This is a genomic window from Variovorax sp. 01N425, assembly GCF_056399465.1.
Window position 1 is genome coordinate 111,490 of the sequence record NZ_JBFTRJ010000004.1, and the last position, 221,436, is coordinate 332,925.

Annotated in this window: 216 protein-coding genes, 1 tRNA gene and 1 riboswitch (2 of these 218 cut by a window edge); of the genes, 95 read left to right on the plus strand and 122 right to left on the minus strand. The window is 68.2% G+C overall.

The genetic code is table 11. The features are described from left to right. From def to smc, 5 genes are all read right to left on the minus strand, one after another. A protein-coding gene (gene def / locus AC1DSC_RS08325) for a peptide deformylase (protein ID WP_307592705.1) crosses the window boundary here: on the minus strand, positions 1-123 show its 5' portion. It extends 417 nt beyond the left edge of the window; 123 of the gene's 540 nt are visible here — the first part of the coding sequence; its start codon is at positions 121-123; its stop codon lies beyond the left edge, outside the window. Between the two features lie 34 nt (positions 124-157). Beyond that, positions 158-598: a hypothetical protein gene (locus AC1DSC_RS08330; RefSeq protein WP_012748051.1), complete on the minus strand. Its 441-nt coding sequence runs from the start codon at positions 596-598 to the stop codon at positions 158-160. A gap of 107 nt (positions 599-705) precedes the next feature. Next, a complete protein-coding gene (gene ligA, locus AC1DSC_RS08335; protein WP_012748052.1) occupies positions 706-2,790 on the minus strand; it encodes an NAD-dependent DNA ligase LigA in 2,085 nt (694 codons plus the stop codon). 22 nt (positions 2,791-2,812) lie between these two features. Continuing rightward, positions 2,813-3,916 carry a cell division protein ZipA C-terminal FtsZ-binding domain-containing protein gene (locus AC1DSC_RS08340; RefSeq protein ID WP_418145369.1) on the minus strand — a complete coding sequence of 368 codons (1,104 nt, stop codon included), beginning with the start codon at positions 3,914-3,916 and terminating at the stop codon, positions 2,813-2,815. Positions 3,917-3,928: 12 nt separating this feature from the next. Continuing rightward, a complete protein-coding gene (gene smc / locus AC1DSC_RS08345) occupies positions 3,929-7,444 on the minus strand; it encodes a chromosome segregation protein SMC (RefSeq protein WP_436287750.1) in 3,516 nt (1,171 codons plus the stop codon). Positions 7,445-7,557: 113 nt separating this feature from the next. On the opposite strand from smc, the gene AC1DSC_RS08350 reads away from it, so the two are divergent. The 4 genes from AC1DSC_RS08350 to AC1DSC_RS08365 all read left to right on the plus strand — a co-directional run bounded on the left by AC1DSC_RS08350 (position 7,558) and on the right by AC1DSC_RS08365 (position 10,762). Further along, a complete protein-coding gene (locus AC1DSC_RS08350) occupies positions 7,558-8,319 on the plus strand; it encodes a hypothetical protein (RefSeq protein ID WP_436287751.1) in 762 nt (253 codons plus the stop codon). Positions 8,320-8,379: 60 nt separating this feature from the next. Further along, entirely contained in the window at positions 8,380-8,709 is a 330-nt protein-coding gene (locus AC1DSC_RS08355; RefSeq protein ID WP_478131800.1) for a helix-turn-helix domain-containing protein, read from the plus strand. Beyond that, the gene (locus tag AC1DSC_RS08360; protein ID WP_436287752.1) at positions 8,706-10,004 is read left to right on the plus strand and encodes a type II toxin-antitoxin system HipA family toxin; all 1,299 of its coding nucleotides are present in this window, start codon (positions 8,706-8,708) and stop codon (positions 10,002-10,004) included. Before AC1DSC_RS08355 ends, AC1DSC_RS08360 begins: the two co-directional genes overlap by 4 nt. A gap of 65 nt (positions 10,005-10,069) precedes the next feature. Then, positions 10,070-10,762 carry a P-loop NTPase family protein gene (locus tag AC1DSC_RS08365; RefSeq protein WP_012748058.1) on the plus strand — a complete coding sequence of 231 codons (693 nt, stop codon included), beginning with the start codon at positions 10,070-10,072 and terminating at the stop codon, positions 10,760-10,762. Here the strand turns inward: AC1DSC_RS08365 and AC1DSC_RS08370 are convergent, their stop codons facing one another. From AC1DSC_RS08370 to AC1DSC_RS08405, 8 genes are all read right to left on the minus strand, one after another. Next, on the minus strand, positions 10,763-11,266 hold the full coding sequence (locus AC1DSC_RS08370; protein ID WP_041945520.1) for a disulfide bond formation protein B: 504 nt from the start codon (positions 11,264-11,266) through the stop codon (positions 10,763-10,765). Continuing rightward, a complete protein-coding gene (locus AC1DSC_RS08375) occupies positions 11,263-12,360 on the minus strand; it encodes a sulfate/molybdate ABC transporter ATP-binding protein (protein WP_012748060.1) in 1,098 nt (365 codons plus the stop codon). Before AC1DSC_RS08375 ends, AC1DSC_RS08370 begins: the two co-directional genes overlap by 4 nt. A gap of 90 nt (positions 12,361-12,450) precedes the next feature. Further along, entirely contained in the window at positions 12,451-13,344 is an 894-nt protein-coding gene (cysW, locus tag AC1DSC_RS08380) for a sulfate ABC transporter permease subunit CysW (RefSeq protein WP_018904514.1), read from the minus strand. A gap of 1 nt (position 13,345) precedes the next feature. Continuing rightward, a complete protein-coding gene (gene cysT, locus AC1DSC_RS08385) occupies positions 13,346-14,233 on the minus strand; it encodes a sulfate ABC transporter permease subunit CysT (protein WP_278876238.1) in 888 nt (295 codons plus the stop codon). After that, entirely contained in the window at positions 14,234-15,250 is a 1,017-nt protein-coding gene (locus AC1DSC_RS08390; RefSeq protein WP_412511041.1) for a sulfate ABC transporter substrate-binding protein, read from the minus strand. Then, positions 15,247-15,822, minus strand: coding sequence for an RBBP9/YdeN family alpha/beta hydrolase (locus AC1DSC_RS08395; RefSeq protein WP_012748064.1), 576 nt, complete (start codon positions 15,820-15,822; stop codon positions 15,247-15,249). The genes AC1DSC_RS08390 and AC1DSC_RS08395 overlap by 4 nt, the downstream gene beginning before the upstream one ends. A 20-nt stretch (positions 15,823-15,842) precedes the next feature. Continuing rightward, positions 15,843-16,484, minus strand: a complete 642-nt coding sequence (locus tag AC1DSC_RS08400) for a peroxiredoxin (protein ID WP_018904516.1) — start codon at positions 16,482-16,484, stop codon at positions 15,843-15,845. A gap of 112 nt (positions 16,485-16,596) precedes the next feature. After that, complete coding sequence (locus AC1DSC_RS08405; protein WP_018904517.1) at positions 16,597-17,511, minus strand: LysR family transcriptional regulator; 915 nt, start codon at positions 17,509-17,511, stop codon at positions 16,597-16,599. 130 nt (positions 17,512-17,641) lie between these two features. Between AC1DSC_RS08405 and AC1DSC_RS08410 the strand changes: the two genes are divergently transcribed. Further along, positions 17,642-18,289: an FMN-dependent NADH-azoreductase gene (locus AC1DSC_RS08410; protein ID WP_436287753.1), complete on the plus strand. Its 648-nt coding sequence runs from the start codon at positions 17,642-17,644 to the stop codon at positions 18,287-18,289. A gap of 76 nt (positions 18,290-18,365) precedes the next feature. Here the strand turns inward: AC1DSC_RS08410 and AC1DSC_RS08415 are convergent, their stop codons facing one another. Beyond that, entirely contained in the window at positions 18,366-18,923 is a 558-nt protein-coding gene (locus AC1DSC_RS08415) for an NADPH-dependent FMN reductase (RefSeq protein ID WP_012748068.1), read from the minus strand. Between the two features lie 173 nt (positions 18,924-19,096). Between AC1DSC_RS08415 and panE the strand changes: the two genes are divergently transcribed. Continuing rightward, positions 19,097-20,032: a 2-dehydropantoate 2-reductase gene (panE, locus tag AC1DSC_RS08420; protein ID WP_436044105.1), complete on the plus strand. Its 936-nt coding sequence runs from the start codon at positions 19,097-19,099 to the stop codon at positions 20,030-20,032. A gap of 16 nt (positions 20,033-20,048) precedes the next feature. Continuing rightward, positions 20,049-20,726, plus strand: coding sequence for an Asp/Glu/hydantoin racemase (locus AC1DSC_RS08425; RefSeq protein ID WP_278876248.1), 678 nt, complete (start codon positions 20,049-20,051; stop codon positions 20,724-20,726). Positions 20,727-20,738: 12 nt separating this feature from the next. On the opposite strand, the gene AC1DSC_RS08430 is transcribed toward AC1DSC_RS08425, so the two are convergent. The 13 genes from AC1DSC_RS08430 to AC1DSC_RS08490 form a co-directional block, all read right to left on the minus strand. Then, positions 20,739-22,106 (minus strand): NAD(P)/FAD-dependent oxidoreductase, encoded by a 1,368-nt coding sequence (locus AC1DSC_RS08430; RefSeq protein WP_278876249.1) that lies wholly within the window; start codon positions 22,104-22,106, stop codon positions 20,739-20,741. Between the two features lie 73 nt (positions 22,107-22,179). Next, positions 22,180-23,094, minus strand: a complete 915-nt coding sequence (gene epsC, locus AC1DSC_RS08435; protein ID WP_436287754.1) for a serine O-acetyltransferase EpsC — start codon at positions 23,092-23,094, stop codon at positions 22,180-22,182. 139 nt (positions 23,095-23,233) lie between these two features. Continuing rightward, positions 23,234-23,449 (minus strand): TOBE domain-containing protein, encoded by a 216-nt coding sequence (locus AC1DSC_RS08440; RefSeq protein ID WP_007829250.1) that lies wholly within the window; start codon positions 23,447-23,449, stop codon positions 23,234-23,236. A gap of 62 nt (positions 23,450-23,511) precedes the next feature. Beyond that, positions 23,512-24,801 carry an O-acetylhomoserine aminocarboxypropyltransferase/cysteine synthase family protein gene (locus AC1DSC_RS08445; protein ID WP_436287755.1) on the minus strand — a complete coding sequence of 430 codons (1,290 nt, stop codon included), beginning with the start codon at positions 24,799-24,801 and terminating at the stop codon, positions 23,512-23,514. Positions 24,802-24,837: 36 nt separating this feature from the next. Further along, on the minus strand, positions 24,838-25,668 hold the full coding sequence (locus AC1DSC_RS08450) for an ATP-binding cassette domain-containing protein (protein WP_012748074.1): 831 nt from the start codon (positions 25,666-25,668) through the stop codon (positions 24,838-24,840). Next, the gene (locus tag AC1DSC_RS08455; RefSeq protein ID WP_436287757.1) at positions 25,665-26,639 is read right to left on the minus strand and encodes an aliphatic sulfonate ABC transporter substrate-binding protein; all 975 of its coding nucleotides are present in this window, start codon (positions 26,637-26,639) and stop codon (positions 25,665-25,667) included. The genes AC1DSC_RS08450 and AC1DSC_RS08455 overlap by 4 nt, the downstream gene beginning before the upstream one ends. A gap of 11 nt (positions 26,640-26,650) precedes the next feature. Next, complete coding sequence (gene ssuC, locus AC1DSC_RS08460) at positions 26,651-27,505, minus strand: aliphatic sulfonate ABC transporter permease SsuC (RefSeq protein ID WP_012748076.1); 855 nt, start codon at positions 27,503-27,505, stop codon at positions 26,651-26,653. 12 nt (positions 27,506-27,517) lie between these two features. Further along, positions 27,518-28,687 carry an FMNH2-dependent alkanesulfonate monooxygenase gene (ssuD, locus tag AC1DSC_RS08465; RefSeq protein ID WP_018904527.1) on the minus strand — a complete coding sequence of 390 codons (1,170 nt, stop codon included), beginning with the start codon at positions 28,685-28,687 and terminating at the stop codon, positions 27,518-27,520. A gap of 24 nt (positions 28,688-28,711) precedes the next feature. Then, positions 28,712-28,861, minus strand: a complete 150-nt coding sequence (locus tag AC1DSC_RS08470) for a hypothetical protein (RefSeq protein ID WP_307592676.1) — start codon at positions 28,859-28,861, stop codon at positions 28,712-28,714. Then, on the minus strand, positions 28,861-29,820 hold the full coding sequence (locus tag AC1DSC_RS08475; protein WP_012748079.1) for a sulfonate ABC transporter substrate-binding protein: 960 nt from the start codon (positions 29,818-29,820) through the stop codon (positions 28,861-28,863). Before AC1DSC_RS08475 ends, AC1DSC_RS08470 begins: the two co-directional genes overlap by 1 nt. A 41-nt stretch (positions 29,821-29,861) precedes the next feature. After that, entirely contained in the window at positions 29,862-29,996 is a 135-nt protein-coding gene (locus tag AC1DSC_RS08480) for a hypothetical protein (RefSeq protein WP_012748080.1), read from the minus strand. Positions 29,997-30,114: 118 nt separating this feature from the next. Continuing rightward, on the minus strand, positions 30,115-30,699 hold the full coding sequence (gene ssuE / locus AC1DSC_RS08485; protein WP_027730598.1) for an NADPH-dependent FMN reductase: 585 nt from the start codon (positions 30,697-30,699) through the stop codon (positions 30,115-30,117). A gap of 50 nt (positions 30,700-30,749) precedes the next feature. After that, positions 30,750-31,787 carry a sulfate ABC transporter substrate-binding protein gene (locus AC1DSC_RS08490; protein WP_436287758.1) on the minus strand — a complete coding sequence of 346 codons (1,038 nt, stop codon included), beginning with the start codon at positions 31,785-31,787 and terminating at the stop codon, positions 30,750-30,752. Positions 31,788-31,924: 137 nt separating this feature from the next. On the opposite strand from AC1DSC_RS08490, the gene AC1DSC_RS08495 reads away from it, so the two are divergent. The 5 genes from AC1DSC_RS08495 (at position 31,925) to AC1DSC_RS08515 (ending at position 37,271) form a co-directional block, all read left to right on the plus strand. Next, entirely contained in the window at positions 31,925-32,197 is a 273-nt protein-coding gene (locus AC1DSC_RS08495; protein ID WP_012748083.1) for an oxidative damage protection protein, read from the plus strand. A gap of 7 nt (positions 32,198-32,204) precedes the next feature. After that, a complete protein-coding gene (mnmC, locus tag AC1DSC_RS08500) occupies positions 32,205-34,067 on the plus strand; it encodes a bifunctional tRNA (5-methylaminomethyl-2-thiouridine)(34)-methyltransferase MnmC2/FAD-dependent 5-carboxymethylaminomethyl-2-thiouridine(34) oxidoreductase MnmC1 (RefSeq protein ID WP_436287759.1) in 1,863 nt (620 codons plus the stop codon). Positions 34,068-34,100: 33 nt separating this feature from the next. Next, entirely contained in the window at positions 34,101-35,000 is a 900-nt protein-coding gene (locus AC1DSC_RS08505; protein ID WP_230537788.1) for a transglutaminase family protein, read from the plus strand. A 184-nt stretch (positions 35,001-35,184) separates the two neighbouring features. Further along, positions 35,185-36,693, plus strand: a complete 1,509-nt coding sequence (locus AC1DSC_RS08510) for an alpha/beta hydrolase family protein (RefSeq protein WP_436287760.1) — start codon at positions 35,185-35,187, stop codon at positions 36,691-36,693. A gap of 89 nt (positions 36,694-36,782) precedes the next feature. Further along, positions 36,783-37,271 (plus strand): YcxB family protein, encoded by a 489-nt coding sequence (locus AC1DSC_RS08515; RefSeq protein WP_436287761.1) that lies wholly within the window; start codon positions 36,783-36,785, stop codon positions 37,269-37,271. A 6-nt stretch (positions 37,272-37,277) separates the two neighbouring features. Here AC1DSC_RS08515 and AC1DSC_RS08520 read toward each other — a convergent pair whose 3' ends face one another. Together AC1DSC_RS08520 and AC1DSC_RS08525 are read right to left on the minus strand one after the other, a co-directional pair. Continuing rightward, entirely contained in the window at positions 37,278-38,774 is a 1,497-nt protein-coding gene (locus tag AC1DSC_RS08520; RefSeq protein WP_018904533.1) for a sensor histidine kinase, read from the minus strand. Continuing rightward, entirely contained in the window at positions 38,774-39,502 is a 729-nt protein-coding gene (locus AC1DSC_RS08525; RefSeq protein WP_018904534.1) for a response regulator transcription factor, read from the minus strand. The genes AC1DSC_RS08520 and AC1DSC_RS08525 overlap by 1 nt, the downstream gene beginning before the upstream one ends. A 97-nt stretch (positions 39,503-39,599) precedes the next feature. On the opposite strand from AC1DSC_RS08525, the gene AC1DSC_RS08530 reads away from it, so the two are divergent. From AC1DSC_RS08530 to msrA, 4 genes are all read left to right on the plus strand, one after another. Then, the gene (locus tag AC1DSC_RS08530; protein WP_018904535.1) at positions 39,600-40,232 is read left to right on the plus strand and encodes a cytochrome b/b6 domain-containing protein; all 633 of its coding nucleotides are present in this window, start codon (positions 39,600-39,602) and stop codon (positions 40,230-40,232) included. Between the two features lies 1 nt (position 40,233). Then, positions 40,234-41,025, plus strand: a complete 792-nt coding sequence (locus tag AC1DSC_RS08535) for a molybdopterin-binding protein (protein WP_436287762.1) — start codon at positions 40,234-40,236, stop codon at positions 41,023-41,025. 102 nt (positions 41,026-41,127) lie between these two features. Next, entirely contained in the window at positions 41,128-41,379 is a 252-nt protein-coding gene (locus AC1DSC_RS08540) for a pentapeptide MXKDX repeat protein (protein WP_012748092.1), read from the plus strand. A gap of 92 nt (positions 41,380-41,471) precedes the next feature. Beyond that, the gene (msrA, locus tag AC1DSC_RS08545) at positions 41,472-42,173 is read left to right on the plus strand and encodes a peptide-methionine (S)-S-oxide reductase MsrA (protein ID WP_436287763.1); all 702 of its coding nucleotides are present in this window, start codon (positions 41,472-41,474) and stop codon (positions 42,171-42,173) included. A 6-nt stretch (positions 42,174-42,179) separates the two neighbouring features. On the opposite strand, the gene AC1DSC_RS08550 is transcribed toward msrA, so the two are convergent. After that, positions 42,180-43,211 (minus strand): class I fructose-bisphosphate aldolase, encoded by a 1,032-nt coding sequence (locus AC1DSC_RS08550; protein WP_436287764.1) that lies wholly within the window; start codon positions 43,209-43,211, stop codon positions 42,180-42,182. Between the two features lie 55 nt (positions 43,212-43,266). Beyond that, positions 43,267-44,439 (minus strand): NAD(P)/FAD-dependent oxidoreductase, encoded by a 1,173-nt coding sequence (locus tag AC1DSC_RS08555; protein WP_012748095.1) that lies wholly within the window; start codon positions 44,437-44,439, stop codon positions 43,267-43,269. An 89-nt stretch (positions 44,440-44,528) separates the two neighbouring features. On the opposite strand from AC1DSC_RS08555, the gene AC1DSC_RS08560 reads away from it, so the two are divergent. The 4 genes from AC1DSC_RS08560 (at position 44,529) to AC1DSC_RS08575 (ending at position 47,432) form a co-directional block, all read left to right on the plus strand. Beyond that, a complete protein-coding gene (locus AC1DSC_RS08560; protein WP_012748096.1) occupies positions 44,529-45,422 on the plus strand; it encodes a LysR substrate-binding domain-containing protein in 894 nt (297 codons plus the stop codon). Positions 45,423-45,642: 220 nt separating this feature from the next. After that, positions 45,643-46,314: a peptidoglycan recognition protein family protein gene (locus tag AC1DSC_RS08565; RefSeq protein ID WP_436287765.1), complete on the plus strand. Its 672-nt coding sequence runs from the start codon at positions 45,643-45,645 to the stop codon at positions 46,312-46,314. Continuing rightward, positions 46,311-46,874, plus strand: coding sequence for a hypothetical protein (locus AC1DSC_RS08570; RefSeq protein WP_436287766.1), 564 nt, complete (start codon positions 46,311-46,313; stop codon positions 46,872-46,874). Before AC1DSC_RS08565 ends, AC1DSC_RS08570 begins: the two co-directional genes overlap by 4 nt. A gap of 99 nt (positions 46,875-46,973) precedes the next feature. Further along, complete coding sequence (locus AC1DSC_RS08575) at positions 46,974-47,432, plus strand: GNAT family N-acetyltransferase (protein ID WP_012748099.1); 459 nt, start codon at positions 46,974-46,976, stop codon at positions 47,430-47,432. 22 nt (positions 47,433-47,454) lie between these two features. Here the strand turns inward: AC1DSC_RS08575 and AC1DSC_RS08580 are convergent, their stop codons facing one another. Then, entirely contained in the window at positions 47,455-47,907 is a 453-nt protein-coding gene (locus tag AC1DSC_RS08580; RefSeq protein WP_436287767.1) for a MerR family DNA-binding protein, read from the minus strand. 245 nt (positions 47,908-48,152) lie between these two features. On the opposite strand from AC1DSC_RS08580, the gene AC1DSC_RS08585 reads away from it, so the two are divergent. The 8 genes from AC1DSC_RS08585 to AC1DSC_RS08620 all read left to right on the plus strand — a co-directional run bounded on the left by AC1DSC_RS08585 (position 48,153) and on the right by AC1DSC_RS08620 (position 57,443). Next, positions 48,153-49,118, plus strand: a complete 966-nt coding sequence (locus AC1DSC_RS08585; protein ID WP_436287768.1) for a MurR/RpiR family transcriptional regulator — start codon at positions 48,153-48,155, stop codon at positions 49,116-49,118. Further along, complete coding sequence (locus tag AC1DSC_RS08590) at positions 49,115-50,077, plus strand: isoaspartyl peptidase/L-asparaginase family protein (RefSeq protein ID WP_436287769.1); 963 nt, start codon at positions 49,115-49,117, stop codon at positions 50,075-50,077. Before AC1DSC_RS08585 ends, AC1DSC_RS08590 begins: the two co-directional genes overlap by 4 nt. A 25-nt stretch (positions 50,078-50,102) precedes the next feature. Continuing rightward, complete coding sequence (locus AC1DSC_RS08595) at positions 50,103-51,980, plus strand: dipeptide ABC transporter ATP-binding protein (RefSeq protein WP_436287770.1); 1,878 nt, start codon at positions 50,103-50,105, stop codon at positions 51,978-51,980. Between the two features lie 71 nt (positions 51,981-52,051). Next, positions 52,052-53,605 carry a glutathione ABC transporter substrate-binding protein GsiB gene (gsiB, locus tag AC1DSC_RS08600; RefSeq protein WP_436287771.1) on the plus strand — a complete coding sequence of 518 codons (1,554 nt, stop codon included), beginning with the start codon at positions 52,052-52,054 and terminating at the stop codon, positions 53,603-53,605. An 80-nt stretch (positions 53,606-53,685) separates the two neighbouring features. Next, on the plus strand, positions 53,686-54,606 hold the full coding sequence (gsiC, locus tag AC1DSC_RS08605) for a glutathione ABC transporter permease GsiC (RefSeq protein WP_278876341.1): 921 nt from the start codon (positions 53,686-53,688) through the stop codon (positions 54,604-54,606). Between the two features lie 10 nt (positions 54,607-54,616). Next, the gene (gsiD, locus tag AC1DSC_RS08610; protein ID WP_436287772.1) at positions 54,617-55,537 is read left to right on the plus strand and encodes a glutathione ABC transporter permease GsiD; all 921 of its coding nucleotides are present in this window, start codon (positions 54,617-54,619) and stop codon (positions 55,535-55,537) included. Positions 55,538-55,549: 12 nt separating this feature from the next. After that, positions 55,550-56,602, plus strand: coding sequence for a P1 family peptidase (locus AC1DSC_RS08615; RefSeq protein ID WP_436287773.1), 1,053 nt, complete (start codon positions 55,550-55,552; stop codon positions 56,600-56,602). Positions 56,603-56,621: 19 nt separating this feature from the next. Beyond that, on the plus strand, positions 56,622-57,443 hold the full coding sequence (locus AC1DSC_RS08620; protein ID WP_436287774.1) for a M55 family metallopeptidase: 822 nt from the start codon (positions 56,622-56,624) through the stop codon (positions 57,441-57,443). Between the two features lie 598 nt (positions 57,444-58,041). Here the strand turns inward: AC1DSC_RS08620 and AC1DSC_RS08625 are convergent. The 3 genes from AC1DSC_RS08625 to AC1DSC_RS08635 all read right to left on the minus strand — a co-directional run bounded on the left by AC1DSC_RS08625 (position 58,042) and on the right by AC1DSC_RS08635 (position 61,233). Beyond that, complete coding sequence (locus tag AC1DSC_RS08625; protein ID WP_012748109.1) at positions 58,042-59,556, minus strand: tripartite tricarboxylate transporter permease; 1,515 nt, start codon at positions 59,554-59,556, stop codon at positions 58,042-58,044. Position 59,557: 1 nt separating this feature from the next. After that, positions 59,558-60,094 carry a tripartite tricarboxylate transporter TctB family protein gene (locus tag AC1DSC_RS08630; protein WP_012748110.1) on the minus strand — a complete coding sequence of 179 codons (537 nt, stop codon included), beginning with the start codon at positions 60,092-60,094 and terminating at the stop codon, positions 59,558-59,560. Positions 60,095-60,273: 179 nt separating this feature from the next. After that, positions 60,274-61,233: a Bug family tripartite tricarboxylate transporter substrate binding protein gene (locus AC1DSC_RS08635; RefSeq protein ID WP_012748111.1), complete on the minus strand. Its 960-nt coding sequence runs from the start codon at positions 61,231-61,233 to the stop codon at positions 60,274-60,276. Positions 61,234-61,360: 127 nt separating this feature from the next. Between AC1DSC_RS08635 and AC1DSC_RS08640 the strand changes: the two genes are divergently transcribed. The 4 genes from AC1DSC_RS08640 to AC1DSC_RS08655 are packed head-to-tail and all read left to right on the plus strand — an operon-like array spanning position 61,361 to position 64,754. Continuing rightward, a complete protein-coding gene (locus AC1DSC_RS08640) occupies positions 61,361-62,041 on the plus strand; it encodes a response regulator transcription factor (RefSeq protein WP_012748112.1) in 681 nt (226 codons plus the stop codon). Next, on the plus strand, positions 62,038-63,459 hold the full coding sequence (locus AC1DSC_RS08645; protein ID WP_436287775.1) for a sensor histidine kinase: 1,422 nt from the start codon (positions 62,038-62,040) through the stop codon (positions 63,457-63,459). Before AC1DSC_RS08640 ends, AC1DSC_RS08645 begins: the two co-directional genes overlap by 4 nt. Positions 63,460-63,463: 4 nt before the next feature. Continuing rightward, on the plus strand, positions 63,464-63,898 hold the full coding sequence (locus AC1DSC_RS08650) for an RNA-binding S4 domain-containing protein (protein ID WP_278876355.1): 435 nt from the start codon (positions 63,464-63,466) through the stop codon (positions 63,896-63,898). 49 nt (positions 63,899-63,947) lie between these two features. Further along, positions 63,948-64,754 (plus strand): PPK2 family polyphosphate kinase, encoded by an 807-nt coding sequence (locus tag AC1DSC_RS08655; RefSeq protein ID WP_012748114.1) that lies wholly within the window; start codon positions 63,948-63,950, stop codon positions 64,752-64,754. Between the two features lie 18 nt (positions 64,755-64,772). Here AC1DSC_RS08655 and AC1DSC_RS08660 read toward each other — a convergent pair whose 3' ends face one another. After that, the gene (locus AC1DSC_RS08660; protein ID WP_018904551.1) at positions 64,773-65,444 is read right to left on the minus strand and encodes a hypothetical protein; all 672 of its coding nucleotides are present in this window, start codon (positions 65,442-65,444) and stop codon (positions 64,773-64,775) included. A gap of 139 nt (positions 65,445-65,583) precedes the next feature. After that, positions 65,584-66,696, minus strand: coding sequence for a substrate-binding domain-containing protein (locus AC1DSC_RS08665; protein ID WP_436287776.1), 1,113 nt, complete (start codon positions 66,694-66,696; stop codon positions 65,584-65,586). Positions 66,697-66,819: 123 nt separating this feature from the next. Here AC1DSC_RS08665 and AC1DSC_RS08670 point away from each other — a divergent pair, with 123 nt between their 5' ends. Genes AC1DSC_RS08670 through AC1DSC_RS08690 form a run of 5 tightly spaced genes read left to right on the plus strand, consistent with a single transcriptional unit; the run spans position 66,820 to position 72,810 of the window. Next, positions 66,820-67,284, plus strand: coding sequence for a formate dehydrogenase subunit gamma (locus AC1DSC_RS08670; protein WP_307592631.1), 465 nt, complete (start codon positions 66,820-66,822; stop codon positions 67,282-67,284). Then, positions 67,281-68,840, plus strand: a complete 1,560-nt coding sequence (locus AC1DSC_RS08675) for a formate dehydrogenase beta subunit (protein WP_436287777.1) — start codon at positions 67,281-67,283, stop codon at positions 68,838-68,840. Before AC1DSC_RS08670 ends, AC1DSC_RS08675 begins: the two co-directional genes overlap by 4 nt. Before the next feature lie 27 nt (positions 68,841-68,867). Next, complete coding sequence (fdhF, locus tag AC1DSC_RS08680; protein WP_436287778.1) at positions 68,868-71,741, plus strand: formate dehydrogenase subunit alpha; 2,874 nt, start codon at positions 68,868-68,870, stop codon at positions 71,739-71,741. Further along, the gene (gene fdhD / locus AC1DSC_RS08685) at positions 71,738-72,574 is read left to right on the plus strand and encodes a formate dehydrogenase accessory sulfurtransferase FdhD (protein ID WP_436287779.1); all 837 of its coding nucleotides are present in this window, start codon (positions 71,738-71,740) and stop codon (positions 72,572-72,574) included. Before fdhF ends, fdhD begins: the two co-directional genes overlap by 4 nt. Positions 72,575-72,585: 11 nt before the next feature. Continuing rightward, the gene (locus tag AC1DSC_RS08690; protein ID WP_012748121.1) at positions 72,586-72,810 is read left to right on the plus strand and encodes a formate dehydrogenase subunit delta; all 225 of its coding nucleotides are present in this window, start codon (positions 72,586-72,588) and stop codon (positions 72,808-72,810) included. Positions 72,811-72,826: 16 nt separating this feature from the next. Here AC1DSC_RS08690 and fba read toward each other — a convergent pair whose 3' ends face one another. Genes fba through AC1DSC_RS08745 form a run of 11 tightly spaced genes read right to left on the minus strand, consistent with a single transcriptional unit; the run spans position 72,827 to position 84,296 of the window. Then, positions 72,827-73,843 (minus strand): class II fructose-bisphosphate aldolase, encoded by a 1,017-nt coding sequence (gene fba, locus AC1DSC_RS08695; protein ID WP_018904556.1) that lies wholly within the window; start codon positions 73,841-73,843, stop codon positions 72,827-72,829. 39 nt (positions 73,844-73,882) lie between these two features. Beyond that, the gene (locus AC1DSC_RS08700; protein ID WP_436287780.1) at positions 73,883-75,064 is read right to left on the minus strand and encodes a phosphoglycerate kinase; all 1,182 of its coding nucleotides are present in this window, start codon (positions 75,062-75,064) and stop codon (positions 73,883-73,885) included. After that, positions 75,061-77,100, minus strand: coding sequence for a transketolase (gene tkt / locus AC1DSC_RS08705; RefSeq protein ID WP_436287781.1), 2,040 nt, complete (start codon positions 77,098-77,100; stop codon positions 75,061-75,063). The genes AC1DSC_RS08700 and tkt overlap by 4 nt, the downstream gene beginning before the upstream one ends. A 59-nt stretch (positions 77,101-77,159) precedes the next feature. Then, complete coding sequence (locus AC1DSC_RS08710; RefSeq protein WP_436287782.1) at positions 77,160-78,038, minus strand: phosphoribulokinase; 879 nt, start codon at positions 78,036-78,038, stop codon at positions 77,160-77,162. Positions 78,039-78,088: 50 nt separating this feature from the next. Then, positions 78,089-79,165 (minus strand): class 1 fructose-bisphosphatase, encoded by a 1,077-nt coding sequence (locus tag AC1DSC_RS08715; protein ID WP_047782866.1) that lies wholly within the window; start codon positions 79,163-79,165, stop codon positions 78,089-78,091. A gap of 18 nt (positions 79,166-79,183) precedes the next feature. Continuing rightward, on the minus strand, positions 79,184-79,915 hold the full coding sequence (locus AC1DSC_RS08720; protein WP_436044164.1) for an HAD-IA family hydrolase: 732 nt from the start codon (positions 79,913-79,915) through the stop codon (positions 79,184-79,186). Then, positions 79,912-80,616: a ribulose-phosphate 3-epimerase gene (rpe, locus tag AC1DSC_RS08725; RefSeq protein WP_436287783.1), complete on the minus strand. Its 705-nt coding sequence runs from the start codon at positions 80,614-80,616 to the stop codon at positions 79,912-79,914. The genes AC1DSC_RS08720 and rpe overlap by 4 nt, the downstream gene beginning before the upstream one ends. After that, the gene (locus AC1DSC_RS08730; RefSeq protein ID WP_436287784.1) at positions 80,617-81,420 is read right to left on the minus strand and encodes an HAD-IA family hydrolase; all 804 of its coding nucleotides are present in this window, start codon (positions 81,418-81,420) and stop codon (positions 80,617-80,619) included. Beyond that, entirely contained in the window at positions 81,417-82,349 is a 933-nt protein-coding gene (gene cbbX, locus AC1DSC_RS08735; RefSeq protein ID WP_018904562.1) for a CbbX protein, read from the minus strand. The genes AC1DSC_RS08730 and cbbX overlap by 4 nt, the downstream gene beginning before the upstream one ends. Before the next feature lie 36 nt (positions 82,350-82,385). Then, positions 82,386-82,805 (minus strand): ribulose bisphosphate carboxylase small subunit, encoded by a 420-nt coding sequence (locus AC1DSC_RS08740; protein WP_012748131.1) that lies wholly within the window; start codon positions 82,803-82,805, stop codon positions 82,386-82,388. A 33-nt stretch (positions 82,806-82,838) separates the two neighbouring features. Beyond that, positions 82,839-84,296, minus strand: coding sequence for a form I ribulose bisphosphate carboxylase large subunit (locus AC1DSC_RS08745; protein WP_310649298.1), 1,458 nt, complete (start codon positions 84,294-84,296; stop codon positions 82,839-82,841). A gap of 132 nt (positions 84,297-84,428) precedes the next feature. Here AC1DSC_RS08745 and AC1DSC_RS08750 point away from each other — a divergent pair, with 132 nt between their 5' ends. Continuing rightward, positions 84,429-85,406 carry a LysR family transcriptional regulator gene (locus AC1DSC_RS08750; RefSeq protein WP_012748133.1) on the plus strand — a complete coding sequence of 326 codons (978 nt, stop codon included), beginning with the start codon at positions 84,429-84,431 and terminating at the stop codon, positions 85,404-85,406. An 18-nt stretch (positions 85,407-85,424) separates the two neighbouring features. Here the strand turns inward: AC1DSC_RS08750 and AC1DSC_RS08755 are convergent, their stop codons facing one another. From AC1DSC_RS08755 to AC1DSC_RS08780, 6 genes are read right to left on the minus strand one after another with little or no spacing between them, the layout of a single operon-like run. Beyond that, positions 85,425-87,722 carry a TonB-dependent receptor gene (locus tag AC1DSC_RS08755; RefSeq protein ID WP_436287785.1) on the minus strand — a complete coding sequence of 766 codons (2,298 nt, stop codon included), beginning with the start codon at positions 87,720-87,722 and terminating at the stop codon, positions 85,425-85,427. A 13-nt stretch (positions 87,723-87,735) separates the two neighbouring features. Beyond that, positions 87,736-88,752, minus strand: coding sequence for a tripartite tricarboxylate transporter substrate binding protein (locus AC1DSC_RS08760; protein WP_436287786.1), 1,017 nt, complete (start codon positions 88,750-88,752; stop codon positions 87,736-87,738). Beyond that, the gene (locus AC1DSC_RS08765) at positions 88,749-89,636 is read right to left on the minus strand and encodes an ABC transporter permease (RefSeq protein WP_018904567.1); all 888 of its coding nucleotides are present in this window, start codon (positions 89,634-89,636) and stop codon (positions 88,749-88,751) included. The genes AC1DSC_RS08760 and AC1DSC_RS08765 overlap by 4 nt, the downstream gene beginning before the upstream one ends. Next, complete coding sequence (locus AC1DSC_RS08770; RefSeq protein WP_436287787.1) at positions 89,618-90,799, minus strand: type 1 periplasmic-binding domain-containing protein; 1,182 nt, start codon at positions 90,797-90,799, stop codon at positions 89,618-89,620. Before AC1DSC_RS08770 ends, AC1DSC_RS08765 begins: the two co-directional genes overlap by 19 nt. After that, positions 90,796-91,794 carry a PQQ-dependent catabolism-associated beta-propeller protein gene (locus AC1DSC_RS08775; protein ID WP_412511069.1) on the minus strand — a complete coding sequence of 333 codons (999 nt, stop codon included), beginning with the start codon at positions 91,792-91,794 and terminating at the stop codon, positions 90,796-90,798. Before AC1DSC_RS08775 ends, AC1DSC_RS08770 begins: the two co-directional genes overlap by 4 nt. Before the next feature lie 39 nt (positions 91,795-91,833). Then, a complete protein-coding gene (locus AC1DSC_RS08780) occupies positions 91,834-92,547 on the minus strand; it encodes an ABC transporter ATP-binding protein (RefSeq protein ID WP_012748139.1) in 714 nt (237 codons plus the stop codon). Positions 92,548-93,125: 578 nt separating this feature from the next. Between AC1DSC_RS08780 and AC1DSC_RS08785 the strand changes: the two genes are divergently transcribed. From AC1DSC_RS08785 to AC1DSC_RS08845, 13 genes are all read left to right on the plus strand, one after another. Then, the gene (locus AC1DSC_RS08785; protein ID WP_370880671.1) at positions 93,126-94,898 is read left to right on the plus strand and encodes a methanol/ethanol family PQQ-dependent dehydrogenase; all 1,773 of its coding nucleotides are present in this window, start codon (positions 93,126-93,128) and stop codon (positions 94,896-94,898) included. Between the two features lie 114 nt (positions 94,899-95,012). Continuing rightward, on the plus strand, positions 95,013-95,417 hold the full coding sequence (locus tag AC1DSC_RS08790; protein ID WP_012748141.1) for a c-type cytochrome: 405 nt from the start codon (positions 95,013-95,015) through the stop codon (positions 95,415-95,417). Then, complete coding sequence (locus AC1DSC_RS08795; protein WP_018904570.1) at positions 95,414-96,304, plus strand: quinoprotein dehydrogenase-associated putative ABC transporter substrate-binding protein; 891 nt, start codon at positions 95,414-95,416, stop codon at positions 96,302-96,304. The genes AC1DSC_RS08790 and AC1DSC_RS08795 overlap by 4 nt, the downstream gene beginning before the upstream one ends. Before the next feature lie 26 nt (positions 96,305-96,330). Then, a complete protein-coding gene (locus tag AC1DSC_RS08800) occupies positions 96,331-97,014 on the plus strand; it encodes a hypothetical protein (RefSeq protein ID WP_436287789.1) in 684 nt (227 codons plus the stop codon). A gap of 38 nt (positions 97,015-97,052) precedes the next feature. Continuing rightward, on the plus strand, positions 97,053-97,424 hold the full coding sequence (locus tag AC1DSC_RS08805) for a hypothetical protein (RefSeq protein WP_038107147.1): 372 nt from the start codon (positions 97,053-97,055) through the stop codon (positions 97,422-97,424). Between the two features lie 22 nt (positions 97,425-97,446). Then, positions 97,447-98,430, plus strand: coding sequence for a YVTN family beta-propeller repeat protein (locus AC1DSC_RS08810; RefSeq protein ID WP_436287790.1), 984 nt, complete (start codon positions 97,447-97,449; stop codon positions 98,428-98,430). 53 nt (positions 98,431-98,483) lie between these two features. Beyond that, positions 98,484-99,029 (plus strand): SRPBCC family protein, encoded by a 546-nt coding sequence (locus AC1DSC_RS08815; RefSeq protein ID WP_436287791.1) that lies wholly within the window; start codon positions 98,484-98,486, stop codon positions 99,027-99,029. A 21-nt stretch (positions 99,030-99,050) separates the two neighbouring features. Then, the gene (locus AC1DSC_RS08820; protein ID WP_436287792.1) at positions 99,051-100,070 is read left to right on the plus strand and encodes an AAA family ATPase; all 1,020 of its coding nucleotides are present in this window, start codon (positions 99,051-99,053) and stop codon (positions 100,068-100,070) included. Positions 100,071-100,074: 4 nt separating this feature from the next. Further along, entirely contained in the window at positions 100,075-100,950 is an 876-nt protein-coding gene (locus AC1DSC_RS08825) for a DUF58 domain-containing protein (RefSeq protein WP_436287793.1), read from the plus strand. Then, a complete protein-coding gene (locus AC1DSC_RS08830) occupies positions 100,947-101,864 on the plus strand; it encodes a calcium incorporation protein MxaA (RefSeq protein WP_436287794.1) in 918 nt (305 codons plus the stop codon). The genes AC1DSC_RS08825 and AC1DSC_RS08830 overlap by 4 nt, the downstream gene beginning before the upstream one ends. Positions 101,865-101,879: 15 nt before the next feature. Further along, positions 101,880-102,884 (plus strand): vWA domain-containing protein, encoded by a 1,005-nt coding sequence (locus AC1DSC_RS08835; RefSeq protein ID WP_436287795.1) that lies wholly within the window; start codon positions 101,880-101,882, stop codon positions 102,882-102,884. Continuing rightward, positions 102,881-103,432 carry an MxaK-like protein gene (locus AC1DSC_RS08840; RefSeq protein ID WP_012748151.1) on the plus strand — a complete coding sequence of 184 codons (552 nt, stop codon included), beginning with the start codon at positions 102,881-102,883 and terminating at the stop codon, positions 103,430-103,432. The genes AC1DSC_RS08835 and AC1DSC_RS08840 overlap by 4 nt, the downstream gene beginning before the upstream one ends. Further along, positions 103,429-104,427: a vWA domain-containing protein gene (locus AC1DSC_RS08845; RefSeq protein WP_436287796.1), complete on the plus strand. Its 999-nt coding sequence runs from the start codon at positions 103,429-103,431 to the stop codon at positions 104,425-104,427. The genes AC1DSC_RS08840 and AC1DSC_RS08845 overlap by 4 nt, the downstream gene beginning before the upstream one ends. Here AC1DSC_RS08845 and pqqE read toward each other — a convergent pair. From pqqE to pqqA, 5 genes are all read right to left on the minus strand, one after another. Continuing rightward, complete coding sequence (gene pqqE, locus AC1DSC_RS08850; RefSeq protein ID WP_436287797.1) at positions 104,411-105,565, minus strand: pyrroloquinoline quinone biosynthesis protein PqqE; 1,155 nt, start codon at positions 105,563-105,565, stop codon at positions 104,411-104,413. The two genes, AC1DSC_RS08845 and pqqE, sit on opposite strands and share 17 nt — an antisense overlap. Beyond that, entirely contained in the window at positions 105,562-105,855 is a 294-nt protein-coding gene (gene pqqD, locus AC1DSC_RS08855) for a pyrroloquinoline quinone biosynthesis peptide chaperone PqqD (RefSeq protein WP_436287798.1), read from the minus strand. The genes pqqE and pqqD overlap by 4 nt, the downstream gene beginning before the upstream one ends. Further along, a complete protein-coding gene (gene pqqC / locus AC1DSC_RS08860; protein ID WP_436287799.1) occupies positions 105,852-106,616 on the minus strand; it encodes a pyrroloquinoline-quinone synthase PqqC in 765 nt (254 codons plus the stop codon). The genes pqqD and pqqC overlap by 4 nt, the downstream gene beginning before the upstream one ends. 19 nt (positions 106,617-106,635) lie before the next feature. Continuing rightward, positions 106,636-107,559: a pyrroloquinoline quinone biosynthesis protein PqqB gene (gene pqqB, locus AC1DSC_RS08865; RefSeq protein ID WP_012748156.1), complete on the minus strand. Its 924-nt coding sequence runs from the start codon at positions 107,557-107,559 to the stop codon at positions 106,636-106,638. A gap of 84 nt (positions 107,560-107,643) precedes the next feature. Then, positions 107,644-107,718 (minus strand): pyrroloquinoline quinone precursor peptide PqqA, encoded by a 75-nt coding sequence (gene pqqA, locus AC1DSC_RS08870; RefSeq protein WP_010100094.1) that lies wholly within the window; start codon positions 107,716-107,718, stop codon positions 107,644-107,646. Positions 107,719-107,889: 171 nt separating this feature from the next. Between pqqA and AC1DSC_RS08875 the strand changes: the two genes are divergently transcribed. Genes AC1DSC_RS08875 through AC1DSC_RS08885 form a run of 3 tightly spaced genes read left to right on the plus strand, consistent with a single transcriptional unit; the run spans position 107,890 to position 110,905 of the window. Further along, positions 107,890-108,885, plus strand: a complete 996-nt coding sequence (locus AC1DSC_RS08875) for an alpha/beta fold hydrolase (protein WP_436287800.1) — start codon at positions 107,890-107,892, stop codon at positions 108,883-108,885. Then, positions 108,882-110,261 carry a histidine kinase gene (locus AC1DSC_RS08880; RefSeq protein ID WP_278880672.1) on the plus strand — a complete coding sequence of 460 codons (1,380 nt, stop codon included), beginning with the start codon at positions 108,882-108,884 and terminating at the stop codon, positions 110,259-110,261. The genes AC1DSC_RS08875 and AC1DSC_RS08880 overlap by 4 nt, the downstream gene beginning before the upstream one ends. Beyond that, positions 110,258-110,905 (plus strand): response regulator, encoded by a 648-nt coding sequence (locus tag AC1DSC_RS08885; protein ID WP_021007691.1) that lies wholly within the window; start codon positions 110,258-110,260, stop codon positions 110,903-110,905. Before AC1DSC_RS08880 ends, AC1DSC_RS08885 begins: the two co-directional genes overlap by 4 nt. Here the strand turns inward: AC1DSC_RS08885 and AC1DSC_RS08890 are convergent. From AC1DSC_RS08890 to AC1DSC_RS08925, 8 genes are all read right to left on the minus strand, one after another. Further along, positions 110,902-111,567: an HAD family hydrolase gene (locus AC1DSC_RS08890; RefSeq protein WP_436288297.1), complete on the minus strand. Its 666-nt coding sequence runs from the start codon at positions 111,565-111,567 to the stop codon at positions 110,902-110,904. The two genes, AC1DSC_RS08885 and AC1DSC_RS08890, sit on opposite strands and share 4 nt — an antisense overlap. Before the next feature lie 37 nt (positions 111,568-111,604). Continuing rightward, entirely contained in the window at positions 111,605-113,497 is a 1,893-nt protein-coding gene (locus AC1DSC_RS08895) for a chorismate-binding protein (RefSeq protein WP_436287801.1), read from the minus strand. A 2-nt stretch (positions 113,498-113,499) separates the two neighbouring features. After that, positions 113,500-114,033, minus strand: a complete 534-nt coding sequence (gene fae, locus AC1DSC_RS08900; protein WP_319438318.1) for a formaldehyde-activating enzyme — start codon at positions 114,031-114,033, stop codon at positions 113,500-113,502. A 44-nt stretch (positions 114,034-114,077) separates the two neighbouring features. Then, positions 114,078-114,908, minus strand: a complete 831-nt coding sequence (locus tag AC1DSC_RS08905) for a formylmethanofuran dehydrogenase subunit C (RefSeq protein ID WP_436287802.1) — start codon at positions 114,906-114,908, stop codon at positions 114,078-114,080. Further along, complete coding sequence (fhcD, locus tag AC1DSC_RS08910; RefSeq protein WP_436287803.1) at positions 114,905-115,858, minus strand: formylmethanofuran--tetrahydromethanopterin N-formyltransferase; 954 nt, start codon at positions 115,856-115,858, stop codon at positions 114,905-114,907. The genes AC1DSC_RS08905 and fhcD overlap by 4 nt, the downstream gene beginning before the upstream one ends. Continuing rightward, the gene (locus AC1DSC_RS08915) at positions 115,855-117,540 is read right to left on the minus strand and encodes a formylmethanofuran dehydrogenase subunit A (RefSeq protein ID WP_436287804.1); all 1,686 of its coding nucleotides are present in this window, start codon (positions 117,538-117,540) and stop codon (positions 115,855-115,857) included. Before AC1DSC_RS08915 ends, fhcD begins: the two co-directional genes overlap by 4 nt. Beyond that, on the minus strand, positions 117,537-118,760 hold the full coding sequence (locus AC1DSC_RS08920; protein WP_436287805.1) for a molybdopterin-binding domain-containing protein: 1,224 nt from the start codon (positions 118,758-118,760) through the stop codon (positions 117,537-117,539). The genes AC1DSC_RS08915 and AC1DSC_RS08920 overlap by 4 nt, the downstream gene beginning before the upstream one ends. 232 nt (positions 118,761-118,992) lie before the next feature. Next, entirely contained in the window at positions 118,993-119,727 is a 735-nt protein-coding gene (locus AC1DSC_RS08925; RefSeq protein WP_018904590.1) for a HisA/HisF-related TIM barrel protein, read from the minus strand. A gap of 38 nt (positions 119,728-119,765) precedes the next feature. Between AC1DSC_RS08925 and AC1DSC_RS08930 the strand changes: the two genes are divergently transcribed. The 3 genes from AC1DSC_RS08930 to AC1DSC_RS08940 are packed head-to-tail and all read left to right on the plus strand — an operon-like array spanning position 119,766 to position 122,444. After that, positions 119,766-120,758, plus strand: coding sequence for an ATP-grasp domain-containing protein (locus AC1DSC_RS08930; RefSeq protein WP_436287806.1), 993 nt, complete (start codon positions 119,766-119,768; stop codon positions 120,756-120,758). Continuing rightward, positions 120,745-121,845, plus strand: a complete 1,101-nt coding sequence (locus AC1DSC_RS08935; RefSeq protein ID WP_436287807.1) for a hydantoinase/oxoprolinase family protein — start codon at positions 120,745-120,747, stop codon at positions 121,843-121,845. Before AC1DSC_RS08930 ends, AC1DSC_RS08935 begins: the two co-directional genes overlap by 14 nt. After that, positions 121,845-122,444, plus strand: a complete 600-nt coding sequence (locus AC1DSC_RS08940; RefSeq protein ID WP_124958051.1) for an amino acid kinase family protein — start codon at positions 121,845-121,847, stop codon at positions 122,442-122,444. Before AC1DSC_RS08935 ends, AC1DSC_RS08940 begins: the two co-directional genes overlap by 1 nt. Positions 122,445-122,474: 30 nt before the next feature. On the opposite strand, the gene AC1DSC_RS08945 is transcribed toward AC1DSC_RS08940, so the two are convergent. The 5 genes from AC1DSC_RS08945 to AC1DSC_RS08965 are packed head-to-tail and all read right to left on the minus strand — an operon-like array spanning position 122,475 to position 127,928. Beyond that, positions 122,475-123,179, minus strand: coding sequence for a (5-formylfuran-3-yl)methyl phosphate synthase (locus AC1DSC_RS08945; RefSeq protein WP_436287808.1), 705 nt, complete (start codon positions 123,177-123,179; stop codon positions 122,475-122,477). Then, a complete protein-coding gene (locus AC1DSC_RS08950; RefSeq protein ID WP_436287809.1) occupies positions 123,176-123,757 on the minus strand; it encodes a DUF447 domain-containing protein in 582 nt (193 codons plus the stop codon). Before AC1DSC_RS08950 ends, AC1DSC_RS08945 begins: the two co-directional genes overlap by 4 nt. After that, on the minus strand, positions 123,754-125,229 hold the full coding sequence (locus AC1DSC_RS08955; protein ID WP_436287810.1) for a DUF6513 domain-containing protein: 1,476 nt from the start codon (positions 125,227-125,229) through the stop codon (positions 123,754-123,756). The genes AC1DSC_RS08950 and AC1DSC_RS08955 overlap by 4 nt, the downstream gene beginning before the upstream one ends. Next, positions 125,208-125,861, minus strand: coding sequence for a flavoprotein (locus tag AC1DSC_RS08960; protein ID WP_412511092.1), 654 nt, complete (start codon positions 125,859-125,861; stop codon positions 125,208-125,210). The genes AC1DSC_RS08955 and AC1DSC_RS08960 overlap by 22 nt, the downstream gene beginning before the upstream one ends. Positions 125,862-125,879: 18 nt before the next feature. Continuing rightward, a complete protein-coding gene (locus AC1DSC_RS08965; RefSeq protein WP_436287811.1) occupies positions 125,880-127,928 on the minus strand; it encodes a sigma-54-dependent Fis family transcriptional regulator in 2,049 nt (682 codons plus the stop codon). A 309-nt stretch (positions 127,929-128,237) separates the two neighbouring features. Here AC1DSC_RS08965 and AC1DSC_RS08970 point away from each other — a divergent pair, with 309 nt between their 5' ends. Beyond that, positions 128,238-128,669 carry a dihydroneopterin aldolase gene (locus AC1DSC_RS08970; RefSeq protein WP_145745224.1) on the plus strand — a complete coding sequence of 144 codons (432 nt, stop codon included), beginning with the start codon at positions 128,238-128,240 and terminating at the stop codon, positions 128,667-128,669. A gap of 64 nt (positions 128,670-128,733) precedes the next feature. Here the strand turns inward: AC1DSC_RS08970 and fae (AC1DSC_RS08975) are convergent, their stop codons facing one another. From fae (AC1DSC_RS08975) to cysS, 13 genes are all read right to left on the minus strand, one after another. Next, the gene (gene fae / locus AC1DSC_RS08975; RefSeq protein ID WP_012748178.1) at positions 128,734-129,246 is read right to left on the minus strand and encodes a formaldehyde-activating enzyme; all 513 of its coding nucleotides are present in this window, start codon (positions 129,244-129,246) and stop codon (positions 128,734-128,736) included. An 83-nt stretch (positions 129,247-129,329) separates the two neighbouring features. Next, on the minus strand, positions 129,330-130,277 hold the full coding sequence (locus AC1DSC_RS08980; RefSeq protein ID WP_418145451.1) for a triphosphoribosyl-dephospho-CoA synthase: 948 nt from the start codon (positions 130,275-130,277) through the stop codon (positions 129,330-129,332). Further along, entirely contained in the window at positions 130,277-131,230 is a 954-nt protein-coding gene (locus AC1DSC_RS08985) for an ATP-grasp domain-containing protein (protein WP_436287812.1), read from the minus strand. Before AC1DSC_RS08985 ends, AC1DSC_RS08980 begins: the two co-directional genes overlap by 1 nt. 2 nt (positions 131,231-131,232) lie before the next feature. Then, positions 131,233-132,240 carry a methenyltetrahydromethanopterin cyclohydrolase gene (gene mch / locus AC1DSC_RS08990; RefSeq protein WP_278881505.1) on the minus strand — a complete coding sequence of 336 codons (1,008 nt, stop codon included), beginning with the start codon at positions 132,238-132,240 and terminating at the stop codon, positions 131,233-131,235. After that, positions 132,237-133,379: an ATP-grasp domain-containing protein gene (locus tag AC1DSC_RS08995; protein ID WP_478131801.1), complete on the minus strand. Its 1,143-nt coding sequence runs from the start codon at positions 133,377-133,379 to the stop codon at positions 132,237-132,239. Before AC1DSC_RS08995 ends, mch begins: the two co-directional genes overlap by 4 nt. A gap of 14 nt (positions 133,380-133,393) precedes the next feature. Beyond that, positions 133,394-134,311, minus strand: a complete 918-nt coding sequence (locus AC1DSC_RS09000; protein ID WP_026284001.1) for an NAD(P)-dependent methylenetetrahydromethanopterin dehydrogenase — start codon at positions 134,309-134,311, stop codon at positions 133,394-133,396. A gap of 59 nt (positions 134,312-134,370) precedes the next feature. Beyond that, a complete protein-coding gene (locus AC1DSC_RS09005) occupies positions 134,371-135,417 on the minus strand; it encodes a beta-ribofuranosylaminobenzene 5'-phosphate synthase family protein (RefSeq protein WP_436287814.1) in 1,047 nt (348 codons plus the stop codon). Between the two features lie 230 nt (positions 135,418-135,647). Next, positions 135,648-135,740, minus strand: a tRNA-Ser gene (locus AC1DSC_RS09010). A gap of 26 nt (positions 135,741-135,766) precedes the next feature. Further along, positions 135,767-137,035: an aspartate kinase gene (locus tag AC1DSC_RS09015; RefSeq protein WP_012748185.1), complete on the minus strand. Its 1,269-nt coding sequence runs from the start codon at positions 137,033-137,035 to the stop codon at positions 135,767-135,769. 70 nt (positions 137,036-137,105) lie between these two features. Further along, positions 137,106-138,083 (minus strand): tRNA lysidine(34) synthetase TilS, encoded by a 978-nt coding sequence (gene tilS / locus AC1DSC_RS09020; RefSeq protein ID WP_436287815.1) that lies wholly within the window; start codon positions 138,081-138,083, stop codon positions 137,106-137,108. A gap of 24 nt (positions 138,084-138,107) precedes the next feature. Further along, complete coding sequence (locus AC1DSC_RS09025; protein ID WP_012748187.1) at positions 138,108-139,088, minus strand: acetyl-CoA carboxylase carboxyltransferase subunit alpha; 981 nt, start codon at positions 139,086-139,088, stop codon at positions 138,108-138,110. A 16-nt stretch (positions 139,089-139,104) separates the two neighbouring features. Beyond that, complete coding sequence (locus tag AC1DSC_RS09030; protein ID WP_012748188.1) at positions 139,105-139,758, minus strand: DNA-3-methyladenine glycosylase family protein; 654 nt, start codon at positions 139,756-139,758, stop codon at positions 139,105-139,107. Between the two features lie 17 nt (positions 139,759-139,775). Then, positions 139,776-141,155 (minus strand): cysteine--tRNA ligase, encoded by a 1,380-nt coding sequence (cysS, locus tag AC1DSC_RS09035; protein WP_412511099.1) that lies wholly within the window; start codon positions 141,153-141,155, stop codon positions 139,776-139,778. 192 nt (positions 141,156-141,347) lie between these two features. Between cysS and AC1DSC_RS09040 the strand changes: the two genes are divergently transcribed. The 5 genes from AC1DSC_RS09040 (at position 141,348) to AC1DSC_RS09060 (ending at position 144,772) form a co-directional block, all read left to right on the plus strand. Continuing rightward, positions 141,348-141,938, plus strand: coding sequence for a tetratricopeptide repeat protein (locus AC1DSC_RS09040; RefSeq protein ID WP_418145486.1), 591 nt, complete (start codon positions 141,348-141,350; stop codon positions 141,936-141,938). Positions 141,939-142,022: 84 nt separating this feature from the next. Continuing rightward, on the plus strand, positions 142,023-142,622 hold the full coding sequence (locus tag AC1DSC_RS09045; protein WP_436287816.1) for a peptidylprolyl isomerase: 600 nt from the start codon (positions 142,023-142,025) through the stop codon (positions 142,620-142,622). Positions 142,623-142,652: 30 nt separating this feature from the next. Then, complete coding sequence (locus AC1DSC_RS09050; protein WP_012748192.1) at positions 142,653-143,165, plus strand: peptidylprolyl isomerase; 513 nt, start codon at positions 142,653-142,655, stop codon at positions 143,163-143,165. 37 nt (positions 143,166-143,202) lie between these two features. Beyond that, positions 143,203-143,973 (plus strand): UDP-2,3-diacylglucosamine diphosphatase, encoded by a 771-nt coding sequence (locus AC1DSC_RS09055; RefSeq protein WP_278877138.1) that lies wholly within the window; start codon positions 143,203-143,205, stop codon positions 143,971-143,973. A 7-nt stretch (positions 143,974-143,980) separates the two neighbouring features. After that, on the plus strand, positions 143,981-144,772 hold the full coding sequence (locus AC1DSC_RS09060; protein WP_278877136.1) for a M90 family metallopeptidase: 792 nt from the start codon (positions 143,981-143,983) through the stop codon (positions 144,770-144,772). Positions 144,773-144,844: 72 nt separating this feature from the next. Here the strand turns inward: AC1DSC_RS09060 and AC1DSC_RS09065 are convergent, their stop codons facing one another. After that, complete coding sequence (locus AC1DSC_RS09065; RefSeq protein ID WP_412512150.1) at positions 144,845-147,775, minus strand: DUF349 domain-containing protein; 2,931 nt, start codon at positions 147,773-147,775, stop codon at positions 144,845-144,847. Between the two features lie 129 nt (positions 147,776-147,904). Next, positions 147,905-151,732, minus strand: a complete 3,828-nt coding sequence (locus AC1DSC_RS09070) for a DUF748 domain-containing protein (RefSeq protein ID WP_436287817.1) — start codon at positions 151,730-151,732, stop codon at positions 147,905-147,907. 578 nt (positions 151,733-152,310) lie between these two features. Here AC1DSC_RS09070 and AC1DSC_RS09075 point away from each other — a divergent pair. From AC1DSC_RS09075 to nrdR, 3 genes are all read left to right on the plus strand, one after another. Continuing rightward, positions 152,311-153,174 (plus strand): lytic transglycosylase domain-containing protein, encoded by an 864-nt coding sequence (locus AC1DSC_RS09075; RefSeq protein WP_018904614.1) that lies wholly within the window; start codon positions 152,311-152,313, stop codon positions 153,172-153,174. A gap of 17 nt (positions 153,175-153,191) precedes the next feature. Then, positions 153,192-153,318, plus strand: a riboswitch (ZMP/ZTP riboswitch). 41 nt (positions 153,319-153,359) lie between these two features. Beyond that, entirely contained in the window at positions 153,360-154,604 is a 1,245-nt protein-coding gene (gene glyA, locus AC1DSC_RS09080) for a serine hydroxymethyltransferase (protein WP_012748199.1), read from the plus strand. Between the two features lie 19 nt (positions 154,605-154,623). Then, complete coding sequence (gene nrdR / locus AC1DSC_RS09085; protein WP_012748200.1) at positions 154,624-155,067, plus strand: transcriptional regulator NrdR; 444 nt, start codon at positions 154,624-154,626, stop codon at positions 155,065-155,067. Between the two features lie 15 nt (positions 155,068-155,082). On the opposite strand, the gene AC1DSC_RS09090 is transcribed toward nrdR, so the two are convergent. The 6 genes from AC1DSC_RS09090 to AC1DSC_RS09115 are packed head-to-tail and all read right to left on the minus strand — an operon-like array spanning position 155,083 to position 161,501. After that, positions 155,083-155,529 (minus strand): type IV pilin protein, encoded by a 447-nt coding sequence (locus AC1DSC_RS09090; protein WP_028254348.1) that lies wholly within the window; start codon positions 155,527-155,529, stop codon positions 155,083-155,085. 24 nt (positions 155,530-155,553) lie between these two features. Beyond that, positions 155,554-158,901 (minus strand): pilus assembly protein, encoded by a 3,348-nt coding sequence (locus AC1DSC_RS09095; protein ID WP_436287818.1) that lies wholly within the window; start codon positions 158,899-158,901, stop codon positions 155,554-155,556. Between the two features lie 50 nt (positions 158,902-158,951). Next, positions 158,952-159,638 carry a pilus assembly PilX family protein gene (locus AC1DSC_RS09100; RefSeq protein WP_436287819.1) on the minus strand — a complete coding sequence of 229 codons (687 nt, stop codon included), beginning with the start codon at positions 159,636-159,638 and terminating at the stop codon, positions 158,952-158,954. Next, a complete protein-coding gene (locus tag AC1DSC_RS09105) occupies positions 159,635-160,444 on the minus strand; it encodes a PilW family protein (RefSeq protein ID WP_436287820.1) in 810 nt (269 codons plus the stop codon). The genes AC1DSC_RS09100 and AC1DSC_RS09105 overlap by 4 nt, the downstream gene beginning before the upstream one ends. Continuing rightward, positions 160,441-160,980 carry a type IV pilus modification protein PilV gene (gene pilV, locus AC1DSC_RS09110; RefSeq protein ID WP_436287821.1) on the minus strand — a complete coding sequence of 180 codons (540 nt, stop codon included), beginning with the start codon at positions 160,978-160,980 and terminating at the stop codon, positions 160,441-160,443. The genes AC1DSC_RS09105 and pilV overlap by 4 nt, the downstream gene beginning before the upstream one ends. Before the next feature lie 11 nt (positions 160,981-160,991). Continuing rightward, the gene (locus AC1DSC_RS09115; protein WP_436287822.1) at positions 160,992-161,501 is read right to left on the minus strand and encodes a GspH/FimT family pseudopilin; all 510 of its coding nucleotides are present in this window, start codon (positions 161,499-161,501) and stop codon (positions 160,992-160,994) included. 196 nt (positions 161,502-161,697) lie between these two features. On the opposite strand from AC1DSC_RS09115, the gene ribD reads away from it, so the two are divergent. The 10 genes from ribD to tolA are packed head-to-tail and all read left to right on the plus strand — an operon-like array spanning position 161,698 to position 169,465. After that, positions 161,698-162,825 carry a bifunctional diaminohydroxyphosphoribosylaminopyrimidine deaminase/5-amino-6-(5-phosphoribosylamino)uracil reductase RibD gene (gene ribD, locus AC1DSC_RS09120; protein ID WP_436287823.1) on the plus strand — a complete coding sequence of 376 codons (1,128 nt, stop codon included), beginning with the start codon at positions 161,698-161,700 and terminating at the stop codon, positions 162,823-162,825. A gap of 55 nt (positions 162,826-162,880) precedes the next feature. Then, positions 162,881-163,546 (plus strand): riboflavin synthase, encoded by a 666-nt coding sequence (locus tag AC1DSC_RS09125; RefSeq protein ID WP_436287824.1) that lies wholly within the window; start codon positions 162,881-162,883, stop codon positions 163,544-163,546. Then, the gene (gene ribBA / locus AC1DSC_RS09130) at positions 163,543-164,697 is read left to right on the plus strand and encodes a bifunctional 3,4-dihydroxy-2-butanone-4-phosphate synthase/GTP cyclohydrolase II (RefSeq protein WP_028254110.1); all 1,155 of its coding nucleotides are present in this window, start codon (positions 163,543-163,545) and stop codon (positions 164,695-164,697) included. The genes AC1DSC_RS09125 and ribBA overlap by 4 nt, the downstream gene beginning before the upstream one ends. Positions 164,698-164,702: 5 nt before the next feature. Then, on the plus strand, positions 164,703-165,173 hold the full coding sequence (ribH, locus tag AC1DSC_RS09135; protein WP_028254111.1) for a 6,7-dimethyl-8-ribityllumazine synthase: 471 nt from the start codon (positions 164,703-164,705) through the stop codon (positions 165,171-165,173). Further along, positions 165,170-165,715, plus strand: a complete 546-nt coding sequence (nusB, locus tag AC1DSC_RS09140) for a transcription antitermination factor NusB (RefSeq protein ID WP_012748211.1) — start codon at positions 165,170-165,172, stop codon at positions 165,713-165,715. Before ribH ends, nusB begins: the two co-directional genes overlap by 4 nt. Beyond that, the gene (locus AC1DSC_RS09145) at positions 165,712-166,908 is read left to right on the plus strand and encodes a pyridoxal phosphate-dependent aminotransferase (protein WP_018904625.1); all 1,197 of its coding nucleotides are present in this window, start codon (positions 165,712-165,714) and stop codon (positions 166,906-166,908) included. The genes nusB and AC1DSC_RS09145 overlap by 4 nt, the downstream gene beginning before the upstream one ends. Further along, positions 166,905-167,363, plus strand: coding sequence for a YbgC/FadM family acyl-CoA thioesterase (locus AC1DSC_RS09150; protein WP_018904626.1), 459 nt, complete (start codon positions 166,905-166,907; stop codon positions 167,361-167,363). The genes AC1DSC_RS09145 and AC1DSC_RS09150 overlap by 4 nt, the downstream gene beginning before the upstream one ends. Continuing rightward, the gene (tolQ, locus tag AC1DSC_RS09155) at positions 167,360-168,082 is read left to right on the plus strand and encodes a protein TolQ (protein WP_012748214.1); all 723 of its coding nucleotides are present in this window, start codon (positions 167,360-167,362) and stop codon (positions 168,080-168,082) included. Before AC1DSC_RS09150 ends, tolQ begins: the two co-directional genes overlap by 4 nt. Positions 168,083-168,097: 15 nt before the next feature. Further along, positions 168,098-168,535 carry an ExbD/TolR family protein gene (locus AC1DSC_RS09160; RefSeq protein ID WP_012748215.1) on the plus strand — a complete coding sequence of 146 codons (438 nt, stop codon included), beginning with the start codon at positions 168,098-168,100 and terminating at the stop codon, positions 168,533-168,535. Positions 168,536-168,538: 3 nt separating this feature from the next. Beyond that, on the plus strand, positions 168,539-169,465 hold the full coding sequence (gene tolA, locus AC1DSC_RS09165; RefSeq protein WP_436287825.1) for a cell envelope integrity protein TolA: 927 nt from the start codon (positions 168,539-168,541) through the stop codon (positions 169,463-169,465). A gap of 45 nt (positions 169,466-169,510) precedes the next feature. Here tolA and dnaE read toward each other — a convergent pair whose 3' ends face one another. Continuing rightward, a complete protein-coding gene (gene dnaE, locus AC1DSC_RS09170) occupies positions 169,511-173,029 on the minus strand; it encodes a DNA polymerase III subunit alpha (protein WP_278878626.1) in 3,519 nt (1,172 codons plus the stop codon). A 61-nt stretch (positions 173,030-173,090) separates the two neighbouring features. Between dnaE and AC1DSC_RS09175 the strand changes: the two genes are divergently transcribed. Continuing rightward, complete coding sequence (locus tag AC1DSC_RS09175) at positions 173,091-173,882, plus strand: sulfurtransferase (RefSeq protein WP_436287826.1); 792 nt, start codon at positions 173,091-173,093, stop codon at positions 173,880-173,882. 31 nt (positions 173,883-173,913) lie between these two features. On the opposite strand, the gene AC1DSC_RS09180 is transcribed toward AC1DSC_RS09175, so the two are convergent. The 4 genes from AC1DSC_RS09180 to AC1DSC_RS09195 are packed head-to-tail and all read right to left on the minus strand — an operon-like array spanning position 173,914 to position 176,642. After that, positions 173,914-174,837, minus strand: coding sequence for a pirin family protein (locus tag AC1DSC_RS09180; protein ID WP_436287827.1), 924 nt, complete (start codon positions 174,835-174,837; stop codon positions 173,914-173,916). 25 nt (positions 174,838-174,862) lie between these two features. Then, positions 174,863-175,414, minus strand: coding sequence for a flavodoxin family protein (locus AC1DSC_RS09185; RefSeq protein WP_412511112.1), 552 nt, complete (start codon positions 175,412-175,414; stop codon positions 174,863-174,865). Between the two features lie 31 nt (positions 175,415-175,445). Then, the gene (locus AC1DSC_RS09190) at positions 175,446-175,925 is read right to left on the minus strand and encodes a DoxX family protein (RefSeq protein ID WP_436287828.1); all 480 of its coding nucleotides are present in this window, start codon (positions 175,923-175,925) and stop codon (positions 175,446-175,448) included. Between the two features lie 15 nt (positions 175,926-175,940). Further along, entirely contained in the window at positions 175,941-176,642 is a 702-nt protein-coding gene (locus AC1DSC_RS09195; RefSeq protein WP_412511114.1) for a pirin family protein, read from the minus strand. A gap of 176 nt (positions 176,643-176,818) precedes the next feature. Between AC1DSC_RS09195 and AC1DSC_RS09200 the strand changes: the two genes are divergently transcribed. From AC1DSC_RS09200 to AC1DSC_RS09220, 5 genes are all read left to right on the plus strand, one after another. Continuing rightward, entirely contained in the window at positions 176,819-177,772 is a 954-nt protein-coding gene (locus AC1DSC_RS09200) for a LysR family transcriptional regulator (RefSeq protein WP_012748223.1), read from the plus strand. A gap of 142 nt (positions 177,773-177,914) precedes the next feature. Then, entirely contained in the window at positions 177,915-178,997 is a 1,083-nt protein-coding gene (locus AC1DSC_RS09205; RefSeq protein ID WP_436287829.1) for an NAD(P)/FAD-dependent oxidoreductase, read from the plus strand. Between the two features lie 7 nt (positions 178,998-179,004). Next, positions 179,005-179,928 (plus strand): tRNA glutamyl-Q(34) synthetase GluQRS, encoded by a 924-nt coding sequence (gene gluQRS / locus AC1DSC_RS09210; RefSeq protein WP_436287830.1) that lies wholly within the window; start codon positions 179,005-179,007, stop codon positions 179,926-179,928. Further along, positions 179,928-180,686, plus strand: a complete 759-nt coding sequence (gene trmB / locus AC1DSC_RS09215) for a tRNA (guanosine(46)-N7)-methyltransferase TrmB (RefSeq protein WP_307592460.1) — start codon at positions 179,928-179,930, stop codon at positions 180,684-180,686. Before gluQRS ends, trmB begins: the two co-directional genes overlap by 1 nt. A gap of 107 nt (positions 180,687-180,793) precedes the next feature. Beyond that, a complete protein-coding gene (locus tag AC1DSC_RS09220; RefSeq protein ID WP_436287831.1) occupies positions 180,794-181,957 on the plus strand; it encodes an ABC transporter substrate-binding protein in 1,164 nt (387 codons plus the stop codon). Positions 181,958-181,961: 4 nt separating this feature from the next. Here AC1DSC_RS09220 and AC1DSC_RS09225 read toward each other — a convergent pair whose 3' ends face one another. Continuing rightward, entirely contained in the window at positions 181,962-182,681 is a 720-nt protein-coding gene (locus AC1DSC_RS09225; RefSeq protein ID WP_436287832.1) for a Crp/Fnr family transcriptional regulator, read from the minus strand. Between the two features lie 102 nt (positions 182,682-182,783). Between AC1DSC_RS09225 and AC1DSC_RS09230 the strand changes: the two genes are divergently transcribed. The 8 genes from AC1DSC_RS09230 to AC1DSC_RS09265 all read left to right on the plus strand — a co-directional run bounded on the left by AC1DSC_RS09230 (position 182,784) and on the right by AC1DSC_RS09265 (position 191,596). Beyond that, positions 182,784-183,374 (plus strand): HD domain-containing protein, encoded by a 591-nt coding sequence (locus AC1DSC_RS09230; RefSeq protein ID WP_436287833.1) that lies wholly within the window; start codon positions 182,784-182,786, stop codon positions 183,372-183,374. A 24-nt stretch (positions 183,375-183,398) separates the two neighbouring features. After that, on the plus strand, positions 183,399-184,166 hold the full coding sequence (locus AC1DSC_RS09235) for a class II aldolase/adducin family protein (RefSeq protein ID WP_436287834.1): 768 nt from the start codon (positions 183,399-183,401) through the stop codon (positions 184,164-184,166). Between the two features lie 90 nt (positions 184,167-184,256). Further along, entirely contained in the window at positions 184,257-185,183 is a 927-nt protein-coding gene (locus AC1DSC_RS09240) for a LysR family transcriptional regulator (RefSeq protein ID WP_436287835.1), read from the plus strand. A 76-nt stretch (positions 185,184-185,259) separates the two neighbouring features. After that, entirely contained in the window at positions 185,260-186,690 is a 1,431-nt protein-coding gene (gene tcuA / locus AC1DSC_RS09245) for an FAD-dependent tricarballylate dehydrogenase TcuA (RefSeq protein WP_436287836.1), read from the plus strand. Next, positions 186,674-187,900, plus strand: a complete 1,227-nt coding sequence (gene tcuB / locus AC1DSC_RS09250; RefSeq protein WP_436287837.1) for a tricarballylate utilization 4Fe-4S protein TcuB — start codon at positions 186,674-186,676, stop codon at positions 187,898-187,900. The genes tcuA and tcuB overlap by 17 nt, the downstream gene beginning before the upstream one ends. 63 nt (positions 187,901-187,963) lie before the next feature. Next, positions 187,964-188,944, plus strand: coding sequence for a tripartite tricarboxylate transporter substrate binding protein (locus tag AC1DSC_RS09255; protein ID WP_278875624.1), 981 nt, complete (start codon positions 187,964-187,966; stop codon positions 188,942-188,944). A gap of 69 nt (positions 188,945-189,013) precedes the next feature. Next, positions 189,014-191,293, plus strand: a complete 2,280-nt coding sequence (locus tag AC1DSC_RS09260; protein WP_436287838.1) for a glycoside hydrolase family 3 N-terminal domain-containing protein — start codon at positions 189,014-189,016, stop codon at positions 191,291-191,293. 21 nt (positions 191,294-191,314) lie between these two features. After that, positions 191,315-191,596 (plus strand): hypothetical protein, encoded by a 282-nt coding sequence (locus tag AC1DSC_RS09265; protein WP_412511124.1) that lies wholly within the window; start codon positions 191,315-191,317, stop codon positions 191,594-191,596. Between the two features lie 81 nt (positions 191,597-191,677). Here AC1DSC_RS09265 and AC1DSC_RS09270 read toward each other — a convergent pair whose 3' ends face one another. The 8 genes from AC1DSC_RS09270 to urtA all read right to left on the minus strand — a co-directional run bounded on the left by AC1DSC_RS09270 (position 191,678) and on the right by urtA (position 199,132). After that, positions 191,678-192,028, minus strand: a complete 351-nt coding sequence (locus tag AC1DSC_RS09270; protein WP_012748237.1) for a hypothetical protein — start codon at positions 192,026-192,028, stop codon at positions 191,678-191,680. Between the two features lie 148 nt (positions 192,029-192,176). Further along, positions 192,177-192,524, minus strand: a complete 348-nt coding sequence (locus AC1DSC_RS09275) for an FmdB family zinc ribbon protein (RefSeq protein WP_436287839.1) — start codon at positions 192,522-192,524, stop codon at positions 192,177-192,179. An 11-nt stretch (positions 192,525-192,535) separates the two neighbouring features. Continuing rightward, complete coding sequence (gene fmdA / locus AC1DSC_RS09280; protein WP_436287840.1) at positions 192,536-193,768, minus strand: formamidase; 1,233 nt, start codon at positions 193,766-193,768, stop codon at positions 192,536-192,538. Positions 193,769-193,795: 27 nt separating this feature from the next. Further along, positions 193,796-194,485 (minus strand): urea ABC transporter ATP-binding subunit UrtE, encoded by a 690-nt coding sequence (gene urtE / locus AC1DSC_RS09285; RefSeq protein WP_436287841.1) that lies wholly within the window; start codon positions 194,483-194,485, stop codon positions 193,796-193,798. 323 nt (positions 194,486-194,808) lie between these two features. Further along, entirely contained in the window at positions 194,809-195,552 is a 744-nt protein-coding gene (gene urtD, locus AC1DSC_RS09290) for an urea ABC transporter ATP-binding protein UrtD (RefSeq protein WP_124958114.1), read from the minus strand. Between the two features lie 22 nt (positions 195,553-195,574). Next, the gene (gene urtC, locus AC1DSC_RS09295) at positions 195,575-196,774 is read right to left on the minus strand and encodes an urea ABC transporter permease subunit UrtC (protein WP_436288298.1); all 1,200 of its coding nucleotides are present in this window, start codon (positions 196,772-196,774) and stop codon (positions 195,575-195,577) included. A 34-nt stretch (positions 196,775-196,808) separates the two neighbouring features. Further along, positions 196,809-197,723, minus strand: a complete 915-nt coding sequence (urtB, locus tag AC1DSC_RS09300; RefSeq protein WP_012748243.1) for an urea ABC transporter permease subunit UrtB — start codon at positions 197,721-197,723, stop codon at positions 196,809-196,811. A 140-nt stretch (positions 197,724-197,863) separates the two neighbouring features. After that, complete coding sequence (gene urtA, locus AC1DSC_RS09305; RefSeq protein WP_028254250.1) at positions 197,864-199,132, minus strand: urea ABC transporter substrate-binding protein; 1,269 nt, start codon at positions 199,130-199,132, stop codon at positions 197,864-197,866. Positions 199,133-199,386: 254 nt separating this feature from the next. On the opposite strand from urtA, the gene AC1DSC_RS09310 reads away from it, so the two are divergent. Together AC1DSC_RS09310 and AC1DSC_RS09315 are read left to right on the plus strand one after the other, a co-directional pair. After that, positions 199,387-202,773, plus strand: coding sequence for a hybrid sensor histidine kinase/response regulator (locus AC1DSC_RS09310; protein ID WP_436287842.1), 3,387 nt, complete (start codon positions 199,387-199,389; stop codon positions 202,771-202,773). Beyond that, positions 202,751-203,659, plus strand: a complete 909-nt coding sequence (locus tag AC1DSC_RS09315) for a response regulator transcription factor (RefSeq protein ID WP_012748246.1) — start codon at positions 202,751-202,753, stop codon at positions 203,657-203,659. Before AC1DSC_RS09310 ends, AC1DSC_RS09315 begins: the two co-directional genes overlap by 23 nt. A 38-nt stretch (positions 203,660-203,697) precedes the next feature. Here AC1DSC_RS09315 and AC1DSC_RS09320 read toward each other — a convergent pair whose 3' ends face one another. Then, positions 203,698-204,162 carry a hypothetical protein gene (locus AC1DSC_RS09320; RefSeq protein WP_412511127.1) on the minus strand — a complete coding sequence of 155 codons (465 nt, stop codon included), beginning with the start codon at positions 204,160-204,162 and terminating at the stop codon, positions 203,698-203,700. 137 nt (positions 204,163-204,299) lie between these two features. Continuing rightward, positions 204,300-205,451, minus strand: coding sequence for an ATP-binding protein (locus tag AC1DSC_RS09325; protein WP_436287843.1), 1,152 nt, complete (start codon positions 205,449-205,451; stop codon positions 204,300-204,302). A gap of 128 nt (positions 205,452-205,579) precedes the next feature. Between AC1DSC_RS09325 and AC1DSC_RS09330 the strand changes: the two genes are divergently transcribed. Continuing rightward, the gene (locus AC1DSC_RS09330; RefSeq protein ID WP_012748248.1) at positions 205,580-205,864 is read left to right on the plus strand and encodes a DUF1488 family protein; all 285 of its coding nucleotides are present in this window, start codon (positions 205,580-205,582) and stop codon (positions 205,862-205,864) included. On the opposite strand, the gene AC1DSC_RS09335 is transcribed toward AC1DSC_RS09330, so the two are convergent. Continuing rightward, a complete protein-coding gene (locus AC1DSC_RS09335) occupies positions 205,850-206,761 on the minus strand; it encodes a DMT family transporter (protein WP_436287844.1) in 912 nt (303 codons plus the stop codon). The two genes, AC1DSC_RS09330 and AC1DSC_RS09335, sit on opposite strands and share 15 nt — an antisense overlap. A gap of 38 nt (positions 206,762-206,799) precedes the next feature. Next, positions 206,800-207,573, minus strand: coding sequence for a helix-turn-helix transcriptional regulator (locus AC1DSC_RS09340; protein WP_436287845.1), 774 nt, complete (start codon positions 207,571-207,573; stop codon positions 206,800-206,802). Positions 207,574-207,709: 136 nt separating this feature from the next. On the opposite strand from AC1DSC_RS09340, the gene AC1DSC_RS09345 reads away from it, so the two are divergent. Both AC1DSC_RS09345 and AC1DSC_RS09350 read left to right on the plus strand, forming a co-directional pair. Further along, positions 207,710-208,531, plus strand: coding sequence for a substrate-binding domain-containing protein (locus tag AC1DSC_RS09345; RefSeq protein WP_436287846.1), 822 nt, complete (start codon positions 207,710-207,712; stop codon positions 208,529-208,531). 57 nt (positions 208,532-208,588) lie between these two features. Further along, positions 208,589-209,338 (plus strand): transporter substrate-binding domain-containing protein, encoded by a 750-nt coding sequence (locus AC1DSC_RS09350; protein ID WP_436287847.1) that lies wholly within the window; start codon positions 208,589-208,591, stop codon positions 209,336-209,338. A gap of 201 nt (positions 209,339-209,539) precedes the next feature. On the opposite strand, the gene AC1DSC_RS09355 is transcribed toward AC1DSC_RS09350, so the two are convergent. From AC1DSC_RS09355 to AC1DSC_RS09405, 11 genes are all read right to left on the minus strand, one after another. Then, a complete protein-coding gene (locus AC1DSC_RS09355; RefSeq protein WP_436287848.1) occupies positions 209,540-209,950 on the minus strand; it encodes a hypothetical protein in 411 nt (136 codons plus the stop codon). 17 nt (positions 209,951-209,967) lie between these two features. Continuing rightward, positions 209,968-212,193, minus strand: a complete 2,226-nt coding sequence (locus AC1DSC_RS09360) for a M1 family metallopeptidase (RefSeq protein WP_436287849.1) — start codon at positions 212,191-212,193, stop codon at positions 209,968-209,970. 646 nt (positions 212,194-212,839) lie between these two features. Beyond that, on the minus strand, positions 212,840-214,153 hold the full coding sequence (locus AC1DSC_RS09365; RefSeq protein ID WP_436287850.1) for an MFS transporter: 1,314 nt from the start codon (positions 214,151-214,153) through the stop codon (positions 212,840-212,842). A 43-nt stretch (positions 214,154-214,196) separates the two neighbouring features. Then, positions 214,197-215,303: a porin gene (locus tag AC1DSC_RS09370; protein ID WP_436287851.1), complete on the minus strand. Its 1,107-nt coding sequence runs from the start codon at positions 215,301-215,303 to the stop codon at positions 214,197-214,199. A gap of 36 nt (positions 215,304-215,339) precedes the next feature. Beyond that, positions 215,340-216,308, minus strand: coding sequence for a PDR/VanB family oxidoreductase (locus AC1DSC_RS09375; RefSeq protein ID WP_012748257.1), 969 nt, complete (start codon positions 216,306-216,308; stop codon positions 215,340-215,342). Positions 216,309-216,326: 18 nt separating this feature from the next. Continuing rightward, positions 216,327-217,370, minus strand: a complete 1,044-nt coding sequence (locus AC1DSC_RS09380; RefSeq protein WP_436287852.1) for a Rieske 2Fe-2S domain-containing protein — start codon at positions 217,368-217,370, stop codon at positions 216,327-216,329. 13 nt (positions 217,371-217,383) lie between these two features. Continuing rightward, positions 217,384-217,605 carry a recombinase-like helix-turn-helix domain-containing protein gene (locus AC1DSC_RS09385; protein WP_012748259.1) on the minus strand — a complete coding sequence of 74 codons (222 nt, stop codon included), beginning with the start codon at positions 217,603-217,605 and terminating at the stop codon, positions 217,384-217,386. A gap of 31 nt (positions 217,606-217,636) precedes the next feature. After that, entirely contained in the window at positions 217,637-218,800 is a 1,164-nt protein-coding gene (locus AC1DSC_RS09390; RefSeq protein ID WP_436287853.1) for an FAD-dependent monooxygenase, read from the minus strand. A gap of 29 nt (positions 218,801-218,829) precedes the next feature. Next, positions 218,830-219,828 (minus strand): Bug family tripartite tricarboxylate transporter substrate binding protein, encoded by a 999-nt coding sequence (locus AC1DSC_RS09395; RefSeq protein WP_436287854.1) that lies wholly within the window; start codon positions 219,826-219,828, stop codon positions 218,830-218,832. 17 nt (positions 219,829-219,845) lie between these two features. Continuing rightward, positions 219,846-220,817, minus strand: coding sequence for a VOC family protein (locus AC1DSC_RS09400; protein WP_012748262.1), 972 nt, complete (start codon positions 220,815-220,817; stop codon positions 219,846-219,848). Beyond that, positions 220,814-221,436: the 3' end of an aldehyde dehydrogenase gene (locus tag AC1DSC_RS09405; protein WP_012748263.1), read on the minus strand. 856 nt of this gene lie beyond the right edge of the window; the window shows 623 of its 1,479 coding nt (coding positions 857-1,479); its start codon lies off the right edge, out of view; its stop codon occupies positions 220,814-220,816. Before AC1DSC_RS09405 ends, AC1DSC_RS09400 begins: the two co-directional genes overlap by 4 nt.

A 221,436-nucleotide genomic window follows, 5' to 3' on the forward strand; every position in this document is an offset into this window, starting at 1 on the left:
CAGCATGGTCTCGAACATGTCGCGCACCAGCAGGTGCAGTTCGTCGGTGTCGAAGGCGGCCACCGGCTGCGCAACGCGCAGCAGCCGGGGGTCGCCCATCTTGAGGATTTCGCGGATGGCCATGGCGGGAATTATCGCGAGCGGCCCCGCCGCGGCGTCATGGAGGGGTTTGTCCCTTGGAGTCGGGCGACGACCACAGCCGCGATGCGCCGCGCGGCGGATCCGGCCGGTATTGCGGCAGCGGCGACACGCCGGCAGCCGGCGGCCGTGCGCCACCGCCGCCGCCCCAGCCCGGGCGAGAAGGCACGGGCACGGGAACCGGTACTGGCACCGGACGCGCCACCGGGTAGCCCGGCCGCCCGTAATAGGGCCTGCCGCCGTAGTAAGGCCGGTCGTGGTCGTAATAGCGGCGCCCGCCTTCGTAGTAGCCGCCGCCCTGGATATAGACCGGCGCCGGATTCACCACCACCGGATCCGAGTAGTACGGCTGCGAATAGCCCCCGCTGTAGTAGGGGTCGCCAGGAACAGCCACGCAGCCGCCAAGCAGCGCGAAGCCGCCGATGGCGACACTGATACCGAGAACACGAATTTTCTGCATGAGGGACTCCTTGTCAGCCTTCAGTTTTCAACGCCAGCTTGTAGGCCCTGTTGACTGCGGTGGTGTGAAGTCGCGTAACTGCCGGTAAGAACCGCGCTTCACCCCCTTCAACCCGGCGCACCGCCGGCGAGCAGCTCCAGCATACGCGCCTCGTCGATCACCTCCACGCCGATCTCGCGCGCCTTGTCCAGCTTGCTGCCGGCTTCCTCGCCGGCCACCAGGTAGCTGGTCTTCTTGCTGACGGAACCCGCCACCTTGGCGCCGGCTGCTTCCAGTTTGTCCTTGGCTTCGTCGCGGCTCAGCGTAGGAAGGGTGCCGGTAATCACGAAGGTCAGCCCCGCCAGCGGCTTGGGCGCCCGGGCTGCGGGTTCGCCCTCCTCCCAGGTCAGCCCGCAGGCGCGCAGCTGCTCGACCACCTCGCGGTTGTGCGGCTGGTCGAAGAAGGTGCGCAGGCTTTGCGCGACGACCGGGCCCACGTCGTTGACTTCCAGCAACTGCTCCTCGCTCGCATCCATGATCGCGTCGAGCTTGCCGAAATGCTTGGACAGGTCCTTGGCCGTGCTCTCGCCCACGTGCCGTATGCCCAGGCCGAACAGGAAGCGCGGCAGCGTGGTCTTCTTCGACGCCTCGAGCGCATCGACGAGGTTCTTGGCCGACTTGTCGGCCATGCGGTCCAGCCCCGCCAGCGTGGCGAATCCGAGCTTGTAGAGGTCGGGCAAGGTGCGGATCAGGTTGGCATCGACCAACTGCTCGACCAGCTTGTCGCCGAGCCCGTCGATGTCGACCGCGCGGCGCGCCGCAAAGTGCAGGATGGCTTCCTTGCGCTGGGCCGCGCAGAACAGGCCGCCGGTGCAGCGGTAGTCGACCTCGCCCTCTTCGCGCAGCGCTTCCGATCCGCACACCGGGCACTGGTGCGGCATGGTGAAGAGCAGGCCTCGCTCGCCCTCGGGCCTGGCGAGGCTTTCGGGCACCACGCCGACCACTTCGGGGATCACGTCGCCGGCCCGCCGCACGATCACCTTGTCGCCCACGCGCACGTCCTTGCGGCGCGCCTCGTCCTCGTTGTGCAGCGTGGCGTTGGTGACGGTCACGCCGCCCACGAAGACCGGCGCGAGCTTGGCCACCGGCGTGAGCTTGCCGGTACGCCCGACCTGCACCTCGATGCCCAGCACCTCGGTGATCTGCTCCTGCGCCGGGTACTTGTGTGCCACGGCCCAGCGCGGTTCGCGCGAGACGAAGCCCAGCCGCCGCTGCAGCTCGATGCTGTCGACCTTGTAGACCACGCCGTCGATGTCGTAGGGCAAGGCATCGCGCTGGCGCCCGATGTTCTCGTGGAAGGCGATCAGTTCGATGGCGCCGGTCGCGCGTGCGGTCTGCGTGGCCACCGGAAAGCCCCAGGCGTGGAACTGCTGCAGCCAGTCGAACTGGGTCGGAAATTCCGGCCCGCCTTCGCTGGCCGGCGTGACCTCGCCGAGGCCGTAGGCAAAAAAGCTCAGCGGCCGCGCCGCCGCAATGGCCGGATCGAGCTGGCGCACCGCGCCGGCCGCGGCATTGCGCGGATTGACGAAGACCTTCTCGTTCTTCTGCCCGGCCGCGATCTTCTCGCGCTGGCGCTCGTTGAGCGCCTCGAAGTCGGCGCGCTTCATGTAGATCTCGCCGCGCACCTCGACCACGGGCGGCGCCTTGCCATTGAGCCGCAGCGGAATCTCGCGCACCGTGCGGATGTTCTGCGTGACCTCCTCGCCGACCTCGCCGTCGCCGCGCGTCGCGGCCTGCACCAGCACGCCGTTCTCGTAGCGCAGGTTCATGGCCAAACCATCGAACTTGAGTTCGCAGACGTACTCGACCTGCGGCCCGTCCTCGGCCAGGCCCAGTTCCTTGCGCACGCGGGCATCGAAGGCGCTGGCGCCGCCCGGCGAGATGTCGGTCTCGGTGCGGATCGACAGCATCGGCACCTTGTGGCGCACCTTCACGAAGCCTTCGAGCACCTTGCCGCCGACGCGCTGCGTGGGCGAATCGGGCGTGCGCAGTTCGGGGTATTCGGCTTCCAGCGCCTGCAGCCGCTGGAACAGCCGGTCGTACTCGGCGTCGGGCAGCTCGGGCGCATCGAGCACGTAGTAGAGATGGGCGTGCTTGTGGAGCTGTTCGCTCAGTGCGGCGGCTTCGCGTGCCGCTTCGTCGCGCGTGGTCATGGGTGTCTCCCGAACGATCGGATCAGCTGAAAAGGCGGCGCGCCAGGGGCGAGCCGGCGGCCAGGTCGCGCGACTCGAGCGTGTCGTAGAGCTGCTCGAGGTCGGCGCCGATCGCATCCATGGTTTCCTCGCGCAGCAGCTGGCCGTCGCTGTCGGTGACCACGCCGTCCATCTCGCGCGCCAGCGTGGCGGCGGCTTCGCGCATGCGGCGGAACGGCTGCTCGGCGCGGTCGACCTGCGGCACGTCCAGGCTCAGGCTGAGTTCGCGGATGGCCGACTGCGCCGGATCGTCGGCCAGCGCGGCCTGCGTGTCGAACGAGAGCCCGAGGATCGGTGGCAGCCCGGCCTCGCTGGTCGGCAGCACCATGCGCCCCGGGATGATGCCGGCCACAAAGCCCAGCCGCGCTGCGTTCTGCTGCACGTAGCCGGGACTCCAGGCGGCATGCAGCGCGCGCAGCACGAAGCCCAGTTGCGCATCGTGCGCGCTGGCGAACTGGTCGAGCTCGCGGGCGCGCGCCACCTCGTCGAGCATTTCAGGGAATTCGAGCGCGCCGTTGACCGCATCGGCAAAGGCCTGCGCCTTGACGACGAATTCGGAATACTCGATCTCGTTGAGCGCGCCGGTGCGGTTGGCCAGCTGCACACCCACCTGGAAGGCGCTGTAGCGCTGGCCCGGCACGGGCGGCTCCCACTGGCCGGTGTGTTCGTTCAAGCCCTCGATGGCCACGGGCTTGCTGCCCGCGCGGCGCGTGGGCGGCATGGCGGCGATGGCCGCGTCGCCCGATGCGAGCCCGTCCAGCGACACCGGCGCGATCACGTCGATCAGCGGATCGAGCCCGCCGCGCCGCTCGGCCGCGGGCACCGGGCTCGCGCTGGGCGCGGGCAGGTCGGGGTCGAACAGCGGTTCGTGGCGTTCATGGCCCGGCGTCGGGTGCGGATCGATGTGCAGCATCGGCTCCACGCCGTCGGACGAGGACGATGGCCGATGGTCCGCCTCGGACAGGTCGCGGTCAGCGGCGTCGGGCTGGCGCGGCGCATTGCGGCGCGAGGTCAGGGTGTTGTAGGCAACGACGGCCGCGAGGACGAGGCCGCCGAGGATGGCCAGGGCGAGAGTGAGATTGCTCATGGGCTGCCCGGATCAAGCAGCCTCGACCATGGAGGCGGCCGCTTCCATGTCGACCGCGACGATGCGCGAGACGCCCTGCTCCTGCATGGTGACGCCGATCAGCTGCTCGGCCATTTCCATGGCGATCTTGTTGTGGCTGATGAAGAGGAACTGGGTTTCGCGGCTCATGGCGGTCACGAGTTTGGCATAGCGTTCGGTGTTGGCATCGTCCAGCGGCGCGTCCACTTCGTCGAGCAGGCAGAAAGGCGCCGGGTTGAGCTGGAAGATCGCGAACACCAGCGCAATGGCCGTGAGCGCCTTCTCGCCGCCCGAGAGCAGGTGGATGGTCTGGTTCTTCTTGCCGGGCGGCTGCGCCAGCACCTGCACGCCGGCGTCGAGGATCTCGTCGCCGGTCATCACGAGCCGTGCATTGCCGCCGCCGAACAGCTCGGGGAACATGCGGCTGAAGTGCTCGTTGACGATCTTGAAGGTGCCGCCCAGCAGGTCGCGCGTCTCGGCGTCGATCTTGCGGATGGCGTCTTCGAGCGTGCCGATGGCCTCGTTCAGGTCGGCGGACTGCGCATCGAGGAAGGTCTTGCGCTCGCTGGCCACGGCAAGCTCGTCGAGCGCCGCCAGGTTGACCGCGCCCAGCGCGACCACTTCGCGGTTCAGGCGGTCGATCTCGCCTTGGAGGCCGGTGAGCCGGACCTTGTCGGCTTCGATCGACTGGGCAACGGCCTCGAGGTCGGCGCCGGCGTCGTCCAGCAGCTGCTGGTATTGCTCGACCCCCAGGCGCGCGGCCTGTTCCTTGAGCTGGAATTCGGTGATGCGCTGGCGCAGCGGATCGAGTTCGCGCTCCAGCTGCAGCCGGCGTTCGTCGCTGGCGCGCAGCTTCAGCGTGAGGTCGTCGTACTGGCTGCGCGCCGCACCCAGCGCGGCCTCGCGCTCGAGCTTGAGCGCCAGCGCGTCCTGCAGGCCGGCCTGGGCCGCCGCATCGGACAGGCGGCCGAGTTCGGCGCGGGCGCGCTCGTCTTCGTCGGTGAGCGACAGCACCTGCTGCGATGCGGTTTCAATGGCGCGGTTCAGCTCGCCGCGGCGGGCTTCGAGCGTGCGCTGCGAGAAGGTGGCCTCCTGCGCCTGCCGCTCGAGGCTGCGGTGCTGCTCGCGGCTCGCGGCCAGCGCGCGGCCGGCCTCGATCACGCGTTCGTCGAGCTGCGCGTGGCGCTCCTGGCTGTCGGCCAGCTGCATGTCGAGCTCTTCGAAGCGGCCCTCGGCGGCCATGCGCTTTTCCTGCAGTTCTTCCAGCTGCGCGTCGACCTCGGCCAGGTCGGCAGCCAGCTGCTCGCTGCGCGCGCGGGTCTGCTCGGCGAGCTGCGTCATGCGCAGCGTCTCGACCTGCAGTTCATGCGCACGCGATTGCGTTTCGGCCGCTTCGCGGCGCGCCGTGACGAGGCGCTGCGCCGCATCGGCGTAGGCGGCTTCGGCGCGGACCAGCGCGGTGCGCGCCTCTTCGCTGATGAGGGCCTGGGCGCGCAATTGGCGCTCGAGGTTTTCCATTTCCTGCTGGCGCGCCAGCAGGCCGGCCTGCTCGGAATCGGGGGCGTAGAAATTGACGCTGTGCGAGAACACGGCGTGGCCGCTCTGCACATAGATGACTTCGCCCGGCTGCAGTGTGGCGCGCTGCGCGAGCGCTTCTTCGAAACTCTGCGCGGTGTAGCAGCCGTGCAGCCAGTCGGTCAGCAAGGCCTGCAGGCCGGCATCGTTCAGGCGCAGCAGGCTCGACAGGCGCGGCAGCGCGGCTGTGCCCTGCGGCACGCCGGCCGCGGGCGGGCTGTAGAACGCGAGCTTGGCGGGCGGCGCATCGTTGCCGAAAGCGCGCACCATGTCGAGCCGGCTGACCTCGAGCGCGCCCAGGCGTTCGCGCAGCGCCGCTTCGAGCGCGTTTTCCCAGCCCTGCTCGATGTGGATGCGGCTCCACAGCCCCTGCATGCCTTCGAGCCCGTGCTTGGCGAGCCAGGGCGCCAGCTTGCCATCGGTCTTGACCTTTTCCTGCAGCGCACGCAGCGCCTCGAGCCGCGCCGAGAGCTCGGCATGGCGCGCGCCTTCGGTGTTGACGGCCTGCTGCTTGGCGCGGCGGTCGTCGTCGAGCTGCGGCACCGATTCCTGCAGCTCGTGCAGGCGCGCATCGGCCTCGCTCGCGGTTTCCTGCGCGGCCGCATGCTCTTCCTGCAGGGCTTGCAGGCGCGCCTCGTCGGGCGCGGCCAGGGCGTTCTGGTCGGCGCGCAGGCGTTCGCTGCGCTGCGTGAGCTGCCGGCTCTGCTCTTCGATGTTGCGCTGGTCGGCGGCCAGCACCTGGATCTGCTGCTGCACCTGCGAGACGGTGCTGCGCTGGGCGTTGGCCTCGTCCTGGGCGCGCTGCACGGCTTCCTCGAGCTCGGGCATGCGCGCGTCGTGTTCCTCGAGCTGCGCGGCCAGCAGCACGGCCTGCTCTTCCGCGTCGACGCCCTGGCCGGCCAGGGTTTCGATCTCCGCCTCGGCCTCTTCGCGGCGGCGGCCCCATTGGCCCATCTGCTCGCGCAGCTGGACCAGCCGCTGCTCCACGCGCTGGCGGCCTTCGACCACGAAACGGATCTCGCCTTCGAGGCGGCCCACTTCGGCGCTGGCTTCGTAGAGCTTGCCCTGGGCCTGGTTGACCTGGTCGCCGGCCGCGTAGTGGGCCTGGCGCACGGTTTCGAGTTCGGATTCGATGCGGCGCAGGTCGGCGGTGCGCGACTCCAGGTCGTTGATCGCCTTTTCCGAGTCGGCCTTGATCTTGGCCTGGTCGGCATCGCTTTCGCTGCGCTTGAGGAACCACAGCTGGTGCTGCTTCTTGGTGGCTTCGCCCTGCAGCGCGTTGTAGCGCGCAGCCACCTCGGCCTGCTTCTCGAGCTTTTCGAGGTTGGCGTTGAGTTCGCGCAGGATGTCTTCCACGCGCGTGAGGTTCTCGCGCGTGTCGCCCAGGCGGTTCTCGGTTTCGCGCCGGCGCTCCTTGTACTTGGAGACGCCCGCCGCCTCTTCGAGGAACAGGCGCAGCTCCTCGGGCTTGGACTCGATGATCCGGCTGATCGTGCCCTGGCCGATGATGGCGTAGGCGCGCGGTCCGAGGCCGGTGCCCAGGAACACGTCCTGCACGTCGCGGCGGCGCACCGGCTGGTTATTGATGTAGTAGCTGCTGGTGCCGTCGCGCGTGAGCACGCGCCGCACGGCAATTTCGCCGAACTGGTTCCACTGGCCGCCCGCGCGATGGTCGGCGTTGTCGAACACCAGTTCCACGCTCGAACGGCTGGCCTGCTTGCGCGTGGTCGTGCCGTTGAAGATCACGTCCTGCATCGACTCGCCGCGCAGCTCCGACGCGCGCGACTCGCCCAGCACCCAGCGCACCGCATCCATGATGTTCGACTTGCCGCAACCGTTGGGCCCGACGACGCCGACCAGTTGGCCCGGCAGCAGGAAGTTGGTGGGTTCGGCGAACGACTTGAAGCCCGAAAGCTTGATGGAATTGAGACGCACGACTTGTCGGCCTGCCTTGGCATGACGCCAAGGTATTGATTTGTAAGGAAAATTGCACGGACCTGCCGTTCGAGACAGGCCGCCGCCCCAGCCGTGGATGATAACGTCAGGGCATGAGCGATTCCCTGGTTTCATCACCTCTTGCCGTGCGCCGCGGCTGCCTGCTGGCCGGTGCGGCCGCCCTGCTGGGCCTTGGCGGCTGCGCGGCCGTGCGTTCCACCGATCGCGCCGAGGCCTACAGCAACCAGGAATGGTTGCAGTCCAGCGCCAACCGCATCGCCAACCTCTCGCTGCGCGACAACCTGCAATCGATCCGGCGCGTGCAGACCACGCTCTACCGGCGCAACCCGCGCGAATGGCGCAAGTCGGCCGCCAGCGTCGAGGCGGCCGCCCAGCGCGCCTGGGATGCGGTGCTGACCGGCCCTGCCCTGCCCGAGCTGCGCGGCGCCACGGGCATCGAAGCCATCCGCATGGCTTTCGATACCGGGCTGCAGGGCTACCAGGGCGACCGGGTGGCGGCACTGGTCGTCGGCTGGGCCACCATGCTCAAGCAGGCCAACGGCGACACCTGGGACCAGACCATGCTCGACGGCGTCAATGCCGAGAACAGCTTCCGGGCCGCGCGCAACTTCGAGATATCGCTCTGGCTGATTGCCTCCAAGACCGGCCCCGACGGCCAGCCGCTGCTGCTGGCCACCGAGATCAGCGAGCGCGGGCGCAACCTCGTGGCCGACCGCGAACTGTCCAAGGTGGTGGCGCGGCTCGACCTGCTGGCCGCCCAGGCCGACGAGAAGTACCGGCGCGCGGCGCTCGATTTCGGGCAGAACTGGGTCATGGGCGTCGTGATGCCCTTCTTCACGCTCATTCCCCGGTAGCGATTGCGGGCACTCTCGGAAACATATTTCCGAAACTGCAGCTTGCGGTAATATGTTTCCGTGAACAAGCAGGAACTCATCACCGCCCTGGCGGCCCGGCGCGAGGCCGCGGGTCTCGGCAACGCTGAAATCGCGCTGCGCTCCGGCCTCACCGAACGTTCGGTGCGCAATGCGCTGAGCCTGAAGGGAAATCCGCAGATGTCCTCGCTGCTGGCGCTGGTGGATGCCCTGGGCCTCGAGCTGCAGCTCGCGCCCAAGGGCTTCGGGGAACGCGCGGACGCCGAGCCCGGCTACCGCCCGGTGCCCACGCGCATCGGCAACGCCGTCGGCGCTGCGGCGGTGCCGCCGGCTTCGGCGTCCGGGCCCCGTTCGAAAAAGCCTTCGCCATGAACGTCAAGATCCTCGAGATCTCGCTCGGCGCGCGCCGCTTCGGCAAGCTGTTCCAGTACGCGGACCTCTGCCGCTTCGTGGCGGAGCCCGAACTGGTGGCCGCGCCGCCGCCCGAGGTGCTGTCGCTGTCGATGGTGGCCAGCGATCCCTCGGCGCAGGCCGCCCTGTGGAGCGACGTCAAGAACCCGCTCTTCAACGCACAGGGCGGGCAGCTGCCGCGCTTCTTCCAGAACCTGCTGCCCGAAGGCGTCCTGCGCAGCCACATCGCGCAGCTGCGCGGCTGCCGCGAGAACGACCATTTCGAGCTGCTTGCGGCCTGCGGCGGCGACCTGCCCGGCGCGGTGAGCGCCCGGCCGGTCTCGGTCGACCGCGGCACCTTGCAGCGGCTCATCACCCAGGATCAGGACGCGCTCGAGATGTCGGTGGTCGAGCTGCCGATGCCGCAGGGCATCTCGGTGTCGGGCGTGCAGCCCAAGCTCGGCCTGCGCCGGCAAGGCGGGCGCTACGTGGCCCGCACCCGCGCCGGCGCGAGCACGCGCGTGATCGCCAAGCTGCCGCTGGCCGGGCGGCCCCACATGCCGCAGCTGGAAATGCTCTCGCTGCAGATGGCGGGTGCGGCCGGCGTCGAGGTCTGCCATGCCGAACTCGCGCCGCTCTCGGCCATTGCGGCCGAGCACAGCTACGCGCTGCCCGACGAGCCCGACTTTCTTGCCGTGACGCGCTTCGACCGCGAAGGCGCGCGCCGCATCCATTTCGAGGATTTCGCGCAGGTGCTTGCGGTCGACCCGATGCACAAGTACAGCGCCAGCTACCTCGACATGGCGCTGGCGATGCGCGCCTTTCCATCGCTGGGCGAGGAAGCGGTGCTCGAACTCGTGCGGCGCCTTGCGGTGAACGACCTGCTCGGCAACCCCGACGCGCATCTGAAGAACTTTGGCGTGCTGTACCCCGACGGCATCGCGCCGCGGCTGGCGCCGGCCTACGACATCGTGGCCTATGCGGCGCTGCAGGGCGTCGACGGCCATGCGCTGCCTCTTCTGCCTGCAACGCCTGGCGAGGCCGCGCCCAGGCGCAGCGCCCTGTTCACACCCGCCAACGTGCGCGCCTTCTGCTTCTCGGCCGGGCTGCACGAGCCGCTGGTACGGCGCACCGTGGCCGACACGGCGCGGCTCGCGCGCAGCCGCTGGCCCGCGATGATCGAGGCGGCGACCCTGCCGGCCGCGTGGAAGAAACGGCTGCAGCAGCGCTTGCAGGCACATCCCTTGCTGCAGGGGATGGCGCGGCGCGGCAAATAGAAAAGCCCGCCCCCTAGAATGATCCGGCCCTTCACTCCTCCACCCTTTCGAGGCAGCAGCAACTCATGAGCTCCATCAATTTCATCGGCGGCGAAAAAGGCGGTGTCGGCAAGTCGGTCACGGCGCGCGTGCTGGCGCAGTACTTCATCGACCACAGCAAGCCCTTCACGGGCTTCGATACCGACCGCTCGCACAGCTCGTTCACGCGCTTCTACGAAGGCTTTGCCTCGCCCATCGTGGTCGACAGCTTCGAGGGCCTGGACACCGTGGTGAACGGCTTCGAGACGAATCCGCAGCAAAGCGTCATCGTCGACCTGGCGGCCCAGACGCTCGCGCCGCTGTCGCGCTGGATCAAGGAATCGGACCTGTTCGACGTGTTCGACGAACTGGGCGTGGCCGTCAACTTCTGGCACGTGCTGGACGACGGCAAGGACTCCACCGACCTGCTCGGCACGCTGATCGACACCTTCGGCAACCGGCCCAACTACATCGTGGTGCAGAACTACGGCCGCGGCAGCGACTTCGGCATGCTGCTGGCGTCGCAGTCGCTTTCCAAGGCCACCGCGAACGGCGCCCGCGTGATCACGCTGCCGCGCCTGCATGAGGCGAGCATGCGCAAGATCGATGCGCAGAACACCAGTTTCTGGAAGGCCGTGAACGACCGCGAAGGGCCGCATGCGCTGGGCCTGCTGGAGCGCCAGCGCGTGAAGTCCTGGCTGGCGACCGCCTACGCGGCCTTCGACACCCTGCCGCTCTAGCTAGCGTGCCGCGGGCCGGCGAAAAAGCAGCACGAGCAGCAGGACCGACAGCACCACGAAGGCAATGAACGACCAGTTCGCCAGCGTCAGGCCGAACAGCGACCAGTCGACCTTCGAGCAATCGCCGCCGCCGCGGAAGATCATCGGCAGCGCCCGCTTGAGCGGAAAGGTCTCGATCATTCCGTAGAGGTCGCGCCCGCAGGTCACGACCTCGGGCGGGTTCCACTGGAGCCAGCTTTGCGCCGCCGCCGTGTAGGCGCCGCCGGCCGCTGCCACCAGCGCCAGCACACCGCCCGTGGCCTGCAGGCCGCGGCTCCTGAACACGCCGGCCAGGCCGGTGAAGAGCGCCACCAGCACCAGCGCATAGCGCTGCACGATGCACATGGGGCACGGCTCGAGGCCGACCACGTGCTGCAGGTAGAGCCCGAAGGCCAGCATCAGGACGCAGGCCAGGCAGATCAGCCCATACGCGCGGCGCGGCGCGCCGAAGTACCAATCGATCAAGGGGAAACCCAATCTTCTTCTACGAACACCCGGGCCTTGCGCGGCGTGGCGACGACCGTGTCGCCCTCGTGCAGGCCCAGTTCACGGAACTGTTGCGCAGGGAGTTGCGCCTCGATGATGGTTCCGGAGCCCGGATTATCTGGATTCGTTTCGGTGGGCTCAAGTTCCAGCCGCGCGATCGGGCCGACCACGATGGCGCGCGACAGGGTGGCCACGATGCCGGTGGCGCCGGCGGTGTAGCGCTCCACCGTGAGGTCGTGCGGGCGCACATAGGCCATCGCCTTGGCGTCGCGCGCGCCGCTGTGTTCAGGCGAATCCAGGCGCATGCCGTCGAGCTGCACCGCGCCGTTGTCGGCCCGGCCGTGGAACAGGTTCACATCGCCCAGGAAGCCGTAGACGAACGGGCTCGCGGGCTGGTCCCACACCTCCTGCGGCGAGCCGACCTGCTCGATGCGGCCCTTGTTGATGACCACCACCCGGTCGGCCACCTCGAGCGCTTCTTCCTGGTCGTGCGTGACGAAGATCGAGGTGACGTGCAGCTCGTCATGCAGCCGGCGCAGCCAGCGGCGCAGCTCCTTGCGCACCTTGGCGTCGAGCGCGCCGAAGGGTTCGTCGAGCAGCAGCACCTTGGGCTCCACCGCCAGTGCGCGCGCCAGTGCGATGCGCTGCCGCTGGCCGCCCGAGAGCTGCGACGGATAGCGGTCGGCCAGCCAGTCGAGCTGCACCAGCTTGAGCAGGTCGGTCACCTTCTGCCTGATCTGCGCGTCGCTCGGGCGCTCCTTGCGCGGCTTCACGCGCAGGCCGAACGCGACGTTCTCGAACACCGTCATGTGGCGGAACAGCGCGTAGTGCTGGAACACGAAGCCCACCTGCCGTTCGCGCACATGCACGTCGGTGGTGTCCTCGCCCGAAAAGAGAATGCTGCCGGTGTCGGCCGTCTCCAGCCCCGCGATGATGCGCAGCAGCGTGGTCTTGCCGCAGCCCGAGGGACCGAGCAGCGCGACGAGCTCGCCCGACTCGACGTCGAGGTTCACGTTGTTCAGTGCGCGGAAGTCGCCGAACTGCTTGCTGATGTTGCGGATTTCGATGCTCATGGAATCTCTTCCTCTGCCTTCTTCTGATTTCTCCCTCTCCCCTCGGGGAGAGAGCCGGGGTGAGGGTTCTTCCCCTCACTCGAAGCCTTCTCAAGCCGCCGTGGGCCGCTCTGGCGGCAGCTCCGCAATGGCTTTCATTTCGCGTTCGTGGCGCCACTCGATGACCGACTTGATCACCAGCGTGACCAGCGCCAGGATGGCGAGCAGCGAGGCCACGGCAAAGGCTGCCACCGACTGGTATTCGTTGTAGAGCACTTCCACATGCAGCGGCATCGTGTTGGTCTGCCCGCGGATGTGGCCCGACACCACCGACACCGCGCCGAACTCGCCCATGGCGCGTGCGTTGCAGAGAATCACGCCGTACAGCAGGCCCCACTTGATGTTGGGCAGCGTCACGCGCCAGAAGGTCTGCCAGCCGGTCGCGCCGAGCACGATGGCGGCCTGCTCTTCGTCGGTGCCCTGCGCCTGCATCAGCGGCACGAGCTCGCGCGCAATGAACGGAAAGGTCACGAACACGGTCGCCAGCACGATGCCCGGCACCGCGAAGATGATCTTGATGTCGTGCTCGGCCAGCCACGGGCCGAGCCAGCCCTGCGCGCCGAACACCAGCACGTAGATCAGGCCCGCCACCACCGGCGACACCGCGAACGGCAGGTCCACCAGCGTGGTCAGGAAGGCCTTGCCGCGGAACTCGAACTTGGCAATGGCCCAGGCCGCCGCCACGCCGAACACCAGGTTCAGCGGCACCGCGATGGCGGCCGTGATCAGCGTGAGGCGGATCGCGCTCCAGGCGTCGGGCTCCTTCAGCGCTTCGATGTAGGCATCAAGGCCCTTGCGCAGGGCTTCCGTCGCCACGGCGGCCAGCGGCAGCACGAGGAACAGGAACATGAACGCAAGCGCAAGGCCGATGAGCAGCCAGCGCACCCACGCCGATTCGGTGGTGCCGGCCTGCGCGCGGCGGATGACTTTGGAAGGCGCGCTCATCTCAGGCTCCCGCGCGCTTGCGCTGCCACGCCTGCAGGCCGTTGATGACCAGCAGCAGGACGAATGAAAGGACCAGCATCACGAGCGCGACCGCGGTGGCGCCGGCAAAGTCGTACTGCTCCAGCTTGCCGATGATGATGAGCGGCGTGATCTCCGAGATCATCGGCATGTTGCCGGCGATGAAGATCACCGAGCCGTACTCGCCGATGGCGCGTGCGAAGGCCATTGCAAAGCCCGTGAGCAGCGCCGGCGCGATCGACGGGAAGATCACCTTGGTGAAGGTCTGCAGCCGCGTCGCACCGAGCGACGTGGCGGCTTCCTCGAGCTCCTTCTCGGCGTCTTCGAGCACCGGCTGCACCGTGCGCACCACGAACGGCAGGCCGATGAAGATCAGCGCAATCACGATGCCCGCCGGCGTGAACGCGAGCTTGATGCCGTGCGGCTCGAGCAGTTGCCCGATCCAGCCGTTGCCCGCGAGCAGCGCCGTGAGCGAGATGCCGGCCACCGCCGTGGGCAGCGCGAACGGCAGGTCGACCAGCGCATCGACGATGCGCTTGCCCGGGAACTTGTAGCGCACCAGCACCCAGGCCACGAGCAGGCCGAACACCGCGTTGACCACGGCCGCGATCAGCGAGGCGCCGAAGGTCAGCCGGTACGAGGCCATCACGCGCGGCGCGGTCACGGCCACCCAGAACTGCTCCCAGCTCAGCGTGAAGGTCTTGAAGACCAGCGCCGAGAGCGGGATCAGCACGATCAGGCTCAGGTAAAGAATGGAGAAGCCGAGCGTGATGTGGAAACCGGGCAGCACGCGCTTGGCGCCCCCTGCCCGGTTGGCACGCGAAAAAGGCGCTCCCGCGGACGGGAGCGCCGAAGAAACAGCGCCGCTCATTTACTTTGCGCCGGGCGTGTAGAGCTTGTCGAACTGGCCGCCGTCGTTGAAGTGCACCTTCTGCGCTTCGCCGAGGCTGCCGAACAGTTCCTGCACCGTGAACAGCTGCAGCGGCTTGAAGGTGGCGGCGTACTTCTTGAGCACGGCCTGCGAGCGCGGACGCAGCGCGTGCTTGGCGGCGATTTCCTGCGCCTCTTCGGAGTAGAGCCAGTCGAGGTAGGCCTTGGCGAGTTCGCCGGTGCCCTTCTTCTTGGTGGTGCGCTCGACCACGGCCACCGGGTTCTCGGCCACGATGCTGATCGACGGGTAGACCGAATCGACCTTGCCCGAGCCGAATTCGCGCTCGATCGACACCACTTCGGATTCGAAGGTGATCAGCGCATCGCCGATGTTGCGCTGCAGGAAGGCGGTGGTGGCGTCGCGGCCGCCGCGCGCCAGCACCGGCACGTTCTTGAACAGCTTGCCGACGAACTCGGCCGCCTGGGCGTCGGTGCCGCCCTTCTTCTTGACGTAGCCCCAGGCCGCCAGGTAGGCGTAGCGCCCGTTGCCGCCGGTCTTGGGGTTGACGATCACGACCTGCACCCCGGGCTTGACCAGGTCTTCCCAGTCCTTGATGCCCTTGGGGTTGCCGTTGCGCACCAGGAACAGCATGGTCGAGGTGGTGGGCGATGCGTTGTCGGGGAATTTCTTGTTCCAGTCCTTCGCGACCACGCCGGTGTTGGCCAGGAAGTCGATGTCGGTGGTGGTGTTCATGGTCACCACGTCGGCATCGAGGCCGTCGGCCACCGCGCGCGCCTGGGCGCTGGAGCCGCCATGCGACTGGTCGATCTTCACGTCCTTGCCGGTGGTCTTCTTGTAGTTGGCCACGAACGCCGCGTTGTAGTCCTTGTAGAACTCGCGCGCCACGTCGTACGAGGCGTTCAGCAGCGTGTTGCCCTGGGCGAAGGCGCTGCCGCCCGCGAGCGCGGAAGACGCCAGCGCGAGCACGGCGGCAAAGGTCTTGAATCTGGAAGTCATGTGGTTGCCAAGTTTTCTGAAAATTCACGGCCCGCCGGCCAGGCGGCGGGCTCGTCGGTCAGCGACTGGAGCAAGGCGAGGCCGAGCGGCCAGTCTCCGTGCCCCGAGTCGATGTTGATATGCCCCGCATTCTGCATGCGGACAAACTCACTGCCCCAGGCGCGGGAATACGCGCCGGCCAGGCGGATCGGGCAATAGGGATCGTTGCTGCTCGCCACCACGATGCTGCGGTACGGCAGCGCCGCATAGGGCACGGGCGCGAAGTCCGACAGCACGGCCCGGCGCTCCGGATCGGCCGGCGCCACCAGCAGCGCCCCGCGGATGCGCGCCGCCGCCTCGGCCGGCAGGTGCGCCGTGGCGATGCAGCCCAGGCTGTGCGCGGCAATCACCACCGGCCCGGGGCTTTCGAGCACCAGCCTGGCGAGCGTGGCCACCCAGGCCTCGCGCTTGGGCGATGCCCAGTCGTCCTGCACCACGCGCGCCGCGCCCGGAATGCGCTCTTCCCACAGGCTCTGCCAATGGCCGGGCCCGGAGTCGCGCCAGCCGGGCACGATGATCACGGAAGTCTGCATGAAGGCGCTGCCCTGTCCGCTTACTTGTTGGGCTGCGGCGTGATGCGCAGGTAAGGCTTCACGGCCTTGAAGCCCTTGGGGAAGCGCTCCGCCAGTTCGGCCGGGTCCTGGATGCTCGGGATGATGACCACGTCGTCGCCATCCTTCCAGTTCACCGGCGTGGCCACCTTGTGGCTGTCGGTGAGCTGCAGCGAGTCGATCACGCGCAGGATCTCGTCGAAATTGCGGCCGGTCGAGGCCGGGTAGGTGATGGTCGCGCGGATCACCTTCTTCGGGTCGATGATGAACACGCTGCGCACCGTGGCCGTCGCCGATGCGTTCGGGTGGATCAGGTCGTACAGGTCGGCCACCTTGCGGTCGTGGTCCGCAATGATCGGGAAGTTGACGGTGGTGTTCTGCGTCTCGTTGATGTCGCCGATCCACTCCTTGTGCCTGGTGGCCGGGTCGACGCTCAGCGCGATGGGCTTCACGCCGCGCTTGGCGAATTCGCCCGACAGCGCCGCGGTCTTGCCGAGTTCGGTGGTGCACACGGGCGTGAAATCGGCCGGGTGCGAGAAGAACACCACCCACGAATCGCCGGCCCACTGGTAGAAGTCGAGGGGGCCTTCGCTGGAATCCTGGGTGAAATTGGGGGCTGTGTCGCCGAGTCGCAGGGTCGCCATGGTCGCTCCTTGGGTGGATGGGACCTGGGATTGTGCGAAGTGCAGCTTCAATGCCAAACGAATATCTACTTGTTTGGTTATGGCGTTTTTCGCATAAGCGGCGCCGATCCGGCTAATACATGCCCGATTGGCTCCCGCTCATGTGCTCCGCCAGGAAGTCGATCAGCTGGCGCACCGCCGGCACCAGGGCCCGGCGCGGCGGAAAGACCATGTGCGCAATGACGGGCGCCGGCCCCCAGCCGGGCAGCACCTGCACGAGCCGGCCCGCCTCCACGTCGGCGCGGCACATGTAGCCCGGCAGCAGCGTTGCGCCCACGCCCTCGAGCGCAACCAGCTGCAGCGTCACGAGGTCGTCCGCCACGCAGCGCGGCGTATGGACGTGCACGTGGATCTCGCCGTTCGGGCCCTCGAGCCGCCATTCGCTGCGGCCCTCGCTGTTGGCCGACATGGCCGCCGTGGGCAGCCGCTCGAGGTCGGCCGGCGTGCGGACCGGGCCCAGGCGCTGCAGCAGCTCCGGCCGGGCTACCAGCACGGCACGGCTGGTGCCCAGCACCTTGGCCACGAGCGTGGTGCTGTCCTCGATGGCGGGGCGCACGCGCAGCGCGATATCGATGCCCTCCTCGATCAGGTCCACCGGCCGGTTCATGACGCGCAGGTCGACGCGCACCGCCGGATAGCGCTCCATGAAGCGCGGCAGCAGCTGCGCGAGCCCGCTGTGGGCGACGGTGATCGGGCAGCTCAGGCGGACCGTGCCGCAGGGATCGGTGTGCACCTGCGCCACCGCCTCGGTCGCGGCCTGCGCCGCGTCGCGCACGGCGGCCGAATGCCGCAGGAAGATCTCGCCCGCCGGCGTGAGCGACAGCCGCCGCGTGCTGCGCTGCATCAGCTGCACGCCCAGCCGGTCTTCCAGCTCCGCCACGCGGCGCGACAGGCGCGACTTGGGAATGCCGAGCGCGCGGCTGGCCGCGGCAAAGCCGCCGCGCTCGGCCACTTCGGCGAAGAAAACCATGTCGTTGAGGTCTTGCATGCGCCGATTGTCCCGCATGTGGAACGATGTAGTCAAAATTTGGTTACTTATCAGAGACTCGCACCAAAAATAGAATTACCCCATCGCCGGCCACCTTTGAGCGCCGACCTCCACACGAAAGTGATCGACCATGAAGCTGCTCCACATCGACTCCAGCATCCTGAGTGCCAATTCGACCTCCCGCCTCCTCACGGCAGAGATCGTGGCGGCCTGGAAAGCCGCGCATCCCGACACCACGGTCGAGTACCTCGACCTTGCCGTCAACGCGCCCTCGCACTTCGGCGCCGATGCCCTGGGCATCAAGACAGGCGTGCAGGCCCAGCCGACCGAAGCCCAGCAGCGCGAGAACGCGCTCTCGGAACAGCTCGTGAGCCAGTTCCTGGCTTCCGACGTCATCGTGGTGGGCGCGCCGCTGTACAACTTCTCGGTGCCGACCCAGCTCAAGGCCTGGATCGACCGGCTCGCGCAAATCGGCCGCACCTTCAAGTACACCGACAAGGGCCCCGTGGGCCTGGCCGGCGGCAAGACCGTGATCGTGGCGTCCAGCCGCGGCGGCATCTACTCGACCACCGAAGGCGGCCAGGCCGCGGAACACCAGGAGAGCTACCTGAAGGTGGTGTTCGGCTTCTTCGGCATCACCGACGTGCGCTTCGTGCGTGCCGAAGGCGTGGCCATGGGCGATGCCACCAAGGCCGCCGCGCTGGCCGCGGCACGCGCCGACATCCTTGCGGCCACGGCCGAAGCCGCCAACCAGCAGGACGTGGCACAGGCCGCCTGAGCCTCGGTTCCATCCCAAAAGCAAATGCCGCCCCGGGGCGGCATTTTCATTGGCGGGCTCAGGGACCCAGGCCGTCTCAGGCTGCCGCGTGGCTCTTGATCCAGGCCACGTACTTGTCCATCCAGCCCTGCAGGAACTTCTTCGTGCCTTCATTGCCGATGTGGCCCTTGTCGTCGAACAGGTCGTCCTTGAACTGCAGGAAGATCTCCGGCGCGCCCAGGGTCGGAACGTCGAGATAGGCCAGCACGTTGCGCAGGTGCTGCTGCGCCAGCGCAGTGCCGGTGGCGCCCACCGAAATGCCCACCACGCCCGCGGGCTTGCCGGCCCAGGCGCTCTGCCCGTAGGGGCGCGAGGCATGGTCGATCGCATTCTTCAGCACGCCAGGCACCGAACGGTTGTATTCGGGCGTAACGAACAGCAGGCCCTGTGCCGCCACGATCTCGGTCTTGAGCCGCTTCACCGAAGGCGCCTGGTTGCCGTCGTCGTCCTGGTTGTACAGGGGCAGGTCGTCGATGCGCAAATGCTCGAAGGTGAAGTCCGGCGGTGCAAGGTGCGCCAGCGCAAGGGCCAGCTTCTGGTTGAACGAATCCTTGCGAAGGCTGCCGACGATCACGGCAATTCGGGTCTGGCTCATGGATGAAGCTCCTTTTGGGTTGGGGAAAACATGACCGGAATGATTATGCGAAGCGCCCAAGACCTTTTCCAGAAAAGCTCTTCGGCCCCGCCCTGGCTTTGCGGCATGCGCAGCAGGCTTGCGCAATCGCGTGCATCATCGCCCGAGCCCTTTGGTTCCAGGAGCAGTTCACGATGCGATTTCTGATGGTGGGTGCCGGTGCACTCGGTGGTTATTTCGGCGGCCGGCTGCTGGAGGCGGGACGCGACCTCACTTTTCTGCTGCGGCCGCGGCGGGCGGCGCAGATCGCGAAGACCGGGCTGGTGGTGCACAGCCCCTTCGGCAACCTGCAGCTGCCCTCGCCGCCCCACGTGCTGGCCGAAGACATCCGGGCGCCGTTCGACGTGGTCGTGATCGGCAGCAAGGCCTACGACCTCGACGCGACCATGGCGTCGTTCGCGCCAGCCGTCGGCCCGGACACGGTCATTCTTCCGCTGCTCAACGGCATGAGCCACATCGACCGCCTGGCCGAGCGCTTCGGCAGCGAACGCGTCCTCGGCGGCCTGTGCATGATCTCCGCCACGCTGGACGACGAAGGCCGCGTGCTGCACCTGAACGACATGCACGGCCTCGCCTTCGGCGAGCGCGCGGGCGGACGCTCGGCGCGGGTCGACGCCATTGCCGCGCAGTTCGCGGGCGCGAAATTCGACGCCACGCTGAGCGAGAACATCTCGCAGGACATGTGGGAGAAGTGGGTCTTCATCGCCTCGGCGGCCGGGCTCACGAGCCTGATGCGCGCCTCCATCGGCGACATCGCAAGCGCGGGCGGACAGGACGTGGCGCTCGCGATCTTCGACGAATGCTGCGCCATCGCCGCGCACAACGGCTTCGCGCCGCGCCCCGCAGCCGTCGAGCGCGGCCGCGCCATCATGACGGCGCCGGGCTCCCCGATGACCGCCTCCATGTACAAGGACATCGTGCGCGGCGCGCCGGTCGAGGCCGACCACATCGTGGGCGACCTGCTGGGCCGCGCGCCGGCCGCATCTTCTTCCTGTGCGCCTTCGGTGCTGCGCACGGCCTACGTCCACCTGAAGGCCTACGAGGCACGGCGCGCCCGCGACGCGGCCTGACGGGGCTTTCCGCGCGATGAACGACGCCATCGCCTTCCTCCACACGGCGCAGGTCCATGTGCCGACCTTCGAGCGCCTGACCCGCGAGATCGCGCCCGAGCTGGAGGTGCGCCACCTGGTGATGGAGGAACTGCTGCACGAAGCCCGCGCCGTGGGCATCGACAACCCGAGGCTGGCCGCGCGCGTGCACGAGGCCATGCGCGAGGCCGCCTCCGAGGGCGCCGCCGTGGTGGCGTGCACCTGCTCGACCATCGGCGGCATCGCGGAAAAGACCCCGACGGGCGGCGCCTTCGCGGCCCAGCGCATCGACCGTGCGATGGCCGACCGCGCCGTGCGCGCCGGCCCGCGCGTGCTGATTGCGGCAGCGCTCGAAAGCACGCTGGAGCCGACCACCGCGCTGCTTCTTTCGGCCGCCGCGCAGGCCGGCGTCGGCGTCCGGCCGAGCACGCTGCTGGTCGCCGAGGCCTGGCCGCACTTCGAGGCCGGCGACAGCGCCCGCTACATCGAGATGCTGGCCAGCGCGATCCGCAGCGCCGCCATCGGCGCCGACGTGGTGGTGCTGGCGCAGGCCTCGATGGCCCCTGTCGCGGATGAACTGGCAGACCTCGGCATCGAGGTGCTCGGCAGCCCCGGCCCGGGCGTGGCGCATGCCGTGGCCACGCTGCGCGCCTCGCGCTCGGCGTGGGCGCCCTGAGGCGCTACTGCGCTATTCCGACTTGAGGATCGTCTCGCCCTTCAGTGCGCCCATGTCTCGGATGTTGAAGCGGTGCCGCTTCCAGCCGGCCCAGGTGCGGCGCAGGTGGGTGATCGAGATGAAGTAGTAGAGAAACTTGAACATGCCGAGCGCCCGCCAGATCGGCGTGCCGCGGTAGATGTCGCCGGCCAGCAGCGACATCAGCCCCTCCTTCACGCGGAAGGGATTGCCCGGGTGCATGAACATGTCGCGGATGGTCGGGTTGGTCACGCGGTAGATGAACCACGAATACTCGCGCGGCCCCTTGCGCATCATGGCCTCGAAATTCTCGCGCACAGGCGCCAGTTCGGCTGGCCGGTCGAGCGCGGTGGCCACCAGCCCGGCGCCGTCGAAGGCGCTGTGCATCGCCAGGTACACGCCCGAAGAGAACATCGGGTCGATGAAGGTGAAGGCATCGCCCAGCATCAGGTAGCGGTCGCCCGTGGCGTGCGTGCTCGAATACGAGAAGTTGCCGGTGGCGTGCACCGCATCGTCCACCAGCGTGGCGTGCTTCAGCCGGTCCACCAGCACCGGGCACAGCGCGATGGTGTCGTAGAAGAAATCTTTCAGCGGCTTGTCGCGTGTCTTCAGGTAGTACGGCCAGCAGACCGCGCCCACACTGGTGGTTCCGTCGGCCAGCGGAATGAACCAGAACCAGCCGTGCGCAAACCAGCAGATGCTGATGTTGCCTTCCTTCTTGCCCTCCAGCCGCTCGGCGTTGGTGAAATGGCCGAACAGCGCCGTGCTGTTGTGGTCGGGGTTCTTTTCCTTGCAGCGGAATTTGTTGGCCAGCAGCGTGTCGCGGCCCGTGGCATCGACCACGAAGCGCGCGCGCCAGCTGCGCCTGGCGCCGTCGTCCATCTGGGCCTGAACCGTGGCGCCATTTGCATCGAAGGCCACGTCGCGCACCTTGCAGCCTTCGAGCGCCTGCGCGCCGCGCGCGGCGGCATTGCGGAACAGCAGCTCGTCGAGCTCCGAGCGGCGCACCTGCCAGGCCGAATCGAGCGACTTGTCCCAGCCTTCGGCAAAGTCCACGTAGCTGCGGTGCTCATGCTCGGGCGAGACGAACTCGATGCCGAACTTGGGCATGCCGATCTTCTCGACCTGGTCGCGCACGCCGAGCCTGTCGAACAGTTCCACGTTCGCGGGCAGCAGCGATTCGCCAATGTGAAAGCGCGGATGGTGCTCCTTCTCGAGCAGCACCACCTTGCGGCCCTGCTGTGCGAGCAGCGCCGAGATCGTGGAGCCCGCGGGGCCGCCGCCGATCACGAGCACGTCGCAGGACTCGTCGGCCGCCGGGGGCGCGGAAGAAATGGGGGAAGTGGCTTGAGGCAATGACATGCGAAGGCAAGCTACATAGTTGACAACAGCCAAGCATAGCGCGGCCGAAGCCGGCCGCCACTTGGTGCCGTTCCTATGGCGCGTTCGCCTTCGGTGCGTTCTGCAGGCTGGCCTGCGTCACGCTCGCGCCCGCGGGCACATCCTCCGTGATCCACACATTCCCGCCAATGACCGCGCCCTTGCCGAGCGTCACGCGCCCGAGGATGGTGGCGCCGGCGTAGATCACCACGTCGTCCTCCACCACCGGGTGGCGCGGCAGGCCCTTTTGCAGGTTGCCTTCGGCGTCGGTCGGAAAGCGCTTGGCACCGAGCGTGACGGCCTGGTACAGGCGCACCCGCTTGCCGATCACCGCCGTCTCGCCGATCACCACGCCCGTGCCGTGGTCCATGAAGAAGCCCGCGTCGATCTGCGCGCCGGGGTGGATGTCGATGCCGGTCTGCGCATGCGCGAGCTCGGCCACGATGCGCGCCAGCAGCGGCAATTCAAGCTTGTAGAGCTCGTGCGCCAGCCGGTGGTGGATCATCGCGAGCACGCCCGGATAGCACAGCAGCACCTCGTCGACGCTGCGCGCGGCCGGATCGCCCTGGTAGGCCGCGAGCACGTCGGTGTCGAGCAGGCGGCGCAGGCCCGGCAGCGCGTTCGCGAACTGGCGGATGGCCTCGGTGGCGAGGCCGTCGACTTCGTTCGAGGGGCGCGGCTCGTGGCGGGCGTTGTAGTTGAGTTCCAGCCGCGCCTGCACCAGCAGCGCCTGCAAGGCGGTGTTCAGCGTGTGGCCGACATAGAAGTCCTCGCTCTCATGGCGCAGGTCGGGCGGGCCGAGCCGCATCGGAAACAGCGCGCCCTTGAGCGATTCGATGACCTGCGCCAGCGCATCGCGCGACGGAAACTCGCGCGTGCCGGGCTCGCGCGAGCGGCGCTGCGAATCGCGCCATTCATCGCGCGCGGCGTGCAGCGCGCGCACGATGCCGCCTACTTCGAAATTGGCCATGGCTTTCTCTCCGGGCGTTTTGTACATCACACTGTAGAAGCCCGCGGCCGATGTGCCAAGAACTGAAAACCCGGCTGCTGCAAGCGGAAAAACCCCGGCGCCAACACGGCGCCGGGTTGTTCGCAAGCTTGAGGGTCCGTCAAAGCTTCGCGATCGAAACCTCCGTCGACTTCACGAGCGCGACCACGTCGGAGCCCACCTTGAGCTGCAGCTCGTCGACCGAGCGCGTGGTGATGACCGAGGTCACGATGCCCCAGGCGGTTTCGACGTCGACTTCGGAGACGACGTCGCCGCGGATGATTTCGCGGACCTTGCCCTTGAACTGGTTGCGGACGTTGATGGCTTGGATGGACATGGTGTTTCTTTCTCTTTGAGGTTGAAGGAAGGGTTCTGGCATGAGGAACAGGGGCAAGGCGGTCACCCGGCTGCGGCAGCCAGCGCCTGGTCGAGGTCGGCGATGAGGTCGTCGATGTGCTCGATGCCGACCGACAGGCGCACGGTGTCTTCCGTGACGCCGGCCCGCGCCAGCTCTTCGGGCGAGAGCTGCCGGTGCGTGGTGGAGGCCGGGTGCGTGGCGAGCGAGCGCACGTCGCCGATGTTCACGAGCCGCGTGAAGAGCTTGAGCGCATCGAGGAACTTCGCCCCGCCCTCGCGGCCGGCGCCGATGCCGAAGGTCAGCACGCCACTGGACCGGCCGCCGAAGTACTTCTTTGCCAATGCGTGGTCGGGGTGGTCCTCGAGCGCCGCGTAGTTGACCCAGTTGACGGCCTTGTGCGTCTTCAGGTGCTGGGCCACCGAGAGCGCGTTGCTGCTGATGCGGTCCATGCGCAGCGCCAGCGTCTCGATGCCCTGCAGGATCAGGAAGGCGTTGAACGGCGAGATCGCCGCGCCCGTGTTGCGCAGCGGCACCACGCGCGCGCGGCCGATGTAGGCGGCGGGGCCCAGCGCCTCGGTGTAGACCACGCCGTGGTAGCTCACGTCGGGCTCGTTCAGGCGCCGGAAGCGCTGCTTGTGTTCGGCCCACGGGAACTTGCCCGAATCGACGATGGCGCCGCCGATGCTGGTGCCGTGGCCGCCCAGGTACTTGGTGAGCGAGTGCACCACGATGTCGGCGCCATGCTCGATGGGCCGGCTCAGGTACGGCGAAGGCACGGTGTTGTCCACGATCAGCGGCACGCCGTGGCGGTGCGCGATCTCGGCGATGGCCGCAATGTCGGTCACGTTGCCGGCCGGGTTGCCGAGCGATTCGACGAACACCGCCTTGGTCTTCTCGTCGAACAGCTTCTCGAAGCTTGCGGGATCGCGGTGGTCCGCGAAGCGCGTGGTGATGCCGAACTGCGGCAGCGTGTGCGCGAACAGGTTGTAGGTGCCGCCATACAGCGCGGTGCTGCTGACGATGTTGTCGCCCGCCTCGGCAATGGTCTGGATCGCATAGGTCACGGCCGCCTGGCCGGAAGCCAGCGCCAGTGCCGCGATGCCGCCCTCGAGCGCGGCCACGCGCTGTTCGAGCACGTCCTGCGTCGGGTTGTTGATGCGGGTGTAGATGTTGCCCGGCACCTTCAGGTCGAACAGGTCGGCGCCGTGCTGCGCGCTGTCGAAGGCATAGGCCACCGTTTGATAGATGGGCGGCGCCACGGCGCGCGTGGTCGGCTCGGGCGAGTAGCCGGCGTGCACCGACAGGGTTTCGAATTTCCAGTTCTGCGACATGCGACTGCCTTTCTTTCTTATGGATGAACGGTGGATTCAGATCGCCCAGCGCAGCGTGTGCGCCGAGGGCTGCAGCCAGTTGGCGTCCGTGGCGGCGGATTCGGCCTCGCCGGGCTTCTGCAGCACGCGGTCGAGGATGCGTTTCTCGATGGCTGCGAACGCCGGGTCGCCCTGCGAGCGCGGCCTGGCGAGCGCAATGTTCTCGTCGAGCGCAATGCGCCCGTCCTCGATCAGGATCACGCGGTCCGCGAGCGCCACGGCCTCCTGCACGTCATGCGTCACCAGCAGCGCGGTGAAGCGGTGGCGCTGCCACAGGTTCTCGATGAGACGATGCATCTCGATGCGCGTGAGCGCATCCAGCGCGCCCAGCGGCTCGTCGAGCAGCAGCAGCCGCGGGTGATGCACCAGCGCCCGTGCGAGCGCCACGCGCTGGCGCTGGCCGCCCGACAGGCGCGCCGGCCATTCGTTCTCGCGGTCGGCCAGGCCCACCTGCGCGAGCACCTCCTTGCCGCGCGCCTTGGCCTCGGCGGGCAGGCCGAGCGTCACGTTGTCGAGCACGCGGCGCCAGGGCAGGAGGCGCGCTTCCTGGAACATGATCCGGGTGTCGTCGTGCAGGCCGTCGATGGCCTTGCCGTCCGTGTAGAGCCCGCCGGCGCTGGCCTTCTCGAGCCCCGCAACCAGCCGCAGCAGCGTGCTCTTGCCGCAGCCGCTGCGCCCGACGATGGCGATGAACTGCCCCGGCTCGATGGCCAGCTGCGTGTTGCGCAGCACCTCGCGCTCGCCATAGCGCTTGTGCAGCCCGCGCGCCTCCAGGCGCACGCCCCCCGCAATGGCCAGCGGCCGTGTGTCTTTCAGAACAGCATTCATGATGATTTCAGGCCCGGTTGGAAGAGCGCCACGTCGAGCGCGTTGATCTTTCTAGGCAGCAGCTTTTCCGCGAAGAAGGCATCGGCGATGCGCTGCTGCTCGGCCAGCGCCTCGGCCACCACCGGACGCACCGTGTAGCTGCGGCGGGCGTTGGCCTGCTCGATGGTTGCCGCGTCCAGGCCCCATACGGGCGACAGCAGCGCCGCGGCTTCCTTCGGGTTCTGCTTGACCCATCGGCCGGTTCGCTCGAGCTCGGCATAGATCACGCGCAGCACGTCCGGGCGCGCCTTCGCGAACTTGGTGCTGGCGAGGTAGTAGCGCTGGTACGAGGCGATGCCCGTGCCATCGGCCAGCACGCGCACCCTGGCCTGGCGCTGCGCGGCCGCCAGGAACGGGTCCCACACGACCCAGGCGTCGATGGCGCCGCGCTCGAAGGCGGCACGGCCGTCGGCCGGCGTCAGGTAGGCGGGATCGATGTCCCTGAAGGACAGGCCAGCCTTCTCCAGCGCCGCGATCAGCAGGTAGTGCGCGCCGGCCGCCTTGGCGAAGCCGACCTTCTTTCCCTTCAGGTCGGCCACCGACCGGAGCGGCGAGTCCTCGCGCACGAGGATGGCCTGCGCGGCCGGCGACGGCGCTTCCTGCGCGACAAAGGTCAGGTCGGCGCCGGCGGCCTGCGCGAACACCGGCACGGTGTCGGCCACGTCGGCACTGATGTCCAGGTTGTCGAGGTTCAGCGCCTCGAGCAGCGGCAGGCCGCTGGTGAACTCGTGCCAGCTCAGCGTGGCGTTGAGCGGGGCGAGCTGCTTTTCGAGCGTGCCCTGCACCTTCAGCAGCGCGATCAGCGTCGAGGACTTCTGGTAGCCGAGCCGCACGGTAAGGGGCCGCGTGGCCCCGCCCTGCGCAAACGCGGCACCGGCGCCCAGTGCGCCCAGCGTGGCAATGGCCGCGCGCCGCGAAATGATGTTCTTCATGTGCCCTGCCCTCACTTCGCCGTCTTCTTCTGGTAGCCCGGATGCCAGCGCAGCCACCATTGCTCCAGCCCGCGCGCGAACAGGTCGGCCAGCTTGCCGAGCAGCGCATACAAGAGGATGCCCACCAGCACGATGTCGGTCTGCAGGAACTCGCGGGCGTTCATCGTGAGATAGCCGATACCGGCCTGCGCCGAGATGGTTTCGGCCACGATCAAAATCACCCACATCAGCCCGAGCGAAAAGCGCAGGCCCACCAGGATGGACGACAGCGCGCCGGGCAGGATCACCTCGCGGTACAGCTGCCAGCGCGAAAGCCCGTAGGTGCGCCCCATCTCGATCAGCTGCGGATCGACGTTGCGGATGCCGTGGAAGGTGTTGAGGTAGATCGGAAAGAACACCGACACCGAGATCAGGAACAGCTTGGCCGACTCGTCGATGCCAAACCACAGGATCACCAGCGGAATCAGCGCCAGCGCGGGGATGTTGCGCACCATCTGGATGGTCGAGTCGAGCAGCGTCTCGAAGAACTTCACCGAGCCCGTCAAGAGGCCCAGCACCAGCCCCGTGCCGCCGCCGATCGCAAGGCCCGCGAGCGCGCGGCCCGCACTGACCTTGACGTGCGTCCAGAGCTCGCCCGACACGGCCAGCGCCCAGGCGGCCTTGACCACGTCCACCGGTGCCGGCAGCACCCGCGTGGAGAGCCAGCCCAGCGACGAAGCGATCTGCCAGAAGACGATCAGCCCCACCGGCACCAGCCACGGCACCAGCCGAACCGCCACGCTGGCGCCGAAGGCCTTGAACGCGCCGCCGGTGGTTTCTTCCGAAGAAGACGCGACCGCCGGCAGTTCCTGTACCTGTTCCGTCATGGGAGATCCTTCTTAGCTTTGGGAGGCGAGGCGCGAAGGCGCATCGAGATTGGCAACGACTTCGCCGAACGGCCCGCTCAGCGAGCCGCCCGCGAGCCGCGACTGCGCCTTGCGCGAGAGCAGCGGGAACACCAGCTCGGCGAAGCGGTAGGCCTCTTCGAGATGCGGGTAGCCCGAGAGAATGAATTTGTCGAGGCCGAGCGCCGCGTATTCCTCGATGCGCGCCGCCACCGTCTTGGGGTCGCCCACCAGCGCCGTGCCCGCGCCGCCGCGCACCAGGCCGACGCCGGCCCAGAGGTTGGGAGAAATCTCGAGCTCGGCGCGCGAACGCCTGGCGCCGCCTGCATGCAGCGCGGCCATGCGGCGCTGGCCTTCGGAATCCATGCGGGCAAAGGCGGCCTGGGCGCGGATCACGGTCTCGTCGTCCACGCGGCTGATCAGCTCTTCGGCGGCCTTCCATGCGGCGTCTTCGGTCTCGCGCACGATCACGTGCAGCCGGATGCCGAACTCCACCGTGCGGCCCTTGCGCGCGGCGCGGTTGCGCACGTCGGCGATCTTCCTGGCCACCTCGGCGGGCGGTTCGCCCCAGGTGAGATAGGCATCGACCTGCTCGGCCGCAAGCTCGTGCGCGGCGGCCGACGAGCCGCCGAACCACACCGGCGGATAAGGCTCCTGCACCGGCGGATAGAGCAGCTTCGCGCCCTTCACGCTCAGGTGCCGGCCCTCGTAGTCGAAGGCCTGCCCGCTGTGGCTGCGCGCAAGGATCTCGCGCCAGATGCGGATGAACTCGGCCGATTGCTCGTAGCGCTGCGCATGGTCCAGGTACACGCCATCGCCTTCGAGCTCGGCCTGGTCGCCGCCGGTGACCAGGTTCACGAGCAGGCGGCCGCCCGAGAGGCGGTCGAATGTCGCGGCCATGCGCGCCGCCAGGCTGGGCTGGTGCAGGCCGGGGCGCACCGCCACCAGGAACTTGAGGTTCTTGGTCGCGCCGATCAGGCTCGAGGCAATCACCCACGGGTCTTCGCAGGAACGGCCGGTGGGAATCAGCACGCCTTCGTAGCCGAGCTGGTCGGCCGCGCCCGCGATCTGCTGCAGGTAGGCCAGGTCGATGGGCCGCGCACCTTCGCTGGTGCCGAGATAGCGGCTGTCGCCATGGGTGGGGAGAAACCAGAATATCTGCATGTGTCGTCTTTCGGTGGTGCTGCGTCAGATCGCGAACAAGGCGCCGCGCACGCGGGGCAGCGCGCAGCGCGAGCGCGGCGATGCGGCGCGCACACGCTGCCGCTCGGCAAGGCCCCAGGCGCGCGTGGTCGTGGCCAGCACGCGGGCGGCGCGATCGCGCAAGGCTTCCGGCATCACGCGATGCCCGCCGCGGCGGCCTCGAGCACGCTGATCCTTCGGGGGATCAGCTTCAGGTCGAAGAAGGTGTCGGCGATCTTCTGCTGCTCGGCAAGCACGGCCTTGCTGATGGGACTGGTCCCGTAGGCCGCGCGTGCCACCGTCAGTTCGGCCACCGGTTTCGGCAGGCCCCACAGGGCCGCGAACTCGGCGGCAAGATCGTCCTTGTGGGCGGTGCCCCAGACGTCGACCTTGTTGATCTCCTCGATCGCGATGGCCAGCACGTCGGCGTTCTTGGCCGCATAGCCGAGCGACGAGAAGTAATAGCCGCGGTTGCCCACCACGCCGGTCGCGTCGGCCAGGACGCGGGCCTCGAGCGATTTCTCGGCCGCGGCAAGGAACGGATCCCAGATCACCCAGGCATCGACCGAGCCCTTTTCGAAGGCCGCGCGCGCATCGGCCGGCGGCAGGAAGACGAGGTTCAGGTCGCTGTAGGCAAGGCCGTGCTTCTCGATCAGCTTGGCGATGAAGTAGTGGACGTTCGAGCCCTTGTTGAGCGCGACCTTCTTTCCCTTCAGCTCGGCCACGGTCCTGATGGCCGAGCCCTTGGGCACCAGCACCGCTTCCGACTGGGGCCGCGGCAGCGTGGTGGCCACGTAGGCCAGCGGCGCGCCGGCGGCCTGCGCGAAGATCGGCGGCGCCTCGCCCACGTCGCCGAAATCGATGGAGCCGACGTTCAGCGCCTCGAGCTGCACCGGGCCGGCGGTGAACTCGGTCCACTTCACGGCGACGCCGAGCGGCGCCAGCCGCTTCTCGAGCGTGCCGCGGCCCTTGAGGATGCTGAGGGCGCCCTTCTGGTGGCCGATGCGCAGCTGCCGCGCCGGCGCCTGGGCCAGCGCGGCGAAGGAAGGCAACGCGATTGCGGCGGCTGCGGCGCCTTGCAGCAGGCGGCGGCGCGGGATGGAGATGGAAGTCATGGACTCGTCCTTTTCGAATGCGGATGCGGATGCAGGTGGCCTCAGGCCGAGATGAAGCCGACGATGAGCGCGATGGCGGTCACCACGATCGTGCTGATGGCCAGGTCCCGCAGCGCCTTCCAGATGGAGCGGGGCTGCGCGTCGAGTGCGGAGTCTTCGGTGGCGACGGGGTTCATGCGTGATTCCTTGTGCAAAAACTTCGGGCAAGGCTGCGCCCTGGCCGCGCAGCGGCGGCTTCAAAGAGCGGGAACAGGAATGGGGCTGGCCGGACTCGGGTTCGATCAAGAACCCGTTCTAGACACTACATCGCACCCTGGAGAACGGCACGGGTTCGAAGCCGTGCGTGGCGGGCAGCTTCAGCCCTTCGGTCGCAAGCACCTCGACGGCCTCGTTGAGCCGCTCGGCCAGGTCGGTATGCACCTGGTAGGCGTTCTCGGGCGTGAGCGTGATCTGCGAATCGGTCGCGTAGACACCCGGCAGGATGTGGCGCGCCGACAGCGCATGCAGCACCGGCCGCAAGGCGTAGTCGAGCGCGAGCATGTGGTGCGGGCTGCCGCCGGTGGCTAGCGGCAGCACGGTCTTGCCCTTGAGCGCGTTCTGCGCCAGCAGGTCGAGAAAAACCTTCAGCACGCCGCTGTAGGCGGCCTTGTAGACCGGCGTCGCCACCACGACCACGCGCGCATGCGCCACCTGCGCAATCGCGCGCTCGATGGCCGGATGGTTCCAGTCCGCCAGCAGCAGCGCCTGGGCCGGCAGGTCGCGGATCGCGAGCCGTTCGATGCGCGCGCTGCGGCCGGCCAGCCGCTCGCCCACGGCCTCGAGCAATGCGCTGGAACGCGAAGGTGCGGAGGGACTGCCGGCAATCAGGAGAACGGACACGGAGGGACTTTCGGTTTTCTTCGGGATTTCGCTTCGAGGTGCGAGGCGGATTACTTCTGCTTGGTCGTGTAGATCTGGTCGAACGAAGCGCCGTCGGCAAAGTGCTCCTTGTCGGCCTTGGCCCAGCCGCCGAAGGCCTGGTCGATGGTCACCAGCGTGAGCTTGGGAAACTGCTTGTCGTACTTGGCCTTGGCCTTTTCCGAGGTCGGGCGGTAGAAGTTGCGGCCCGCAATGTCCTGGCCTTCGTCCGAATACAGGTACTTGAGGTATTCCTCGGCCACCGCGCGGGTGCCCTTCTTGTCGACCACCTTGTCGACCACCGCCACGGTGGGCTCGGCCAGGATCGAGATCGACGGCACCACGATCTCGAACTTCTCGGCGCCGAATTCCTTCAGCGCCAGGAAGGCTTCGTTCTCCCAGGCCAGCAGCACGTCGCCCACGCCGCGCTGCACGAAGGTGATGGTGGCGCCACGCGCGCCGGCATCGAGCACCGGAACGTTCTTGAACAGGCTGCCGATGTATTCCTTGGCCTTGGCGTCGCTGCCGTACTTGCGCTTGGCGAATTCCCAGGCAGCCAGGTAGTTCCAGCGCGCGCCGCCGGAGGTCTTGGGGTTGGGCGTGATCACCTGCACACCGGGTTTCACGAGGTCGTCCCAGTCCTTCAGGCCCTTGGGATTGCCCTTCTTCACCAGGAACACGATGGTCGAGGTGTAGGGCGCCGAGTTCTGCGGCAGGCGCTTTTGCCAGTCGGCCTTGACCAAGCCGCCGTGCGTGGCGAGCGCGTCGATGTCGCCGCCCAGCGCCAGCGTGGCAACGTCGGCATCGATGCCGTCGATGATCGAGCGGGCCTGCTTGCCCGAGCCGCCGTGCGACTGCTTGATGGTCACGTCCTGGCCGGTCTTGCCCTTCCAGTATTTGGCGAAGGCGCGGTTGTAGTCGACGTAGAGCTCGCGCGTCGGGTCGTACGACACGTTGAGCAGCGTCACGGGGGCCGCGCCCTGCGCGAACGACGGCAATGCCGTCAGGGCCATGGCGCCGGCCACGCCGGCACCCAGGGAAAGCTTGATAAAGTCGCGGCGAAGGCTCATGGTGTCTTGCTCAAAAAGGCATATCAATGAAGCTGCGTATTCTCAATACGACATATAGAAACTGGAACGACCGAGTTTTCAGTTCTAAATAGCCAAATCAACTAAGCAACCGCTTTCCCCACCAGAGGCAATCAAAAATGGCACGCATGGTTCAGTGCATCAAGCTCGGCAAAGAAGCCGAAGGGCTCGACTTCCCGCCCTATCCCGGGGAACTGGGGAAGCGCCTGTGGGAAAACGTCAGCAAGGAAGCCTGGGCCGCCTGGCTCAAGCAGCAGACCATGCTGGTCAACGAAAACCGGCTGAACCTGGCCGATCTGCGCGCCCGCCAGTACCTGGCCCGCCAGATGGAAAAGCACTTCTTCGGCGAAGGCGCGGACGTCGCGCAGGGCTACGTTCCCCCCTCGAACTGAGCCCGTCTTGGCCGCCGAGCCCGTCGCCTGGCGCGCCGACGGCGTGCCGTCGAGCGAGCGCTTCGGCGACATCTATCACACCGAAACCGGGGCGCTGGCGCAGTCGCGCCATGTGTTCCTGGGCGGCTGCGGCCTGCCCGGCGCCTGGTCCGGACGGCCGCAATGGCGGATTCTCGAAACCGGATTCGGGCTCGGCCTCAATTTCCTGACGAGTTGGCAGGCCTGGCGCGCCGATGCGAACCGGCCGCGGATGCTGCACTACGTCTCGGTCGAGGCGTACCCGGTCGGGCCCCATGACCTGCTGCGCGCCGCCGGGGCCTACCCCGAGCTGATGCCGCTGGCCGAGCAACTGGCCGCGCAGTGGCACGGGCTGCTGCCGGGCTTTCACCGGCTGGCCTTCGACGCCGGCCGCGTGCTGCTCACGCTGTGCATCGGCGACGTGCAGCCGATGCTGCGCGCCCAGCGCTTCGAGGCCGACAGCCTCTTCCTGGACGGCTTCAGCCCGCAGCAGAACCCCGCCATGTGGTCGCCCGACACGCTGAAGGCGGTGTCGCGCTTTGCGCGCCAAGGCACCGGCCTTGCCACCTGGACCTATGCCCGTGCGGTGCGCGATGCGCTCTCGCAGAACGGCTTCCAGCTCAAAAGGCGCCCAGGCCTGCCGCCCAAGCGCGACTGCCTCGCCGGCGTGTTCGCGCCGGCCTGGACGGTGCGCCGCCGCGGCCCCGCGCCCGAGCACGTCGAAGCACCGGGCCGCTGCGCCGTGATCGGCGCCGGGCTGGCCGGCGCGGCCGTGGCGGCCAGCCTGTCGCGGCGCGGATGGCAGGTCACGGTGCTCGATGCGGCCGATCGTCCTGCGGCCGGTGCGTCCGGACTGCCGGTCGGCGTGATGGCGCCGCATGTCTCGCCAGACGACGCCCTGCTGTCGCGGCTCACGCGCGCCGGCATCCGCGCGACCTGGCATGAACTGGAACGCCTGCTGGAGGAAGGCCGCGATTGGCGCGCCAGCGGCGTGCTGGAGCGCCGGCCCGAGGGGGACACGCGCGTGCCCGCCGGGTGGAGCGACAGCGGCCCCAACGAGTCGTGGCCCGCGAGCGCCGCGCAATTGGCACAGGCGCGCTTGCCGGCCGACGCGCCGGCCCTCTGGCATGCGCGCGCGGGCTGGGTGCGGCCGCAACGGCTGATCACGGCCTGGCTGCGCGGGCCGGGCATCGAATTCCGCGGCAACGCACGGGTGGCACGCATGGCGCACGGCGGCGGCACGTGGCAGCTGTTCGATGCGGCGGACCGGCTGCTGGCCGAGGCGGAGCGCGTGGTGATCGCCGCGGGCTTCGAATCGGGCCGCTTCGCACCGAGGCTTCCGCTGCAGCCCGTGCGCGGCCAGGTCATGTGGGGCGCGATGGTGGCGCATGACGGGCTGCCCGCGACACCCGTCAATGGCGACGGCCACCTGATCGCGCACGTACCCGCCGACGGCGACGGCACCCAGCTCTGGCTGGCCGGCGCCACCTTCGACCGCAACAGCACCAATCTCGAGGCGAACGGCGCCGATGCCACCGCCAACCGCGAGCGCCTGGAGCGGCTGCATCCCGCCGCGGCCGCCGCGCTGGCTGCGAGCTTCGACCGCGGCCAGGTCCACGCCTGGGTCGGCGTGCGCTGCGCATCGGGCGACCGCCGGCCGCTGGTCGGCCCGCTCGATGCCGATGAGGCGTCCGGTGCGCCGGGCCCCTGGGCCTGCACCGCGCTGGGCTCGCGCGGCCTGAGCTTTGCCGCCCTGTGCGCCGAACTGCTGGCCGCGCAATGGCATGGCGAACCGCTGCCGCTGCCGGCCAACCTGGCCAAGGCGCTCTCGACCGCGCGAACGCAAGCGTAGGCACTGCCGCGCCAAGGCCCCAGAATGCAGCGCATGGCCATCCAATACGACATCACGCACACCACCGTCTACCGCTACAAGAAGCCGGTCACCTTCGGTCTGCACCGGGTGATGTTCCGCCCGCGCGACAGCCACGACCTGCGCGTGCTCGCCACCGACCTGCAGGTGAGTCCCGAGTCGTTCACCCGGCTGATCCAGGACCCGCATTCGAACTCGGTCGCGCTGGTGCAGCCCATGGGCGAGGCCACGGAGCTGCGCATCGTGTGCTCCTTCACCATCGAGCACGTGCCGGCGCAGCAGGACCAGCTCGCGCTCGATCCGGCCGCCGAGTTCCTGCCCTTCGCCTATTCGGTGCAGGAGCGGCTCGACCTCGAGCACTACCTGCGCCCGCACCACGACGACGATGCCAACGGCACGCTGATCCGCTGGGCCCACCAGTTCCTGCACACCGACCAGCCCAACAGCACGCGCGAAGTGCTCGCGCGCATGAACGCGCACATCGGCCAGAGCCTCGAATACAAGGCGCGCGACGAGGAAGGCACGCAGACGCCGCTGCAGACGCTGGCGCTGGGCAGCGGCAGCTGCCGCGACTACGCGCTCCTGATGATGGAGGCCGCGCGGCGGCTGGGCATTGCCACGCGCTTCGTCTCGGGCTACCTGTACGACGCCGCGCTCGACCGCGCGGCCCAGGCGCCCGGCGAATCGATGACCGGCGCCGGCACCACGCACGCCTGGCTGCAGGCCTACCTGCCGGGCATCGGCTGGCTCGCCTTCGATCCCACCAACAACCTCATGGGCAGCGGCCAGCTGATCCGCGTCGGCGTCACGCGCGACCCGGCACAGGCCGCGCCGATCTCGGGCAGCTGGTATGGCGATGCCGAGGCCTACGACGGCCTCGAAGCCACCGTGGTGGTGACGCGCCGCAAGGGCTGACGCAGCGCGCGCGGGTGTCGCGCAGGAGATAGCAGCTACGGGAAAGCCCGGGCCGATGCGCCCGGCAACGCCCCTACGCTGCGCCGCCGGTCCAGCGAAATAGCACGGTCGTTCTCTACGGCCGCGCGAGGCTGCGCTGCGCCGGGCTTCTTCCCAACAACACAAGAACGGAGAGAGACATCCCATGCATTCCGCACGCCTGACATTTCTTGCCCTTGCAGCCAGCCTTGCCGTCGCCTCCTGCGGCGGGGGCGGCGGCGGCAACGGCTTTGCCTTCATGCCATTGCCGCCGGCGCCGGCACCCGCGCCGCCGGCACCGCCTCCTCCACCTCCCCCGCCGCCCGAAGAAACCCGCCTGCAGGACAGCCGCAACTCCTTCGCGCCCGCCGATCCCGCGGCCACCACCTTCGCGGCGCTCGCCTCCGACGCCGGCGACACCGTCGACAACACCACCACCAGCCGCTGGGCCGGCATGCTCGGCGGCGCGCAGTACCGCGTCGAGGTGCCCGCCAACTGGAACGGCAAGCTCGTGATGTACGCGCATGGCTACGCCGGCGAAAGCAACCTGCTGCAGGTGAACAACCCCTCCATCCGCCGCTTCCTGATCCAGAACGGCTACGCCTGGGCCGCCTCGAGCTACAGCAAGAATTTCTACGACGTGCGCGCGGGCGTGGAAGACACCAACGCGCTGGCCCTGCAGTTCAACGCCATCGCCAAGGCCAACGGCCGCGAGCTCGCGGCGCCCTCGAGGATCTACATCACGGGCCATTCGATGGGCGGCCACATCACGGCGGCGGCCATCGAGGACGAGGCCTACGCCACCGCCAACCACAAGATGAAGTACCACGGCGCGGTGCCGATGTGCGGCGTGATGGGCGACACCGAACTGTTCGACTACTTTGCGGGCGCGCAGGTTGCCGCGCAGGCGCTGGCAGGGCTGCCCAAGTACCCGAGCGTCAACTGGCTGGACATCCGGGCGCAGGTCACGGGCACGCTGTACACCGCCTTCCCGGGCACGCCCACGGCCACCGGCCTGAAGTTCGGCTCGGTGGTGAAGAACCTCACGGGCGGCGAGCGGCCGATGTTCGACCTGGGCTTCACGCAGGGCGGCTCTTTCGCGGCGGTATGGGGCGTGTTCGGCAGCGATGGCACGGTCAACGGCATCCTGAACCGGAGCACGCTCGACACCAACCGCTTCACCTACACCATCGACGGCGACGTGCCGGGCACCACGGCGCTGAACACCTCGGTGCTCAAGCTGACCGCGGCGGCCGATGCCAACCGCCTGCGCACCGACGGCCTGCGCTGGATTCCCAAGGCCAATGGCGAGTTCAGGATTCCGGTGGTCACGCTGCACACGCTGGGCGACCTGTACGTGCCCTTCAGCATGGAGCAGATCTACCACCAGCGCGTGGCGGCCAAGGGCAACGGCGGCTGGCTGGTGCAGCGCGCGGTGCGCGGCATCTCGCACTGCGACTTCACGATCGCCGAACAGGTCGAGGCCTTCGACGCGATGGTCAAGTGGGAGCGCGACGGCGTGAAGCCGGCGGGCGACGACGTGGTCACCGCTGCCACGGTGGCGGACCCGGCCTACGGCTGCACGTTCACGCGCCCGCTCGGCACGCTGGACGAAAGCCCCACCAGCAAGGCGACGCGTCCGGGCGCAGCCGCGGCACGCCCCTGCCCGCCCTGAGCGGCGGGATCGGCAGGTGGATCGGCCGATGCTGGGCGCCCGCGCTGTAGCATCGCCTCCACCCACAGGCCACCCACGAGCGCTGCACGATGACCGCGACATTCAGTATCTCCGAGGACGACTATGTCGACGCCATGAAGCTCTACGCGCGCCTGCCGCGCACAGCGCGCTGGCTCCTGGGGGCCGCGGCCGTGCTGCTCGTGCTGGCGGCGGTCTTCGGCACGCGGCAGGTCCAGGCGAGCGCGCTGGGCGGCCTGGCCGGCGGCGCGGGCGTGCTGCTGGCCATGCGCGTTTTCGTCATGCCGATGACGGCCCGCCGGCACTACCGCAAGTACAAGGCGATCCGCGAAGAGTTTTCTGCGGAGCTGCTGGACGACGCACTGCGCCTTCGCGCCCCGCACGGCGAGAGCCGGATCGTCTGGGCGAACGTGCTCAAGTGGCGGCAGGACGACCGCTTCGTGCTCATCTACCTGATGCCGCGCCTCTTCCATGCGCTGCCCAGGTCGGTGGCGTCGCAGGGCTTCGACCTGCCGGGGCTCATCGAGCGGCTGAACCGGCACGTCGGCCCCGAAGCCTGAGGCGCTTCAGGCGGCCGTGGCGCCGCCTAGCTGAAAGCGGAACACCGCCCCCTTGTCGGGCTGCTGCACGAGCCGGATGTCGCTGCCGTGCAGCTGCAGGATGCGCTGCACGATCACCAGGCCCAGCCCGCCGCTGCCGGAACCGTCGCTGCGCGCCCCGCTCAAGAACACCGGGCGCACGAAGAGCCCCTTCTGCAGCTCGCCCGGAATGCCCGGGCCCGTGTCGCTCACCTGCACCGCCACGCCCGAGCTGGCGGGCCGCAGCTGCACCTCGATCTGGCCGCCGGCCGGCGTGTGGCGGATGGCGTTGTCCAGCAGGTTGGTCAGCACGCGCTCGATCATCCCGAGGTCGGCCGACACCACCGGCAGGCCCGGCGCGATGTCGGGCCTGAGCTGCTGGTGGCGCGCCTCGGCCGCGAGTTCGAATTTCTGGAACACGTCCTGCACGAGATCGGCCAGCGCGAAGTTCTCCTTCTCGGGCTTGACCACGCCGTATTCGAGCCGCGCCAGTTCGAACAGCTCCTGTGCGAGCCGGCCCACCTTGCGGCTCTGGCCGAGCGCGATTTCCAGGTAGCGCCGGCGCTCCTCTTCGCTCAGCGAGCCGGCCTTGAGCAGCAGGGTTTCGAGATAGCCGTGCAGTGAAGTGAGCGGCGTGCGCAGGTCGTGCGAGATGTTGGCGAAGAGCTCGCGGCGCTGCTGGTCCGAAAGCGTGAGTTCGCGCCATTGCTCGGCGATGCGGCGCGTCATCTGCGTGAAGGCCTGGCCCAGCAGCGCGATCTCGTCGCCGCCGCGCGAGAGCCGCGCAAGGGTGGGCGCCTCGCCCCCGGGCGAAGCCGGGCCTTCGGTCTCGAAGCGCTTGACGGCCTGGGTCAGCTCGCGCAGCGGCCGCGTGATGAGCCGGAACGCCGCCAGGCCCGCAATGAGGCCGAGCAACGCCACCAGCGCCATCGACCAGAGCGTGGTGCGCAAGAGGTTGTCGGCCGCGAGCCTGGCCGCCAGCGCGTCGTAGTCCTCGCCCTGCAGCACCACGTAGACATAACCCGCATCCCGTCCGCCCACCTTGAGCGGCGCGGCGCTGAACACCTTGGCCGCATCCGCGCTGCGCGGATCGTCGCCCACGATGGGCAGCGCAGCACCCGACAGGAGCTTGCGGATCGGCTCCAGTGCCACACGGTCGCGCTTCAGGTGCCCGGGCGGCGCGGCCTGGGCCTCGATGCGGCCGTCCAGCCCCAGCAGGTAGACCTCCACGGCGGGGTTGACCGCCATCAGCTTGTCGAACAGGTCCTTCACCGCGGCCTGGTTGAGGCCGCCGGGGCGCATCAGCTCCGAGTTCTCGGCGATGTGCGCCGCCAGCCCCATCGACAGGCGCTGCACCACCTCCTGCCCGTGCAGCCCGCTCGCGCGCACCTGCAGCCAGGCCGAGGCGCCGCAGCAGGCCAGCAGCAGCAGCGCGAACACCACCGAGAGGCGGCGCGAGAGCGTGGCCCAACTGGCCCAGGCCATCACGCGCCCCCTTCCTCGCCGGCTCCGGTGGGCGAGAGCTTGTAGCCCCGCCCCCAGACGGTCAGGATGCGCCGCGGCTCGGCCGGATCGGCCTCGACCTTGGTGCGCAGCCGGTTGATGTGCGTGTTGACCGTGTGCTCGTAGCCGTCGTGCTGGTAGCCCCAGACCTGGTTGAGCAGGTCGAGCCGCGAGAACACCTTGCCCGGATGGCGCGCAAAGAAGTACAGCAGGTCGAACTCGCGCGGCGTGAGCTCGATCAGCCTGGCATCGACGCGCACCTCGCGCGCCACAGGATCGATGTCCAGGTTGCCCAGCGTGAGGCTGCCCGACTCCAGGCGGGCATTGCGCGCCAGCGCATCGGTGCGCCGCAGCAGCGCCTTGACGCGCGCCACGAGTTCCAGCACCGAGAAGGGCTTGGCCAGGTAGTCGTCGGCGCCCAGCTCCAGGCCAAGGATGCGGTGCACCTCGCTCGACCGTGCGCTGATGATGATGATCGGCGTGTAGCGCGCCATGGCGCGGGCGCGGCGGCAGATCTCGAGGCCGTCCACGCCGGGCAGCATCAGGTCGAGCACCAGCGCGTCCCAATGGCCGCGCTCCAGTTCGCGCAGGCCCGCGTGGCCGTCCGCGGCGTGTTCGATCACATAGCCTTCGTCGCGCAGGTGCATGCGCAGCAGTTCGGCGATGTGGGCGTCGTCCTCGACGATCAGCACGCGTTTGGCAGTGTCCATGGCACCGATTGTCCCGCCAACCGGCTTTCGGAGTTATCACGATTAATTGAACTCTGCGTGATGAATCGGCCATGGGGTGCGCCCAAGAATCGGCTCCATGACCAGCACCGCCATCGCAAGCACCGCACCCGATGCCCGCCCCATCCACCCGCTGTGGATGCGCATCACGCACTGGCTCAATGCCCTTGCGGTGCTGGTGCTGGTGACGAGCGGCTGGCGCATCTACAACGCATCGCCCCTCTTTGAATTCCGCTTTCCGGGCGCGGTGACGCTGGGCGGCTGGCTCGGCGGTGCGCTGCAATGGCATTTCGCGGCCATGTGGCTGCTGGTGTTCAATGGCTTGGTCTACCTGGCGATCAACATCGCGAGCGGCCGGCTGGCCGCCAGGTTCTTTCCGGTCACGCCGGCCGGTGTCTGGCACGACGCGCTGGCCGCGCTCAAGGGCCGGCTCTCGCATGCCGACCCGCGCCGCTACAACAGCGTGCAGAAGCTGGCCTACCTGTTCGTGATGCTCGACATCGCCGTGATCGTGCTTTCGGGCCTCGTGCTGTGGAAGTCCGTGCAGTTCGCCGTGCTGCGCGACCTGCTGGGCGGCTACGAATTTGCGCGCCGCATCCACTTCTTCGGCATGGCCTCGCTGATCGCCTTCGTCGCCCTACACCTGGTGATGGTGGCGCTGGTGCCCCGCACCCTTCTCACCATGATCCGCGGCCGCGCGCCAAAAGCCTGATATGAGAATCTTCAAAGCCCCAAAGATGATCGGCGTCGATGCCGACGCCGTGGTGCGCGAGGCCCGCACACTGATCGCGAAGCAGCTCGACCAGCCCGCGCGCCGCGCCTTCCTGCAGCGCTCGCTGACGCTCGGCGGCCTTTCGCTGCTTACGGGATGCAGCATCAGCGACGACAGCCATGTGGAAGCGGCGCTCTCGAAGATCTCGCGCTTCAATGACAAGGTGCAGGGCCTCATTTTCAGCCCGACGCAGCTCGCCGAAACCTACCCGGAATCGATGATCACCCGGCCCTTTCCGTTCAATGCCTACTACGGCGAGGACGAGGTCCGCGAGGTCGACGAGGCCGGCTACAAGCTCGAAGTGACAGGCATGGTCGCCGACAGGCGCAGCTGGACACTGGCCGAGCTGCGCGCCATGCCGCAGCACGACCAGGTCACGCGCCACATCTGCGTCGAGGGCTGGAGCGCGATCGGCAAGTGGGGCGGCGTGCGCTTTGCGGACTTCCTGCGCCGCATCGGCGCGGACACCACCGCCAGGTATGTCGGCTTCAAGTGCGCCGACGACTACTACACCAGCATCGACATGCCGACCGCGCTGCACCCGCAGACGCTGCTCACGCTCAGCTACGACGGCCAGCCCCTGCCGCCCAAGTACGGCTTTCCGATGAAGCTGCGGATGCCGACCAAGCTTGGCTACAAGAACCCCAAGCACATCAAGGCGATGTTCGTCACCAACACCTATTCCGGTGGCTACTGGGAAGACCAGGGCTACAACTGGTTCGGAGGGAGCTGAGCCGCACCCGTGCGGCTCGACTGCCGATGAAAGCGCGAGGCCGTGTTCCCAGTGGGACCGCGCCATTCTCTTGAAAATGAAACCTCAACTGGAAGATTCCGAATGAACAAGCTCACTGCAACCCTGTTCGCAACCTGCATCGCCTTTGCCGGCGCCTCGGCCTTCGCCGCCGACGACATGGCGAAGGACGGCATGGCCAAGGATTCCATGGCCAAGGACGGCATGAAGAAGGATTCGATGGCGAAGGACGCCATGTCCAAGGACGGCATGAAGAAAGACGGGATGTCCAAGGACGGCATGAAGAAGGACGGCATGTCCAAGGACGCGATGGGCAAGGACGAGATGAAGAAGTAAGCAGCAGGGGTACGCGGCATTGACGCCCGCCGCAATCGGCGGCAATGTCGCTTCCACCGGCCTGGCCTCCAAGCCTCCTTCAAGGACAGCACATGAGATTCCCCGCACTCACCGCAGGCATGCTCGCCGCCGCGGTGCTGGCTTGGCATGCCGCACCTTCGGTCGCAGAGCCGGCCCGGCGCGTGCCGGCGGCCGCGGTCGACCTCGCCGCCCCGCCCACCCTGAAGTACGACACCGCCGTGTTCGCCGGCGGCTGCTTCTGGGGCGTGCAGGGCGTGTTCCAGCGCGTCAAGGGCGTGAACAACGCCGTGTCGGGCTACGCCGGCGGCGACGCCAAGACGGCGCGCTACGAGGACGTGGGCTCGGGCCGCACCGGCCATGCCGAGGCGGTGCGCATCACCTACGACCCGCGGCAGATCAGCTACGGCAAGCTGCTGCAGATCTATTTCTCGGTGGCGCACGACCCGACCCAGTTCAACCGGCAAGGGCCGGACGTCGGCCCTCAGTACCGCTCCACCGTTTTTGCCGAGAACCCTGAACAGGCCCGCGTTGCGAAGGCCTACATCGCGCAGCTGAACCAGGCGAAGACCTTCAACAGGCAGTTGGCCACCACCATCGAAATGTCGAAGCCCTTCTATGCGGCCGAGGCCTACCACCAGGACTTCCTCACGCGCCATCCGAGCCACGAGTACATCGTGTTCAACGACCTGCCCAAGATCGACGACCTGAAGAAGCTGTTTCCCGAAAGCTACCGGCCGACGCCGGTGCTGGTGAATGCGGCAAAGGGCGGCTGAAGCCCCTCAGCCGGGCGCCGGCGCATCGGCCCGCGCATCGTAGGCGCCGCGGCGCGCAGCCTGGTTGCAGCGGGCACGGTGCACCAGCGCCTGCTGCGCCACGGCAACGTTGGCGGCGTCGCCCTTCCAGGCGTCCAGCGCCGGCTGCTGGACCGCGCGCGAATACGAAAACGCCAGCGCCCATGGCAGGCGCGAACCGGCTCTCGCATTCATGGCATTCAACCGGGCCGATGCCAGCTGCGCCGACTGCCCGCCCGACAAGAAGGCGATGCCCGGCACGGCCGCGGGCACGGTGCGCCGCAGGCACGACACCGTGGCGTCGGCGACTTCCTCCACGCTCTCCTGCTTCGGGCTGTCCTGCCCGGGCAGCACCATGTTGGGCTTCAGCAGCATGCCTTCGAGCAGCACGCCCTGCAGGCGCAGCTGGGCGAACACCGCATGCAGCGTCTCCTCGGTGATTTCCGCGCAACGCGCGAGGGAATGGTCGCCTTCCATCAGCACCTCGGGCTCGACGATGGGCACAAGCCCGGCCTCCTGGCACAAGGCTGCGTAGCGGGCCAGCGCATGGGCGTTGACCTCGATGCATGCACGGCTCGGCAGGCCGGTGCCGGGCGTGATGACGCCGCGCCATTTGGCGAAGCGCGCGCCCATGCCGGCATATTCGGCCAGCCGTTCGCGCAGGCCGTCCAGGCCTTCGGTGACAGTCTCCCCGGGGTGGCCCGCCAATGGCTTCGCGCCGGTGTCGACCTTGATGCCCGGAATGATGCCCGCGCCGCTGAGCACCGAGACGAAGGACGCGCCCGATTTCGTCCGCTGGCGCATGGTTTCGTCGAAGAGGATGGCGCCGCTGATGGAGGCGCCGAGGTTCGGCGCGGTGACGATCAGCTCGCGCCAGTCGCGCCGCGCGTCCTCGGTCTGCGGGATGCCCAGTTTGGCAAAGCGCTTGTGGCAGGTGGCGTTGCTCTCGTCCATCGCGAGCAAGCCCTTGTCGCCGGCGACCAGCGCCCGGGCGGTGTCGATCAATGCCTGTGCAGTCATGATGATGAGACCCTCACTTGCTTGGAAAGATCGTACGCCTCCACCCGCGCCGAGGCTAGATCACGTTTTTCTCGACGAGCGGCCGGTTCTCCAGAATCCGCGCGAACGACACCGGCGACAGGTCGAGGCTGCGGTATTTGCCATAACGGATGAGTTCCGCCACGCCGCGCCCCGCCGCCGGGCACTGCTGGAGCCCGTGCCCGGAAAAGCCGTTGGCAAAGAACAGGTTGTCGCAGTCCGGATGCAGGCCCAGGATCGCGTTGTGGTCGAACAGGTTCATCTCGTAGTAGCCGGCCCACGCGCCGGTCATGCGGATGGCCTCGAAGGCGGGCACGCGGCGCGCCAATGCGGGCCAGATGAAATCGTCGAAGACGCGGTAGTCGACTTCGAGCGGTGCGTCGTCGCGGTCGCGGTCCTGGGGCGGCGCAAAGCCGCAGATGAAGCGCCGGCCTTCGGGGCGCAGCCAGATGCCCGAGGTGTCGATCACCAGCGGGCAGCCCGGCAGGGTCTCGGGGCACGAAAAGCTGAACACCATGCGGCGGCGCGCGCGCACCGGCAGATCGATGCCGGCCCAGCCCGCCACCCTCGCGGCCCAGGCGCCGGCGGCATTGACCACCACGTCGGCCTCCAGCACGTTGCCGATGTCCAGTTCCACGCCCGCCACCACGCGGCCGCTGCGCTTCAATCCCGTGGCCTGCGACTGCACATAGCGCGCCCCCTGCGAAATGGCTTTCTTGCGAAAGGCCTGCAACAGGCTGTAGCCGTCGTACCAGCCCTCGCCCGAAAGGCCCAGCGAGGCCAGCGCAATGCCCTCGGCCGACATCCATGGAAAGCGCGCCTGCAGCGCGTCGGGCGCCAGCAGGACCACATCGACGCCGTGCGCCTTCTGCACCGCGTGGTTCTCGCGCAGCACCTCGACGCCCTCCGGCGGCGTCAGGTACAGGTAGCCCGGCTCGACCAGGCCGATGTCGGGCACGTTGTCGCCGACGCGCAGGTTTTCGCCCAGCTGGCGGAAGAAGTCGATGCCGTAGAGCGACATCTCGATGTTGATGGCGCTCGAGAACTGCTGCCGGATCGAACTGGCCGACAAGGCCGACGAGGCCTGCGTGTAAGAAAAATCGCGCTCGACCACGGTGACGTCGAACGGCTCCTCCTGCGGATCCCGGTTGAGAAAATAGGCGATGGCGGAGCCGATGGCACCGCCGCCGATGATCACCACACGACGCATGAAATTCCTTTCTTGCTGTTCGCCGACAGATCCAATCCGGGCGAGCCGCCGCAAAAAAAAACGCGAGCCCGGCACGCAGAATAGCAACGATGAGAAAAGACATTCCCAACCTGGGTGCCTTGCAGGCCTTCGAGGCCTCGGCGCGCCTGGGGAGCTTCACCCGCGCGGCGGCCGAACTCGCGCTCACGCAAAGCGCGGTCGGGCGGCAGGTGGCCACGCTCGAGCAGCGGCTGGGCGTGGCGCTGTTCTCGCGCGTGCGGCGGCGCCTCACGCTCACCGACACCGGGCGCGAGTACGCGGCGCGCATCCGCCGCCACCTCGACCAGATCCGGCGCGACACGCAGGAGATCAGCGCCGGCCACGACATGGGCTTCGTGCTCGAAGTGGCCGTAGTGCCCACCTTCGCCACGCAATGGCTGATCCCGCGGCTGCCCGATTTCAGCCGGCGGCACCCCAACATCACCGTCAATCTCTCGGCGCGCTCGCAGCCCTTCTCGTTCCAGGAGAACGCCTACGACGCGGCCATCTATTTCGGCGACCAGTTCTGGCCCGGCACCCAGGGCGGGCTGATCTTTTCCGAAGGCCAGATGGTGCCGGTCTGCAGCCCCGCCTTCCGCGATGCCAACGGGCCGTGGGACGAATCGGCCTTCGAGCGCTGCCGCCACGTGCACCTGGGCACGCGCGCCCATGCCTGGCGCGACTGGTATGCGCAGCAGGGCTGGGACTACACGGTGCACGCCTCGCGCGGGCCGCGCTACGAGCTCTTCACCATGGTGACCGCCGCCGCGGCCGCCGGCATGGGCGTGGGCCTGGCGCCGCGCATCCTGATCGAGCGCGAGCTGCGCACCGGCGAGCTCGTGATCCCGATCGACCGGCACCTGGAGGTGCGCCAGGGCTACTACTTCGCCTACCCCGAGGGCCGGCCGGCCTCCGGGGCGCTGGAGCACTTCGAGCGCTGGGTGCTTGGGCTCGCGCCGTCCTAGACGGGATTGGGATTGCGCTCGAGGAATCCCTGCTGGTGCCAGTACTCCGCGCTGTCGAACATGTTGATGCGGACCAGGAGTAGTTAACAAAGCCTTCACTGAGTCCCGTTCGGAGGCCTGTAGCATGTGCCGCGAGAGGCGATCTGTGCGCGGCGTCTGATCCCGCAAGAAACGCCTCTCAAGAGAAAACGACAACTAATAAATTTTCAGGAGGAACCACATGCTTGTCGAAATTGACGAAAACGGAATGATTAGTCACGCGCGAGTCAGAAATGCTCGCAGCCCCGTAATCGAACGAGGCAGGCGAACCGGCGCAATCACGGGCATCGTCGTGCATCAGACCGATGCCGATACCTCGGCGTCTTCATTGAACAGCTACAAGCGCCCGAAGGCGAATGGCGCGCACTTTCTCATCGATACGGATGGAACCATCTATCAGACCGCTGCAATCTATCAGCGCACGAATCACGTCGGACCGCTGAAGGCGAGATGCCTCGCCGTAGGGGCCGCAATGCCGTGCAACCTGCGCGACTATGCGAATGCAGGAGTGGAAGGAATGCATCGCATTGAAATGCGCAAGCCGCCCAGTGATCGTTATCCGAGCAACGTGGAGGCCATCGGGATAGAGATGGTTGGCAGGGCAGCGCTGCCGGTAGGCTTCAAGCCAATTGGTGAACCAGCAAAGTGGACGCTCGAAAGACAACGAGGTGAGTTCGGCATATTCGCTACCCCGACTGCGGCTCAAAATCTATCTCTCTCCTGGCTTGTCAAGGCGCTTGAAGATTCCATGCAGATTCCTTCGAGTGAAATCTTTCGTCATCCCGTGGTCAGCAGAAAGAATCCAACGGAAGCGCGAGGCGCAAACTGGAGTCTTCCCGTACCAACGCCATGAACAAGACCCATATTCTCGCGACCGTGGCGGCGCTGATCTTGGCCGCAGTCGGGTCCCCGGCGCGGGCGGCCGACAGGCGCTATCCCCTCGCATATGTGCAGAAAGTGGAGATCACAGAACCTTCAGGCCGAACTGCCTGGGAAGACAAGGACGTCCTTGACTGCGACGATGTCGTGCTGACAGAAGAGGATGTCCGCTTTGCCTTGCAGCACATGCGCAGGGTTTCATGGAAGGCCTACAACCCCGAAAACACCGACACCACGGGGTGTAAAGGGAGCGTGCTCGTTACCTTCCAGAACGGGAAGGTCCTCGCCATGGGCGTTGAGCCCACGGGGCGGATCAGCACCCAAGAGTACGACGCAAAGATGAAGCTCGCGGCCAGTCCACCGGGCTTCTACGATTGCGCTCCTTGCGGCGAACGCAAGATGGCACTCCTGAAGGACGCGCTGTATCGCGCGCACGAGCGAGCGCTGAGGAAACTGGCAGCCGAAGGGAAATTTCCGCCTGACGAGGTAGAGCGCCGGTTGAAGTGGTTCCGGGAAAGCCGCGAAAAGCCCTGACGCGCCCACCACCGCAAAACTTTCCCAAACCTGCTTCTGCGGGTTTTCTTTTGGCCCCCGGGCCACCATAAGATTCCGTGAACCAATGAAGTCGTCCGCATGAACATTGCCCTCGAACGCCCCGGCCAACCCGACGTCATCCAGCTCATCAATGACCTCGATGCGTACCAGAAGCCGCTGTACCCGCCCGAGAGCCACTACGGCATCGACATTGCAGCGCTGTCGGCGGCCCACGTGCTCTTTGCGGTCGCGCGCGACGAGGCCGGCACGGCCATCGGCTGCGGCGCCCTGGTCATGAACCCCGGCTACGGCGAACTCAAGCGCATGTACGTGCGCCCACAGAGCCGCGGGCAAGGCGTGGCCGCGAAGGTGCTGGGCTTTCTCGAAGCCGAAGCAGCGGCATGCGGATGCGCCGTGTTCCGTCTGGAGACGGGCGTGCACCAGCCCGAGGCGCTCGCGTTCTATGCGCGCGCGGGCTATGCGCGGCGCGAGCGCTTCGGCGACTATCCCGACGATCCGCTGAGCGTGTTCATGCAGAAGGAGAAAGCGGCGGCATAACCCGCTGCGCGGGCCGGCCGGCTCACCGCGCCTCGCAGCCGGCGAACCCCTCAAGCCCGGCCAGCTCATCCAGGATCGGGCATTCCGGACGCTCATCGCCTTCGCAACAATGGGCCAGGCGCTCCAGCAGGCGCTGCATGTGCGCAAGCTCCTCGATCCGCTGCGCGAGGTCGTCGGCCCGCTCGAGCGCGACGCGCTTCACATTGAAGCTCGCGCGATGTCCGTCGCGCCACAAGGCGTGCAGCTCGACGACCTCCGGTGTTTCGAAACCCAGCGCGTGCGCCCTTCGCACGAAGCGCAGCGTCGGCACGGCGCGTTCGTCATAGCGGCAGCCATCGCCGTCGGTACGCGCCAAGCCGTCGAGCAGTCCGAGCGACTCGCAGTCGCGCAGCAGTTGCGCAGATGCGCCAGACCGGGCAACAAGGTCCGCAACCGACAAGCGTGTCCCAGCAGCCGGTACCGTGGGATGTTCCATGGAATTCTCCTTCCAGAGCCAACAAAGAACAAAGTCTCGGCCTTCACACCGTGGGAGAGTCAAGAAGCCGCATGGTGGACTTCCAAGATGAAGTCAGGGTAATCCCTTGGTTTCACGCCAAAACCCCTCGTTCCTGGCCCGCTACTTGCGATATCGTTCGAAAATGACAGAAAATTTTCTTATCTGACATATATTTGTAAATTCATTTTCATTACGCGCACCCTTCGAGGTGCATCGCCCGCCCCATGAGCACCAACGTCGACACCAATGGCACCACCGTGGCCCAGCGCATTGCGCAGGCGCTGCCGCGGCTGACGCGTTCGCACCGCCAGGTGGCCGACTTCGTGCTGGAGCACCCGCTGCAAGTCGCCACGCTGCCGATCGACGAGCTCGCGGCCGCGGTCGGCGTGTCAGTGGCCACGGCCAACCGCTTTGCACGGGCGCTGGATTTCGACGGCTACGCCACCTTCCGCGCCGAGCTCGTGCGCGGCTTCGAATCGCTGGTGGCGCCGGTGGAGCGGCTGCGCGGCAACCTGGAACATCCGACCACGGTGGCCGAGGTGTTTGCCACCGCGCTCGACGAGAGCCGGCGCAACATCGAGGCCACGCGCCAGTCGCTCGACTACGCCGCCTGCGACGCCGCGGTGCAGCGCATCCTGAAGGCGCGCTCGATCTACATCGGCGGCTTCGGCGCCAGCGCCTGGCTCGCGGGGCTGCTGCAGCACGGGCTGGACGGCAGCTGCAACGACGTGCGGATGCTGTCCAGCGTCAGCGGCGTCACGCATGCGGCGCGCACGCTCACGCACGCCGGCCCTCAGGACCTGTTCATCGGCCTGACCTTTCCGCGCTACCTCACCGACACGGTGGCGCTGGCGCAGATCGCCAAGGGCCAGGGCTGCGCCGTGCTGGCGCTGACCGACCGTCCGAGTTCGCCGCTCGCCCCGCTGGCCGACGTGGCGCTCTATTGCCAGACCGAGACCAGCTACCGGCCGAACTGCGAAACCAGCGTGCTGGCATTGATCGAGGCACTGACCAGCGCGGTGGCGCTGCGTGCGCCGCGCGCGGTGCAGTCCGCGAGCCGCATCCTGCAGGCGGTGCGGCCCTGGCTGCATGGCGCGCAGGGCCTGCCGCGGGCGGAAGTCTCCTCGGCACTGCCCGCCGGCGCGGCACCGGCCGGGGCCACCAGGAAAAAGAAGAAAGCCTCCTCATGAAGAACAACAGCATCACGCCCGTCATCGCCATCCACGGCGGTGCCGGCACCATCAGCGCCGCCACCACCAGCGCGGCGCAGGCGCAGGCCTACCACGACGCCTTGCGCAAGATCGTGCAGGCCGCGCAGGCGCAGCTGCTCAAGGGCGCATCCGCGCTCGACGCGACCTGCCTCGCGGTCGAGCTGCTCGAAGAGTGCCCGCTCTTCAACGCGGGCCACGGCGCAGTGTTCACGCACGAGGAAACCCATGAACTCGACGCCGCCGTGATGGACGGCGCCACGCTCGCGGCCGGCGCCATTGCCGGCGTATGCCACGTGCGCCGCCCGGTGCGCGCCGCGCGTGCCGTGCTGGAGGACGGCGCGCACGTGCTGCTGGCCGGCGCGGGCGCCGAAGCCTTCGCGCGCGAGCACGACCTTGAAATGGTCGAGCCCTTCTTCTTCTCCACCGAGGCGCGGCGCCAGCAGCTCTACCGCGTGCGCGACACCGGCCGCGTGGTGACGGACCACGAAGGCGCGGCCATGACACCGCCGCTCGACGAGGACAAGAAACTCGGCACCGTGGGCGCGGTCGCGCTCGACATGCACGGCCACCTGGCCGCGGCCACCTCGACCGGCGGCATGACCAACAAGCGCGTCGGCCGCATCGGCGATTCGCCGCTGATCGGCGCCGGCACCTATGCCGACGACCGCACCGCCGCCGTGTCCTGCACCGGCAGCGGCGAAATGTTCATCCGCGTCGCCGCCGCCTACGACATCTGCGCCCGCATGGCCTATGGCGGCGCCACGCTTGAAGCGGCCACGCACGCCGTGGTGCACCAGTCGCTGCCCGCCATCGGCGGCACCGGCGGGCTGATCGCCATCGACCGCCACGGCAACCTGAGCCTCGCCTTCAACACCGAAGGCATGTACCGCGGCCACGCGCGCGGCGACGAGGCACCCGCAACAGCCATCTTCGCCTGACACGCACACGTTTTTTTCTCGCACCATGTCCTCCCCTTCCCTCGCCCTGCCAGACGGCCGCGTTCTCGCCGTCGACGATCTCACCGTGCGGTTCTCGACCTCCGAGCGCACGGTCGATGCGGTCAAGAACCTTTCCTTCCACGTCGACCATGGCGAAACGCTCGCGGTGGTGGGCGAGTCGGGCTCGGGCAAGTCGGTGACTTCGCTCGCGCTGATGCGGCTGGTGGAACACGGCGGCGGACGCATCCTGGGCGGAAGCATGGCGTTTCGCCGCCGCAATGGCGAAGTGCTCGACCTCGCACAGGCGCGCGACACCGAGATGCGCAACATCCGCGGCGCCGACATCGCGATGATCTTCCAGGAGCCGATGACCTCGCTCAACCCGGTGTTCACCGCCGGCGAGCAGATTGCCGAGGCCATCCGCATCCACCAGGGCAAGAGCAACACGGCCGCGCGCGCCGAGGCGCTGCGCATGCTGGAGCTGGTGCGCATTCCCGAAGCGCGCAACGTGCTCGACCGCTTTCCGCACCAGCTCTCGGGCGGCATGCGCCAGCGCGTGATGATCGCGATGGCGCTCTCGTGCAAGCCGCAGCTGCTGATTGCCGACGAGCCCACCACCGCGCTCGACGTGACCATCCAGGCGCAGATCCTCCAGCTCATCCGCGAGCTGCAGAAGGAGATGCGCATGGGCGTGCTCTTCATCACGCACGACATGGGCGTGGTGGCCGAGATTGCCGACCGCGTGCTCGTGATGTACCGCGGCGACAAGGTCGAAGCGGGCAGTTCCGATACGGTGTTCGCATCGCCGCAGCACCCCTACACCAAGGCGCTGCTGTCGGCCGTGCCCAAGCTCGGCGCGATGCAGGGCACCGACCTGCCCGCCAAGTTCGAGCTGCTGCGCACCGAGGGCACGCCCGAGACGGTGCCGTCCACCCACACCACGCCGCAGACCACCGTGCGCGAGGGCGCGGGCCCGATCCTGCGCGTGCGCGACCTCGTCACGCGCTTCGACGTGCGCAGCGGCCTGTTCGGCCGCGTGAAGCGCCGCGTGCATGCGGTGGAAAAGATCAGCTTCGACCTCTACCCCGGCGAGACGCTGGCGCTGGTCGGCGAATCGGGCTGCGGCAAGTCGACCACGGGCCGCTCGCTGCTGCGCCTGGTCGAGAGCCAGAGCGGCGCGATCGAGTTCGGCGGCCAGAACATCCGCGAGCTGCCCACGCGCGAGCTGCAGGCCCTGCGCCGCAACATCCAGTTCATCTTCCAGGACCCGTTCGCCTCGCTCGATCCGCGCGTGACCGTGGGCTTCTCGATCATGGAGCCGCTGCTCATCCACAACATCGCCAAGGGCGCCGAGGCGCAGCAGCGCGTCGACTGGCTGCTGCAGAAGGTCGGCCTGCCGCCCGAGGTGGCGCAGCGCTATCCGCACGAGTTCTCGGGTGGGCAGCGCCAGCGCATCGCCATCGCACGCGCGCTCGCGCTCAACCCCAAGGTGGTGGTGGCGGACGAATCGGTGTCGGCGCTGGACGTGTCGATCCAGGCGCAGATCGTCAACCTCATGCTCGACCTGCAGCGCGAGCTGGGCGTGGCCTTTCTCTTCATCTCGCACGACATGGCGGTGGTGGAACGCATCAGCCACCGCGTGGCCGTGATGTACCTCGGCCAGATCGTCGAGATCGGCCCGCGCCGCGCCGTGTTCGAAGCGCCGCAGCACGCCTACACCCGCAAGCTGATGGCCGCGGTGCCGGTGGCCGACCCGTCGCGCCGCCACAAGCCGCGCGCGCTGCTCGAAGGCGAGATCCCGAGCCCGATCCGCGCCGTGGGCGACGAGCCCGACGTGCCGCCGCTGGTGCAGGTGGCGCCCGGCCACTTCGTGGCACGGCATGCCATCGGCGGCGCCTTCTGAGCGACCGGCAGATTTTTTTCAACCCGCAGGCCCTCCTGCTTTTTTTCTCGAACCGACTGGAGTTTCTTTCCATGAAGCAATCTTCTTCCTCCCTGCGATGGGCATCGGCACTGCTGGGCCTGGCCGCACTGGCTGCATCGGGCACGGCGCTGGCCGCGAAAGACGTGGTGCTGTCGATCGGCTACCAGCCCGAAACGCTGGACCCGTACAACACCAACACCACCATCACCACGGCTGTGACCAAGACCTTCTATGAAGGCCTGTTCCAGTTCGACAAGGACCTGAAGGTGCAGAACGTGCTGGCCGAGAGCTACGACGTGTCGAAGGACGGCCTGGTCTACACCATCAAGCTGCGCACCGGCGTCAAGTTCCACGACGGCACTGACTTCAACGCAGAGGCCGTGAAGTTCGTGCTCGACCGCGTGCTCAACCAGGACAACAAGCTGCTGCGCTACAACCAGTTCAACCGCGTGGGCAAAGTCGAGGCGCTCAACCCGACGACCGTGCGCATCACGCTGAAGGAGCCCTTCGGCCCTTTCATCAACTCGCTGGCCCATGCCTCGGCCGCGATGATCTCGCCCACCGCGCTCAAGAAATGGGGCAACAAGGACATCGCTTTCCACCCCGTGGGCACCGGCCCCTTCGAATTCGTCGAGTGGAAGCAGACCGAAGCCGTCAAGGCGAAGAAGTTCGACGGCTACTGGAAGAAGGGCTATCCGAAGATCGACACGGTCTCATGGAAGCCGGTGCTCGAGAACAACACGCGCGCCGCGATGCTGCAGACCGGCGAAGCCGACTTCGCCTATCCCATTCCCTATGAGCAGGCCGACCTGCTGAAGAAGAGCGAGAAGCTCGAAGTGGTGGCCACGCCGTCGATCATCACGCGCTTCCTCACATTCAACGTGATGCAAAAGCCTTATGACAACCCGAAGGTGCGCGAAGCCATTGGCTATGCCATCAACAAGGAGGCGCTCGCCAAAGTCGCCTTCAGCGGCTTCGCATTTCCGGCGCAGGGCTTCGTGCCGCAGGGTGTCAAGTTCGCCGAAAAGATGGCGCCGATCGGCTACGACGTCAAGAAGGCGAAGCAACTGCTCGCAGAAGCCGGCTATCCGAATGGCTTCGAGTCGGTCCTCTGGAGCCACTACAACAACACGACCTCGCAGAAGGTGATCCAGTTCCTGCAGCAACAGCTCGCGCAAGTGGGTATCAAGCTGCAGGTACAGGCACTCGAGGTAGGCCAACGCGCCGAATGGGTCGAAACTTGGGCCGATCCGGCAACCGCCAAGGTGCGCCTGTACTACGTTGGCTGGTCGTCTTCTACCGGCGAAGCCGACTGGGCGCTGCGCCCGCTGTTCGCCTCGGAAGCCTGGCCGCCGAAGCTTGCCAACTACGCGTACTACAAAAACGACTTGGTCGACGGCAATATCGCCAAGGCGCTCGTCACAGTGGACGACAAGGAAAAGGCCGCGCTCTACAAGGCCGCTCAGGAACAGCTCCAGAAGGACTTGCCACGCATTCCGCTGGTCACGGAGCAAAACCTGTCGTCGCATGCCAAGCGGCTCTCGGGCGTGTTCGTGATGCCTGACGGCAACATCAACATCGACGCAATTGCAGTGTCGAACTGATCGCCGCCTCTTCGTTTCCTGACTGACTGTCCGGTGGGCGGTGGCACTGCGCCATCGCCCGCTCGCGACAACCGCACCCCATGCTGAATTACTTCCTCAAACGACTGTTGGGCCTGGTCCCGACTCTGCTCATCGTGGCAGTGTTGGTGTTCCTGTTCGTCCACATGCTGCCCGGTGATCCGGCGCGCCTTGCCGCCGGCCAGGACGCTGACGAGCAGACGATCGCCGTGGTGCGACAGGAGCTGGGCCTCGACAAGCCGCTGCCCCAGCAGTTCGTGAGCTTCTTCTCCCATATGCTGCAGGGCGACTTCGGCACCTCGATCCGCACGCGGCGGCCGGTGTCGATGGAGATCGGCGAGCGCTTCTTCCCCACGGTGATGCTGACCATCACCAGCATGGTGTGGGCCGTGATCTTCGGCATGGGCATCGGCATTGTTTCTGCCGTGTTCCGCAACCAATGGCCCGACCGGCTCGGCATGACGCTGGCCGTGTCGGGCATCTCCTTTCCGGCATTTGCCCTCGGCATGCTGCTGATGCAGATCTTCTCGGTCCAGCTCGGCTGGCTGCCCACGGTGGGCGCGAGCAGCTGGAAGCACTACATCCTGCCCTCGATCACGCTGGGTGCCGCGGTGGCTGCCGTGATGGCGCGCTTCACGCGCGCTTCGTTCGTCGAAGTGATCCAGGAAGATTTCGTTCGCACCGCGCGTGCCAAGGGCGTGCGCGAGCGCACCGTCATCATCAAGCACTGCCTGCGCAATGCGCTGATCCCGGTGGTCACGATGATGGGGCTGCAGTTCGGCTTCCTGCTGGGCGGCTCGATCCTGGTCGAGGCGGTCTTCAACTGGCCGGGCCTCGGGCGCCTGCTGGTCGACGCCGTGCAGATGCGCGACTACCCCGTGATCCAGACGCTGGTGCTGCTGTTCTCGCTCGAATTCATCCTGATCAACCTCGTGGTGGACGTGCTGTACGGCTACATCAACCCGACCATCCGCTACAAGTGAGGCAGCCGACATGACGCAAGCTACCGGCACGACTGCCGAATCGATCGCGCCGCCCATCGTGGCGGTTCAAACCGCGGGCAAGGTCCGCACGCCCTGGGGCGAATGCTGGCGCCGCTTCAAGAAGCAGCCCGTGGGCATCGTCGCGGCGCTGTTCGTGCTGCTGCTGGTGTTCGTCGCGGTGTTCGCGCCGTGGATCGTGCCCTTCGACCCGGAGAACTTCTTCGACTACGACATGCTGAACACGGGGCCTTCGGCCACGCACTGGTTCGGCGTCGATCCGCTGGGCCGCGACATCTTCAGCCGCATCCTGATGGGTGCGCGCATCTCGCTGATGGCGGGCTTTCTCTCGGTGCTGGTGGGCGGCTTCGTCGGCACGGCCTTCGGCCTGCTCGCGGGCTACTACGAAGGCTGGTGGGACCGCATCGTGATGCGCATCTCCGACGTGCTCTTTGCCTTCCCCGGCATTCTTCTGGCGCTTGGCGTGGTTGCCATCCTCGGCAGCAGCATGACGAACGTGGTGGTGGCGGTGTCGGTGTTCAGCGTGCCGGCCTTCGCGCGCCTGGTGCGCGGCAACACGCTGGTGCTCAAGCAGCAGACCTACATCGAGGCCGAGCGCAGCATCGGCGCATCGGACTGGACCATCATCGTGCGGCACATCCTGCCGGGCACCATCTCGTCGATCGTCGTGTATTTTTCGATGCGCGTGGGCACCTCGATCATCACGGCCGCCAGCCTCTCGTTCCTGGGCATGGGCGCGCAGCCGCCGACGCCCGAATGGGGCGCGATGCTCAGCGAAGCCCGCGCCGACATGGTGACCTCGCCGCACGTGGCGCTGTTCCCGAGCCTGGCCATCTTCTTCACCGTGCTGGCGTTCAACCTGCTGGGCGATGCACTGCGCGACGCGCTCGATCCGAAGATCGACCGCGAATAACCCATTCATTCGATGCCAGCGAACTCCCTGCCCTACATCGGCACCTTGCTGCAAGGCACGCGCAACGCGATCACCGACGTCGAAGGCGTCACGGTCGGCCACCGCACGCTCGACGACGGCGGCGTGCAGACCGGCGTGACGGTGATCCGTCCGCATGCGGGCGATCCGTTCCGCGACAAGGTACCGGCCGCCGCCGTGGTGCTCAACGGCTTCGGCAAGAGCGTGGGGCTGGTGCAGCTCGCAGAGCTCGGCGTGCTGGAGACGCCGATTGCGCTGACCAACACGTTCTCGGTCGGCACGGTGGCCACGGCGCAGATCCGCCATTGCATAACGGCCAACCCCGAGAGCGGACGGTCGCTGCCGACGGTGAATCCACTGGTCTTCGAGTGCAACGACGGTTTTCTGAACGACATCCAGCGGCTGGCCGTGACCGAGGCCGACTACCTGCGCGCGCTCGAGAGCGCCGGCTCCGACTTCGCGCAGGGCTCGGTCGGCGCGGGGCGCGGCATGTCGAGCTTCCAGCTCAAGGGCGGCATCGGCAGCGCCTCGCGGCGCGTCTCGGCGCCAGGGGGCGAATTGCACACCGTGGGCACGCTGGTGCTCGCGAACTACGGGCGCCAGCCGCAGCTGGTGCTGGCCGGGCATCCGGTCGGCGAGCGGCTGGCCGCGCACGGCACGCGCGAATCCAGGGAGCCCGAGAAGGGCTCGATCATCATCGTCGTCGCCACCGATGCACCGCTCGATGCGCGCCAGCTGCGCCGCCTCGCGCTGCGTGCGGGCGCGGGGCTGGCACGCACCGGCTCGGTCTTCGGCCATGGCAGCGGCGACATCGTGCTGGCCTTCTCGACCGCCTACACCGTGCCCGACCGCGTCGATCGCCCGATGCCGGCCATCGCCATGGTGCACGACGGGTTGCTCGACGGCCTCTTCCAGGCCGCGGCCGACAGCACCGAGCAGGCGATCCTGCACGCGCTCTGGCGCGCGACGGCCGTGACAGGCCGCGATGGCAATCACCGGGCAGCGCTGTCGGAACTGCTGCCGCCCTCTTCCCTTTCTTCTCTTTAGCGCAACCGCACTCCCTCCCATGAAAGTCCTGATCTCCACCGACATCGAAGGCGTTGCGGGCGTCTACCACCACGAGCAGGCGCGGCCCGGCAACCCCGAGTACGAACGCGCCCGCCTGCTGATGGCGCACGAGGCCAGCGCGGCCGTTGCCGGCGCCTTCGAGGCCGGCGCCACCGAGGTGCTGGTCAACGATTCGCACGGCGGCTTTCGCAACATGCCGCCCGACGTGCTCGATGCGCGCGCCCGCGTGGTGCAGGGCAAGCCGCGTTACCTGAGCATGGTGGCCGGCGTGGAGGAAGAAGGCGTGGACGCCGTCTGCATGGTGGGCTACCACTCGCGCGCGCAGGGCCGCGGCATCCTCGCCCACACCATCAACGGCTTTGCCTTTGCCGGCATCCGGCTCGGCGAGCAGGAACTGGGCGAGGCCGGGCTCTACGGCGCACTGGCCGGCGAATATGGCGTGCCGGTGGTGATGGCCAGCGGGGACGACGTGTTCATCGCCGAGAACCGGGCGCTTTTTCCGCACGCGACCTTCGTGCAGACCAAGCGTGCCACGGGGTTCAACAGCGGGGTGTCGCTGTCACCCGAGCAGTCGCGCGCCGCCATCCGGGCGGGTGTGGCCGAGGCGCTGGCTGCACGCGGTAATGCGAGGCCGCTGGTGTTCAAGGGTCCGCAGGTGGTCACACTGCGCACGCAGTCGCCGATGATGGCGGATCTGTTCTGCCAATGGCCGTCGTTCGAGCGCGTCGACGGTGTCACGTTGCGGTTTTCTGCCGAGACGGTGGAAGCGGCTGTGCGGATGCTGAACTGCTGTTCGGCGATGTCTTCTATGTTGCGTTGAGTTTTTTGGGTTCCGGGGCCGGGTCTCGCCCCGGCGGGCGACTCACTTTCTTTTGCTTCGCCAAAAGAAAGTAAGCAAAGAAAAGGCGACCCTACTGTCTGCGTCCCTCCGCTTCGCTGCGGGCAACCTGCGGTGCTCGATTCCGGCGGGGGTCCGCAGAACTCGCTTCGCTCGGACAGCTGCGGCCCTGATCCCGCCTCCATCTGCGCTCCTCGGCGCATACAGAAGGGGTGGGAGCGGGCGGCCTTCGCTTCGCTCGGCCCCAATATCCAACAGCCAATACCAACAGCCAATTCCAACCACCGCGGCGCGCAGCGCCGCGGTGGCTTGGTGGCCGAGCGAAGCAAAGGCCTGTGTGGTTCCCAAGCCCCTCTGTATGCGCCGAGGAGCGCAGCGTTTCGCGGATCAGGGCCGCAGCTGTCCGAGCGAAGCGAGTTCTGCGGACCCCGCGAAACGCGAGCACCGCAGGTTGCCCGTAGCGCAGCGAAGGGTCGCAGACAGTGGGGTCGCCTTTTCTTTGCTTACTTTCTTTTGGCGAAGCAAAAGAAAGTAAGTCGCCCGCCGGGGCGAGACCCGGCCCCGGGAAAAAACAGCACCCTCAGGCCGCCAGCCTGGCCAACTTGCGCTCACTCATCCGCTTCGCAACCCGCGGCAACACCAGCACAGCCACAATGACAACCACCAGCGTGATCGACATCGGCCGCTGGAAGAACACCACGGCACTGCCCTCCCCGATGGACATCGCATTGCGCAGCTGCGCTTCGGCCAGCGGCCCGAGGATCATGCCCACCACCACGGGAGCGGTCGGAAAGTCGAAGCGCCGCATCGCCACGCCGAGCAGGCCGATGCCGTAGAGCAGGAACAGGTCGAATGCGCTCTGGCGCATGCCGTAGGCACCCACCGTCGCAAAGATCAGGATGCCGGCGTAGAGCTGCGGCTTGGGAATCTTCAGCAGCTTGACCCACAGGCCCACCATCGGCAGGTTCAGCACCAGCAGCATCACGTTGCCGATGTAGAGCGAGGCGATCAGCGCCCACACCAGCGCGGCCGAGGTGGTGAACAGCTGCGGCCCCGGCTGAATGCCGTAGTTCTGGAACGCGCCCAGCAAGATGGCGGTGGTGTTCGACGTGGGAATGCCGAGCGTGAGCAGCGGGATCAGCGCCGCGGTCACCGTGGCGTTGTTGGCGGCTTCGGGGCCGGCCACGCCTTCGATGGCGCCGGTGGTGCCGAACTCGGCCTTGGCGTCAGCATCCTTGGCCAGCTTCTTTTCCGTCGCATAGCTCAGGAAGGTCGGAATCTCGGTGCCGCCCGCGGGAATGCAGCCGAACGGCGTGCCGATGGCGGTGCCGCGCAGCCATGCCGGAATCGAGCGCTTCCAGTCGCGCTTGCTCATGTGCACACGGGTCAGCTTGTTCTGCGCCTCGACCACCTTGCCCTCGTAGAGCACGGCGTAGAGCACTTCGGCCACCGCGAACAGGCCCACGGCCACCAGCACAATCTCGATGCCGTCGAGCAGTTCGGGAATGCCGCCGGTGTAGCGGCCCTGGCCCGAGATCTGGTCGAGGCCGACGCAGCCGGCCGCCAGGCCGATGAACAGCGCCGTCATGCCGCGCAGCGTGCTCTTGCCGAGCACCGCGCTCACGGTGGTGAAGGCCAGCAGCATCAGCAGGAAGTACTCGGGCGGCCCGAGCTTCACGGCGAACTCGGCCACGAACGGCGCGAACAGCGTGACGATCACGGTGGCGATGGTGCCGGCCACGAAGGAGCCGATGGCGGCGGTGGCCAGCGCTGCGCCCGCCCTGCCGCTCTTGGCCATCTTGTTGCCTTCCATCGCCGTCACCATGCTGGCGGTTTCGCCGGGCGTGTTGAGCAGGATGGACGTGGTCGAGCCGCCGTACATGGCGCCGTAGTAGATGCCCGAGAAGAAGATCATCGAGGCCGTGATGTCGACCTTGCCGGTGATCGGCAGCAGCATGGCCACCGCCACGGCCGGGCCGATGCCCGGCAGCACGCCAACGGCTGTGCCCAGGGCGCAGCCCACCAGGCACCAGAGAAGATTGACGGGGGTGATCGCCGCGGCGAAACCCATCATGAGTGCGTTGAAAATGTCCATGTCAGATCCAGCCGGTGGTCGTGAGGCCCGGCAGGTTGATGGCCAGGAACTTGGTGAACATCCAGAACACGGGCGCCGAGATGAGCGCGCCGGTCACAAGGTCGATGGCCCAGGTGCGCGGCTGGTTGGCCGAGGGATGGCCGCTCGCGCGGCGCAGGCCCTGCACCGCCAGCACGTAGCACAGCGTGCAGCTCAGGATGAAGCCCAGCATGGTGATCAGCGCCGCATTGAGCAGCAGGCCGGCCGACACCCAGACGAAGCCCGGCCAGTAGGCATGCTCCGCGCCCGAGGGTGCGTCGAGCTCGCGAAAGCCGCCGGTGCGCGCTTCCCAGAGAATCCAGGCGCCGCACAGCGTGAGCACGCCCGACACCAGCCAGGGCAGGAAGTTGGGCCCGACGCCGCCATAGCCGGCCTCGGAAGAAATGCCGATGGCGCCGAAAGCCAGCGCCAAGCCGGTCAGCAGCACGCCGGCCCCGACCAATGTTTGCGGCCACGTGGCCGCAGCTTGCGGCGAGACCGAGGATTCTGGAGTTGTCATTTTTTGCTCCCGCAGTCAGGGAAAGGAACGGGGACTCGCTGAAAGCCCCCACTACTCGAAAGAGCCCCCGTCCCCTGCCAGGAACACCGAGGAACCGGCTCCGCCGGGCCTCTGGTGTTGCCCCCGGTAGGGGGTTGGCGTAGCGACACGAAGTGCGCGAAGACTGGGGGCGAGCGAAATCAAATCATCCCGGACTTGGCCATGATCGCGCGCAGGCTCGCGAAGTCGTCGTCGACGAACTTGGCAAAGGCGTCGCCCGACAGCACGGCCGGCGTCCAGTCGTTCTTCTTGAGCGATTCGGCCCACGACGGGCTCTTGAGCGCGGCCAGCACCATGTCGGTCAGCGCCTTGCGCTGCTCGGCGCTGATGCCGGGGGCGCCATACACGCCGCGCCAGTTGCCAATCTCCACGTCGATGCCCTGCTCCTTGAGCGTGGGCACGTTGATGCCCGGCAGGCGCTGGGCCGAGGTGACCGCAATGGGCTTCATCTTGCCGGCGGCGATGTACTCGGCGAACTCGCTGTAGCCGCTGCCGCCGACGGTGACGTTGCCGCCCAGGATGGCGGCCGTGGCTTCGCCGCCGCCGCGGAAGGCCACGTAGTTGATCTTGGACGGATCGGCGCCGACCTTCTGCGCGATCATGGCCGCGGCAATGTGCTCGGTGGAACCGCGCGAACCGCCGCCCCACTTGACGCTGCCCGGGTCCTTCTTGAGCTGCTCGACCACGTCCTTCATGGTCTTGAAGGGCGAATTGGCCGGCAGCACGAACACGTTGTATTCGGTGGTCAGGCGCGCAATTGGCGTGGCCTGCGAGAGGTTGACCGGCGGCTTGCCGGTGATGATGCCGCCGAGCATGACGGAGCCCATGACCATGAGCGCGTTCGGATCGCCCTTGGAGCCGTTCACGAACTGGGCCAGGCCCAGCGCGCCGGCGGCGCCGCCCTTGTTGTCGTAGGTGACCGTGTCGGCCTGCTTGGATTCGGTCATTGCCTTGCCCAGCGCGCGGCCCGTGGTATCCCAGCCGCCGCCCGGGTTGGCTGGAATCATCATCTTGACGTTGGCTGCGGCGCGTGCCGACAACGGCAGGGCTCCGGCGGCGGCCAGCGCGGCCAATGACTTCAAAAAGGTGTCGCGACGCATCGTTGTCTCCTGAGAACTAAAGAAAACCTGACTTGGACCTGAGCCGCTATCATGCGCCGCCCTGCTGTCAGTTGGCTGTCCACCGGACTGGGGAAAACACCGAAGTACCATTCCCCCACCACACCCCATGAAGCTGCTGCTGGTCGAAGACGATCCCTCGATGCAGGTCACCCTGCAGCGCGCCCTCGCCCGCAGCAGGATCGACGTGCGCATCTGCGGCGACGGCGCCCTGGCCGTCGAGCAATGGCGCGCCCTGGAGCCCGACGTGGTGGCGCTCGACCTGAGCCTGCCCAACCTCGACGGCCTGCAGGTGCTGGCCCAAGCGCGCGCCGCGGGGCTGCGCACGCCGGTGCTGCTGCTCACGGCCCGCGGCACGGTCGGCGACCGCATCATGGGCCTGAACGCCGGCGCCGACGACTACCTGCCCAAGCCCTTCGATCTCGACGAGCTGGAAGCACGCATCCGCGCACTGCGCCGGCGCCACCAGAACGCCGGTGCCGACGCGGTCCTGAACCCGCAGGAGGTGGGCGGGCTGCGCTTCGACCCCGAAAGCGGCGCCATCTACCACCGCGCCGGCATCCTGGAGCTCACGCCGCGCGAGCTGGCGCTGCTCAAGGCGCTGATGATGAAGCCCGGCCACGCGGTGAGCAAGGAGCGGCTCTTCGAACTCGTGTTCCCGGGTGAGACCGACGTGCAGTACGAGGCCATCGAGGTGGTGGTGTATCGCCTGCGCAAGAAGCTCGCGGGCACCGGCGCGGCGCTGATGACGCTGCGCGGACTGGGCTACCTGCTGCGCGCCGAGCCATGAAGAGGGCCTTGTCGCTGCGCGCGAGGCTGCTGCTGGGCATTCTCGCGCCGGTGGCGCTGTTCATCGTGATCAACAGCGTGAGCCTGTACCGCCAGAGCCTGGCCGCGGCCACCACGGCCTACGACCGCACGCTGCTCGCGTCGGCCAAGACCATCGGCGAGCAGCTCGACGTGGAAGGCTACGACGAGAACGCGCGGCTGCGCGCCATCGTGCCCTATTCGGCGCTCGAGGCCTTCGAGGCCGACAACCGCAGCCGCCTTTTCTACCGCGTCTCCGCGCTCGACGGCGAGATGGTCTCGGGCTTTGCCGAGCTGCCGTTCTGGCGCGGCCGCATCCCCGACCGCGGGGCCTATGCGGCACTGGTCGACTTCTACGACGCGCGCTTTCGCGAGCAGCCGGTGCGCATGGCGGTGTTGCTGCAGCCCGTGGCCAGCGGCCGCGGCCGCGGCATGGCCGTGGTGCAGGTGGCCGAAACCCTGGAGCTGCGCGAAACGCTGGTGCGCAAGCTGCTGGTCGACATGCTGTGGCGCCAGCTGCTGCTGATGGGCGTGATCGCGCTGGTGACCGTGCTGGTGGTGCAGCGCGCCACGCGGCCGGTGCGCGAGCTCGGCGAAGCCATCGAGAAGCGCGCGGCCGACGACCTTTCCCCGATCGACGCGCCCGACGCGCCGCGCGAACTGCGCCCGCTGGTCGATGCCACCACCGAGGTCATGGGCCGGCTGCAGCGACTGCTCGACCACCAGAAGCGCTTCGTGCGCGACAGTGCCCATCAGCTGCGCACGCCGCTCGCGGTGCTCAAGGCGCAGGTGCAATCGGCGCGGCGCGGCGACGTGCCGCCCGAGCAGGCGCTGGGCGAGATCAGCCAGACCGTGGAGCGCGCCACCACGCTGGCCAACCAGATGCTGTCGCTCGCCAAGGTCGAGCAGCTGCGCCAGCGGCCGGAATCGATGCCGCTGGAGCTTGGCGAGGTGGTGCGCCAGATTGCGCTCGACCTGTCGCCGCTGATCGCCGACAAGGCGCTGGACTTCGAACTGGCCATCGACGGGCCCGTGACGGTGCGCGCGCACCAATGGATGCTGCAGGAGCTCACGCGCAACCTGCTGCACAACGCCATCAAGCAGAGCCCGCGCGGCGGCGCCCTTTCGGTGATGGTGCGCTCGGACGGCCCGGAAGCCGTGCTGACGGTGCGCGACCAGGGGCCCGGCATTGCGGCCGAACTGCGCCAGCGCCTGTTCGCGCCGTTTTCCGCCGGCGACACCGCCAGCGGCTCGGGGCTGGGCCTGGCCATCTGCCGCGAGATCGTGCTCGCGCTCGGCGGGCGCATCAGCCTGGACAACCGCAGCGCGCAGGAAAATTCCGCACAGGTGATCGGCCTCGATGCTGTCGTGCGGCTGCCTCTCTTCCACCACAATGCCTGAACCTATGGATCGCCTGCGCATCGACAAATGGCTCTGGGCCGCCCGCTTCTTCAAGACGCGCTCGCTGGCCGCGGACGAAATCGGCAAGAACCGGGTGCAGGTCAACGGCGACATCGCCAAGGCCTCGCGCGAGGTCAAGCCCGGCGACACGGTGGCCATCCGCCTGGGCGCCGTGACGCGAACCGTCACGGTGCGCGGCCTGAGCGGCCAGCGCGGACCGGCGCCGGTGGCGCAGCAGCTCTACGAAGAAACGCCCGAGAGCATTGCGGCGCAGGCGGCCATCCGCGAGCAGCGCCGCATGGGCAGCGAACCGGCGCTGGCCATCGAGCAGGGCCGGCCCACCAAGCGCGACCGGCGCGAGCTCGACGGCGCCGCGCGGCATGCCGAATGGGACAGCCGCTGGAGCGCTTCCATCGACCCGGACGAGAGCGAACGCTGACCCGGCGCTGATCGCGTACGCTGCGTGCTTTTGCACGGAGTCCGGATTCATGGCCAGCTTCAAGAAGTACCGCGTCGACAGCAAGTTCAAACTTTCGCAGGTGGACCCCGGCGAATCTCCGTTCCTGGACGGCAACGAAGCCGACCAGCTCGCCGAGATCGACGCCCTGGCCATCGAGCTCGACGAAATGCAGAACCTGCTGCACGCCGAGGGCCGCCGCAAGGTCCTGCTGGTGCTGCAGGGCATGGACACCAGCGGCAAGGACGGCACCGTCCGCTGGGTCTTCTCGCGCACTTCGCCGCTGGGCGTGCGCGTCACCGCCTTCAAGGCGCCCAGCGACGACGAGCGCGCGCACGACTATCTCTGGCGCTGCCATGCGGTGGTGCCGCGCAGCGGCGAGATCGCGGTATGGAACCGCAGCCACTATGAAGACGTATTGGTGCCCGTGGTCGAAGGCTGGATCGACAAGGCCGAGACCCAGCGGCGCTATGCGCAGATCAACGATTTCGAGCGCCTGCTCGTCGAGACCGGCACGGTGATCGTCAAGTGCATGCTGCACATCGACAAGGACACGCAGCGCGAACGCCTGCAGGCGCGCATCGACACGCCCGGCAAGCAGTGGAAGTTCAATGTGGGCGACCTCGAGGTGCGCACCAAGTGGAGCGCCTACCAGCAGGCCTATGACAAGGCGCTGCGTGCCACCTCGACCGAGCACGCGCCCTGGTACGTGATACCGGCCAACAACAAGCGGCACCGCAACCTGATGATCGCGCGGCTCCTGATGAAGATCCTGCGGCAGATGAAGCTCAAGGCACCGCCCGCCGACCCCGCCCTCAAGGGCATGCTCATCAAGTGACGAGCGGCGCCCGCGCCGTCAGGAGGAGCGCCGGACGGCCGACTGGCCCAGCACGCGGCACTTGCCGAATTCGCAGCGCACGGCCCAGGCCGTGCCGTTCGAGCAGGGCACGCTGTATGACTCGTAGCCCGGGCCCTTGGCCGTGAGCTCGGCGCGCGGCTGGATGCTGCACTGCCCGGCCTTGGCAAGCACTTCGGCGTTGTAGGTGTCGACGCCGGTCCGGCGTGGCGCCAGCACCACTTCCGGATTGAAGGCATGGCCGTAGAAGGTGTCGCGTACGTTCGGGTCGAGGTTGCGATAGCCGCGCTTGGCCATGCAGTGCACCACGGCGATCTGCTGGTGCTCGGCAATCAACTCCGCGCTGGGCCGGTAAGACATGTCGATCACCGCGGCCGAAATGCCGGTGTACGAGGCCGCGGCCACGATGCCCTGCCCGTGCACCGTGATCAGGCCCAGGCCCAGTGCGAGCCACATGGCGTCGCCGGTCTCGCTGCGCGCGGTGATCCGCATTGCCGCCGTGCGGCAATCGGCCACGTCGCTGTCGTAGCGGGCCCGGTCCACGCCTTCCATGGCGACCATGGGCACGTACGACAGCCCGGTTCCGGTGCCGGGTTGCGTCGGTGTGGGCGGCGTGCTGACGCACCCTGCCAACGCAACAACGGCGCACACGATGCTCAGCAGCAGCTTCATGGAGATCCCTCGTCCTCTTTCGCGATAGTTCGGGCGATTTAACCATACAGATGGTTACTTTTGAGCCTGATTTGTCGCGAAGTTGCGACGAACGAGTTGCTGAGTGCTTTTGGCTGACAGCGAAAGAGCGACTCTGCCGTCAGGACCGCGTGGCCGTGCGGCGCTTGCCGGTGGGCGCGGGGCGAAGCGACTCGAAAGCCTCGGGCAGCGACAGCACGCGGCCGCAGTTCACCGCCTGGTAGCCCGGCAGCCGGTCCACGGCGCTCTGGTAGGCCTCGCTCTGCAGGATGTCCAGCATCCGCCGCACGATGGGTGCGGCGAGCGAGCGCTCCTCGCACAGCAGGAAGTAGCGCTCCACCTGGTTGGAGATGAAGTCCAGCTTGAACTGGCGCGCCGGCGTTTCCACGCCGTAGCCCGCGTCGGCCATGCCGCTGGCCACGAAGGCCGCCACGGCCGCATGCGTGAACTCGCATTGCTCGTAGCCCTTGATGGCCTCGGGCGCGATGCCCTGCTCGCGCAGCTGCAGGTCGAACAGGTAGCGCGTGCCCGAACCCGCCTGCCGGTTGATGAAGCGGACATCGGAACGCGCCAGGTCGGCCAGCGTGTAGATCTTCTTCGGGTTGCCGGGCGCCACCATCAGGCCCTGGTGCCGCGTCGCCATACCGATGACCTTCTGCGCATCGGCGTTGAGCCAGGGCCCGTAGTGCGCGACGGCCTCGGCCTCGAACGCGCCCAGCGGCACGTGGAAGCCCGCGACGTCGCAGCTGCCGTGGTGCAGCGAGGCCACGGCTTCCTCGCTGCCGCAGTAGCGCAGGTCGCCCGGCACCTGCGCCGCGGCCAGGAAGCCGTGCAGCGCCTCGATCGCGAAGCCGTGGCTCGCGTGGATGCGCAGCAGCGTGGGCGCAGTGGGAATCAGCTTCTCGATTTCCGCGCCCAGCTCGGAGGCCAGCGAATCCAGCAGCGGCGACAGCCGCGCGGTGATGCGGCGGTCGGCCCACACCAGCTTTTCGCCGAGCGGCGTGAGGCTGGAGCCCTTGCCGCGCTGCATGGCCACCAGCGGCTGGCCGAACATGGCCTCGCCCTGGCGGATCAGCTCCCAGGCATGGCGGTAGGACACGCCGGACGCGGTGCAGGCGCTCGAAAGGCTGCCGTGCTCCAGCACCTGCACCAGCAGCTCGATGACCCGCGGCGCCAGGGCCGCGCCGTCGGTCTGGCGGATGGTCCATTGCGGCCTGATGTGCACTTCATGCATGAGTTTCGGCTTTCCAAAGCATATTTATTGGGCTGAACGCTTCATATTGTGGCATTCGACACCTCTCCATAGACTCGCGCCACCACGAGTACTGCAGCTCCAACTTTAGGAGATTCAAGGCATATGAACAATCTGGGCATCGCGGCATCCATCGCCGCCGCGCACAAGGACACGCCGGGCGGGCTGCTTCCTGCGCTGCACGGCATCCAGGACGCGCTGGGGCATGTTCCGCCCGACGCGGTCCCGCTCATCGCCGAGCAGTTCAACCTGTCGCGCGCCGAGGTGCATGGCGTGGTGAGCTACTACCACCACTTCCGCTCGGCCCCGGCGGGCCGGCTGCTGGTGCAGGTCTGCCGCGCCGAGGCCTGCAAGGCGATGGGCGCGGACGCGCTGCTCGCGCATGCCGAGCAACGCCTGGGCTGCGGCGTGCACGGCACCTCGGCCGACGGCCAGTGCTCGCTGGAGCCGGTGTTCTGCCTCGGCCTGTGCGCCTCGTCGCCCGCCATCGCGGTGAACGGCGAGGTGCATGCGCGCATCACGCCGGCGCTGTTCGACGACATCGCCCGGGAAGCACGGAGCGCCTCATGACCACCACCATCATCTATGTCCCGCGCGACTCCGCGGCGCTGGCTGTCGGCGCCGACCGGGTGGCGCGGCAGATCGAAGCACAGGCCCGTGCGCGCAACGCCGACGTGCGCATCGTGCGCAACGGCTCGCGCGGCCTGTTCTGGCTGGAGCCGCTGGTCGAGGTGGCCACGCCGCAGGGCCGCGTGGCCTACGGCCCCGTCACGGGCGCCGACGTTGCGGGCCTGTTCGACGCCGGCTTTCTTTCGGGCGGCGCCCATGCGCTGAACCTGGGCCTGACCGAAGAGATTCCGTACCTGAAGAAGCAGGAGCGCCTGACCTTCGCGCGCATGGGCGTGACCGACCCGGTGTCCGTGGCCGACTACGAGGCGCACGAAGGCTTCGCGGGACTGCGCCGCGCGCTCAGCCTCGCACCGGCCGAAATCGTGCAGCAGGTGCTCGACTCCGGACTGCGCGGCCGCGGCGGCGCCGCATTCCCGGCCGGCATCAAATGGAAGACCGTGCTGGCCGCAGAGGCGCCGCAGAAATACATCGTCTGCAATGCCGACGAAGGCGACTCGGGCACCTTCTCGGACCGCATGACGATGGAAGGCGATCCGCTGATGCTGGTGGAAGGCATGGCCATCGCGGGTGTTGCAACCGGCGCGACCGAAGGCTACATCTACGTTCGCTCGGAATACCCGCATGCCATTGCCACGCTGAACGAGGCGATCCGCCATGCGGAGCAGGCGGGCTTCCTGGGCGACGACATCCTGGGCTCGGGCCACGCCTTCCGCCTGACCGTGCGAAAGGCCGCGGGCGCCTACGTGTGCGGCGAGGAAACCGCGCTGCTCGAAAGCCTGGAAGGCCGCCGCGGCATCGTGCGCGCCAAGCCGCCGCTGCCGGCGCTGCAGGGGCTCTTCGGCCAGCCGACTGTGATCAACAACGTGATCACGCTGGCGTCGGTGCCCCTCATCCTGGCGCGCGGCGCGGACTTCTACAAGAACTACGGCATGGGCCGCTCGCGCGGCACGCTGCCGTTCCAGCTGGCCGGCAACATCAGGCATGGCGGCCTGGTCGAGAAGGCCTTCGGCCTGAGCCTGCGCGAGCTGCTCTACGACTTCGGCGGCGGCAGCGCCAGCGGCCGGCCGATCAAGGCGGTGCAGGTGGGCGGTCCGCTGGGCGCCTACGTGCCCGAATCGCAGTGGGACCTGCCGCTGGACTACGAGGCCTATGCGGCCGTGGGCGCGGTGGTCGGGCACGGCGGCATCGTGGTGCACGACGACACGGCCGACATGTCGCAGCTGGCCCGCTACGCCATGGAGTTCTGCGCGATCGAGTCCTGCGGCAAATGCACGCCCTGCCGCATCGGCTCCACGCGCGGCGTGGAAGTGATCGACAAGATCACGAGCAACCAGAACCGCCCGCAGCAGGTCATTCTGCTGCGCGACCTGTGCGACACCATGCTGCACGGCTCGCTCTGCGCGATGGGCGGCATGACGCCCTACCCCGTGCTGTCGGCCATCAACCACTACCCCGAGGACTTCGGCATCGAAGCCCCCGACCGCGCCGCAGCCTGAATCCATGAGCATCCCAGGAGACATCCCATGCTGAACCCATCGCAAGACATCGACCACGGCACGCCGCGCCGCGAGTCCACCGAGGAAGTCACGCTCGAGATCGACGGCATGCCGGTGACGGTGGCCAAGGGCACCTCGCTGATGCGCGCCGCGGTCGACGCGGGCGTGCAGGTGCCCAAGCTGTGCGCGACCGACAGCCTGGAGCCCTTCGGCTCGTGCCGGCTCTGCCTGGTGGAGATCGACGGGCGCAAGGGCTATCCGGCCTCGTGCACCACGCCGGCCGAAGCCGGCATGAAGGTGCGCACGCAAAGCCCCAGGCTGCAGGAACTGCGCAAGGGCGTGATGGAGCTCTACATCTCCGACCATCCGCTGGACTGCCTCACCTGCGCCGCCAACGGCGACTGCGAGCTGCAGGACATGGCCGGCGTCACGGGCCTGCGCAACGTGCGCTACGGCTACGACGGCGCCAACCACCTGAAGAGCGCCAAGGACGAGTCCAACCCCTACTTCACCTACGACCCGTCCAAGTGCATCGTCTGCAACCGCTGCGTGCGCGCCTGCGAGGAAACCCAAGGCACCTTCGCGCTCACCATCAGCGGACGCGGCTTCGAGTCGCGCGTGTCGCCGGGCCAGGACCAGCCCTTCATGGAATCCGAATGCGTGAGCTGCGGCGCCTGCGTGCAGGCCTGTCCCACCGCCACGCTGCAGGAGAAATCGGTGATCTGGCTGGGCCAGGCCGAACACAGCGCCATCACCACCTGCGCCTATTGCGGCGTGGGCTGCGGCTTCAAGGCCGAGATGAAGGGCAACGAAGTGGTCCGCATGGTGCCTTGGAAGGACGGCAAGGCCAACGAAGGCCACTCGTGCGTCAAGGGCCGCTTCGCCTGGGGCTACGCCACCCACAAGGACCGCGTGCTCAAGCCCATGATCCGCAGCAAGATCACCGACCCGTGGCGCGAGGTGAGCTGGGACGAGGCCGTCAACTACGCCGCCAGCGAGTTCCGCCGCATCCAGGCCAAGTACGGCACCGATTCCATCGGCGGCCTGGTGTCCTCGCGCTGCACCAACGAAGAAGGCTACCTGGTGCAGAAGCTGGTGCGCGCCGCCTTCGGCAACAACAACGTCGACACCTGCGCGCGCGTGTGCCATTCGCCCACCGGCTACGGACTGAAGCAGACCATGGGCGAATCGGCCGGCACGCAGACCTTCAAGTCGGTCGAGAAGTCGGACGTGATCATGGTGATCGGCGCCAACCCTTCGGACGGCCATCCGGTGTTCGCGTCGCGCATGAAGAAGCGCCTGCGCGCCGGCGCCCGGCTGATCGTGATCGACCCGCGCACCATCGACCTCGTGAAGTCGCCGCACGTCAAGGCCGACCATCACCTCAAGCTCAAGCCCGGCACCAACGTGGCGGTGATCAGCGCCATGGCGCACGTGATCGTGACCGAAGGCCTGGTCGACGAACCCTTCGTGGCCGAGCGCTGCGATCCCAAGTCGTTCAACGAGTGGCGCGAATTCGTCGCGCGCCCGGCCAACTCGCCCGAGGCCATGGAGGCCGTGACCGGCGTGCCGGCCGCCGAGCTGCGCGCCGCCGCGCGGCTCTTCGCCAAGGGCCACGACGGCAAGCGCAATGCCGCCATCTACTACGGCCTGGGCGTGACCGAGCACAGCCAGGGCTCGACCATGGTGATGGGCATCGCCAACCTGGCCATGGCCACCGGCAACGTGGGCCGCGAAGGCGTGGGCGTGAATCCGCTGCGCGGGCAGAACAACGTGCAGGGTTCCTGCGACATGGGCTCGTTCCCGCACGAGCTGCCGGGCTACCGCCATGTGTCCGACAGCACCGCGCGCGGCAGCTTCGAAGACGCCTGGGGCGTGGCGCTGCGGGCCGAGCCGGGGCTGCGCATTCCCAACATGTTCGATGCCGCCATCACCGGCAGCTTCAAGGGCCTGTACTGCGAAGGCGAGGACGTGGTCCAGTCGGACCCCAACACCCAGCACGTGGCCGAGGCGATGATGGCCATGGAATGCATCGTGGTGCAGGACCTGTTCCTCAACGAAACCGCCAAGTACGCGCACGTGTTCCTGCCGGGCGCGTCGTTCCTGGAAAAAGACGGCACCTTCACCAACGCCGAGCGCCGCATCTCGCGCGTCACCAAGGTCATGCCGCCCAAGGCCGGCTATGCCGACTGGGAGGTGACGCAGCTGCTCTCCAACGCGCTGGGCTATCCCATGAACTACGCGAGCGCCGAAGAGATCATGGACGAGATCGCCGCGCTCACGCCCACCTTCACGGGCGTGAGCTATGCCAAGCTCGCGAAGCTGGGCAGCGTGCAGTGGCCCTGCAACGAGGCCGCGCCCGAAGGCACGCCGACCATGCACATCGGCGAGTTCGTGCGCGGCAAGGGCAAGTTCATCATCACGCAGTACGTGCCGACCGACGAGAAGGTCACGCGCATGTACCCGCTGATCCTGACCACCGGGCGCATCCTCTCGCAGTACAACGTGGGCGCCCAGACCCGCCGCACCGACAACAACCAGTGGCACAGCGAGGACCGGCTCGAAATCCATCCGGCCGACGCCGAGGACCGCGGCATCGCCGAGGGCGACTGGGTCGGCATCCGGAGCCGCGCCGGCGAAACCGTGCTGCGCGCCACCATCACCGAGCGCGTGCAGCCGGGCGTGGTCTACACCACCTTCCACTTCCCGGAATCGGGCGCGAACGTGATCACCACCGACAACTCCGACTGGGCCACCAACTGCCCTGAGTTCAAGGTGACCGCGGTGCAGGTGATGCCCGTGATGCAGCCCTCCGAATGGCAGCAGGAGTACAGCCGTTTCAACGCGCTGCAGGAAGAACTGCTGAGCAGGCGCATCGAAGAAACGGCGGCCGCCAAGTGAACCTGTCCGACGTCCCACTGCGCCCCGGCAGCGCGGAACTGCTGCCCGTGCGCGGCGTGCGCGCGCTCCAGGCCTTCGACAACCGCGACTGGGTGGCCGTGGAGGTGCCGGTCGCGCTGGAGTTCAACGGCATTGCACACGCCGTGATGCTTGCAACACCCACCGACCTGGCCGACTTCGCGCTGGGCTTCGCGCTCAGCGAGGGCATCCTGCTCGGGCGCAACGAGCTCTACGGCGTCGAGGAAGCGTACGCGCCCGAGGGCATCACCCTCAAGCTCGACGTGGCAAGCGCAGCCTTCGCGCGGCTGAAGGCGCGCCGCCGCACGATGGCCGGGCGCACGGGCTGCGGCCTGTGCGGCACGGAGAGCCTGGCGCACGTCACGCGCGCGCTGCCGCCGCTGCCCGAGGGCCCGGCGCTCTCGACCCGCGCCGTGGCGCGCGGCATGCGGGAGCTGGCATCGATGCAGGTGCTGCAGAAGGTCACCGGCGCCGTGCACGCGGCCGCCTGGTGCAGCGCCGAGGGCGAAGCCCTGCTGGTGCGCGAGGACGTCGGGCGCCACAACGCGCTCGACAAGCTCGTCGGCGCGCTCGCAAGAAGCAGCGTGGACGCATCCACCGGCTTCATCGCGGTGACCAGCCGCGCGAGTTTCGAGATGGTGCAGAAGACCGTCGCCGCCGGCGTGCCGCTGCTGGCCGCCGTCTCGGCCTCGACCTCGCTGGCCACGGCCATTGCAGAGGACGCTGGCCTCACGCTGGCGGGCTTCGTGCGCGGCGACGACCTGGTCATCTACACCCACCCGTGGCGGCTCAACGGCCTGCCCGCCAACGCCTGAGGTTTCTTGCAATGCACGTCGACCAGTTGATCCGCATGGTGAACCAGATGGGCAGCTTCTTCGAAGCCATGCCCGACCGCAGCGAAGCCCTGCATGACCTCGCGCTGCACCTGAAGCGCTTCTGGGAACCGCGCATGCGGCGCGAGCTGCTGGCGCACCTGGATGCCGGCGGACCGGGCGAGCTGAACCCGGTGTCCGCCGAGGCAATCCGCGTGCACCGGGCGCTGCTCGAATAGCAGCGCCGCACGGCGCCTACTGCAGCGCCGCCGGCTTGATCCGCGACGCCATGCCCGCCGTGCCGAAGGCCTGGAAGCGGTCGATGCAGACGTCGCGTGCGGCCGCGGTCGCCTCCTTCAGGAACTTGCGCGGATCGAATTCGCTGCGGTCCTGGCCCATCGCTCGGCGCATCGCGCCGGTCATCGCGAGCCGGATGTCGGTGTCGATATTGACCTTGCGCACACCATGGCGGATGCCCTCCTGGATCTCCTCCACCGGCACGCCGTAGGTTTCCTTGATGTCGCCGCCGAAGTCGCGGATCACCGCCAGCCATTCCTGCGGCACCGACGAGGAGCCGTGCATCACGAGGTGCGTCTTCGGAATGCGCGCATGGATCTCCTTGATGCGGTCGATCGCAAGGATGTCGCCGGTCGGCTTGCGGCTGAACTTGTAGGCACCGTGCGAGGTGCCGATGGCAATGGCCAGCGCATCCACGCCGGTGCGCGACACGAAGTCGACCGCCTGCTGCGGATCGGTCAGCAGCTGGTCGTGCGTCAGCACGCCCTCGGCGCCGCTGCCGTCTTCCTCGCCGGCCATGCCCGACTCGAGCGACCCGAGGCAGCCCAGCTCGCCCTCGACCGAAACGCCGACCGCATGCGCCATCTCCACCACGCGGCTCGTCACGCCCACGTTGTAGTCATAGCTCGCGGGCGTCTTGGCGTCTTCCATCAGCGAGCCGTCCATCATCACGCTGGTGAAGCCCGAGCGGATGGCCTGCATGCACATCGACGGGCTTGCGCCGTGGTCCTGGTGCATCACGATCGGGATCTCGGGGTACATCTCGGCGGCCGCCTCGACCATCTTGCGCAGGAAGGCTTCGCCCGCGTACTTGCGCGCACCGGCCGAGGCCTGCAGGATGACGGGGCTGTCGGTCTTGCGCGCGGCCTGCATGATGGCCTGGATCTGCTCCAGGTTGTTGACGTTGAACGCCGGCACGCCGTACTGGTGCTCGGCGGCGTGGTCCAGCAATTGGCGCAGCGAAATCATGGCCATGGGAAGCTCCTGTGGATGTGAAAGATCGGTAATGGGGCGTCAATGCCGCCGGTCCTGGAGCGCTTTGACGGCCGGCAGGCTCTTGCCTTCGAGGAATTCGAGGAACGCGCCGCCCGCCGTCGAGACGTAGTCGATGCACTCCTCCACCTCGAACTGGTTGATGGCGGCCACGGTGTCGCCGCCGCCCGCGAGCGAGAACGCGTCCATGCGCGCGATCGCGTGGGCCAGCGTGCGCGTGCCGTGCGAGAACTGTTCGATCTCGAACACGCCGAGCGGGCCGTTCCAGACGATGGTCTTGCACTGGCCGAGCATCGCGACGAGCCGCGCCACCGACTCCGGGCCGAAGTCCAGGATCATGTCGCCCGGCGCCACGTCGGCCACGGCCTTCACGGTCGCTGTCGCGTTTGGGGAGAACTCGGTGGCCGTGACCACGTCGGTCGGCATGAAAAGCTGTGCGCCCCGCGCCGCGAGCGCCGCGGTCACGGCGCGCGCCGTGTCCACCATCTCGGGCTCGCACAGCGACCGGCCGATCGGATGGCCCGCCGCGAGCAGGAAGGTGTTGGCCATGCCGCCGCCCACCACCAGCCACTCGACCTGCGCCGCGAGCGATTCGAGGATCGACAGCTTGGTCGACACCTTGGCGCCGCCGACGATCGCGGCCAGCGGCCGCGCGGGGTTCGCTAGCGCACGGCCGAGCGCATGGAGTTCCGACGCCATCAGAGGACCGGCGCAGGCAATGGGCGCGAGCCGGGCCAGCGCCTCGGTGGTGGCCTCGGCGCGGTGCGCGGTGCCGAAGGCATCGTTCACGTACACGTCGCACAGGGCCGCCATGCGCCGCGCCAGGGCTTCGGCATTGGCCTTCTCGCCGACGTTCGCGCGGCAGTTCTCGAGCAGCGCCACCTCGCCGGGTGCCACGTCGAAGGGGCGGTCGATCCAGTCGGCCACCAGCGCCACCGGCGCGCCCAGCAGCTCGCCGAGCCGCTTCGCCACCGGCGCCAGCGATTCGCCGGGTGCAAGCCGGCCTTCCTTCGGGCGGCCCAGGTGCGAGGCGACCATCACGCGCGCCCCTTGCGACAGCGCATGGCGGATGCCGCCCAGGCTGGCGCGGATGCGCGTGTCGTCGCTGATGCGCCCCGAGGCATCGAGCGGCACGTTGAGGTCGCAGCGGATGAACACGCGCTGTCCGCGCAGGTCGACCTGGTCGAGCGTGTTGAAGCTCATGCGGCCTCTTTCACGTTGGCCAGCGCGGCGTTCGCGAGCAGGCGGCGGGCGCGCTCGGCCACCACTTCGGCCGTGAGGCCGAACAGCTTGAAGAGCTCCCCGGCCGGCGCCGATTCGCCGAAGCGGTCGAGCCCGACGACGTCGCCGTATTCGCCGACGAACTTCCACCACAGGCCCGTGCTGCCGGCTTCCACCGCCACGCGCGGCAGGTGGCGCGGAATGACCGCGTGGCGCCACTCGGCGTCCTGGCGTTCGAACACGTCCATGCACGGCACGGACACCACGCGCGCCTCGATACCCTCCTGCGCCAGCAGGGCCGCCGCGGCCAGGGCGACGCCCACTTCGGAGCCGCTTGCCAGCAGCGCCACGCACTCGGCCTCCGGGCGGCGCAGCACATAGGCGCCGCGCGCGATCGACTCGATGCGCTCATCGCCGTCGCCGGCATGCGGCAGCGCCTGGCGCGTCAGCAGCAGGCAGCTCGGCCCGTCCACGCGGCGCAGCGCCTGGCGCCAGGCCACGGCCGTCTCGGTGGCATCGGCCGGGCGCCAGACATCGACATCGGGAATCAGCCGCAGGCTCGAGGCATGCTCCACCGGTTGGTGCGTCGGGCCGTCCTCGCCGAGCCCGATGGAGTCGTGCGTGAAGACGTAGATGACCGGCAGCTTCATCAGCGCCGACATGCGCACGCCGTTGCGCGCGTAGTCGGAAAAAGTCAGGAAGGTGCCGCCGAAGGGACGGAAGCCGCCATGCAGCGCGAGCCCGTTCATGATGGCCGCCATGCCGAACTCGCGCACACCGTAGTGCACGTGGTTGCCGGTGCCGGTGCCCTTGAGCGCGCGGTGGCCCTTCCAGTCGGTGAGGTTCGATCCCGTGAGGTCGGCCGAGCCGCCGATCAGCTCGGGCATCGCGGGGCCGACCTCGTCGAGCACCTGCTGCGAGGCCTTGCGCGTGGCAACCGAGGCCTTGCGCTGTTCCGCGCCCGACGCGGCCGAAGCCAGTGCCGCCTCGGCCTTCGCGGTGAGCGGCGCATCGGTGCGGTGGCGCCGCAGCAGCTCGCGGGCAAGCGCCGGATGTTCCTGTGCATAGACGGCGAAGCGCTCCTGCCAGGCCTTGTGCAGCGCGGCGCCCGATTCGCGCGCCGACCAGGCCTCTGCAACATCCGCCGGCACTTCGAAGGGCGCGGCGCTCCAGCCGAGCGCCTGCCGCGTCAGCGCGATCTCGGTCTCGCCCAATGCCTCGCCGTGTGCCTTGGCGGTGCCGGCGCGGTTCGGCGAGCCCTGGCCGATGCGCGTCTTGCAGCACACCAGCACCGGGCGGTCCGACGCCGTGGCGCGTTCGATGGCTGCGTCGAGCGCCGCGGCGTCATGGCCGTCGACGTCGCGCAGCACGGTCCAGCCATAGGCTTCGAAGCGCCCCGGCGTGTCGTCGCTGAACCAGCCGCCGACCTCGCCGTCGATCGAGATGCCGTTGTCGTCGTAGAACGCCACCAGCTTGCGAAGGCGCCAGGTACCCGCGAGCGAACAGGCCTCGTGGCTGATGCCCTCCATCAGGCAGCCGTCGCCCAGGAACACATAGGTGCGGTGGTCGATCACCTCGTGGCCGGGGCGGTTGAATTCCTCGGCCAGCAGCTTCTCGGCCAGCGCCATGCCCACCGCATTGCTGATGCCCTGCCCCAGCGGCCCGGTGGTGGTCTCCACGCCGGGCGTAACGCCGACCTCGGGGTGGCCCGGCGTGCGCGAATGCAGCTGGCGGAAGCGCCGCAGCTCCTCCATCGGCAGCGCATAGCCGCTCAGGTGCAGCAGCGCATACAGCAGCATCGAGCCATGGCCGTTGGACACGACGAAGCGGTCGCGGTTCATCCAGCGCGGATCGGCCGGGTCGTGCCGCAGGCGGTGCCGCCACAGCGCCTCGGCGATGTCGGCCATGCCCATCGGCATGCCCGGGTGGCCCGAGTTGGCGGCTTGCACCGCGTCCATGGCCAGCGCGCGGATGGCGTTGGCGCACTGCGTGCGCAAGGCGAGGTTGTCGATCGTCATGCGAAGTTCCGGTTGGTTCGTTGTGCGTGAGGTGTTCGTTCTGCCGCGGCGTGGGCGCGCTAGATCGCGTAGGACTTCTTGCGCCGCTCCATGAGGCGCAGGATCATCGGCGTGAAGATCAGCTGCATCGCGAGCTCCATCTTTCCGCCCGGCACCACCAGCGTGTTGGCACGCGACATGAAGGAGTCGTGCAGCATGCTCAGCAGGTACGGAAAGTCGAAGCCCGTCGGGTTGGCGAAGCGAATCACGACCAGGCTCTCGTCTGGGCTCGGAATGGTGCGCGCAATGAAGGGGTCGGAGGTGTCGACCACCGGCACGCGCTGGAAGTTGATGTGGGTGCGCGTGAATTGCGGGCAGATGTAGTGCACGTACTCGTTCATGCGGCGCAGGATCACGTCGGTCACGGCCTCGGTCGAATAGCCGCGCGTGTTCTTGTCGCGGTGCAGCTTCTGGATCCACTCGAGGTTGATCACCGGCACCACGCCGATCAAGAGGTCGACGTGGCGCGCGATGTCGACCTTCTCGGTGGTCACGCCGCCATGCAGGCCCTCGTAGAAAAGCAGCTCGCTGTCGGGCAGCGTTTCCCACGGCGTGAAGGTGCCGGGCTCCTGCTTGTAGGGCGCCGCCTCCACCACGTCGTGCAGGTACTTGCGGCTCTGGCCCACGCCCGCTTCACCGTAGTCGCGGAACAGCGCCTCGAGCTCGGCGAACAGGTTCGCGTCTTCGCCGAAGTGGCTGAAGTTGCGGTTGCCGGCGGCCTCGGCCTCGGCCATGGCCACCTTCATGGAATTGCGGTCGTAGCGGTGGAAGCTGTCGCCCTCCACAATGGCCGCCTTGACGCTCTCGCGGCGGAAGATGTTCTCGAAGGTCCGCGTGACGGACGTGGTGCCCGCGCCGGACGAGCCGGTGATGGCAACGATGGGATGTTTGGCTGACATGGTGGCCTCGGGGAGATGAAGAATTCGTGCGGGCGGCGGGGCCTCGTGGTTCAGGCTGCGGTCGCGAACAGGCCGCGCTTGCCGAACAGCGGCGCCTGGTAGGTGTCCTGCGGCTCCTCGCTGTGGTAGGCCTCCACGCGTGCCACCTCGTCGGACGAGCCGAAGACGAAGCCGATGCGCTGGTGGATCGACTCCGGCTCGACCGCCATCAGGCGGCGCCGGCCGGTGCTGGCCATGCCGCCGGCCTGTTCGATCAAAAACGAGATCGGATTGGCCTCGTAGAGCAGCCGCAGGCGGCCGTCGCGGCCCGATTCCTTGCTGTCGCGCGGGTACATGAAGACGCCGCCGCGCATCAGGATGCGGTGCGTCTCGGCCACCAGCGAGGCGATCCACCGCATGTTGAAGTCGATGCCGCGCGGGCCTTCCTTGCCGGCCAGGCATTCGTCGACGTAGCGCTTCACGGCCGGCTCCCAGAAGCGGCTGTTCGACGCGTTGATCGCGAACTCGCTGGTCTGCCGCGGAATGCTCAGGTTCGGATGGCTCAGCACCCATTCGCCCAGTTGCGGATCGAGCGTGAAGGCGTGCGTGCCGTTGCCCAGCGTCAGCACCAGCATGGTCGAGGGGCCGTAGATCGCATAGCCGGCGCCGACCTGCTCGGTGCCGGGCTGCAAAAAGTCTTCAGGCTTGGCGTCGGCCTCGGGCGTGGGCGCGCGCAGGATCGAGAAGATGCTGCCCACCGCCACGTTGACGTCGATGTTCGACGAACCGTCGAGCGGATCGAACAGCAGCAGGTACTTGCCGCGCGGATACTGCTGCTGCGGCGGCAGGTAGGGCTCTTCCATCTCTTCCGAGACCATGCCCGCCACGTGGCCGCCCCACTCGTTGGCGCGCAGGAACATGTCGTTGCTCAGCACGTCGAGCGTCTTCTGTTCCTCGCCCTGCACGTTCTGCGTGCTCGCGCTGCCGAGCACGTCGCCCAGGGCGCCGAGCGCCACCTTGCGCGAGATTGCCTTGCAGGCGAGGGAGACGTCGGTGATGAGCGCGTTGAGCGCGCCCGTGGCACCGGGGTGGCGGCGGCGCTCCTCGATGATGTACTGGGTCAGCGTGGCCTTGCCTGCAATGGGCATGATCGTCTCCTGGTTGAATCAAAAAATCCGGGTCGTCGTTTCTTCGTCTCGGCGGAATGCAGCGCGCGACTCGCATGCCCTCAACAGCAGCTGCTGCGGCGTCGAGACGCGCCACGCGCGCGCCGCTTCAGCCGCATTCCCCGCCGCATGGCCGCCATAGCCCCAGGCCACCAGCGCCGCCGGACAGCCTGCGGCCTGCGCCGCGAGCAGGTCGGCCGGGCCGTCGCCCACCATCAGCAGGCGCGCGGGTTCCACGCCCAGCTGGCGCGCCGCGGCCTGCAGCAGGAGCGGCGCGGGCTTGCGCTGCGCCGCGGTGTCGGCGCCATGGACCCCCGCCATTGCCGGCAGCAGACCGGCTGCATCCAGCACGGCGCGTGCCAGCGGCGTGGGCTTGTTCGTGACCACCACCATCGGCAGCGTGCGGCGCAGGCCGGAGACGAGTGCGGCGATGCCCTCGAACACGCTGCCGAACTTCAGTGGCGCCGCCAGCGTGGCGGCATCGAAGGACTTGCGCAGCCGGCCGCGCAGCGCCTCGCTGCCGCCGAGGCCGTGCTCGCGCAGCGCCTGCAGGATCAGCGCGTCGGGGCCGTCGCCGATCCATGCGCGCACGGTGTCCAGCTCGAAGCAGGCGAGCCCGGCTTCGTCGAGCGCGAGGTTCAGCGCCTGCCGGATGTCGGGCGCGCTGTCGACCAGCGTGCCGTCGAGATCGAAGGCGATCGCATCGATGCCGCACAGCTCTTCTTTCGTCATGCGGGACGCCCTTCCATGGACTCGCGGCCCTGCAGCGCCGCTGCGCGGATGGCGCCAATCGCTTCGCGGTAGCGGCCGCCGTTGAACACGGCCGAGCCCGCCACCAGCGTGTCGGCCCCGGCGGCGCCGACGCGCGCGGCGTTGTCGGGCTTCACGCCGCCATCGACCTCCAGCCAGATCTCGCGCCCGCTCGCATCGATGCGGCGGCGCACCGCCTCGATCTTCGGCAGTACGCTCTCGATGAAGCTCTGGCCGCCGAAGCCCGGGTTGACCGACATCAGCAGCACCAGGTCGAGCTGGTCCAGCACATGGTCGAGCACCGCGAGCGGCGTGGCGGGGTTGAGCACCAGGCCGGCCTTGCAGCCGCTGTCCCGGATCAGCCGGATCGTGCGGTCGATGTGCTCGCTGGCCTCGGGGTGGAAGGAGATGATCGAGGCGCCGGCCTGCGCGAACATCGGGATCAGCGCATCGACCGGCTTGACCATCAGGTGCACGTCGATCGGCACCGTCGCATAGGGCTTGATGGCCTCGCAGACCAGCGGACCGATTGTCAGATTTGGAACATAGTGGTTGTCCATGACATCGAAATGGATCAGGTCGGCACCGGCCTCGATGACCGCCGAGACCTCTTCGCCGAGCCGCGCAAAGTTGGCCGACAGCAGGCTGGGCGCGATGCGCATGGCGTTTCTTGTGTTCTGCATCTAGGAGTTCTCGCGGTAAAGCGCCTGCACGGCATTCAAGGGCGGGGCCACCGTGGCCATTTGCAACAGCTCGTCGATGCCGAGCCACGCCGCGGATTCGAGGCGCCCGCCGGGCTCGCCGGGCAGCGGCTGGGTGGGGTCGCCCAGGCTCGGCAGCACCAGGCCGGCGCCGCTGAAGTCGCTGCCCTCGGTCCAGAAGGTGGGCGTGACCAGCGTCCAGAGCCCGGCACCAAGCGCCGAGCGCAGGCCATTGGGCGAGTCTTCGATGGCGATGGCGCGCTCGGGCGGCACGCCCAGCGTGTCGAGCGCCAGCAGGTAGATGTCGGAGGCGGGTTTTTTCGCGCGCACCTGGTCGCCGCAGGCGATCACGTCGAACATCGTGAGGCCGCGCGGGCCCAGCGTGGCCTGCAGCAGCGCGTCGATGTTGACGGCCGTGGTGGTGCTGGCAATGGCCAGGCGCAGGCCGGCGCGCTGGGCCTCCTCCAGGAAGCGCAGCACGCCGGTGCGCAGCTCGATGCCGCCGCGCCGCGCGATGTCGGTGTAGTGCTGCGTCTTGGCCGCATGGATGGCCGGCACGCGTTCATGCAGCCGCTTCTTCTCGGATGCGCCGAGCGGCAGCGAATCGACATAGGCCTTCATGCGCTCCTTGCCGCCCGTGATCGCCAGCAGCGCGCGGTATTCGGCCTGGCTCCAATGCCAGCCGAGCCCGAGCTGCTCGAACGCCAGGTTGAAGGCCATGCGATGCACTTCCTCGGTGTCGGCCAGGGTGCCGTCGACGTCGAAGACCAGGGCTTCGATGCTCATCTCTTTTCTCCTTCGGCCTGCGCGGCCTCCGCCGCCGGATGGAAGACGCGGCTGGCCAGGATGTCCTGCGCCTGCAGCGTGCAGAGCTGCTCGCGCGTCAGGGCCGCGTCGCTGCCGAACAGGCGCGTGGCGTGGCGCAGCCGGATGCGGTCGAGCGCGTTGCGGATCGAGCGCGCATTGGCAAAGTGCGGCTGCTGCCGGCGCAGGCTCACGTAGCGCGAGAAGGTGGAGGCCGCGCCGTCGTCGAAGCTGTAGTTCAGCCGCCCCAGCATGAGCTGCGCGATCTGCATCAGCTCGGCCTCGTTGTAGTCCGGAAAGTCGATGTGGTGCGCAATGCGCGAGGCCATGCCCGGGTTGCTGCCGAAGAAGGTCTCCATGCGGTCCTTGTAGCCCGCAAGAATCACCACCAGGTCGTCGCGCTGGTTCTCCATCACCTGCAGCAAGATTTCGATGGCCTCCTGCCCGTAGTCGCGCTCGTTCTCGGGCCGGTAGAGGTAGTAGGCCTCGTCGATGAACAGCACGCCGCCCATCGCCTTCTTGATCACTTCCTTGGTCTTGGGCGCCGTGTGGCCGATGAACTGGCCCACCAGGTCGTCGCGCGTCACCGCCACCAGGTGGCCCTTGCGCACATAGCCCAGCTGCTTGAGCACCTCGGCCATGCGCATGGCCACCGTGGTCTTGCCGGTGCCCGGGTTGCCCGTGAACGACATGTGCAGCGAAGGCGGCTGCGACTGCAGCCCCTGTTCCTGGCGCAGCTTGTCGATCAGGAGCAGCGCCGCGATGTCGCGGATGCGGCCCTTGACCGGCGCCAGCCCGATCAGCTCGGCATCGAGCTGGTCGAGCAGCGCCTTCACGCCCGAGGACTCGAAGAGCTGCCTCGGCGCGGTCGCGACGGCGGCCGTGGTGGCGGGGGTTTCGGTGGCGTCCATGCGTGGCTCCGGCAATCTCCGTGTGGCGGGTTTCGATCAGTAGCGGCTGCCTTCGGGCCGCGCCTGCACCGCATAGCTTTCGAGGCTGTAGCGGATCGTGCGGCCCGGCTCCTCGGTGCGGATCAGGCGGAAGCCCGGTTCGTTCGACGGCCGGTTGACGATGAAGGACATCACGACCGACTCGGTGCCGTGCGTCGAATCGAAGGCCGTCACGCGGATGTACTGCTGCGGAAAGGTCTTGCGGCAGGCCGCGAGTTCGAGCATCACGCCGGCCGCATCCTTGATGTCGAACATCGGGTTGCCGAACATCTCCCAGAAGGTGTTGCGCGGATGCGGGTCGTCGGTGTATTCGAGGCCGATGGCCCAGCCCTTGCCCAGGCAATACTCGACCTGGCGGCTGATCTGCTCGTCGCTCAGGTCGGGCAGGAAGGAAAAGGTGCCTTGTGTGATTCGCATGTCTGTTGCTCCTGGAACTGGGAAAAGGCGGGTTCAGGCCACCGACGGCGTCGGCACGTAGTCCGAGGTATCGGTGGAGGCGTAGTTGAAGGAGATCTCGCCCCAGGTGTCGAGCGCGGCTGCCAGCGGCGTGCACCACTTGGCTGCGTCGCGCAGGATCTGCGGCCCCTCGTTGGCGATATCGCGGCCTTCGTTGCGCGCCAGAACCATGGCTTCGAGCGCCACGCGGTTGGCCGTGGCCCCGGCCTGGATGCCCTGCGGGTGGCCGATGGTGCCGCCGCCGAACTGCAGCACCACGTCGTCGCCGAACAGGTCGAGCAGCTGGTGCATCTGGCCGGCATGGATGCCGCCCGAGGCCACCGGCATCACCTTGCGCAGCGCGCCCCAGTCCTGGTCGAAGTAGATGCCGCGCGGCAGGTCGACCTTGGTGTGCGTGTCGCGGCACACGTTGTAGTAGCCCTGCACCGTCATCGGGTCGCCTTCGAGCTTGCCCACGGCCGTGCCCGCATGGATGTGGTCCACGCCTGCGAGGCGCATCCACTTGGCGATCACCCGGAAGCTCACGCCGTGGTTCTTCTGGCGCGTGTAGGTGCCGTGGCCCGCGCGGTGCAGGTGCAGGATCATGTCGTTCTGGCGGCACCAGTGGCTCATCGACTGGATGGCCGTGTAGCCGATCACGAGGTCGACCATCACGATCACCGAGCCCAGCTCCTTGGCGAACTGCGCGCGGCGGTACATCTCTTCCATGGTGCCGGCCGTGACGTTCAGGTAGCTGCCCTTGACCTCGCCGGTGGCGGCGCTGGCCTTGTTGACGGCGTCCATCACGAACAGGAAGCGGTCGCGCCAGTGCATGAAGGGCTGCGAGTTGATGTTCTCGTCGTCCTTCATGAAGTCGAGCCCGCCGCGCAGGCCTTCGTACACCACGCGGCCGTAGTTGCGGCCCGAGAGCCCGAGCTTGGGCTTGGTGGTGGCGCCCAGCAGCGGCCGGCCGAACTTGTCGAGCCGCTCGCGCTCCACCACGATGCCGGTCGGCGGGCCCGGGAAGGTCTTGACGTAGGCCACCGGAAACTTCATGTCCTCCAGCCGCGCGGCCTTCAGCGGCTTGAAGCTGAAGACGTTGCCGATGATGGAAGCCGTCACGTTGGTGATCGAGCCTTCCTCGAACAGCGAGAGGTCGTAGGCCACGTAGCAGAAATACTGGCCCGGATTGTTGGGCACCGGCTCCACCTTGTAGGCCTTGGCGCGGTACATGTCGCAGGCCGTGAGTCGGTCGGTCCACACCACCGTCCAGGTGGCGGTGGACGATTCGCCGGCCACGGCCGCGGCGGCCTCGATGGCGTCCACGCCTTCCTGCGGCGTGATGCGGAAGAGCGCGAGGATGTCCGTGTCCTTGGGCACGTAGTCGCCGTCCCAGTAGCCCATCTGCGCGTACTTGAGCACGCCGGCCGAGTAGCGCTTCTTGGCGTCGGTGATCTGGATTGCTTCGTTCATGTTGCCCATGGAGTGCCTCTCGAAAAAAGAAGGGGGTGTGGTGCTGTCTGGTGAAGTGAATGTAGGCCGCGTGATAGATTAAGAAAAATTAAATCTTTTGACATTCACATTTGCCAAACCTAATATCTCTCGATGCCCCTTTCCAAGCACGCGAGCTTCAGGCAGCTCGCCACCTTCCACGCCGTGGCGCGGCTCGGCAGCGTTTCACTTGCTGCAGATGAAATGCACCTGACGCAACCCGCGGTGTCGATACAGATCGGCACACTCGAGGAGTCGGCCGGCACGCCGCTTTTGCAGCGCACGGGCCGCGGCATCCGGCTGACCGAAGCGGGCGAATTGCTGGCGGGCTATGCCGGCCGCATCCTCGACCTGTGGCGCGAGGCCGGCGACGAAATGGCCATGCTGCAGGGCGTGTTCTCGGGCACCTTGCGCGTGGGCGCCATCACCACGGCCGAATACCTGCTGCCGCCCATCCTGGTGAACTTCGCCAAGGAGCATCCGAAGGTGAAGGTCAAGCTGCAGGTCGGCAACCGCGACGAGATCGTGCGCATGCTCGCGGGCCAGGAGATCGACATCGCCATCATGGGCCGCCCGCCCGCGGAACTGAAGACCGACTCCAGCGCCTTCGCCAAGCACCCGATGGCCTTTCTGGCGGCGCCTTCACACCCGCTGATGTCCGCGGCCAAGCCGAGCATCGCCCTGCTCTCGGACACGCGCATGCTGGTGCGCGAGCGCGGCTCGGGCACGCGCACAACCGTCGAGCGCTTCTTCAAGGACCACGGCCTGCCGCTGCGCATCGGCTCCGAGCTGTCGAGCAACGAGGCCATCAAGCAGATGTGCGCCGCGGGCTTCGGCATTGCCTTCTTGTCGATGCACACCTGCGTGCTCGAGATGAACGCCGGCCTGCTGGGCGTGCTGCCGGTGCCGGGCAACCCGGTGGTGCGCGACTGGTACGTGATGCACCTCGCGTCGCGGCAATTGCCGCAGGTGGCGCTGGCCTTCGAGGAATATTTGCGCACGCATGGCCAGGCGCAGATCCAGCAGCAGCTCGGCACGCTGCCGGCGGCGCGTACCGCGGCCAGGAAACGCAGCGTGCGGCGCGCGGCCTGAACCTTCGGGCGCGCCGGTTCAGACGCCCAGTTGCACCCGCATGCCGATCCACACCGCGCGCGGCGCGCCGGGCGCCACGAACTGCACGTTGCGCCATGCATCGGGCGCCAGCACCGCGCCGCTCGCATCGAAGCCGCTGCGGCCCAGTTGGCCGGCGGTGGCGTAGCGCCGGTTGAACACGTTCGCCACCTTGGCAAAAAGCTCCACGTTGGGCCCGAGCTTCCAGCGCGTCGTGAGGTCGAGCAGCGCGTAGCCGCCGATGCGGCCGCTGCCGCTGAAGTCGGCCCCGTCGGGCGCGTGCAGTCCGTTCTCGTTGCCGCGCACCGTCTGCTTCGAATACACGCGGTACTGCGCGCCCAGCGTCCACTCGGGCGTCACGCGCCAATCGACATTGAGCTTGAGCGAATGCGCCGGCAGCCCCGGCAGGCGGTCGCCGCGGCGCACCGCGATCTCGCCCTCGCCGGTGCAGGCGGGGCTGGTCTCGGCGCTGCTGTTGGCTTCGGCCACCAGGCAGGCCGGCGAGTCGTACCTCGCGCGCAGGTAGCTGTACGACAGCGACCAGTCGACGCGGTCGGTCTGCTGCGAGAGCCCGAGCTCCACGCCCTGGCGCAGGGTGCGCCCGAAGTTGCTGAAGTAGCCGCGCGAAAGCCCGCTGCTCACGAACAGCAGGTCGTCCTTGTTGACGGTGCGGAACACCGAGGCATTCCACCGCATGCCTGGCTCGAGCGTGCCGCGCAGTCCAGTCTCGAAGGTCTGCGACACCACCTGCTTGAGCGGCGGATCGGACTGCAGCGCATTGGGCAGCACGCAGGCGTTGGCCGGATCGGAGCAGCCGAGCTCGATCGGGCTCGGCGCGCGGCTGCCCTGGCTCCAGCCCGCGTAGGCCGTGAGCCGCGGCGTGGCCTGCCAGGTGAGGCCGATGGCGGGATTGAACTTCTTGTAATGGCCTTCGCCATCGAGCCGGGTGGACAGCCCGAGCAAGGCGCGCCCATCGTCGCGGGTTGTCACGCGGGTGTCGTTGTAGCGGCCCGAGAGGCTCAGCTGCAGGTTCGGCTGCAGGCTCACCAGGTCGGAAAAATAGATGCTCGCGGTGCGGCTCTTGCCCGCGAGCAGCGCATCGACTTCGGCTTCTTCCTGCGGCACCACCGCGCGCGTGGAGTCGAGCAGGCCCTCGGCCTCGGTCTGGCGGAAGTGCGTGCGCGCGCGGTCCACGGAGGCGCCGAAGGTGAGCTGGTGAATGCCCGCGGTGTAGGTCGACTGCAGCGCCACGCCTTCGCTGCGCTGGCGCGTGTAGGTGCGGTTCTCCACGCCCGTGGCTTCGTTGTCCGGCGGATTGAAACCGTCGTTGAGGTCGCCGTTGAGCGTGCTGTAGCGCGAGCGCCGCGTGTAGGCCGTCATGGAGATCGTCTGCTGGTCGCTCAGGCGGTAGCTGGCATTGAGCGTGAGCATCGACATGCGGTTTTCGGTGCGGTCGGGCCGCGTGTACACCTGCTTGCGGTTCTGCATCAGCATCGACTCGGGCAGCAGGCCGTTGCCGATCATCCGGTTGTCGCCATGGGTGAAGCTCAGGTCCCAGGAGAGCTTTCCGCTGTCCTGCCCCACCTTCGCAAACAGCTGGCGCACGCGCGAAGGCGAGTAGTTGCGCCAGCCGTCCTCGTTGAGGCCGCCGAACGCAAGGAACAGGTGCCCGCCTTCGGCCAGCTTGCGGCCGTGCGTGAGCTCCGTGCTCACGCGGCCGAAGGAGCCGGCCTGCAGTTCCAGCTCGGTGCCCGGATGCGTGTCGCCGCGCTTGGTCTGCAGCGACAGCGCACCGCCGAGCGTGTTGAGGCCGAACAGCGGGTTGGAGCCCGGCAGCAGCGTGATGCTCGAGATGGCGGCCTTCGGGATGAGGTCCCAGTTCACCACGTCGCCGAAGGGCTCGTTGATGCGCACGCCGTCCTGGTACACCGACAGGCCCTGGGGCGTTCCGAGCACCGGGCTCGCGCTGAAGCCGCGGTAGTTCACGTCGACCTGGAACGGATTGCCCTGGATCTCGTTCACGTTCACGCTGGGCAGCTGCGTGGCCATGAAGTCCGGCAGGTTCAGGCTCTGCGCGCGGCGCAGGTGCCGGTCGTCGGCGGTCTGCACGTTGGACGAGATCTGGTCCTTCGGCACCTCGATGCCCGGCACGGGCGTGGTGGCCACCACCTCGACGGCCGGCAGGCTGCCCGGCTGGGCCGCGGCGGCCTCCTGCGCCTGGCCGGGCATGGGGCAGGCAGCGGCCGCCACGGCAAGGCCGATCAGGCGGCGGGATCTCGGCTTGTTCGATCGGCGCACGGTGTTCTCCCCCTCAAGTGCCGGTGCGCGCGAGGCCCAGCTTTTCGACGATGGCGCGCTCCTGCGCGAAGATTTCGCGGCACGACTGCGCATAGGCCTCCGGGCCGAGGTAGTCGGCCTCCTGGTCGTACTTGGCGAGCTCGTCCTTGAAGCGCTGGTCGAACATGGCTTTCTTGAAGGCATCGTGCAGCACCGCCACCACGCCGCGCGGCAGGCCGCGCGGCCCCGCCAGCCCGTAGGGCGACTTGGCCACGATGTCGAAGCCCAGCTCGCGCAGCACGGGCACCTGTGGCCAGCGCTTCGAACGCTCACCCGAAAAGATGGCCAGCAGCCGCAGCGTGCCCGCATCGACCGCCGGCCCGAAGCCGGTGGAATTGACGCCGGCCATCACCTGCCCGCCCGCAATCGCGTTGAGCTGCTCGGACGTGCCCTTGTACGGCACATGGATGTAGCGCAGGCCGCGTGCCGTGAACAGCGTCTCCAGCACCATGTGCGGCGTGGTGCCGATGCCGTTGGTGGCAACGGTCAGCTCGCCGGGCCGCGCGCGCGCGAACGCGAACATGTCTTCGAGCGAGCGCATCGGGCTGCCGGCCGCGACCAGCATGCCGAAGGTGACGCTGGACACCTGGATGATCGGCGTCACGTCGCGGATCGGGTCCCACAGCACCTTCTGCGTGTGCGGCGCGCGGAACACCGGCTGCGGCATCTGGGCGATGGTGTAGCCGTCGGGCCGCGCCTGCTGCAGCACCGGCATGGCCAGCGTGCCGCCGGCGCCGCCGCGGTTTTCGGTCAGCACCGGCTGCCCGAGCGGCACCGAGGCCAGCTCGGCCAGGATCCGCAGCGAGATGTCGGTGGCCCCGCCCGCGGGCCAGGGCACCCACAGCGTGACGGGGCGCGAAGGAAAGGGCTCGGTCGAGGCCATCGCCCGGGCCAAGGGCAGCGCGCCCAGCGCCAGCGCGCCGGCGCCGCGCAGCCAACTGCGCCGGGTGGAACCGCCCTGCCCGCGCGTGGTGGCCCGCCTCCGGCTCATGGCCCGCCTCCGCCGCGCTTGGTAAGGCCGCCGAAGCCGCGCTGCGGGTCGTAGCCCCAGCAGGCGAGCCCGAAGAAAACCACCAGGCAGCCCAGCACTACATAGGGCGCCACGCCCGGGTCCTTGCCGTAGAGCGCAAAGCGGACCCACTCCACCGCGTAGGTGAAGGGATTGAAGCGCGCGAGCTGGTACACCCATTCGGCGCCCGATTCCTGCAGCTTCCACAGCGGATAGAGCGCGGTCGACAGGAAGTACATCGGGAAGATGACGAAGTTCATCGTGCCCGCGAAGTTCTCCAGCTGCTTGATGTGCACCGACAGCAGCAGCCCGAGCGCGCCCAGCATGAGCGCGCCGGCCGCCAGCGCCACCAGCGCATGCAGGGCCGAGAGCGACAGCAGCGGCAGCTCGGTGCCGATCAGCGCCGCCACCACCACGAACACCAACGCCTGCAGCACCGACAGCAGCGCAGTGGCGCAGAGCTTGGAGAACAGGAGCCAGGGCCGCGGCAGCGGCGCGGTGAGCAACAGGCGCATCAGGCCCATCTCGCGGTCGTAGACCATGGCCAGCGACGACTGCATGCCGTTGAACAGCAGCACCATGCCGACCAGCCCCGGCACGATGTAGACGTCGTAGGGAATGTAGGTGTCATAGGGCTCGACGATCGCCACGCCGAAGACGTTGCGGAAACCGGCCGCGAACACCGCCAGCCACAGGAGCGGCCGCACCAGCGCCGACACCAGCCGCCCGGTCTGCTGCGAGAACTTGTAGAGCTCGCGCAGCATGATCGCGCGCATCGCCTGCAGCGCGTGGCCCATGCCGCGCCGCGCCAGCGGTTCGGCCTGCCCGTCCGCGGGCTTGGGGGTTTCTAGCGCGCGATCGGACATAGCTTCTCCGGGGCATCGGCGCCCAGCGTGTCGAGCACGTTGCGCGGGTGCAGCACGCCTTCGGCCGGCGCCTGCGCGATCACGCCCTGCCCGTCCGTCAGCAGCATGGGCTGGCGCAGCTGGCCGTCCCAGGCGCGGAAGCTCAGGCTGGTGCCCTTGGAGCCGTCGAGCGTGCTCTTGCCGATGGCCTGGGCCCAGGCCGCGTTCGGGCCCTTGGGCGCGGCAATGGCGGCGGCTGCCAGGGTCTTGCCGGCCATCCAGGCGGCCCAGTCCTGCGCGGTCATCGGGCGCTTTGCGGCCTTGGCGAAGCGGCGCGAGACCTGCGGCGCGCCATAGCGCTCGAACTGCGCATGCCAGGCCAGCGCCACCAGCCCGCCGTCGCCCACCACCGGCCGCGGCAGCACGGTGCGGTAGGGCAGCATGCGGGCGAACTCGCCGTCGCTGTCGACCACCCACACGGCGTCGTAGTTGTTGCCGGCCGTGAGCAGCAGCGGATTGGCGAGGTCGCGCTCGCGCGGATCGGCCGAGAGCTTGAACGGCTTGCTGGCCACCACCTGCAGGCCGTAGCGCTTGATCGACGCCTGCACGGTGGCCGCGCGCAGCGCGTCCTGCGGGCTGCCGCCCACCAGCAGGAGCAGCTTGCTCCATTTGCGCGACACCAGCGTCTGCGCCAGCGCATCGCTGCGCATGCGTTCACTGGGAATCAGGTGGAACATGCGGGCACGGCAATCCTGCTGGCGCAGCCGGTCGGAGGCGTCGCCCAGGTTCAGCACCGGCAGCTTCACGGCATCGGCCACGGCCAGCGTCCATTCGGCGGGCAGGTCGGTCAGCAGCACCGCCGCGCCGCTCTTCTCGGCCGCCACCGCCGCGGCGCGCGCCGCCTCGATGGACGCGGCAGGCGCGGCGGCCAGCGCCACTTCGGCGCCGGCGGCCTCGAGTTCGAACTTCGTCTCCTCGAGCGCAACTTCGAGCCCATCGGAAAGCGGACCGCCCGGGTGCCCCAGGTAGGCACGCTCCACGCGGGAGCGCTCCAGGCGGGGATCGTCGTCCGGCGTGATCAGCGTGGCCTTGAGCACGGCCGCGCCCGCCGCCGCCGGCGCCACGAGCGCCACGGCCATCCACCACGCGCCCGCCAGCCAGGAAGCCGTTGCGCGCATCCTCATTCGACGATCACGAGCCCATAGGGCACGCGCCCTACCGGAACGCTCTTGATGGCCTTGGCGCCGGCCACGTCGACCACCGTCACGTCGTCGCTCAAGCCGTTGACCACGTAGAGCCGCGCCTGCGCCTTGTCGAGCGTGACGTTCCAGGCCCGCTTGCCGACCAGCACCAGCGAGCCGACCTTGCGGCTGGCCACGTCGACGAAGGCCACGTGGTTGGCGCGGCCCAGGCCCACGAAGGCCCGCTTGCCGTCGCTCGTCATCTGGATGCCCACGGGCGTGATGTCCTCGGCGCGCGCGCCCTTCACTTCGAACTTGAGCGTGTCGATCACCTCGTTCGTCGCAGTCGAGACGATGCTGACGCTCGCGCCCAGTTCGTTGGTGACCCAGAGCTCCTTGCCGTCGGGCGTGATGGCCATGCGCCGCGGGCGCTTGCCGACCTTGATGTTCTTCACGACCTTGCCGCTGGCCGTGTCGATCACGTGCACCAGGCTCGCCACCTCCGACGTGATGTACAGCGTCTTGCCGTCGGCGCTGACCTTGACGCCTTCGGGCTCCGCGCCCACCTTGACCGAGCGCAGCTTCTTGCCGCTGGCCGCGTCGATGAAGCTGGCCTCGCCCGCGTCCTCGTTGGAGACGTAGATGACCTTGCCGTCCGGCGACAGGTCGAAGGCCTCGGGCTCGTCGCCCAGCGGAATGCGCCGCACCGACTTGCCGCTCGCGGGGTCGATCAGGTCGGCCTGGTTGGAATCGGTGCAGGCCACCATGATCTGGCGCTCGGGCGTCAGCTGGATGTGGCGCGCGCGCTTGCAGGTCGGGATCGTGCCCTTCACGGCCAGGGTCGCCAGGTCGATCATCGTCAGCGCGCTGTCCTTTTCGCTCGACACATAGGCGGTGCCCTGCGCCAGCGCGGCGGCACTCGCGGCGGCCAGCGCGAGCGCGCTAGCGGCCGCGCGGACCAGGGTGCGCGCAGGCGGGGGCAGGAAGGGTTGCGGCATGCGATGTCTCCATTCTTTTTGGCTCGGATCGTTCTTGGTTCAGGCGGTGCGCGCGATGAAGCCCGCCTCCAGCGTGGCGCCGCCAAGGCTCTGGCCCACCTGCGCCGGCGTGCCGTCCGCCAGCAGCTGTCCCTTGTGCAGCACCAGCACGCGGTCGGCCTCCTCGGCCTCCTCGACCCGGTGCGTGGCCCACAGCACGCACACGCCGCGCTCGCGCACGTCCGCATGCAGGGCCGCCAGCAGGTCCTGGCGCGACCTGGGGTCGAGCCCGACGGTGGCTTCGTCCATCAGCAGCACGGCCGGCCGGTGCAGCCCGGCGCGCGCCAGCTCGACCTTGCGCCGGTTGCCGCCCGAGAGCTCGCGCACCTTGCGGTCGAGATTGGCGTCGATGTTCAGGCGCTCGCAGGCCGACGCGATGCGCTCGGCCGCAAGCCGGCGCGGCAGGCCGTGCAGGTCGGCCTGGAACAGCAGGTTGCGCCGGATGCTCAGGTCCAGGTCGAGCGACATCTGCTGGAACACGACGCCGATGTGCCGCAGCGCCGCCGTTGCCGAGCGGCGCAGCGAATGGCCGGCGACCTCGACCTCGCCTTCGTCGGCCGCGAACATGCCCGTGAGCACCTGGAACAGCGTCGACTTGCCCGCGCCGTTGGGCCCGAGCAGCGCCACGAACTGGCCCGCAGGCAGATGCAGCGACAACGACTGCAGCGCCGTGCGCGTGCCATAGCGCTTGGTTAAGTCGATGGTTCGCAGCATGTAGATCGATGGGATTCGCCGGGCTTTGGGTGTCTCAATGGTAGGGGCCGTTTGTCTTCGAGCCGCAAATTCCGTGCCTCTGGAAGTCGAGGGTTTTCACTGTGATGCATTGCCATTCGTTGGCCCGCGCGAAGGCCTGCGCAGCCCGATGCGCGCCATGCCGGCACGACATCCGTCACGCCGTGCGAGACACTTTGCGTCAAATTTGATGCGCACACGATGCAGGGCCACGGCAATGCGTGGCGGGCGGCCCCGGCCAGCGCACCGAACGCTCGGGATTTCCCTAGGTCCGGACCGCGTTGCCGCACGCCGCCGCGTGCTGTGCGAAAGCCGCCGCGTGCATGCCTCTTCCGAGTGGAGCCGCCTGTCTTTGCATGGAGCGCGCATCGGCTGCCGAAGTGCTCCACGCTGGAACCGGCAGGCATGGATGTTGCGGACCGCAGCATTCGCCAAGGTGATCGAAAGATCCGCAGGCTGCCGCCATTGACCATGTTCAAAACCCACTGAAATGTGAGGAGACATCTATGAAGTTTTCCAGGCAGATCGCCGGCCGTCTCGTACGGCATATCGGCGTCGCGATGTTGGCTCTTCCGGCCTTGGCGCTCGCCAATGCCGACGTCGAGAAAAACATCGCCAACTCCAAGAACTGGGCCACGCAAGCGGGCGATATGTTCAACCAGCGATACAGCAAGTTGAATCAGATCACCAAGAGCAACGTGGGCAAGATGCAGGTCGCGTGGACCTTCTCCACCGGCGTGCTGCGCGGCCACGAGGGTTCGCCCCTGGTGGTCGATGGCGTCATGTACCTGCACTCGCCGTTCCCGAACAAGGTGTTCGCACTCGACGTCGAGACCCAGAAGATCCTGTGGAAGTACGAACCCAAGCAGGACCAGTCGGTGATCGCGGTCATGTGCTGCGACACGGTGAACCGCGGGCTTGCCTATGCGGAAGGAAAGGTCTTCCTGCAACAGGCCGACACCACCCTGGTGGCGCTCGACAGCAAGACCGGCAAGGTGGTGTGGACGGTGAAGAACGGCGATCCGAAGGTCGGCGCCACCAACACCAACGCACCCCACGTCTTCAAGGACAAGGTCATCACCGGCATCAGCGGCGGCGAGTTCGGCGTGCGCGGCTTCCTGGCGGCCTACAACATCAAGGACGGCAAGCTGGCGTGGAAGGGCTTCAGCACCGGCCCCGACGAAGAAATGCTGATGGACCCGGCCAAGACCATGACCTGGACCGACGGCAAGATGGCGCCCGTGGGCAAGGACTCTTCGCTGAAGACCTGGAAGGGCGACCAGTGGAAGATCGGCGGCGGCACCACCTGGGGCTGGTACAGCTACGACAAGGCGACCAATGCCGTGTACTACGGCACCGGCAACCCGTCGACCTGGAACCCCTCGCAGCGCCCCGGCGACAACAAGTGGTCCATGAGCATCTGGTCGCGCGACGTCGACACCGGCAAGGTCAACTGGGTCTACCAGATGACGCCCTATGACGAGTGGGACTTCGACGGCATCAACGAAATGATCCTGGCGGACATCAACGTCAAGGGCAAGCCGACCAAGGCGCTGGTGCACTTCGACCGCAACGGCTTCGCCTACACGCTGGACCGCGTGACCGGCGCGCTGCTGGTGGCCGAGAAGTACGACCCCAAGGTGAACTGGGCCACGCACGTCGACATGAAGACCGGCCGGCCGCAGGTGGTGGCCAAGTACTCCACCGCGCAGAACGGCGCCGACGTCAACACCAAGGGCATCTGCCCGGCGGCCCTCGGCAGCAAGGACCAGCAACCGGCTTCCTACGACCCCAACACCAAGCTCTTCTACGTGCCGACGAACCACGTCTGCATGGACTATGAGCCGTTCAAGGTCGAGTACACGGCAGGCCAGCCGTACGTGGGCGCCACGCTGTCGATGTACCCCACGCCGGGCAGCCATGGCGGCATGGGCAACTTCATCGCCTGGGATGCGGGCACCGGCAAGATCGTGCAGACCAAGGCCGAGAAGTTCTCGGTGTGGAGCGGTTCGCTGAACACCGCGGGCGGGATCTCCTGCTACGGCACGCTGGAAGGCTACCTCAAGTGCGTGGATGCCAAGGACATCAACAAGGAGCTGTTCAAGTTCAAGACCCCGTCCGGCATCATCGGCAACGTGTTCACCTATGAGCACAAGGGCAAGCAGTACGTCGGCGTGTTCTCGGGCATTGGCGGCTGGGCCGGCATCGGCATGGCTGCGGGCATCGACCCCGAGAAGAGCACCGAAGGCCTCGGCGCCGTCGGCGGCTACAAGGAGCTCGCCCAGTACACCGAGCTCGGCGGCTCGCTGACTGTCTTCGCACTGCCCAACTGAGGCGTTATTACCGAGGCGCCATTGCACAGATAGACGCAACATGCGAACCGGGAGAGCACTCGCTCGAGGGCTCTCCCCCACGCACTTTCAAAAGATACCGGAGACCCAGGAGCCATGAAATTTCGTAAGTCAACGTTGCTGCCTTCCCTCGTCCTGCTTGCCGGCGTGGCCTGCACACTGGCCATTGCCGCGCCAGACCCCGCGCCCTACAAGGTCACCGACGGCTACAAGGTGGATCCCGAAACCATGAAGGGTTTCCGCACCTGGCGCTCCGCGGCCTGCGACCGCTGCCACGGGCCCAACCAGGAAGGCATGGTGGGACCGTCCCTCATCAACAGCCTCAAGACGATGAAGAAGGAAGACTTCATCAAGACCGTGCGCGACGGCAGGCTCGACAAGGGCATGCAGAGCTTCGGCAACAACCCGGCGGTGATGGAGAACATCAACCAGCTCTACGCCTACCTCAAGGGCCGGTCCGACGGCGCCATCACCCGCGCCCGAGTGGAAGAAAACAAATGACCACCCGGCAGCGTGCTGCCAAGCCCCTTTCCATCGGCGCCCGCCTGCGGGCGGGCCTCCTGGGCGCAGCCTGCTGCTGCGCGCTGGTTCCGGCCGCGGCCCAGGAGACCCCGCCGCGCAAGGCGCTGCGCGTCTGCCAGGACCCCAACAACATGCCCTTCTCCAACACCAAGGCAGAAGGCATCGAGAACCGCATCGCCGAGCTGTTCGGCAAGGCGCTCGGCCTGCCGGTCACCTACTACTCGTTCCCGCAGCGGCTGGCCTTCTTCCGCAACACGCTGCGCTTCAAGCTGCCGGGCCAGGACTATCCCTGCGACATCGTGATGGGCGTGCCCGTCGGGCTCGACGAAGTCTCGGTCACCAAGCCCTACTACCGCTCGACCTACGCGCTGGTCTTTCCCAAGGGCAAGGGCATGGACAACGTGGCCTCGGCGGAAGACTTCCTCAAACTCGATGCGGCCAAGCTCAAGTCGCTGCGCATCGGCATCTACGACCGCTCGCCGGCCTCGCAATGGCTCAACAAGCACGGCCTGCTGGAGCAAGGCGTGCCCTACAAGCTCATGAGCGCCGACCCCGCGCAGTACCCGGGCGAGATCGTCGAGAAGGACCTGGCCGAAGGCAAGCTCGATGCCGTGGTGGTCTGGGGCCCGATCGCGGGCTACTTCGCGCGGCGCGTCAAGAACCCGGCCCTCGTCGTGGTGCCGCTCAAGTCCGAAAAGGGCGTGCGCCTCGACTACCAGATGGCCATGGGCGTGCGCTACGGAGAGCGCGAATGGAAGCAGCAGGTCGAAGGGCTGATCGAGTCCAAGGCACCCGAGATCCAGGCCATCCTGAAGGAGTTCGGCGTGCCGGTGGTCGATGCATCGTTCGGGGTTCCCACCAACTGAGTTGCCGCTCTTCGTTCTTCTTTCCCATGCGCTTCGCCATCGCCGCTTCGCTCTGCGTTCTTCTCTTGTCTCCCCCGGCCTCGCAGGCCGAGCCCGACAAGCGCGACTTCTCGCCCGCCGAACGCCTGCTGTTCATGACGCCGCAGCTCAAGGACCTGCAGGCGCCCATGCTGCTGCGCTACACCTTCGGCAAGACCGGCAGCTTCGAGGAAGCGTTTGCCGACAGCGTGACGGTGTCCCTGAGCGCCAAGGAAGACGGCCGCTGCTGCGATGCCAAGGGCGTGTTCCTGAGCGGTGCGCACAAGCTCGCGGTGCCCGACGTGCCGGCTGCCGAAGGCAATCCCGTGATCCTCTATTTCCTGGAGCACGACGTGCGCGAAATGAAGCGCCTCACGCGCGGCTCCGAATACCACTTCCGCAAGCGCATCCGCATGGGGATCTACCAGGACGCCCAAGTGCGCGACGTGGCGCTGCGCTACCAGGGCCGCGCCATCAAGGGCAAGGAAATCGTCTTCAGCCCTTTCCTGGACGACCCGAACCGGCCAAAGTACGAAAAGTTCGCGACCAAGACCTACCGCTTCACGCTGTCCGACGCGGTGCCGGGCGGCGTCTACGGCATTCGCACCTCCATTCCGGGCGACAGCGCCGCGGCCCAGCCCCTCATGGTCGAGGAGCTCCTGATCGACGGGGCCAAGGCGCCGGCGCGCTAGTGCCTGTTGCCGCCCAAGAAATCCTTCCAGCGAACGCCATGAACAAAACAGTCCGTCTTCTTCTCTGTCTTCTCGGCCTGCCGATGGCCGTGCATGGCGCGACGCATGCCAACGACTTTCCCACGCTGGACCGCGTGCTGTACGTGCAGGAATGCATCGCGGCCCACCCTGATGCCGGCCACTTCGAAATGGCCAGCAAGTGCTCCTGCGCGGTCGACGCGCTGGCCAGGGAAATCAAATACTCGGAATACGTGGACCTGAGCACCGCGGCCAAGGCCACCACCATCGGCGGCGAGCGCGGCGGCTACATCCGCGATTCGGAAAAGCTGCAGGCCGACATCAAGCGCTACAAGGCGCTGCAGGCCAAGGCCAACAAGGGCTGCTTCATCGGCCCGCCGACCGCGCGCTGAGCCGCGTCCCGGGCACAGCGCCATGACAGGTACCGCGACACCTGTGCACGCCGGGCTTGCCGCGATGCTGCTGCTGTGCAGCCCGGCCTGGGCCTCGCCGTTCGCCTACATCACCAACCAGGGCAGCCACGACGTGTCGGTGATCGACCTCGCCTCGCAGCAGGTGGTGGCCACGGTGCCCGTGGGCCGCTCGCCGGCCGGCGTGGTGGCGTCGAGCCGCGCGGGCCGGGCCTTCGTCTCCAACCCCGACAGCAAGACCATCTCTGTCATCGACATGCGCCAGCAGAAGGTCGTGAACACGCTGCCGGCCGGCGACGGGCCGGTGGGCATTGACATCTCGGCCGACGGCCAGCGCCTCTACGTGGCCGACTGGTACAGCAGCCGGCTGCTGGTGCTCGATGCGCAGGCCGCCGGCGCCGCCAAGCCGCTGGCTTCGATCGCGGTCGGCCGCGCGCCCGCTGGCGTGGCCGCGCATCCCGGCGGCGCCGCCGTTTTCGTGGCCGAGCGCGACGACGACAGCGTGGCCGTGGTCGACACCGCCGCGCGGCGCGTGCTGGCGCGCGTGCGCGTCGGCAGCCATCCGTTCGCGCTGTTCTACGACGCGCCGCGCTCGCGCCTCTATGCGCTCAACGTGCAGAGCAACGACGTCTCGGTGGTGGACATGCGCGACATCGTCCGCCCGGCCGTGATTGCCACCGTGAAGGTCGGCAAGGCGCCCTACGGCGCGGCGCTGGCCGAGGGCGGCGCGCTGCTCTACGTGACCAACCAGCACGAAGACTCGGTCAGCGTGATCGACGCCGCCTCGCTGAAGCTGCTGCGCACCCTCCCCGGCTTTGCCTACCCGGAAGGCATTGCCGCGCACGGCGACCGGGTCTATGTCGTCAACTGGATGGACGACAACGTGCAGGTGCTGGACGCCGCGAGCGGGCAGAAGCTCAAGACCATTGCCACGGGACAGAACAGCCGCGGCTTCGGCGCCTTCATCGGCGCGCCGATGGAGCCCTGACCTGTTTTTTTCAACCGACCTTTTTTTCTTCCCACCTCATCACGGATATTTCCATGCCGACACATCCCTCCGGCCGACGGGCGCTCTCCGTTCTTCTCGCATCGATTCTGCTTGCCGCATCGGCCCCGAGCCAGGCCCACGGGCCCACGCGCCAGAAGGTGAGCGAGAAAGTCACCATCGAGGCCCCGGCCGATGCCGTCTGGGCCAAGATCAAGAACTTCAACGCGCTGAAGGACTGGCATCCGGCGGTGGCCGACAGCGCGGCCGACAAGGGCAATGCCGAAGGCTCGGTGCGCACCGTCAAGCTCAAGGACGGGGGCATGCTCGTCGAAACGCTCGAGGGCTACGACGACGCGAAGATGAAATACAACTACCGCGCCAAGGACGGCGGCGCGCTGCCGGTCACCAACTACACCTCCGTGCTCTCGGTGGTGGCCGACGGCGGCAAGTCGGTCGTCGAATGGCGCGGCGCCTTCTACCGCGGCTACCCCAACAACGATCCGCCGCCGGACAAGAACGACGAAGCCGCCATCAAGGCCGTGACCGGCGTCTACCGCGACGGGCTCGCCCACCTCAAGAAGATGATGGAGTCGAAGTAGCCCAGGGCACCGGACACCACCATGGGCACCGAAGAACAACTCGAAGACTGGCGCCGCCTCGCGCTGCGCGTCGAAAGCGAAGTCGCGAAGGCGGTGATCGGCCAGGCCGAAACGATCCGCCTCATCAACGTGGCGCTGTTCGCGCGCGGCCATGTGCTGCTCGAGGGCGACGTGGGCGTGGGCAAGACCACGGTGCTGCGCGCCTTCTCGCGCGCCATCGGCGGCGACTTCGAGCGCGTCGAGGGCACGGTCGACCTGATGCCCGGCGACCTGGTCTATCACACCTACGTGGACGCCGAAGGCCGGCCGCGCATTGACCCGGGGCCCTTGCTGCGCCACGGCGAGCGCCTGGTCACCTTCTTCTTCAACGAGATCAACCGGGCGCGGCCGCAGGTGCAGTCGCTGCTCTTGCGCGCGATGGCCGAGCGCACAGTGTCGGCCTTCGACCGCGAGTACAGCTTTCCGCACATGACGGTGTTCGCCGACCGCAACAAGGTCGAGCGCGAAGAGACCTTCGAGCTGGCTTCGGCGGCGCGCGACCGCTTCATGTTCGAGCTGAACATGCCCAAGCCGGCCGACCGCGGCATTCGACAGTCGCTGGTGTTCGACACCGCCTACCACGACACCGAAAGCCTGATCGACCAGGTGGCGCCCGCCATCCTGCCCTGGGACCGGCTCAACGCCATCGGCGCGCAAGTGCAGCGCAGCGTGCGCGCCAGCGAGACCATCGAGCGCTATGTGCTCGACGTGTGGGAAGCCACCGAGGCGCCGCAGAAATTCGGCATCCGGCTCGACGGCGTGGACATGGACCGCCTGATCCTGGCCGGTGCCAGCCCGCGCGGCATGAGCGCGCTGCTGCGCGCGGCGCGCACCGTGGCCTGGCTCGAAGGCCGCTCGCACCTGGAACCTGCCGACCTGGCGGCGGTGCTGCCCTCGGTGCTCGGGCATCGCGTCTTCTTCACGCCTGTGTATGAACTGCGGCGGGCGGAACTGTCCGAAGCGCTGGTGACGCAGATCATGGACAAGATCGCCGCCCCCTGATGCCATGGACCGCGTCGACGAATTCCACTACCAGTTGCCGCGCCGTTTCGGCGGCTGGCGCCCGGGCGCGCAGCGCGGCCTGAGCCAGGGCAGCGGGCAGGAATTCGCCGCGCACCGGCGGCTGTTCGACCACCCCGACCCGCGCCGCATCGACCTGCGCGCGAGCCTGCGCGAGGGCCGCGGCGACTGGCTGGTGCGCATCCATCGGCTGCGCGTGGCGATTCCCGTGCACGTGGTGGTGGACGTGTCGGCGTCGATGCATTTCGGCGCCGAGCGCCGCAAGCTCGACGTGGTGGCCGACCTGGTCGAGGCGCTGGGCTACAGCGCCTTTCGCGCAGGCGACGCGGTCGGCCTGCTGGCCTTCGACCAGCGCGAGCGCCAGGACCTCTTCGTGCCAGCGCGCCACAGCCGCGGCAACGGCAGCCTGATGGCGCGGATGCTGCGCGAATGCGATGCGGCCTCCAGCGCGCCACCGACGGACGACCGCGCGCTGGCCGGCCTGCGCCGCGCCACCGAACGGCTGGTGGGCCGCGGCGGGCTGGTGTTTCTCGCGTCCGACTTCCACTGGCCGATCGGCGCGCTCGGCGAGCTGCTCGAACAGTTCTCGCCCGCCTGTGTTGTTCCATTGGTGGTCTGGGACCCGGCCGAAATCGAACCGCCCGATGCCCGCGCGCTGGTCGCGCTGCGCGACGCCGAGACCGGCGCGCGGCGCAGCCTGTGGATGCGCGATTCGCTGCGCACGCGGTGGCGCGAATCGGTCGCGGTGCGCCGCGCTGAACTCACGGCGCTGTTCAACGCGCACGGCATGCCGCCCTTTCACCTGCAGGGCCGCTTCGAGGCCGAGGCGCTCACGCGCTATTTCCTGGAGACGGCGGCATGAGCCTCGTTCATGCCGCTGTACTGGCGCTGGTGCTGGCCGCCCTGCCCGGCGGTTTTGCGCACGCCGCCGATCCCGCCATACCCGCCGCAGCCGCAACCACAGCCGCCACCATCGAGCAGCCGCGCAGCTTCGGCCATGTGCTCGGCGATGTGCTCACGCAGCGCGTGCTGCTCGAACACCACGGCCGGCCGATCGAGCCCGGCGCGCTGCCCACCGCGGCGCGCATCGATCTCTGGCTCGAACGCAGGCCGGCGCGCATCGAGACCGATGCGCAGGGCAAGCGCTGGCTCGCCGTCGAATACCAGGTCATCAACGCCCCGCGCGCGCTGGCCGCCATCTCGCTGCCGGCCCTGACGATCGCCACTGCCTCGGGCCCCGCGCTCGCGCTGCCGGCCTGGCCGGTGAGCATCGGGCCGCTGGCGCCGGTGGAAGCCTTCGGCCAGGGCGACCTGCAGCCGCTGCGGCCGGACCGCCCGGTCGCGGCACTTGCGACCTACCCCATCGAACAGCATCTGAAGTTCTCGCTGCTTGCGCTGCTCGCGGTGCTGCTGGCCTGGCTCGCCTGGTGGGCCTGGCGCAACATGCGCGAAGCGCAGCAGCTTCCGTTCGCGCATGCCTGGCGCGAACTCAAGCGCATCGACGACCCCGCGAGCCCCGAGGCATGGCGCGTACTGCACCGCGCGCTCAACCGGAGCGCCGGCCGCGTCGTGCACGGCGCCAGCCTGCCGCAGCTGCTGGCCGACGCACCCTACCTGCGTCCGCTGCAGCCGCGGCTGGAAGATTTCTACCGCGAGTCGACCCGGCGCTTCTTCTTCGCCGAAAGCACGGCCGCACCGGCCGAGGCCCAGGCCGCCTATCCGCTCAAGCCGCTGTGCCGCGCGCTGCGCAACGCGGAAAAACGCCACCGGCATTGACCGGCGGACAAAGCCATGCGCTTCGACCTCGCCCAGCCCTGGATGCTCGCGCTGCTGCCGCTTGCGCTGCTGCCGCTCTTGCGCAAGCGAAGCGACACGCTGGGTTTTTCGTATGTGGCCTGGCTGCCGGCTGACCGCGTCGGCCGCCTGGTCGGCTTTCTGTGGCGCGCGTTCGCGGTCGGCGCCTTGGCCTTCACAGTGCTCGGGCTCGCGGGGCCGGGGCAGTCGGGCGCGGTGGTCGAGCGCGCCGGGCGCGGCGCCGAGGTGCTGATCCTGATGGACCGCAGCAGCAGCATGGATGCGACGGTGCACACCAACGGCCTGCAGACCGCGGGCCGCATGTCGCAGGAGCCCAAGGCCAAGGTCGTGCGCGACCTGCTGAGCGAATTCGTCGCCAAGCGGCCGGACAACCGCTTTGCGTTCATGACCTTCAGCACGGTGCCGATCGCGGTGGTGCCGTTCACGCAGAAGACCGACACCGTGCAGGCTGCGCTTGCCGCCACCGCCATCGGCCGCGGCCTGCCCGAAACCCGCATGGGCTTGGCGCTGCTCGCGGCCATCGAGGAGTTCGAGGGCCGCAGCTATTCGGGCAGCCGCGTGATCCTGATCGTTTCGGACGGCGGGGCCCAGCTCGACGAGCCGACGCGCCAGCGCGTCCACGCCGGCCTCGCGCGCGAGAAGATCGGCCTGTACTGGATCTACGTGCGCAGCGGCCCCAATTCGCCCAACCTCAACACCGAAACGGTCTCGGCCTATGGCCTTGGCGAGGAACTGGCCCTGCACCAGTTCTTCAAGACGTTGAGCACGCCCTACCGGCTCTACCAGGTGGACGATTCCAATGCCATGGCCGCCGCCATGGCCGAGATCGACCGGCAGCAGAATTTTCCGCTCACCATCCACGAGCGGGTGCCGCGGCGCGACCACGGCGCGGCGTTCTACCTGGCAGCCATGCTGTGCTGCGCGGGCCTGCTCGCCTGCCGCGCCGTGCAGTTGCAGAGCTGGCGGAAAGAAACTTCATGAAGCGACGCACGGTTCACCTGGTTTTCGGCGTGCTGAGCCTGTGCTGCGTGGGCGTGGCGCTGGAGCGCGGGCTGCGGCTGCGCCAGACGATGCACCTCAACACCGAGATCGCGCGCATTGCCGCCGCGCCGGTCGGCAAGGACGCGGCGGCTGCGCCGATCTCGGCGCCGCGCGAACTGCAATTGGCCCAGGCGCTGGCACTCTCGAAGGCCGGCGCGCACGACGCCGCGCTCAAGGGCTACGCGAGCCTGATCCAGGCCGGCGAGCGCGACCCGGTCGCGCGGCAGGCGCTGTTCAACCTGGGCAACATGTACCTGCGCCAGGGCATGGCGCAGGAGGCCGGGGCGCTGCCGCTGTTCGAGCTCGGCAAGCAGCGGCTGCGCGACCTGCTGCGCGCCGCGCCCGAGGACTGGGACGCGCGCTACAACCTGGAGCGCGCGCTGCGGCTCGCGCCCGAGGACCAGGAAGCCTTCTCGGCCGAGCAGCAGCCGGCGCACGAGCAGCGCCGCGTGCGGGTGCCGGGCTTCGTTGCCGGGGACCTGCCGTGAAACCGCCGCTGCCGCAGCAGTGGCACGCCGCCTGGCGGCGCATCGGCGGCAGCACCGGCAGCTGGCCGCTGGTGCTCGCCCTGCTGCTGCTGGCGCTCGCGGTCTGGCCGCCGCGCGTGCAGCTGCAGCGGCCGGTGTTCAACTGGCAGGTCAGCTTCGACATCACGCAAAGCATGAACGTCGAGGATGTGGAGCTCGACCACGCGGCCGTGAGCCGCCTCACCCTCGCGCGCGCCGCCATGCGCGAGGTGCTGGGCGCATTGCCCTGCGGCTCCAAGGTGGGCTGGAGCGTTTTTGCAGACTACCGCTCGCTGGTGATCCTTTCGCCGGTCGAGGTCTGCAGCCACTATGAAGAACTGCTGGCCTCGCTCGAGCGCATCGACGGCCGCATGCGCTGGGCCAACGCCAGCAACGTGAGCAAGGGCGTGACCTGGGCCGTGCGCGGGGCCCGCAGCGTCGGGCCCGGCACGCATTTCGTCTTCATCAGCGACGGGCAGGAATCGCCGCCGCTGCGCATCAACGAGACACCGCCGATGACGGACATCAAGCCCGGCGAGGTCCAGGGCTGGCTGATCGGCGTGGGCGGCGACGTGCCGATGCCGATTCCCAAGACCGGCAGCAACGGCGAGCCCGCCGGCTACTGGCGGGCCGACGAGGTGGTGCAGGGCTCGGCCATCGGCAGCGCGCTGAACCACGAACACCTCTCCGAACTGCGGCAGGACCACCTGCGCGCGCTGGCCGAACTGGTCGGCGTGAACTACCGGCGACTGAACACGCCCGAGGCCCTGAAGACCGCCATGCTGGACCGCCGCTACGCCCAGTATCAGCCGGCCGACACGGACCTGCGGTGGATTCCCGCGCTGCTGGCGCTGCTGCTGCTGGCGTGGCGCTTCGCGCCGGATCTGGGCTGGCTGCGTGCGCGGCGCCCGGTGAGGCGAAAGAAAAAAGCCACCGACCGCGGCGCGGCGCCGCGCGGCCTCACGCGTCCGGCGTGACGAGCGCCGCAGAAAGCCGCCGCGAATTGGCGGGATCGCGGAACACCAGCGGATGCTCCGTCGGCGCCGCAGGGTCGCGCGCAGCCGCATGCGCCACCGCCTCGACCACGCGGTGGTGGTCCGGGCTCTTCGCGCACACCGGATCGGCCGCGGCCGCGTCCTGCGCCAGCAGGTAGGCCTGGCAGCGGCAGCCGCCCAGGTCCTGCTCGCGCTGGTCGCAGCTCGCGCAGGGCTCCTTCATCCAGCCGGTGCCGCGGTAGCGGTTGAAGCCTTCCGAATCGAACCAGATCTCGCGCAGGCTGTGCGCCTTCACGCTCGGGAATTCGAGGCCCGGCAGCATCTTGGCCGTGTGGCAAGGCAGCGCGGTGCCGTCGGGCGCCACGGTGAGGAACATGCTGCCCCAGCCGTTCACGCATTTCTTGGCCTTGCCCTCGTGGTAGTCGGGCGCCACGAAGAAGATGCGCATGCGCTCGCCGAGCCGCTTGCGCCAGGCATCGGTCACTTCCTCGGCATGGCGCAGCTGCTCGTGCGTGGGCAGCAGCTGGTCGCGGTTGACGAAGGCCCAGGAGTAGTACTGGGTGTTGGCAAGCTCGAGGTACTCGGCCCCCATCTCGTGCGCCATCTCGATGATGCGGTCGATGTGGTCGATGTTCATGCGGTGGATCACCACGTTCAGCACCATCGGCCAGCCCTGGTCCTTGATGATCTTCGCCACCCGGTTCTTGAGCTCGAAGGTCTTGGTGTGCGAGAGGAAGTCGTTCATCTCGCGCGTGGAGTCCTGGAACGACAGCTGCACGTGGTCCAGCCCCGCGGCCTTCAGTGCGGCGGCGCGCTGCGCCGTGAGGCCGACGCCCGAGGTCAGCAGGTTGGTGTAGTAGCCCAGGCGCGCGGCCTCGGCAATGATGATCTCGAGGTCGTCGCGCAGGAGCGGCTCGCCGCCCGAGAGGCCGCACTGCACCGCGCCGAGCTCGCGGCCCTCGCGCAGCACGCGCAGCCAGTCCTCGGTGCCCAGTTCGTTCTCCTGCTGCGCAAAGTCGACCGGGTTGAAGCAGAACACGCAATGCAGCGGGCATCGGTAGGTCAGCTCGGCCAGCAGCCACAGCGGCGGTCCGGGGCGCGGCGGCGCGGCGGTGGTCATGCGGGGTCCCAGCGCAGCCAGTTCTGCTGCCCTGCCAGCTCGACGAAGCCGCGCACCTCGGGTTCGAGCCCGGTGGTGTCGAAGGCCTGCTCCAGGTCGGCCACGATGGCGGCGACGCTGCGCTCGCCGTCGCAGCGCTTCATGATCTCGCCCGCGCTGCCGTTGAGCCGCACCATGCCCTCGGGGTAGAGCAGCACATGGCATTCCTGCGCCGGCTCCCACTGCAGCCGGAAACCGGGGCCGACGCGGGGTTTGCTTTCGGCGCTGAGCATGGTCTTGTTCGCGGTCATGCGCCGTTCACGCCGTAGCGCGTCGCCATCGCGTCGTTCATGGCCCACAGGATGTCGAGCTTGAACTGCAGCACCTCGAGCGCGCGCTCCTGCAGCGCGCGGGTGTCGAAATGGTCGAGCGTGATCGCCAGGCCCTGCTCCACGTCGCGCCGCGCCTGGCTCACGCGGTTGCGGAAGTAGCCGAGGCCCGCCGGCTCGATCCACGCATAGTGCTCGGGCCAGGTGGCCAGGCGCTGCTTGTGGATCTCGGGCGCGAACAGTTCGGTGAGCGAGGAGCACACGGCCTCCTGCCAGGGCGCGCGGCGCGCGAAGTTCACGTAGGCATCGACCGCGAAGCGCACCGCGGGCACCACGTGGCGCAGGTCGCGCACTTCTTCGCGCGTGAGCCCCACGGCCTCGGCCAGCCGCAGCCAGGCTTCGACGCCGCCTTCGTCCTTGATACCGCCGAGCTCGAAGCCGTCGTGGTCGAGGATGCGCTGCACCCAGCCGCGGCGCACCTGCTGGTCGGGGCAGTTCGAGAGCACGGCCGCGTCCTTGATCGGGATCGCGATCTGGTAGTAGAAGCGGTTTGCCACCCAGCCGCGGATCTGCTCGGGCGTGGCCCGGCCGCTGTTGAGCATGACGTTGAACGGATGGTGGATGTGATAGCTGCGGCCGCGCTCGCGCAGCTTGGCTTCGAATTCCTCGCGGCTCCATGCCGGGCCGGCTTTGTCGCTGCCTGTGGCCGGGCGCGGTGAATCTTGGATCCTGTCGGCGTGCATGGCGGGCTCGGTGCCTTTTTCAGAGTTGGATCGTCATCCCGTCCTCGCAGGGCTCGATGCCTGCGCGCCGCAGCGCCGCATGCTCATCGGAGTCCTCGTCGAGGATGGGGTTGGTGTTGTTGATGTGGATCAGCATGCGCCGCGCGGTGGTGGCGGGCAGCTTCGACAGCCACTCGATCATGCCGCCCTCGCCCGACTGCGGCAGGTGGCCGATCTCTCGCGCGCGCTTGCTGCTCACGCCCAGGCGAACCATCTCGTCGTCGGTCCAGAAGGTGCCGTCGACCATGACGGCGTCGGCGCTGGCCATGGCATCGAACACGGGCGGCGTGATGGCGCCCAGGCCCGGCGCGTAGAACAGGCTCTTGCCGCTCCTGCGGTCGAGGATGGTCACGCCGATGTTGTCGCCCGGCACCTGCTGCTCGCGGTGCGGCGAGTACGGCGCGGCCTTGCCGGTGAGCGCCATCGCGCGGAAGACGAGGCCGGGCACGCCGGGCACCTCGAAGGAATTGCCGCCCGGCGTGATCGCGTGGCGCGCCACGCCGCAGTAGTGCGACAGCACGCGCAGCACGGGATTACCCTCACTCAGGTCTTCGGCCACCGGGTCGGTGCACCACAGCGGCAGCGGCGTGCCGCGCTCGCGCAGCATGAAGAGGCCTGTGGCATGGTCAACCTGCCCGTCGATCAGCACCACGCCGGCGATGGCTGTGTCGCGCATCGCGCGCGCTGGCTGCAAGATGGGGCTGCTGCGGATCTGCTCCAGGATGTCGGGCGATGCGTTGAACAGCACGCCGTCCTCGCCCTCGTCGGGGCGCACGAAGATCGACGACTGCGTGCGCGGCTTGGCGCGCACCGTGCCGCTGCGCACGCCGGCGCAGTTGGGGCAGTTGCAGTTCCACTGCGGAAAGCCGCCGCCGGCGGCCGAGCCCAGGACGGTGATGCGCATCGGGAAATGAAAAAAGAAGAAAGACGCAGGGGCTCTAAACAACCCGCCCCGGGAGTACCGGGGCGGGTTGTGGCGAGGCGCAGCTCAACGAGCGCTGACGTACATCGTGATCTCGAAGCCGAAGCGAAGATCGGTGGCCGTCGGGGTTTCCCACTTCATAGGGTGTCTCCTGCAAGGTTGCACAGCGCCACGTGGCGGCTGCGGGAACTTCGTGTGCTCCGGTACCCATCTTGAACCCATGCACCGGCCAGACCCAGCCATGAAATCATGATTCGCACTTCATGATTTTCATGAATAGCGGCTACAGGGCCACCGCGTACCATCGCCCTCGTGCTTCCCACCGGCCTGTACCCCGAATCTCCTCCCTGGCGCACCCACGCATTGGAGGTGCCGCATGGCCATGTGCTGCATGTAGAAGAAGGTGGCAATCCGGAAGGCATCTGCGCCGCGGTCCTGCACGGCGGGCCCGGCTCGGGCAACTCGCCGCTGCTGCGCCGCTTCTTCGATCCGGCGCGCTACCGCGTGATCAGCATCGACCAGCGCGGCGCCGGCCGAAGCCGCCCGCGCGGCGCGACGGTGCACAACCGCACGGCCGACCTGCTCGACGACCTGCGCCGCGTGCGCGAGCAACTCGGCGTGCCGCGCTGGCTGGTGGTCGGCGGCTCGTGGGGCGCCACGCTGGCGCTGGCCCATGCGGCGTTCGAGCCGCAAGCGGTGGCGGCGCTGCTGCTGCGTGCGGTGTTCCTGCCGAGCGCCGAAGAGATCGGCGCCTTCTTCCAGGACAGCACCGGCCGCGCACCCGCCGCATGGGCGCGCTTCGCTTCGATGGCGCCGGCCGGCGAGCGCCATGACATGCTGGGCTTCCTGGCCCGCGGGCTGCAGCAAGCGCCGGCCAATGGCGCCCGCCAGCTCGCGCTCGCCTGGTGGCGCTGGGAGCAGACGCTGGCGCGCGGCGCGGGAGCCGCAACCAGCGAGCCGCCGGCCGCTCAAGCCGAACCCGAGGGCGAAACGCTCGACGCACTGGTCCACCGCTACCGCGTGCAGAGCCACTACCTGCTGCACCGCTGCTGGCTCGATGCGCCCCCGCTGCTGGACCGCCTGGCCGCTCTGCCCCGCGTGCCCACCCTGCTGCTGCATTCCCGCGACGACCGCATCTGCGCGCCGCATGGCGCACAGGCCGTGCACGACCGCATTGCGCACAGTCGGCTGCGATGGATCGACGGCGCAGGCCACGATCCCACGCACCCGGCCATGGCCTCCGCCATGGTCGCCGCGCTCGACGGCTACGCGCGGCACGGCCACTTCGGCGATGCGCCCGCACCATGACGCTGCGCCTGAAGATCAACCTGATCGTCAGCCTGCTGACGATGCTGTTCGTCGCGGCCATGCTCGCGCTGCAGATGCGCGCCATGCGCGAATCGGTGCACGAGGAAGTGGTGGCGGCCAACCGCGTGGCCGCGCAGCTGCTGAACCGCACCGCCTGGCTCTACGCGGCCCAGGGCACGCCGGCCATGCTGTCGTTCCTGCAGGGCGTCGGCCGTGTGCGCTCCAACGACATCACGCTGCTCGACACCGAGGAGCGCGTGCTGTACAGCTCGCCGACTTCGGTCTACAAGGCCGGCCGCGATGCGCCCGACTGGTTCGATCGCCTCGTCTCGCCGCCGCCGTCGCAAATGTCGATTGCCTTTCCCGGGGGCAAGCTGATGGTGAGTTCCAACGCGTCGCGCGCCGTGCTCGACGCGTGGGACGACTTCGTGCTGCTGACGCTCAGTGCGCTGGGCCTGCTGGCGATCGTCAACGCGGGCGTGTTCTGGCTCGTGGGCCGCGCGACGCGCCCGTTCGCGGACATCGTGCACGCACTGAACCAGCTCGAGAGCGGGCGCTTCGATGTTTCCCTGCGCGCCCTGCCCGGTACCGAGGCGGCGGCCATCGGCGCCGCCTTCAACCGCATGGTCGGCATGCTGCAGCAGCACATCGAGACCGAGCGGCGCGCCGTGCGCGCCGAGAGCCGCCTGTCCGAAAGCCGCGAGCTGGGCCGCTGGGTCGACCAGAAGATCGAGCAGGAGCGCCGTCTCATTGCCCGCGAACTGCACGACGAGCTGGGCCAGTCGGTCACCGCGATGCGCAGCATGGCCCTGTCGATCGCGCAGCGCGTGCAGGCGCTCGATCCGCAGTCCGAGCAGGCGGCGCGGCTGATCGCAGAGGAATCGGGGCGGCTCTACACGGCCATGCACGGCATGATCCCGCGCCTGACGCCGCTGGTGCTCGACAAGTTCGGCCTGGTGGCCGCGCTCGAGGACCTGGTCGAGCGAACCCGCAACAGCCATGGCGGCGTGCAGGTCGAGTGGCACCTGGAGATCGAACTCGACCGCCTGCGGCTCGACACCGACACCGCGCTGGTGCTGTACCGCGCCGCGCAGGAAGGCATCACCAACGCGCTGCGCCATGGCGAGGCGCAGCGCATCGTGCTGGCCCTGCAGGGCGACGAACAGACGGTGAAGCTCACGCTGACCGACGACGGGCGCGGCCTGCCCGGCCCTGATGCCGCCAGGGAAACCAGCACAGGGCACTATGGCCTGCGTTGGCTGGCCGAGCGCATCGACAGCCTGGGCGGCGACCTGCGCCTTGAACCCGCCGCGCCCAGCGGCGCCCAATTGACGGTGCGCCTGCCCTTGCCGGCGGCCACTGCGGAGAACACATGACCCAGGCGATTCAGCCGATTCGAGTGATGCTGGTGGACGACCATGCGCTGGTGCGCATGGGCTTTCGCATGCTGCTGGCCGACGCGCAGATCGAAGTGGCGGCCGAGGCCGACACCGGCGAGCAGGCCTGTCAGGACTATCCGCAGGTGCGGCCCGACGTGGTCGTGATGGACCTGTCGATGCCCGGCATGGGCGGCCTGGAGGCGCTGCGCCGCCTGCTCGCGCACGACCCCAAGGCGCGCGTGCTGGCGCTGTCGGCGCACGAGGACACGATCCATCCGCGCCGCGTGCTGCGCGCCGGCGCGCTCGGCTACCTGGCCAAGCGCAGTGCGCCCGATGCGCTGATTGCCGCGGTAAAGGCCGTGGCGCGCGGCGACCGCTACATCGACGCCAACACCGCGCAGGCGCTGGCCACGGCGCAGATCGAGGGCGAGGCCAACCCGGCCGACCTGCTCAGCGAGCGCGAGTTCTCGGTCTTCATCCAGCTCGCGCGCGGCATGACGGTGGCACAGATTGCCAGCACGCTGAATCTTTCGCTCAGCACGGTGGGCTCGCACCTGTACCGCGTCAAGCAGAAGCTGGGCGCCACCAACCAGGCGGAACTCACCTGGGTGGCGCTGCGCTGGGGGCTGATCCAGGTCTAGCCGCTCGGCATTCGCTCGATGATCGGCCAGCCGGCCTCGACGGCCCGGGCACGCAGGCGATCGTCGGGCGCCACCGCCACCGGATCGGACACGGCACCCAGCAGCGGCAGGTCGCTGGCCGAATCGGAATAGAACCACGATTGCTCGAGCGCATCGAGCCGCGTGCCGCGCGTGGCGAGCCACTGGTTCACATGCATCAGCTTGTGCACGCCGTAGCACGGGTCGCCGTCGATGGCGCCATCGAGCGTGTCGTCGATCACCAGAGAGCGCGTCGCCAGCACGTCGGCCACGCCGAACAGGCGGCCGAAAGGCTCGGCGATGAAGCGGGTGGTGGCGGTCACGATGGCGCAGACATGGCCCGCGTCCTGGTGGCGCCGCACCAGCGCACGCATCGGCTCGGGCACCTGCGGCGCGATCTCGGCCTCGAACTCCGCCGCCCATCGGCGCAGGGCGGCCATGCCGAAGCTTGCGAGCGGCGCCACGCTCGCGCGGTGCAGCGCATGGATGTCCAGCGTGCCGTCCACGTACTGCTGGCAGTAGCCCAGGTAGACCGTCTCGGCATCGGCCGGCAGCACGCCGCGCGCCACCAGGAAGCGCGTCCAGGCCATGCCGCTGTCGAACGGAATCAGCGTGTGGTCCAGGTCGAACAGCGCCAGCTTCATCGGCAAGCCCGGTCGAGCGGGGCGCGGGCCCGGCTTCTCAAGCGGCGGCCGCCTCGTGCGGCTGCGCTTGCTGAACCAGCCGCGCCGGCAGCACGCCGCGCAGCGCATTGCACACCACCAGCTTCTGCGCGGCTTCCAGGTCTTGCCGGGACAGGCTGCGTTCGGTGGCCTCCCAGATCGAGTCTTCGATCAGCACGCCGCGCATCACGCCGGGCAGCGCGCCATCGGAAACGGGCGGCGTCCACCAGCGTCCGCCGATGCGTGCGAACACCGTGCTGCGCCCGCCTTCGACAAGCCGGCCGTCTTCGGTGAAGAACAGGCTGTCGAAGGCGCCGGCGCGTTCGGCCGCCCGCACGCCGGCGTCGAAGTGCTGGCGCACGGTGGTCTTGTGGGCCGCCAGCGGGTTCGCATTGGGCAGCCGCTGGTCGGCGATCAGCAGCTTCACTGCGCCCGGCGGCAAGGGCGGCAGCGGCGAATGCGTGATGCCGATGCGCCCGCCGTGCGCCAGCGCGAGCCGCAGGCGCGAAGGCTGGCCCGGTGCGAGCGCGGGCAAGGCCTCCCGCAGCGCCTGCATCGCGGCATCGCGGTCGAGCCGGAAGCCCAGCGCGCGTGCGCTGTGCGCCAGCCGCGCGAGGTGCCGGTCCAGGTAGCGGATGCCCTCGCCGGGCGTGGCCAGCATGGTCTCGAACAGCTCGAAGCCCGGATCGAGCGCGGTGAGAAAGCGCGCCTTGAGCAGGCACTCCTCGAACTCGTCGGCCGCAATGCTGTCCTGCACGATGCCGGCGCCAATGCCCAGCCGCAGCGGCCGCAGGCCCTTCTGCGGCGCGCCCAGCGTGAGGGTGCGGATGGCGACCGACAGGCAGAAGTCGCCGATGGCCGCGCCCTCCGCGGGCGCATCGATCCAGCCGATCGCACCGCAGTAGAGGCCGCGCGGCGTGCTTTCGAGTTCGCCGATCCATTCCATGGTGCGGTGCTTGGGCGCGCCCGTGATGGAGCCGCAGGGAAACACCGCCCGCAGCAGCTCGGGCATGCCGACGCCGGCGCGCAGCCGCGCCTCTACGGTCGAGGTCATCTGGAACACCGTGGCATAGGGCTCGATGGCAAAGAGCGTCGGCACCTTGACGGAACCGATCTGCGCCACGCGGCCGATGTCGTTGCGCAGCAGGTCGACGATCATCACGTTCTCGGCGCGGTTCTTGGTGTCGACCGAGAGCAGGCGCGCCCTTTCGCTGTCGCCCTCAGGCGCATCGGCGCGGGCCGCGGTGCCCTTCATGGGACGCGCGGTGAGCACGCCCGCATCGTGGCGCAGGAAGAGTTCGGGCGAGCACGAGAGCACGTGGGTGATGTCGCCCTCCCCCGTCTTCGACTGGCCTTCGGGCAGGGCGATCAGCGCGCCGTAGGCCACGGGCTGGCGTTCGCGCAGGCGCCGGTACAGCGCCACGGGCGAGCCATAGCCCTGGCCGTGCAGCCGGTAGGTGAAGTTGACCTGGTAGGTCTCGCCCGCGGCAATGGCGCCGTGGATGCGCGCGATGGCCTCGGTGAAGGCCGGCTCGTCGATGCTGGGCTGCAGGTCCATCACGCCGACGGGCTGCGGCGGATTGGCCTCGCTCGCCTCGAGCTGCTCCAGCCAGCTGGCGACCTCGTCAGACGAGAGCATGGCGCAGTCGCGGAACATCAGCACACGCAGCGCCGAGGCATCGTCGGCCGCAAGCCGTGCATGCCCTGCACGCTGCAGCCTGGCGCCCCATTCGTAGTCGGCCAGCAGCACCGCGTGCAGGCCCTGCCGCAGGTCGGCATCGACGCGCGCCCAGGCCGCATCGAGCTCGGCCGGGTCGGCGCAGCGGTGCTCGCGCACGAACCCGGTGTGCAGCCGGCTGGTGGGCCGCGCGGGCGTCGAGCCGCAATCGTCGAGGAGCGCGAACGAAGGCAAGGTCAGCTCCAGTCGTCCATGTCGTGCTTGATGCGGTGGCGGTTGGCGATCAGCTCGTCCACCGACGGCTCGTTGTTCAGCGCACGCCGGATCGCGAGCTTGGTGGCTTCGTAGTTGGTGCGGTACATGTCTTTCTTGTCGAGGTTCTGGTCCTTGGCGCAGCGCGGATCGATCCACACCAGGCTGATGATGCACAGCGTGTTGGCATGTTCCCGGGGAATGATGCCATCGATCAGGCAGTCGACCACCGCATCGGCGGTTGCGCTTTGCACCACGCCGCCGAACAGGTCGATGTTGGCCACGTCCTTCAGCGTGACCTTGGGCACCATGATGGTCGCGGGCCGCACGAGCTGGTTGCAGGCGCGGATCGCGAACATCGCGGTGTGGCCCTTGCTCTGCGCCATCATGTTGGCAAAGGCTTGGCCCACGGGGCCATCGGTCGCGCCGATCAGGATCTCGGGCATGGCGTCGGTGAACTGGCCTTCCTTGGCAAGGACGGTGGCTTCGCCGGCATGGAAAAGATAGGGATGCGTCATGGAAAGGAATTCAGGAGTGGTTTGAAAAAAAGGGCCGGGACGGGTCAGGGGCACACGATGAGTTCGCCCTTGCCATCGGCTGAAAGATCGCCCAGGTGGCGTTCGATGCGGCGTGCGGGCAAGGCCGCGAAAGCTCCGCCGTGGCGCGCCAGATCCCGCGCGAGCAGGGCCCAGAACACCGGCGTTGCGGTGCGGTTCGGCACAAAGGTCAACGCCGCCTCGATGCCCGCCGGCAGCGCCGCGCCCGGCGCTGCAAAAACGATGCTGCCGCGGCGCATGCCGTAGCCCGCATGCGCGCCGGCCTTGCCGCCGACGGCGATCGTGCCCGCCACCATGCGCGAACCCAGGAACGCGCCCGCATCGCCATGGACAATCGCAGACCCGCGGCGCATGCAGTCGCCGAAGCGCTCGCCCGCCTGGCCGTGGACCACGAGGGTGCCGCCGCGCATGCCGTCCATGCTGCCGGGCAAGGTGCTGGCCGCGAAGTCGCCGACGTCGCCCTTCACGTCGATGCTGCCGCCAGCCATTTCGCAGGCGGCCAGCAGGCCGGCACTGCCATCGATCTGCAGCGCGCCGCCGCGCATGCAGCCGCCGGCATAGTGGCCCGCATCGCCCTCGACGCGAATGCGCCCGCCGTCCATCTGCCAGCCGATGCGGTCGAAGCGCCCGAGATCGCCTTCGAAGCGAAGTGTGCCCTCCTCCGTCCCGGGCGCAACATCGAACAGCTCGGCCAGCGCCAGCATCGCGTTGCCATGGCCCACGCGCAGCTGCCCGACCTGCGCAGCCGAGAGTTCCGCGAGCGCGGCCGGCGTGATGCCGCGCAGATCGACGCGCAGCGCGGGCGCCTGCCGCAGCCTGAAGTGCCAACCGCTCATGGCGCGTCTCCCGCCGCGCCCAGCAGCTTGTGCAGGTGGAAATGGAACGGCCCCAGCTTGCCGCCGTAGTTGCCGGCCGAAATGCGCAGCAGGCCGCCCGCCGGTCCGATGGCAATGGCCGCTTCCATGCCCACGCGCATGGCGGCGCCCACGTCGGCCTCGGTCAGGCCGTCGATCACGATCTCCATCACGCAGCCGATCTCCTGTGCGGAAGTTCCGCCCGCCAGTTCGCTGTGCGCCACCAGCCCCACGAGGCTCGGGCAGAAGGCATCGTTGGTCGAGGCGTTGAGGTTCGCATAGCGGCTGCCGACCTTCGAGCCCGATCGCACCACGCCGCCCGGGAACGGCATCACCACGTTGGGCAGCCGCTTCATCGCCGCCACCGCGGCCTCGGCGGCGGCCAGCGCGGCATCGGTATCGCGCGCCAGCAGCAGCAGGTTGCCGCCGCCCACGGCCTTCACCACGGGCGTGTCTTCCTGCGCGACGAACTCGCCGTCCATCACCGGCACGCGCCAGTAGCGCACGCCGTCGATCACCTTCGATATCTGCCAGCCGTCGCCGAAGAAGCGCAGGTTCTTGCCGAGCGCGGCCACGTCGCTGCCTGGGGCGCCGCGCGGCAGGCCCGCGAACACCGCGGTGGTCGGACAGGTCAGCACGCACTGGCCGACGCGACGCTCGAGCTGCTTGCCGAGCTCCTTGCCCGACATCGAGAAGATCAGCACGCTCACGCCGGGCCGGCCGTCGGGCGATTCGTCCGGCAATATCTCGCGCTCGATGCCGGCCTCGCAGCCGCAGGCGATCACCGAGGTCGCGAAGCCGGTGGCCGACACCGCCGCATGGCGCGCCCACGCCATGTTGTGCGCCGTGATGAGGATGCGCGTGGCCTTCATCGGAAAGGCCTCGGCAAAAGTTTCGTCGATGACGACGCCGTTGCGCTCCAGGGCCTTCACGACGATGACTCCTTGAAGCACTCGGCCGGCAGCAGGCGCCCGCCGTTGCAGCATTGGCACAGCTCGTCGTGGCCGATGGCGATGTGGTCGAAGTTGACCGAACCCTGCGCCGCAAGATGCCGGCGCAGCCGCTTCTCGATGCCGCGGTCGTAGTCGGGTGCGACGAAGTGCGTGCCGCCCACCGGCGCCGCCGTGACGCGGCCCGCGCGCGAGACCAGCACGCCGTCCTTGAACACGTATTCGGGCGTCGCGAACATGGCCTCGCGGTCGGCGTTCTCGCGGTACACCGCAATGTCGGCCGCGGCGCCCGCGCCCAGATGGCCGCGGTCGCGCAGGCCCAGCAGCCGCGCGGGGCCGGCGCGGGTCATGATCGCGATCTCATACAGCGAGAGCTCGCGCGTGATCGAGCGCAGCGCGGCCTGCGCCGCCACTTCGGGATGCAGCTTGGCAAGCTGCTCCTCGCGGAAGCTGCGGTCCATCAACAGGCGGATCAGGTGCGGATAGCTCGTGAACGGGCCGCCGTTGGGGTGGTCGGTAGTCAGCACCACGCGCCACGGATCGTCGACCAGCAAAAATATCTCCAGCCCGATGACCCACTGCAGCGCATTCACGTAGCTCTGCTCGCGATAGCGGAACGGCACCACGCCGCAGCCGGCCTCGCATTCGATGTCGGCACCGATCCACTTGCGCGGATCGGCCAGGCCCGACTGCGCATGCTGGCGCATGGTGTCGCCCGAGGCCGTGACGGTCTGGCCGAACATGATCTGGCCGACGTCGATGCTGACGTTCTTGTTGGCGTTCACCACCTCCGCGAGTTGCAGCGCGGCCGAGGAGAATTTCTTCGGCCCCTCGGTGCCATAGGCGTGGAACTGGATGTGCGTCAGGTGCCCGGGCAGGCCATCGAGCGCGGCGATGGTGTCGAGCGTGGACTGGATGTTGCCGGCCACGCCCAGGTTGCTGCCGTGGATGTGCAGCGGATGCGGCACGCCAAGCTCGCGCAGCGCGCGCGCCAGCGTGTGCACCACCTGCCGCGGCGTGACCTGCCAGTGCACGTGGTTCTCGTCGACGTCGAGCTTGCGCTGGTTGAACTTGAAGGCCGAGATGCCGCCCGGGTTCACCACCTTCACGCCCATCGCCTTGCTGGCGTTGATGGTCCAGCCCGCGTAGTCGCGGATACGCTCGAAGTCCCAGCCCTCGGTCAGCATGCGCAAGAACAGCTCGTCGTTGCCGAGCATCACGTAGGCGCCGTGGTCGAGGATCGGCGTGTCGCCCATCTCCATGTGCGCGTGGCGCGCGTTGCAGGCCATCATGGCCGGCTCGAAGGCCGCCGTGTAGCCCATCTCGACATAGCGGTAGCCGGTGGCCAGCGTGCCCGGCGTGCAGGTGCCGCACGAGGCCAGCTCGAGCACGTTGTCGGGCAGCGCGATGGGGTTCGCGTTGGCCCGGTGGTCTTCGGGCAGCAGCATGCGCGCGAGGTTGACCTTGCCGCCGCCGATGTGGGTGTGCATGTCGATGCCGCCGGCCATCACGATGCAGCCGCCGATGTCGATCTCCTCGGCGGCGGCTTCGTTCGGCGCGAGCTCGACCATGCGGCCATCGCGCACGTACAGGTCGCGCACCTCGTCGCGGCCGTTCGCGGGATCGATGACGCGGCCGCCGCGCAGGCGCAGTGTCGCCGTCATTGCACGCGCCCCTTCTTCAGCGCCTGCACCGCCTGCGTCAGGCGCCGGACCACCTCGGCCACGCTCGGCAGCCCGTCCTCGTACACGGGCCGCAGCGGCAGCAGCACCGAACCGTCGGTGCGGAACAGATGGCCCGCGGAGCCGATGCCGGGTGTGGACACGGGAATGAACACCAGCTCGTGCGCATCCTGAGCCGCGCGCATTGCCGGATGGCCGAGCACGATGCGCGGCACGCCTGCAGCGGGCGGCGCGGGCTCGGGGCCGTAGCTCGACACCCACAGCAGCGTGTCGGCCGCGCCATCGGCCAGCAGGCGCTGCGCGTCGAAGCACAGCGGCTCATGCTCCAGGCCCAGCGGCCCGGCGCGCGAACGCAGCGGCAGGCCCGAGAGCCAGGCGAACACCTGGTTCACGGTGGAGGCGCCGTCGCCGCCGCCCAGCGGCAGCGAGGCCGCGCGCGTGCTGCGGTTGAGCGTGGCGACGATGCGCTGGATCGCCTCGACGATCAGCGCGCCCTGCGCCGGCAGCCGGCCCGATTCATACACCAGCACCGCATAGCGCGCCGCCTGCAGCCGCGCCGAAAGCGCCGCCAGGCCGGCCGGCACGCGGGCATCGTCTTTCGAAACACGCCCCGCTACGAGGGCCGCGAGCAGCGCCACGGTGTCGAACAGGTCGCCGTGCAGCGGCAGCGTTTCCACGGCCACGCCTTCCCGCTCCCCCACGCCGATGCGGCGGAAGAACTCCGGATAGTGCGCCGCCGGCTCCTCGGTCATGCAGACGACGAGGTCGGCCCGCGTCCTTGCTTCCGCCAGGGTGGTGCTGAAGCCGCCGCGGTCCTGCAGCGCGCGCAGGCCATGCATCAGCGCCTGCCCGTGGGCCGGGTCGCAGATGGCGCCCGTCTCGCAGGCCAGCGCATAGAGCGCCCGGGCCCCCGCGACGTCGGTGCCGAGGCCGCCGAACAGGGGCTGGCGGCTGGCCGCGAGCAGCGAGGCGGCCTTGCCGATCGCCGTGTCCAGGTCGCAGTCCTGGCCGCCGGCCCGGGGCTGCGCCGCGCCGGCCGAGGCATCGAAATTGGCGAGCGCCTTGCGCGCGCGCGGACAGTCGCTGCCCACGAGCTTGAGCGGCGTGCCCAGCTCCACGCCGAAGCTGTCGCACAGCAGGGGGCAAAAGGGGCAGGTCCAGGGGGCATTGCCGGGCGGCGCGGCAGTGTCGGGTTGATTCATGGGCAGGCCACCACGCAAGCCATGTGCCATTCACCCGAAGGGCCGCCGCGCCTTGGGACGGCGCCCTGTTGACACACACGAAGTGAGACAGAGTGTTGCGCTTTTGGCGGTCAATGCGTGCCGGCAGGGGCCGGCGGCAGTGCAAGCGAGCCCGCCGGTGGATGGCACGGTTCGTGTGTACAGCGGGCTGATGGCACGCCTCACCCACCCTCGTCGCACCGGCTTCGGCAGATCAGCGGCGCACGCGTGGCAATTGCAGGTCGTGCAGCGCGCTGGCCACCAGCCAGGCATCGGCGCCGGCCGCACTCGCGCGCGCCAGGTCGTCCTCGCTGCGGATGCCGCCGGCACCAATCACCATGGCGCCCGGCGCCAGGCGCCTCACCTCCTGCAGCGTTTCGAGGTCGGGGCCGGCGCCGGAGCCGACGCGCTCCAGCGTCATCACGATCAGCCGCTTCGGCCACAGTTCCACCGCGTCCCAGCAGCCGGCAGCATCGAGCCGCTGGCCATCGCGCCGGTCCAGCGACAGCGCCGCCCCGGGGTCGCCGGCGCCATCAGCGGCCGTGGCCTCGAAACAGCGCGCCAGCGCCTCGCGCGAACGCAGCGATTCGCTGCCGAACACCAGCACGATGCGGGGCGCGTAAGGCGCCAGCTGTTCGCGCAGCGCCTGGCCGGCCGATGCATCCGCCAAGCCGGCATCCAGCCACAGCTCGATGCCCGGCAGCGCCTGCAGCAGATCGGCCAGCACACCGGTCTGCACCGCCCCGCCCTGCAGGGCGTCGAGGTCGGCCACGTACAGCTGGCGCGCCGCGCAGTGTTCGCACAGGATGCGCGCCACCGTCACCGGATCGCTGCTGGCGCACAGCGCCGACACGATCGGCCGGTAGGCCTTGCGGTCGCCGCGCACGGCCCGCACCACCTGGCCCTTCAGCAGGTCGACGACAGGGATCAGGTTCAGTTCGGAAGTCATGGAAAAGATGGGGAAGAGCCCGGAAAGTGGATGATGAAATGACCCAACGCGTTTTTATTTACGAGTATCTCAGCGGCGGCGGATGGAGCGACTACGGCGACGACGCCGCAGCCGACGAGCTGCTGCCGCTGGGCCTGTCGATGCGCGATGCCATGGTGGCGGACCTGGTGCGCGCCGCCGATTGTTCGGTCTCCGCGGCAGTCTGCGAACCGGGGAACACCCTGCCTGCAGGAGCCGTTCCACTGCGGCCCCACGCCAACGAATCGGCCTTCGACTTCGTCGCGCGGCAGAGTGCGCTGCACGACCTGGTGTGGCTCGTGGCGCCCGAGACGGACGGCCTGCTCGCGCGCTTCCAGCGCACGGTGGGCGATGCGCGCTGGCTCGGCTGCAGTGCCGAGGCCATCGAGCTCACGGCCGGCAAGAAGGCCACGCTCGCGCACCTGGCCGCCCACGCCGTGCAGACGCCGCTGGCCTTTGCCGATGCGCCCGACATCGCGCGCTGGGTGGTCAAGCCCGACGATGGCGCCGGCGGCGTGGCCACCCACGTGCACCAGCGCCACGCCGACGCGCTCGACGACCAGGCCACGCGCACACAGGCTGGCGCCACCTTGACGCTCGAGCCCTGGATCGAGGGCGAAGCCCTGAGCCTCTCGCTGCTGTGCACGGAGCAGAATGCCGAAATGCTGAGCATCAACCGCCAATGCATTTCGATCGATGCGCACGGCAGGCTGTCTTTCGATGGCGTGAACGTCGATGCGGTGGGCCGCGGCGACCCGCGCCGGCATGAGCTGGCCGCACTGGCCACGCAGGTGGCACGCGCCATCCCCGGGCTGCGCGGCTTCGCGGGCATCGACCTGGTCTGGCATCCACGGCACGGGCCGGTGGTGATCGAAGTCAATCCGCGCGTCACCTGCGCCTATGTCGGGCTCTCGGCGGCGCTGGGCCGCAACCTCGCGGCGGAGCTGCTGGCGGACCGCCTGCACGGCGGCGGCACTCATCAAGAACGGGAACTTGCGCGTGCCGTCGCCTGAACGCACCACCATCGGCTGGGACATCGGCGGCGCCCATGTCAAGGCCTGCCTGCTGCAAGGCGGCGAGGTGGTCGACGTGGCGCAGTGGGGCTGTCCGCTCTGGCAGGGCCTCGACCATCTGGCGCGTGCGCTGCAGGCCGCAAGCACGCGCTGGCCCGTGCTTGCGTCCGCGCAGCATGCCGTCACCATGACGGGCGAGATGGTCGACCTGTTTCCCGACCGCGAAGCCGGCGTGCGCGGCATTGCCGCGGCACTGGCGGCCACGCTGCCCACGCGGCCGGGCGCGCTGCATTTCTTTGCCGGCGATGCGGGCTGGTGCACGGCCACGGACGTGGCACGGCACTGGGAGCACATCGCCTCTGCCAACTGGCTCGCGACCGCGCGGCATGCCGCGCTCGTGTTCCCCGAAGGCGTGCTGGTCGACATCGGCAGCACCACCACCGACCTGATCGCCTTCGGCAACCAGCGCGTGCTGACCACCAGCCGCACCGACGCCGAGCGCCTGGTGAGTGGCGAGCTCGCCTACCACGGCGTGGTGCGCACGCCGGTGTGCGCGTTGACCCAGCGCATCGAATGGCGCGGCCAGGCAAGGCACGTGATGAACGAGTTCTTCGCCACCACGGCCGACGTCTATCGCCTGTGCGGCGAGCTCGACCCGGCGCATGACCTGCACCCCAGCGCCGACAACGCAGCCAAGAGCCTGCCGGCCACGCGCCAGCGCCTTGCGCGCATGGTGGGGCTGGACGAGCGCGATGCATCCGCTGAAGAATGGCTGGAGCTCGCACGCGCCTGGCGCGCGGCGCAGGTCGAGGCCATCGGCGCGCAGTTGCGCCGCGTGCTGGCGGCGCATGCGCTCTCGCGCGATGCCGTGGTGGTGAGCGCGGGTTGCGGCGCCTTCCTGGTGCCCGGCCTGGCCGCCGTCGCCGCGGCAGGCGAAGGCTCACAAGCCGTGCCGCGCCGCTTCGCCGCCTATGGCAGCGACGTGGCAAACGTCGCCCGCCATGCGCCCGCGGGCACCGCCGGCTGGGCGCAGGTGTGCGCACCGAGCGTGGCGGTGGCCGCGCTGTTCGAGAGGGAGCACGACTGATGTGGGTGGTCAAGATTGGCGGCAGCCTCTGTGCCGACCCGGTGCTGCCGCAGTGGCTCGATCTGCTCACGCAGATCGGCGGCGGCCGCGTCACGGTGGTCTGCGGCGGCGGCACCTTCGCAGACGAAGTGCGGCGCGTGCAGGCGCACTGGCAGTTCAACGACCTGGCCGCGCACAACATGGCAGTGCTCGCCATGGCCCAGACGGCCTACCAGCTGCATGCGCTGAACCCAGCGCTCCAACTGGCTGCGCGCAAGACCGAAATCCCCGACCTTCTGCGGCGCGGAAAAACCGCACTCTGGCTGCCGCTCGAACTGCGGCGCGACAAGCCGGACGGCCGCACCAGCTGGGACGCCACGTCCGACACCATCGCGCTCGACCTTGCCAAGCATCTCAATGCCGAGCAGCTGGTGCTGGTGAAGTCGTGCACCATCGATCCACAGATGACGCTCAATGAGCTTGGCGACGCCGGCGTGGTCGACCAGCAGTTTGCCGAACGCTCCGGCGATGCGGCGTTTCCGATCACCCTGCTCCACAAGAACCAGCTCGCGACCATGCGTGCGCTGCTGCTGGGCGAGGCGACCTTCGCCCCGCGCTGAGCGGGCCTTGCGCCGGCTCACAAAAAAAGTTCAGACCGCTACAGGCTCCACCGCCTCGCCGTGCAGCAGCGCGGCCAGTGCCGCAAGCCGCTCCGGGCTGAGCGCCGCCTTACGGTCGCCCACGCAGACGGCGCTGCGAAATCCCGCGAAGTCCGGCGCCAGCGACTGCAGCAGCGGAACATGTGCCGTGCGCAGCGCGCCCGCCACGCCAGCCATTTGCCCCGCGGCGCGCACCTGGGCCAGGAAGGCACGCAGATCGGCCATCGGCACGGCATCGAACAGGCTGCCGGCCTTTTTGTCGGCGGTGTCGACCATGAGCCCGGGAAAGCCGAGCGTGCAGGCATGCGCGGTCAGCGCGGCATCGAGCCCGTGGTCGCCGATGAAGACCGGCACCACCGGCCAGTGGCAGGCCGCGAGCGCATCGAGCACCGCCAAGGCCTCGGGCCCGCGCTCGATGCCGACCTTCACATAGTCGACGCCGCAGGCACCCACCGCGTCCACCTGCGCCAGGATCGCGTCCAGCGCATGCATCGGCAGGTCGCCGATCGTCGCGCTCACGGGCAGGCCGATGCCGTGCCCGCGCAGCGCACTCACGATGGCGCCGATGGTTGCCACTGGGAGGCCGCCCAGTGCGCCTTCGTTGGGTTCCTTCAGGTCGATGAAGTCGGCGCCGCCGCGGGCCGCGAGCAGGGCTTCGTCCACGCTGCGCACGCTCACCAGCATCCGCATCGTCATGATGTGCGCTCCCGGTCGGCCGTGCGGTGCTGCGCGACCGCGGCGCGCAGCCACTCCCAGGCCTCGCGTTCCTCGGGGCCGGCGGTCTTGTCGATCGCGATCTGCAGGTAGGTCATTTCGGTTTCCACTTTTTCTGGGGGGAGCATGTGCAGCCGGCTCACCAGCACGGCGCCTTCGATCACCGCGGCCTGCGCGCGGTTGAAGCCGGCAAACGGCGCATGCGTGGCCTCGTGCACGGCCACCATGCGCAGCACCGGCCGCTGCACGTCGTCGCGCTGCTCGGCCAGTTCGAGTTCGACGTGGCGCAGCGCAGCAGCCAGCCGCACACCTTCGATGCGCTCGGCCGGCAGCGTGAGCCAAACCTTGCGGCCCGTGACGCAGCCCGCGAACACGCGCGTGTCGCAGACGATGTTGAGCACCGCATGGCCGGTGGCCACGATGTTGTCGTGCGTGGTCGAGGGCTTGAACGGCATCAGCAGGATGCCGCCCTCCTGGTAGCGGATGCCCATCGGAGCCACGTGCGGCTTGCCGCCGGGGGCCACGGTGGTCACCACGGCTTCGAAGATCTGGTCGTTCATGAGGGTGATGGCGCGGTGGTGCTGGTGGCACCAGTCTCGGCCGCGCTGTTCTTCTTCGATGTCTTCATGGTGGTTCCCGGCGCGCACCAGCGCGCGAGGTCCTCGGTGGCCCGCGGCGTGGCGCAGCCCCAGTCGAGCGGCTGGTCCTGCACGTAGCGCTTGCCGAGCTGCCACGCGATCTCGGCGCGTGCCAGTTCGACGCCCATGTAGAACGCATGGTCGGCGTCGTCCTGCAGCTGGAGCTGCGGCCAGAGTTCGAAGGCGCCCTGCGCGAGCCGCATGCCGTCGCGGTTGTACACGTGCAGGCCGAGCGGCGAGATCTGCACGCGGAAGTTGGGGTCGCGCACCTGCGAGGCGATCTCGCCGATTTCTTCGGGCGTGTCGGGGAACGGATGCTTGGCGTGCACCGTCATCAGCGCATCGCTCATGCCCTTGGGCAAGGTGGCGTTGCGCGCCGCGGCATGCATGATGCGGCGCGCCCAGTCGGCCTCGCTCACCGCGCGGCGCGCATGCTGGCTCACCTGGGTGGTCAGCACCGCCGCCACATTCAGCTCGGCGGCAATGCCGAACAGCACCGCGTTGATGCCGCTGGTGTCGGCCTCGGTGAGCTCGGTGAGGTTGCCCACGCCGAGCATGATCGGCGCATCGGGGAAGCGCTCGCGCAGCCGGTGGTAGCGCACGATGGAGGTGGTCAGGCCGAAGGGTATGGGGTCGAGGATCGAATCAGCCAGAAAGGCGCGGCCGCGCCGCTGCATCTGCTCGACGGCTTCGTACAGCGACGCTTCATCGGACGGAACGCGCGGTATCAGCACCGGCGTGGCCGCGACCTCGTCGGCGATCCACAGGGTGTCGAGCGTGAGGCTCAGCAGGTAGTCGGCGCCGGCCTTTCCGCCGAGCAGCAGCTCCTGTGTGTCGCTCGAATCGACGCTGACCTGGAAGCCCGCCGCCTTCAGCGCCTGCACGCTCTCGGCCAGGTGGTCGAAGCGCGTTTCGGGCAGGCAGCCCAGGTCGATCACGTTGGCACCGTCGGCCGCGAGTTGCTGCGCGCGCTCGATGATCTGCACCACCGACAGCCGCGGCGCGTCGACGATCTCGGCAAAGATGGCGACCTCGTAGTCGTCCAGGTCGACGGCGCGTGCGCTGCGGTTGAAGTGGCGCGGCAGGTCTTTCAGCTCCTGCGGGCCGCGCTCCACCGGAACGCCGAAGTGAAGGCTCAGCGCCTCGACGTCGCCGCGGCAGCGGCCCGGCACCATGATGCGGTCGGCGCGGCGCGGTGCGGCGCCCTCGCCTTCGCCCTCGCTGAACACCGGGGCCGCCACACGGCGGCGGATCATGTCGGCCGTCATCAGCGCCGCCACCTGCAGTCCGATCTCGCGCACTTCCCATGTGAACGGTGCCGCCTCGATCCCGGCCAGCACCCGCGTGAGGCTGGCTTGGGCGAGGCGCCCGGTCAGGAAGACGATGTGTTCCATGCGAGAGAAAGTTCCTTCAGGCGCGTGTCGAGCGCGGTCTCCAATTGGGCCGGTGAACAGACCACCTGGCAAAAGTCGATGCCGCGCAGCCGCTCCACGTTGTCCAGTTCGATGCGCCGCGGGCGCAGCGTGACCCAGTCATGCGGCGACTTGGTCACCACCACCGGTTCCGTATCGCATGCAAACACGATGCCAGGAATGCCGAGCTTGCCGGCCTGCGCAAACATGTTCGTCGGCAGCGAGTCGCTGATGCCGAATGCGCACTTGGCCACCGTATTGCTGGTGGCCGGCGCCACCACCACCGTGTGATAGACATCGTCGTAGAGCATGCCCACCGGCACGCCGCTGGCCGTCTTGTCGCGGAACACGCGAAAACGCGGCCTGAGCGCCTCGATCTGCAGCTTGTAGATCGGCAGCACCTCTTCGGCCGCGGCCGAGAGGAACAGGTCGACCGAAGGCAGCCGCGCCGCAATCGCAAGCGATTCCTCGAGGAAATGGCCCGAACCCGTGACGCACCAGGCCAGCCGCGAGCGCGGCGGCGATGCCGGCAGCGGCGCTTCGCCGTCTTCGGCCGCCAGCGTGGCGCCGCGTGGATCGATCTTGCCCGTGCCCGCCGGCTCCCCGTTCGTCATGTCTGCGAGCCTTCAGGCTCAATCGGGTGGAGAGATCTCGATGTGAAGCTTGTGGAGTTTTCGGTACAGGGTGTTGCGGCTGACATCGAGCGCCTTGGCGACGTTGCTCACGTTCCAGCGATGCTGCTCGAGCATCTGCAGCAGCACTTGCCGCTCGTTGGCCTGGATCGGGTTGAGTTGCTTGATGGCGGGTGCCGCATCGGACGGCGCCGCTTCCGCGGCGGCATCGGACGGTTCGGACACTGCCGCATGGGCCAGCGCGGGCAATGGCGAAGGTGCCGTGCGCACGGCCAGCGAAGGCAGGTGCTCCCGCGTGATGGTCTTGCCGTCGGCCAGCGCAGCGGCGCTGCGCAGCACGTGGCGCAGCTGCCGCAGGTTGCCGGGCCATGAATAGGCCATGAGCAGGCGCTCGGCCTCTTCGCCGAGCCGGCTGTCGTTGCCGCCTTCGTCCTTGAGCACGTCGTGGATCAGGTCGCGCTTGTCGCTGCGGTCGCGCAGCGCGGGCAGGTCGAGTTCGATGCCGGCGAGACGGTAGTAGAGGTCTTCGCGGAAGCGGCCTTCGCGCACCAGGCTCGGCAGGTGCTGGTGGCTCGCGCTCACGAGCTGGAAGTCCACCGGATGGGTGTCCTCGGTGCCCAGCGGCGTGACCTGGCGCTCGTCGAGCACGCGCAGCAGCCGGGCCTGCAGCTCCAGCGGCATGTCGGCGATTTCGTCGAGGAACAGCGTGCCGCCATCGGCCTGCAGGATCTTGCCGCGCCGCCCGCTGCGCTGCGCACCGGTGAAGGCGCCGGCCTTGTAGCCGAAGAGCTCGGATTCGATCAGCGTCTCGGGCAGGCTCGCGCAATTGACCGCGACGAAGGCGCCTTCTGCATGCGGGCTGCTCTCGTGGATGGCGCGTGCGAACACTTCCTTGCCCGAACCGGTTTCGCCGCACAGCAGCACCGGGGTCCGGCGCGCGACCACGCGCCGCGCGGTGTCCAGGTGGGCCACGAGCCGCGCGTCCTTGAAGGTGCGAACGCTCGGCGCACGCGCAGCTGCGGGCCGCAATGGCGCACGGAAGGCCTCGGCGCCCGTCTCCGCCACCATCGAAGCCGTGCCTGCCGCGCCGGCCACGCGCGCACGCGCCGGCGTGGCGGCATCGGAGGCCGGCCGCCGCGCCACCGCGAAGAAGCGCAGCGCCGCATTGGCCCGGTAGGCCACCACCGGATGGAATGAAGAAGAAAGACTGCGCTGGACGATGTCCTCGAGCGAGGTCTGGAACAGATCGTCGATGCGCTGCGTGCGGATCTCGTCCATCGACTGCAGGCCGAGCTGGAACAAGGCGCTGCGGTTGGCCGCAAGAATGCGCCCGTCGTCGCCGACCGCGAGCTTGCCCTCGTGCAGCGTGTAGACGAATTCGGGCCGGCTGTGGAAGTGCAGCGGATGCGCATTCGAGAAGCGCTTGTCGATGAGCCGGTTCTCGATCATGCGCGCCGTCATGCCCAAGAGCACCAGCACGTGCTGCTGCATGAGGCTGGAGCGGCTGGTCACGTCGAGCACCGCGATGATCTCGCCGGACGGATCGAACACCGGCACCGCCGAGCACGTGAGCTGCGTGAAGTGGCTGAAGAAATGTTCTTCGCGCCGCACGGAGATCGGATGCGCCGCGGCCAGGCAGGTGCCCATGCCGTTGGTGCCGGCCTCGGCCTCGCCCCACATGCCACCGGCGCGCAGGCCCATGGGCTCCGCTTCGGCGGCGAACTCGGGCGAGGACACCATGTGCACGATCACGCCGTCGGTATCGGTCAGCACCACGGCGGATTCGGCATCCGCGAGCTGCTGGTAGAGCGTGGTCATCTCGTAGCGCGCGCACTCGATGACGTCGGCATGCTGGTTGCGCCGGCTCTGCAGCGCCGACGATGCAATGACCACCGGTTCGCGCGGGCGGCCGGGATCGAGCTGGTACTGGTTCAGGCAGCGGCTCCAGGAGCGCGTGACGAGGTCATTGCCCTCTTCATGAAAGCCTCGCCTCACCACGTCGAGCACACGGTCAGCGTGTCGATCGCCTTGCCTCAGCGTCAATGTCATTGGAGTTCTCCGGCGCGTTCCATCGTGTCTCCTTGTTCGGCCCATTGTTGTGCCTGCCGGCTTGCCGCGCACCCGGTGAAACACCAAGCACCGGCACTGCCGGAGCGGGTCCGGTCTCTGGCCTGCATTTTGCGTTGACGAATCTCGCTGGGGTGGGCTTGCATGCCGCCAGACACACTTTCAAACATATTCGATCACTGGAGACACCACTTGAACACCAGCCCGCGTCCTTCCGTCGCCCGCCTTTCTTCTTCGAATGCCTCGGCTGCCTCGAACGCATCGCCCGAGGCAGCCGAGGCAGCCGCGCCCATGGACCTGATCTTCATCGAGGGCTTCAGCGGCCAGACGGTGATCGGCATCCACGACTCCGAGCTGCATCATCCGCAGCCCCTCTTGATCGATGTGCACGCCGGTGTGCCGCGCGCACGCGCCTGCGACACCGACCGCATCGGCGACACCATCGACTACGGCATGGTGCGCGAGCGGCTGGTGCGGCTCATGGCCGAGCACCGGCTGCAACTGCTCGAAGCCTTTGCAGAGGCCATTGCCGACATCCTCATCGACGAATTCGGTGCCAGCTGGGTCCGCGTGAAGGTCGTGAAGCCGCGCAAGTTCGACGATGTGCAGGCGGTGGGCGTGCAGATCGAGCGCCACGCGCCCACGCATCGCGCTTCGAAGCTGGGGCACGGCGCGACCGTGCTGAACTTTCTTGCGAGCGGCATGGTGCCCGCCAAGCACTGAACCTCCGAAGATAAAAAAGCCGACGCGTGAACCGCGTCGGCTTTTGTTCTTGCGGCTCAGAGGCTCAAAGATGGGCTGCGAACGGGTGTGCCGTCGTGCCCTTCTTGTCGACCACTTCCGCGGCGGTCGGCGAGCCGGCCACGGCGCGCTGGATGGCCTCGCGGGTGGCCTGGTAGTTGTAGTCCTGGATCTTCTTGTCGTCGTCGGCAAGCCAGTGGATGAACACGCCGACGCAGATGAACAGGTTGTCCGCCTCCGCCATGGGGATGGTGCCATCCTCGACGCTGTCGGCCACCGCCAGCGCCACGGCGCGCTGCGCCGGCCCGAACATCTGCACCGCCTGCTTGGCGCCCTTGATGGTCACTTTGTTGAACATCACGGTGGCCGGCTTGGTCAGCAGGTTGGGAGCCACGACTGCGAGCAGCGAAGTGAAGCCGTCCTTGTTGTTCGTCAACGCGTTCGCGAAGGCGGTCTCGGCAGCGCTGCCGCGCGGTCCGATGATCAGGTCGATATGGGCTACTTCGTTGCCGTCGCCAACGAGCGATTCGCCCACCATCAGTCGATCGATTTTTGCCATGGTTTCGAGTCTCCTCTCAGAGGTCCAAGGTGTTTAGGGTCAATACGACACCGGTCAGGAAGACCAGCGCAAAGCCATGGGTATCACGATCCGTGCCATCCATCGGCCGCCTCGCGCGCGGGCGCCGCGCACGAGCGGATCCAGCCCGAAAGCAGCAGCGCCGCCACGGTGAAATCGGCGCTGGTCCCGGGGTTGACGCCTGCGGCCTTGAGGGAAAGGTCCCAGGCGGCGAAGCCGGGGTCGGCATCGAGCGCCACGCCCGCGCCGGCACGCTCCTGCCAGGCCTGCGCCGCCGTCATGACAGTCTGTGCCACGCGCTCGCCGTGTTTTCGAACAATGTGTGAATCAGGAAAGGCGCTCAGAAACGCCAGGTAGAGCCGTTGGACGAAAGCCACAGTGGCGGTATCGGGCGGTGCACCGGCATCGGCCGGCGCCTCCCCGCAGCCCGCCGGTTGCACCGGTTCCTGGAACGCCAGCGCGAACAGGTCCGCGAATCCGTCGCGGTACTGGCGCGCGATGAGGTCGCGGTCCGCGGCAAGGGCCATGGCGGCACGCAGGTCGACGCTGGGCGCATCGCGCACGTCCTCGGCCGGCGCGGTGCCCAGGCCACCGGGATGCGCCTGCGCAATCGCGCGATAGGCGGCGCGCGCATCGTCGATGTCGAGCGTGGCCAGCACCGACGCCACGGCCGCGCGCAAGGCCGCGGGGGTTGCGGCCTGCGGGTGCTGCTCCACCGCGAGCGCGATGGGCGCGCACAGCAGCAGGATGCCGAGGTTGGTGTTGCACCCCGCCACCGCCCAGGTGGCCGCCACGGCCGCCTCGATGCGCGCGCCCACGCGCAGGCCGGGCTCGAACAGCGCGCCGGCCGCAGCCTCGGCGCTGGCAATGAACATCGAGGCCTGCATGCCGTGGCCTGGCGAAGCCTGGCTCACGTTGCCTGGCTTGCGCACGGCCACGTCGAGCCAGCAGGCGCGCAGGAAGCAGGCCCGCGCGCGCTCGATGGCCGCCTGCCGCGCGTTCGTCATCATCATCAGGCGCGGCGCTCCGGCGGCGGCAGGCTCTGCTGCACGAGGCGGCGCGCCTGCGCGAGCTTGCGGTCGAGCAGGTCGTCGACGATGGCGCGCGCGATGTTGAACCCCGTCACGCGCTGCAGCCCCTGCCAGGCGGCCACGCCATTGACCTCGAGCACCTGGATCTTCGGCCCGCTGGCCGCCGCGATGAGGTCCACGCCCGCGTAGTCCATGTCCAGCGCCTGCGCCGCGCCTTCGGCCAGCTGCGCGAGCGCGGGCTCCAGCACGGCCGGCTCGCAGCGCGCGCCCTGGGCCACGTTGTGGATCCAGTGCATGCTGACGCGCCGCATCGCGGTGACGGCGCGTCCGCCCACCACCATCACGCGCCAGTCGAAGCCCGGCGAAGCCATGGGCGGCACGAAGCGCTGCAGATAGGCCAGGCCCGCGTAGCGCGCATCGATGTCGGGCATCGGATGATGAACGCCGTCGACCTCGCCCACCAGCTGCAGGTTCTTGCCCTGCGAACCGAACAGAGGCTTGAGCACCAGCGCGTGGCCCGCGGCCATCTCGCGCATCGCGATGCGCCGCGCCTGGGCCGCCGACTCGGTGGCCCAGGTGGCAGGCGCGGGAATGCGCGCGGCATGCAGCAGCAGGCTGGTCATCGACTTGTCGACCGTGCGCTCGATGGCGCGCGCGTCGTTGTAGACCGGCACGCCGAGTTCGCGCAAGGCATGCAGCACGCCCAGGCGCTTGGTGACCTGCTCGAAGCTTCCGCCGGCGATGCCGCGCACCAGCACCGCATCGGGCAGCTCGCGGCCATAGCCGGGAATGACCAGGCCATGCCATGCGGCAGTGGTGTCGATGTTGCAGTCGGCCAGGTCGACGCAGCGCCCCACCGCGCCGCGTGCGCGCAGCGCGGCCTGCAGCTGGCGCGTGTGCCAGCCGATCTCGTCCGTCATGATCACCACACGCATGGTCAGGCCTCCTGCAGCCACAGGCGCTGCAGCAGCGCCATGTCGGTCGCGCCGCCGTGCCAGGTGTTGCCGCTGTCGATGTTGCTGACCCACACCTCGGCCGGCGCGAACAAGGCGCCGTCGATCTTGTAGAAGTCGTACTCGACCTCCTTGAAGATCTCGGCGAACGAGCGCCCGTGGTCGCGCGAATTGCGCGAGGGCAGCGCACGCGCCAGCTCGCGTGCCGCGGTGTCGTCGCCGCGGACCGTCAGGTGCACGCGGCCGCCGTACAGGATGGCGTCGTTGGTGCGGCCCATGGCCTCGACGCCATCGGCGCTCGGCGACGGCAGCGGCGCGGTGCCGGCGCCCTCGACGATGTTGGCGAGCGCAAAGCCGAGCTCGTGCGCCTTGTGCAGCGCCACCTCGAGCACGCGCGCCACCACCTGCGTGGTGCCTGCCAGGCTGGTGGTGGGCGTGAGGATCAGGGTCAGCGCTTCGGCAGCCAGGCCGCAATCGCGCAGCAGCTTGTCGATCACGATCTTCGGCGGCGCGCGATCGACTTCCAGCACCAGCACGCCGCAGGGTGCATGGTCGCGGTAGCCCAGTTCGGCAAAGAGTTTTTCCTTGACCGCCAGCGCGCGCGCCGGCCCCGAGCCGAGCGAAAAGAACTTCTTGCCGCCGGTCTCTTCCTTGGTGGCCGAGAGGCTCCAGCCGGCGTACTGGCTGCCAAGGCAGGCCAGCACCGGCTGCGAACTGCGCACGTCGAGCCACGTGGGCCAGCCCTCGGCGGCGGCGCCGCTGCGCAGGTTCACATGCCCCAGCCCGCCCATGCAGATCTCGCCGATCTGCAGGCCGGCCGCCACGCTGCCGCGCGCCTCGATGCCGGCATCGACGATGCGCGCGCCGCTGTCGTCGCGGCGCAGCTGCAGCCCGAGCGCATCGGCATCGGCCAGCAGGCGCTCGACCAGCGGACGGGCCAGCAGGTTGACGCTCAGGCCCGACGCGGCCGCGGGCGGGGAAGTGTTGCTCATGCCTTGGTCTCCAGTGATTGCAGCAGCCGCTCGCGGCCTTCGTTCAGTCGGGTGCGCACCTGCTGCGCGCTGCTTCCGCTCGCGGTCAGGGTGCACACGGGGTCGTCGATGTCGAAGCGCTGGCCGGCCTCGGGCAGGTCGCGGATGCCGGGCCATGCAGCCAGGCGCTGCGCCGCAGCCGCGCCGAGCTGCAGCGGCTGCCGCGCGAACACGATCTCGATGCCTTCGACTCCTTGCGCATGCGATGGCACCGGCGGCGGCAGTTCGCCATGCAGGCAGGCACGCAGATGCGCCTGCATCACCCCCGGCGAACCGGCGCGCGCCTTGTAGAGGCTCATGCTGGCCGGTGGCCTCGGGTTGACCTCCAGCACGCCGATCGCGTCGCCGTCGCGCATGAAGTCGAGGCTGCACAGGCCGCGCAGTTCGAACTCGACGGCCAGCGTGCGCGCGATGGCCGTCACGCGGCGCGCGATGTCCTCTGCCACGGGCACCGGCCCGACGGCACCGCAGAACACGAAGGGCCGCGTGCCGAAGCGGCGCACGGTCTGCTCGTTGAAGCCGAGCACATGCACATCGCGGCCATTGGCGATGAAAGTGGCCGACATCGGCAGCCCGGCCATTTCGCGCTGGAAGTAGTGGTGCGAAGACGGCGGCTCGTCGATCGACCACGGCGCATGGCGCACATGCCAGCCGCCGCAGCCGTGCGCGTCTTTCATGAGCCATCCCGCGGGGTCCTCGGGCGGCTGCAGCAGCACTTGCGGAAATGGGATGACCTGCGCAGCAAGAAAGCCGAAGAAGGCCGCCGGATCGCGCAGGCGGCGCACGGCCGCGGGCGCGGTGCCGATCAGCGGCAGCACGGCCGCGCCCTCTTCCAGCAGATCGGGCTCGCCCTCGAAGCCGCTGCCTGCAATCCAGCCCTGCACCGGTTCGCTGTCCTTTGCGAGCGTGCGCAGCGCGGCCAGGACGCTGGCCGCATCGATCTGCAAACTGCCGGGCGCGCCGATCGGCAGCCAGCGCGAAGCCGCGCGGCGCGTGTCGACATCGCCGAACAGATCGAGCGCGATCACCTTGAAGCCCTCGCTGGCCGCCGCCTCGGCCATGGCGCGCGCGGAGATGGCGGCAACGGCGATCGTCTGCATGGTGGCCGCTGGCTTCAAGCCGTCTTTCCGGCCTGCTCGACCAGGAAGGCGCGGGCCACCGCAAAGGCTTCGGGAAAGCTCAGCACCTGCGCTTTTTCGGCCTCGCACATCTGCACCAGCAGCCGATGCTGCGTCTGGTACTTGACGTTGCCCACCGCCAGCGCGCCGATGGCCACGGCCTGCGTGCCGGCCAATGGCTTGGCATCGTCCATCACGCCGACGCCGGCAATGCCTTCGGGCGGCACGGCGTTCACGTCGGCCGCCACCTTGAGCCGCGTCGCGGCGCCGAGCGCCTCGCGGGAGACCACCTGCACGCCGGCGGCCGCGCAGGCCAGCAGCACGTCGGCATCGGCGATGGAGCGGCGCACGGCGTCGGGGTCGCCGCCCGAGAGGCCGTGCAGCTTCACGCCGAAGCGCTGCCCGGTTTCGTCGGCCGCTTCCTGCGCCGCGTCGATGCCGTTGCGGCTGGACAGGTACACCTCGGCACCGGCCCCTGCCGCGATCACGCCCGCCACGCGGCCCACCGGCCCCGTGCCGCCGAGGATCACCACGCGCTGGCCTTCCAGGCCCTGTCCATGGTGGCGCTTGAGCGCGGCCTCGACGCAGGCCACCATGGCCGCGGCCGTGGTATAGGCGCCGCTCGGGTCGGCCATTGCCGAGACGACGAAGGGCTTGACCATCGAGGTTCGCGCGCGCTCGAGCATGTCGGCCGCCAGCTGCGCATCGCGCCCGCCGATGAAGATGCCGGTGCGCGCCACGCCCTTGGGCCCGCGCGAGAAGATGGTGTCCTGCGTCAGCCCGGTGATGCGGTCCAGGCCCACTTCGCAGTACGGCACGATGATCTGGTAGCCGGCGTCCGCTGCCATGTTGATGTCGAACGGGCTCATCTGTTGGCCGGGGGTGAACATGTGGAGGATGCGGGGACGTTCCATGAGGGCCTGCGTTGGTTGATGTTGATGTGTGGAAGGTTGAGGGCGGGTGCTCTGCGGATTCAGCGGTTGCGCGGCTCGGCGGCACGGCCGCGCACCACCGCCCCGCGGTTGCGGCCCGAGACGATGCGCAGCTCCAGCCGCGGATCGAGCTGCCCGGAGGCACGCGCCGCATCGACCAGCATCTCGGCCCGCACGTGCGAAGGCACGATCGCAAAACTCGTGGGGCCCCACGAGCTCTGGCCGATGGCCGCGTCGTGCCCGCGGCTCGCATCCGCGAACCAGTGCATCAGCCGGCCGACCGCCGCGCTCGTGTAGATGCCACCCTGCGCCGGCGCGAAGTGCTCGCCGAGCAGCTGCTGCATGCGGTTGATGCCCGCGGCAAACGGCGCGAACTCCGCGCGCGCGGCGCCGGGCAGCACCCGCATCAGCACCTGGTGGCAGATCTCGGCCGCGGCCGTTTGCGGCAGGGGCGGCAAGGCCGCGATGGCTTTCTTCTCCGCGCCGCCCGACAGGCCCTTGTGCGTGGGGTCCTGGACCACGATGACGCGCCATTCCTCCGGAAACTCGATGCGCGACAGCAGCGGTGCGGGCAGCCCGTCGGCGCCCGGGCCGCCATCGAGCAGCAGGCCGCCGCTGTCGAAACCCGCGATGCCGATCCCCGAGCGCAGGCCGCGCCCGAGCCAGTGCGCCAGCGTGCCCGTGTCCAGATCGAGCCCATGCCATTCGGCAAAGGCCCGCCCGATCGCCGACGCCAGCTGCGTGCCCGAGCCGAAGCCCGCATGCGGCGGCAGCGCATGGCGCAGCCGCAGCGACAGCGGCGCGTGGCGGCCGCTGCGCTGCTTCAGCACCGCCAGATAGTCCGCCGCGCGGGCCAGTTCCGCCCCGCCGGCCGGCGTGTCGGCCGACAGCTGGTCCGATGACGCGGACGCCGACAGTTCGAGATCGGTGGTGAAGCCGTCGATCACCAGCCCCAGGCTGCCGAACGCGCGTCCCAGCGAACCCGAGGGGTCCAGAAAACCGAGGTGCAGGCGCCCGGGCGCGCTCACGCCCACGGTGCGAACGCCCTGGTCGAGCCTGGAAGCAATGGCGAGATCGGCGGAGATCATGGGCGGCGGTGTGCGATGAGGCGAGGTCATGGACTCGCTTGTCATAGCAAGGGCCGTTCCGTCCATGCGCCCAGAGGGGGCACCGGGGCCAGGGCGCGTTCAGGAGGCCGGCGATGTCCCAGGAGCGGGACAATGTGTCACGGCGTGCGGGGGCCGCTGCAGGGGGCGGCTGCTGCGGTTGCAGCGCCCAAATGAAAAACGCCCCGTGAGGGGCGTTTTCGTTTGCTATCTGGCGGAACCGGAGGGATTCGAACCCTCGATGAGGCTCTACACCCCATACTCCCTTAGCAGGGGAGCACCTTCGGCCACTCGGTCACAGTTCCTGAAAGAAGCCGAGATTATGCCACCATCAGGCGGCCGGTTGGTCCAGGTCGAAGGCTTTGTGCAGCGCGCGCACGGCCAATTCCATGTATTTTTCGTCGATCACGACCGAGGTCTTGATCTCGCTGGTGGAAATCATCTGGATGTTGATGCCCTCTTCGCTCAGCACGCGGAACATCTTGCTGGCAACACCCACGTGGCTGCGCATGCCGATGCCCACGATGCTGACCTTGCAGATCTTGGTGTCGCCCACGATCTCGGTCGCGCCGAGCGAGGGCATGACCTTCGACTGCAGCAGGTCGACCGTCTTCGCATACTCGTTGCGGTGCACCGTGAAGCTGAAGTCGGTCCGGCCGTCCTTGCTGAGGTTCTGGATGATCACGTCGACTTCGATGTTGGCGTCTGCCACGGCACCGAGGATGTGATACGCGATGCCCGGCTTGTCGGGCACGCCCAGCACCGAGATCTTGGCTTCGTCGCGGTTGAAAGCGATGCCGGATACGACGGCTTGTTCCATGTTTTCGTCTTCCTCGAAAGTGATCAGCGTGCCTGACTTGGCCTCTTCATTGATGTCGATGTCCCATGGCGTGAAGCTCGAGAGCACACGCAGCGGCACCTTGTACTTGCCGGCGAATTCCACCGAGCGGATCTGCAGCACCTTGGAGCCCAGGCTCGCCATCTCGAGCATCTCTTCGAAGCTCACGGTCGAGAGGCGGCGCGCATCGGGCTCCACGCGCGGATCGGTGGTGTAGACGCCGTCGACGTCGGTGTAGATCAGGCACTCGTGCGCCTTCATTGCGGCCGCAATGGCCACGGCCGAGGTGTCGCTGCCGCCACGGCCCAGCGTGGTGATGTTGCCGCTGTCGTCCACGCCCTGGAAGCCGGTGATGACCACCACCTTGCCGGCGTCCAGGTCGGCGCGCACGCGCTCGTCGTCGATGCTCTCGATGCGCGCCTTGGTGTAGGAGTTGTCGGTGCGCACCGACACCTGCCAGCCCGCGTAGCTCACGGCCTGCATGCCCTCGGCCTGCAGCGCAATGGCCAGCAGCGCAGACGACGCCTGTTCGCCGGTCGAGGCGAGCATGTCGAGCTCGCGCCCGTGGGCGTCGCTCGGTTTGCTCGGCGCCAGTTCCTTGGCCAGGCCGAGCAGGCGATTGGTCTCGCCGCTCATGGCACTCGGGACCACGATCATCTGGTGGCCGGCGCGCGCCCACTTGGCGACGCGCTTGGCGACATTCTTGATGCGCTCGGTCGAGCCCATCGACGTACCGCCGTATTTGTGAACGATCAATGCCATGGATGAATTCAGAGAAATGGGAAGGGCCGCCGCTGCACTCCCGAGTGCCAGCGCGGCGCCCTGCAAGCCGTCAGCGCGAAGCCTTGGGCGAGGGCCCGGAATTGTACCAATGCAGCAGGTCGCCCCTGCGCTGGGCGAATCCATTGGCCACCTTGAGGTGGATCCGGTGGCCGCGGGTGGTGCAGGCCCGGACCTGGTCCAGCAGTTGGTCGAGCTGCGCCGCGCTGGGCGCGCAGCCGTGCGCCTGCATCAGCCAGTGCCGCAGCACATTGGCCTGCCGCGCGCGTGAAAGCGCCTGCAGCGCGGCGATGCGGGGCGGGTTGCCCACCACGACCAGGTCCTGCGCCGCGAGTTCGCCCAGCAGTTCCTGCGCCTGCGCGGCATGGCCGATGCTGCGCGCGAAGGTGGCGCGGAACTGCGGGAAGGTCCGCGCGAGCGCGGGCAGCAGCACGGCCCGGATCCGGTTGCGGGTGTAGCGCTCGTCCTCGTTGGTCGGGTCCTCGATCCACGGCAAGTCGACGCTTTTGAGCCACGCGCGGATGTCGGCTCCGGGCACCGCCAGCAGCGGGCGGTAGATGTCCAGCCCGTTGCGCCGCGCATGCGCGGGCATGGCCGCGAGGCCCGGCAGGCCGGCGCCCCGGGAGAGGGCCAGCAGAAGGGTTTCGACCTGGTCGTCCGCATGGTGCCCGAGGACTATCGATTCGATAGCGCCAAGCGCCGTATCCAAGCGCGCCATGGCTGCAAAAGCGTCGTAGCGGGCGCGGCGCGCCGCATCTTCGGGGCTGTCGCCCTGGGCATGGCGCGCGTCCACGCGGTGCACTGCCAGCGGCACGCCGAGGCGTTCGCATACGGCCGCGCAATGGCGCTCGAAATCATCGGCCGCGGCCTGCAGGCCGTGGTGCACATGAAAGGCAACAACCTGTCCGGGCCAGGCCGAGGCGCAAGCGGCCAGCAGTGCCGTGGAATCCGCGCCGCCGCTGAAGCCCACCGCCAGCGGCAGATGCGCCGGCTCGAACGCGGCCATGGCGCGTTCGAAGGCTTCGTTCATGGAAGGAGCAGCGCGCTGGCTTGTTTACCTGCCGGTGTCGGCCTTGGTGTCGTTGAAGCGCCCGTAGCTCTGCAGGCGTTCGTAGCGGCGCTCGAGCAGTTCCTTCGGCTTCAGGTCGCTGACCTGGCGGAAGGCGTCGTTGAGCGCGCGCTTGAGGAAAGCGGCCATCTGGCGGTGGTCGCGGTGCGCGCCCCCGACCGGCTCGTTCACGATCTTGTCGACCAGGCCGAGCGCCTTCAGGCGGTGCGCCGTGATGCCGAGCGCATCGGCCGCTTCCTGCGCCTTGTCGCTGGTCTTCCAGAGAATGGAGGCGCAGCCTTCGGGGCTGATGACCGAGTAGATCGAATACTGCAGCATCACGAGCTGGTCGCCCACCGAAATGGCCAGCGCGCCGCCGGAGCCGCCTTCGCCGATGATGGTGACGATGATCGGCACCTCGAGCTGCGCCATCTCGTAGATGTTGCGGCCGATGGCTTCGGACTGGCCGCGCTCCTCGGCGTCGATGCCCGGATAGGCACCGGGCGTATCGACGAAGGTGAAGACCGGCAGCTTGAACTTCTCGGCCGTCTTCATGAGGCGCAGTGCCTTGCGGTAGCCCTCGGGCTTGCTCATGCCGAAGTTGCGCGCGGTGCGCTCCTTGGTGTCGCGCCCCTTCTGGTGGCCGAGCACCATGCAGGGCGTGCCGTTGAAGCGCGCCAGGCCGCCCACGATGGAGAGGTCGTCCGAAAAGTGCCGGTCGCCGTGCAGTTCGACGAAGTCGGTGAAGATCTCGTTGACGTAGTCGAGCGTGTAGGGCCGCTCCGGATGCCGCGCGATCTTGGTGATCTGCCAGGGCGTCAGGTCGCTGTAGATGTCCTTGGTGAGCTGCTGGCTCTTCTTGCCGAGCTGGTCGATTTCCTCCGAGATGTCGACCGCCGATTCGGTCTGTACATAGCGCAGTTCTTCGATCTTTGTTTCGAGTTCAGCAATGGGCTGCTCGAAGTCGAGGAAGGTTCGTTTCGCCAACGTCTTCTCCTGTTGTTCAGTATGCGACCGGTACCGGGTCGAGCGATCGCCAAATATACCAAGTCGCCACGCTGCAATACGGGGCCCAGGCCACGGCAACGTCGCGGGCATCGCTACGGCTCACGGGATCGCCCGAAAAATAGTTGACGCTGATGCCGTTGAGCAGGCCCAGGTCGTCGACCGGCAGCACATTGGGGCGCATCAGGTGGAAGATGAGGAACATCTCGGCCGTCCAGCGGCCGATGCCGCGGATGGCCACGAGCTCGTCGATGATGAGCTCGTCGGCCATGTCCTTCCAGGCATCGACGTGCACCGCGCCCGAATCGAAGTGAATGGCCAGGTCCACCAGGTACTCGATCTTGCGCGCCGACAGCCCCGCCGCGCGCATGTCGTCGACCTTGAGCTTGAGCACGTTGGCCGGCGTGAGCTTGCGCGGCAGCACCACGAACTTGTCCCACACGGTCTGCGCGGCCTTCACCGAAATCTGCTGGCCCACGATGCTGCGTGCGAGCGTGGTGAATGCGTCGCCGCGCGACTCGAGGCAGGCATCGCCGAACTTCGGGATCAACCGCTTCATCACGCGGTCCTTCCTGGACAGGTGCTTGCAGGCCTCTTCCCAATAGTCCGGCGTGAAGATCTGGACCGCCGGGTTTTTCGAGGAAGCAGGCATGGGATTCGTGGTTCCGTTCACTGCGCTGCGGCCCAGGTTGTGCCGGTCGGCGAATCCTTGAGCACGATGCCCTGCGCCAGGAGGTCGTTGCGGATGCGGTCGGCCTCGGCGAAGTTCTTGGCCGCCTTGGCGGCCGCGCGCGCATCGATCTGCGCCTGGATGGTCGCCTCGTCCAGCGTGGCGCCCGCGCGCAGGAAGCGCTTCGGATCGTCCTGCAGGATGTTCAGGCATCCGCCGAGCGCCTTCAGCAGCCCGGCCTGCGCTGGCGACTGCGTGCGGTTCACTTCACCCGCCAGGTCGAACAGCACGGCCACGGCCTCGGGCGTTGCAAAGTCCTCGTCCATTGCGGCCTTGAAGCGCGCCGCATACGGATCGTTCCAGTCGATGGCCGCCAACGCCTGCGGCGCGACCAGGTCGAGCGACGTGTAGAGCCGCTTGAGCGAGGCTCGGGCGTCGTCGAGATGCACGTCGCTGTAGTTGAGCGGGCGGCGGTAGTGCGCCCGCACGACGAAGAAGCGGATGGTCTCGGCGTCGTACTTCTTGAGCACGTCGCGGATCAGGAAGAAGTTGCCCAGGCTCTTGGACATCTTCTCGTTGTCGGTCACGATGAAGCCGTTGTGCATCCAGTAGTTGGCCAGCGGCTTGCCGGTTGCGCCTTCGCTCTGCGCAATTTCGTTCTCGTGATGCGGGAACTGCAGGTCTTCGCCGCCGCCATGGATGTCGAGCGTTTCACCCAACAGCTCGCAAGCCATGGCCGAGCACTCGATGTGCCAGCCGGGGCGGCCCGGGCCGAACTCGCTGGCCCACTTCACTTCTTCGGGTTCGCTCGCCTTGGCGCTCTTCCAGAGCACCGGGTCGAGCGGATCGTCCTTGCCGTCGAGCACCGCCACGCGCTCGCCCGCGTGCAGCTCGTCGATGGACTTCCCGCTGAGCTTGCCGTAGCCCGGAAACTTGCGCACCGCGTAGTTCACGTCGCCGTTCTCCGCGCGGTAGGCCAGGCCCTTCTTCTCGAGCGTGCCGATCATCGACAGCATCTGCGGGATGTAGTCGGTGGCGCGGGGTTCGTGGGTGGGCCGCTCGATGCCGAGCGCATCGGCATCTTCGTGCAGCGCATCGATCATGCGGTCGGTGAGCGAACGGATGGTTTCGCCGTTCTCGACCGCGCGGCGAATGATCTTGTCGTCGATATCGGTGATGTTGCGCACGTAGGTCACGGCCAGGCCGCTGGCCTTGAGCCAGCGCTGCACCAAGTCGAAGGCGATCATCGAGCGCGCATGGCCCAGATGGCAGAGGTCATAGACCGTCATGCCGCACACGTACATGCGCACCCGGCCCGGTTGCAATGGGGAGAACTCCTCCAGTTCACGCGAAAGCGTGTTGTAGATGCGCAGACTCATGAGGCTCGGAAAACGTCGCTTCGCGCTCGTGCGGTACGGGCGAACGACGGTGTATTTCAGGGGTGACGGGACAGTGGCCACGAGGGGTTGGACATGGCCCCTCGGCTACAATGCACCGCAGTATAAACGGCTGCTGCCGTGTCCATTCCGGGTGTTTTCGAAGCCCGCATTTCCCACTCCTGCCGAGGCTTCATGAAGCACGTCGCGTTCTCCAAACTCTCCATCGCCTTCGCACTGCTGCTCAGCCTGTGGGGTTCCGCGGCCTACGCCAACGACTACGACGACGTGAACACCCTGCTGCGCCAGGGCAAGTCGAACGAGGCGCTCGCCAAGGCCGACGCCTACATCGCCGGCAAGCCGCGCGATCCGCAGATGCGCTTCCTGCGCGGCGTGATCCTCACCGAGCAGAAGAAGCAGAACGAGGCCATTGCCGCGTTCACGCAGATGACGCAGGATTTCCCCGAACTGCCCGAGCCCTACAACAACCTGGCTGCGCTCTATGCAGCGCAGAGCAAGTTCGACCAGGCGCGCGCCGCGCTGGAGCAGGCGCTCAGGCTCAACCCCAACTACGCCACCGCGCACGAGAACCTGGGCGACGTGTACGCCCGCCTGGCGGCCCAGGAATATGTGCGAGCGCAGCAATTCGCCAGCACCAACGCCAGCGTGGCGCCCAAGCTCTCGCTGATCCGCCAGATCTTCACGCCCAAGGCCGAGGCCGATGCCGCGGCCCTGCCGGCGGCACCGCCTGAAGCCCGCAAGCCGGTCGGCCGCGCCAGCAAGTAAAACGACGACCGCCGGCAGCATCCTGGCCGCGGCCGCTTGCATTGCCCGGCCCGCGCCCCACATCATTCGCACACGGAGCCATCCTTGACGATCCAAGCCCCTTCCCTGTCCACCCGCTTCAGCCGCCGCGGCGCGCTCGTGCTGGCCGCCTCGCTCGTGCTTGCCGGCGCCGTCCACGCGCAGCAGCCCGGCCCGCGCGTGAAGCTCGCCACCTCGGCCGGCGACATCCTGGTCGAGCTCGACCAGGCCAAGGCACCCCAGACGGTCGAGAACTTCCTGCAGTACGTCAAGGACAAGCACTACGACGGCACCGTGTTCCACCGCGTGATCGACGGCTTCATGATCCAGGGCGGCGGCTTCACGGCCGACATGCAGCAAAAACCCACGCGCGCGCCCATTCCGCTCGAAGCCAGCAACGGCCTGAAGAACGACCGCTACACCATCGCGATGGCGCGCACGGGCAATCCGAATTCGGCCACCTCGCAGTTCTTCATCAACGTGAAGAACAACGATTCGCTCAACGCACCCAACCCCGACGGCTACGGCTATACGGTGTTCGGCCGCGTCGTGGCCGGCACCGAGGTGGTCGACAAGATCCGTGCCGTGCAAACCGGTAACAAGGGCGGCATGCAGAACGTGCCGCTCGAGCCCATCATCATCAAGTCCGCCACACTGGCGAAATAATTTCCGAACATCCGAAGGAAGGACTCCCTCATGAGCAACCCCAAAGTCGAACTCCACATCAAGAACTACGGCGTGATCACGCTCGAACTCGACAGCGCCAAGGCGCCGAAGTCGGCCGAGAACTTCGTCAACTATGTGAAGAACGGTCACTACGACAACACGGTGTTCCACCGCGTGATCCCTGGCTTCATGGTGCAAGGCGGCGGCTTCGAGCCCGGCATGAAGCAAAAACCCACCGGCGCCGAGATCGAGAACGAAGCCAACAACGGCCTCAAGAACGACAACTACACCGTCGCCATGGCGCGCACCAGCGCACCGCACTCGGCCACCGCCCAGTTCTTCATCAACGTGGCCGACAACGGCTTCCTGAACCACACCGCGCCCTCGGCCCAGGGCTGGGGCTACGCGGTGTTCGGCAAGGTCACCGGCGGCACCGACGTGGTGGACAAGATCAAGGCCGTGAAGACGGGCCGCAAGGGCTTCCACGACGACGTGCCGCTCGAGGACGTGGTGATCGAGAAGGCCGTCCTCGTCGCGGAATAACGCGCGGACCGGCGAACGAACGCGGCGCGGCACGGGCATGGCGGAACCTCCGGTTTTCAAGGAACTGCTCGCCCCGCCCGCGTGGCGCACCGTCGACCTGATCTCCGACCTGCACCTGCAGGCCGACGAGCCCGCCACCTTCGAGGCCTGGCGCGGCTATCTGGAGACCACGCCGGCCGATGCGCTCGTCATCCTGGGCGACCTGTTCGAGGTGTGGGTGGGCGACGACGCCGCCGCCCTGCCCGGCTTCGAGGCCGAATGCGCCGAGCTGCTGCGCCGCACGGCCGAGCGGCTGCCGGTGTACTTCATGCACGGCAACCGCGACTTCCTCGTGGGCCCGGCGCTCGCTGCCCAGTGCGGCTTCACGCTGCTGGACGACCCCACGGTGCTGGTGCTGCATGGCGAACGCTGGCTGCTGAGCCATGGCGACATCCTTTGCCTGGACGACACCGACTACCTCCAGTTCCGCGCCCAGGTGCGCACGCCCGAATGGCAGGCCGCCTTCCTGGCCAGGCCGCTGGCCGAGCGCCGCGCGCTCGCGCGCTCCATGCGCGCGCAAAGCGAAGACCGCAAGCGCAACCCCTCGGCCGTCTGGGCCGACGTGGACGGCGGCGCCGCGCGCCAGTGGCTGCAGCAAGCGCGCGCGCACACGCTGGTGCACGGCCACACGCACCGCCCGGCCGATCACGACCTGGGCGACGGCCTCAGCCGCATCGTCCTCAGCGACTGGGATGCCGCAGCCCATCCACCGCGCGCGCAGCTGCTGTGCCTGTCCCCCGCCGGCGCACAGCGCGTCGATCTGCGCTAGCGCGGGTATGTTCAAGTGGCTGCGCCGGCTGCGCGCCCTGCCCTCCATTCCTGAAGACGCCTGGCAGGCCACGCTCGAGCGCTATGCCTTTCTTGGCGCATTGCCCGCCGCCGCCCAGCAGCGGCTGCGCATCCTGGCGGCCGAATTTCTGCGCGACAAGGAGTTCCACGGCACCCAGGGCTTCGTCATCACCGACGAGGTCGCGCTGGCCATCGCCGCGCAGGCGGTGCTGCCGATTCTCAACCTGAAGGGCGGGCTGGACTGGTACGACGATTTCGTCGGTATCGTGGTACATCCGTCGGAGGTCGTCGCGCGGCGCAAGATCGTCGACGAGGCGCAGGTGGTCCACGAATACGACGAGGTGGTGGCCGGCGAGGCCATGGACCGCGGGCCGGTGATGCTGAGCTGGCAGGACGTGCTCGCGAGCGGCATCACGACGGGCGGCGGCTACAACGTCGTGATCCACGAATTCGCCCACAAGATCGACATGCGCGCAGGCGACGCCGACGGCTGCCCGCCGCTGCCGCCCGGCTTTGCAGGCAAGCGCAGCGCACGCGAGGCCCGCGCCGCCTGGCTCGCGGTGCTGCAGCCGGCGTACGAGGACTTCCGCGAGAAAACCATCCTGGCCGAGCGCTTCGGCGCGGAGCCGCCGTGGCTCGACGACTACGGGGCGGTGTCGATCAGCGAATTCTTCGCGGTGGCCTGCGAGGCCTACTTCGTGAACCGCACGGCCTTTGCGCGGGATTTTCCGTCGGTGCTCGCGCTCTTCGACGAATTCTTCGGACGCGGCCAGGCCTGATCGCCGCGCGCGGCCGGGCAAAAGAAAAGCGCCCGAGGGCGCTTTTCTTCTTTGGCAGGACGACGATCCCGCCTACTTGCGCAGCAGCGCCTTCAGCGCATTCTGCAAACGGCGCGCGCTCGCAGGGTCATGGGCCGCCGCCAGCACCTTGCCGGCGTCCTGGCCCCAGGTCTGGGCCGGCGCCGGATCGCCGCGCTTGGTCAGCAGCTTGAGTTGCAATGCACGGCGTGCGTCGAGTTGCTCGGCCGGCGTCGGCACTTCGGCGGCCATTTCGAGGCGCAGCAGCGCTTCGGCAGCTTCATCGGGCGCGGCCTTGGGCGCCGTGCCGATGGCCTGGGACCAGCCGCTGCGCACCGCGGGCGTCACCGCGCGTCCGAGTTCCTGCACGCTGGGCAGCCGCGAGGCATCGCGCTGTTCCCATGCGCCGAGCACCTGCGTGAGCGCTTCGCCGTGGGCCTGCGCCGCAAGCTTGCGCAGCGCGAGGTCGGCGCGCTCGAGCGCTTCGCGCTGGGCGCGGAAAGCGGCGTCGCCGAGCCGCGGACCACGGTCCTCGAAGCGCGGCGGACGGTCGCCGAAGCGTCCGGCCGGCGCACCGCGGTCGCCGCCGCGGCCATCGGGACGCGCCGCGCCGCGATCACCGGGACGGCCAGGGCCGCCCGGCCCCGGACGGGCACCGTCGCGCCGATCGCCGAAGCGGCCGCCTGCACGGCCCGCGGGCACGGCCTCGGCCTTCTTGTTGCCGGGACGGTCGTCGCCGCGCACGGCAACCACGGGCTTGGGAGCGGGCTTCGGCGGTGCGGGCGGTGCCTTGGCTTCTTCGGCCGCGGCAGCTTCGCCGGCGTCATGTGCCGCCACGTCGGAGCGCGCCGATGCGTCGGCACCGTCGGCCGGCGCGACGAGATCGGGGCTGGCCGCGGCATGGGCCGGAGCGTGCGTACCCGGCTGGGCTTCCGCGTCGCTCGAGCCCGGCGCCTGCTCGGCGCTCTCGCCGAACTCGGCCGCAGCCTGTCCGGGCGCAACCACTTCGGTGGCGCCCACGGCGGGGCCGTCGCTCGAGGGCTCAGGCTTTGCGGCAGGTGCCGGCGCAGGCGGAGGCGCCTCGCCGCGCAGCGCGGCTTCGAGCCGCGCGATGGCGGCGCGGATCTTCTGCACGTCGCCGCCGGCATTGGCCGCGTCCAGTGCCTTGGAGGCCTCGAGCACATGGCGGTCGTGCTCGCTCATTGCAGAGGAGACCTTTTCGCGCTCGGCGGTCTTGCGGTTGAAGGCTTCGTCGATGGGTGCGCGGAACGCGTCCCACAGCTTTTGCTCATGCCGGCGGTCGAGCGGCACGCCCTGGGCCTCGGCCTGCCAGCGCTGCTGCAGGGCCTTGACGGCATCGATGCGCAGCATGGGCTGGGCGCCGAGCTCGGCGGCTTCCGCGATCATGGCCTGGCGCCGTTCGATGCTGGCCTTTTGCGCCGCCTCGAAAGGAGCGCGCGCGGCGCCGAAGGCTTCGTTCCACTGCGGCTGCAGCTCGGCGAAGATTTTTTCGCCCACATGGCCGGCATCGCGCCAGCGGTCTGCAAACTGATGCAGCGCGCGGTTGTGCGCCTTCAGGTCGGTGGGATTGGCGTGCTCGGCCGCCCAGGCCCGCACTTCTTCGATCAGCGCCACGCGGTGCGCGCGGTGCTCGGCCGCATCGGCGCGCACCTTCTCGAGCCAGGCCTCGACCACCTTGTGGGCTTCGTTGCAGGCCTCGTCGAAGCGCTTCCAGAGCGCATGGTTCGGCACGCCGCCCTGGTCGGCCTGCTTCCACTGGTCGCGCAGCGAGCGCAGGGTTTCCTGCATCTTGCGGCCGCCAAGGGCCTGGCCTTCGGGGCGCTTGAGCAGGCCTTCGGCCTTGGCGACGAGGTCTTCGCGCACCTTGTCGGCGCTCCAGCGCTGCCAGCCTTCGAGCTCGCCGGCTGCGACCAGCGCCGCATGCACGCGCGCCTCGAGCGGTGCCTCGACCAGCTTGCCGTGTTCCTTCAGCACCGCGCGCAGTGCGGCGGCCGCACCGGCGCTGGCCTTGCCGTGGCCTTCGGCGGTTTCCTGCTCGAGCTTGGCCAGGGCCGCCTGCACGGCGTCCTGCGCCGCTGCACGCACGGCCGGGTCGACCTTGGGCGCCGCGGGCTTGGCGGGCGCCGCCTTGGGTGCGACGACTTCGCCGCGCGCGGCGCGAAGTTCGTCGGCCCACACCGGCACCGGCGGCAAGGGAGCGGCAGCGTCGGCGGCCGCGGCCTGCGCCTGGGCCAGCGCCGCATGGAACGCATCGGAGACGACCAGCAACTGCGCCTTCGACGCTTCGAGCTGCGGGGCGAACCTGGCATCCAGGCTGTTCCAGTTGGCATCGGCCGTGATGTCGGCGGCCTGCTGCTGCCAATGGGCCACGTCGGCGCGCAGCGATTCCTCGGCGGCCTGGGCGTCCTGCCAGCCCTTGGTCGACAGCACCTCGAAGCGCTGGGCCAGCAGCACGGCGGCCTCGCGATGCACCTGGGCGCGGTGCTGCAGGTCTTCGATGCCCTTGACGCGTTCGGCCAACTGCACCTTGAAACCCGCGAGCGGTTCGCGCGAGAGGGGCGCGCCGGCCTTGGCGGCGTCGCGCTGCCAGGCGAGCGCATCGGCGATGTTGAGCTTGGGCTGGGCCAGCAGCGCCTCGGCCTTTTGTGCCCATTCGGCGGCAATGGCCTCCTGGCTCTTGGCGCGCTTGAGTTCGTCGAGCTTTTCGCGCAGCAGGCGCGCGGCGCCCTTGTCGCGGCCGCTCAGCTCCTTGAAGACTTCCTGCATCTGCTCGGGCGCGGGGTTGCCTGCGAGCCAGTCGCGGATGCGCGCGGCGCGCTCGCCCGAAGTTGGCGCGGTGAAGGCGCCGCCGGTGAGCGTGTCGAGGGCCTGGAGGTCGTGTGGCTTGGAAGAAGTAGAGGTCACTTGCGCGAAATCGTTGTCTGAAGAGAGAAAGCGAAGGCGCCGGCAAAGGCCGGCGCACATCGACATTTTCACCCAGTTGTGGCGGGCGGTTGAATTCCATGCCGCAACCGCAGCCAAATGGCTGCCGGAAGCAGGCGCGGGATGGCTACCTATATGGCGAGGCGGAGCGGAAAACCAAGTGGGCGTTCGTCACTTCATGGCCAGGTCGAGCTCGGCGCCGGGCTTCCAGTCGTCACCGCTCGCCTTGGTCTTCACGGCGCCGAGGAACAGGCGTTCGCTCGGCAGCTTCTGGGCCAGCAGGTAGTCGCGCACCACGGCGCCGCGCTCCACGGCCAGCTGGCGGATCGACTCCTCGTCGACCGGAATGCTCGCAAGCAGCAGGTTTTCCATTTCCTTCACCGGCAGGTCCTTGGCCAGGCCGACCATGTTGCGCGGCTTGGTGATGTCCGCGCGCTTGTACACGGCGGTCAGCAGCTCGGGGTATTCGGCATCGGTCAGGGGCGGCACCTCGGTGCCGTCCTGGCCGCCGCGCACCGCCACGCGCCGCTTCTCGGCCTGGGCGAGCTGGCGCAGGCGCTGGCGTTGATAGGCGTCGCGCTCCTTTTCGAGGCTGGCGGTGCCGACCACCGTCATCCGCAGGTTCGGGCGATCGGTCAGCGCCTTCACGACCTTGTCCAGGCTCTCCTTGGCAGTGGCGCTGAGCACGGCGCTTCCGGGCTCGAAGGTGATGGTGCTCGACTCGCCGCTGCCGCCGCCCAGTCCGCCGGTCAGCAGGCTGAACGGCGAGGTCACGGCCTTGACGATCAGGTTGACCACCGCCTTGAAGATCAGCGGGCCGATGCTGAACTGCGGATCGTTGAGCGAGCCCCTGAGCGGCAGGTCCACGTCGATCACGCCGTTGCGGTCGGCCAGCAGGGCCACCGCGAGCCGCACCGGCAGGCTGTTGGGCGCGCCCTGCACTTCGTCGCCGAACTGCAGCTGGTTGAGCACCAGCTTGTTGGAGGCCGTGAGCTGGCCGTCGGGTGCGATCTTGTAGTTGACGTCCATGCTCATCTTGCCGCGCTCGATGCCGTGGCCGGCGTAGCGCACCGAGTATGGCGACAGCGGTGCCAAGTCGAGATCGCGCATCTTGGCGGTAATGTCGAGCTCCAGCGGCTTGGCCAGCGGATTGAGCTTGCCGGTGATTTCCAGCGCGGCGGTCTGCTGCGCCTTGCCGCGCAGTTCCAGGTCGGCCAGCGCGGGACGGCCGCCCTCGCCCTTGGGCGGGTTCGACGAGAAGGAGCTGAGCTTGCCGGTCAGCTCGCTCAGGTCGGCCGAATAGTTGGGCTTGACGAACAGGTCGGTGAAGTCGATGCGGCCGTTGACCAGGCTCATCGGGCCGAAGTTGATGACCGGCCTGGGCCCCGCATCGGCCTCGGCCTGCGCGGTTGCGGTGGGCGCCGCGGCCGGCTTGGCAGGCTCGGGACCGCCGCCGACCATGGCCTCGGCCGACACCGGCGCACCGCCGCCGCCGCCCGAAGGCTGCTGCGGTCCGCCGCGCGTCGTGGTGGTGGTTCCGCCGAGGCTGCGCCGGGTCTTGACCTCCGCGCTGGCCGCGGCAGCGGCGTTGGCGTCCGCCTCGCCCTTCTTGGTGAGGTTCACCAGGTTGAGCCGGCCGGTCGGGTCGACGATCACGCGGGCGAAGAAATCGGTCAGCGTGGTTTCGCGCACATCCACCGCCGGTGCGGCATTGGGCGCCACGCTCACCTGCAGGCCGCGCAGGCTCAGGGTCTTCCAGCTCAGCAGCTGGTTGGTGTTGCGGTCGAAGCCCGGCGACTGCGTCAGCGAGATGCTGTTGGCGCGGAAGTCGTCGAGCGCCGTGTCCCCGGCCAGCTTGATCGTCATGCCAGCCGGCGCGCTCGCGTAGCGCACCGTCCCCTTGTAGCTGGCGAAGGCGCGGCGGATGTCGACGTTGAGCGCGTCGGCGTAGTAGGCCTTGAAGGCATGGGCCGGGAACGAGGCCACTTCGAGCCGGCCCTCGGCCGAGAGCGGCTTGAGCACCACGTTGCCCTTGTAGTCGAAGCGCCCCGGCTCCGAGCGGCGGGAGCCGATGCGCCCCGAAACCTGCAAGGGCGAGACCGTGGCGGTTTCGGGCGCGACCTTCTGCGCCTTCAGGCTGAAGGCCGTGATCTCCACGGCCACCGGCGTGGCGCTGGCCTTGTCGGCATAGGACAGCGTGCCGTTGTCGACCGCCAGGGTGCCGATGGTCAATGCCCAGGGCTTGGTGTTGGCGCCGGGCGGGGCCGCCTCGGGGCCGGCGCCGGCAGGCTTGGGCGCAGCCGCCTTGGCCTGCGCCGTGCCGCCGTTCCCGGCCGGCGTCTTGAGCCAGCGCTCGAACATCCAGCGCTTTTCGCTGTCGCGCTCGACCTGCACCTTCGGGTTGGTGGCGGTGAACGAGGCCACGTCGAGCGTGTGCTTGGTCATGTCGGCTTCGGCGTCGATCAGCTCGAAGCGCCCGACGCTTGCCAGCGCGGTCTTCGCCTGGGTGAGCGCCAGGCCGTCGACGGCCACGCGCCGCGCCTTGAAGCGCAGGTCGGGCTGGGCCCAGGCAACCTCGACCTGGCCGCTGAGCTTGCCGTCGAGCGTGGGCTCCAGGCTCTGCGCCAGATAGGGGGCCGCCAGCGACAGCGGCAGCGCGTCGACCTCGGTCTGCACCTCGGCCACCTTGTCGGTGGCGCTGCCCTGGAACTTGAGCGTGGCGCCGGCAATGGCGGTGCTGCCGCTGAACCGGGCCGGCTTCTCCATGGGCCAGGTGAGCTCGGTCAGGTCGAGGCCGAGCGCGGTCGTCTCGATGGCCGCGGCCGGCTGGACGGTTTCATCGCGCCATCCGATGCGCCCGCCGCTGAGAGCCACCTTGTCGACGCGGACCTTCAGCTTCGGCTTTTCGGGGGCCTTGCCGTCCGGCGCGCTTGCCGCGGCGGCGGGGGCTTTCGCCACCTTCTCTGCCGCTCCGGTGGCCGGATCGGTGGCCAGCAGGTTGAGCTGGCCCTTGGCGTCGCGCGCGACCGCAAGCTGCGGATTGGCCAGCGCCACCTCGCTCAGGTGAAACACCGCTTCCAGCGGCCGCACGTCGGCCAGCGCCAGCTTGAGCGAATCGAAACCCAGGAGGTCCCGCCCCCGCGCATCGCCGAGCTTGGCCTTGTGCGCCTCGACCGTGCCGGTGATCTTGAGGCCCGCCGTGGCGGCCTGCTCGAAGTCGATCTTCAGGTCGGCATCCAGGCTGCCCGCCTGCAGCTGCACTGGCAGGCCGCCCGGGATGTAGCCCAGGTACGGCGCCAGGTCGAGCCCCTTGAACTGCAGGTGGGCGTCGGTCTTGCGGCTTGCCGCGAACGGCGTGGTGAGGGCCGCCGAATCGAACTTGCTGCCGTTGAGCGCGAAAGCCAGCTTGGGCTCGGTGTTGACGTCGCGCTTGGAAGCCAGGTTGCTCAGGAACGGCACGTTGAGCACGAAGCCGCGCAGTTCGTGCCTGCGCTTGACGGTCTGGTCGTCGAAATCGACCGCGCCGTCCCTGATCGAGATGTTGTAGATCGCAAAGCGCGCCGGCTCGGCCTTGGGGTCGGGCGGCGGTCCGGCCGCGAGCTTGGCCAGGATGTCGTCGATGTCGTACTTGCCGTCAGCCTGGTGCGTGAGCAGGATGGCCGGCGCCTCGACCGTCACCGCATCGATCACCGGCGCCAGGCGCAGGATCGACTGCAGTTCGGCGTCGGCATAGATGCGCTTGACCGCCACCTGGGGCCGGCTGCCGTCGGCCGTGGCAATGCGCAGGTCGTTCAGCGCGAGCTCGAGGGTCCAGGGCTTGAAATCGATCTTGCCGACCGTGACCTGCCGGCCCAGCTTCTCGCTCGCGATCTTCTGGAGCTGGCTCTTGGCAATTGGCGGCACCGCGAGCCAGGCGATGACCCAGAGCGCCAGCAGAACCAGCAACGCGACGATCCCACGTCGCACCCATTTGTTTTGTTTGAGCGAAGCTACATCCATCGCGGGAGTGTGCCGCAAAGAAGCTTGGAGCCAGAAACAAGAAAGCCCGGCAATTCGACGAAAAGTCTCATTACCGGGCTTGATGGCGGGCACAAAACCCATGCCATCGTTTCGCGCGACCGGAAGTCAATGGTTCCTGCCGTGCTGGCAGCAAGAGATTGCCGCCATGGATCCTCCATCGTTCCAACCCTTGACTTGCACCTCGGGCCGTAGGATTTCGGAAAACCGCCTGAGAACTCAGGCGTGTTCAGATTAGGCGCCCCACCCTTGCATTGCAATGCCGTCTTCCAAGGGTTTTCCCTTAGATTTTGTTTAAATATGTAATCACATAAGGGAATAGGTTCTTATACTTGACCGGGTATTTAGCCGCGCTAGAATCCCGCCTGCCCCTGGCCTGCCCCAGACCCAGCAGGGGCCACCTGAATCCGCTGCCGAGTTCCCCCGGCTTGATCAGGCCGCCGCGCTCCACCCCCTACACCTCCATGCGCGGAGCCTGATTCGTACCAATCCAAGCGCCGCTGCCTTCATCCATCGCCCCCGCGGCGCTGCGACCAGGTGCCGCACAGAAAGGAAGAGCGATGAACAAGGCGTTTGATGCCACGGCCCGCGGGCTGAGGACCTTTGTGTCCGATGTGGCAGACGGCTTTTTTGAAATCACCCACAACGGGTTTGCACTGGTTGGCCTGGCCATCGTGTTCGCGGCCCTCGCCCTGGTGGCGCGGCCCGACCTGCGCAAGACCGGCGAGGAACAGCTCATGGGCTGGCTGCAGTCGCGCAAGCCCGCGCCCGAAGCCACCGACCTGGAGCCGACCGCCATCGTGCGCACCACGGCCGCGAGCCCCGGCGACCTGCCCAAGCAGCAGGCCGCCGTGGCCTATTGGCTCAGCAAGAAGTACCGCGTGGCGGCCGAGCCGTTGAGCGTGCTGGTTGCGGAGGCCTATCAATTGGGCAAGCGCACCAAGCTCGACCCGACGCTGATCCTGGCCATCATGGCCGTCGAATCGAGCTTCAATCCCTTCGCCCAGAGCCAGGTCGGCGCCCAGGGCCTGATGCAGGTCATGACACGCGTGCACGGCGACAAGTACGAAAGCGCGGGCGGCACGCTCACCGCCTTCGACCCGGTGACCAACATGCGCGTGGGCGTGAAGGTGCTGCAGGAATGCATCGCCCGCGCCGGCTCGCTCGAAGGCGGCCTGCGCTACTACGTGGGCGCGGCCAACCTCGAGGACGACGGCGGCTATGCCGGCAAGGTGCTGGCCGAGCACGAACGCCTGGTTCAGGTAGCCAATGGCCGCAATCCGCCGACCATGCCAACGCCCGCGGCGCCGGTCGTGCGTGCGCAGGCCCAGCCGATTCCGGTTGCCGTGCCGCCCAAGCCGCAACAGGCGGCCGAGCCGGCAGCGGACCCGCAGAAAGTGGCCCTGCTGTCGGGCGTTTCCTGAGCCCCTGCGCTACACTTCACCCCGTACGCGACTGGCGATAGGCGCAGCACCCCGCACGGTGCCCTGCGCTGACGTGGAATACCACTGGGAAGCGTGCCGCCTGGCATCCATACAGGCGTTCAGCCGTTCGCCTGGGCAGCCCTTGTTTGGTTGAAGAACAAGGACCTCGTCTTCAAAGGACTGCCATGTACCACCGCAACATCCTGGTCGAACAGACCGATCCCGAAATCTGGGCTGCCATCCAGGCCGAAAACGCGCGCCAGGAACACCACATCGAACTGATCGCGAGCGAAAACTACGCCTCGCCGGCCGTCATGGCCGCGCAGGGCTCGCAGCTCACCAACAAATACGCCGAAGGCTACCCGGGCAAGCGCTACTACGGCGGCTGCGAGCATGTCGACGTGGCCGAGCAGCTGGCCATCGACCGCGTCAAGCAGATCTTCGGCGCCGACGCCGCCAACGTGCAGCCGCATTGCGGCGCCTCGGCCAACGAGGCCGTGATGCTGGCCTTTTTGAAGCCCGGCGACACCATCATGGGCATGAGCCTGGCCGAAGGCGGCCACCTGACCCACGGCATGCCCCTCAACATGAGCGGCAAGTGGTTCAACGTGGTGAGCTACGGCCTGGACGCCAACGAAGCCATCGACTACGACGCGATGGAACGCAAGGCGCACGAGCACATGCCCAAGCTGATCATCGCGGGCGCCTCGGCCTATTCGCTGCGCATCGACTTCGAGCGCTTTGCCAAGGTGGCCAAGGACGTGGGCGCGATCTTCATGGTCGACATTGCCCACTACGCCGGGCTCGTGGCCGCGGGCGTGTACCCCAACCCGGTGCCGCATGCCGACGTGGTCACCTCCACCACCCACAAGAGCCTGCGCGGCCCGCGCGGCGGCATCATCCTGATGAAGTCGCAGCACGAGAAAGCCATCAACAGCGCGATCTTCCCGGGCCTGCAAGGCGGCCCGCTCATGCACGTGATCGCCGCCAAGGCCGTCGCGTTCAAGGAAGCCATGTCGCCCGAGTTCAAGGCCTACCAGCAGCAGGTGGTCAAGAACGCCCAGATCGTGGCCGACACCCTCACCGAACGCGGCCTGCGCATCGTGAGCGGACGCACCGAAAGCCACGTGATGCTGGTCGACCTGCGCGCCAAGGGCATCACCGGCAAGGAAGCCGAAGCCGTGCTGGGCAGCGCCCACATGACGATCAACAAGAACGCGATCCCCAACGACCCCGAAAAGCCGATGGTCACCAGCGGCGTGCGCATCGGCACCCCGGCCATGACCACGCGCGGCTTCAGGGACGAAGAGGCGCGCATCACCGCGAACCTGATCGCCGACGTGCTCGAGAACCCGCGCGATGCCGCCAACATCGATGCGGTCCGCGCCAAGGTGCACGCACTGACGAGCCGGTTCCCGGTCTACCGCTGATCCGGCAAGAAGTGGCCGCATGAAATGTCCTTTTTGCGGTCATCTCGAAACGCAGGTCGTCGAGACCCGCGTTTCGGAAGACGCCGACTTCGTGCGCAGGCGCCGCCAGTGCAGCGCCTGCGACAAGCGCTTCACCACCTATGAGCGGCCCGACGTCAACTTTCCGGTGGTCGTCAAGAAGGACGGCAGCCGCGCCGACTTCGAATCGGGCAAGGTCCGCGCCTCGATGATGCTCGCGCTGCGCAAGCGCCCTGTCAGCATCGAGCAGATCGACAACGCCCTGCTGCGCATCGAGCAGAAGTTGCTGGCCAGCGGCCTGCGCGAGATCGATTCGACCAAGGTGGGCGAACTCGTGATGCGCGAGCTGAAAAAGCTCGACAAGGTGGCCTACGTGCGCTTTGCCTCGGTCTACCGCAGCTTCGAGGACGTGGACGAGTTCCGGCAGCTGCTGCGCGACATCTGAAGAAGAGCCCCGCGCTCAGCGGTTCCAGCAGGCCTGCACCAGCGCATTCGAAGCGCTGGTCTGGCCGGCCGCCAGCTTGACGCCCTGCTGGTTCACCGTGAGTGTTTTGCATTCGTCGGCGGCCGATGCGCCCTGCGGCACGGCCCGCAGCGTGTAGCTGGTCGCGTCCCGGGCCGCATAGCTGATGGTGTAGTTTGCGGTGCCGGACGATGGCGCCTGGTTCAGCCCCGCCGGCAGCGCAACGGTTAAAGGCGGATATTGGCCGTTGGCCGTCAGGTAGCGCTCGGTCCATTGCGCCGCCTGCAGCAGCTGCTGCTTGGCATCGGCCCGCTTGGCCCGCAACACGTAGCGCGTGTAGCTCGGGTAGGCGATCGCGGCCAGGATGGCGATCACCGCCGTCACTATCATGAGTTCGACCAGCGTGAAGCCGCGCGGGCGAATCCGCTCTTTGCGGGCCTGCATTTCAGGATGTTTGTTCATGCGGCGTCAATTCCACGAGATCAGGTTGCGCCAGCCGAAGCGGCGCACGGCTTGCGGCAGCTCGGTCTCGTTGCAGCCGCCGGCCGCATTGCAGATCACGTGCTTGCCTTTCTCCGCGGCGTCCTGCGGCCGAAAGACGATGTCGTCCCGGCCCGAATGGTTCCGGAAGCCGAGGTAGCTGCCCAGCGCGCTGGTGGACCCGTTGTAGGCGATGCCGTCGGGGACCACGCCGCTGAAGAAGTCGATCACCATCGACCAGCCGTCGTCGCTGGTGCCCGGCGCGCAGTCGAGCGAATTGCTCGCCGAACCGGGAATGGTGGACGAGAACAGCCCCGCGCTGCCGCTCAGCGCATCGCCCGGATAGACGATGCGCTCGCCGGCGGTTCCCAGTTCCAGATACCAGCCGCGCTTGCCGCCCGAGCCGCTGTAGCTCACGCCGTGGTTCGACGCGGTGCGGAATTCCACGTCGCCTTCCTTGACCGTGCCGGTCCCGATGGTCTGCGCCACCAGGTCGGCCAGCGCCGCGGTGCCCGTGCTGCCGTTGGCGCGGTCCCAGACGCCGTACAGGTACTGCTGGGCGGTGCTGCCTTCGTCGCCGGCGGCAAACAGCCGGCCGGTGCCGAACATCACCATGTAGCCGCCGCGCGGATGGTCGACGACCAGCGGCGCGGCCGTGATCGGCTGCGTGGCGCCGGCGGCGAACAGCGGCGCGTCGTCCAGGCTCGATGCGCCCAGGGTCGCCTTCCAGTCGCTGCTCTTGGCGCTGCTCAGGTCGAACTTCCAGAGATTGCCGAGCAGGTCGCCGGCATAGACATAGTCGACCTTGCCGTCGCCGTTGCGGTCCACCACCTGCGGCGCCGACAGCCCGTTGCCGGTGCCGGCGGCCTGCGTGGCCGGCGCGGGGATCTTCAGCACGGACTTGTCGCCGTCGAGGTACTGGATCCACAGCATCGCCTTCTCGCTCGTGCTGTTGTAGCCGTTGCCCAGGATCACGGCCCTGCGGCCGTTGTTGAGCCGCGCCACCTGCAGCGCGCGCCTCGAAAAGGAATCGAGCACGGGTTGCTGGAACTGGTGGCCGAGGTCGTCGTCGGCAAGCGCGGTGGTGTCGATCACGGCCACGCCGGCGGCGCTGGTCTCGCTGATGTTCTCGGGCTTGGTGACGTCGAGCACGAAGTAGCCCTTGCCGCCCGCCCCCAGCGTGCCCACGAGGAAAGATTTCCACAGCGCTGCCTTCTTGACGTCGGTGGCCTTGGCGTCGTCGGCCGACCCCATGTAGATGTCGGCCACGAACGGGCTGCCGTCGACGTAGTACCTGTGCGAGTAGGTGCTTTCGCTGAGCTTCTTGAGCTGGGGCGCCGCCGCCGTGCCATAGACGCCTTCCGGCACATAGGCGAACGCCTCCTGGCCGGTGCCCGCGTTGAAGGCATGCAGCATGCCGTCGTTAGCACCCACATAGACCATCGGCGCGCGGGCGATGGTCGAGGCGAATGCGGCATAGCCTTCATGGGTGAAGCCGCTGTTGGGCTTCCCCACATACCGGACGCTGGAGCCCACGATGTCGCCCAGCACATGGCCGCGCTTGCGCAGGTTGAGGCCGGCGCCCTCGTTGCTGCGGTCGCCGCGCAGGAAGTCGAGCACGCCCTGGCCGAGTGCGGTGCTTGCCGCGTCGGTGGCGGTGCTGCCCTTGAGCGCCGCCTTCTGCGCCTCGCTCAGGTTGGCCCACCGGAACGGCACGCCCGCCCCGCTGGCTGCGGCGCTGGTGCCCGAGAAGCTCAGCACCTTGCGATTGCCGTCGTGCGCACCAGCCACGGCCATGCACGCATCGAGCAGTTCGCGCGCCGACCACGCGGGCGCGGCGGCCAGCTTGCCATTGCTGCCGAACGGAGTGGCCGTCAGCTTGCCCGACCAGTCGGCCGTGTCGTAGCCGGCCTGGTAGGCCGAGGTGGCGGTCGAAACCCTGGAGCCGCTGGCCGAGATCGAGGTCAGCGAGGCACTGGTGTTGAGCAGGATCTGCGAGAGGATGGACCGGAAGGCATCGCTGAGCGCCTTCGCATTCGCCGCTGGCGTGAAGGTGCCGCGGCTGTTGAGCGCGGCGTGCCAGAGGTCCATGCGCACGGCGGCGGCGTTGTCGGCCCTCTCGTGGTAATAACCATAAGCACCACCGCCGGAACTCCAGCGCGGGGTTCCCGTTGTCACGCTTCCATCGTTCCAGGTGAACTCCGTCGTTTCCAGCGTGCTCGCCAACGGATTCCGCCAGGCAGCGGTTCCATCGACCAGTCCTGCATAGTCCCCACTGTAGGTCGGCTGCGACGCATTCGCTGAAATGGCCGGCGTGCCCGCCCACGACGAGGCAGCGCCGAACCCGATGGTGTAGGTGATCAGGTGCTGCCAAGTGGCGGGATCGTTCTTGGGGTTCCAGTACTCTGGGACCGTCGCCTTTCCTACAGTCGCATTGCCGGGCTCGGCAACGATCTTCTTGAGTTTGTTGGGGACATCGGGCTGCAGGTCAGTGGCCCAGTAGTGAAATGCCATGTCGGCCAACGTGGGCCGGTATTCCGCCGTCGGCCTCCACCCGGAACCGTACTTCCTCCAGCTGGCGCTATTGCTGACGGCACCCGCGTTGTCCTTGTAGGGCGCGCGCGGCACATAGGTCACGGCGTCAGGCAGGGCGCGACTCGTTCCATCCGCGTTGCCGATGGCCGGCATGTTGAGCGCCGCGGGATCCGGGTTGAAGCCGAAGAAGTTGTAGTCGCCGTCGGTCATGAAGATATGGAAGGACTTGCGGCAACTCGACTGAGTGGCACCCTCCGCGCCCGGGTCATCCGAGTACGGGCTGTACCGGCCGGTGGTCATCATGTATTCGCCAGCGCGGGTCATCATGGCGTGCAAGGGTGTTCCACCTTCCGCGGCCAGGGCGTCGACCCAGCTCATGAAATTGGCGCGGTGCGTGTCGTCCAGCGAACGCATCAGGTTCGCATTGGCTCGGCCATTGACGAGACAACTGCTGGCCTGATAGATGCCGGGCGCAGGGTCGCCGAAGAATCCGACGCAGCTGCCGTCCTTGTTGTTGTTCATCGCCTGCCATGAAAGGCGGATCCGGCCGTTGGGAATGTTGGCCGCCGAGAAGTTGTCCCTGAGCGCGGTCTTCAGCGCTTCGAGCCGCGTGGGTGTTCCGGCCGGCGGTGCCCAATTTCCGTCCGACGCCCGCGACGACGCCGCCATGCTGCCCGAGTTGTCGACCGACACGATCACATTCGGCGCCGGCTCCTTGACCGCGGTGTTGCGCGGCGCCTGGGACAGCGGATATTGCGCGGCGTGCCCGGCGGTCTGCGCCAGCACGAGGCCGCACAGCATGGCGTTCCTCGAAAACCTATGGATGTTCATATCTATTCTTCCCGCCATGCTCAATTCACTTTCCTGACCGCGGCCGGGTCGAAGGACATCTGCAACAGGACCCGCGTACCGCCGCCCGTGCTTGCGGCGCGCGCGCCGGTGGACAGCGCGGTGATCCGGTACAGCGGCTCGTCGCTGCGCGCGCGGTCGATCACTTCGATCCAGTACCGGGCGCTGGCCAGGGCCGGATTGCCGGCCGTCGGCGCGCCCGTGAATGCACCGTAGGCGGCGTACTGGTCCACGTAGGCGGAACGGGTCCAGAACCGGTAGGCCTCGCTGCCCGAAGCGGCGACCACGGAGTCGGTCCCGGCGAAGTAGCAGATGCCACGATCGCAGCTGTTGGCGCCCTTCCCCACGTAGGCGGTCACCCAGCCGGTATCCCGATCGGGAAACACGCGGCCATCGGCGGCCTTGCGGCAAGGCGAGCTCACGAGCGCGGAGCACGCCACGTAGGTCTGGGTCGTGGCATCGAAGGCCTGCTGCCGGATGTCGCGCTCGGCATCCAGCAGCGCGGCTTCGGCGGCCTCGAAGGCACGCTGGTAATCACGCTGGTTGCCCGCCATCGATTCGAGCAGCTGGGCCGTCCGCGCACCGCCCACCGCGAGCAGTGCCGAGAGCAGCAGCATGATGAGCACGATGAACAGCGAGAACCCGCGCTGCTGCGCCGAGCGTCTGCCGGGGACCTGAAAGTGCTTCATAGATTGCGCAGTGCGAACACCGCCGTGTAGACGCGGCGCAGCCTGCCGTCGCTGCTGGTCCGCGACGAACCATCGCAATCGACGTAGCTGCCGCCCGGGTTGCTCCTGGAAGTACCGGCAAGCTGCAGGCACACGCGCACCGTGCGAACCTGATCGAAGCTCGCTACGTTCGTGGCCGCCACGTAGCGCACCACCCGTTCGGTTCCGGCATCGCCGATGCCGTACATGACATCGAAGCGCTCGACGCCGTCGATGATCGGCTGCGGCGTGGTATGGCCGCTGCCCTTGCACCGCAAGGCGCCGTTGACCACGTAGAACTCACTGGTGATGAGGCGCACGTTCGCGGGGTCCGCGGGAGAGGCGGGCTTGTACGCCGCTCCCCCTGAGTCCTTGTCCTTGGCCACTTGGCCGAGGCAGTCATGAAAGAAATCCGGATTCGGCGCAAAGCCGACCTTGAGCGTGTCGTTCACCGAACCGGCGGCCGCCTCCTGCCCCTTGATCGCAAAGAAGGCCGGCTCGCTATCGAGCTTGGTGCCCGCGTTCACATCGAAGTAGTACAGCGGCCCGGTGGCATCGATAGGGAAGTAGCCGGCCTGCCGGATCTGCTGGCCCAGCAGCCTGAATGCCAGCGCCGACGACTGGTGCAGCACATTGACGTCGTCGCCGGTCGCAGCGGTGCTGCGCGTGCCGAGCATGCTGGCCATGGCGGCCAGCACCACCAGCATGCCGATGATCAGCGCGACGAGGATTTCGACCAGCGTGAAGCCGGCCTGCCGCAGGCGGTGAGAGAAGGCTTTGTTGTTCATGGCTGTGGCACCGCGACGATGGCTTCCTGGCAGGCCTTGCCGGTCGGGCAGCCCCAGGCCGAATCGGGTGCGATCGGGTTGACTGCAGCGGGTTCGTCCCAGGCGATGTGCACGAACAGCAGGCCGCCGACGGCCTTCTTGCTCTGCACGTCGGCCACGCCGCCGGGCAACGCACTCGCCACCCTTTGCTTCCAGGTCCAAAGATCGTGGGCCGCCAATTGAGCGGCGGTGCAACGGGCCTTCGCTCCTGCGCACGCGGGGGTGGGCGCGGTGGCGTTCGCCGCCGACCAGCCGGCCACGTAGGGGCTGGCCGACACGGCACCGGCCACGGGATTCGCACGGATGCGATCGGCCATGTCGCCGGCCAGCAGCGCGGCGATGTTCTGGTTGCTCGCGCCCACGCTGTCGGAGAGCACACGCAGCTGGAAGCCGGCCAGCGCGAGCAGGCCGAACGAGAGCACGAGAATGGCCACCAGGGCCTCGATCATCGAGAAGCCCGCTTGGCCGCGCTGCGCGCGAATCGAATTGATCGGCATGTTCCGCCCCCTCAGCATCGCCTGACGCGCCAGCCGAGCGACAGGCACACAGCGACGTCGTTGGATGAACTGGCGCTTCCAACCGGGTGGAAGCTGATGCGGGCGACGCTCGAAAAATGGCCCATGGGATCGAAGGCCATGGGCCCGAGCGCGCTTTTCTGGATTGCAACGCGCGTGTCAGGGTCTTGCCGCTGGAGGATTTCGAACCCGGTGCCGCTGCCAACCACGGTTTCCCAGCCGCAGCTCCAGTCTGCGCCGCTGCACTCCGCACGCTGCCGGATGGTCACGGGCTGCCCGCGCCGAGCCGCCTCTGCACGCGCATGGCTCACGCTCGCCACCAGAGCCGACGCCATGCCCTCGACGCGGTACTTCTCGATCAGGCTGTTGAAGCTGGGCAGCGCCAGTGCCAGCAGGATGGCCACCAGTACGATGACGACCATCATTTCGACCAGCGTGAAGCCGCGTGGCGTTGCGCGTTGGCGGAAATGCGCCCTCGCGGACGCGCAGAATCCGTTTTTCATGTTGTGCCGTCCGCCGCCTCGCCCAACTGGCTGGAGCGGCGGACGTTTCTCCCTGACTTCAATTTCAGAAAATTCTATTTGTCCAATTCTTATTGGCCACCCATTGAACGACAAACGGTCGAAATAAACGGATCAATGGATCATCGACTTCAATTGTTTTTAAATTGATTTCCAAATAGATTTGATTTAATAAAAAATGACAAATGCAAATGGAATTGTGAATTTCATGGCCCAGGCCCTGGATCTCGCGCGCCAGGCCGGACCGGAGACCGACCCCAATCCACGCGTCGGCTGCGTACTGGTGGATGCCGACGGCACGGTGCTCGGCCAAGGGCACACCCAGCAGGTCGGCGGCCCGCATGCCGAGGTCATGGCGCTGCGCGATGCCGCGGCGCGCGGCCATTCGGTGGCCGGCGCCACCGCCTTCGTCACGCTCGAGCCCTGCGCGCACCATGGCCGCACCGGTCCTTGCTGCGATGCGCTGGCGGCGGCGGGCATCGGCCGGGTGGTGGCGTCGTTGGCCGATCCCAACCCGCTGGTCGCGGGCAAGGGCTTCGAACGGCTGCGCGCGGCAGGCGTGGCGGTCGAGGTAGGGCCGGGCGCGGAGGAAGCGCGCGAACTCAACATCGGCTTTTTCAGCCGCATGGTCCGCAAGACGCCCTGGGTGCGGCTCAAGGCCGCCGCCTCGCTGGACGGCAAGACCGGCCTGCGCAACGGCGTGAGCCAATGGATCACCTCGGAACCGGCGCGCGCCGACGGCCACGCCTGGCGGGCGCGGGCCAGCGCGGTGCTGACCGGCGTGGGCACGGTGCTGGAGGACGATCCCCGGCTCGACGTGCGGCTTGTGGAAACCACGCGCCAGCCGCACGTGGTGATAGTCGACAGCCAATTGCAGACCCCGCCCGGCGCGCGGATCTTCATGGCCGGGCGGCCCGTCTGGATCTACGCCGCGGCGCAGGACGAGGCCAAGGCCGCCGCGTTACAAGCGCGTGGCGCCACCATCGCCTACCTGCCCAATGCGCAGGGCAAGGTCGACCTGGCCACAATGCTGCGGGATCTGGCCCGGCGCGAGGTCAACGAGCTCCACGTCGAGTCCGGCCACAAGCTCAACGGCTCGCTGCTGCGCGAGGGCCTGGTCGACGAGTTGCTGGTGTACCTGGCGCCCAAGCTCATCGGCGACGGGCTCGACATGGCCTCCGGCATCCACGCCGGCGGGCCGCTGGCCGACCTGGCCGGCGCGCTGCCGCTGGAGTTCAGGACCATCGAGCGGATCGGGCCGGACCTGCGGATCGTGGCCCGGGTCGCCGGAAGGGACGCTTTCTAGCGGGCGAATGCAGGCGCCCGCCGGGCGGACCCCCGATGTCTGCGAAAATGCGCGGATGTTCACCGGAATCATCACCGGCGTGGGGCGCATCGCCGCCATCCACGACCTCGGCCCCTCCTCCTCCTACGGCAAAAGACTCGGCATTGCGGTGCCCGACGGCTACCTCGACGACGTCGGGCTCGGCGACAGCATTGCGCTCAACGGCGCGTGCATGACCGTGACCACGCTCGACCCCGCCCGGCAGCAGTTCACCATCGACATCTCGGCCGAATCGCTCGACAAGACCGCGGGGCTGACCGAGGAAGGCGCCCGCATCAATCTCGAGAAGGCGCTGCGCGCCAGCGACCGTCTCGGCGGCCACATCGTCTCAGGCCATGTGGACGGCATCGGCACGGTCAGCCACTTTGCGCCGGTCGGCGAAAGCTGGGAGCTGCGCGTGGTGGCGCCGCCCGCGCTCGCGCGCTTCCTGGCCTACAAGGGCTCGATCACGATCAACGGCGTGAGCCTCACGGTCAACAGCGTGAGCGACATCGAAGGCGGCGCCGAAATCAGCATCAACCTGATCCCGCACACCGTCGACAACACCTCCCTCGGCAGCCTGCAGGCCGGCTCCAGGGTCAATCTCGAAATCGACACCGTGGCGCGCTACGTGGAGCGCATGCTCCAGGCCGGCGTGCTGGTGCCGACTCCTTCCACGTATTCCAAGGACACAGCCGAATGAACGCTTCCGTCACGCCCATCGGCGCTCCCCGCGGCACGCGGGCACCCGCGCCGATTTCCTCGGTCGAGGAGATCGTGGCCGAGCTCGCCGCCGGCCGCATGGTGATCCTGGTGGACGAGGAAGACCGCGAGAACGAAGGCGACATCGTCATTGCGGCCGACCACATCACGCCCGAAGCCATCAACTTCATGGCGCGCCATGCGCGCGGGCTGATCTGCCTCACGCTCTCGCGCGAGATGTGCGAGCGGCTGCAGCTGCCGCCGATGGTGTCGCGCAACGGCGCCAAGCATTCGACGGCCTTCACCGTGTCCATCGAGGCGGCCGAAGGCGTGACCACCGGCATCTCGGCCGCCGACCGCGCCCGCACCGTGCAGGCGGCCGTGGCGCGCAATGCCGTGGCCAGCGACCTGGTGCAGCCCGGCCACATCTTTCCGCTGCAGGCGGTGGACGGCGGCGTGCTGATGCGCGCCGGCCATACCGAAGCCGGCTGCGACCTGGCCGCGATGGCCGGCTGCTCGCCCGCCTCGGTGATCTGCGAGGTGATGAACGAGGACGGCACCATGGCGCGCCTGCCCGACCTGCAGCTCTTTGCGGCCGAGCATGGCCTGAAGATCGGCACCATTGCCGCGCTCATCGAGCACCGCAGCCGCACCGAATCGCTGGTCGAGAAGGTCGGCTGCCGCGAGATCCAGACCGCCTGGGGCAGCTTCACCGCCCATGCCTTCACCGACAAGCCGAGCCGCGGCGTGCACCTGGCGCTGGTGCGCGGCAAGTGGGCGCCCGACGACACGGTGTCGGTGCGCGTGCACGAGCCGCTCTCGGTGCTCGACGCACTCGAAATCAACCGCTCCCTGCACTCGTGGAGCCTGGACGCCAGCCTCGCGCACATCGCGAACGAGGGCAAGGGCGTGGCCGTGCTGCTCAATTGCGGCGAAACGGCCGGCGAGCTGCTCGCGCAATTCGACGGCACCGCGCGCCCCGCGCAGGCACCCGAGCGCGGCCGCATGGACCTGCGCAGCTACGGCATCGGCGCGCAGATCCTGCGCGAATGCGGCGTGCACAAGATGAACCTGCTCGGCACGCCTCGCCGCATGCCGAGCATGGCCGCGGGCTACGGCCTCGAAATTGCCGGCTACCTCACGAAAGACTGACCACCATGCAAGGTGCAAACAAGGGCGCTGACCACAACACGCCGCTCGACGGAAAAGGCCTGCGCATCGGCATCGTGCAGGCGCGCTTCAACGCCGACATCACCGATGCGCTCGCCGCCGCCTGCCTGGCCGAACTCGAGAAGCTGGGCGTGGCCGCGGAGGACGTCCACCATGTGCAGGTTCCCGGCGCGCTCGAAGTGCCGATCGCGCTGCAGGCCATGGCCGTGCGCGGCGGCTACCACGCACTGGTGGCGCTGGGCTGCATCATCCGCGGCGAGACCTATCACTTCGAACTGGTGGCCAACGAATCGGGCGCGAGCGTGAGCCGCGTGGCGCTCGACCATCGCCTTCCCATCGCCAACGCGATCCTCACGACCGAAAACCTCGAACAAGCCATTGCCCGGCAGACCGACAAGGGCCGCGACGCGGCCCAGGTGGCTGTCGAGATGGCGCGGCTGCTGGCCTCCCTCACATGACCGAAGACAACAACAAGGCAGCCGGCGCCAAGCCGCGCCCGGCGCGGCAAGTGCGTACCGGCCTCACCAGCACCGGCGCGCGCAAGGCCTCGGCCAAGTCGAACCGCAGCCGCGCGCGCGAGTTCGCGCTGCAGGCGCTCTACCAGCACCTGGTGGGCCGCAACGACCCGACCGAGATCGACCACTTCACGCGCGACCTCGCGGGCTTCCACAAGGCCGACGCCGCGCACTACGACGCGCTGCTGCACGGCTCGATCGAAGGCGCCGAACAGCTCGACGCACTGATCCGCCCGCTGCTGGACCGCAAGTTCGAGGAGATCTCGCCGATCGAGCATGCCGTGATGTGGATCGGCGTGTACGAGTTCCAGCACTGCCTGGACGTGCCATGGCGCGTGGTGCTCAACGAGTGCATCGAGCTTGCCAAGGAATTCGGCGGCACCGACGGCCACAAGTACGTGAACGCCGTGCTCAATGGCCTGGCGCCGCAATTGCGCGCCGCCGAGGTCGAGGCCGACCGGGCCTCGGGCAAGGCCAGAGCGTGAGAATTTCGGGGCGCGCACAGCGCATCGAACCCTTCTACGTGATGGAGGTGGCCAAGGCCGCCGGCGTGCTCGCCCGCGAGGTGGCCCACACCGACCGGCCGATGATCTTCCTGAACATCGGCGAGCCCGACTTCACCGCCCCGCCGCTGGTGCAGGAAGCCGCCGCGCGCGCCGTGCGTGCCGGCGCCACGCAGTACACGCAGGCCACCGGCCTGGAGCTGCTGCGCGAGCGCATCAGCGGCTGGTACGCACAGCGCTTCGGCGTCGACGTGCCGGCGCGCCGCATCGTGGTGACCGCGGGGGCTTCGGCTGCGCTGCAGCTGGCCTGCCTGGCGCTGATCGAATCCGGCGACGAGATCCTGCTGCCCGACCCGAGCTACCCCTGCAACCGCCACTTCGTGAGCGCCGCGGACGGCAAGGCCGTGCTGGTGCCCACCACCGCCGAAGAGCGCTTCCAGCTCACGGCCGCCAAGGTCGAGGCCGCCTGGACCGAGAAGACGCGCGGCGTGCTGCTCGCCTCGCCCTCCAACCCGACCGGCACCTCTATCGCGCCCGATGAACTGCGCCGCATCCACGAGGTGGTGTCGCAGCGCGGCGGCATCACGCTGATCGACGAGATCTACCTGGGCCTCTCGCACGACGATGCCTTCGGGCAGACGGCATTGGCCATCGACGACAACGTCATCAGCATCAACAGCTTCAGCAAGTACTTCAACATGACCGGCTGGCGCCTGGGCTGGCTGGTGGTGCCCGAGGCGCTGGTGCCGGTGGTCGAGCGGCTGGCGCAGAACCTCTTCATCTGCGCGAGCACCGTGTCGCAGTACGCCGCGCTGGCCTGCTTCGAGGCCGAGAGCATTGCCGAATACGAGCGCCGCCGCGCCGAGTTCAAGGCGCGCCGCGACTGGTTCATTCCGCAGTTGAATGCGCTGGGCCTGAACGTGCCGGTGGTGCCCGATGGCGCCTTCTACGCCTGGGCCGACTGCACCGCGGTCGCCGAGAAGCTGGGCATCTCGGGCAGCTGGGACTTCGCCTTCGAAACCATGAAGCGCGCCCACGTGGCCGTCACGCCGGGCCGCGATTTCGGCACGGCCGAGACCAGCCGGTTCGTGCGCTTCTCCACCGCCAGTTCGATGGCGCACCTGCAGGAATCGGTCGAGCGCCTGCGCGCGATGATCGCGAACCCCGCCCGATGAGCTACGCGTTTCCGATCCGCGTCTACTGGGAAGACACCGACGCCGGCGGCATCGTGTTCTATGCCAACTACCTCAAGTTCATGGAGCGCGGCCGCACCGAATGGCTGCGCTCGCTGGGCATCGAGCAGCGAAAGCTGCGCGAGGAAACCGGCGGCCAGTTCGTGGTGAGCGAAACGCAGCTCAAATACCATCGCCCCTCCCGGCTCGACGACGAACTGCTGGTTACAGCCGATCTCCGACAACTGGGCACGGCGTCGTTGATAATCGGTCAACAGGTGCTATCAAAAACAGAGCAAGAACGAACGGGAGCCGCGGCACCCGTCCTGCTGTGCGAAGGCACGATCCGCATCGGCTGGGTGGATGCCTCCACATTGCGTCCTGCGCGCATACCGGCCCAAGTTGCGGGAACCCTCGAGCGCTGCGGCGGCTCCATGACTCAACCTTTCAAGCCATGAACCAAGACCTCTCCATCATCAATCTCCTGCTCCATGCGAGCTTCGTGGTGCAACTGGTCGTGCTGCTGCTCGTGATCGTCTCGATCGCCAGCTGGGCCGCGATCATCCGCAAGTACTTCGCGCTGCGCCGCATGCGCGCGCTCAACGACGACTTCGAGCGCGAGTTCTGGTCGGGCACCAGCCTGAACGAGCTGTTCGCCTCGGCCGCGCAGAACGCCAAGTTCGCCGGCCCCATGGAGCGCATCTTCGCCTCGGGCATGCGCGAGTACCAGAAGCTGCGCGAGCGCCATGTGAGCGACGCCCCCACGCTGCTCGACGGCGCCCGCCGCGCCATGCGCGCGAGCTTCCAGCGCGAACTCGACGCGGCCGAGCAGAACCTGTCGTTCCTGGCCACCGTGGGTTCCGTTTCGCCGTATGTGGGCCTGTTCGGCACGGTCTGGGGGATCATGCATGCCTTCACCGGCCTGGCCGCGCTCGCGCAGGTGACGCTGGCCACAGTGGCGCCCGGCATTGCCGAAGCGCTGGTGGCCACCGCCATCGGCCTGTTCGCCGCCATTCCGGCGGTGGTGGGCTACAACCGCTTCGCACGCGAGATCGACAAGATCGCGATTGCCCTGGAGACCTACATCGAGGAGTTCTCCAACATCCTGCAGCGCAACCTTTCGGCCAATCCGGCCGCGGTGGCGTCGGCAACTTCGGCGGCTCCGGCCAACCGCTGAGCGGAGGTCCAGCGCATGCCCGCAGTTTCATCCCGGGGCCGAGGCCGCCGCACGATCAACGAGATCAACATGGTCCCGTTCATCGACGTGATGCTGGTGCTGCTGATCATCTTCATGGTCACCGCGCCGCTCATCACGCCGAGCGTGATCAACCTGCCCTCGGTCGATCGCGCCAACAAGCAGCCCGACAAGCCGATCGAGATCGTCATCAAGAGCGACGACGAAGCGCAGATCAAGAAGGACCCGTCCACCGGCAGCGGCGGCACCTCCGTTCCCATGACCCAGATCGGCTCCGCGGCCAAGACCGCCCAGGGCGGCGACGACCAGCGCCCCGTGGTCATCAGCGCCGACAAGTCCGTGAAGTACGAAACCGTCGTGAAGGCGATGAACCAGCTCAAGCGCAGCGGCATCGAGCGCGTGGGCCTGTCCGTCACCACCACGGGCGGCAAATAAGGCATGTCGCTCGCACTGGATCGCCCCGAGTTCGCACCACCGCCGCAGCGCGGCACGCCGCGCGCGGTGCTGCTCGCGCTGGTCGCGCACGCGCTGCTGATTGCCGCGCTGACGTGGGGAGTGCGCTGGCGCAGCGATGCCGACGAAGGCGCCGTCGATGCGGAGCTGTGGTCTTCCACGGTGCAGCAGGCCGCGCCGCGCCTGTCGGCGCCGCAGGCACCCACGCCGGCTCCCGCGCCGCCGCCGCCTGCGCCTCCCCCGCCACCGGCGCCTCAGGTGAAGGCCCCCGAGCCCGCCCCGGCGCCGCGCGCGCCGGACATTGCGCTCGAGCGCGAGAAAAAGCTCAAGGAAGAAAAAGAGCAGAAGGAGCGCGAGCTCGAGCGCCAGCAACAGCAGCGCAAGAAAGAGCTCGAAGCCAAGCAGCGCGCCGAAGAAGAAGCCGAGCGCAAGAAGGCGCAGCAGCAAAAGCTCGCCGAGCAGCAGAAAAAGCAGCAGCAGGAAGCCGAGGCCAAGCAGGCCGAAGCGAAGAAGCAGCAGGAAGCGGCAGCCAAGCAGGCCGCGGCCGACCGCGCCGCAACGCTCAAGCGCATGCAGGGCCTCGCGGGCGCGAGCGGCAGCGACGATTCCAAGGGCACGGCGATGCGCTCGTCAGGACCGTCGAGCGGCTACGCCGGACGCATTGCCGCGGCGGTGCGCCCCAACATCACCTTCCCCGATGCCGAGACGGTCAACGGCAATCCGGCCGCCGAGTTCGAGGTGAACCTGGCACCGGACGGCACCATCGTCGGCGTCAAGCTGACCAAGTCGAGCGGGCTGCCCAGCTGGGACGAAGCCGCCGAACGCGGCCTGCACAAGACCGACAAGCTGCCGCGCGACACCGACGGGCGCATCTTCCCGTCGCTGATCGTTTCGCTGCGGCCCAAGCGGTAGTTGCAGGGCCGGCCAGGCGCCAAGCGCGCCCGGCCGCCTCGCCGCTCACTCGTAGACCACCGAGGCCTTGCCGGCTTCCGCCTGCGCCGTCCAGCTCGCGAGCGCGGCGTCGGTCGGGAAGAACTTCGCGCGCTCGCCCAGCTGCAGCTCGACCTGCGCACCGCCGCGCGCCATCGACAGGCGCACCGGCAGCCCCTGCACGAGGTCGCCGTGCTCGCTCTGCTCGGTGCGCGGCGGAAAGTCTTTCACCAGGCGCGCGATGTCGGGCGCCTTGCCATTGACCGCCACGCGCAGGAATTTTCCGAAGCGGCAGCGCGCGGTGGCCAGGTCCCACACCTGCTGCACCTGGAAGCGGGCCTCGAAGCCGCCGCGGCCCGGCTGCAGCCGGCCGCTCACGATCACCAGTTCGTCGTCCTTCAGGGTGTTGCGGTTGGCGTTGATCAGCGCCTCGTCCGCGGTGGCGTCGATGGCATCGGACTTGTCGTCGAGCTTGAAGATCGCCAGCCGGCCGCGCTGGCCGTTGATCACGCGGAAATCACTCACGATGCCCGCGATCACCTGCTGCTCGCGCGTGTCCATGAGGTCGCCGATCTCGCGCTTGCAGAAGCGCCGCACCTCGTGCGCCACCTCGTCGAACAGGTGGCCTGAGAGATAGAAGCCGACGGCCGTCTTCTCGAAGGTGAGCCGCTCCTTCACGCCCCAGGGCGTGGCGTCCACCAGCTCGGGCTCCTGCGTGGCGGAGCCGTGCTCGCTGTCGCCGAAGATGTCGACCTGCGCGGCATTGGCCTCGGTGGCGGCCGCAAACTCGAAGGCGCGGTCGACCGAGGCGATGAGCGAGGCGCGGTTCTGCTGGATCGAATCGAAGGCGCCGGCCTTGATGAGCGCTTCGACCGTGCGCTTGTTGATCCGCTGGCGGTCGATGCGCACGCAGAAATCGAACAGGCTCTTGAAGGGCCCGCCCTCTTCCCGTGCGCGCACCACGGCCTCGACCGCGAGCTGGCCCGTGCCCTTGACCGCCCCCAGGCCATAGCGGATCACCTTGTCGGTGACCGGCTCGAAGCGGTAGTTGCCGCGGTTCACGTCCGGCGGCTCGAAAGTGATGCCGAAGTTCTTCTGCGCGTCCTCGAACAGCACCTTGAGCTTGTCGGTGTCGTCCATTTCCACGGTCATGTTGGCGCAGAAGAACTCGGCCGTGTAGTGGACCTTGAGCCAACCGGTGTGGTACGCCAGCAGAGAGTAGGCGGCGGCGTGCGACTTGTTGAAGCCGTAGCCCGCGAACTTCTCCATCAAGTCGAAGATCTCGTCGGCCTTGTCCTGGGGAATGCCGTGCGTCGAGAGCGCGCCCGCGCGGAATTTCTCGCGGTGCTCGGCCATCTCCTCGAGCTTTTTCTTGCCCATGGCGCGGCGCAGCAGGTCGGCGCCGCCGAGCGAGTAGCCGCCCAGGATCTGCGCGGTCTGCATCACCTGCTCCTGGTAGACCATGATCCCGTAGGTCTCGGAGAGCATCTCGGCCACGGCCGGGTGCGGGTACTCCACCTCTTCGCGGCCGTGCTTGCGCGCCACGAAGCTCGGGATCAGGTCCATCGGGCCCGGACGGTACAGCGCGTTGAGCGCGATCAGGTCCTCCAGGCGCGTCGGCCGCGCATCCTTCAGCATGCCCTGCATGCCGCGGCTTTCAAACTGGAACACCGCTTCGGTCTTGCCCTCGGAGAACAGCTTGTAGGTCTCGCGGTCGTCGAGCCTGATGTTCTCGTACGCGAAGTTCTCCTGGCCCTTGTGGCGCTTGACGATGAACTCTTTCGCGATCTCGAGGATCGTGAGCGTGGCCAGGCCCAGGAAGTCGAACTTCACGAGGCCGATGGCCTCCACGTCGTCCTTGTCGTACTGGCTCACGGCCGAGTCGCTGCCGGGCTGCTGGTAGAGCGGGCAGAAGTCGGTGAGCTTGCCGGGCGCAATCAGCACGCCGCCCGCGTGCATGCCGATGTTGCGCGTCATGCCTTCGAGCTTCTGCGCGAGCTCGACCAGCATGCGCACTTCTTCTTCCTTCTCGATGCGCGCCGCGAGCTGCGGCTCCATCTCGATGGCGTAGTTGTTCTTGTCGCCTTCCACCTTGGGGTTGGGTGGATATTGGATGGTGACGGGCTGGCCCGGCTTGTTGGGAATGAGCTTGCTGATGCCGTCGCAGAACATGTAGCTCATGTCGAGCACGCGGCCCACGTCGCGGATGGCGGCGCGCGCGGCCATTGTTCCGAAGGTGGCGATCTGGCTCACGGCATCGCGGCCGTACTTGTCCTTGACGTAGTCGATCACGCGGTCGCGGTTGCCCTGGCAGAAGTCGATGTCGAAGTCGGGCATCGAGACGCGCTCGGGGTTCAGGAAACGTTCGAACAGCAGCTTGTATTCAAGCGGATCGAGGTCGGTGATCTTCAGCGCATAGGCCACCAGCGAGCCGGCGCCCGAGCCCCGGCCCGGGCCCACCGGGCAGCCGTTGTTCTTGGCCCACTTGATGAAGTCGCCCACGATCAGGAAGTAGCCGGGGAAGCCCATGTTCAGGATCGTGTTGATCTCGAACTCCAGCCGCTCCACATAGCGTGGCCGCTCGGCCTCGCGCCTGGCCGGGTCGGGGTAGAGATGCGCCAGGCGTTCTTCCAGGCCCACGAAGGACTCCTGGCGGAAGAACTCGTCGATCGGCATGCGCACGCCTTCGCTGATGAAGGGCGTCGGAAAATCGGGCAGCTGCGGCTTGCCGAGCACCAGCGTGAGGTTGCAGCGCTTGGCGATCTCGACCGTGTTGGCCAGCGCGCTCGGCACGTCGGCAAAGAGCGCCTGCATCTCGGCGCTCGACTTGAAGTACTGCTCCTCGGTGAACTTGCGCACGCGGCGCGGGTTGCCGAGGATTTCGCCTTCCGAGATGCAGACGCGCGCCTCGTGCGCCTCGTAGTCCTGGCGTTCGGCAAACTGCACCGGGTGCGTGGCGACCACCGGCAGGCGCAGGCGGGCCGCGAGCTTGACGGCGGCAATCACATGCGGCTCGTCCTCGGGGCGGCCCGCGCGCTGCAGCTCGATGTAGAAGCGGTGCGGGAACATGCCCGCCAATTGCAGCGCCAGCTCGGCGGCGCGCTCTTCCTGGCCCTGCAGCAGCGGCGCGCCCAGCGGGCCGGCCTGCGCGCCCGACAGCGCGATCAGCCCGCCCTGCAGCTCCTGGAGCCATTCGAGCTTGCAGGCTGCCTGCGACTGGCCGCGGCCCACGTTCTGCGTCCAGGCGCGTGCCAGCAGCTCGGACAGGTGCAGGTAGCCCTCCATGTTCTGCACCAGCAGCACGATGCGGGTGAGCACGCCGGGCTCCTTGCCCAGGCCTTCGATGAAGATTTCGGCGCCGATGACCGGCTTGACGCCCTTGCCTCGCCCCTGCTTGTAGAACTTGACCGCCCCGAACAGGTTGTTGAGGTCGGTGATGGCCAGTGCGGGCTGCTTGTCGGCAGCGGCGGCCTTGACGACTTCGTCGATTCGGTTGGTGCCGTCGACGACGGAAAACTCGGTGTGCAGGCGCAGGTGAACAAACATCCGCCCATTGTAGAAACCGGCACTCCACGATGTGGGTTGGCAATCCCTACAATCGCCCCCCGTGCAAGAGATTTTGAATATCGCGGCCTACAAATTCGTGGCCATCGACGACAGCCCCGTGCTGCGCGAAGACCTGCGCGAGCGCGCCCAGGCGCTGGGCCTCATGGGCACCATCCTGCTGGCGCCCGAGGGCATCAACCTGTTCCTGGCGGGGCTGCCCGATGCCGTGCGCAGCTTCGTGGCCGGCCTGCGCGCCGATGCGCGCTTCGCCGACCTCGAAACCAAGGAAAGCTGGTCCGCCGCGCAGCCCTTCCGCCGCATGCTGGTGAAACTCAAGCGCGAGATCATCCGCATGGACCATCCGGCCATCCAGCCGGCAGCGGGCCGCGCGCCGGGCGTGGACGCGCCCACGCTCAAGCGCTGGCTCGACCAGGGCCACGACGACGAAGGCCGGGAAATCGCGCTGCTCGACACGCGCAACGACTTCGAGGTCGACGAAGGCAGCTTCGACGGCGCGATCGACTGGCGCATCACCAAGTTCACCGAATTCCCGCCCGCGCTCAAGGCGCACCGCGCCGATTTCGCGGGCAAGACCGTGGTGAGCTTCTGCACCGGCGGCATCCGCTGCGAGAAGGCCGCCATCCTGATGCGCGAGGAAGGCATCGAGAACGTGCTGCAGCTCGAAGGCGGCATCCTCAAATATTTCGAAGAGGTCGGCGGTGCGCACTACCACGGCGACTGCTTCGTGTTCGACGGCCGGCGCGCGCTCGCGCCCGACCTGAGCGCACGTGCGGCCGATGCCAGTGCGCGTGCGTCGGAAGACGTGGGCCTCAGCAGCGGCCTGAAGAAATAGCCGGCGGGCTGCCGGCCACGCGCTCCGCAGATCAGACCGGCGTGGTGCCCACGTCGGGTTCGCGCACGCCAAAGGGCTTGCCGGGCAGCGGAATGAACTCGGTCTCGCCAGGCACATGTCCCATGCGCTGCGCAGCCCAGTCGGAGCCGGCTTCGAGGATGCGCTCGCGCCGGCTCGATACGAAATTCCAGGTGATGTAGCGCGGGCCGTCGAGCGGCTCGCCGCCGATCACCATCAGGCGCGCCGCGGTGTCGCAAGCCAGCACTGCGCCCTGGCCGTCGGGCAGAACCGCCATCGTGTGCGCGGGAATCGCTTCGCCATTGATGCGCACATCGGCATCGACGGCATACACCGCCAATTCGGGCGCCAGCGCGGGCAGTTCGAAACGGCCGCCCGCGGGCAATGCGATGTCGAGGTAGATCGTCTGCGACAGCGTCTTGACCGGCGAGCGTCGGCCAAAGGCCTCGCCCACCAGCACGCGCACCGCCACGCCCTGCTCCACCACCTGCGGAATGCCACCGGCCGGCGTGTGCTCGAAGCTCGGCTCGATTTCTTCATGAGCCTGCGGCAAGGCGGCCCAGAGCTGCAGCCCGTGGTTCACGTAGGTGTCGGCCTTGAGGCGCTCGGGCTTGCGCTCGGAGTGCACGATGCCGCGCCCCGCGGTCATCCAGTTGATCGCGCCGGGCAGGATCTCCTGCACGCTGCCGAGGCTGTCGCGATGCATCATCGCGCCCTCGAAAAGATAGGTGACCGTGGACAGGCCGATGTGCGGATGCGGCCGCACGTCGTGCGCCATGCCGGGCTGCTCGGTGGCCGGGCCGAAGTGGTCGAAGAACACGAACGGGCCCACCGAGCGGCGCTGCGCCGCGGGCAGCAGGCGCCGCACATTGAAGCCGCCGCCCAGGTCCTTGTCGTGTGGTTGAAGCAATTGGGTCTGTGCGGCGGTATCGGTCATCGGGGGCTCCGTGGTTGGCTGGGTTTTATCCGCGCGATCTTGCCACTGTGGCAATACGCTCGCCGAATGCCCTTGCCGTGTCGAAGTCGCCCTTGAACATCTCGGCCGGGCTCGCATCCGAAGGCGACTGCGTCAGCAGGCCGCCGTAGCCGCCCACGTAGTTCATCGAATCGCGCGTGGCCGCCTTGCTGTTGCTCGGCAGGATGCCCATGCTGACCCACAGGCCGCTGTGCTGCATCGCAAGCGTCCACAGGTAGGCAATGGTCGCGACCTTGTCGCCGTTCATGGTGGCGCTGTTGGTGAAGCCCGCAAAGAGCTTGTCCTTCCAGCCCTGCGTGTACCAGACCTTGGACGAGGCATCGGCGAATTTCTTGAACTGCCAGCTCACGCCGCCCATGTAGGTTGGCGAGCCGAAGATGATCGCGTCGGCCGCGGCCAGCGTCTCCCAGCCGCCTTCGGGCAGGTTGCCATCGGCATCGATGGCGAGCAGCTGCGCGTCCGCGCCATCGGCCACGGCTTGCGCCACGCGCTGGGTATGGCCGTAGCCGGAATGGAAGACAACGACGATGTTTGCCATGTTCAGGGACTCCTTTGTTCGGGTTGTGGAATCAGCGCTTGTCGATGCTGAAGCGGCCGGGGCCGAAGGCGGCGAAGGCGAGCAGGCCGCCCGCAATGGCGATGTTCTTGTTGAAGTTGATCTGCTGCATCATCTTCATTGCATCGGGCGCCGACCAGTACTTGTGGAAGAACAGCGCGGTGACCACGGTGAAGACGGCCATTGCAATGGCGGTCCAGCGGGTCTTGAAGCCCACCAGCAGCGCGATGCCGAGGACGAGCTCGACCAGGATGGCGATCGCGGCGCCGACTTCCGGCAGCGGCAGGCCCACCGAGTTGATGTAGCCCACGGTGCCCGCAAAGCCCATGAGCTTGCCGATGCCGGCCGGGATGAACAGGTACGCGATCAGGATGCGGCCGACCAGCGCCAGCGTGTCCTGGGCTGCATTGGGGGTGGTGGTTGCCATGTGTGAAAACTCCTCGGGTTGTTGAAATTGAAAAAAGAACAGGGGAAAAAGAAGGCCGGGCGGCATGCGCCCGGCCCGGGATCATGCCGCCAGGTCGAACACCAGCACTTCGGCATCCTTGCCGGCGCCGAGCGTGAGCTGCGATTCGCCCTGGAGCATCGCGGCGTCGCCGCCCGCGAGCTTCTGGCCATTGACTTCGAGCTCGCCGCGCACCAGGTGCACGTAGCTCTTGCGCTCGGGGTCGAGCGCCAGGCTGGCCTTCTCTTCGCCGTCGAGCAGGCCGGCGAAGAGGCGCGCATCGGCATGCACCGTGACCGAGCCGTCGGCACCGTCGGGCGAGGCCACCAGGCGCAGCTTGCCGCGCTTTTCGGCGTCGCTGAACTTCTTCTGCTCGTAGCCGGGCGCAATGCCGCGCACGTTCGGCTCGATCCAGATCTGCAGGAAGTGCGTGGTCTCGTCGGCCTTGTGGTTGAACTCGCTGTGCATCACGCCGCGGCCCGCGCTCATGCGCTGCACGTCGCCCGGCGGGATGGATTCCACATTGCCCATGCTGTCCTTGTGCGCCAGTTCGCCCGAGAGCACGTAGCTGATGATCTCCATGTCCTTGTGGCCATGGGTGCCGAAACCGGCGCCCGCGGCCACGCGGTCTTCGTTGATCACCCGCAGGTTGCCGAAGCCCATGTGGGCCGGGTCGTAGTAGCCGGCAAAGGAAAAGCTGTGGAACGAGCGCAGCCAGCCATGGTCGGCATAACCGCGTTCCTGTGATTTACGGACTTGCAACATCGTCAAACTCCTTCGGCCCTGCCCGTGGGGGTTGCTCGGGCCTTCTTCGTATGCCGCGCCGGATGCGCAGCGGATGTGAAGAACTTTAGGCCCGCACCCCATGGGTAAAAGCGTCGGGTTTTGATGGCATCATTCAAATTTTTTGATCGATCGATCCGCCGGTCGAAGGAGCCGCCATGCCCAGCGCCAGAGACGTACTGACCCCCGATGCGCTCGCCATGCTGCAGACCGTGGCGAGCACCGGCAGCTTTGCCGGCGCGGCGCGCGCGCTCAACCTCGTGCCCAGCGCGCTCAGCTACCGCGTGCGCCAGATCGAGGACGCGCTCGACGTGCTGCTGTTCGACCGCAGCGCACGCCAGGCCCGCATCACCGAGGCCGGCGCCGAGCTGCTGCGCGAGGCGGCGCGGCTGCTCGGCGAGATCGATGCGGTTGCCAACCGCGTCAAGCGCGTGGCCACCGGCTGGGAGCCGATGCTCACCATTGCGGTCGACAGCGTGATCGCGCGCGACCCGCTGCTCGACCTGGCCACGGCCTTCTTCGCGCTCGATCCGCCCACGCGGCTCAAGCTGCGCGACGAGACCCTGCTCGGCACCATCGAGGCGCTGACCAGCGGCGAGGCCGACCTGGCCATCGGCGCGGTGCTCGATGCGGCGAGCCTGGCCTTCACCGCCACCGGCATCCGCAGCCGGCCGATCGGCGAACTGTGTTTTGTCTATGCGGTGGCGCCGCACCATCCGCTCGCGCGCCTGCCCGAGCCATTGACCGATGCGGTACTGCGCCAGCATCGCGCGGTGGCCGCCGCCGACTCGGTGCGCAGCGGGCCGAGCATGACGGTCAACCTGGTCGGTGGACAGGACGTGCTCACGGTGCCGAGCATGCAGGCCAAGCTGAACGCGCAGCTGCACGGCCTGGGCGGCGGCTTCCTGCCCGAGCCAATGGCGCGGCCCTACATCGAGGCCGGCCACCTGGTCGAGCGCAAGACCGAACGCCAGCCGCCGCTCGCGACCATGCACTGCGCCTGGCGCGTGCGCAGCGCGGGTGGACCGGGCCGCGCACTCGAATGGTGGCTCGCGCAGTTCGAGCACGAGGCCACGCGGCGGGCTTTGCTCGAACGGCATCGCGGGCGTTGATTCGGTGCGGGACATTCGCGGAGGGAAGTACCCGGTGGCCTGTGCACGCACCCCGAACAGGACACGTCCTCCAGCCCCCTCCCGGACCGATGTAGAGTCCGGACACATCCATCCGTCTCCGTACACAAGAAAAGAGTCCCTCATGACCACTCGCGCAACTGCAAAGGCGGCCGACCGCCACCGAACCCCCGCCGCTCCGCGCCACTACGCCGTCGTCGGCGCCGGCATTGCCGGAGTCGCCTGCGCCCGGACGCTGGTGCAGGCCGGCCACAAGGTCACGGCGTTCGAACGCGAGGCCGCGCCCGGCGGGCGCATGGCGAGCGTCGACACCGCCTTCGGCCGCTTCGACAGCGGCGCGCAGTACTTCACCGTGCGCGATCCGCGCTTTGCGCTGGCGCTGGAAGCCACGCCCAGCCTCTGCCGCCCCTGGAGCGCCAACCTCGTGCGCGTGCTCGATGCGCACGGCCGCGTGGCCGAGGCCGCATTGCCCGGGCGCGAATCGCACTGGGTGGCGCAGCCGGGCATGGACGCCCTGGTGGCCCACTGGGCCGCGCCGCTGGGCGACAGCCTCGTGCTCGACACGCAGGTCACGCAGATCGAAGCCGATGCGCTCGACCCCAAGCGCTGGCAGCTGCGCACCGCCGGTGAAGACGATTCGCAGCACGTGTACTCGGGCTTCGACGCCGTGCTGCTGGCCGTGCCGCCCTCGCGCACGCGCGCGCTGCTGGGCGACGGCAAGCTCTCGGCCGCCATCAGCCAGAAGATCGAGCCGGTGCGCATTGCGCCCTGCTGGACGCTGATGATCGCCTTCCCGCAGGCCAACCAGGCCAACATGTCGCACCTCGGCCCGCAATGGAATGCGGCGCGCAGCACCCATCACCGCGTGGCATGGCTGGCGCGCGAATCGTCCAAGCCCGGCCGCGAACGCGTGGAGCGCTGGACGCTGCAGGCCAGCGCCACCTGGTCGCAGGAGCACCTGCGCGACGATGCCGCGCGCGTCGAAGCCAAGCTGCTGCGCGCCTTCGCCGAGATCACCGGCATCCATGCCGCGCCCACGCACGCCCGGGCACGCTGCTGGCCCGAAGCCCAGACCCAGGTTCCCGTGGGCAAGAGCCACCTGTGGGACGCCAAGGCACGCATCGGCGTGGCCGGCGACTGGTGCACCGGGCACCGGGTCGAAGATGCGTTCCTCTCGGGCCTTTCATTGGCGCTTGCAGTGATCTGATTCGCGGATGCGGGAGACCGGCCGTTTCGCGCCCTCGCCCACCGGCCCGCTGCATGCCGGCTCGCTGGTGGCCGCGCTCGCAAGCTGGCTCGACGTGCGCGCGCGCGGCCCCAAGGCGCGCTGGCTGATCCGCATCGAGGACGCCGACACCGAACGCTGCCTGCCCGGCATGGGCGAGCACATCCTTGGGCAACTGGCCGACTGCGGCCTGCTGCCCGACGAAGCGCCGCTGTGGCAGACGCAGCGCACCGAGCGCTACGAAGCCGCGCTGGCAAGGCTGCGGGCCCTCGGCCTTGCCTACCCCTGCGGCTGCTCGCGCAAGGACATCGACGAGGCGCTGGCACGGCTCGGCCGGCCGCACACGCGCCATGGCGAGCGGGTCTACCCCGGCACCTGCCGCGACGGCCTGCACAGCAAACCCGCACGCGCCTGGCGCTTTGCCGCGGAGAAGTTCGAATCCGCCCAGCCGGCGCTTGCCTCCGGCGAACTCTGCTGGACCGACCGCCGCCTTGGCCGCCAGTGCCAGGACGTGAGCCGCGAGGTTGGCGACTTCGTGCTGCGCCGCGCCGACGGCCCCTGGGCCTACCAGCTTGCGGTGGTGGTCGACGACGCGGAACAGGGCGTGACCGACGTGGTGCGCGGCGAAGACCTGGCCGACAACACCGCGCGCCAGATCCTGCTGCAGCGCGCACTCGGCCTGCCCACGCCCAGCTACCTGCACACGCCGCTGGTGCGCGGCGCCGACGGCGACAAGCTCTCCAAGCAGAACGGCGCCACCGCCATCGACACCGCCACGCCAGAGGCTGCCCTGGCCGCCCTCGACGCGGCCGCGCGCGTGCTCGGCCTGCGCGCCACCACGGCCGCTTCCTGCGCGCCGGCATTGGCCGGCTGGGTGCCCGAATGGCGCGATCTCTACAATTCGCGGCCGTAATGACCTTTCCCGACACCGTGCCCCACGATTCCACGCCCAGCGACGACGACGACGCGGCCGACGACAACAGCAACAACAAGCCGCATCCGCTGCACCGCCGCCTCAAGAGCTTCGTGAAGCGCGCGGGCCGCACCACCGACGGCCAGGCGCGCGCCTTTGCCGAGCTGGGCCCGCTGTTCCTCATTCCCTACAAGCCCGAGCCGCTCGACCTGACGGCGGCCTTCGGCGGCCGCGCCGCGCCGACCGTGTTCGAGATCGGCTTTGGCATGGGCGAGGCCACCGCGCACATCGCCACGGTGCTGCCCGAGACCAACTTCCTGTGCTGCGAAGTGCACGAGCCCGGCGTGGGCGCGCTGCTCAAGCGCATCGGCGAGCAGTCGATCAGCAACATCCGCATCTGCGCGCACGATGCGGTCGACGTGCTCGACCACATGCTGCAGCCCGGCTCGCTGGCGGGCGTGCATGTGTTCTTTCCCGACCCGTGGCACAAGAAGCGCCACAACAAGCGCCGCCTGATCCAGCCCGAGTTCGTGAAAAAGCTCGCCGAACACCTGCAGCCGGGCGGCTACATCCACTGCGCCACCGACTGGCAGCCCTACGCCGAGCAGATGCTCGAGGTGCTGTCCGCCGAGCCGCTGCTGCGCAATACGGCCGAAGGCTACGCACCCAAGCCCGAATACCGGCCGCTCACCAAGTTCGAGAACCGCGGCATCAAGCTGGGCCACGGCGTCTGGGACCTGGTGTTCCGGCGCGCCTGAGGCCGCTGCTCCTCCGGGAGGCCCGCCGGGGGGCCTCGTTTTCCGCAGCCTTCCCCATCGGCACCGAACTTGCTACACTTTTTTACTACTGTTAAAAAAGGTGAGCCATGGACAGTTCTCGCAGGGAATGGCTGGGCAAGGCGTGCGGGGCGCTGCTGCTGGGCGGCGGCGTTCATCTGCCGGCGCTGTCGCAATCGTCGGGCCGCGCGGCGGGCGCACGGGTGGTCGTGCTGGGCCAGTCGGTGCCGCTGACGGGCGCGGCCGGCGAGATCGGGCTGGCCTTTGCGGCCGGCAGCCGGCTCGCGGTGGCCGACTTCAACGAGCGCAATGCCGCCAGCGGCCTGCAGCTCAAGCTGCTGCAGCTGGACGACGGCTACGACGCGGGCCGGGCCGCCGCCAATGCACGCACGCTGCTTGGCACCGACAAGGCCGACATGCTGTTCGGCTTCGTGGGCACGGCCAGCAGCGACGCCGGCGCCAACGTGGCCGCGCAGCAGGGCAGCCTGCTGTTCGCGCCTTTTGCCGCCGCCGACACGCTGCGCGAGGCCAGCCACCCCAACGTGTTCCACGTGCGCCCCGGCATGATCGACGAGGCGCTGAAGATCGTGCGCCAGTGCGCCACCGTGGGCCAGACGCGCATCGCGCTGGTGGGCGACGACGACGCCATGGGCCGCGCCGGCCTGGCCGCCGTGCAGCAGGCCATCACCGAGCTGAAGCTGCCCGCGCTGGTGGCCTCGGCGATGGTGCCGGCCGGCGGCGCCGACAAGCTCGACGCGGCGCTGAAGACGGTGCTGCAGCAGACGCCGCAGGCCATCGTGCTGGTGTCGCTCTCGGGCACCACGGCCAGCGCGATCCGCAAGCTGCGCAAGAGCGGCTACAGCGGCAGCTTCATGGCCTTCTCGATCGTGGGCATCGACCCGCTCTATGCCGAACTGGGCAAGGACATCGGCGGCATCGTGATCTCGCAGGTAGTGCCGTCGCCGCGGCCCTCGGCCATTCCGATCGTCAAGGAGTACCGCGCCGCGGTCGACAACTCCGACCAGACGCCCTCGTACGAAGGGCTCGAAGGCTTCATCGCGGTCAAGGTGGCGGGCGAAGCGGTGCGCCGCGCGGGCCGCGGCTTCACCACGGCGAGCCTGCAGCGCGTGATGACCGCCATGACCGACTACGACGTGGGCGGCTTCCGCGTCAACCTGCGCCCGGGCCTGCGCGATGCCTCGCGCACCATCGACCTGATCAGCATCTCGGCCGACGGGCGCGTGCTGCGCTGAGGCGCTATCCGGTGCTCGCCAGCGCCTGCAGCGCATCGATCGACCTGAGCTCGATGCGCCCGTAGCCCAGCGCGAGCACGCCCTCGCCCGCCAGCGCATTGAGCTCCTTCGAAAGCGTCTGGCGCGTGACGCCGAGCATCATCGCCAGCGCCTCCTGCGGCAGCATCAGCGTGCGGCGCAGCTGCAGCGACTGCGTGGCGTCGCCGCGCGCCAGCACCAGCAGCCGGTGCGCCACGCGCGCACGCAGGCTGCGCAGCGTGGCGTCTTCGGTGAGGCCGTAGAGCATGCGCACGCGCGCGGCCAGCATGGCGGCCACCGCATTGGCAAAGACCACGTCGCGCATCTGCTGGGCAAAGGCCTCGGGCGGCACCACGAGCAGGTCGAGCGCCTCCAGCGCGGTGGCGTCGTGCGTGCGCGGCGAGCCGTCGATCAGCGTGATCTCGCCGAACCAGTTGCCGGGCTCGAGCACCGCAAGAATGGCCTCGCGCCCGTCCTGCCGCAGCGAAGAGATCTTGATCGTGCCGGCCAGGAGGCCATAGAAGCCGCCGCCCGCCGCATGGATCGGATCGCCCTGGCGGAACACCATGGCGCCGCGCCGCACGTGGATGAGTTCGCCCGCGCCCAGCAGTGCTTCGCGCTGCGCGCGCGGCATGCTGGTGAACCATGGATTGCGCTCCATCGCGGCGCGGTGCACAGGGGAGAGACGCGGTTTGGAAGGCGGCATGCGGGGGTTTACCAGAGCCTTGCATTGTCAAATTCTTGACAGTTGAACGTCAAGCCCGGGTCTACAGTGGCCGCTCCCCCCAAAGAACACGGAGACAACACGATGAGCGAACGGGCAGGTTTCAGGAGCATGCAGGAGAGCACGCGCGAAGACTGGCAGCTGATCGGCGGCGAGTTCAGGCAGTTCGCGGGCGGCCTGCCCGCGCGCGTGATCCGGCACCTGCAGATCCTCGAAGGCGACTACGGCGGCTTTCCGGTCGACCGCTACACCCATTCGCTGCAGACCGCCACGCGCGCGCTGCGCGACGGCCGCGACGAGGAATACGTGGTGTGCGCGCTCCTGCACGACATCGGCGACACGCTCGGCAGCTTCAACCATCCCGACATTGCCGCGGCCATCCTCAAGCCCTTCGTGAGCGAGGCCAACCACTGGATGGTGCAGCACCACGGCATCTTCCAGGGCCACTACTTCTTCCATCACATCGGCCTGGACCGCGACATGCGCGACGGCTTCAAGGACCATCCGCACTACGAGCGCACGGCCGAGTTCTGCGCGCTCTACGACAACCCGGCCTTCGACCCCCGCGCCGAGACGCTGCCCATCAGCGAGTTCGAGCCCATGCTGCAGCGCCTGATGGCGCAGCCGAAGCAGAGCATCTACAAGGCGGCCATGAAGGAACCAGCCGCGGCCTGACCCATCCCCAAGGAAACCACCACCATGAACGCAAACACCCAATCCGAAATCCAGAAGCTCGTCTCCGCCGAGGAGTGGCAGCTGCGCGTCGACCTTGCCGCCTGCTACCGCCTGGTAGCGCTCTACGGCTGGAGCGACCTGGTCTTCACGCACATCAGCGCGCGCATTCCCGGGCCCGAGCATCACTTCCTGATCAACCCCTACGGCCTGATGTTCGACGAGATCACCGCGTCGAGCCTGGTCAAGGTCGACCAGCAGTGCAACAAGATCATCGACTCGCCCTACCCCGTGAACCCCGCCGGCTTCGTGATCCACAGCGCCGTGCATGCGGCGCGCGAAGACATCCAGTGCGTGCTGCACACCCACACCCGGGCCGGCATTGCGGTGAGCGCGCAGAAGAACGGCGTGCTGCCCATCAGCCAGCAGTCGACCTTCGTGCTGGCGTCGCTGGCCTACCACGACTACGAAGGCGTGGCCTTCCGCGACGACGAGAAGCCGCGCCTGCAGGCCGACATGGGCAACGCCAATTTCCTGATGCTGCGCAACCACGGCCTGCTGACTTGCGGCAAGACCATTGCCGACGCCTTCCTTTCGATGTACACCTTCGAGAACACCTGCCAGATCCAGATCGCCGCGCAATCGGGCGGCGGCGAACTCACGCAGGTGAACCCCAGGATCGTCGAGGGCGTGGGCCAGGCGATGAAGGTGCAGACCGGCGGCCTGGGCGGGCAGTTCGTCTGGCCTTCGCTGATCCGCAAGCTCGACCGCATCGACGACAGCTACAAGCAATAAGCAACAAGCGCCGATCCCGGTTTCCACGGCTGCCAGCGCCTGCGCGACGGGTGTTGGCGGCCATTTTTTCAACTGCGCGATGATGCGGGCATGGAACTCCGGCAACTGCGCTACTTCGTCAAGGTCTGTGAACTGCGCAGCATGGGCCGTGCGGCCGTCGAACTGGGCGTGGTCACCTCGGCGCTGAGCCAGCAGATCAGCCGGCTCGAAGGCGAGCTCTCCACGCGCCTCTTGCAGCGCAGTTCGACCGGCGTGGTGCCCACCGATGCCGGCCTGGCCTTTTTGCAGCAGGCCCAGCTCACGCTGCGGCATGCCGACGATGCCGTGCGCGCGGCGCAGCAGGCACGCCTGTCGGGCCATGTGAGCGTGGGCCTCGCGCCCACCACCGCCACCGTGCTGGGCGTGCCGCTGATGCGCGCCATGCAGCAGCGCTACCCCGAGGTGCGGCTGCACATGGTCGAGGCGCTGTCGGGCCATCTCACGACGATGCTGCACGCGCGCCAGCTCGACCTGGCGGTGCTGTTCCAGACCGATACGCCGCGGCGCTGGAGCGTGGCGCCGCTCCTGGCCGAGAAGCTGTTCGTGATCGCGTCGCCGACGCTGGAGGGGCGCCCCACGGGCACCAAGGTCCGCCTGTCGCAGCTCGCCGAGGTGCCGCTGATCCTGCCGAGCGGCAGCCACGGCCTGCGCGCGACGCTGATGGCGGCCTTTGCGCGGGCCCGCATCCAGCCGCGCATCGTTGCCGAGGTCGACGGCCTCGCGCTGCTGATGGACGCGGTGCGCGCGGGCTACGGCGCCACCGTGCAGCCCGGCGCCGCCACGGCCCGGCATGACCGCGACGACCTGGAGCTCACGCAGATCAGCGATGCGCACGTGGGCCGCCGCAACCTGCTCGTGAGCCTCTCGGACGACGAGCTTTCGCCGGCCGCGCTGGCCGCGCGCGTGGTGGTTGCCGACACGGCGCGCGCCCTGGTGCGCGAGGGCCGATGGACCGGCGCAAGTCTTCTCGATAACTGAACACCCGTTGCCTCTTTCGGCCTTTCGCGTGAAGGGCGCGCTCCCTAAAGTCTCCTGATTCAAAGGAGACCCACGAGTGATAGATGTACTGGTTGTCGGCGGCGGCAATGCCGCGCTGTGCGCCGCGCTGATGGCGCGCGAGGCCGGCGCTTCGGTGCTGCTGCTGGAAGCCTCGCCGAAGGAATGGCGCGGCGGCAATTCGCAGCACACCCGCAACCTGCGCTGCATGCACGACGCGCCGCAGGACGTGCTGGTCGATGCCTACCCTGAAGAGGAGTACTGGCAAGACCTGCTGAAGGTGACCGGCGGCCTGACCGACGAGCACCTCGCGCGCCTGGTGATCCGCGCCTCGTCGAACTGCCGCGACTGGATGCGCAGCCATGGCGTGCACTTCCAGCCGCCGCTGTCGGGCGCGCTGCACGTGGCGCGCACCAATGCCTTCTTCATGGGCGGCGGCAAGGCGCTGGTGAATGCCTATTTCCGCAGCGCCGAAAAGTTGGGCGTGCAGATCCGCTACGAGACGCCCGTGGCCTCAGTGGAGCTCGACGGCGAGCGCTTCGTGGCCGTGCGCACCGAGGCCGGCGAGCGCATCGAAGCCAGGAGCTGCGTGCTGGCCGCCGGCGGCTTCGAATCGAACCGTGAATGGCTGCGCGAAGCCTGGGGCCAGAACGAGCGCGGCGAATGGCCGGCCGACAATTTCCTCGTCCGCGGCACGCGCTTCAACCAGGGCGTGCTGCTGAAGTACATGATCGGCGCCGGCGCCGACAGCATCGGCGATCCGTCGCAGGGCCACATGGTGGCCATCGATGCGCGCGCACCGCTCTACGACGGCGGCATCTGCACCCGCATCGACTGCGTGTCGCTCGGCGTGGTGGTCAACCGCGAGGCGCAACGCTTCTACGATGAGGGCGAAGACTTCTGGCCCAAGCGCTACGCGATCTGGGGCCGGCTGGTGGCGCAGCAGCCGGAGCAGATCGCGTGGTCGGTCATCGACCAGAAGGCCGTCGGGCGCTTCATGCCGCCGGTGTTCACCGGCACGCAGGCAAGCACGCTCGGCGAGCTGGCGCAGAAGATCGGCCTGGACGAAGCCACGTTCGTGCGCACCGTGCAGGACTACAACGCGGCCTGCCGCGTCGGCCGCTTCGACCACACGGCCCTCGACGACTGCCACACCGAAGGCATCGCGCCCGCCAAGACGCACTGGGCGCGCCCGATCGACACCGCGCCCTTCTACGCCTACCCGCTGCGGCCCGGCATCACCTTCACGTATCTCGGCCTGAAGGTGGACGAGACCGCGGCCGTGCGCTTTGGCGGCCGGCCCAGCCCCAACCTGTTCGTAGCCGGCGAAATGATGGCCGGCAATGTGCTGGGCAAGGGCTACACGGCCGGCGTGGGCATGAGCATCGGCACGGCCTTCGGCCGCATCGCGGGCACGCAGGCGGCACGCGCAGCAAAGAGCCATTCGAAAAAGAATTCCCCGGAGACCGCCCTTGCAGCAGCTCACTGACCTGGTCGCACGCGCCCGTGCGGATGCCGATGGCATCGGCAGCGCATCGGCGCGCGTCATTCCCATCCGGCCGGCGCTGCCGCTCGCCGCCAGCGAAGCCGAAGTCGCGCGCATCCTGCAGATCTGCAACGCCTGCCGGTATTGCGAAGGCTTCTGCGCCGTGTTCCCCGCAATGACGCGGCGGCTGGAGTTCGGCAAGGCCGACACGCACTATCTGGCCAACCTGTGCCACAACTGCGGCTCCTGCCTGCATGCCTGCCAATATGCGCCGCCGCACGAGTTTGCGGTGAACGTGCCGCAGGCGATGGCGCAGGTGCGCCTGCAGACCTACCACGACTACGCCTGGCCCCCTGCGATGGGCGCGCTCTACAAGAAGGCCGGGCTCACCGTCGCGCTGGCGCTGGCCGGTGGATTGGCGCTGTTCCTCGTGCTGGCCGTCGCGATGTCGGGCGCGCTGCTGCACGAGCCGCTCGCGGGCAACTTCTACGCGATCTTTCCGCACAACTTTCTCGCGCTGGTGTTCGGCGCGGTGTTCGCCTTTGTGCTGTTCGCGCTGGCGATGGGCGTGCGGCGCTTCTGGCGCGAGGTGTCGCCGCCGCAGGAGAACGCGCCGGGCGAAGTGGCCGGCGTGCGCGCCGCGGCCGGCGCCGAGGCCGCGCACGACGTGCTGCGCCTCACCTACCTGGACGGCGGCCACGGCGAGGGCTGCAACAACGAAGACGACCGCTTCACGCCCTGGCGCCGGCGTTTCCACCACTTCACCTTCTACGGCTTCATGCTGTGCTTCGCCTCCACCTGCGTGGCAACGCTCTACCACTACCTGCTGGGCCTGCACGCGCCCTATACGCTCACGAGCCTGCCGGTGCTGCTGGGCACCGCGGGCGGCATCGGCCTGGTGATCGGCCCCGTCGGGCTGCTGTGGCTGAACCTGCGGCGCAATGCGGCGCATGGCGACGTGGCCCAGCGGCCGATGGACCGCGGCTTCATCGCGCTGCTGCTGCTCACCAGCGCGACCGGCCTGGCCCTGCTCGCCTGGCGCGACACCGCCTTCATGGCGCTGCTGCTCGCGGTGCACCTGGGCGTAGTGATGGCGCTGTTCCTCACGCTGCCCTACGGCAAGTTCGCGCACGGCATCTTCCGCTCGGCGGCGCTGCTCAAGTTCGCGATCGAAAAACGCCTGCCCAGCCGCCTGCAGCTGGGCGCCGAGTGAATGAACTCGTGCACCCCAGACCCTGCAATCTTCAAAACCACGACAACACCAAGACCCATCACGATGAACAAGACGCTCTCCTCTTTCCTGCGCGCCGGCATGGCCGCCCTGCTCTCGGCGGCGGCCGCATCGACCGCGCTCGCAGACGGCTGGCCCGCCAAGCCCATCACCATCGTCGTGCCCTTCGTGGCAGGCGGCACCACCGACATCGTCGCGCGCACCGTGGGCCAGAAGCTCTCGGAATCGCTCGGGCAGCCGGTCATCATCGACAACCGTGGCGGCGCAGGCGGCACCGTGGGCGCGGCCATCGCATCGAAGGCGCCGGCCGACGGCTACACGCTGTTCCTGGCCACCATCGCGCATTCGATCGCGCCGGGCCTCTACAAGCGCCTGCCCTACGACTTCCAGCGCGACTTCGATCCCGTGGCGCTCGTGGCCTCCACGCCCAACGTGCTGGTGGTCAACGACAAGGTGCCGGCCAGGTCGGTGGCGGAACTGGTGGCCTACATCAAGGCCAATCCCGGCAAGGTGAACTTCGGCTCGGCCGGCAACGGCAGCACCGAGCACATCTCGGGCGAGCTGTTCCGCTCGATGACCCGGACCGACGTCACCCACGTGCCCTACAAGGGCGGCGCGCCGATGATGGCGGACCTGATCGGCGGCCAGATCCAGATGGCCATCGAGACCAGCCCCTCGGCCGCGCCGCACGTGCGCGGCGGCAAGGTGCATGCGCTGGCCGTGACCACGCTGAAGCGCTCGCCGGCCTACCCGGGCGTGCCCACGCTGGACGAGGCCGGCCTCAAGGGCTACGACATGACCACCTGGTTCGCACTCATGGCACCGCACGGCACGCCGCCGGCACTGGTCACGCGCCTGAACGCCGAAGTCGCCCGCGCGCTGCAGCAGCAGGACGTGGCCAGGCGTTTCGAGGAGCAAGGCGTAACAGCAGGCAACATGCGGCCGGCCGAGCTCAAGGCCTTCATCGGCAGCGAAACCACCAAGTGGGTGAAGGTGGCCCGCGACGCCGGCGCGACCGCCGAATAGGCGCCCGCGCCTTACCGTCAAAGCCCGGCCGTTCCGTGCGGCATCGCTTTGGCGTGAGAATGGCGTGCCATGCACGTTCGAATCCCCGCCATGGCGGCGGCCCTGCTGGGCCTGGCCTCGGTTCTCTTCTCCCCCGCGTCTCTCCCGGCCCCGGCCACCGCCGAGGGCGCCAAGGGCGCGGACGCCCGCATCGAATCGCTCATCGCCCGCATGACGGTCGAGGAGAAGGTCGGCCAGCTCAGCCTCTACGGCCCCGCCAACACCAACATTCCCGGCAACCCGCAAGCCGGCCAGCGCAATGCGCAGCAGGAAATCGACGACGTGCGCGCCGGCCGCGTCACCGGCCTGTTCAACAACGAGGGGCTGGAGCGCAAGCGGGTGCTGCAGGAGGTGGCCGTGCGCGAATCGCGCCTGGGCATTCCGCTGCTGTACGGTGCCGACGTGATCCACGGCTTTCGCACCATCTTCCCGATGCCGCTGGCCGAGGCCGCGAGCTGGGAGCCCGAACTGGCCGAGCGCACCGCGCGCGCCGCCGCGGTGGAAGCGAGCGCCGACGGCTTTCGCTGGACCTTCGCGCCGATGGTGGACATTGCACGCGATGCGCGATGGGGCCGCGGCATCGAGGGCGCGGGCGAAGACGTGTACCTGGCCAACCAGTTCGCGGCCGCGCGCGTGCGCGGCTTCCAGGGCGCCGACCTCTCGCGCGGCGATTCGCTGCTGGCCACGCCCAAGCACTTCGCGGCCTACGGCGCTGCCGAGGGCGGGCTCGACTACGCCGCCACCGACATCTCGGAGCGCACGCTGCGCCAGGTCTACCTGCCGCCGTTCCGCGCCGCGCTGGACGCGGGCGCGCTCTCGGTCATGAGCGCCTTCAACGAGATCTCGGGCATTCCGTCGATTGCCAACCCGGCGCTGCTGACGGGCGTGCTGCGCGACGAATGGAAGTTCAAGGGCTTCGTGGTGTCCGACTACACGGCCGACGAGGAACTGATCGCGCACGGCTACGCCGCCGACGGCCGCGAGGCAGCGAAGCAGTCGTTCCTGGCCGGCACCGACGTCAGCATGCAGAGCGGCCTGTACATGCGCCACCTGCCCGAACTCGTGGCCTCGGGCGAAGTGCCGATGGCGCGCCTGGACGACGCGGTGCGCCGCGTGCTGTGGGTCAAGCAGAAGCTGGGCCTCTTCGACCAGCCGCTGCGCGGGCTCGACGCCGCACCGGCGCAGCCGCGGGCCGACAACCCCGCGCACATCGCGCTGGCACGCGAGGATGCGCGCCGCTCGATCGTGCTGCTGAAGAACGAGCGCGCAGTGCTGCCGCTGCCCAAGGCGGGCCGCAAGATCGCGCTGATCGGGCCCTTCGCCTCGGGCACGCAGGACCTGCTCGGTGCGTGGAGCCTGTTCCCGGGCCAGGCGGCGCCCGTGGGCATCGACGACGGCCTGCGCGCCGCGCTGGCCGACCCGGGCGCGCTGGCGGTGGTGCGCGGCTCGGGCATCGATGCGCCGCTGGCCGGCGGCATCGAGGCCGCCGTGGCCGCCGCGCGCGAGGCCGACGTGGTGGTGCTCGCCATCGGCGAGAGCGAGCGCATGTCGGGCGAGGCGCGCTCGCGCACCGACATCGGCATTCCGCAGGCCCAGCAGGACCTGGCCGAGGCCGTGGCCGCCACCGGCAAGCCCGTGGTCGTGCTGCTGAGCAACGGCCGCGCGATGGCACTCAAGGGTGCGGTGCGCAATGCCGACGCCATCCTCGTCACCTGGTTTCTCGGCGTGCAGACCGGCAACGCCATTGCCGACGTGGTCTTCGGCGACTTCAATCCCTCGGGCCGCCTGCCGGTGAGCTTTCCGCAGGCGTCCGGCCAGGTGCCCTTCTACTACGGCCAGAAGCGCACCGGCCGGCCGCTGCCCGACTACGACCAGGCCATGGCCTTCAAGACCCGCTACGTGGACACCACGAACCGGGCGCTCTACCCCTTCGGCCATGGCATCGGCTATGCGCCGGTGCGCTACGACGGCATGGAGCTGAGCCAGGACCGGCTGCCGATCGGCGGCACGCTGCGCGTGCGCGCCACCGTCACCAACACCGGCCAGCGCGAGGCCGAGGAAGTGGTGCAGCTCTATGCCGCCGAACGCGCCGCGAGCGTGACGCGGCCGGTGCGCGAGCTCAAGAACTTCCGCAAGGTGCGCATCGGGCCCGGTGCGTCGAAGGTGGTCGAGTTCACGCTGCGCCCGGACGACCTGCAGTTCATCGGCCGCGACATGAAGCCGACGGTGGAGCCGGGAGAGTTCGACCTGTGGGTGGCACCTTCGGCCGCAGACGGCATCAAGAAGAGCTTCGCGCTCACGCCGGAGTGAGGCGCGGTGGACGATCGGTCGATGATGAAAACACCCCTGCTCGCCGGGCGCCGCCTGGCACTCATCTGCGAAACGAGCACCGAGAGCTACAGCTTCGGTCCGGACGGCACGGTCGCCGCGATCCTGGGAGAGAAGAACGGACCTGCATGCGCACCGATCTTTCGCTACAGGGTGCTGTCCGCCGACAGCATCGAGCTGCTGGACGGCGACAGGGTGTTCGCGGCCTGGACGCACATCGAGATCGATGGTGATCTGCTGCGCGCCCGATGCAACGGGCAAGCCAAGGTATTCAGGATCGGATGAGGAACGGCTGGCGGAGAACGCGAAAAACGGGCCCCGTCGGGGGCCCGTTCTTCATTACGCCGATCAAGGGAGCGATTCGGCTCAGAGGCCGGCCTGGCGCGTGAACGACACGCTGGGCTTCTTGTAGGCTTGCGGCACTTCGTCGCGGTAGAACGCGCGGCGGTCGAGGCTTGCGAGCGGGTCGTGCGCCTTGGCAACGGCTTCGGCCTGGATGGTCGCGCGGTCGGCGGTCGAGGTGAAGGCTTGCGCACCGGCGCTGGCGCTGTCGCCGTATTCGTTGCCGGCGCGGGCGGCGGCAACGGCTTGCGGCGCGACTTCGGCGCGCGAAACGCCGGAGTTCACGGTCAGCACACCTTCGTAGGTTTCTGCATGCGCACCGGCGGCAGCCAGGAGCGAGAGGGCAGCAGCAGCGAGGACTTTCGAGGCATTCATTTCAATCTCCTAATGGGTTGGTTGGTGAAATGAAGTGTGATCCTGAAGTGCCTCAAAAAACCGCGGCAAACGGAATCGCGGCGTTCACGGGATTGAAACAATCGAACCGGTGCCGGCCCGCTGCATGCCGTGGATTGTTAGGCCTGCATTAGTGCGAAATCATCCAGGGCCGCTTGGCAGGCGCCGACTTGGCGCCGTTGGGTGCCGTCACCGTCGCACTGCGCCGCGGCGATGAACCCGCGCAGCAGCCGCAGCCCGCCGGATGCTTGAAGCGCGCGTAGTCGCGCGAGCTGCCCGGCTCGTGCCGGGCGCGCTCGTTGGTCTCCATCGCGCGGCGCGTGCCCGAGGCCATCAGCGCGAGCCGCGGCGCCGCCGAAAGCACGCGTGGCGATGCGGCGCCGCAGTCGGGGCATGCGGCGGGATCGTCGCGCTGGCCCGAAGGCCGCAGCGCCTCGAAGCCGCCGCACCGGCCGCAGGCGTAGTCGTAGGTGGGCATGGGCGCGTCCGTCAGGCCAGGTCGTGCGAGAGCGGCATGTCGATGCTGCCGTCGATCATCTTCACCGGCCCCGCGGCGTTCGGGTTGATGTCGAAGTCGAAGATCTGCGTGGGCAGCCAGAGCGTGGCACAGGAGTTGGGCACGTCGACCACGCCGCTGATGTGGCCCTGCACGGGTGCGGTGCCCAGGATCGAATAGGCCTGCGCGCCCGAGTAGCCGAACTTCTTCAGGTACTCGATGGCGTTGAGGCAAGCTTGCCGATAGGCCACGTTCACGTCCAGGTAGTACTGCTTGCCGGCCTCGTCGACCGAGATGCCTTCGAAGATCAGGTAGTCGTTGTACTGCGGCGTGATCACGCTCGGCTTGAAGATCGGGTTCTTGATGCCGTACTTGGCCATGCCGCCCTTGATGAGCGTGACCTTCATGTGCACCCAGCCCGCCATCTCGATGGCGCCGCAGAAGGTGATCTCGCCGTCGCCCTGGCTGAAGTGCAGGTCGCCCACGCTGAGGCCTGCGCCGTCGACGTACACCGGAAAGAACACCTTCGAGCCGCGCGACAGGTCCTTGATGTCGCAGTTGCCGCCGTGCTCGCGCGGCGGCACGGTGCGCGCGCCCTCGGCGGCGGCCTTCGCCCTCGCCTCGCCCGTCATCTTGCCCATGTGGGCGGTGCCGGCGAACGGCGGATTGGCAAGGCCGGGCACGCGGTCCGGGTCGGTGGCGATGAGCTTGCCTTCGCGCTCGTTCCACATGTCGAGCATCGGCTTGTCGGGCAGGCAGCCGATCAGGCCGGGGTGGATGAGGCCCGCGAAGTTGACGCCCGGAATGTGGCGCGAGCTGGTGAACATGCCCTTGAAGTCCCAGATGGATTTCTGCGCTTCGGGAAAGTGCTCGGTCAGGAAGCCGCCGCCGTTCTTCTTCGAGAAGAAGCCGTTGAAGCCCCAGAGGCTGTCCTGCTTGGCGCCGATGTCGAGCAAGTCCACCACCAGCAGGTCGCCGGGCTCGGCGCCCTTCACGCCTACGGGGCCCGAGAGGTAGTGCACGGTGCTCAGGTCGATGTCGCGCACGTCGTCGGCGCTGTCGTTGTTCTTGATGAAGCCGCCGGTCCAGTCGAAAGTCTCGAGGATGAAGTCGTCGCCCGGGTTGACCCAGCAGGCCATCGGAATGTCCGGATGCCAGCGGTTGTGGATCATCTCGTTCTCGGTGGGCGGCTTGGTCAGGTCGACCTTGATCAGCGTGTCCGTCATTTGCAGTGGCTCCTGGTTGGGTTGTGGTTAAACGGAGAGATAAGCCTTGATGTGGTCGACGTCGGTCTTGTCGCGCGCGGTCTCGTGCACGAGGCGCCCGCCTTCGATCACGAAGAGCCGGTCGGCCACGTCCATGGCAAAGCTCAGCACCTGCTCGGACACGACGATGGTGATGCCGCGCAGCTTGCGGATCTCGTTGAGGGCCTTGGCAATGTCCTTGATGATCGAAGGCTGGATTCCTTCGGTGGGCTCGTCGAGCAGCAGCACCTTGGGGTCGGTGACGAGGGCGCGCGCAATGGCAAGCTGCTGTTGCTGGCCGCCCGAGAGGTTGCCGCCCTTGCGGCGTTTCATGTCCCAGAGCACGGGGAACAAGGCGTATATCTCTTCGGGGATGCGTTTTGTCTTCGAGTTCTCGAGGCCGGTCTGGATGTTCTCTTCCACCGTGAGGGTCGGAAAGATCATGCGGCCCTGCGGCACATAGGCGATGCCCTTGGCCACGCGCTTGAAGCTCTCGTCGCGCGATACATCCTGTCCCGCCACTTCGATGCGGCCACTCTTGAGCGGCAGCACGCCCATGAGGCTCTTGAACAGCGTGGTCTTGCCCATGCCGTTGCGGCCCATGACGGCTATTGTTTCGTTGGCATGGCCTTCGAAAGAGATGCCGTGCAGGGCCTCGCTTTGGCCGTAGGCTACGTGGAGGTCTTCTACTTTCAGCATGATGTTGCTCATCTGGTTGTTGCTCTAGTGCTCTTGTTTTTTTCGCTGCTGTTCAGGGCGCGTGCACAGGCCACCGGGTACTTCCCTCCGCGAATGTCCCCCGGGCTTCGCCCTCCTCCTTGATTTCGCTGCGGGAAGCACCCGATGCCCTGTGCACGATGGGCGCGGCTGTGGTGCTGGCCGATCAACAACCGTTGCGCATAACGATCACGCCGATGGGGTGCCTTGCGCAGCGAAATCAAGGAGGAGGCCGCAGGCCGGGGGACATTCGCGGAGCAAGGTACCCCGTCGGCGTGTTCGCGCCCTGAAAGACAGCGCTTCATCTAATGCCCCAGATAAACATCAATGACCTTCGGATCCGCCTGCACCTTCTCCATCGGCCCCTCGGCCAGGATCTTTCCCTGGTGCATCACGGTGACCTTGTGCGCGATCTGCTTCACGAAAGCCATGTCGTGCTCGATGACGATCACCGCGCGGTTCTGGCAGATGCGCTTGAGCAGGTCGGCCGTGAGCTCGCGTTCACGGGCGCTCATGCCGGCAATGGGCTCGTCGAGCATCAGCAGCTCGGGCTCCTGCATCAGCAGCATGCCGATCTCCAGCCACTGCTTCTGGCCATGGCTCAGCAATCCTGCCTCGGTGCGCAGCCGGTCGGCCAGGCCGATGTCCTCGGCCACTGCCTGGACCTTGGCCTTGACCTCGTCGTCGCACTTGAACGCCAGCGCGCCGAGCACCGAGCGGCCCTTCGGGAACGACACCTCCAGGTTCTGGAACACGCTCAGGTTCTCGTAGATCGACGGCGTCTGGAACTTGCGGCCAATGCCCAGCCGCACGCGCTTGTGCTCGGCCATCTTGGTGAGCTCGGTGTTCTTGAACTTGATGCTGCCGGCGCTGGCGCGGGTCTTGCCGCAGATCAGGTCCAGCAGCGTGGTCTTGCCCGCGCCGTTGGGGCCGATGATCACGCGCAGCTCGTTCCTGTCGATGTAGAGCGTGAGGTCGTCGATGGCCTTGAAACCGTCGAACGAAACGCTGAGGTCTTCCACGGCCAGCGCGAAGTCGGTGTTGCTCATGAGGTGGTGGCTCCGGTGTTCTTCAGGCGCGCTGGCTGCCGACACCGTCGGGCAGTTGGGGTTCGAGCGCCGCGGCCGCGGCCGGTGCAGCAGGCGGCAGTGGCGTGGAGGCCGGCGGCTGCACCGCGGCTTCGCGCAGCGCCTTGCGGCGCTCCTTCCACCAGGGCCTCAACTTCTCGTCCCACAGGCCCGCGAGCCCCATCGGGAAGGCCATGGTCACGCCGATGAAGAGGCCGGCCATCAGGAACAGCCACAGGTCCGGAAAGCTCTCCGAGAACAGCGTCTTGCCTGCGTTCACCAGCAGCGCGCCGTACACCGCGCCCACCAGGCTCATGCGGCCCCCCACGGCGCAGAAGATCACCATCTCGATCGACGGCACGATGCCCACGAAGCTCGGCGACATGAAGCCCACCTGCAGCGCGAACATCGCCCCGCCGATGCCCGAGAGCCCGGCCGCGAGGCAGAAGATGAAGACCTTGAAGTTGGACACGTCGTAGCCCGAGAAGCGCACGCGGTCTTCCTTGTCGCGCATGGCGAGCAGCAGCGTGCCGAGCTTGCTGGTCTGGATCCAGCGGCACAGCACGATGCTCGCGACCAGCAGGCCCACGCAGACGTAGTAGAGGACGTACTTGGCGCCGTCGGTGCGCGTGTCCCAGCCCAGCATCGTCTTCAGGTCGGTCATGCCGTTGACGCCGCCCGTGTAGCCCTGCTGGCCGATGATGAGCACGGTGCAGATCAGCGCCACCGCCTGCGTGATGATCGCAAAGTACACGCCGCCCACGCGGCGCTTGAACATCGCAAAGCTCACGAGCCAGGCCAGCGCCATCGGCGCCAGCACCACCAGCGCGAGGCTCAGCGGCAGGCTCTTGAACGGCAGCCACAGCGCGGGCAGCTCGGTGATCTGGTTCCAGTCCATGAAGTCCGGAATGCCGGGCGTCGACTGGATCTTGGTCGTGATGGGGTCGGAGGCTTCGAGCTTGAGGAACATCGCCATCGCATACCCGCCGATGCCGAAGAACACGCCCTGCCCCAGGCTCAGCACGCCGCCGTAGCCCCATACCATGACCAGGCCGACGGCAACGAAGGCATAGGTGAGGTACTTGCCCACGAGGTTCAGGCGGAAGATGTCGAGCGACAGCGGCAGCACGACCGCCAGCAGCAGCACCAGCAGCAGGAGGCTGCCGAGCTGGTAGCGCAGGATCGAGGCCTTGATGAAATTCATCATCGGAACGTTCTCCAGGAAGGAATCGGGTTCATCAGCGGCGGACCTTGACTGCGAAGAGGCCCTGCGGCCGCATCATCAAGATCAGCACGATCAGTGAGAGCGTCAGCACCTTGGCCATCGAGCCGGTCATGAAGAACTCCGAGATCGACTGCGTCTGCGCAATGCCGAAGGCCGAGACCACGGTGCCCAGCAGGCTGGCCGCGCCGCCGAAGGTGACGACCAGGAAGGCGTCGACGATGTAGAGCGAGCCCGAGGTCGGCCCGGTCGAGCCGATGGTGGTGAAGGCCGCGCCCGCCATGCCGGCAATGCCGCAGCCAATGGCAAAGGTCAGGCGGTCGGTCTTCATGGTGTCGATGCCGGTCGCGTTGGCCATGGTGCGATTGGCCACGGTGGCGCGCACGCGCAGCCCCCACCGGCTCTTGTGCAGCGCAAGCAGCACGCCGCCGGTGACCAGCGCGGTGAGGGCGAGCACGAACAGGCCGTTGATCGGAATGTCCAGGCCTTCATGCGGCGTCCACGAGCCCATGAGCCATTCGGGCAGCGTGGGGCTCACTTCCTTCGGGCCGATGAAGGTGCGGAAGATCTGCTGCAGCCCCAGGCTCACGCCCCAGGTGGCGAGCAGCGTGTCGAGCGGGCGCTTGTAGAGATGGCGGATCAGCACCCACTCCACGATCCAGCCGACGATGAAGGCGAACACGAAGGCCAGGCCGATCGCGATCGGAAAGTAGTACGGCATGAACGCGGGCGCCAGGCTTTCGGTGACGCGCGCGGCCAGGTAGATCGAATAGGCGCCGATGGTCATGAACTCGCCATGCGCCATGTTGATCACGCCCATCTGGCCGAAGATGATCGCGAGCCCGAGGCCCATCAGCAGCAGCACCGCGAACAGGCTCAGCCCCGCGAAGCCCTGCATCAGGCCGATGTTCATCATGTCCGACAGAGTCATGGCAACGATTCCGGTGTTGGGTATTGGCTCCTTCCCCTTCCGGGGGAAGGTTGGGATGGGGGCAGGCAGAGCGTGCCCATGGGTGACGCCGCTTGCCCCCACCCCTGCCCTCCCCCGGAAGGGGAGGGAGCGAGACAGGGTTACTGGTAGCCTTTGGGAAACGGATCCGGCTTGATCAATTCCGCCGACTCCGCCACCACCTTGAACGTGCCATCCAGCTGCCCTTGCCCGATGCGCGCCTTGCTCCACAGATGGTGGTTCGCATCCAGCTTCACGTAGCCCTCAGGCGCCGTCTTCAGCTCGATGCCCGGAGAGCCGGCCACCACCTTGTCCACGTCGAAGCTGCCGGCCTTCTCCACCGCCGCCTTCCAGAGCCACGGGCCGAGGTAGCCGGCCTGCGTGACGTCGCCGATCACCGCGTCCTTGCCGTACTTGGCCTTGAAGGCTTCCACGAACTTCTTGTTGTTCGCGTTGTCGAGCGACTGGAAGTACTTCATCGACGAATAGAAGCCCGCGAAGTTCTCGCCGCCCACGCCGGTCATCTCGTCTTCCGTCACGGCCAGCGTCAGCAGGAACTGCTTGTCGCCTGTGATGCCCGCGGCCTTGAGCTGCTTGTAGAAGGCCACGTTCGAGCCGCCCACCACCGCCGCGAAGATGCAGTCGGGCTTGGCCACCTTGATCTTGTTGATCAGCGAGTTGAAGTTGGTGTGGCCCAGCGGGTAGTACTCCTCGCCCTTGACCGAGCCCTTCTGGAAGTTCTCGATGTGCTTGCGCGCGATCTTCATCGAGGTGCGCGGCCAGATGTAGTCGGAGCCCACCAGGAAGAAGGTCTTGGCCTTCTTCTCCTTGGCGCCCCAATCGAGGCCCCAGATGATCTGCTGCGTGGCTTCCTGGCCCGTGTAGATCACGTTCTTGCTCTGCTCCAGGCCTTCGTAGAAGGTCGGGTAGTACAGGAGGCCGTTCTCCTTCTCGAACACCGGCAGCACGGCCTTGCGCGAGGCGCTGGTCCAGCAGCCGAACACCGCGGCGCAATGGTCGTTGACCAGCAGCTTCTTCGACTTCTCGGCAAAGGTGGGCCAATCGGAGGCGCCGTCTTCCTTGATGACCTTGATCTTGCGCCCGAGGATGCCGCCCATCGCGTTGATCTGGTCGATGGCGAGCTGCTCGGCCTGGATCGAGCCGGTCTCCGAGATGGCCATGGTGCCGGAGGACGAGTGCAGCTGGCCCACCGTCACTTCGGTGTCGGTCACCGCGAGCTTGGTGCTGTTGACCTTGGCCGTGGGGAACTGCGACTGGCCGAAGCTCAGGCCGGACAGGCCCATCACGGGCAGCGCGGCAGCGCCCTGCAGCAGCCGGCGGCGGCGCAATGCCAGGGCATCGAGGGAAAGATCTTCTGAATCACGCGACATCGGGAAACTCCAGGCAGGTTGTTGGAAGGGTGAGCCGCGCACCATCGCAGTGCGTCGGACGGTGCCCCGAGCACCATGGCTGGTACTTTAGAAATCACCTGCGCCGGCGCGAATACGTCATTCAACGTAGCGGCCGCAAGCGCCCGGGCCTGCAGACTTGCGAGCCGCGCACAAGGGCGCAAAGCACGCAGGGAGCGCTTCTTGCTCTGCTGCCTTCCATGCCGCCGCCCTCGCCCTTGCCGCAAGCCCCCACCATGCAACCCGTCACCGGCCAGAAGATCTTCCGCATCCGCCGCGACTACAACGCGTGGGTCGCGAACGAAACGCTGGAGGACTACGCGCTGCGCTACACGCCGCGCAGCTTTCGCAAGTGGTCGGAGTTCCGCGTCGCCAACGCGGCCTTCGGCGCCACCTCGTTCCTGGCGCTGGAGGCCATCGGCGGCGCCATCGCGCTGAGCTACGGCTTCTCGAACGCGCTGTGGGCCATCCTGGTGGTGGGGCTCATCACCTTCCTGACCGGCCTGCCGATCTCCTACTACGCGGCCCGGCATGGCGTGGACATGGACCTGCTCACGCGCGGCGCGGGCTTCGGCTACCTGGGCTCCACCCTCACCTCGCTGATCTACGCGAGCTTCACCTTCATCTTCTTCGCGCTGGAGGCGGCCATCCTCGCGCTGGCGCTGCAGCTGTACTTGGACTGGCCGCTGCCGCTGCTCTACCTGCTGTCGTCGGTCGTGATCGTGCCGCTGGTGATGCGCGGCATCACGCTGATCTCGGGCCTGCAGCTGTGGACGCAGCCGATCTGGATCGCGCTGTTCGTCTGCCCGTTCATCGCGGTGCTGGTGAAGAAGCCCGGGCTGTATGCCGACTTCACCGGCCTGGTGGGCCGCAGCTCCGACAGCAGCAGCTTCGATCCGCTGATGTTCGGCGCCGCCGCCACGGTGGCCTTCTCGCTGGTGGTGCAGATCGGCGAGCAGGTCGACTACCTGCGCTTCCTGCCCGAGAAGACGGCCGCCAACCGCGGCCGCTGGTGGGCCGCGGTGCTGGTGGCGGGGCCGGGCTGGATCGTGCCGGGCATGCTCAAGATGATGGGCGGCGCCTTCCTGGCCTTTCTGGCGCTCCAGCACGAGATTCCGGCCCGGCACGCGGTCGAGCCCACGCTGATGTACCTCACGGGCTTTTCGTACGTGCTGCGCGATCCGGCCTGGGTGCTGGCGATCACCACGCTGTTCGTGGTGGTCTCGCAGATGAAGATCAACCTCACCAACGCCTATGCGGGCTCGCTGGCGTGGTCCAACTTCTTCGCGCGGCTCACGCACAGCCACCCGGGGCGCGTGGTGTGGCTGGTGTTCAACGTGGTGATCGCGATCCTGCTGATGACGCTGGGCGTGTTCGCGGCGCTCGAGCATGTGCTGGGCTTCTACAGCAACATCGCCATCGCCTGGGTCGGCGCGCTGGTGGCCGACCTGGTCATCAACAAGCCGCTGGGCTGGAGCCCGCGTACCATCGAGTTCAAGCGCGCGCACCTGTATGACATCAATCCGGTCGGCCTGGGCGCGATGCTGGTGGCGGCGGCGCTCGCCATGCTGGCGTACTCCGGCGTGCTGGGCCAGTGGGCGCGCGCGTTCTCGCCCTTCATCGCGCTGATCACGGCGCTGGTGGTCTCGCCGCTGCTGGCCTGGCGCACGCGCGGACGCTACTACCTCGCGCGCAGCGACATCCGGCGCTGGACGCCGGGGCAGATCGTGAAATGCTCGGTGTGCGACAACAGCTTCGAGTCGGAGGACATGGCGCACTGCCCGGCCTACAGCGCGCCGATCTGCTCGCTGTGCTGCACGCTCGAATCGCGCTGCCACGACCGCTGCAAGACCGATTCGCGCGCGGCCGAGCAGATGAGCGGCTGGCTCCAGGCACTGCTGCCGCCCGCGCTGTCGGGCCGGCTCAACTTCCGCGTGGCGCACTACCTGATGGTGGCCACCTCGCTGGTGGCGCTGCTGGCCACGGTGATGGGCGTGGTGTATGCGCAGGAGGCCATCGTGGGCGCCGATGCGGTGGACCCGGCGCTGCGCAGCGCCTTCCTCAAGGTGTTTGCGCTGCTGTCGCTGGTGGCGGCGGTGGCCGCCTGGTGGATCGTGCTGGGCAGCGAGAGCCGGCAGATGGCGCAGGAGGAATCGAACCGCCACAACCACCTGCTCACCGTCGAGGTCGAGGCGCACCAGCGCACCGACGCCGCGCTGCAGACCGCGAAGGAAGCCGCCGAAGCCGCCAACCAGGCCAAGACCCGCTACGTGGCCGGCATGACGCACGAGCTGCGCACGCCGCTCAACAGCATCCTGGGCTACTCGCAGATCCTGCTCAAGGGCGAAGCCGTGGCGCCGCCGCGCGAAGCGGTGCAGACCATCCAGCGCAGCGGCGAGCACATGCTGGGGCTGATCGACGGGCTGCTCGACCTGGCGCGCATCGAGGCCGGCCGGCTGCAGCTGGAGCCCGCCCCTCTCGCGCTGCCGGCCTTCCTGGACGAGGTGGTGCACATGGTGCGGCCGCAGGCCGAGAACAAGGGCCTGGCGTTCGTCTACACCCACAGCGGGCGGCTGCCGCCCTGGGTGCATGCCGATGCCAAGCGGCTGCGCCAGATCCTCATCAACCTGCTGGCCAACGCGGTGCGCTTCACCGACAGCGGCACGGTCACGCTGCATGTGGATGCGCGGCGCGAGGTGCTGCGCTTCGACGTGGTCGACACCGGCATCGGCGTGGCGCCGCAGGACCACCAGCGCATCTTTCTTCCGTTCGAGCGCGGCGCCGCCGGGCGCCGGCGCGGCGAGCCCGGCACGGGCCTGGGCCTCACCATCACGGGCCTGCTCACGTCGCTGATGGGCGGCGAGCTGGCGCTGGCTGCCACCTCGCCCGCGGGCAGCACCTTCAGCGTGCGGGTGTACCTGCGCGAAGTGGCCGACCCCGGACCGCAGGCAGAAACGCGCCGGCCGGTGTCGGGCTACATCGGCGCGCGGCGCACGCTGCTGGTGGTGGACGACCAGCCGGTGCAGCGCCAGATGCTGGCCGGCATGCTCGCGCCGCTGGGCTTCGAGGTGCGCGAGGCCGCGAGCGGCACCGAATGCCTCGACAGCCTGCGCGAGAACCTGCCCTCCGCGATCCTGCTGGACCTCACCATGGACGACATGGATGGCTGGCAGACCGCGGCGCTGGTGCGCGCCTCGGGCTTCGACCGCCTGCCGATCATCATCGTCTCGGCCAACATGTTCGAGAACCAGGGCGAACTGCTGCGCGCCGCGGGCTGCCAGGCCTTCGTGGGCAAGCCGGTCATCGAGTCGCAGCTGATCGCCACGCTGGAGCGGCACCTCGGCCTCGAATGGCTGGCGTCGAACGACGCGATGCCGCCCACCATCGACATGGCGCCGCGGCCGGTGCAGCTCGCGCTCTCGGAAGACGACCGCGCCGAGCTGATGCGGCTGGTGCAGATGGGCCACATGCGCGGCCTGCACCAGGTGCTCGACCGCCTCGCCGCCGCCTCCCCACCGGCCGCGGCCACCTGCACCTGGCTGCGCGGCATGGCCAACCGATTCGAACTCGACAAGCTCCGCAAGGCACTCGCAGAACAAGATGCAGACACTCTCGCCCCCTGATGAAGCCGAACGCCCCGTGGTGCTGGTGGTGGACGACGCCCCCAGCAGCCTCGGCATGCTGTGCGACACGCTCGAATCGAGCGGCTACACCGTGCTGGTCGCGGCCGATGGCGAGGCCGCGCTGCAGCGGCTCGAACTGGTGGTGCCCGACGCGATCCTGCTCGACGGCCTGATGCCCGGCCTGTCGGGCTTCGAGACCTGCCGGCGCATCAAGGCCAACGCGGCGCTCGCGCACATTCCGGTGCTGTTCATGACCGGCCTTTCGGAAACCGCGCACGTGGTCGAGGGCTTCGAATGCGGCGGCGTCGACTACGTGGTGAAGCCGATCCGCGCGCAGGAGGTGCTCGCGCGGCTGCACACGCACACGCGCAACGCACGCATCACGCGCATGGCGCGCGATGCGGTCGACGTGGCCGGCATGGGCGTGGTCTTTGTCGATGCGCGCGGGCGCATCGCATGGCGCTCGCCGCAAGCCGCGCTGTGGCTGCATGCGCTCGATGCGGCGCCGGCCGCCGGGCTGCTGCCCGCCGCGCTCGCACCCGCGCTTGCGCCCGGCGCGGCCATTGCGGTGGCCACGGCGGCAGGCGCACGCATCTCGGTGCGCAACCTCGGCGCCGCGGCGCTCGGCGAAACCATGCTGCTGTTCGCGGCGCAGCGCGAAGGGGCCGCGGGCAAGCCGTCGGCGCGGCTGGCCGAAGCGGCGCTCACGCCGCGCGAGACCGAGGTGCTCTCATGGCTTGCCAAGGGCAAGACCAACCGCGACATCGGCGAGATCCTGGGCACCAGCCCGCGCACGGTCAACAAACACCTCGAGCACATCTTCGAGAAGCTGGGCGTCGAGACGCGCGCTGCCGCGGCGGCACTGGCCAGCGGACAGCTGGCCTGATCGATTTACCCAGCGGGCAGCCGGCCTGATCGAGTTGCCTACCTCTTCGTTGCCGGCGTTGCAGGCACCGCAGGCGTCGTCGCGGTGCTGTCGGCCTTGGAGCCCGGCACGGCCGGCGTCGCGGGCGTGGCAGACATCGTGGACGATGCCGAGGACGAAGAAGAAGAAGACTGCGGCGACGGCGTGGCCGGTGTCGCAGGTGTGGCTGGCGTTGCAGGCGATGTGGCCGTGGCCGGTGTTGCAGGCGTGGCGGGTGTTGCCGGCGTCGCCGCGTTGGCCGAGGCATTGGAGCCGCTGGCCGCGCCCGCGCCATTGCCGTTGGCGCCTGCGCCAACGCCCGCGCCCGCGCCTACACCGGCGCTGCTGCCGCCACCTCCACCGCCCCCGGCACCGCCACCACCGCCTCCTCCGGAGCCGCCGCCCGCAGCCAATGCGAGCGGGGCCACGCAGGCGCCCATCAAAACCGCCACCAGGGTCGGTGCAATACGTCGTGTCAGCTTCATCGAGATCTCCTTGTTGGTGTTTCGACAAGGCCAAGCTAGACACGGCCGGAAAGCCGGCTTGTAGTCCAAAGTCTTCATGGCAGGCCGGCCCAGTCGCCGGTGCCATGCAATGGATAGCTGCGCGGCGCCTGTCGGCATCACCCGCCGGGCTGGGTCGCCTGCTTGCCGCCGCGAGGCAGATGAACGGTGAACGCCGTGCCTTCCGCCGCGGACGAGGTCACCGTGATGGTCCCGCCGTGCCCCGTCACGATCTCCCGCGCAATGTAGAGGCCGAGGCCCAGGCTCGTGGCGGGCCGCTCGTGGGGCGCCGATTCGCGTGTCGCAACCTGCACCAGCGGGTTGAAGATGACCTGCATCGAATCGGGAGGAATCGGCCTTCCCTGGTTCTTGACGATCAGGCTCACGTGCACCCCCTCGTTCCGGATCGCCAGCGCCACGGGATGGGCGAGGTCTCCATGCTGCACGGCGTTGCTCAGCAGGTTGGTGAGTACCTGGCGCATTCTGGGCGCATCGAACATCAGCACCACATCGGCCGGAAGCTCGGCGACGAGCTCCCGCTTGGGATAGGCCGCGCAGACCTCGTCGAAGGCCTCCTGGCACAGGGCGCTCAGGTTGCCTTCCTGTGGCACCACCTCGATGCCGCGGCCGAGCCGGGTGCGCGTGTACTCGAGCAGGTCGGTGACCATGTCGTTGATCGACGCAATGCTTCGCCTGGCGATCTGGAGCGTGCGCTCCTTGGGCTTGGTCTCGCCTGCCAGCTCGAGAAGATGGATGCAGGAGCTGAGCGCGCTCAACGGGTTTCGCAGGTCGTGCCCCAGCACGGCCAGGAAGGTGTCCCTGGAATTGGCCACATGGTCCGAATAGGTGGCCATGGCCTCGGCAAGGCCCTGGTCGATGCCTTCGTTGAAGCGCATCACTTCTTCCAGGACCACGGCATCGACCGTGCCGACCTGCCCCATCCACAAACGAAGAACCGTGGCCCGCAGCGCGCGGTATTCCGCGCCCAATTGGGAGAGGTCGAACCCCACCCGCTGGCGCAGGCCTCCGTGTTCGGCGGCAAAAGTCTCCTTGAGGAACGGCAGCGCAAGTCCCTTGGACTTTGCTTCGCGCTGCCTTTCAGACTGGGCCGATTCCATTTCGCCGGCAATGGCCAGCAGGATTTCATGCGCATGGTCCCGCAGTTCGACAACGGACATGGTCTCCGCCGGCGGGATCATCGTTCGTGCAAAGGATTCCCACTCGACGAGGATGGGTTCGATGTTGTCCTTGATGAATTGGCTCAGGCGCATGCTGGCCGGAGTATGCGCCCGTGTAGGACAACAGGAGGTACGGCCACAACAGCCACTGCCCGGACGCTGGAGAAAAAAGGGTACTCGATGAAGCGTATCCTGAGGCTCCTCCTACCGGAACACACGCCATGTCTGAACAGCCTCTTTCCGGGACGGACCCCGTCGATCCACCCTTCTTCCACGAGGCCTCGGGCACGGTCCGCTTCTGGGTGCTCATCGATGGCCAGCACATGGGCGCGAGCATCAGCAAGGACGTCCTGCGCTACCGCTTCCGCCCCGGCGCGCAGGGCGACGACCCGATGGAAATCTACGCGCAGTACGCGGACCAGCTCGAAGCGGCCGTGCGCCGGCGGGCGGCGCAGGGCTCGATCGAGCCGGTGATGCTGCGCGAGTTCGACCTACCCCGCGGTTGATTCCACGCGCGCACCGCGCGTGCAGGCACCGCTGGCCAGCGTCACGCCGATCAGGGCGCTGGCAATCGCGACCCGGTCGATGCCCATGACGGGCTCGGCCAGCCACCACCACCCGCCCAACGCGGAGAAGACCGGCGCCAGCCCTCCGAACGCCGCCGCCTGCGACGCGCCAAGGCGCGCAACGGCCGCGCCGAAGATCCACAGCCCCAGCAAGCCCGCAGCCGCACCCTGCATCAGCGCCTGCCACAGCACGTCGCGCAGCGGCGCATCGGCAAGGCCCGTTCCGCCCCGCCACAGCAGCCACGGCACGAGCAGGATCGCCGACCACGCACTGACGACCGCCGCACCCTGCCATGCGCCAAGTCCCGCGCGCCTGAACGACAGCGTGAAACCGGCCCACAACGCGGCCGCAAGAAGAAAGAGCAGATCGCCGCGCCAGGCGCCCGCATCGGCGCCGCGAAAACTGCCCGCCCCCAGCATGCCGATGCCCGCCGCAAGGAACACCAGGCCGAGCGCCCGCGCGCGGTCCGGGCGTTCGCGCCAGAACATCCAGGCCAGGCCCGCGGCAAAGAGCGGACATGCGCCCGCCATGAAGACACCCATGTGCGCCGACGGGGCGAACCTGGTGCCGCTCATCGCCACCAGCCCGAAAGGCAGCCCCGCGCCAAGCACCATCCCGGTCAGCCACCGCAGCGGCACCCCGCGCGGCAGCAGGCCGACGCGCAGCCACACGGGCATGAGCACGATCGCCGGTATGCCGTAGCGCAGGATCGCCAGGTCGGCCGGAGCGATGGTGGTGGTGGTCGAATGGCGCGTGGCCACCTGCCAGATGCCCGCGATCAGCGCCGAGGCCACGCCGGCGGCCAGGCCGGCTGAAAGACGCACATTGACCGTCATCTGCTGGCTCCGTTGATTGCGAAGCCCGCAGTGTTCTGTCAATGCAGGCGGCGCGCTTCCAGATTCGTGCGCATCTGGCTCGGCGCCATGCCAAAGGCGCGCCGGAAGGCCACCGTGAAGTGCGCATGGCTTGCAAAGCCCAGGTCGGCCGCAAGCGCGCTGATGCTTGGCTCACCTTCGCGCAGGCGATCGAGCGCGAGCGTCATGCGCAGCTGGTTGCGCAGGCCGTGCAGGCTCGTTCCCGTGTGCATGCGGAAGCGGCGCGCCAGGTGGAATGCCGAGCAGTGGACCGCCTTGGCGATCTCGTCGAGCGTGTCGCTGCGCTCCGGTGCCGCGGCGATGTAGTCGCGGGCGCGCTCGACCGCACGGTGGACCTTCGGCGGCGCCGGCCGATCGGCCGGCCGCATGCTCTGGACCAGGCCGGCCAGATGCTCCTGCACCTCGAGCGCATCGATCGCCTGCATCGCATGGGCCTGCAGGCATTGGCGCAGCAGCAGTTGGCCGCCCAGCGGCAGGTACACCCGGCCCGCCGGCGCCAGGTCTTCGGCCAGCGTGACCACCACGCTGCGCTGGCCCGCCATCGGGTGCTTCAACTGGTAGGGTCCGTCGGGCGACAGCCACAGCGCGGCCGCGGGATCGCAGACGAAGGCGTCCGCGCCCAGCCGGCATTCGAAGCGCTGGCTCAGCGGCAGCAGCAGACGCGGCCCCTGCACGCGATAAGGCGGGCTCCAGCCGGGCTCGGCCGTCTCCAGCGTGGCCAGCTGGCAGCTGATGGAGCCGCTTTCGAAGAGCAGGCTGCGAAGGTAGGTCATGGGTGTGAAAGGCAGCAGTGCCGCCCGTCCGGATTCTGCCAGCCGGGCCACAGGCCCTGGTGTTTACCCCGAAGGCGCTGAAGGCCGATTGACAGCCTCGCTGCCTACGATCGAGGGAATTTCATCCGGAGACACCATGAAGACCACCCCCACCTTCTCGCTCGCCCGCCTGACCCGCCGCGCCAGCCTGCTGGCTGCCGCATCCGTTCTTGCCGCATGCGGCAGCTTCGGCATCGCACCGCCCGCGGCCGGCGACATCCACGTGATGACCTCGGGCGGCTTCACGGCCGCCTACAACGAGCTGCGCCCCGGCTTCGAACGCAGCAGCGGCCGCACGGTCAAGACCGCGTATGGCGCCTCCATGGGCAATGCCGAAGATTCCATTCCGAGCCGCCTCTCGCGCAACGAGCCGGCCGACGTGGTGATCCTCGCGCGGCCCGCGCTCGATTCGCTGGTGGCGCAAGGCAAGGTGGTGCCCGGCAGCCAGGTCGACCTGGTGCGCTCGTCGATCGGCTTTGCGGTGCGCAAGGGCGCGCCCAGGCCCGACATCTCGACGGTCGATGCGCTCAAGCGCACGCTGCTGGCAGCGCCTTCCATCGCCTATTCGGCCAGCGCGAGCGGCACCTACTACGAGACCGAACTGCTCAAGAAGCTCGGCATCGAGGACCAGGTCAAGCCCAAGAGCAAGCGCATCCTGAGCGAGCGCGTGGGCACCGTAGTGGCGCGCGGCGACGCGGCGCTCGGGCTGCAGCAGGTGAGCGAGCTGCTGCCGATCGCGGGCATCGACTACATCGGCCCCCTGCCCGCGGAAGTGCAGCAGGTGACGGTGTTCTCGGCCGGCATTGCCACCGCCTCCAAGCAGCCCGACGCGGCGCGCCAGCTGATCCGCTATCTCAATTCGCCCGAGGCGGCGCCGACCATTGCAAAGACCGGGCTGGAGCCGCTGACGGCGCGCTGAGGCGCAGCCCGGGCTCAGTAAACTGGCGTCCATCATCTTTCCCGGACGATGCACGCCATGAACCCATCTGTTGCCCCTGCCCTTGTCTCCGCCTTCGCGCCCGGCGGCACGCTGCGCGCATCGATCAACCTCGGCAACCCGATCCTCGCGAACAAGGACGCGGCCACCGGCGAACCGGTGGGCGTATCGATCGATCTCGCGCGCGAGTTCGCGCGGCGGCTCGGCGTGGGCATCGAGCTGGTGGTGTTCGAGAAGGCGGCGGCCTCGGTCGACGCGGTGAAGAACGAGAAGGCCGACATCGGCTTCTTCGCGATCGACCCGGCGCGCAGCGAAGGGCTGCTGTTCACCGCGCCTTATGTGCTGATCGAAGGCAGCTACCTCGTGCGCGAGCCATCAGCGCTCACGGACAACGCGCAGGTCGATGCCAGGGGCCACCGCATCTCGGTCGGCGCGGGCAGCGCCTACGACCTGTTCCTCACGCGCGAGATCGAGCAGGCCGAGATCGTCCGGCTCCAGGGCGCGGCCGCCGCATTGGCGGCGCTGCGTTCAGGCGCGGTCGAGGTGGCCGCCGGCATTCGCCAGCTGCTCGAAGCCGAGGCGCGGCGCGAGCCGGGTGTGCGCGTGCTGCCTGGCCGCTTCATGGTGATCCAGCAGGCCATGGGCACGCCCGCGAGCCGCGGTGCCGAGGCGCAGGCGCTGCTGTCTTCCTTTGTCGAGGAGATGAAGGCGAGTGGCTTTGTTGCCGATGCACTCCAACGTCATCGCATTGAAGGTGCGATCGTGGCGCCGGCTTCAACTGGCCCTTAGTTCTCGGCGCTGTTTTTCAACGCGCGTGCACAGGCCACCGGGTACTCCCCTCCGCGAATGTCCCCCGGGGCTACGCCCCTCCTCCTTGATTTCGCTGCGGGGAGCACCCGATGCCCTGTGCACCGGGGCACGCTGCTGGTGTATCGCTGATCAACCAGTGCCCTGATCACGCTCCCCGCGCCCCTCAACGCAGGCGCCGCATCACAGCTTGTACGCCTCCACCGGCCCCTGCGAATAGAACAGGAAGTAGCCGGTCTCCGTCTTGAAGCTGTTCTTCTGCCACCCCGGCGGCACCTTGAAGATCGCGAGCTGGTCGCTCGACACGCCGACGAACTCCGTGTTCCCGGTGTCGGTGGTGATCCGGTTCCAGCGTTCGCGCGTCACCGGCTGCATCTGCATCTTCGGCTCGCTCCACTCGGGGGTGCGTACCTTGTCTCGCATGATGTAGCGGCCGCCCTGGCGCTCGATCTTGACCAGCTCGCGCAGCGCGCCGTTCGTCTTCACGGCGTAGACGCCGACCAGCTGCGCCTCCGGCTCGGCGTGCTGGCCGCAGCCAACCAACAGCAGCAGCGACGACAGGCCGGCCGCAACACAGTTGAGTGTGTTCATCATGATCGTGCGGCCTCGACTCAGCGCTTCTGGTTCTCGCGCAGCTTCAGGCTGCCCTGGTAGCGCAGCGCGTGCGGATAGTCTTCCTTGCCGCCCGCGTCCTGCGCCACCATCTTCTGCTGGCTTGCCTCGGTCTTTGCGAGCAGCGTCGTCGGCAGGTTGAGAACGCCCTTGATCTGGTCGTACTGCCCCTGCGTGATGCGCCCCACCGACAGCAGGCGGAACGCGTCCCGCTCGATGTTCAGCAGGAGCGGCTTGTTGTCGGCAAAGTTCTGCGCCTTGGCCAGCAGGTCGCTCCACGACTGCGTGCTGTAGTTGCTCACGTAGTAGTCCTGCCCCGTGGGCCCGGCCAGCACCGCGGTGCAGCCCGGGAGCTCCAGCTGCGTGGTGCTGGTGGCCATGACGAAGGTCTTGCGCTGCTCCATCGCGTCGCCGTAGGCCAGCGTCACGGGAATGGTCCAGGTCGAGGCCGGATAGGCGTTCTGGTTGGGGAACGACTCCTGGCTGATCGACACGAAGGTGCGGTCGCCCGCGCATTGCGCGTCCACCGTCAGCAGCGGCACGCCGGTCTGGCGGATGAAGCTGTCGCCGATGCCCGCCACCTTCTTGCCGCCGCTCGCCTTCTCCAGCGAGGTCCACAGCCGCGACGGCGTCGCGTTGCCGAAGGCATAGTCCTTCAGGTAGATCTGCAGGCCCTTCTGCATCGCCTCCTCGCCGATGTAGTTCTGCACCGTCTCCAGCACGTGGCTGCCCTTGTTGTAGACGAAGATCGACGGGCTGATGAAGCCGAACGAGCCCGCATCGTTGAGGTTGCGCTGCACCGGCACCGCCGTGTCCTTCAGGTCGGCCACGATCACGGTGTGCTTGTCGAGCACATAGTCGGAGAAGCTGTAGTAGTCGGGGTGGAATTTGATCGTGGTGCGGCGGTCGAACCAGCGTGCGAACGATTCGTTGAGCCACACGTTGTCCCACCAGTCGAGCGTGACAAGGTCGCCGAACCACTGGTGCGCAATCTCATGCGTCACCACCGTCACCGAATACAGCGTGGGCGTTTCGCCCGGCTTGGTCAGCACGCGGTCGGCAAACTCGAAGATCGAACCCCAGTTCTCCATGCCGCCGAAGCCTGTGTTGGGCTTGTTGTCGTAGCTGTCGTTGGCCGCCACGGTGTCGAACTTCTTGAACGGCAGTGGAATGCCGGTGTAGTTGTAGTAGTAGTCCATCGCCACCTTGGTCCACTCCATCGCAAAGTTGGCCCAGGTGGAGCGGCCCGGCGGCGTGAACCAGCGCAGCGGCATCTCGCTGCCGTCGAGCGGGCTCTTGAAGGTGTCCGACAGAACATCGAACTTGCCGCCGCCGAAGAACGCGAGGTACATCGGCATCGACGGGGTCTTCTCGAACGACACCTGCTGGTAGCCGTCGGGCAGCTTGACGGCCGACTTCTGCGCGGCGTTCGACACGGTCTGCCAGTCGCCCGGCACCTCGGCGGAGATCTCGAAGCTGTGGCGGAAGGCCGGCTCGTCCCAGCCCGGGAACCACTGCCGCGCATAGTTGGTTTCGCCCTGCGTCACGATCGCATCGCTGCTCACGCCCTCGGGCGTGGAAAGGCCCACCTTGAAGACGCCGGTCGCAGCCGAGCAGAACGGATTGCGGGCCATCTCCTCGGGCGGGCAATATTCCGCATCGGAGAACTGGATCTTGCCGTCCCACTCCATGTGCAGCAGGTACTTGCCCTTGGCGATCTGCCCGTCGTTGCGCCGCAGTTGCACAAAGTCGCCCAGCGTCTGCGGCGTGGGCACCAGCGCGATCACCTCCGAAGGATTCGACAGCTTGCGCAAGGTGGTGCGGCCGTTCGCAAACTTGAGGTTGTGCGCGGCAACCACGATGGCATCCACCGGCTTGAGCACCTCGATCTCCACGTCGCCGCGCCCCACGAAGGTCTTCAGCGCCGCATCGGGCCTGAACCACAGCTTGTAGTTGATGGGCCAGACGGTGTCGGGCAGCTCCATCGGCTTCACCGAGCGGTCGACCGCGGCCACGGCCGATTCCTGCGACGAAGGCGCACCGTCCTCGGGTGCCTTGCTCGAATCCTGCGCGCCGCTTGCGAGCGTCGACGACGCGCCAAGGCCGGCGCCGCCAAGCGATGCGCCGCCGCCGCCGTCTCCGCCACCGCCGCACGCCGTCAAGGCGGCAAGCATCACGGCGGAGAGGGCCAGGTGGTGAACGACGGGTGTATTCAGTTTTTTCATGATCGCCTCTGGGTACTCTGGGTAAGGAACATGCGCAGCACTGCGAACGCCAGCGGATAGCCGGCGCTGCACATGGCACGCGGGATGAGATGAAAAGCCAATCGCGGAAAACGGCGGGCGGCACAGCGCCCTCCCGCCGAACACCGGGTTCGTCAGGAACGCACGCTCAGGCCGGATCGCACCGCTCGGGCTTCGGCGGTCCCAGGATGCGCGGAGTGACCGGAGCCATTTCCGTCAAGGCGCGGTGATGGAAGACGTGCGGGCGCGGATGGCGGCGCGTGGGAGCGGGCTCAGTGCCCGTGCATCGATGCGACGCTCTGCCGCGTCGAAGGAAGAACGGCCGGCGCCGAAGCGGCAGCGGCAGGCCTGCAAGCGGCTCTTGTCTTTGTTTTCACGCGCATTCCCTCGTCCGTTGAAGTGCGCACAGTTGTAGCTGATCGAATCTGGCAGCTCAACGACCCGCGGAACTTTTCTCTCTCAAAATGTTCGCGCGCCATAAGTCGAATGGCGTCATGGCCCGCGCTGCGGGCCATGCGATACGAAGATGGTTCTGCGCCCGCAGCATCGGCTCGCGTGGTCCCCAGGCACAGGGCCCGTTCGCTGTGACGCAGCAGCCACAGTACGAAGGTTCCAGCGAGCGCCGCCGCTACGAAAGCTGTGAACCAGAGACCGCAGTCATGCGCTGCGCGCGTTCGCGCCACCACAGCAGCAGTCCGCAGGCGAACACCACCGCCTGCGTGCCGATGAGCAGCGCAAAGCCCGCGAAGAAGCCCGCCGCCGAGGAAGCCGCGGTCACGGCCGCACCCGCGCCGCCGCCATGCGACACCGCGCTGATCACGCCGCCCATCAGCGCCGGCATGAAGGCTGCCACCAGGCTGCCTGCGCCGTTCGTCACGCCGAAGGCGCTGGCCGTGTGCTCGGGCCGCGAGCAATGCTGCACCGTGCTCGGAATGGCCGGGCTCTGCAGGCCCCAGAAGAAATTGGCCGCCACCAGGCAGCATGCGGCCGCATACGGATCGCGTGCGTTGATGGCCATGAGCACCGACAGCGCCACGCCCGCGCTCGCGCCCATGAAGATGAACGGCACGCGGTCGCGCCCGAGCTTGTCGATCAGCACGCCGCCCACGAACACCGCAAGCACCGTGGCGTACTGCGGCGCCGACGCGATCCAGCCCATCTCGCGCAGCGAGAAGCCGCGCGCCTCGCGCAGGTAGGTCGGCAGCCAGTTGCTGCTGCCCCAGAGATAGGCCAGCGCCGCCGAAGTGAGCAGCGTGATGATGAACAGGTTGCGCGTGTGCAGCGCACCCCGCACGATGCCGCCGACGCGCGCCATCGCCTCGCCAACGGAAGACGGCCTGGTCCCGTCTTCATGCCCCGCCGGCATGCGCACGAAGGCCAGCACCAGCGGAATGCCCAGTGCAATGTTGAGCACTCCCAGCACATGGAAGGAGCTGTCCCACGCAAAGCGCGTGAGCAGGTAGCCCACCAGCGGATAGCCCACCGCCAGCCCGAGCCCCGTGCCCATGTTCACGAGCGCGTTGGGCTTGCCGTTCTCGTCGCTCCTGAAGTGCGCCTTGATGTAGGACGACGCGAGCGAGAACAGCGGTCCTTCCGACACGCCCAGCAGCACGCGCGAGGCCAGCAGCAGGCCGTAGCTGTCGAACAGGGGCGAGGCCCAGGTCACCACGCCCCACAAGATGAGGCCGTAGACCAGGCTGCGGCGCACGCCGAACAAGGCCGAGCAGAACGGCGTGAGCACGAAGGCCGACACGCCGTAGCCCAGCATGAAGGCCGTGGCCAAAAAGCCCTGGCTCACGCGGTCGGAAGCGGCAATGCCCGCGTGGCTGAGGAACGCGGCGTCGGTGATCAGCACCGCGATGTTGATGCGGTCCACGTAGGAGATCGCGACGATCACGAACAGCGTGGCGACGCCGTACCAACGAAAGTTTTTGCTGTGCATGGCCCGGCCTTTTTTGCGTGGATGGTGCTGGCGCGCCCTGCGCCTAGAACATGTGCCGCATGCCCAGCTCGATGCCGCTGGACGAGCGGCCCGGCATGGTGATGGCACCCGCCAGCGCCTGCGCGGCGCCGTTCCTGTTGCTGATGCGCGCGAGCGTGCCGTACAGCGCGCTGCGCCTGGACAGGTTGTGCACGTAGCCGATGGCCAGTTTCGACGAGGTGGGCTCGCGCACCGCGTTCGCGGGTTCCAGCTTGTAGCGTGCATACGAGGCCTTGATCTCGCCCGCCCCGATCGGCAGGTGGAAGCCGACGAGCACGCCCTTGGCATCGGTGCTGCCCTTCGATTCCTTGTACAGCTCGCTCGTGAGCTTGAGGTTCATGAGCGAAGGGCCGAAGCTGTAGGCCGCGCCCAGGTTGGTCACGCGCAGGTCGCCGCTCGCATAGCGCGTGCGGCCGGTGGCAATGGCCACGTGCAGGCCGCCGCTCTGGTAGCCGAAGCGCGCGCCGGTGTGTTCGCCGTCGTGCTTGCTCGGCACCCTGGTGCCCGGCAGCAGCGCGTTCGAGTCGTTCTCGCCCATCGCATACATCACCTGCCCGTAGAAGCCGCCGAGGTTCGCGGGCAGGAAGTAGCCGATGCTGTTCGAGGCGCGCGTGCCGGTCGGTGCGACCAGGCCGCCCAGGCCCGAGAAATAGATCTGGTTGGCGCCGATGCCGCCGCCCGTGCCGAAGGGATCGAAGATGGCCGTGTTCCAGAACGCCGGCACGTAGTCGCGGCCCAGGCGCACTTCGCCGAACGGGCCCGCGAGGCTCACCGTCGAGCGGCGGTTGAAGCTCAGCACGCCCGCCGGGCCGTTGCCGCTGGCTTGGTTGTTCGAGTTCGACGGAAAGCCCGTGCCGCTGTCGTTCCGCAGGCCCATCTCCATCCAGAAGTTGGCCGAGTACCCGCCGCCCAGGTCTTCCGTGCCGCGAAAGCCGAGGCGGCTGAACATGTTGCCGCTGTTGGTCAGCTGCGTCTTGTGGGCCGATCCGTCGCCGCTGCCGCGCGTGTAGGTGACGGCCGCATCGACCACGCCGAACAGCGTGACGGAAGATTGGGCCAGCGCTCCGCCAGCCGCGCTGGCCGCAGCCAGCGTGATCAAGTATTTTTTCATTGGATTTTCGGGTTGGTTTTTCTCTGGCCGGCGGCCTCAGATGTCGAGCACCAGCCGCTCGCCCTTGCAGCGAGAGACGCAGATCATCATGGTCTTGTTGGACGCGCGTTCGATCTTGGTGAGGATGCCGTCGTGGTGGTCGATCTCGCCTTCGAGCACCGCGGTTTCGCAGGCGCCGCAGACGCCTTCCTTGCAGCTGTGGTCGGGGTTCAGGCCGGCATCGATCAGGCTGTCGAGGATCGACTTGCCGGGCGGCACCTCGACGCTCCTTCCGCTCTTGGCGCACTCGACCACGCAGCTTTGCGTGGCGCTCGGCGCCTCCACATGCACCGCGGCAAAGCGCTCGATGTGGGCATGGGCATAGCCCAGCGTCTCGCAGCTCTTCTCGAAGGCATCGAGCATCGGCGTGGGGCCGCAGCAGTAGTAGTGGCTGGCGGCACCCTTGCCGGCCAGCAGCGCGGCCAGGTCGGGCGGCGCGCCCTTCTCTTCGTCGAAATGCCAGGTGACCGGCACCGCATGCTCGCGCGCCAGCGCCTCGATCGCATCGCAGAAGGCGGCCTCCTTGCGGGTGCGCGCGCAGTAGACCAGTTCCACCGGCCTGCCCAGGGCCGCGAGCCGCTGCAGCATGCACCAGATGGGCGTCACGCCGATGCCGCCGGCCACCAGCACCGAATGGTCCGCGCCCTCTTCGAGCTTGAAGTTGTTGCGCGGCACCGAGATCGGCAGCGTCATGCCCACGCGCAATTGCTGGTGCACATAGCGCGAGCCGCCGCGGCTCTTGCGGTCGTTGAGCACGCCGACCACGTAGCGCTGGCGGTCGCTCGCCGGATTGCACAGCGAGTAGCTGCGCACCAGCCCGTTGGGCAGGTGCAGGTCGATGTGGGAGCCGGCCTCGAAGGCGGGAAACTCCGTCTCGGGCGAAGCCGGCCGGAACTCGACGCTGACGATGCCGTCGGCCTCGTAGCGCATCGTGTGCACCAGGGCGTTCAGCGTGGGGGAAGACATGGCAAGGCTTTCTATGGATCAGGCCGCGGCCGCGGCAGCTTCTGCGAGCTGTGCTTGCGCGAGATTGCGCATGTGGCGGCGCAGCCGCACGATGCCCAGGTCGTGCTGGTAGAGGTTCTCGTGCTGGTTGGCGTCGGGCTCCATCTCTTCGAGCATCACGCGGTCCTGCTCGAGCACGTGCCAGTGGCGCGCCTCGAGGCGGTTCTTGTAGAGGAAGCGCCAGGTGTCGCGCTCCCAGCCCCGCGGCAGCTTGCGCACGCGCCAGAAGAAGGTGGCCGTCATGCCCTTCACGATCGGCGAGAAGGCGCCGATGATGATGAAGTTGCCGCCGGGGCCGCCGGTCTTCGGATACGGAATTTCCAGGCGCATCCAGTGGATGCCGGTGTCGGCCCATTCGGTCCAGTCGAAGTTGACGTTGCGCTGGCCTTCCTTCTCGAACACGAAGCCGGTGTCGGTCTGGCGGATGCCGAACTTGGCCGTCGAATCGCCCTCGGCCATCGAATGCGACTGCTTGTGCAGGTAGGTGCCGTGCATCGGGTCCATCACGTTGTCGAGCACGTAGCGGTAGTCGCCCTTCCACTCGGTGTAGCAAAGGAAGCTCGAATACTCGGCGTCGTCCGTGAGCTGCTCGGGCAGCACGAGCGGCGGTGGCACGTCGACCGATTCCTTCCCGTTGTAGAGGAACACCGCGCCCGCGCGTTCCTGCACATGGAAGTGCCGCGTGGCCTGCGAGCCTTCGAGCTTGCAGCCCGGGCTGCCGGGCACGCGCGTGACGACGCCGTCATGGCGCACTTCCACGCCGTGGTAGGGGCACGAGAGCCGGTCGCCCAGCACCACGCCCTGCGACAGCGGCGCGCCGCGGTGCGGGCAGCGGTCTTCCAGCGCGTGCAGCACGCCTTCGCCGTCGCGCCACAGCGCGATCTTGCGGCCCAGGCGGCGCAGCGAGACGGGGTTCTCCTTGATGAAGTGCGAGGGGCAGATCGGATACCAGAGATCCTTCAGGCCGATCTCGAGCAAATGGTCGACCGGGTCTGCGGCAACGGGGGTGATGGCGATGGTCATGGTGTGATGCTCCTCAGGCGGCCAGCGTGGCCATTTCCTTGCGGTACAGCGCCTCGGTCCAGGGCTGGCCGCCGGGGGTGGCCAGGCCGCTGTCGTTCAGGCGCTGCACGAGGCCGGGCAGGTCGTGGATGCCGTCGGCAAAGGCGCGCTCGATCACGTCGCCCAGCAGGTCTTCATAGGTGGTCGCGGGGCGCTGGCGCGCCTGGTGCGGTTGCAGGTAGCGGTCTTGTTGCATGGTTGCCTCCGTGGGGTGAGGTGGATGTGGATCAGGCGGTGGCAGTGGCGCCGGCGGGGGCGCCCAACGGCACGGCCCAGGCGTCGTAGCCATAGACCCAGTCGGCATTGCCGCCTTCGCGCAGCCAGTTGTTGCCGCGCGAGCCAAGCTGCACCTGGCTGGCGCGCTCGATGCGCGCGGTCTGGTAGGCCTGCAGCGCAGAGGGCATATCGGCCATGGCAACGCCTTCGAGGTGGCGCGACAGCACCACGGCGTCTTCGATCGCCATGCCCGCACCCTGCGCCATGAAGGGCAGCATCGGGTGCGCGGCATCACCGAGCAGGGCCATGCGGCCTGCGGCCCAGGCCGGCATCGGGTCGCGCTCGTACAGCGCGGTCTTCAGCACCGTGTCGCAGGCATCGAGCAAGGCGCGCGCCTCGGGGTGGTAGGCCACGTACTGCTCGCGCAGTTCGTCGACGCTGCCGGGCGCGGTCCAGGATTCGAGGTGCCAGGTGTCCTGCGGCGTGGTCGCGAAGATGAAGATGTCCCTGCCGCGGTTGAGCGGGAACGTGACGATCTGGCTCTGCGGATTCGGGCCCCACCACTTGGTGAAGGCACCGAGGTTGGGCACGCCCGCCACGCGCTCGGCGGGCACCACGGCGCGGTAGGCGACGATGCCGGTGAAGCGCGGGCTCTCGGCGCCGAACATCGCGGTGCGCACGCACGAGTGGATGCCGTCGGCGCCGAGCAGCGCGCCGACGCGGGCGCCGGTGCCGTCGCTGAACGAGAGGCTCACGCCCTTCTCGTCCGCCGCGATGGTCTCCGCGCGCTTGCCCAGCGCCACGCACTCGGCCGGGAACATGTCGGCCAGCGCAGCCAGCAGATCGGCGCGGTGGATGGTGAGCTGCGGCGCACCGTAGCGCTGCTCGGCCGAATCGGCCATCTCCAGGCGCGAGGTTTCCTCGCCAGTGTCGTAGGTGCGGCTGATGCGGTGCGAAGGCCGGGCCGCCGTGACCCGCGCGGCCTCGCCCACGCCGAGGCCGTCCAGCGCACGCACCGCATTGGGCGTGAGGTTGATGTCCGCACCGACGCGGGCGAACTGCTTCGCCTGCTCGAACACGGCCACGTCGTGCCCGGCGCGGCGCAGCGCGATGGCCGCCACCAGGCCGCCGATGCCCGCGCCGACGATGCCGATGGTGGATTCGCTTGTCTTCATGGGTGTCTCCCCTTTTTGTTGTTCGCGGCTCACTCGGCCACGATGTTGCGGGCCTTGATGATCCTGGCCCACACGGCTGTTTCTTCGCGGATGTGCGCGGCAAACGCGGCCGGCTTCATCGCTGCATCCGTCATGCCTTGCGCTTTCAGGCGCTCGCGCACGTCGGGCTGCGCCAGCATCTCCGCGGCGTCTTTCGCGAGCTGCTCGACCACGGCGGGCGGCGTGCCCTTGGGCGCCAGCAGGCCATACCACGAGGTCACGGCCACGCCCTGGATGCCCTGCTCCGCCAGCGTCGGAATGTCGGGCGCGGCGGGGCTGCGCGCGGCCTCGGTCACGCCCAGCGCCACCAGCTTGCCGTTCTTGATGAAGGGCATGGTCGCGGGCAGGTTGCTGAACATCAGCGGCACCGCGCCGCCGAGCACGTCGTTGAGCGCGGGCGCGGTGCCCTTGTAGGGTACGTGCAGCATCTCGATGCCGGCCTGCTGCTTGAACAGCTCGCCCGCCAGGTGCAGGCCGCTGCCCACGCCGGGCGAGGCGTACGAGAGCGAATCGGGCTTGGCCTTGGCCCGCGCCACGAGATCCTTCGCGCTCTTGATGTCCGACGAGGGCGAGGCCACCAGCACGTTGGGCGCCTTGGCCAGCATGGTGACGGGCACGAAGTCCTTCTCGATGTCGAACGGGAAGTTCGGCATCAAGGTGGGGTTGATCGTGAGGTTGCCCGCGGGCACCACGAGCAGCGTGTGGCCGTCGCCCTTGGCGCGCTTGACCTTGTCGATGCCGATGTTGCCGGCCGCGCCGACCAGGTTCTCGACCACCGCGGCCTGGCCGTAGCGCTTGGCGAGCCCGTCCGACAGCACGCGCGCCAGCGTGTCGACCGGACCGCCGGGCGGGAACGGCGAGACGATGGTGAAGCGCTCGCTCGAGAGCTGCTTCTGCACCTCGCCCTGCGCCTGCGCCTGCGCGGGCGAAGCGATGGCAAAGGCCGACAGCGCGGCGAACACAAGGGAAAGGGAAAGGCGTCGTTGCATGGTGGTGGTTGTGGGATTCACTTTTTCTCCGTGAGGAAGGCGCCCTTCGGCCCTTCAGCGTTCTTCTGGCGGCGGGTGTTGCCGTCGAGGCCGCCGTCGACCGCCCATTCGGCGAACACCGTAGGCCCCGGCTCGAACTCGCGCGGCTGCCAGTCGGCCGTGAGCTGGTCTTCGTCCGCGTAGTACTCGATCAAGCCGCCGGCCGGATTCTTGAAGTACCAGAAGTAGGCCGACGACACCGGATGCCGCCCCGGGCCCAGCTGCGTTTCCCAGCCGCGGCGCGAAAAGTGCAGGCCGCCGCCGAACACCTCGTGGATGTCGCGCACGGTGAAGGCCACGTGGTTGAGTCCGCGCTTGCCCGAAGGGATCTGCAGCAGGAACAGGTCGTGGTGGCCGCCCTCCGGCGCGCAGCGCATGAAGGCGCCGCGCTTCGGATAGCTGTCGGACGAAATGAAGCCGAAGCGCTGCGCGTAGAACGCGCTGGTGGCCGCCACGTCGCTCACGAAGAACACCACGTGGCCGACCTCGATCGGCGTCGCGCGTTCGTAGACCGGTGCGGGCTGGTTGACGCGCGGCTTGGCATTCCAGGTGTTCATCGCGCCGCAGTCGACTTCGACCGCATGCTTGCGGCTGACCTGCAGCCGCACGGCCAGGCCGTTGGGATCGATGCAGCCGATGCGGCGCGCGCCGTCGACCGTGCCATCGAAGAAGGCCGGGTCCCTTGCGATGGCGGCGGCGTAGCGATCGAGGTCCGCCTCGCTTTCGACGCCCCACACCACTTCGCGCAGCGTCGGGCCCTCTTCCATCGCGCTCGGCAGGCCCGCCTTGTCCAACGCCGCGACGACCACCTTGCAGCCGTTGAGGCATTCGAAGACGAGTTCGTCGGCCGCTTCCGACTTGAGCGCCAAGCCCCAGTCTTCGAAGAAACGGCGGCAGGTGGGCAGGTCGTCCGCCCCGTAGGTGATCTGGTCGATGCCAAGTACGCTCATGTCAGTGCCCAGGGCAGAGGTTGTTCGTTGGTGCCCCAGTACATGCTCTTTTGCTCCATGTACTGGAAGATGCCTTCGCGGCCTTTCTCGCGGCCGAGGCCGCTGTCGCGCCAGCCGCCGAAGGGGGTGGAGACCGAGAACTGCTTGTAGGTGTTGACCCAGACGGTGCCGGCCTGCACTGCGCGGCCGAGCTTCCAGGCGCGCTTGAAGTCGCGGCTCCAGACGCCCGCGGCCAGCGCGTAGACGCTGTCGTTGGCCTGCGCGATCAGCGACTCCTCGCCGTCGAAGGGCATCGCGACCAGGACCGGGCCGAAGATCTCTTCCTGGCTGATGCGTGCGCTGTTGTCCAGGCCCTCGATGATGGTCGGCCGGTAGAAGTAGCCCTTGTCGTAGTCGCCGCCATGGGGCCGCACGCCGCCGGTGCGGATGCGCCCGCCTTCGGACACGCCCAGCTCCACATAGCGCTCGATGCCCTCGCGGTGCCTGGCGGTGATGAGCGGGCCCATCTGCGTGCGCTCCGAAGCCGGGTCGCCCACGCGCAAGGCATTGGCGCCTTCGGCCAGCCGCGTGAGGAACTCGTCGTAGATGCCGCGTGCCACAAAGAGGCGCGAGCCCGCGA

Excerpts from the sequence above, each read along its gene's own strand:
- AC1DSC_RS09370 (WP_436287851.1), bottom strand. The coding sequence starts at position 215,303 with ATGAAAAAATACTTGATCACGCTGGCTGCGGCCAGCGCGGCTGGCGGA.
- AC1DSC_RS08595 (WP_436287770.1), top strand. The coding sequence starts at position 50,103 with ATGTCCTCCCCTTCCCTCGCCCTGCCAGACGGCCGCGTTCTCGCCGTC.
- AC1DSC_RS08550 (WP_436287764.1), bottom strand. The coding sequence starts at position 43,211 with ATGACTGCACAGGCATTGATCGACACCGCCCGGGCGCTGGTCGCCGGC.
- AC1DSC_RS08880 (WP_278880672.1), top strand. The coding sequence starts at position 108,882 with ATGACGCTGCGCCTGAAGATCAACCTGATCGTCAGCCTGCTGACGATG.
- AC1DSC_RS08650 (WP_278876355.1), top strand. The coding sequence starts at position 63,464 with ATGGATCGCCTGCGCATCGACAAATGGCTCTGGGCCGCCCGCTTCTTC.
- AC1DSC_RS09060 (WP_278877136.1), top strand. The coding sequence starts at position 143,981 with ATGTTCAAGTGGCTGCGCCGGCTGCGCGCCCTGCCCTCCATTCCTGAA.
- AC1DSC_RS09070 (WP_436287817.1), bottom strand. The coding sequence starts at position 151,732 with ATGGATGTAGCTTCGCTCAAACAAAACAAATGGGTGCGACGTGGGATC.
- AC1DSC_RS09400 (WP_012748262.1), bottom strand. The coding sequence starts at position 220,817 with ATGAGCGTACTTGGCATCGACCAGATCACCTACGGGGCGGACGACCTG.
- AC1DSC_RS08615 (WP_436287773.1), top strand. The coding sequence starts at position 55,550 with ATGCCAGCGAACTCCCTGCCCTACATCGGCACCTTGCTGCAAGGCACG.
- cbbX (WP_018904562.1), bottom strand. The coding sequence starts at position 82,349 with ATGGACGCCACCGAAACCCCCGCCACCACGGCCGCCGTCGCGACCGCG.
- AC1DSC_RS08945 (WP_436287808.1), bottom strand. The coding sequence starts at position 123,179 with ATGACGATGCGGATGCTGGTGAGCGTGCGCAGCGTGGACGAAGCCCTG.
- AC1DSC_RS08635 (WP_012748111.1), bottom strand. The coding sequence starts at position 61,233 with ATGCGTCGCGACACCTTTTTGAAGTCATTGGCCGCGCTGGCCGCCGCC.
- AC1DSC_RS09310 (WP_436287842.1), top strand. The coding sequence starts at position 199,387 with ATGCAACCCGTCACCGGCCAGAAGATCTTCCGCATCCGCCGCGACTAC.
- AC1DSC_RS08760 (WP_436287786.1), bottom strand. The coding sequence starts at position 88,752 with ATGAGCCGGAGGCGGGCCACCACGCGCGGGCAGGGCGGTTCCACCCGG.
- msrA (WP_436287763.1), top strand. The coding sequence starts at position 41,472 with ATGAGATTCCCCGCACTCACCGCAGGCATGCTCGCCGCCGCGGTGCTG.
- urtE (WP_436287841.1), bottom strand. The coding sequence starts at position 194,485 with ATGCTGAAAGTAGAAGACCTCCACGTAGCCTACGGCCAAAGCGAGGCC.
- AC1DSC_RS08775 (WP_412511069.1), bottom strand. The coding sequence starts at position 91,794 with ATGCCGCAACCCTTCCTGCCCCCGCCTGCGCGCACCCTGGTCCGCGCG.
- fmdA (WP_436287840.1), bottom strand. The coding sequence starts at position 193,768 with ATGACGGACACGCTGATCAAGGTCGACCTGACCAAGCCGCCCACCGAG.
- AC1DSC_RS08690 (WP_012748121.1), top strand. The coding sequence starts at position 72,586 with ATGCACGTCGACCAGTTGATCCGCATGGTGAACCAGATGGGCAGCTTC.
- AC1DSC_RS09255 (WP_278875624.1), top strand. The coding sequence starts at position 187,964 with ATGAACAAGACGCTCTCCTCTTTCCTGCGCGCCGGCATGGCCGCCCTG.
- nrdR (WP_012748200.1), top strand. The coding sequence starts at position 154,624 with ATGAAATGTCCTTTTTGCGGTCATCTCGAAACGCAGGTCGTCGAGACC.
- AC1DSC_RS08350 (WP_436287751.1), top strand. The coding sequence starts at position 7,558 with ATGAGCGATTCCCTGGTTTCATCACCTCTTGCCGTGCGCCGCGGCTGC.
- AC1DSC_RS08790 (WP_012748141.1), top strand. The coding sequence starts at position 95,013 with ATGAAATTTCGTAAGTCAACGTTGCTGCCTTCCCTCGTCCTGCTTGCC.
- AC1DSC_RS08340 (WP_418145369.1), bottom strand. The coding sequence starts at position 3,916 with ATGAGCAATCTCACTCTCGCCCTGGCCATCCTCGGCGGCCTCGTCCTC.
- AC1DSC_RS09100 (WP_436287819.1), bottom strand. The coding sequence starts at position 159,638 with ATGAAGCACTTTCAGGTCCCCGGCAGACGCTCGGCGCAGCAGCGCGGG.
- AC1DSC_RS09390 (WP_436287853.1), bottom strand. The coding sequence starts at position 218,800 with ATGAAGACAAGCGAATCCACCATCGGCATCGTCGGCGCGGGCATCGGC.
- AC1DSC_RS08770 (WP_436287787.1), bottom strand. The coding sequence starts at position 90,799 with ATGAGGATGCGCGCAACGGCTTCCTGGCTGGCGGGCGCGTGGTGGATG.
- ribH (WP_028254111.1), top strand. The coding sequence starts at position 164,703 with ATGCAAGGTGCAAACAAGGGCGCTGACCACAACACGCCGCTCGACGGA.
- AC1DSC_RS09225 (WP_436287832.1), bottom strand. The coding sequence starts at position 182,681 with ATGCCGCCTTCCAAACCGCGTCTCTCCCCTGTGCACCGCGCCGCGATG.
- dnaE (WP_278878626.1), bottom strand. The coding sequence starts at position 173,029 with ATGTTTGTTCACCTGCGCCTGCACACCGAGTTTTCCGTCGTCGACGGC.
- AC1DSC_RS08520 (WP_018904533.1), bottom strand. The coding sequence starts at position 38,774 with ATGGCCTGGGCCAGTTGGGCCACGCTCTCGCGCCGCCTCTCGGTGGTG.
- AC1DSC_RS08425 (WP_278876248.1), top strand. The coding sequence starts at position 20,049 with ATGAACGACGCCATCGCCTTCCTCCACACGGCGCAGGTCCATGTGCCG.
- AC1DSC_RS08960 (WP_412511092.1), bottom strand. The coding sequence starts at position 125,861 with ATGACGAACGGGGAGCCGGCGGGCACGGGCAAGATCGATCCACGCGGC.
- epsC (WP_436287754.1), bottom strand. The coding sequence starts at position 23,094 with ATGGCCAATTTCGAAGTAGGCGGCATCGTGCGCGCGCTGCACGCCGCG.
- AC1DSC_RS08660 (WP_018904551.1), bottom strand. The coding sequence starts at position 65,444 with ATGAAGCTGCTGCTGAGCATCGTGTGCGCCGTTGTTGCGTTGGCAGGG.
- AC1DSC_RS09260 (WP_436287838.1), top strand. The coding sequence starts at position 189,014 with ATGCACGTTCGAATCCCCGCCATGGCGGCGGCCCTGCTGGGCCTGGCC.
- AC1DSC_RS09200 (WP_012748223.1), top strand. The coding sequence starts at position 176,819 with ATGCCCAGCGCCAGAGACGTACTGACCCCCGATGCGCTCGCCATGCTG.
- AC1DSC_RS09275 (WP_436287839.1), bottom strand. The coding sequence starts at position 192,524 with ATGCCCACCTACGACTACGCCTGCGGCCGGTGCGGCGGCTTCGAGGCG.
- AC1DSC_RS08995 (WP_478131801.1), bottom strand. The coding sequence starts at position 133,379 with ATGCAGACGATCGCCGTTGCCGCCATCTCCGCGCGCGCCATGGCCGAG.
- AC1DSC_RS08580 (WP_436287767.1), bottom strand. The coding sequence starts at position 47,907 with ATGGAACATCCCACGGTACCGGCTGCTGGGACACGCTTGTCGGTTGCG.
- AC1DSC_RS08905 (WP_436287802.1), bottom strand. The coding sequence starts at position 114,908 with ATGAGCGGTTGGCACTTCAGGCTGCGGCAGGCGCCCGCGCTGCGCGTC.
- AC1DSC_RS08480 (WP_012748080.1), bottom strand. The coding sequence starts at position 29,996 with ATGAACCCCGTCGCCACCGAAGACTCCGCACTCGACGCGCAGCCCCGC.
- AC1DSC_RS08430 (WP_278876249.1), bottom strand. The coding sequence starts at position 22,106 with ATGTCATTGCCTCAAGCCACTTCCCCCATTTCTTCCGCGCCCCCGGCG.
- AC1DSC_RS08890 (WP_436288297.1), bottom strand. The coding sequence starts at position 111,567 with ATGAAGCTGGCGCTGTTCGACCTGGACCACACGCTGATTCCGTTCGAC.
- AC1DSC_RS08590 (WP_436287769.1), top strand. The coding sequence starts at position 49,115 with ATGAAGAACAACAGCATCACGCCCGTCATCGCCATCCACGGCGGTGCC.
- AC1DSC_RS09230 (WP_436287833.1), top strand. The coding sequence starts at position 182,784 with ATGAGCGAACGGGCAGGTTTCAGGAGCATGCAGGAGAGCACGCGCGAA.
- gsiC (WP_278876341.1), top strand. The coding sequence starts at position 53,686 with ATGCTGAATTACTTCCTCAAACGACTGTTGGGCCTGGTCCCGACTCTG.
- AC1DSC_RS08410 (WP_436287753.1), top strand. The coding sequence starts at position 17,642 with ATGAAGCTGCTCCACATCGACTCCAGCATCCTGAGTGCCAATTCGACC.
- AC1DSC_RS09105 (WP_436287820.1), bottom strand. The coding sequence starts at position 160,444 with ATGAACAACAAAGCCTTCTCTCACCGCCTGCGGCAGGCCGGCTTCACG.
- AC1DSC_RS08490 (WP_436287758.1), bottom strand. The coding sequence starts at position 31,787 with ATGAGCCTTCGCCGCGACTTTATCAAGCTTTCCCTGGGTGCCGGCGTG.
- AC1DSC_RS09220 (WP_436287831.1), top strand. The coding sequence starts at position 180,794 with ATGGACAGTTCTCGCAGGGAATGGCTGGGCAAGGCGTGCGGGGCGCTG.
- AC1DSC_RS08570 (WP_436287766.1), top strand. The coding sequence starts at position 46,311 with ATGAACAAGACCCATATTCTCGCGACCGTGGCGGCGCTGATCTTGGCC.
- AC1DSC_RS08565 (WP_436287765.1), top strand. The coding sequence starts at position 45,643 with ATGCTTGTCGAAATTGACGAAAACGGAATGATTAGTCACGCGCGAGTC.
- ssuD (WP_018904527.1), bottom strand. The coding sequence starts at position 28,687 with ATGCAGATATTCTGGTTTCTCCCCACCCATGGCGACAGCCGCTATCTC.
- AC1DSC_RS08455 (WP_436287757.1), bottom strand. The coding sequence starts at position 26,639 with ATGAAGAACATCATTTCGCGGCGCGCGGCCATTGCCACGCTGGGCGCA.
- AC1DSC_RS08815 (WP_436287791.1), top strand. The coding sequence starts at position 98,484 with ATGCCGACACATCCCTCCGGCCGACGGGCGCTCTCCGTTCTTCTCGCA.
- urtC (WP_436288298.1), bottom strand. The coding sequence starts at position 196,774 with ATGAATTTCATCAAGGCCTCGATCCTGCGCTACCAGCTCGGCAGCCTC.
- AC1DSC_RS09270 (WP_012748237.1), bottom strand. The coding sequence starts at position 192,028 with ATGAATGCCTCGAAAGTCCTCGCTGCTGCTGCCCTCTCGCTCCTGGCT.
- AC1DSC_RS08530 (WP_018904535.1), top strand. The coding sequence starts at position 39,600 with ATGACCAGCACCGCCATCGCAAGCACCGCACCCGATGCCCGCCCCATC.
- AC1DSC_RS08675 (WP_436287777.1), top strand. The coding sequence starts at position 67,281 with ATGACCACCACCATCATCTATGTCCCGCGCGACTCCGCGGCGCTGGCT.
- fae (WP_012748178.1), bottom strand. The coding sequence starts at position 129,246 with ATGGCAAAAATCGATCGACTGATGGTGGGCGAATCGCTCGTTGGCGAC.
- AC1DSC_RS09365 (WP_436287850.1), bottom strand. The coding sequence starts at position 214,153 with ATGCACAGCAAAAACTTTCGTTGGTACGGCGTCGCCACGCTGTTCGTG.
- AC1DSC_RS09015 (WP_012748185.1), bottom strand. The coding sequence starts at position 137,035 with ATGGCATTGATCGTTCACAAATACGGCGGTACGTCGATGGGCTCGACC.
- ligA (WP_012748052.1), bottom strand. The coding sequence starts at position 2,790 with ATGACCACGCGCGACGAAGCGGCACGCGAAGCCGCCGCACTGAGCGAA.
- AC1DSC_RS09005 (WP_436287814.1), bottom strand. The coding sequence starts at position 135,417 with ATGATCTCCGCCGATCTCGCCATTGCTTCCAGGCTCGACCAGGGCGTT.
- gluQRS (WP_436287830.1), top strand. The coding sequence starts at position 179,005 with ATGCGGGAGACCGGCCGTTTCGCGCCCTCGCCCACCGGCCCGCTGCAT.
- pqqB (WP_012748156.1), bottom strand. The coding sequence starts at position 107,559 with ATGCGCATCACCGTCCTGGGCTCGGCCGCCGGCGGCGGCTTTCCGCAG.
- AC1DSC_RS08950 (WP_436287809.1), bottom strand. The coding sequence starts at position 123,757 with ATGAACGACCAGATCTTCGAAGCCGTGGTGACCACCGTGGCCCCCGGC.
- AC1DSC_RS08940 (WP_124958051.1), top strand. The coding sequence starts at position 121,845 with ATGTGGGTGGTCAAGATTGGCGGCAGCCTCTGTGCCGACCCGGTGCTG.
- tolA (WP_436287825.1), top strand. The coding sequence starts at position 168,539 with ATGTCGCTCGCACTGGATCGCCCCGAGTTCGCACCACCGCCGCAGCGC.
- fdhF (WP_436287778.1), top strand. The coding sequence starts at position 68,868 with ATGCTGAACCCATCGCAAGACATCGACCACGGCACGCCGCGCCGCGAG.
- pqqE (WP_436287797.1), bottom strand. The coding sequence starts at position 105,565 with ATGACCACCGCCGCGCCGCCGCGCCCCGGACCGCCGCTGTGGCTGCTG.
- AC1DSC_RS08655 (WP_012748114.1), top strand. The coding sequence starts at position 63,948 with ATGGCCAGCTTCAAGAAGTACCGCGTCGACAGCAAGTTCAAACTTTCG.
- AC1DSC_RS08535 (WP_436287762.1), top strand. The coding sequence starts at position 40,234 with ATGAGAATCTTCAAAGCCCCAAAGATGATCGGCGTCGATGCCGACGCC.
- AC1DSC_RS08470 (WP_307592676.1), bottom strand. The coding sequence starts at position 28,861 with ATGCCGGAAGCCTTGCGCGATCGCGCCGCCCGCGTGCTGGCCACGACC.
- AC1DSC_RS09380 (WP_436287852.1), bottom strand. The coding sequence starts at position 217,370 with ATGACCATCGCCATCACCCCCGTTGCCGCAGACCCGGTCGACCATTTG.
- ssuC (WP_012748076.1), bottom strand. The coding sequence starts at position 27,505 with ATGACGGAACAGGTACAGGAACTGCCGGCGGTCGCGTCTTCTTCGGAA.
- fae (WP_319438318.1), bottom strand. The coding sequence starts at position 114,033 with ATGACGCATCCCTATCTTTTCCATGCCGGCGAAGCCACCGTCCTTGCC.
- rpe (WP_436287783.1), bottom strand. The coding sequence starts at position 80,616 with ATGCAGAACACAAGAAACGCCATGCGCATCGCGCCCAGCCTGCTGTCG.
- cysW (WP_018904514.1), bottom strand. The coding sequence starts at position 13,344 with ATGAGCGCGCCTTCCAAAGTCATCCGCCGCGCGCAGGCCGGCACCACC.
- AC1DSC_RS08885 (WP_021007691.1), top strand. The coding sequence starts at position 110,258 with ATGACCCAGGCGATTCAGCCGATTCGAGTGATGCTGGTGGACGACCAT.
- AC1DSC_RS08750 (WP_012748133.1), top strand. The coding sequence starts at position 84,429 with ATGCCCCTTTCCAAGCACGCGAGCTTCAGGCAGCTCGCCACCTTCCAC.
- AC1DSC_RS09190 (WP_436287828.1), bottom strand. The coding sequence starts at position 175,925 with ATGCCGCCCGGCCTTCTTTTTCCCCTGTTCTTTTTTCAATTTCAACAA.
- tilS (WP_436287815.1), bottom strand. The coding sequence starts at position 138,083 with ATGAACGAAGCCTTCGAACGCGCCATGGCCGCGTTCGAGCCGGCGCAT.
- AC1DSC_RS08665 (WP_436287776.1), bottom strand. The coding sequence starts at position 66,696 with ATGCATGAAGTGCACATCAGGCCGCAATGGACCATCCGCCAGACCGAC.
- AC1DSC_RS08715 (WP_047782866.1), bottom strand. The coding sequence starts at position 79,165 with ATGCCCATTGCAGGCAAGGCCACGCTGACCCAGTACATCATCGAGGAG.
- panE (WP_436044105.1), top strand. The coding sequence starts at position 19,097 with ATGCGATTTCTGATGGTGGGTGCCGGTGCACTCGGTGGTTATTTCGGC.
- AC1DSC_RS09095 (WP_436287818.1), bottom strand. The coding sequence starts at position 158,901 with ATGCTGTGCGGCCTCGTGCTGGCGCAGACCGCCGGGCACGCCGCGCAA.
- AC1DSC_RS09150 (WP_018904626.1), top strand. The coding sequence starts at position 166,905 with ATGAGCTACGCGTTTCCGATCCGCGTCTACTGGGAAGACACCGACGCC.
- AC1DSC_RS08450 (WP_012748074.1), bottom strand. The coding sequence starts at position 25,668 with ATGAATGCTGTTCTGAAAGACACACGGCCGCTGGCCATTGCGGGGGGC.
- AC1DSC_RS08630 (WP_012748110.1), bottom strand. The coding sequence starts at position 60,094 with ATGACAACTCCAGAATCCTCGGTCTCGCCGCAAGCTGCGGCCACGTGG.
- AC1DSC_RS09040 (WP_418145486.1), top strand. The coding sequence starts at position 141,348 with ATGAAGCACGTCGCGTTCTCCAAACTCTCCATCGCCTTCGCACTGCTG.
- AC1DSC_RS08395 (WP_012748064.1), bottom strand. The coding sequence starts at position 15,822 with ATGCAGACTTCCGTGATCATCGTGCCCGGCTGGCGCGACTCCGGGCCC.
- AC1DSC_RS09050 (WP_012748192.1), top strand. The coding sequence starts at position 142,653 with ATGAGCAACCCCAAAGTCGAACTCCACATCAAGAACTACGGCGTGATC.
- AC1DSC_RS08965 (WP_436287811.1), bottom strand. The coding sequence starts at position 127,928 with ATGACATTGACGCTGAGGCAAGGCGATCGACACGCTGACCGTGTGCTC.
- AC1DSC_RS08830 (WP_436287794.1), top strand. The coding sequence starts at position 100,947 with ATGAGCCTCGTTCATGCCGCTGTACTGGCGCTGGTGCTGGCCGCCCTG.
- AC1DSC_RS09320 (WP_412511127.1), bottom strand. The coding sequence starts at position 204,162 with ATGAAGCTGACACGACGTATTGCACCGACCCTGGTGGCGGTTTTGATG.
- AC1DSC_RS09205 (WP_436287829.1), top strand. The coding sequence starts at position 177,915 with ATGACCACTCGCGCAACTGCAAAGGCGGCCGACCGCCACCGAACCCCC.
- AC1DSC_RS08745 (WP_310649298.1), bottom strand. The coding sequence starts at position 84,296 with ATGAACGAAGCAATCCAGATCACCGACGCCAAGAAGCGCTACTCGGCC.
- AC1DSC_RS08440 (WP_007829250.1), bottom strand. The coding sequence starts at position 23,449 with ATGTCCATCCAAGCCATCAACGTCCGCAACCAGTTCAAGGGCAAGGTC.
- AC1DSC_RS08825 (WP_436287793.1), top strand. The coding sequence starts at position 100,075 with ATGGACCGCGTCGACGAATTCCACTACCAGTTGCCGCGCCGTTTCGGC.
- AC1DSC_RS08375 (WP_012748060.1), bottom strand. The coding sequence starts at position 12,360 with ATGAGCATCGAAATCCGCAACATCAGCAAGCAGTTCGGCGACTTCCGC.
- urtD (WP_124958114.1), bottom strand. The coding sequence starts at position 195,552 with ATGAGCAACACCGACTTCGCGCTGGCCGTGGAAGACCTCAGCGTTTCG.
- AC1DSC_RS09375 (WP_012748257.1), bottom strand. The coding sequence starts at position 216,308 with ATGTCTTCCCCCACGCTGAACGCCCTGGTGCACACGATGCGCTACGAG.
- AC1DSC_RS09115 (WP_436287822.1), bottom strand. The coding sequence starts at position 161,501 with ATGAAAAACGGATTCTGCGCGTCCGCGAGGGCGCATTTCCGCCAACGC.
- AC1DSC_RS09385 (WP_012748259.1), bottom strand. The coding sequence starts at position 217,605 with ATGCAACAAGACCGCTACCTGCAACCGCACCAGGCGCGCCAGCGCCCC.
- trmB (WP_307592460.1), top strand. The coding sequence starts at position 179,928 with ATGACCTTTCCCGACACCGTGCCCCACGATTCCACGCCCAGCGACGAC.
- AC1DSC_RS08800 (WP_436287789.1), top strand. The coding sequence starts at position 96,331 with ATGCGCTTCGCCATCGCCGCTTCGCTCTGCGTTCTTCTCTTGTCTCCC.
- AC1DSC_RS09185 (WP_412511112.1), bottom strand. The coding sequence starts at position 175,414 with ATGGCAAACATCGTCGTTGTCTTCCATTCCGGCTACGGCCATACCCAG.
- AC1DSC_RS08625 (WP_012748109.1), bottom strand. The coding sequence starts at position 59,556 with ATGGACATTTTCAACGCACTCATGATGGGTTTCGCCGCGGCGATCACC.
- AC1DSC_RS09000 (WP_026284001.1), bottom strand. The coding sequence starts at position 134,311 with ATGGAACGTCCCCGCATCCTCCACATGTTCACCCCCGGCCAACAGATG.
- AC1DSC_RS08620 (WP_436287774.1), top strand. The coding sequence starts at position 56,622 with ATGAAAGTCCTGATCTCCACCGACATCGAAGGCGTTGCGGGCGTCTAC.
- AC1DSC_RS08555 (WP_012748095.1), bottom strand. The coding sequence starts at position 44,439 with ATGCGTCGTGTGGTGATCATCGGCGGCGGTGCCATCGGCTCCGCCATC.
- AC1DSC_RS08925 (WP_018904590.1), bottom strand. The coding sequence starts at position 119,727 with ATGACTTCCGAACTGAACCTGATCCCTGTCGTCGACCTGCTGAAGGGC.
- AC1DSC_RS08840 (WP_012748151.1), top strand. The coding sequence starts at position 102,881 with ATGAAGCGACGCACGGTTCACCTGGTTTTCGGCGTGCTGAGCCTGTGC.
- AC1DSC_RS08390 (WP_412511041.1), bottom strand. The coding sequence starts at position 15,250 with ATGACTTCCAGATTCAAGACCTTTGCCGCCGTGCTCGCGCTGGCGTCT.
- AC1DSC_RS08515 (WP_436287761.1), top strand. The coding sequence starts at position 36,783 with ATGACCGCGACATTCAGTATCTCCGAGGACGACTATGTCGACGCCATG.
- AC1DSC_RS08495 (WP_012748083.1), top strand. The coding sequence starts at position 31,925 with ATGGCACGCATGGTTCAGTGCATCAAGCTCGGCAAAGAAGCCGAAGGG.
- AC1DSC_RS08835 (WP_436287795.1), top strand. The coding sequence starts at position 101,880 with ATGCGCTTCGACCTCGCCCAGCCCTGGATGCTCGCGCTGCTGCCGCTT.
- cysT (WP_278876238.1), bottom strand. The coding sequence starts at position 14,233 with ATGAGCGGCGCTGTTTCTTCGGCGCTCCCGTCCGCGGGAGCGCCTTTT.
- pqqD (WP_436287798.1), bottom strand. The coding sequence starts at position 105,855 with ATGACCGCGAACAAGACCATGCTCAGCGCCGAAAGCAAACCCCGCGTC.
- AC1DSC_RS08805 (WP_038107147.1), top strand. The coding sequence starts at position 97,053 with ATGAACAAAACAGTCCGTCTTCTTCTCTGTCTTCTCGGCCTGCCGATG.
- tkt (WP_436287781.1), bottom strand. The coding sequence starts at position 77,100 with ATGACGATCGACAACCTCGCCTTGCGCACGCAGTGCGCCAACGCCATC.
- AC1DSC_RS08920 (WP_436287805.1), bottom strand. The coding sequence starts at position 118,760 with ATGAATCAACCCGACACTGCCGCGCCGCCCGGCAATGCCCCCTGGACC.
- gsiB (WP_436287771.1), top strand. The coding sequence starts at position 52,052 with ATGAAGCAATCTTCTTCCTCCCTGCGATGGGCATCGGCACTGCTGGGC.
- AC1DSC_RS09055 (WP_278877138.1), top strand. The coding sequence starts at position 143,203 with ATGGCGGAACCTCCGGTTTTCAAGGAACTGCTCGCCCCGCCCGCGTGG.
- AC1DSC_RS09125 (WP_436287824.1), top strand. The coding sequence starts at position 162,881 with ATGTTCACCGGAATCATCACCGGCGTGGGGCGCATCGCCGCCATCCAC.
- AC1DSC_RS08730 (WP_436287784.1), bottom strand. The coding sequence starts at position 81,420 with ATGAGCATCGAAGCCCTGGTCTTCGACGTCGACGGCACCCTGGCCGAC.
- AC1DSC_RS08640 (WP_012748112.1), top strand. The coding sequence starts at position 61,361 with ATGAAGCTGCTGCTGGTCGAAGACGATCCCTCGATGCAGGTCACCCTG.
- AC1DSC_RS08400 (WP_018904516.1), bottom strand. The coding sequence starts at position 16,484 with ATGGCGACCCTGCGACTCGGCGACACAGCCCCCAATTTCACCCAGGAT.
- AC1DSC_RS09195 (WP_412511114.1), bottom strand. The coding sequence starts at position 176,642 with ATGTTGCAAGTCCGTAAATCACAGGAACGCGGTTATGCCGACCATGGC.
- AC1DSC_RS08810 (WP_436287790.1), top strand. The coding sequence starts at position 97,447 with ATGACAGGTACCGCGACACCTGTGCACGCCGGGCTTGCCGCGATGCTG.
- AC1DSC_RS09030 (WP_012748188.1), bottom strand. The coding sequence starts at position 139,758 with ATGCCTGCTTCCTCGAAAAACCCGGCGGTCCAGATCTTCACGCCGGAC.
- AC1DSC_RS08330 (WP_012748051.1), bottom strand. The coding sequence starts at position 598 with ATGCAGAAAATTCGTGTTCTCGGTATCAGTGTCGCCATCGGCGGCTTC.
- pilV (WP_436287821.1), bottom strand. The coding sequence starts at position 160,980 with ATGCCGATCAATTCGATTCGCGCGCAGCGCGGCCAAGCGGGCTTCTCG.
- AC1DSC_RS09345 (WP_436287846.1), top strand. The coding sequence starts at position 207,710 with ATGAAGACCACCCCCACCTTCTCGCTCGCCCGCCTGACCCGCCGCGCC.
- AC1DSC_RS08970 (WP_145745224.1), top strand. The coding sequence starts at position 128,238 with ATGGACCTGATCTTCATCGAGGGCTTCAGCGGCCAGACGGTGATCGGC.
- AC1DSC_RS08415 (WP_012748068.1), bottom strand. The coding sequence starts at position 18,923 with ATGAGCCAGACCCGAATTGCCGTGATCGTCGGCAGCCTTCGCAAGGAT.
- AC1DSC_RS09340 (WP_436287845.1), bottom strand. The coding sequence starts at position 207,573 with ATGACCTACCTTCGCAGCCTGCTCTTCGAAAGCGGCTCCATCAGCTGC.
- AC1DSC_RS09180 (WP_436287827.1), bottom strand. The coding sequence starts at position 174,837 with ATGACCGATACCGCCGCACAGACCCAATTGCTTCAACCACACGACAAG.
- AC1DSC_RS09330 (WP_012748248.1), top strand. The coding sequence starts at position 205,580 with ATGTCTGAACAGCCTCTTTCCGGGACGGACCCCGTCGATCCACCCTTC.
- tolQ (WP_012748214.1), top strand. The coding sequence starts at position 167,360 with ATGAACCAAGACCTCTCCATCATCAATCTCCTGCTCCATGCGAGCTTC.
- mch (WP_278881505.1), bottom strand. The coding sequence starts at position 132,240 with ATGAGCAACACTTCCCCGCCCGCGGCCGCGTCGGGCCTGAGCGTCAAC.
- AC1DSC_RS08645 (WP_436287775.1), top strand. The coding sequence starts at position 62,038 with ATGAAGAGGGCCTTGTCGCTGCGCGCGAGGCTGCTGCTGGGCATTCTC.
- fba (WP_018904556.1), bottom strand. The coding sequence starts at position 73,843 with ATGGCCATGATTTCGCTGCGCCAATTGCTGGACCACGCCGCCGAGCAC.
- urtB (WP_012748243.1), bottom strand. The coding sequence starts at position 197,723 with ATGACTCTGTCGGACATGATGAACATCGGCCTGATGCAGGGCTTCGCG.
- cysS (WP_412511099.1), bottom strand. The coding sequence starts at position 141,155 with ATGAGTCTGCGCATCTACAACACGCTTTCGCGTGAACTGGAGGAGTTC.
- AC1DSC_RS08785 (WP_370880671.1), top strand. The coding sequence starts at position 93,126 with ATGTTGGCTCTTCCGGCCTTGGCGCTCGCCAATGCCGACGTCGAGAAA.
- AC1DSC_RS08795 (WP_018904570.1), top strand. The coding sequence starts at position 95,414 with ATGACCACCCGGCAGCGTGCTGCCAAGCCCCTTTCCATCGGCGCCCGC.
- nusB (WP_012748211.1), top strand. The coding sequence starts at position 165,170 with ATGACCGAAGACAACAACAAGGCAGCCGGCGCCAAGCCGCGCCCGGCG.
- AC1DSC_RS09235 (WP_436287834.1), top strand. The coding sequence starts at position 183,399 with ATGAACGCAAACACCCAATCCGAAATCCAGAAGCTCGTCTCCGCCGAG.
- AC1DSC_RS09315 (WP_012748246.1), top strand. The coding sequence starts at position 202,751 with ATGCAGACACTCTCGCCCCCTGATGAAGCCGAACGCCCCGTGGTGCTG.
- AC1DSC_RS08365 (WP_012748058.1), top strand. The coding sequence starts at position 10,070 with ATGAGCTCCATCAATTTCATCGGCGGCGAAAAAGGCGGTGTCGGCAAG.
- AC1DSC_RS08915 (WP_436287804.1), bottom strand. The coding sequence starts at position 117,540 with ATGACGGCGACACTGCGCCTGCGCGGCGGCCGCGTCATCGATCCCGCG.
- urtA (WP_028254250.1), bottom strand. The coding sequence starts at position 199,132 with ATGTCGCGTGATTCAGAAGATCTTTCCCTCGATGCCCTGGCATTGCGC.
- AC1DSC_RS08720 (WP_436044164.1), bottom strand. The coding sequence starts at position 79,915 with ATGACGAAAGAAGAGCTGTGCGGCATCGATGCGATCGCCTTCGATCTC.
- AC1DSC_RS08985 (WP_436287812.1), bottom strand. The coding sequence starts at position 131,230 with ATGCGTGTGGTGATCATGACGGACGAGATCGGCTGGCACACGCGCCAG.
- AC1DSC_RS09325 (WP_436287843.1), bottom strand. The coding sequence starts at position 205,451 with ATGCGCCTGAGCCAATTCATCAAGGACAACATCGAACCCATCCTCGTC.
- AC1DSC_RS09395 (WP_436287854.1), bottom strand. The coding sequence starts at position 219,828 with ATGCAACGACGCCTTTCCCTTTCCCTTGTGTTCGCCGCGCTGTCGGCC.
- ribBA (WP_028254110.1), top strand. The coding sequence starts at position 163,543 with ATGAACGCTTCCGTCACGCCCATCGGCGCTCCCCGCGGCACGCGGGCA.
- AC1DSC_RS08700 (WP_436287780.1), bottom strand. The coding sequence starts at position 75,064 with ATGAGCTTCAACACGCTCGACCAGGTCGACCTGCGCGGACAGCGCGTG.
- AC1DSC_RS08525 (WP_018904534.1), bottom strand. The coding sequence starts at position 39,502 with ATGGACACTGCCAAACGCGTGCTGATCGTCGAGGACGACGCCCACATC.
- glyA (WP_012748199.1), top strand. The coding sequence starts at position 153,360 with ATGTACCACCGCAACATCCTGGTCGAACAGACCGATCCCGAAATCTGG.
- AC1DSC_RS09265 (WP_412511124.1), top strand. The coding sequence starts at position 191,315 with ATGATGAAAACACCCCTGCTCGCCGGGCGCCGCCTGGCACTCATCTGC.
- AC1DSC_RS08560 (WP_012748096.1), top strand. The coding sequence starts at position 44,529 with ATGAGAAAAGACATTCCCAACCTGGGTGCCTTGCAGGCCTTCGAGGCC.
- AC1DSC_RS08360 (WP_436287752.1), top strand. The coding sequence starts at position 8,706 with ATGAACGTCAAGATCCTCGAGATCTCGCTCGGCGCGCGCCGCTTCGGC.
- AC1DSC_RS09350 (WP_436287847.1), top strand. The coding sequence starts at position 208,589 with ATGAACCCATCTGTTGCCCCTGCCCTTGTCTCCGCCTTCGCGCCCGGC.
- AC1DSC_RS09240 (WP_436287835.1), top strand. The coding sequence starts at position 184,257 with ATGGAACTCCGGCAACTGCGCTACTTCGTCAAGGTCTGTGAACTGCGC.
- AC1DSC_RS09090 (WP_028254348.1), bottom strand. The coding sequence starts at position 155,529 with ATGCAGGCCCGCAAAGAGCGGATTCGCCCGCGCGGCTTCACGCTGGTC.
- AC1DSC_RS08955 (WP_436287810.1), bottom strand. The coding sequence starts at position 125,229 with ATGGAACACATCGTCTTCCTGACCGGGCGCCTCGCCCAAGCCAGCCTC.
- AC1DSC_RS08505 (WP_230537788.1), top strand. The coding sequence starts at position 34,101 with ATGGCCATCCAATACGACATCACGCACACCACCGTCTACCGCTACAAG.
- AC1DSC_RS09065 (WP_412512150.1), bottom strand. The coding sequence starts at position 147,775 with ATGTGCGCCGGCCTTTGCCGGCGCCTTCGCTTTCTCTCTTCAGACAAC.
- AC1DSC_RS08475 (WP_012748079.1), bottom strand. The coding sequence starts at position 29,820 with ATGACTTCCATCTCCATCCCGCGCCGCCGCCTGCTGCAAGGCGCCGCA.
- AC1DSC_RS09160 (WP_012748215.1), top strand. The coding sequence starts at position 168,098 with ATGCCCGCAGTTTCATCCCGGGGCCGAGGCCGCCGCACGATCAACGAG.
- AC1DSC_RS08585 (WP_436287768.1), top strand. The coding sequence starts at position 48,153 with ATGAGCACCAACGTCGACACCAATGGCACCACCGTGGCCCAGCGCATT.
- AC1DSC_RS08670 (WP_307592631.1), top strand. The coding sequence starts at position 66,820 with ATGAACAATCTGGGCATCGCGGCATCCATCGCCGCCGCGCACAAGGAC.
- AC1DSC_RS08740 (WP_012748131.1), bottom strand. The coding sequence starts at position 82,805 with ATGCGAATCACACAAGGCACCTTTTCCTTCCTGCCCGACCTGAGCGAC.
- gsiD (WP_436287772.1), top strand. The coding sequence starts at position 54,617 with ATGACGCAAGCTACCGGCACGACTGCCGAATCGATCGCGCCGCCCATC.
- AC1DSC_RS09360 (WP_436287849.1), bottom strand. The coding sequence starts at position 212,193 with ATGAAAAAACTGAATACACCCGTCGTTCACCACCTGGCCCTCTCCGCC.
- AC1DSC_RS09335 (WP_436287844.1), bottom strand. The coding sequence starts at position 206,761 with ATGACGGTCAATGTGCGTCTTTCAGCCGGCCTGGCCGCCGGCGTGGCC.
- AC1DSC_RS08780 (WP_012748139.1), bottom strand. The coding sequence starts at position 92,547 with ATGCTGCGAACCATCGACTTAACCAAGCGCTATGGCACGCGCACGGCG.
- AC1DSC_RS08405 (WP_018904517.1), bottom strand. The coding sequence starts at position 17,511 with ATGCAAGACCTCAACGACATGGTTTTCTTCGCCGAAGTGGCCGAGCGC.
- AC1DSC_RS08445 (WP_436287755.1), bottom strand. The coding sequence starts at position 24,801 with ATGTCGCAGAACTGGAAATTCGAAACCCTGTCGGTGCACGCCGGCTAC.
- AC1DSC_RS08510 (WP_436287760.1), top strand. The coding sequence starts at position 35,185 with ATGCATTCCGCACGCCTGACATTTCTTGCCCTTGCAGCCAGCCTTGCC.
- AC1DSC_RS08575 (WP_012748099.1), top strand. The coding sequence starts at position 46,974 with ATGAACATTGCCCTCGAACGCCCCGGCCAACCCGACGTCATCCAGCTC.
- pqqC (WP_436287799.1), bottom strand. The coding sequence starts at position 106,616 with ATGCACGCCGACAGGATCCAAGATTCACCGCGCCCGGCCACAGGCAGC.
- AC1DSC_RS08980 (WP_418145451.1), bottom strand. The coding sequence starts at position 130,277 with ATGATGATGACGAACGCGCGGCAGGCGGCCATCGAGCGCGCGCGGGCC.
- AC1DSC_RS08820 (WP_436287792.1), top strand. The coding sequence starts at position 99,051 with ATGGGCACCGAAGAACAACTCGAAGACTGGCGCCGCCTCGCGCTGCGC.
- ribD (WP_436287823.1), top strand. The coding sequence starts at position 161,698 with ATGACAAATGCAAATGGAATTGTGAATTTCATGGCCCAGGCCCTGGAT.
- AC1DSC_RS09075 (WP_018904614.1), top strand. The coding sequence starts at position 152,311 with ATGAACAAGGCGTTTGATGCCACGGCCCGCGGGCTGAGGACCTTTGTG.
- AC1DSC_RS08540 (WP_012748092.1), top strand. The coding sequence starts at position 41,128 with ATGAACAAGCTCACTGCAACCCTGTTCGCAACCTGCATCGCCTTTGCC.
- AC1DSC_RS08765 (WP_018904567.1), bottom strand. The coding sequence starts at position 89,636 with ATGTCCGATCGCGCGCTAGAAACCCCCAAGCCCGCGGACGGGCAGGCC.
- AC1DSC_RS09355 (WP_436287848.1), bottom strand. The coding sequence starts at position 209,950 with ATGATGAACACACTCAACTGTGTTGCGGCCGGCCTGTCGTCGCTGCTG.
- AC1DSC_RS08930 (WP_436287806.1), top strand. The coding sequence starts at position 119,766 with ATGACCCAACGCGTTTTTATTTACGAGTATCTCAGCGGCGGCGGATGG.
- AC1DSC_RS08710 (WP_436287782.1), bottom strand. The coding sequence starts at position 78,038 with ATGTCAGCCAAACATCCCATCGTTGCCATCACCGGCTCGTCCGGCGCG.